Genomic DNA, 227,501 nt, shown 5'->3' with positions numbered 1-227,501 from the left:
GTTGGCGTCCAGGTGCGGGATCGATGCCGCGCAGGTGTTCCAAACGCCGGTCAGGTTGACATCGATGGTGGTCTGCCAGATCTCGTCGGTCACCTCGTGGTGCGGTTGCACGGTGCAGATCGAGGCGTTGGCGACCACGATGTCGAGCCCACCGAGCTGCGCGACACCGTCCTCGATCGCCCGCTCGAGGCCGCGACGGTCCCGGACGTCGACTCGCGCCGGATATACGCGACGACCGGTGGCCTCGATCATGCGCGCGGTCTCGGCCAACGCGTCATCAGTACCCATACGGTACGGGACGATGTCGAGCTGACGGCACGAGTCGACCGCTATGACGTCGGCCCCCTCCTTCGCCATCTCGACCGCATGATTGCGGCCCTGGCTCTGGGCGGCACCGGTGACCAGTACGACTTTTCCCTGCATTCTCACGCTTTCACCACCACCAGTTTCGAGGTGTTCGACGCCGCCGGTCGACGGCCTCGCACCGAGTTGTTTCATTTGTCGAAGAATCGCGCAGCCAGGCGTGCCTCGGTGCGGCGATCGAGTAGTTCGACCGTCACGCCGAACCGGTCCCGGTGATACGCGGTGCCGAACGGACACTTGTCGCCGTGCAGACCGCCCATCCACAGCGGTGATCCACGCCGTTCGAGTTCCGCGGAGGCGCACGCCAGATCGTCGACCACGAAACCCAGGTGGTGAACCCCCGGAGTCGGCTGCCATACGGATGAACCGGGCACCGTGCGCAGGAGCTCGATATGGGGCGGACCCTCCACCGTGAGCCCCAGCCGTTGGACAGTCGTATGCGCCATACCGTCGATCCGGCACCGATACTCCGACTCGTCGGCCAGTGACACGGTGAGCCCGTAGACCTCGGCGAAGTGCTCGGCTGCCGCCTCGATGTCGTCGACAACGATGCCTACGTGGTGCAGCCGTCCGAAATCGAGGTCCAGACCGTGAGCACTGACCGGGATCATCGGGTTCCAGGTCCTTCCTGTTCCTCGCCACGCCCATTCAGGCGATGATTTGAATGATCGTTCAAACCATCCGAATTTGCAACCTTATGATCCGAATCCGTTGAAATTCAGCCGCCCGGGAACTTAATTGAATGATCGTTCAATCGCACGGGTATCAAGTATGAGCACCAGTGTGTCGCCGGTGAAGAGGCGGACGCGGCGGACCATAAGTGCAGTTCGTCGCGTGGAAAGCACCACGCCGGCCGCCTACAGGGCCAACTTTGGACAGCCGACGCGGTGCTCTCGAACCGTGGCGGGTGAAGGACGGCCTTTCGCTACCCGTTCCGCAATGCCATACCGTCGAGGAACAGGGAGATGCAGTGTTCCGAGAGTTCGTCGAGCGGGTAGGGGTCGTCGGCTTTACGCCAGTAGACACTGAACCACACGGCGTCCCGCAGAAAGCGATGGAAGACCTTGGACGGGATGTCGGTTCGGAGGACGCCGGCACCCTTGCCCGCCTCGATGGCATCGAGCCAGAGTCGCTGGATACTGGCGGTGAGCTCGCGGGCTTCCGAGTAGTCCTGCAGCGTACGCAGATTCGCGAACTCCGTGTGGTACACCTTCGTGGCGCCGGGACGCGCGGCACCCGTGGCGAGTGAGACGTCGACGATCGCCTTCAGGCGGGCCCGGGGATCGAGTTCGTCGAGCCCTGCTGCCCGGTAGTCGGCCAGCAGATCCGTCAGGTAACCGGTGATGAGTTCGTTGGCAATGGCGTTTTTGGATGGAAAATAGTGGTAGAGGGCGCCCGGGTTGAGTCCGACCTTGTCGCCGATCTCGCGCACCGATGTCGCATCGATCCCGCGGGCAGCGAACAGTTCAGCGGCCGCGGACAGGATCTCGGACTTGCGTCCATCGGCCGTCGACTCGACCGCCGTTCGTTCAACTGCCACCGGCACAGTTTAGTGCACCGAATACGGCCACATCTCCCTCCCGGCCGGCCGTGCGCCATGCCGCCGGGATCCGCATCCACGAGCGGGTCCAGCGCGCCGCCGATCCCGACCAGGCGCTACTGTCTTCTACCCCGCCGAAGCCCTCGACGACATCCTCGCCCGCCGCTTCGCTCAGCGGAACCTGTTACGGAGCGCCCCGCGACCGCGGGTTCCCGATGATCGAGACCTGGGTGGACAAGCGAAGACCCGTTCTCTAGATGTAGAGCCGATCGCGTGCCTTCATCGGCAACACACCCTCCACGCGCCCCGGACAACCCAGGAGACTCTCGCGATGTACCCAGGCATTCATGCGGCAACCGCACCCGAACAACCGGCGATCGTCTTCGCACCCACCGGCGAGATGGTAACCTACCGAGAACTCGAGGACCGCTCCAACCGGCTTGCCCAGCAGTGGTACGCGCTCGGTCTGCGCCCCGGTGACCACGTGGCGATTCTCGCCGAGAACCACCCCCGCTACCCTGAGGTCTACTGGGCGGCGGTTCGTTCCGGCCTCTACATCACAGCCGTGAACTGGCACCTCACAGCCGAGGAGGCCGCCTACATCGTCACGGACTCGGCGGCGTCACTACTCGTCACCACGCATGGGTTGGCCGAGCTCGCGACATCGGTGGTCGACGAGCTGGCCGAGAGCCCACACCTGTTCATGATGGACGGTGTCGTCGAAGGCTTCGCGTCCTACGAGGAGTCGATGGCGCAGTTCGACGCGGTGCCGCTCGCGAAGCAACCGCGCGGTGACATGATGCTGTACTCGTCGGGAACGACGGGTCGCCCCAAGGGTATTCGTCGACCTCTCACGGGAATCACCATCGACGACCCGCGCGGGATGAACGTCGGATACTTCGCGAAGTCGCTGCTCGGGATGAGCGAGGAGTCCCGCTACCTGGTCCCCGCACCGATGTACCACTCGGCCGCCCTGCAGTGGGCGGCGGGCGCCCAGGCGCTCGGGGCGACCGTTGTGCTCATGGAACGATTCGACGCCCGCGAATTCCTCGCCGCGATCGAGAAGTACTCGATCACCCACACGCAGGTCGTACCGACGATGATGGTGCGCCTGCTCAAGCTGCCCGATACCGAACGCACCTCCTACGATGTGTCAACGCTTCAGGATTTCCTGCATTCCGCCGCGCCGTGTCCCCCGGCCGTCAAGCGTGCGACGATCGACTGGCTCGGACCGATCGTCAGCGAGTTGTACTCGGGCACCGAGGGAATGGGTATGACGTTCCTGACTGCGACCGAGTGGCTCGAGCACCCGGGTTCGGTCGGCCGCGCCGTGCTCGGCACCCCGGTCGTATGCGACGACGAGGGCCGGCCGGTTCCCGCAGGCCAGATCGGGACCGTGTACTTCGAGCGGGACAGCGCGCCGTTCGAATACCACAACGATGCGGACAAGACCGAGGACTCCCGACACCCGGACAATCCACGGCTGTCAACGGTCGGTGATGTCGGATACGTCGACGCGGACGGCTACCTGTACCTCACCGATCGCAAGTCGTTCATGATCATCTCCGGCGGTGTGAACATCTATCCGGCCGAGATCGAGTCGTGCCTGTCGGCGCACCCGCAGGTCACGGACGTCGCGGTGTTCGGTCTTCCGGATCCCGAGATGGGTGAGTACGTCCACGCCGTCGTCGAACTCGATCCCGGGGTGACGGCCGATGAGGCGACCGCCGACATCCTCCGCGCGCATGTCCGCGAGCACCTCGCGCGCTACAAGGTTCCCAGGACATTCGAGTTCTGCGACAGCCTGCCGCGCCTGGCTACCGGCAAGGTCAAGAAGCACGACCTCCGCGACGCCGCACTGCGCGCGCTGACGTAGAACGGGCGGGATGCGAACAGTGGGTGCCTGCAATCGGCCGCGTCGCGGCAGATCAACGGCGCTTCGGTGCACCACACCACCGGCCGTTCCGCGGGCTCCGAGCTCTGCCGCAACGAGATTCGGGGCAAAAGAAGCAGGCGTTGGCGGTCGCAGCGCCGCCGCGCGCAACGATTCGCTGGTGGTGAATGAACACAGGGCAGATGAGACTTCGAGGTTCGTGGCTCTGTGTCGCTATCGCTCCGGTAGGACAGGTAATCCCCCGCCGCGGCGGGGACGCGGCGACATCGAGACGGCACCGACGACCGCGACGACCAACACGCAGCCGACTAGTTGCAGGGACGTCGGGCGCTCATGCAGCAGCACCATCGCGATCAGCACAGCCAGGGCGGGCTGCAGCAGAAGTAGCGACGCCCCGACCGGAGCGGAGAGTGCAGGCAGCGCAGTGCCGATGAGAAGCCACCCCAGCATCTGACCGCCCAGCGCGAGCGCAACGAGCCAGCCGATCGACTCGAGACCAGGAGCGATGTCGATTCCGCCCCACACTGTGGCGACCGCTGTGCCGACCACACCCGCAGCCACCGTCGAGACCAGCACCTGCGTGTAGGGTCTGCTCCCGCTGCGCATGCTTCCGACGATCACGATGTAGCCCGCGTAGGCAATACCGGACACCAGGCCCAGTGCGGTTCCGACGAGGGGGCTGCCGTCTGCCGAGCTGTCTCCGCCGAGGGCACCGCCGGCCATCGCGAGTCCCGCGAACATCACGGGAAGTGCGATCACGAATCGCATCGGTATCCGCTCCCGGAAGAAAACCCACGCCAGCAACGGCACCGCCAGTGCCTGCGCATTGTTCAGGACGGTCCCGATCCCTGCCCCGACCATCGCGACCGACTGAGTCCACGTGGCGAAGTCGATTCCGAGGAGCGCGCCCGCCAGCACGTACAGACCCATGTCGCCATGCTCCGGGGCGCCGCGCCTGCTGATTTCTCGCATGGCCAGAAACGCGAGCGGAACGGCGGCGATCAGGCAGCGGTAGAACACAGTGGTGGCACTGGTCGTATCGGCGAGCTTGGTGAACGCGGCGGTGAGCGACAACACGGCCGCACCACCAACCGCAGTCCATCGGGGATCAAGGCTCTTCTCAGGTGCCGACTGAGCAGAGAGGAGGCCTGCGCCGGACCCGATATGCCCGGGGGGCGCTGGACGTCGTCCGGGTTCGGCCGCCCTCGGCAGGGGGATGAATGTCACCTGGCCATAGTGGAATCGCGAATACGTGAGCACAAGTAAAGTGTTTTGTTGGATTCTCATCAGCATCTGTCATGTATTCATGATGGACTCGGAAGATGATGAACGTGGAACGGCTACGCACGCTCTGCATGGTCGCCGAATTGGGCTCATTGGCAGCGGCCGCAGCCGCCTTGCACATCACCCCTTCCGGCGTCTCACAGCAGCTGAGTCGCCTGGAGAAGGAGCTCGGCATCACAGTGCTCGAACGTCAGGGACGTGGTGTGCGACTTACCGACGCAGGCACGCTGCTCGCGCACCGTGGACACGACATCCTCTCGCGGCTGGAGCGGGCCGAGTCCGAGGTTGCCTCCCTGCACGGCGATGTGGTCGGCGCGCTGCGGCTCGGAGCGTTCGTCTCCGCCAGTCGCACCGTCCTACCACGGGCGGTAGCCACGCTGCGCGACCGGTATACGCAACTCGACATCACGCTCACCGAGGGTGAAGCGGAAGTCATGATTCCCCGGGTCCTGCGCCGGCAAGTGGACCTGGCCGTCGTGGACAATTGGTCGACGCTGCCGATGGAGTTCCCACGGGATGTGAAGACCGACTTCCTCCACCAGGACGTCGCGGACCTCGCACTGCCCGCGGACCATCCGCTGGCGGAGCGGGCGGTAGTGCGGCTCGACGAGTTGAGCGGTATCACGTGGGCGGCGTGGAACGAGGGCACCGAATTCCACGACTGGCTCGCGCAGTCGTTGCGCGCGCACGGTGTGGAGCCCCGCATCGACTTCCGGGTCGCAGATTTCGCCACCCACCTCGAATTCGTCAGGCGCGGACTTGCTGCCGCTCTTATCCCGCGGCTCGCGGGCCTGGCTACGCCGGACGATGTCCGGATCGTCACCACGGAGCCGGTGTTGTCCCGCGAGGTGCTGGCCCTGTCCCGGAGCGACAACGACAGACCCACGGTCAGAGCCGGGCTGGCCGCACTTGGTGACGCGTTCGCCGAAATCGCGCCCGGTTCGACGACTTCACCGGGAGCATGACGCCTCCGCGCAGCCTGCCCCTGCAGTGGACAGGCCTGTTCGTGTCGGGCGGAGGACGTCGCAAGATGTCCGGACGTGTGGCACGCCACGAAGTGACCGGACGGCACGGAGGACGTCGACGAACGCCGCACTCACCTGCCGCGGTCCTCGTCGCTCCGCCGGTGCTATTCGACGGTCGCCGGCCAGACCGGGGCGGTGCTCCACGGGCATGTCGACTCGAGTTGGGAGGCGACCCGGAACAGCAGGTCCTCCCGGCCGTGCGCGGCGACGAGTTGCGCGCCGAGCGGCAGCCCGGTCGAATCCTCGCCCAGCGGAAGGGAGATCGCAGGCTGGCCGCCTGTGTTGAACGGGCTGGTCAGGGCACTGTAGATGCCGCCGTACTTCCGTATCGCGTCGATGTCCATGGCGTCGAGCAATCTCAGCGCGGGCGTGGGGCTACCGAGGGTCGGAGTGAGCAACACGTCGTACTCGACGAAGAACTGCCCGATCTCCCGCGCGGCCCGGTCGAGTTCCGAGTAGGCGAAGGACAGGTCGGTGACGGACTGCGACTTACAGCGCTCGTACTGCGCCCGCGGCAGCGTCTCGAGGTCGTGGTCGCTCAGGCCACGGCCGAGTTCGGCGAGGCGGTGCTCGATCTGCACCGACATCGGAGCGGCCATCAGATACTGCATTACAGCCAGTAGGGCATCCTGCGGGAACCGGAGATCCGCGGCTTCGACGCGGTGACCCAGCTTCTCGAGCATCGCGCCCGCGCCGGACGCCACCGCAGCGCAATCGGCGTGCACCGCTTCACCGTTCGGCATAGTCGTGACAATGCCGATCCGGAGGGCGCCGGGATCGGCGCCGATCTCGTCGACGTAGAGGCGCACCGGCGGCGCGATGCCGATGGACGCTCCCGCCGCGGGGCCGGAGGTCAGGTCGAGCAGGAGCGCGGAGTCCCGCACGCTCCGGGTGATCGCGTGTTCGACCCCCAACGGGGCGGCCAGCGGCGTGCGGGCGGGCATCCGCCCGCGGGACGGTTTGAGACCGACGAGCCCGTTGGCGGACGCCGGGATCCGGATCGAGCCGCCGCCGTCGCCGGCATGCGCGGCCGGCGTGATGCCGACCGCGACCGCGGCCGCCGAGCCGCCCGACGAACCACCCACCCCGTGGGTGAGGCGGCGCGGGTTGCGGGTCGGCCCGAACAGTACCGGTTCGGTGCTGGCGTTTTGACCGAACTCGGGGGTGTTGGTTTTGCCGATGACGACGAGCCCGGCGCGCCGATATCGAGACACCAGTTCGCTGTCGCGCTGCGCGACTCGGCCGGCGAACAGTCGCGAACCGTTGGTGGTCGGCATGCCCGCAACGTCGGCGTGCAGATCCTTGATAAGGAAAGGTATTCCGCGTAGCGGGCCGTCGGGCAGCCCGGCATCGACCTCGGCCAGCGCCTCCCCGGCGCGCGTGGCGACGACGGCGTTGACGGCCGGGTTGCGTTCCTCCAGGCGTGCCAGGGAAAACTCGACGACCTCCCGGGCCGACACGTCACCGCGACTGATCGCGGCAGCCAGCCCGGTCATATCGTTGTCGTCGAAAAGGGAATCCATGCAGGTCTCCTCGGAGATGGGTGTCGAGGCCGGGGGTCAGACGTGGTGGCAGGCGACGAAGTGGTTCGCATCCACCTCCCGCAGCTGCGGCTCCTCGGCCGCGCAGCGATCGGTGGCGAGTGGGCATCGCGTCCGGAATCGGCAGCCCGACGGCGGATTCAACGGCGACGGCAGGTCGCCCTCGATCTGCTCGGTATCCCTCGGGTCACCACGCTGCCGTTCGGTGTCGGGGATCGACGCCAGCAATAGGCGCGAATACGGGTGCCGCGCCGCGTTCTCCAGGTTCGACGAGGGCGAGACCTCGCAGACTTTGCCCAGGTACATCACCATCACTCGGTCGCTGACGTTTTTCACGACCGCCATATTGTGCGCGATGAAGATCATCGTCAGCTCGAACTCGGTTTTCGTCTGTTCGAGCAGGTTGAGAATCTGCGCCTGCACCGATACGTCGAGGCTGGACACCGGTTCGTCGCAGATGAGCACCTTGGGCTCGAGCATCATCGCGCGGGCGATGCACACGCGCTGGCACTGACCGCCCGACAGCTCACCGGGCAGCCGGTCCCACACCACGTCCGGGTCCAGCCCGACCGCCCGCAGCAGTTGCCGGCCGAGGTCGTCGAGCCGTTCCTTGTTGTGCTTCCCCCACATCCGGGCACCCTCGGTCACCAGATGCTTGACCTTGCGGCGCGGGTTCAGCGACGAGATCGGGTCCTGCATGATCATCTGCATCTTCGCCCGAATCGATCGCAGCGCAGACGGACTCAGGGCCGTCAGCTCGACGCCTTCGATCTGCACTTTGCCCGACTTCGGGGCAGGCAACTGCAGGACAGCGCGCCCGACGGTGGACTTGCCGCAGCCGGACTCGCCGACGATGCCGAGAGTCTCGCCCGCAAGCAGGTCGAAGCTGATGCCGGACACCGCGTGCACCGTCTGACCGCGACCCGCCGGGAACTCCACGGTCAAGTTCTCGACGGACAGCACAGGCATGTCCCCGCCGCGCAGATGCGCAATTCCACTACCGGCCATCAGATGCTCTCTCCACTTCCAGCTCACGCTCGTGGGCGCCCCCCGTGCGCAGCACTCCGAGATCGGCGACACCGCCATCGTCGAACGGAAAATGACAGGCCACCTCGTGCGGGTCGCGGGCATCGCCTGCGTCGGGGGCAGCGGTGAGGGACGGCGCCATCTCCTGACACTCGGACTGTGCGTACTGGCAGCGCGACGCGAACGAGCACCCCTCCGGCGGTTTCGTCATGTCCGGCAGCCCCCCCTCGATGGATTCGAGGGGCGCGTGCGGTTCCTGTTCGAGCCGTGGCACCGCCGCCAGCAGTGCCCGCGTGTACGGGTGCTTCGGGTTGGTGAACAGCTGCCGGGTCGGCGCTGTCTCGACGATCCGCCCGGCATACATCACGGCCACCCGATCCGTCTGTCCCGCAACGACGCCCAGATCGTGACTGACGAGGATCCCCGCCATGCCCATCTCGGTGCGCAGGGAGTCGAGCAGCTCCAGTATCTGTTTCTGGACGGTGACGTCCAGCGCGGTCGTCGGCTCGTCCGCGATGGTCAGCTTGGGATCGCACGCCAATGCCATCGCGATGACCACACGCTGGCGCATGCCGCCGGACAATTCGTGCGGATACTGGTCGATCCGCCGCGCCGGTTCGGGTATGCGGACCTTGCGCAGCAGTTCGATCGCGCGTTCACGCGCCTGGGCCTTGTCCAGGCCGAGGTGGGCGCGCAAGGATTCCGTGATGTGCGTCCCGATCCGCTTGAACGGGTTGAGCGCCGACATCGGATCCTGGAACACCATCGCGATATCGTTGCCCCACAGCTGCTGCTGCTGTTTCCGGGTCAACGCCTGCATATCGTGACCCATGAAGCGCACCTGGCCGGTGACGGTGGTGCTGCCGCCATGCGATACCAAACCCATGATGGTCTGCCCCAGAACGGATTTGCCGGATCCTGATTCGCCGACCAGGCCGAGGGTCTCGCCGGCGTCGAGTTGGAGGGAGACCCCGTCGACGGCGCGGAGCTGACCCCGCTTCGTGCGGAACCTCGTGGACACCCCGTCCACGGTCAGGAGTGGTTCGTCGCTGGTCACAGTTTCACCTCGCGGGTTCCGCCGGTGCGCTTCTGCGCCTTCTCACCGACCATGTTGAACGAGAAGACCGTCAGGAACAGGAACACACCGGGCACCAGCACGATGTACGGGTGCTTCTCGAAAACCGTGCCTTGTCCCTCCGAGATCATGTTCCCCCACGTCGGGGTCGGCGGCGCGATGCCGAGCCCGAGAAAGCTCAGCGACGCCTCCGCGACGATCATCACCGAAATCATCACCATGCCGAGCGACGCGAGCGGCAGCGCGACGTTGGGCGCGATCTCCCGCACCATCACCCGCCACCTGGTGGCGCCCATAGCCCGTGCCGCCAGGACGAACTCGCGTTGCGAAAGCACCAGCGTGTTGGCTCGAGCGATACGCAGCATGCTCGGAATCGCGAGGATCGCCAGTGCGAAGGAGATGTTCCGCAAGTTCGGCTCGAGTACCGAGGCGAGCGCGATCAACAGGATCAGCGCCGGAATCGCGAGCAGCGAGTTCGTCAGGATGCCTACGATCCGGTCGATTCTGCCCCCGAAGTAGCCGGCGATGATACCGATCGCACCGCCCACGATCATGCCGATCAGCACGGCCGCCACCGCGACGATGAGCGAAGACCTCGCACCATAGATCGATCGCGCGAGCATGTCGAGACCGAAGTTGTTGGTACCCAATGGATGTTCCGAGAGCAGGTTCGGCGCGGCATAGCTGTCCGCCCCGAGTGTCTTGGTGGTGTCCTCGTGCTCGGCCAGCGGCAGCAGCGGGGCCAGCAGGGCCGCGGCGATCAACACCGTCAGCCACGCGCAGGACAGGATGAATGTCAGGTCGAAGTCGGAGCCGATACGAGCCAGCCCCAGCCGCCGCACACCCATGTAGAGCGCGACCAGGCCGATGAGGAAGAAGACGATTCGTGCCCCCATGACCAGCAAGGGCGCCAGGCCGACGCCGACGCCCACCAGGCCGACGACGGTGAGGATCGCGCCGATCCGGTACAGGTTACGGCGTTCGGCAAGAGCCGACGCGTTCGCCTGTTTCTCCGCGCTCGCATCGTCGAGGACGCGGCCGGTGACAGTCGGCATCTCGACGTCGGCCGTCGCCCCGGAAGTGGTCAGCTCAGACATGGGCTCGCCGGCTCCTTGGGTCGAGGTATCCGTAGGAGAGATCGATGACGCTGTTGGCCACGACGTAGATGACGGCGATGACCAGGACCGCGCCCTGCACCATCGGCATATCGCCCTGCTGAGCCGAGCGGACGATCAGTGAACCCATACCGGGCAACGAGAAGAGAGTCTCGACGATGACGGTGCTGCCGATCATCGACCCGATCGCGATGCCGAGCATCGTGATCAGGGAGAACGATGACGGGCGCAGCGCATCGCTGAACAGCAGTCTGGTGTTCGACATACCCTTCGCCTTGGCGACGAGGATGAAGTTCTCCTTCAGCGTCGTCACCAGGTCGCTCCGCAGGATCCGGGTGAACATCGCCATCTCGAGCAAGCTGATGGCGATCGCCGGCAGGATCGCATGATAGAGGTTCTGCCCCAGCCCCTCGGAGACCCGCACCCACTGCGAGCGCGGGAACCACCCGAGATAGTTGACCATCACCATGATCAGCAGCAGACCGGACAGGAAGCTGGGAACCGACAGCACACCGAAGGTGCCGGCGCTGATCGCGCGATCGATCCAACCGCCCTGGTGGCGCGCCGAATACATGGCCAGCGGCACCGCAACGGCCAGCGCGATCACCAGGCCCATGACCGCCAGCTGCACGCTCACCGGCAGGGCTGCACCGATGCTGTCGATCACCGGTCCCTGCGGCGGCACCATCGACTGGCCGAGGTCACCGTGTAGGGCACCCGACAGCCAGTCCCAGTACCGCGTCAAGAAGGGATCGTCGAGCCCCATCTCCGCACGGGCCTGCGCGTATTCCTCCGGTGTGCGCCCTTCGCCCAACATCGCGACAGACGGATCGCCCGGAATGAACGATACGAGGGCGAACGTGCCGAGACTGACGATGAAGAGCACGACGATCAGCTCGACTACCTTGTCGATCACTGTTCTGGTCATCGTCGCACCGTCTCCTTCCTGAGATCCGGTCGGGCATCGCTGCCCGAGGCCGACTGAACGGGGTGCTACGACGAGTGATTCGGGGCTATCCACGCATCGCCGAACAGCATGATGCCGTCGGCACTCGGAGTGACACCACTCACACTCTCACTCCATGGGACGAAGTACTTCCCGGAGCCGACCACCACCATCGGGGCGGTCTCGTTCACCAGCGACTGGATGTCTTCGACGACGCCGAGCCGGGCCTCATCCGTCGGTGCGGTCTGCAACCGGAGCAGCAGATCGTCCATGTCCGGGTTCGCGTAGCCGAGAACATTCGACGTGGAGGCGCTGCTGAGGTTGCCGTACATGCGGATGAACGGCGACTCGTCCAGAACGTTGAACCCGGCGTATCCGATGTCGTAGTCGTGCTGGACGTACATTCGCTTCACGAGGTCGTTGATGCTGTTGGCGTAGACGATATCGACGGTGAATCCGACGGCCTCGAGCATCGACTGGAATGCCAGGGCGGATTGCTGCGCCCCGGGATCGTTCAGCCCGGCGTAGGTGAGTCTGCCGTCGTACCCGTCCGCTTCGGCCTCTGCGAGATAGCGTTTGGCGGCCTCGGGGTCGTAGCCCGAACCCGCCACGTCGCCGTGCCACCGCGACCAATCGGCGAACATATCGCTGCCGGGCCTACCGTAGCCGCCCTCGACCCGCTCATCGAAGACGTTCGGATCGAACGCCGTGACGATCGCCTTCCGCACCCGCTCGTCGGACGCGGCCCTGCCCACGCGCTGGTTGATGTTGCCGACACCGCCCATGCTGACGGTATAGACGTATCCGCGGTTCCCGGCGGCGAGCGCATTGTGGACGACCTCGGCGTTGCGGAGGTATGCGGCCTGGACGTCGCCGCTGTGCAGGGCATCCAGCTTCGGCTGCTCCCCGACGATAGCGGGGAACCGCAACCTGTCCAGATACGGCTTGCCGCCCCAGTAACCCGGGTTCGCGGCGAGCACGAGCTCGTCCTGCGACGCGAAGCTCTCCACAGTGAAGGGTCCGGCGCCGATCGGCGTGAACGTGCCGGACGCCATCGACGACGGCGCCACGACCATGCCCGGACCGGTGGTCAACAGGATCGGGAACTCGTTCCACGGCCGCTGCAGCGTGAACACCACCGTCGACGGGTCCGGTGAGACGACGTCGGCGACCGACATGTTCCACACCTGACTGTGGGTGCCCTTCTTCGCCAGGTAGTGGTCGATACTCCATTGCACCGCCGCCGCGCTGACGGGGGTGCCGTCGCTGAACTCGGCGCCGTCGCGCAGCTTCAGGGTCCAGACGGTGTTGTCCCCGTTCGGTGTCAGCGACTGCGCCAGCTGCGGCCGGTACTCCTTCGTCACCGGGTCGTAGCGAATCAACAAGTCGTAGATGGCGGCCATCTCGCTGCCACCGGTCGCGCCGCCGTCCTGGCGGTCCGCCGGATCGAGACTGCTCACCGCGTTGTACGTCGCGAAGGACAGAGTGCCGCCGGGGGTCGGCTCGCCGCCCGCGGACTGCTCACCTACCAGCCCGGTGGTGACCTCCGACGCATCGGTCGCGGTGGTGGGTCCGCCGGCACACCCGGCCAAGAGAAGCGCCGCAGCGGTGAACGCCGTGAGCAGTCGTGCGGTACGGGCGAGTTGAGTAGTTGTCATCGCATTCCCTCGTTGTCGTCGGGTGAGGTCGGCAAGGGGTCGTCGCCTGCGGAGAACACCACCCGGCCGCCGACAACGGTCGCCAGGACGGTGATGTCCTTGATCCTGGACGGCTGCACCGTCAGCGGATCCGCGTCGAGGACGACGAAGTCGGCCAACAAGCCGGGGGCGATCACGCCCACCTCGCCGGCCTCGTCGCCGAGTCGTGCGGCCGACGAGGTGTACCCGGAGAGCGCCGCTTCCGCGCCGATACGCTCGCCGGGCCCGAGGACATCACCACTTCGGGTGATGCGGTTGACCGCGGTGTGGATGGTGAACAGCGGATCGACCGGGGTCACCGGGCTGTCGCAATGCAGCGCGTACGGCACCCCGGCTTCGACGATCGAGGCGAGGGGGCTGATCCGGCTGCCTCGCTCGGGACCGAGGAACCGGTCCCGGTGACGGTCACCCCAGTAGTAGACGTGGTTGACGAACACCGAGGCGCTGACACCGAGATCACGCATCCTGGCGACCTGGTCGTCTCGCAGGGTCTGCACATGTTCCAGGCGGTGTCGCAGATTTCCCGGCAGGACAGCGCCACTCGAGGCGGCGACCGCCTTCTCGATCGCGTCCAGGGCAAGATCGATCGCACGGTCACCGTTGGTGTGGATCGCGACCTGCCGGCCGGCGGCGTGGCAGCGGGCCACCATCTCGTCCAGATCTGCTGACGGAATGGCCATCTCGCCGCAGTGGCAGTCACCGAGATCGTGATAGGGCTCGGTGAGCGCACCGGTGTGCAGCTGGATAGACCCGTCCGAGATCAGCTTGACCCCGCCGATCGTCAGGTGGCTGCCCGCGCGCCTGCCCGCCTCGGGTGCGACCGTGAATCCGTCGACAGCGCCGAACCCCTCGTACAGGCGACCGCGGAGGATCAAATCGCCCGAGGCGAGCAGGCGCCGGTACGAGTCGACCATAGCGGGCGCGACGAACATGTCGTGGAAGCTCGTCACGCCGACCGCGGCCATCCGCTGTAGCGCCGACCGCAACGCATCGTCGAGCGCTGGTCCCGAGGGAATCGACTCCTCCGGCGGCACCACGAGACGCATCGCGGGAATCTCACGGAACTCGCCGGTCGGGTCACCCGAGAAATCCCGGACGATGACACCGCCCTCGGGGGCCTCGGTCTCGCGCCCGATTCCCCTGCTCCGAAGGACGAAAGAGTTGACGTAGACGCCGTGACCGGAGAGGTGCCGGACGACCACCGCCCGGTCGTTCGAGACACGGTCCAGGTCCGCCACCGTCAGTCCCCGATCGTCCGCTACCAGGGTGTCGTCGAACCCGGTGGCCACCAGAGGTTGTGCCGGCCCCGTCACGGTGGCGCGGTCGGACAGTGCCGCAACCAGCGAGTCTATGTCCGGGCAGGCATCGACGCCGGCGTCGACCGACGTGGCGTTCATCCCCGACATATGGGGGTGCACGTGGGTTTCGATGAACCCGGGGACCACGGTGCGACCCCGAAGGTCCACCTCCACCGATCCCGGTGCTGCCTGCTCCCGCACCACGGCGTCCGAGCCGACCGCGACGAATCGCCCGGCCGAGACCGCGAAGGCGGTGGCGTCGCGCACACCCGACATCGTGCGTACGCGACCTCCCACGTAGATGCGGTCACCGCGGGCGTCGCGCAAGGTCGCGCCGAACTCCGATTCATCCTCGGACACTTGACTTTCCTGTCTGAGTTGCGAATCAACCATCAGAACAGGTTGACCGACAATCTAATTGACGCTGATCGATCGTGTAGCCCTAGCCGGCAGCGGCATGGCCACCGATCGTGGTGACGATGCGGTAGCGATCCACCGGAAGGGTGTGCACACCGACGGCCTCGAGGCCGCCCTCGGAGTGGAAGTGCCGATGGGTGACAACAAGTGCGGCGGAACTCTTTTCCGCTTGCAATTCGTGCGCAACCTCGGCGGAGAGCACAGTCGCACCGACTTCTTGCTCGATGCGCTGCCGGATGAGATTGGCAATGTCGAAGTCCCCGGCCAGCATCATGCGCCGATGCGGAAGGTCTGCTCGCAGATACAGTTCACTCCAGCAAATCGGCACGGACTCGGCGCAGCGAACCACCCGGGGACCCTCGATGCGGAACCATCGGGACCCAGCGGAGACGCCGATCCGATCGGACAATTTCGTTTCTGCCACAATCTCGCTCGTACTCGGTTTGGGCATTTTGGTACGTCGAACGAAGGCGAGCAGGCCCACTCGACTCGTGACGAACACCTCGTGCCCGTCCATCCGGGGTGGCGAAGCAACGGTGGTTCCCGCTCCGCGGCGCCTGGTGATCAGACCCGCGTCCTCGAGGTGCCGCAGCGCCTGGCGCACCGTGCCCCGCGCGAGCGAGTGGGTCTCACACAACTCGAGTTCGGTCGGCAGTCTGTCTCCGACTCCGAACTCGCCGGATTGGATTCGCTCGATCAGCTCTTGTGCGAGCAGCACGTGCTGCGGATCGGTCACCCGCCGGATTCCGGCCGGGCCTGCACGAACATCGCGAATTCAGTGACTGCACGGTGCATCGAAAACTCTTCCACTCGACCTCGAGTGCGTCCGTCGCACGGAATCCCGAGCCGGGATCACCATAACTACCGGGGCACTTTGTCTATACAAAATACTTCCCACCAAGTTAGGCCCCCGCCTCGGTTTCCACAGGGTTTTCGGCGAATTCATACCAATCTGCCGGGCTACCTGCACCCCTCCCCCGCACGCGGTCGGCTACCACACGAACAGGCTGGGAGAGTGTGGATTCCATCCACCGGGCAATTCCTTGTGCACCCCGTATCCAGCCGCTACAGTGCATCCGCACCGGACCCGTCCCGCACAGCAGTCGGGGCCTTGGTGGTGCCTCGTGGCCTGTTATATCGCCCCGCCGCATCTCGAATTCGCCGCCGCTCGAGCGGACGCGTCAACCCGGCCGAACCGGCCAGGTACGTGTTGTCCGGCAGCTTGGAGGAACAGACATGAACAAGCACCCGAGAAGACCCGGCCGAACGCTGGTTATCGCGCTCGCCGCTGCACTTGCGCTCGCCGGTTGCGCAAGCGCCGAGAGTTCCCGGGACAGCGGCAGCACCGCGGCACCGGCGGCCTCCGGCATTCTGGGCGACCAGGACGGCGGGACCCCCGTACCGGGCGGGACGGTGAGCTTCGCAACCTACGCACCGGTCGTCAGCCTGGACCCGACCCGGACCCAGCCGGCGGCGGCGACCGGTGGCACGGAGATGTCCGCGGTGTACGACGTCCTCATGCGCTACGACTTCGAGTCGGAGAGCTTCGAACCCCAGCTCGCGCAGTCACTGAAGGAGAGCCCTGACCAACTGAGCTGGACGCTGCGGCTGCGTGACGGGGTGACGTTCAGTGACGGCACACCGCTCGACGCCGACGCGGTCGTCGCCAGCATCGAGCGCTACAACCAGCGCCGCGGCGCCAACTCACAGCTGTACCAGCACATGGTGCAGAGCACGGTGGCGCAGGGCCCGTCCACGGTGGTAATCACCCTGAAGCGGCCGTGGCGGACCTTCCCCGTGATGCTTTCCTACGGGCACGGCATGATCGTCGCTCCCAGCTCCCAACAGGGCGACCGATTCACCCCGATCGGCGCCGGCCCGTTCACCGTCGTGAAGCTCGCCCCGCAGCAGGAGCTGGAGCTGAAGGCCCGCCCCGACTACTGGAACGGCGCCCCGCACCTGGACGGCCTGAAGTTCGTCGCGATCGCCGGTGAGCAGCCCAAGATCGACGCGCTCGCGAACGGCGGCATCGATATGGCGTACCTGCGCAATGCGGAGACGGTGAACGCCGCGAAGGAGGCCTTCCCCGGCTTCATCGACACCACGAGCCTGTCGATGGTCGGCCAGCTCAACAGCGCGCCCGGCCGCCCTGGGGCGGACCCGCGGGTGCGGCAGGCGATCGCCCTGGCGATCGATACCGACGTCATCAACCAGCGGGTGCGCGGCGGCGAGGGCATCACCGGTACCGACATGTTCCAGTCCTGGTCCATATGGCACGGTGACGTCGCCGGCACCGGCCCCGACACCACCAGGGCCAAGGCGCTGCTCGACGAGGCGAAGGCCGATGGGTACAACGGCAAGCTCACCTACGTCGGCGTGAACGACCCGGACGCGCAGAACCTGGCGCTCGCGGTCCAGGCGCAGCTGAACGCCATCGGTTTCGACGTGGCGCTCGAGTACACCAGCAGCATCACCGACATGGTCCAGCGGCTGTACGTCGATCGCGACTTCGATATGAGCTACGGCGCCTACAGCATCTCCGACGTCGCACCGGAGCTGCGCCTGTTCAGTTCCCTGCACAGCACCTCGACGAACAATATCCTCGGCTACAAGTCCCCGGAGATGGACGGGTTGCTCGACAAGGTACTCACCGCACCGGACGACACCGCGAAGCGGAAGGCCATCACGGATATGCAGTCCCTGGTGAACACCGACCAGCCCTTCCTCGCATGGGGCGCCGGCGAGGCGTACACGGCGTGGTCGCCGAATCTCTTCGGCATCAACCCGACGGTCGACGGAATTCTGCTGTTCGACAAGGCATTCAAGAAGAGGTGACCAATCGGCGGGCATACCCGTCCGGTGTGGCAGGCCATTCCCGCGGAGAGGCAGCCGACGGGGTGGGCCCGTTCGAACGATCGCACGTGTGTCCACCCCGTAGTCGGCTCAGGAAAGGAGGCGGTTCGGGGGTGGGCAGCGGAGACAGTTGTTATAACGACAGTATGTATACTTCCGTTCATGGCCCCGCTTACCGGCCCGCCGCTGTACACCCAGATCGAGAACGCACTCGCAACGCGCCTCGGCGTCGACTTGTATCCCGGTGATCGCCTGCCCACCGAAGACGAGCTGATCGAGCAGTTCGGCGTCAGCCGGATCACGGTGCGCCGGGCGATCCAGAACCTCGTGTCCCGTCAGTTGGTGGTCACGAAGCAGGGACGCGGAACCTATGTCGCAACGCCGAAGATCAGCCAGCCACTCACGGCGTTGACCGGTTTCGTCGAGGATATGACGCGTCAGGGGCTCCGAACCCGCGCGCGGGTCCTCGTCGTCGAGGAGCGGCCGGCGTCACCCGAAGTGCGGACGGCGTTGGACCTTGCACTGGGTGCGACGGTCACCCGCATAGACCGGGTTCGCTTGGCGGCAGGCGTCCCGATCTCCTTCGACCGCACCTACCTCCCCTCGGACCTCGGGCGGCTGGTCGCGCAGGACGACCTCGAAAACGAGCCGATCTTCGCGCTGCTGGAGAATCGACACGGCACACCGCTGGTCGAGGCGGCGTACGCGCTTCAGGCGAGCACCGCGGACAAGGAAGTCGCCCAGGTGCTCGACATCCCCGAGGGCAGTGCAGTGTTCAGGATCGAGCGCACCTCGTACACCACCGGAAACCGGCCGGTGGACTACGAAGTACTGCACTATCGCGGTGACGCGATCACGTTCACCACACGCCTGCCGCGCGCCGCTGCCGCCTCCGAGGGCGAGCAGTGACGCCCGGCCAGTTCACGATCCTTCTTGTGGGAGCCCTGGCCGCGGGCGGGTTGGGCAGCGCCCTGGGCATGGCGGGGGGCATCTTCGTCGTGCCGATGCTGACCTTGTACGCCCATGTACCGTTCCCGGCCGCGGTCGCAGTCGGACTCGTCTCGGTAATCGCCTGCTCCTGCGCCGGCGCGCCACGCTTCCTGGAAGCAGGATTGACCAACCTACGGCTCGCGGTCGTGCTGGAATCGGCCACGGCCCTCGGCGCCGTGGCCGGTATCCTCATGATCGGGATGGTCCCGGAAAGTGTCCTGTACGGGATCTTTGCCGTCGTCTTACTGCTGTCGGCCGTGCAGATGTTCACCGGCCGACGAGCCAGATCGCCGGCAGGCGTATCGAGCGGTCAGCTGTCATTGGATGCCGCCTACACCGACCATGACGGATCGGTCGTGGACTACGGGGTATCACGCCTGCCGCTCGGGATGACGTTCATGTTCGGTGCCGGCACACTCTCGGCCCTACTGGGCATCGGGAGCGGAGTGCTGAAAATCCCGGCAATGGATGCGGCCATGCGGCTCCCGATCAAGGTGTCGTCCGCGACGGCCAACCTCATGATCGGCGTCACCGCCTGCGGCGCCGCGGCTGCCTATCTCGTCTCCGGCACGCTCGACCTCACCCTCGCGGCGCCGGTCGTGCTGGGCTCGATCGCCGGGTCGATTCTGGGTGCGCGCATCCTGGTGCGTGTTGCCGGCCCGGGGCTGCGCCTCGTGTTCACGGTGGTACTGCTGGTCGCAGCTGTGCCCATGGCGCTCAACGCCTTCGGAGCGAGCTGGGCGGTGTCGTCATGAGCGTCACCGCAGCTCCGGATCGCGATGCAGCTCTTGCCGAGCGGCTCGCCACCCTCATGCGCGTGGGAACCGCCTCGACCACAGGGCTACTCGTCGTCGGTGTCGTCCTCCGCGCCGCCGGCGCACATCAGCCGTCCACGATCGCCCTCGTCGCAGGATGCGGCCTCCTCGTGCTGCTACCACTTGTCCGTCTGGTCGTCATGCTCGGGGAGTTTGCCCGGCAGGCGGACAGACGGTTCGTCGCATTGACGGCCGCCGTGATCGGCCTGGTGATCATCGGTGGGGCGATAGGCCTGTACCTGTAGCCCGGCGACAGCAGTCCGAAGCACCGGGGTTCATGCCGGCGCAGTCTCCGCTGTTCCGCTGACTCGCCGGCGTCAATCGATAACAGCCGTGGAGAATACCGGCGGGTCCCCGAGAAACGGCCGGTGTGACGGCGGGTGCTGTCCCCGAGTGTCCTCGACGCCGAGTTCCTGCGCGATTTCGGCGCCGATCAGGACCTGGCCGGTGCGGTTCATCAACTCCGGGTCGCGTGCGAGGGCGTCGATGACGCGGCAGGTGAATTCCGGCGATTCGGCGGTCGCGGCGAGCCCGTCGTAGGCGCCGGGGTTCGCGGCGAATGCGGCGAGTGTGCGTTCGGTCGCGAGCAAACCCATCCAGATCGAGACAACCGCCACGTTCCACGGACGGAAGTCGACGGCCATATCGTGCGCCATCTTGTCCACCGCTGCCTTCCCCGCGCCGTAGGCGGGTCCGTGCATGTAGCAGGTGCCGCCGAACGAGGAAGTGTTCACGACCAGTCCCCCGCCGTTGGCCACCAGCAACGGTGCACCGTAGTAGCTGGTGACGTAGCTCGAGCGCATCCCGACGCCCAGCAGGTCGAGCAGCGACAGCGGCTTCTCCCAGAACGGCCCCTTCGCGGTCAGGCCATCGGGCACTGCGAGGGCGTTGTTGACCAGGATGTCGAGGCGGCCGTGCTCCTCGCGCACACCGGCGAAGAAGCCCTCGACCTGGGCATCGTCTCGGTGATCGAGCACTACGGGCACGCCTCGGCCACCGCGCCGGGTGATTTCTTCGGCGGTCGCGAACACGGTGCCCGGAAGCGAGGCATCCCCTTCCTTCTGTGTCCGCCCGGTGACGTACACCGTCGCCCCGGTTTCGCCCAGGGCCAGAGCGATTCCTTTACCCGCCCCACGACTGGCACCGGTAACCACCACGATTCGTTCCGAACCCACCCTCGGCTCCTTCCATTTCCCGACACGTCGTCCCACTACTGAACCGGATCGTCCCGAAGCCCCCCATCAGTTCTCCCGGTAGCCGGGAAAGTCAATGGCTCGACGGCAAGGCACCGCGGTGATCCCGGACCGTCGATCCCGCCGCGCCCCGGCCCGAATGGGGCGCCTGATCGCCCGGTTCCCGCTGACCGGGCAAGCAATCGCGCGCACGGGTCCAGTGATTCTAGTGTGACCGCCACCACTCCGTTACCCGTTGCCGAGCACAGGAGAACTGGATGAGCACCCGCGTATCCGTCACCCCCATCGACGCCGCCGATATCGCGCACTACGACCACGAAACCGATGTTCTGGTAGTCGGTTACGGCTGCGCCGGCGCCTCGGCCGCACTGGAAGCCGAGGCGGCGGGAGCACAGGTGATCCTGCTGGAACGGCAGAGCGGTGGCGGCGGATCCTCCGCGCTGTCGGGCGGCGAAATGTATCTCGGCGGCGGCACCCCGATCCAGCGGGCGTGCGGATTCGACGATACCGCCGAGGAAATGGCGAAGTTCCTGCTCGCCGCGCTCGGGCCCGACGCCGATCAGCAGAAGGTGGGGCTCTACAGCCGCGAAAGCCTCGCGCACTATCAGTGGCTGGTCGGCCACGGGGTGCCGTTCAAGCCGTCACTGTGGGATTCACCGACCTGGGTGCCGCCCACCGATGACGGGCTGATGTGGATGGGCGAGAACGCCTACCCGTTCGCCGAGATCGCCGAACCGGCGCCGCGTGGGCATCGGGTCACTTCCGACGGTTTCGGCGGCAAAGTGCTCATGGCGGTGCTGACCGAGGCCGTCGCCGCCACCGATATCCAGGTCCATACCGACACTGCTGCCCTCCGGCTGATCGTCGAAGGTAAGCGGGTGGTCGGCGTCGTGGCGCGGCATTTCGGCGAGACAGTAACCTACCGGGCACATCGCGGCATCGTCCTGACCACCGGCGGTTTCGCCGACAACGCCGAAATGCTCGCCCAGCACGCGCCGCAACTCGTCGGGCTGGGCGTCAACAGTGACGGTGGCGACGACGGACGCGGCATCGTTATCGCGCAGGCGGCCGGCGCGGCGGTCAGGCATATGTCCGCGGGCCAGGTCGGAATCTCGCTGGTGCCGGGGATGATGGTGCGCGGCATGATCGTGAACGAGGTCGGGCAGCGGTTCATCAACGAGGACGTCTATCCCGGCCTGGTCGGTCAGGCGGCGCTGTTCAAACACAATCTGCGGGTGTGGGTGATTCTCGACGAGCAGGCCTACGAGGAGGTGCCCGTCGACGAACGCTGGGGCGTACAACCGCATTTCGTCGCCGAGACCCTCGAGGAGCTCGAGCGCGAGATCGGGATGCCGGGCGGTGCGCTGCAGAACACTGTCGGCGAATACAACCGCCATGCGGAGCGCGGCGAGGACCCCTACTTCCACAAATCGGCACGCTGGCTGCGGCCGCTGCGTTCGCCGTTCGCCGCGATCGATGTGCGCCGCGGGATGGCTCCGCCGGAATACGGCGACGGCGGGACCGCAGGCGGCGGCGCCGAGGTGTTCACCATCGGCGGCCTGCACACCGGCGTGGACGGACATGTCCTCGATCTCGACAGCGAGCCCATCGCGGGGCTTTTCGCAGCCGGTCGCGCCACGTCGGGACTGCATTCGTGGGGATACATCAGCGGCACCTCGCTCGGCGACGGTACTTTCTTCGGTCGCCGCGCCGGCGCCGCCGCCGCGACCGGTCAGCGGCACGGCAGGCCGTCGAGTGACCGTTGATTACCCCTGCTTGCGTGCCTGCGCGACCAGTCCGCCCCCGATGATCAGGCGCTGGATCTCGCTGGTGCCCTCGTAGAGGCGGAGCAGTCGCACATCCCGGTAGATACGTTCGACAGCGACTCCGCGCAGGTAACCGCTGCCGCCGTGAATCTGGACCGCCAGGTCGGCGACCCGGCCGGCCATTTCGGTGCAGAAGAGTTTGGCCACCGACGGCGCGATGCGGCGATCGGTGTTGTCCACCCATGCCCGCGCGGCCTCGCGGACCAGGGCGCGACCGGCCATCACACCGGACTGCTGGTCGGCGATCATCGCCTGGACCAGCTGGAACTCGCCGATGGGTTGACCACCCTGGGTCGCCACCGCTGCGTAGGCGACGGATTCATCGAGTGCCCGCTGGGCCTGCCCGACGGCGAGTGCCGCTATCTGCACCCGCCCGCGAGCGAGGGAGGTCATCGCCGCCCGATAGCCGACGTCCTCGTTACCGCCCACGAGCGAGGAGGCCGGTACACCTACGTTGTCGAAGTGGACGTCGGCGGTCCAGGCGCCCTCCTGCCCCATCTTGCGATCCTTCGGACCGACAGTGACGCCCTCGGTGGTGGCCGGCACCAGGAAGACGGCGATGCCTGTGCCGTGCTCGTCGGCAGGGCGGGTGCGGGCGAAGACCAGGAACAGGTCGGCGAGCGGGGCATTGGTGATGAACCGCTTCTCGCCCTGGATCACCCAGCCGTCGTCGACCCGGGTGGCCTTGGTGCGTAGGCCGGCGGGGTTGGATCCGGCGCCGGGTTCGGTGAGCGCGAACGAGGCGACGACCTCGCCCGAGGCGATCCGCTCGAGCCAGCGCTGCTTCTGTTCGTCCGTACCGAACCACACCAGCACCTGGCCGGCGATGCCGTTGTTGGTGCCGAACATCGAGCGCAGTGCCAGGCTCGTGTATCCGAGCTCCATCGCCAGCTCGACATCCTGTACGAGGTTCAGGCCCAGACCTCCCCATTGCTGCGGGATGGCGTACCCGAACAGCCCCATTTCCCTGGCGGCAGTTCGAATATCGTCCGGGATGGTGTCGTTCTCGGAAATCTCTTCTTCCCGTGGAACCACCCTGGTGCGAACGAAATCCGAGACCTGCGCGAGGACGGTGGCGAAAACATCGTCGCCGACGTCCGGTTCGGTGGTGTGCATATTGTTACTTTCGTCGCGCGATTATGATCGGTCCAATACTTGATTGGCATTTCTGTAATACCGGAATACTAAAAAGGCTCGATTCTGCCGTCCGAGCCGTCCTGAATCTCGTTCTTTCCCTAGACAACTCACCTGCTCGCGGCCACGAGTAGTGCGGAGCCCCGCGGGTAGCCACCCAGGTTGGTGCGAGTCGGCTCATGTCTTCGGGCCACCGGCAACATAGAGGACTTGTCCGGACACGAAACCGGCGGCCTCACCGGTGAAGAACGAGACGGCGTGCGCTATGTCCCCGGGAGTGCCGGTGCGCGCGACCGGGATCTCGGCCGCCCGCGCCTTTGTGAACTCCTCGAACGGTACGCCGATCCGCTCGGCGGTCGCGGCGGTCATATCGGTCTCGATGAAGCCGGGAGCGACGGCGTTGGCGGTGACCCCGAACTTGCCCAGTTCCAGTGCGAGCGTTTTGGTGAAGCCCTGCAGGCCGGCTTTTGCGGCGGCGTAGTTTGCCTGCCCCCGCTTACCCAACGCGGAGGTACTGGACACGTTGACGATCCGGCCCCAGCCGGTATCGATCATGAAGGCCTGGGTCGCGCGGGTCATGAGGAACGATCCGCGCAGGTGCACGTCCATGACCGTGTCCCAGTCCTCGGTCGTCATCTTGAACAGCAGATTGTCGCGAATGATTCCGGCGTTGTTGACCAGTACGGTGGGTGCGCCGAGCTGCTCGGCCACACGCTGCACAGCGACCTGTACCCCGGCCTCATCGCAGACATCGGCACCGACGGCGAGAGCCCGGCCGCCGCCGGCCTCGATATTCTCGACGACCGGCCGGCAGCGGGACTCGTCGAGATCGAGGACAGCGACCGCGAATCCGTCGGCGGCGAGCCGCTCGGCAACGGCGGCGCCGATCCCACGGGCCGCGCCGGTGACGATCGCACAGCGGGAGGTGGTCATGACATATCTCCTGTTCGCACCGGTGGAAGCCCGGCAATCACCGGACGGCGAGCGGGTTGATGGGTGAACCCACACCGCGGGTGAATTTCAGCGGTGCCCCGGTGTAGAAGAACTCGTAGGTCCCGTCAGCGGCACAGGCGGACGACAGTTGCTCGAGGTCGAGCATTTCGGCGAGGGTCATCCCCATATCCCGGATCAGCACCATATGCAGTTCGAGGAGAGCGCCGGGGTTTTCACCGGGCATCACCTCGACTCCCCAGTTGTCCGAGCCCACGACCGCGACGTCGCGCTCGCGCAGCCATGAGGCGCAGGCGAGCCCGAGTCCCGGCTCGCCGGCCATGAATTCGGCCGGGTTCTGGTCGGCGAGAAATTTGGCTCGCCAGCCGGTTCGGATCAGCACGATATCGCCCGGGCCCACTGCGACGTTCTGGGCGGTCGCAACAGCATCGAGTTCTTCCGGCCCGATTACTGTGCCGGCGTCGAGCCAGTCCACCCCGCGGGCCCGTGCGACGTCGAGTAATACTCCTCGTCCGGCGATGCCCTTGGCTTGAGTGTGAATCCCGCATTTATCGGCGCCCTTGATGGTCACTCCGGAACTGGGGTGGCCGTTGTAGAGCTGCTCGTCGTAGTACACATGAGCGAGTGAGTCGTATTGTGAGCCGGCCTGCAGCGGCATGAATATGTAGTCGTCGGCATACTTGAAACCACCGGGAAATACCTGCTCTTGGCCGTTCTCCGACATCAGCCGGATGGGGTTGATGCGGTAGCCGCCCGGCTGCGGGCCGTCACCGTCGAGCGGTATGCCCAGATCGAAGACCTCGCCGGTGCGGACGAGGCCGGCAGCGGCGACGATACGTTCTGGAGTGATCAGGTTGGTGGTGCCGCGCTCATCGGCGGCGCCCCATCGCCCCCAGTTCCGCACCTTGCGGCCGATCTCGCGCATATCGGGAACCATTGCAGTCATCAGGGACTCCTTACACCTACTGAAATCAGGATTTACTGCCGAGTCGGAGGGCTTGTTTCGCGATCAGATTCCGCATGACTTCGGAGGTTCCGCCGCCGATTGTTTCCAGGATCGCCTGCCGCCACATGAATTCGACGTCGCTACCGCGAACCAATGCCTCCGCGGCGCCGAATTCCATGGCGGCGCGGGCGATATCCTGGCACAGCAGCGTCCCGGCGAGCTTGTGGTAGGCCGCGGCAACCGCGGACGGTTCCCCACTGGTGATCTCGCCGAGAAGCGCGAGAGATAGCGCCTCGACCTCTCGGACCTTGACCGCGAGTAACGAAAGCCGCTGCCGGACCATCGGATCCGCGTCCAGACCGGTCTCGGTCACCCAGTCGATGAGGTCTTCGAGGTCTCGTCGCACCCGTTTGGGCGGGAACTGTACATGCCGTTCGACCGCGAGTGCCGATCCGACCACCTGCCAGCCCTCGTTTTCCGCACCGACCCGGTTCTCGACGGGCACTTCGACACCGTCGAACCGGACTTCGTTCAGCCGCCCGCCCTCGAGGGTAGGGATCGGGGAGATCGCGATACCCGGGGAGGTCAGCGGCACGATGAACACGCTGAGCCCGCGTGAGCGGGAGCCGGGTTCCCCGGTGCGCGCGAGCAGCCAGATGTTGTCGGCCCAGTGCGCGTTGGAGGTCCAGCACTTTGCCCCGTCGATGCGATAGACCTCGCCGTGCCGGGTAGCCCGCGTGCGCACTGCGGCGAGGTCGGATCCCGCGTCGGGCTCGGAGTAGCCGAGGCAGAAGTTCAGGGTGCCGGCTCGTAGTGCGGGCAGATAGCGGTCCTGCTGTTCGGCCGAGCCGTGGGACATCAGCGCCTTGGCCACCAGGCCCGGCCCCATCGGTGGCCGCGCGGCCCGCGCGTAGGCCATCTCGTCCCACAGGATGAACTCGTAGGTCGGCGGTAGCCCCGCGCCGCCGAACTGCGTCGGCCACGACAGCGATAACCAGCCCCGCGCTCCGAGCTCTCGGTAGAGCACTTTCACCGACTGCCAGGCGTCGGCGGTGCGGTGGAAATACCCCTGTGTCCCCCGGAACCGGTCGAGCAGGTGGAGTACCTCGCGGCGGAACTCCTCTTCCGCCGGCGAGAAGCCGAAATCCATCTCAGGCCTCCGGGCGCTGGGCCGTCGTCCAGCGTGGTTCGCGACGTTCACTGAACGCACGCGGACCTTCTTTGGAGTCGGGGTGTGCCCAATGCAGCCGCAGCAACGCCCATCCGTACTCGCACGCCTGCGTGTACCCCATCTCGAGGGAGTTCCAGATCGCCTGTTGGGACAGCGACACGGCAGCGGGTGAGTTCTTCACGATGCTGCTCGCTATTTCCTCGGCCGTTTCCATCACCTTGTCCGGAGCGACCAATTCGTCGACCAGCCCCAGCTGATAGGCGCGGTCGGCGGGCAATCGGTAGTCCCGGCCCATCAGGGTCATCCGGAGCGCGGTTCCCAGTGGTAGGCGTTTGGCCAGGCCGATGTTCTCCATCGCACCGACCAGACCGACATTGACGTGGGTGTCCATGAACGCGGCCGTATCGGCCGCGACCACGATATCGGCGTCGACGACGAAATGCAGGCCTGCACCGGCGACCAACCCGTTGGCCGCGCAGATCACCGGTTTCCATACCCGGTTCTGGCGCGGGGACCAATAGACCTCGTCGGTGAGGGGCCCGGTTCCGGTGCTCATACCGCCGCGCGAAGCGACCACGTCGACGTCGGCGCCGGTGCTGAAGTGCCGTTCACCGGCCCCGGTGACGATGGCCGCACGGATCCACGGATCGTCGCGGACCTCGCCCCAGATCTCCTTCATCATCGGCATCATCGTTCCCGTCAGGGAATTCCCCTTGTGTGGGCGGTTGAGAGTGATGTAAGCGATGTGTTCACGCTTTTCGAACAGCACCTCCGGTCCGGTGGCCGGTGCGTGCTCGTCCTGCTGGGTCATTGCTCTGCCCTCTCTGCGGAAAATGCGGCCAGGACCTGCTGTCCGAGTTCCGACTGCACGCCGGTCGACAGCGTCATCTGCCGGATACGTTGTGTGATGTGGCCGATCGGGCCTTCGACCGAGTAGCCGATGGCGCCGAGCGTTTGATGAGCGGCGAACGCGGCGTTCATCGCGGCCTGCGATGCGGACAGCCGCGCCGCCGCGGCCAGACCCGCGCCGCCGGCGGTGTGTGATTCGCCGGCGGCGCGGGCGGCGAGGATGGACAGTTTCTCCGCGGCCTCCAGCTCGAGGCTCGCGTCGACCAGCGGGTGCGCGACGGCCTGGAAAGAACCGATGGTCCGGCCGAATTGTTCGCGGGTGCTGGCGTGTTCGACAGCAGTGTCGAGTACCCGGCGCCCGGCGCCGACCGCATATCCGGCCAGTGCGAGATGGAACAGCTCGGCGGCCGCCGGGACGCGTTCGAGTGGCTGCTCCCGCTCGACCGAGATCCGAGCCCAGGGTTCGTTGCCCAGTGTCTGCACCGGTTCGACGGCTCCGACGCGTCGCACCAGCCATGCCTTGTCACCGGTCCACTCGATCGATACCTCCGCGATTGCTGCCCAGGGCATGAGCGGCGGAGTGCCGAGCGACACCAGTTCGGTCCCCGTGACGACCCCGGCCGCGCGGTCCTCGGGCAGGGCGTGGGCGGCGAAGAAGGTGGCGGCCACGGGCCCCGGTGCCGCCGCCCGTCCGAGCTCGAGACCGGCGGCGACGATATCGCCGGGTCCGCCTGCCTCCGCGGGCATCGCCATGGCGAAGATCCCCAGTTCGGCCAGGCCCGTCCAGAATTTCAGAGGGAACCGGGCGCCGGTGGCGCGTTGTACGTCCTCGGTGCATTTGGCGTGGCAGTACGCGCGCACCGCCTCGGCAAGCGCATGCTCGTCTCGGGTGAACGCGGCCGGCCGATTCACGACACGCCCTCGCCCCAGCGCGCGGCGACCACCGCGCGCCGATGGCGGCGTAGACCGCCGAGTTCGGTGCGCAGTGCCTGTAGCCGGAGCGTGTAGAGGTGCAGATCGTGCTCCCGGGTGAGTCCGATTGCCCCCAGGATCTGGTGCGTTTCCCGCGTCACTGTGGGCAGGGCGGCCATCGTATGCGCTGCCGCGGTGGCCGAGGCCTCTCCGGGCGCACCGTGGAAGGCCGCCTCATAGGTGAGCCACCGGGCTCCCTCGATGAGAATTGTCAGCTCTGCCATGCGGTGCTGCAGCGCCTGGAAGGATCCGATCGCCCGCCCGAAGGTCCGCCGGTCTTCGGCGTACCGGACGGCGATTTCCAGCGCTTTCTGCATCATTCCGACCGCCTCGGCGGACACCCCGAGACGCCACCAATTGATCATGGTCGCGGCCGTTCCCGGGGCCAGGTCTTCGCCGGCGCCGGACGCGACCCGTCCCAGCGAGTACCCGTACGCCGACGGCAGGGCAGCCGCGGCGGACGGCGCCGGGCGCGTCAGCGTGCACCGATCCGCGCCGGCGGTCAGCACCGTGGCCGCTTCGGCGGCAAATCGGAGGGGCCGGGTATCGCCGTCGAGCACCAGGGCTACCGGGCCTTCGAGTGCGTCGATCCCCAGCGCGGGCAGCACCAGCAGGTGCGCGGTGGCCGCGACAGTGCCGAGGTGCGCGCCGATCCGCTCCACGGCGAGGGTGGCGCCGAGCGGCCCGATACTTTCCTCGGTGAACGAATCGAAGAATCCGCTGCGCCGTAACTCCCGTTCGAGGACGTGGTCATACTCTTGCCCAGCGGCCGCCGTCCGGCACCGTTCCACTCCGGCGAATCGAGCGAGAAGGGTGTCGAGCGCGTCCACCACGGGCCGCTGTGTATCGGAGAGTTCGAAATCCATATCTAGTCCTTCGGCATTCTCAGGATGAGCCGCGATATCAGGTTGAGTTGCACCTCATAACTGCCGGCCGCGATGCCGGCACCGAGGGAGTTGCGGAACTGTGCATCGCCGAGGGACCGTTCGACCAGGGCCTCGCTGCCCATGACGTCCAACGCCAGATCGCCGACCGCGCGCTCGGCCTGCACCATCGCCGCGCGCGCCTGATACGCCAGCGGCGACGGTTCCTTCTGCTTGGCGCGCTCGTCGATTACCCGGTACACGAGCACCCGCGCGGCCTCGCAGAGAGTGCGCGCCTCGCCGAACTGCTCCTGGACGCCGGGATCGGCCAATGATCCCTGGTTACGGGCCCAGTCGGCGAGCCCGTCGAGCACCAGAGCGGCGCGCGCGTAGCGCGGCGCGCCGACTCGCTCGTACGCGAGGGTGCGCCGGACGATATCCCACCCGTTGTTCTCTTCGCCCAGCAAGGCGCTGCGCGGAAGGCGTACATCGGTGAGGAAGACTTCGTTGAAGGAATGCTCGCCCACGAGGCCGTCGATGCGCCGGACTTCGACACCGGGTGTGTCCATCGGCAGCAGGAAGACGGAGATGCCGTCCCGGCCGGACGCCGGTGCCCCGGTGCGGGCCAGCAGGAAACAGTAGTCGGCGGCGTTCGCGTACGATGTCCAGATTTTCTGGCCGTTGAGGACATAGTCGTCACCGTCGCGCACCGCGCGCGTCTTCAACGACGCCAGGTCGGTCCCGGCCTCCGGCTCGGAAAAGCCCTGGCACCAGAACACTTCACCGCGCGCGATGGGCGGCAACAGTGCCCGCTTCTGTTCCTCCGAGCCGTACTTGATGATCGCCGGGCCGACCCAGTTGACGTTCATGTACTGCGGACCGCGCGGCTCCCCGCGTTTCCACATCTCCTCGCCGAGCACGAAGTGCTGCCACGCGCTCTGCCCGTGGCCCCCGTACTCCTGCGGCCAATGCGGGGTCAGCCAGCCCTTCGCCGCGAGCTTGCCCACGAATGTCTTCGAGAACTCGGTGTACACGGCGCTGCCCAGCCCGGTCCCGTCGGACCGGAGCCACTCCCCGGTCAGTTCGGTATCGAGGTAGTCGACGAGCTCACTCCGGAAGGCCGCGTCCTCCGTCCTCAATGCGAATTCCATCAACGGCTCCGATCGTGTCGGGTTGAACTATCCGGTCCGCAGACCGGGAGGGTGTGGGTGCAATCCACCTGAGTTGCTCCTAACTTGATGACAACCATTCGATGCCGCGAAGCGGCGGCACACAGTGAAGGACACTTAATTCGCCTGATATCCGGCCGACTTGCGGAATCCAGGCACCCCTCTCGATAAAACAGTATACTTAATAGTTAGACTTGGCAAGGTGTTGGCCGGGTGCTGTGAATCGTTCGGATCGAGCTCGGATGATCACACTCCTCACCCGCACCGCCGGGCGAAGTTCACCGCCCGGAGCCTCGGAGGTCAGGCAACCGGCGGCGGGGCCCACCTTCCACGCCTCCGCCATATTGAGTGCATTCATTACCTCGACATCCGGCGCGGCAGCGTCGTCGACACAGACCGAGATGCCGGGCAAACAGGCGCTCCAGGCTCACGGTTGCACAGATACGAACCACAACCCTTTTCGAGGACGCCCTTGATGAGTACACTCAATACCGGTTCAAGCGATCCGGCGCGAACGATGCCGGACACGGCGCCCGAGTGATGCGGGGCGCGGCGAAGGGAGTTGGCGCATGCGCGCAGCACTGACGTTGCCATCATGGCTGGCGACATTCGGGACGCAGCCACATGGCGCGCACCGGCGCGCGCTGCGCGACGATTTCGGTGAGATCTCCTACGCCGACCTCGTCGCGATCACGAACGGCGTCGGCGCCGGGTTGCTGGACGCAGGTGTGCGGCCCGGGGATCGCGTGGTGACCGCCATGGAACCTTCGATTCCGCACACCATGGTGATCCTGGGAGCCATGGCCGCGGGCATAGTCGCCGCACCGCTCAATACTCGACTGACCGCCGTGGAAGCACGCACCTACCTCGCCGCACTCGACCCGGGCCTCGTCGTCGCCGATCCCACCTATATCGACCTGGCCCGCCGGACCGGCTACCGCACTGTCGAGCTGCCCTCGGCAACCGCGACGGTCTCGGCCGCCGAACGGCTGGCGCCACTGTATGTGCCCGCCCGGAAACCGTCCGGGGTGTCCGAGGTTCCGGAAACTGCCCCGGCGATCATCTTCCCGACCGGCGGCACGACCGGAACCCCCAAGGGCGCATTTCACACCCATCGCAGCCTGTGGCTGTGGCTGAACACCTGCGCCCACGGCAATCCGCGCACACCTTCCGATATCGAGTTGTGCTTCTCGCCGTTCTTCCACATCACCCTCGGCACCAACCTGTTGACACCCCTGCTCATGGGCGGCGAGGTGTGGATCCAACGCCGTTTCGATGCCGGTGCCGCGCTCTCCGCAATCGACAACGGCGCCAGCCGGCTCATGGGTGCGCCGACAATGTTCACCGCCCTGCGCGAACACGGCTTCTTCGCGGCGACCCGGCGGGAAACAGTGACGGCAATCCGCTACGGCTCGGCGCCCTCGACCGGCGACTTCGTCCGAGATCTGCTCCGGGACTTTCCGAATGCCCGTATCCGGGCAGGTTTCGGTGCGACCGAGTTCGGGTCCGTGATCGGATTCGATCACGAAGACCTCGAGGCCGGCCGGTACGTCGGCGTGGGGCGCCCGCTGCCCGGTGTCGTCGTCCGGCTCGTGGGCGACGACGGCCGGGAGGTGGATGCCGGTGAGGTCGGCGAGCTCGTCGTATCGTGCCCCTGGCAGACCCACGGGTATTTCGGCCTCCCCGCCGAGACAGCCGAGACATTCCGGCCCGACGGGGTCCATATCGGCGATCTCGCCTCCCGCACCGAGGACGGTTGGCTGCACATCGCCGGACGGAAGAAGGAGATGATCATCAGCGGCGGCGAGAACGTCTTCCCGCGCGAGGTCGAAGAAGTCGTACTGAACCATCCCGGGGTCGCCGACGCGATCGTGTACGGCATGCCGGACGAATACTGGGGCGAGCGCGTCGAAGTGGGGATCGTTGCGGCCCCGGGGGCCACGATCCTTGCCGAAGAACTCCGGCAGTATTGCCGCGGTAGCCTCGCGGGGTTCAAGATTCCGAAGAACGTACGACTGCTCGACTCGATCCCCTTGACCGCGAACAACAAACCCGATCGCAAGGCCGTGCGCGCGGCGGCACTCGGGTCCGCCGACCCGGTTTCCCGGTAACAGAACCGAGAAATAATGGTGTTTCGGCAACAACCCCGGAGAGCGAACAGTATCGACGACTTTCGAGCGCTCATAGGCGTCGAGCTCGGTCCCACCGAATGGCATGAAATCACCCAGGACCGAATACAGGCGTTCGCGGATATGACGGGCGATTATCAGTGGATACACGTCGACGAGAAACGTGCGTCCCGCAGCCACTATGGCTCTACCCTCGCTCACGGACTTTACGTCCTGTCGCTCGGTCCGGGATTCATGGCATCGCTGCTCGAATTCGACGGATTCTCCCGCAGCCTCAACTACGGATACAACCGGGTGCGGTTCCCCGCCCCGGTACCCGTGGGCTCATCGATCCGCATGCGAGCGACGGTGACCGGTGTCGTCGAGATCGCCGGCGGTGCCGACGTCGTCATCACCCGCACCTACGAACGACTCGGCTCCAGCAAGCCCGTGTGTGTGGCCGAGAACGTCGGACGCTACTACGAGTAGCATCGCCCCGGGTACGAATTATCCGGTGGCACATTACGGGACAATTGCGTGTGGTCCATTCGAATTGTTGTTCTCGCATATATTTTTCGCGGTCCCCCGTGCCTGGCGGTTCAAGGATTCAACTTGCCCACCCCTCCGGAATCGATTGCCCCGATTCCTTTTCCTGTCGATCCCGCCCAGCGGGAAAAGGCTGTCGCCGCCCCGTCTGCGTAATTAGTCTGAATTCCGCCACTCGTGACAATCGTCACAGGCGCAGACCGCCGGGCAAATCGTCGACTCCGTGAACCGACCTTTCCGTAGCGGCATACCTTCATCAGATCGGACATCCACTCATGAGTATTGATGCCTCCCCGCCGTTAGGCGACACACCCGACGAGGAGGGCGGCTGGACCCCGCGTCTGGTGTGCTCGCTGGTCACCATCGTGTTGCTCCTCGAAATGCTCGCGGTCAGCTACATGATGATTTCGATCGCGTTGCCCGAAATCCTCGTTCATTACGAAACCACCCAGGGCGCATGGTTGCTCACTGCCTTTCTCCTCGTCGGCGCCGTATCCTGCCCACTGGTCGGCAGGCTCGCCGACCGGCACGGCAAACGCACTGTCCTGCTCGCCTGCACCGTCGCGGCTGCACTCGGTTCGCTGCTCTCGGCTCTCGCCGCGAACTATCCGATGCTCATCGCCGGCCGGGCACTCACCGGTCTGCTCACACCGTGTCTGTTTCTGAGCTACAGCTTGATCCGCGATGTATACCCGAAACGCACAGTGCCGTTGGCCGTCAGCATCGCCACGAGCGGTATGGGAGTGATCACGGTTCTCGCTCCTTTCCTCGCCGGCTGGCTGATCGATGATTTCGGGTTCCGCAGTATCTTCTGGTTCGCCGTGATCGGGTTGACGGTGCTCGCCGTCCTGATCGTCCTCACCACCGACGAATCCGGCGTCCGCACCGACGGGCGGCTCGATCCGATCGGTGCGTCGCTCCTCAGCGCCGGCCTGGCAGGCATTCTGGTGGCGATCAGCTTCGGACCACAGTGGGGTTGGACCACACCCGCGACACTCGGCTGCCTCATCGGTGGCGGGATCCTGCTGGGCTGCTGGTATGTGTCTGCGCGGATGGTGCGCGAACCCCTCATCGACCTCCGTGTTCTGGGCCGGCGGTCCGTCGCGCTCACCACCGTCGGCGCGGGAGCCTGCTACGGTGCCGGCGTCGTGTTCTCGCTGGTACTGCCGCTGATGTGCATGACTCCGGAACATCTCGGACTCGGTTACGGATTCGGCGTCACAGCCCAGGGATTCGCGATTTTCCAGGCGCCGTTCGGCTTCGCGACGCTGGTGGGCGGGATCATCGTCGGTGTCCTGGCCCGGCGCGTGCCGCTGCGCCTGCTCATGGCGACCGGCCTGGTGATGGAGGTCATTGCCGCGCTGTTGTCGGCCGGCGTGCATGATCAGCGGGCGTTGCTCATCGCATTCATCGGCCTGTTCGGTCTCGGCCAGGGATTCATCTACGCATCGATCCCGAACCTGGTGATTGCGGCGGTCGTGCCGCAGCTGCAGGCCAGTGCCGCGAGTATCGTCGCCGTCGCCCAAAGCCTCGTATCGGCGATAGTGCCGATTATCGCGTTCGCGCTCCTGAACTCGCATATCGCGTTGGTCACCGGCGGGAAGACATTCTACGGCGATCACGGGATCACGATCGTATTCGTGCTGTCCGCGGCGGTTGCCCTGATCGGAGCCATCGCCGCCTGGGCGCTGCCGCGGACCATTCATCAACTGGAACTGACGGATTCCGGCGGTTCGAGCGCGCCGGTTCGAGCGGCCGCCGCGGTCAGGCCGTAACGGAACCCGATGGCCGGGGGCCGGGCGCGATACCCGGCCCCCGATCCTGGTATCTGCGCCAAATACCGTGCGCAGCACTGCGAAGAGGACCAGCGAGCAGGTAGTCGGCCTGCACCTCGGGTATCGGCCCGCACACGGAAACCGCCGCAATCACCGAGCCGGTGGCGCCGACCGGTGTCCCGACGCAACCGAACCCACGGATTGTCTCTCCGTGGTCGATGGCTACACCCCGGTCGCGCACTCGGGCGAGCTCGGTCTGCACCCGCCGGACATCCAAAGGGACGGCGCGAGTACGGCGCGAGCGCTCGACCGCAAGGATCCGGTCCAGCTCGTCCGGCGGCAGGTCCGCGAGCATCGCCTTGCCTACGCTCGTGCGCACAGCCGGCTGCCGCCAGCCGATCCGCGAGGGAAGGTGGGCGGCGAGCCCCCGGCCGAGCTTGTCGAGATAGACGACATCACTGCCGTCGAGCACGGCCAGGTGCACAACGAGCCCGGTCACCCGGTGCAATTCGTGCAGTGAAGGCAGCGCCGCTCGATGCACCCGGCTCTGATGTAGCGCCAGGGAGCCCAATTCGAGTAGCCGTGTCCCCAGCTCGTAGTAACCGTCTTCCCGGTGCAACCACCGGAGCTGGACGAGCCGGTCGAGCATCCGATGGGCCGAGGAGCGCGGCAGGCCGGTTCTGCGCACCAACTGCTTCAGAGTCAGGCGATCCGATCCCTCGAAGGCGTCGAGCAGCAACGCGGCGCGGTCCACGCCGAAGCGGTGGCCGCGGTCAGTGACCATCGCGCAACTCGGCCTTTCTGATCTTGCCTGTCGCGGTCTTCGGCAGGGGGCCGAAGCCGACCGATTTGGGCACCTTGAAATGGGCGATCCGGGACCGCAGCCAGGCGACCAGCTCCCCCTCGGTGACCCGGTGGCCGTCGCGCAGCGCGATGAACGCGACGGGGACCTCCCCCCACCGCGGATCACTGCGTGCCACCACCGCCGCTTCCAGTACGGCGGGATGTTCGAGCAGCGAGTTCTCGACCTCGATCGAGGAGATGTTCTCGCCTCCGCTGATGATGATGTCCTTCATTCTGTCGCGGATCTCGATGTAGCCGTCGGGATGACGCACTGCGACGTCGCCGGTGTGCAACCAGCCGCCGTCCAATACCGCCTGTGTGGCGACGGGATCATCGAGGTAGTGCGACATGACGGTGTTGGACCGGACCAGGAGCTCACCGACTGCGCGACCATCGGCCGCGACATCGTGCCCGTTCTCGGACACCACTCGAACCGCCTCCACGCTCAGCGTGCGAACCCCCTGCCGGGAAAGTTTGCGCGCGAGCTCGTCGGCGTCGAGCGAGGACCACGACGGCCGTGGCTCACATACGAGCGAGGGGCCGTAGGTCTCGGTCGAACCGTAGAGGTGCAGGATGCGCACCCCCAGCCCCGACATCGCCTCGATCGCGGCCGGGGACGGAGGCGCGCCACCGACGGCGAAGGTCACGTCGTGGTCGAATCGTCTGTGGCGTGTCCGGCTCTCCTCGACCAGTCCGCTCAGCACCACGGGTGCGCCACACAGATGCGTCACGCCGTGGACGCCGATGAGATCGAGCACGCGAGCGGAATCGACTCTGCGAAGAGCGATATGCTGAGCCCCCGCCGCGGTCACCGCCCAGGTGAAACACCAGCCGTTGCAGTGAAACATCGGCAGCGTCCACAAGTACTTCGAATCGGCCCGCAGCCCGGTGGCCACGACCTGACTCAGAGCGTTGAGATAGCATCCGCGGTGGGTGTACACCGCGCCCTTCGGTCCCGCGGTGGTTCCGGAAGTGAAGTTGACGGCCAACGGTGCCCGCTCGTCCTGCGGCAGGCGCAGCGAGACACCTCGCACCGACCGCAACCACTGCTCGTAGCCGTCGCTGTCCTCGGCGTCGGTCACGGTCACGATCGCCCGGACCTCCGGCAGCCGATCCGCCACTTGTTCGATCCGGTCGACCGCGGACGCGTCCACGATGACCACCTTGGCCCCGGACCGTCGCAGTAGATCCTCGTACTCGGCCGGTGCGAGCCGGGTGTTGAGTGCGACGAGCTCGCACCCGGCCCCGGGCACCCCGTAATGCGCCTCCAGCAGCGGAGCGTCGTTGGGAGCGAGGATCGCGACCCGGTCTCCGGACCCCAGCCCCAGTCCGCGCAGGTTGGCCGCCAGACGTTGTGCCCGGTCGAGTAGATGCGACCACGAGATCTGTTCTCCGGCATCGGTTGTCAGGGCAAGGTCATCACCCTTTATCTCCGCCGTACGGTGCAGAAAGCTGAGCGGGCTCAGCGGTACGTCGTTCGCCGACAAGGCCCGCACTGTTTCCATCGGCTGCATGAACGCCTTCCTTCTCCGGGTCGAATCCGATGTGCCCAGGCGGCGACTTCCGGTATCCGGTCGCAGCCGCGCACATGGGCGGGGTATCACGCCGGATGCGTCGCCGACGGTCGCGACGCACCCACTGAGGGCTCGCCGGGGTGGGTTTCGCCTGCACGCACTCGCGTGGTTCGCCGTGCATGCTCAGACGATGGCGATCGGACGGATCGGCGAACCGGTACCACCGCGAATCGACAGCGGCAGCGCAACGAACAGGAAGCTCGTCACGGACTCGGCGGCCAGCTCCTCACAGTCGACCCACTCCATGATGTGAATCCCACGCTCCTGCAACAGGAACAGGTGTACCGGCAATGGGTTTCCCGGCACCGAGGACGGGCGCACCTCGAACGACTGGGTGTCCGCGCCGACGTAACGGACACCGCGCTCGGCCAGCCAGCGGGCGCCGTCCACATCGACGCCGCTGCCGCCGCTTTCCCGCCGGATCCGTTCGGCGTCGGGCCAGAACCGCATCTGGCCGGTTCGAACCAATACCGCGTCACCGGGACCGATCTCGACGCCGGCGCGGCGGGCGGCGCTCGCGAGATGTCCGGCATCGACACCGAACCCCGGCGGCAACGCGTCGAGCCCGAGCAGCCCCGGTATGTCCAGCAGCACTCCCCGGCACACGATCGGCTCGAGCGCCGCAGCGTCGCCGCGCCGGGCACCGTGGTCACCGACCGCGTCGGTCGCGGAAATCCCGCCGTGCCATTCGTCGTTCGGTCCCTTGGTTACGTGGCACAACGCGTCGATATGGGTTCCGGTGTGCAGGCTCCCGGAGATCAGCTCGGAAACGTAACCGAACTCGACCGCGTTGGCCTCCGGATCGTCGAACGGGAAGCGGGCATCGACCCGCTCTCCGCTGGGAGAGTTGTAGGTGACGACCTCGAAGCGCGGGTAGCCCTCGAAGTTCGGCATATGACGCCACCAGCCCGTCGACAGGTCATAGACCTTTCCTGTCCGCGGCAGACTCAGCGCGTGGATCAACGCGTCACCACGAACCGATCCCTTCGGTGCGTTCATCGGTGGGCTCCTTTACTCGGGGTAGAGCGCGACTCAGGTCGTCACGGGTATCGGCCGGATCCCCCAGCGGTCTCCGGGCCGCTCGGGAAACCAGGTGTGCATCAGGCGCCCCGCAACGCCGGGCACCACGGCGGTGATCAAGACGCTCGCGAGCCCTCCTCGGCGCAATTGAGTCCACTGTCCTCGAAAAAGTCGTCCAGGCATGCGACGCGACGGACACTATCCGTGATGGTCAGGGCGACCGACTCAGGGCAAAGTATAGTGCCCTCAATGCGGCTTTGTCGAGACGCTACCGCGCACAATTCGTAGCCGGTCCTCGCATACAGTATCCTGAAATAGGTTTCTACAGAAACTGTGGACGGAGCTATCGGGTGCACTTGACCGGTAGCATCGACACATGGCCGGTGGACAGGAGAACAGCGCGATGAGCGCAGGTCGGGGCAGACAGCGGTTGGCCGAGACGGTCGCCGAGCGTATCGAGAAGGACATCATCGCCGGCGGCTGGCGAACCGGAACGATCCTCGGTTCCGAGTCGGAGCTCATCGACCGGTACGGCGTCAGTCGCGCTGTCTTCCGGGAGGCGGTCCGGCTCGTCGAGCACCATCAAATGGCCGCTATGCGACGCGGGCCCGGCGGTGGACTGGTGGTGACCGAACCGGATCCCGGCGTCGTTCGCCACGCGGCGCGGGTCTATCTACGCCACGCCGAAGTCACGCGCGAGCAGTTGTTCCAGGCACGAATGGCTCTCGAACTGGCCGGGGTCGTCGCAGCGACCGAGCGGTTGACCGAATCCGGAATCGCCCGCCTCAACGACGCATTACACACCGAGCAGGAACTTGTGGTGCATGGAGTGACGACCGGTCACTTGCGGAATCTGCACAGCGAGATCGCCGAGCTGACCGATAATCCCGCTATCAGCCTCTTCGTCGAGGTCCTCGCCCAGCTCGACGAAGAAATGGTGCAGCAGAGCTGGAGCAGCCGAGTACCCGAGCCGGATTGGGCGCAGCGAGTAGCCGCATCGCACCAGGCGCACGAGGCGATCGTCGCGGCCATCACCGCCGGCGACGCTGCCCTGGCCCAGCACCGGATGCGGCGTCATCTCCAGGCCATCGCCGCATTGCGCGAGGAGGCAGGCCCTTCCGATGGCGCCGAGCGCGCGACGCCCGATGCAGCGCCGGAGCACGCACAGGCCTCTTCCTCGCTCAAGCGGTGAAACCTCCCCGACGCGCGGCCTCACGACCCGCGATCCGGCCGAAGGCCAGGGCGTCGGCGATATGGAATCCGCCATCCTTGGCCCAGCTGTAGGTCGAGCTCACCTCGCCGGCAGCGTAAAGGCCTGCGATCACCGTTCCGTCCACGTCCACGACTTGCGCTCGCCCGTCACGGCGCGGGCCGCCGTTGCTCCAACCGAGCAAGGGCGCAACGTCCAGCACATAGAACGGCGGCTCCGCTACCGGCGCGAGTGTTGCGGGCGAACGGCCGAAACTGTCGTCCCGGCCGATTTCGCAGGCATTGTTGTACCGCGCGACCGTACGTTCCAGCGTCACCGGATCCACATCGGCGAGCTCGGCCAGCTCCGCGATGGTATCCGCGCGCCGGATCAGCCCGCGGGCGATCTCCTCGCTGTTGTCGGCGCTCCAGGAAAACTTCTCCATCAGCAGCTTCCACCCCACCGGCAGGATCTCCCGGTCCGGACTCAACGGACCGGCGGTGCGCATTCGCTCGTCGAAGATCAGGTGGAACGAGCCCAGCGGGAAGAGTTCGAGAGTGCCGTTGCGGTAGATGTGGCCGTGCCGGTTCTCGGCGGTTTCATCGACGAATCGCCGGCCGTCCGGGCCGATGAACAGGTAGTTGTGGGCGGCCCAGAGCGCGAGGTACATACCCGGCCCATCGTCGATACGTACCCCGGTGATCGTCATCATGTTGTCCATATGCCACAGGTCGGCGCCGATACGCTGCGCCATGCGGTGACCGTCACCCGTTGAATGCGGCGACCCCCAGATCGGCGCATCGGTCAGCCTGAGGTAGTCGCGGACCATTCGGGTATTCGCGGCGAACCCTCCGGTCGCCAGCACGACGCCGCCGCGGGCACGGATCCGTCGCCCGCCGGCCGTTTCCACGCCGGTCACCGCTCCGGCCTCGGTGACCAGTTCCGCGGCCGGTGTCGAGAAACGCACCTCGATACCGGCGGCGGTGAGAGCGCCCAGCAAGAAGTCGTAGAGCCGGAAATCACCCATCTGCGCGCCGACGGTGTCCATACCCGCGTAGCAATCACTGCCGTCCAGGGTGCCGTACTCGGGTTCGGTGTGGTACTGCGAACTCGCGCCTACCTCCGCTCCCAGTGCGCGCAGCCAGTCGGAGTTCAGCGCCGTTTCGCGGGACCACGCCGCTACTACATCATCGGCCACCGGGTAGGGACCGCACAGCGAACGCAGGAACTGCGCGGCGCGCTGCGGATCACGGTTGATGAACCACCCCGCCCCGGACACCCGGGTATTGCCGCCGGCTGTCGCCGCGTCCGCCTTCTCGAGCACCACGACCCGCGCCCCCGCCGCGTGCGCGCTCAATGCCGCCGCAGCCCCGGCCGCTCCCACCCCGGCGATCACGACATCGTATTCTTCATCGAAGCGCACGGCACCCATGGTGAATTCCTTTCCTCAGCCCGTGATCGGCACGGAACCCACACCATGGTGCCGGGCGGCCCAGCACATCGCGCTCGCATAATCCCTCTCAGTGGGAGCCGGCCGATCCCGCTCAGTGGGAGCCGACGCCCTCGCCGCCGACGGTATTGCCGCCGGCCGGGATCGGTTCCCGAAACGACGCCCAGCGATTCGCCGGCAGCGGTGTATACGCACCGAGTTTCGATGCCTGATTCACCAAAGATATTGGGCTGAACCAACTCCCGGTAGTATGCGCCAGCATGCCCACACTACGAATGCCAGCCCGGCCCTCGCCCGACCGAACGGGACACGACGCGGTACCGCGCGGGGGAATCACGTTTTGAGCAATACAGATTCGAGTTCGCAGGCAGGGTCCGCGATCGGGCACGGGGCCCCGATAGCCACGGGCCCGCACTTCCGGCTGGACACCCCGGCGTTCGCGGCCGATCCGCACCGCGCCTACGAAAGTATGCGCCGGCACGGCCCGTTGGTGCCGATCGAGCTTTCTCCGGGCGTGCCGGCGACCCTCGTGATCGGTTACCAGGTGGCCATGCAGATCCTGAACGACGAGCAGCATTTCCCCGCCGACCCACGCCGATGGGAGAAGAACGCTCCCGCGGACTCGCCGATGTTGCCGATGCTGGGCTATCGCCAGAACGCGCTGCGCACCGCAGGTGTGGAACACGAGCGGTACCGGCGCACCATCATCGCGGCATTGGACACCGTCGACCTGCACAAAGTTCACGACACGGTGGCCCGGGCCGCCGAGGTACTGATCAACAACTTCTGCGAGCGCGGTACCGCGGACCTGCACACGGATTACGCGTATCCGCTGACCTTCCGGGTCCTGAGCGAACTGATGGGCTTTCCCGAAGACGCCGCGGCCGCGGCGTACGAGGGGATGGCGGCGATGATGGAGGGAGTGGGCGCCGAAGAGGGACAGCAACGTTTCGTCGAGGCGCTGATCGGCGTTGTCCAGCAGAAGCAGGCCGACCCGGGCGACGATCTGACCTCGGAGCTGTTGAAGCATCCGGACGGCCTCGATGCCATGGAGATGGTGAACCAGGCCGCGCTCCTGTTCTCGATGGGTACGGAGCCGACCTGCAATCTCATTCTCAATGCGTTGCTGCTGTTGATGACCGACGACCAATACGGGGGTGAGCTCCTCAGCGGCGCCATGTCCACCCGGGACGCCATCGATGAGGTGCTGTTCGAGGATCCGCCGCTGGCGAACTGGTGCGTGAGCTACCCCCGGCAGCCGCAACTCGTCGGCGATACGTGGCTACCGGCCGATCAACCGGTGGTCATCAGCTTGGCCGCGTGCAACAACGATCCCACCGTCGTAGGCGGTGACCGTAAGGGAAACCGGTCCCACCTCGCATGGGGAGGCGGCCCGCACGGCTGCCCGGCCCAGACCCTCGCCCAGACGATCGCCGCGCAGGGCATCGACCTGCTGCTCGATGCCTTGCCGGAGATCCAACCGCAAGGGTCCGCGCAGCAACTACCCTGGCGGCAGGGGCAGTTCCACCGCGCACTGGCCGCCCTACCGGTGCAGTTTCCGGCGTGCCCGCCGATGCGTCTCGTCTGACAGCGATCACCTCGCCCGAGTCCACGCCACCGGTTCCGAATCCGGCCACCGCACAACGGGCTTGTGCGTTCCGCGAAGAGTACGGCTACCCCTGGGTGGCGGCGTCGTTCGGCGACCGCCACCCAGGGAGTTCCTCGGTCACTCTGTCAGAGTGAAACCGTCGTAGTCGTCGGCGGCGACCTGTTCGCATTTTTCGCGATACGCTCCGACGCCGCCGATGTAGGCGTACATCACCCTCGGCTTACCGGGCACATTCGACCCCACGTACCAGGAGTCCACCTTCGGATAGAGCGTCATATTGCCGGCTTCGTCGACGTGCCGCGTCCATTCCTGCTCCGCGGCGGTCTCGGCCTCCATGGTCGTCAACCCCTTGGACCGCATCGCGTCGATCGCGTCGGCGATCCAGTCGACGTGCTGCTCGATGGACACCATCATGTTCGACAGCACCGACGGGCTACCCGGGCCAGTGATCGTGAAGAGGTTCGGAAAGCCCGCCATGGTGAGCCCGAGGTAGGTGACCGGCCCGTCGGCCCACTTCTCCCGCAGCGACGCACCACCCCGGCCGCGAATATCGATCGCGTCCAGCGCGCCGGTCATCGCGTCGTACCCGGTGGCGTAGATGATGTCGTCGAACTCGAAACTCTCCTGCGTCGTCCGGAGTCCGGACTCGGTGATCTCGGTGAGCGGAGTCGCACGTACGTCCACGAGCCGGACGTTGGGACGGTTGAAGGTTTCGTAGTAGTTCGTGCCGAGAACCGGACGTTTGACGCCGAACAGGCCGGTGGGCTGCAGTAGCTCGGTGGCAGCCGGGTCCGTCACGATCTCGGCGATGCGGTCACGGATGAACTGCGCGGCGGTCGCGTTGGAGGCTTCGTCGGCGAGCGTATCGGTGAATCCGGTCAGCATGCTCACCAGCTCGCTGTCCTTGTCCTCCCATACCGCGCGATAGAAGGAGTTTCGCTCCTCTTCGCTCACCTCGAGCGCCCCCTTGGTGGCCTCGGGCCGCGCGATGCCGAACGACGATTCCCGGTTGGCCTTGCGCACCTCGCGATAGCGCGACTTGATATCGCGCTGGAAGTCGGGATCGAGGGCGTGATTACCCGCGGGCAGAACATAGTTCGCGGTCCGCTGGAATACGGTGAGCTTCTCGGCCGCTTCGGCGACGAGCGGAATAACCTGCACTCCGGAGGAGCCGGTGCCGATCACCGCGACCCGCCGGCCGGTGAAATCCACGTCCTGCCGAGGCCAGTTGCCGGTGTGGAAGCTGCGGCCCCGGAACGTCTCGATTCCCGGTATCTCCACCATCTTCGGCACCGACAGGCAGCCTGTCGCCATGATCGCGAACCGCGCCGAGACGACCTCGCCGCGTTCGGTCGTGATCCGCCACCGCGCGGCGGACTCGTTGTAGACGGCGCCGGTGACCCGGGTCCGCAACTGCACGTCCTTCCGCAGATCGAAACGATCCGCGACGTGGTTGATATAGCGAAGCAACTCCGGCTGCGGCGGCAATTTCTCCGTCCACTCCCACTCCTGCTCGAGCTCCGGGTCGAAGGAGTAGTTGTAATACATGCTTTTCACATCGACGCGTGCGCCCGGATAGCGGTTCCAGTACCACGTGCCGCCGAGCCCGTCGCCCGCTTCGTACACCTGCACCGAAAGTCCGAGTCCGCGCAACTTGTGCAGCATATGGAGGCCGGCGAAGCCGGCGCCGACGACGACTGCGTCGATCTCACGCACCTCCTGCCCGGTCGAGAATGCGGAACGCTGCGAGGTCGTGGTCATCGTGGGACCTGCCTTTCGATGAGTCGCTGTGCAAGAACACAGCGGTTCGATTCAACTACGTGGCGAGCCGGCAGTTGCGTGGTCGAGGGAAGAGCTGGGCGTGACGTACGTGATCGACAATGCCGTCGCAGAAGTTCTTGCCCCCTCCCCCATGCGCAGCAGCTCGGTTGATGTCACGAGCTCATCGGTGCGCGGACGACACTCGCCGAGCCCGAGTTCTCCAGACCGATACCCGCCGGTCGGCGGGACAGCCTTGCGCGCGTGCGGGTTTCGCAAACACCCCGCGCCACCTTCTGCCGGACACCATAAGCGCGATCATATCGATTGCACGAGTGGGCGGGAGGGTATCGGTCGATGCCCGCACCACGATTACCGCTGCACAACAGTCGAATCCGGAGCCCGGTCCACACCTCCGGCCGGATCCGACTCCACCGGATGAACACTCTCGACCTGCGCATTCCCGAGCGACCGAGATCAGATCTCACCGATTCGAATCATTGGCGCACCGGGCGCCCGGCCGTAGATTGACGCAACCACAGACTCGATTCGTCGCAGTCTCGAGTTCATGGAGGAGAGCAATGCCAGCGCGTGCACGCCGAACGCCGGGCCGGAATGGGAGTAGTTCGTCGTGACGATGTTCCGCACGAGGCGCGAGCGGCTCACCAGCTCGGGCGGTAGGCGATTCGCCGTCGGCGCGATATCGACGACCCTCTTCGTCGGCCTCTGGTACTCGGCGACCGAGGTCACCCAGCTCGTTCCGCCGCTGTTCTTGCCACCGCCGGACGCGGTGTTCGACCGCCTCGCACAGTTCTTGACCTCGCCGTACCAGGGCAACACCTTCGGTGGGCATCTGCTGGCCAGCGTCGCGATCGTACTGACCGGCTGGCTGGTGGGTGCGGTCATCGGTGTTCCGGTCGGGGTGGCGATGGGCGCCTTCCCGACATTCGAGCTGGTCGTGCGGCCGGTTTTCAACCTCATCAGGCCGATCCCGCCGATCGCCTGGATCCCGCTCGCGATCCTCTGGTTCGGGCTCGGCGACGGCGCACGGGTGTACGTGGTGACACTTGCCGCGGTGGTGCCGTGGATCCTCAATTCCTACGAAGCCGTCTCGGGAACCGATCGGGTCCTGATCTATGCGAGCCGCAGCCTCGGCGCGGGTACATGGCGCACGCTGTGGACGGTGGTGCTACCGACGTCGATGCCCACTGTGGTCACCGGTGCGCGGCTGGCGCTCGGCAACGCCTGGATGACCGTGGTCGCGGCCGAGTTGCTCGGCGCGACCGCGGGACTCGGCTACGTCGCGCTCAACGCAAGATCCACGTTGGACGTCGACATCATGATGGCGGCGATGTTGCTGATCGGCCTGGTCGGGGTTGCGCTGTCCGAGGGTATCCGGATCGCCGAGAAGCGGATGGGTCGTTGGAGCGTGACCACATGAGCGTGCCGACCAGCGCACCTCGAACCGCCCCCGCCGCTCAGGGCGGCGTGAAGAAGGCGGTGCTCGCCAGTAGTGGCGTTGTCACTGTGCTGGCCCTCTGGTGGCTGGCGGTGGCGGTGTTCGGGCTCGACGCGAACCGCACCCTCGCGTCCCCACTGGAGGTAGCCCAGCGGCTGGCGGACCTCCTGGTGACCCCGCTGGCCGGGCACACCCTGATCGGCCATGCCGCAGTGTCGATCGCGCGGTGGGGTGTCGGCTTCGCCGTGGCCGCCGTGCTGGGCGTCGTGGTCGGCTACGTGTTCGCCTGGTACCCGCTGGTTCGGGCGGTGCTGCTGCCCGTGTTCGAGGTGCTACGTTATATCGCTCCGTTCGCCTGGATCCCCCTCGCGATCCTGTGGTTGCAGCCGGGTCTCGCGGCGCAGGCGTTCGTGGTATTCGTGGCGGTGTTTCCCGCGTGTGTCCTGAACGCCGAGGCTTCGGTGCGTCGTATCGACCCCGGGCTGGTACGCGCTGCGGCCGTACTCGGCGGGGGCACGTACCGAACGCTGACCAGTATCGCGATCCCTACCGGCGCGCCGCTCACTATCGCCGGGCTACAGATCGGTGTCGGCAACGGCTGGATGGCGCTGATGGGCGCCGAGCTGATCGTGGGTCACTCAGGGCTCGGCTTCGTGATCCTCTCCGGCCAGCAGAGCAGCGATCCGGCCTTGATCATCGCCGGAATGGTGGCCATCGGCGTGCTCGGCGCCGCGATGGGCCAGGTGCTGCAGGTCGCCACACGACCGTTCACTCGCTGGACGAAAGGACTTGGTGCGAAACAATGACCATCACCGGGAACACGAATCCGGCCGGCCACGCGTCGGCATCCGCCACCCGTTCCGCGAAGCTTGCCTTCCGGGGTGTGGGGATGCGGTTCCGTGCCAGGGGACACGAGCTCACCGCGCTCAGCCCGATCGACCTCGAGGTGGCCGAGGGCGAGTTCCTCAGCCTGGTGGGCCCGTCCGGTTGCGGGAAATCGACACTGCTGATGCTTGCGGCCGGGTTACAGGAGCCGACCGAGGGCGAAATCCTGCTCAATGGGCAGCCGCTGAGCGGCCCCGGCCCGGATCGCTCGGTGGTGTTCCAGCAGTTCGCGCTGTTTCCGGCGAAGACCGTCAAGGGGAACGTCGAGTTCGGGCTGCGGATGGCGAGACTGCCGCGGCAAGAAATCGGCGAACGTGTGAACGAAGCGCTCGACATGGTCGGGCTGGCCGGTTTCGCCGGTTCCTACCCGCACGAATTGTCCGGTGGGATGCAGCAGCGGGTCGCGCTGGCCAGGGCGCTGGTGGTGCGACCTGATGTGCTGCTGATGGATGAACCGCTCGGTGCGCTCGACGCCCAGACCAAGGTGCTGATCCAGGAGGAATTGTCCACTTTGGTCCGTGAACTCGAGCTCACCGTCCTGATGGTCACGCACAGCGTCGAGGAAGCCGTCTACCTCAGTGATCGGTGCGTGGTGCTCACCGCTCGCCCGGGGGCGATCAAGGAGGAGTTCTCCCTCGAGGCCGGACGCGCCTGGCGGTCGACGGGAGTCGACGAGTCGATGGCCGATCCCGCATTCGCCGAATTGCACAGGAAGATATGGCATTCGGTGCGCGCGGAGCTGGGATCTCTCCGATGACGCATCGGTGGCTGCGGTGCGCCGCGCTGATCGGCGCCGTGTTGCTCTTCGCGGCATGTAACAGTGCCACCGGTGGTACCGGCAATACCGGCAACAAGGTCACGGTGGCGACCCAGCCGTCGTCGACGGGTTTCCCGCTCTGGTTGGCAGAGAGACTGGGCTACTACGCCGAAGCCGGTCTCGATGTCGACCTCGCCTATTTCCCCAGCGGCGCACCACTTGTCGAAGCGGGGGCCGGCGGGGCGTGGGACGCGGGATTCATGGGCGCACCACCCGGCCTGACCGCAGCCGACAAGTGGAAGATGGTGCCCGCGGGGGTCAATACCGAAGAGGGTAAGACACTGGCGTTATGGGTCCGCCGCGCGGACCTGAGCGGCAAGACACCCACCGAGGCGTTACGGGGTAGGGACATCCTCGTCAAGACCAACTCGACCGCGCACTACGTGCTGCTCAGCTGCCTGCAGAAGCTCGAGCTCGCGGGCAAGGTCAACCTCGTTCCGATCGAAACCAACGCGGTACCCAGCGCATTCGGCGGTGGCCGGGGCGGGGGCGCGATGACCTGGCCGCCTTTCGATATGGGATTCGAGGGCAACCCGGACTACATCCGCGTCTGCGACGGCGAAATGGCCGGCACCCCGGTGTACGACTTCATCGGCCTCACCCAGGAGTTCGCACAGGAACGACCGGAGCAGGCGGACAGCTTCCTGCGCGCCGCATTCCGGGCGAACGCCTGGATCCCGGAGAACCGGGACCGAGCCGCCGCCCTGCTGACCGAGTACTACGCGACCCAGGGCATCGATATCGAACCGGAGCAGGCCGCCCTGCAAATCGCCAAGGTCGAGTACCTGTCGCTGCCCGGATCCGTCGAGCTCTATCGGGGCAGGCTCGGTGCCGACCTCGAACACCTCGCCGAAACATTCGTCGAACTCGGGGCCTACCAGAGCGAACCGGATATATCCGCGGCGGTCAGCTCCGGGCTCGAAACCGCCGAGCGGGCGGTCGGCACCGACCCGGCTCACAGTGAACCCGACCAAGGAGAATGAATGAGCACCATCGACGTCCGCCCGGTCGCCGGCAATATCGGCGCGGAGATCACGGGTATCGCACTCGGCGCCGATCTCACCGCTGACGAGGTCGCGGCGGTCCGCTCCGCATTGAATACGCACAAGGTGGTTTTCCTGCGCGGCCAGGATCACCTCGACGAGTCGGGGCAAGCCGCCTTCGCGGAGTTGCTCGGCCCGTTGACAACTGCGCACCCCACTGTGCCGGGCCTCGAATCCGAACGCCGGATCTTCGCTGTCGACTCGGAGCGAGGGAATATCGCGAACAGCTGGCATACGGATGTGACCTTCGTGGACAGGCCGCCCGCGTACTCGGTGCTACGCGCCGTCCACCTTCCGCCGTACGGCGGAGACACCACGTGGGCCAATACCGTCACAGCCTACGCATCGCTGACCCCCGAACTCCGGCAACTGGCGGACACGCTGCACGGCCTGCACACCAACAACTACGACTACGCCACCACACACGCAACACTGGGCGACGAGCGCGTCGCGAAGTACCGCGAAACCTTCACCTCGGTGAACTACGAGACGGAGCATCCCGTCGTTCGCGTACACCCGGAGACCGGTGAGCGCGCACTGCTACTCGGACACTTCGTGAAGCGGCTGATCGGGTTGAACGGCACCGACTCCGCCCACCTGTTCGACCTGTTGCAGAGCCATGTGACCAGGTTGGAGAACACGGTCCGCTGGCGTTGGTCGCCGGGCGACGTGGCGATCTGGGACAACCAGGCGACCCAGCACTACGCGATCGCCGACTACGGTAACCAGGCACGCAGGCTGCATCGGGTGACCGTCGCCGGTGAGGTCCCGGTGGGCGTCGACGGCTTCCGCAGCGTGGCGTGGGTGGGCGATTCCGGCCAATACCTGGTCACTAGCTGAACGCGCTCACGGTGGTGATGACGCCGGGCCCGGGCGGCCCGGCGATCCGCCGTAGAAATGCCTCCCGGCGGCCCTCGATACAGCGCGGACTCGATGACTTCGCCGACGACGATCTGGACACCGGAATCGAGGCGGCCGTCCGGTTCGCACTGAGCCCTCTGTTCCAGCCCACCGGCACCAGCGACCGCCCCGGACAGCAGATCACCTTGGCCGCGGCACCCTGTCGAGCGGCTGCCCCGGCCGCTACTCGCCGGCGCCTCGGCCACGAACACCCCGGCGGTAGCAGTGTCGGGGCGGCAGGTGAAACAGTGCGGCACCACTAGAGTGACCAGGCGTGCAGCCATCGACGGCGAGGGAGTTCTCGGCATACGGACTGTCGCACTGGATCGTGCTCATCGTGTTCGCCGCGGGGGCGGTGGCGGTCGTGATGCTCGGGCGGAGGCAGCGCAATACTGCGGCCGAACGCCGTTTCAGCCGGGCGTTCGGTGCGCTGACCTCGGTTCTGTATGTGGCGATCTATCTGGCCCTCATGTTTCCCCCGGCCGTCGAACGCTCGGTTCCGTTGCGGCTGACCGATCTCGCGACGCTCGCCGCCGGCTACGCGTTGTGGTCACATCGACGCTGGGCTTATGCGCTGACCTACTACTGGTGCCTGACGTTGAGTACGCAGGCACTGCTGTCACCGGCGCTGGAGAGTCCCGATTTCCCGGATCACGAATTCCTGGCGTTCTGGGCGATCCACCTGCTCGTCGTCTGGGCCGCGATCTACCTCACCTGGGGTGTGGGGATGCACCCGGACTGGCACAGCTATCGGTTCGCGGTGGCGGCCACCGTGGCATGGGTCGGGGTGACCTTCGTGTTCAATTCCCTCGCCGGCACCAATTACGGTTTCGTCAACCGGAAACCGGCGACCCCGTCGCTGCTCGATGTGCTCGGACCATGGCCCTGGTACCTGGGTACCGTTGCTGTCCTGCTGCTCATCGTCTGGGCGCTGATGACCTGGCCCTGGGTTCGTGGTCGGCGTGCGGCGCGCTAATGCCCCTTCGCCGGCCGGTTGGTCGCTGCGCGGCGTTCGGCTTCCTTGGCCTGGACTCGTTCCTCGTCGGCGCGTACGGCGGCATAGCTTTCGCGTTCGCGGATCAGCCACTCCGGCGGATCCGCGAGGAAAGCGGCGATCTCGTCGGCGGTGAGCGCGTCGGACACTCCCGCACGGGTCAGGCCGCTGTTGGAGATACCGAGCTTGCGGGCCACGATGTCACGCGGGAAGGGGCCGGTGCGGCGCAGATCGGTGAGCCACTGCGGCGGATTCGTCCGGAGCTCGTCCAGCTCGGCCCGCGAGATCGGGCCGCTGCGGAACTCTTCGGGAGCCGCCGGAAGATAGATGCCGAGCTTGTTCGCCGCGGTCAGCGGCTTCATCATCTGCGGTTTCTTGTCCAGGCTCACCGCCACAGCGTATCGGGCCGCCGAGCCGGGCCGGACTCCGCGGTGCCATACGCTTGCGGGTATGAGCCGGTTCTCCTCGATCGATATGCAGCGTCTGCGCTGGTTTGCCGCAGTCGCGGAGGAACTGCACTTCGCACGCGCCGCGAAGGCATTGCATATCTCCCGCCAGAAGCTCAGCCACACCGTTATCGACCTGGAGACCGAGCTCGGTACGAAACTGTTCGTACCCGGCGCGCAGCCGACCCAGCTGACCGACGCGGGACGGGAATTGCTTCGGGAAGCGCGCGACATCATTGCGGCTGCCGGCAACGAGGCAGGCGACGCGGCGGCCGACCCTCCCGCCGCGCTGCGGGTCGGGTTCGTACCCGGCGTCACCGTCACCAAATGGGAACGGATCTGGGGGCGGCGGTTCCCGGACACCCCGCTCGAGCTGGTCGCCGTTGCCCAGGCCGACCAGCAGCCGGCGCTGCGCGAGGGCCGCGTCGATATGTGCTTCGTCCGCCTGCCGATAGACCGCGCGGGGATGAACGCGATCCCGCTCTACCGCGAGTTGCCCGTCGTCGTGGCACCCAAGGACCACGAGATTTCACTGTTCGAGGAGGTCGCCATGGCCGATCTGGTGGACGAGCGCCTGCAGGACACCGCCGATATCGACGCGGTCAAGCCCGCCCTCGAGCTCGTCGCCGCCGGGGTCGGCGTCGCCATCGTGCCCCATTCGATCGCCCGCCTGCACCACCGGCGCGACCTCATCTACCGCACGGTGACCGATACCGGCGATACCGAAATCGCCCTGGCCTGGCTCTCGGACCGGACCACCGATTCGGTCGAGGAGTTCGTCGGGGTGGTGCGCGGCCGCTCGGAACACAGCTCCCGGTCCCCCGCCGGAAAGCGCACCGAACCGGAACAGCGCAAGCCGCAGCCCGCAGGGAAGGGACCGCGCCCGGCGCGGAAAGCGGTCCCCTCCAAGAAGAAGCCGCCCTCCGGGAAGAAGCCCGCCCGGGGGCGCAAACGCTAGCCCAGGCCACGAACCGTTACCGCCCCATCCGAGTGCCCTCACGCCTCCTCGATGCGCTCACGCGCATACTCCGTCACCTTCCGCACTACCGCCGCCCAGCAGCGATCGAGCGTGCCCTCGGTTGTCCCCGCGATATGCGGGGTGACAACCGCACCCGGTGCATTCCACAGCCGATGTCCGGGCGGCAGCGGCTCAGGGTCGGTGACGTCGAGCAATGCGTAGAGTCTGCGAGCCTGCAACTCGGCGACAAGGGCGTCCGTGTCGACCAGCGGCCCGCGGCCGACGTTCACCAGCACGGCACCGTCACGCATCGCAGCGAGAAATGCCGCGTCGACCATGCCTCTGGTCGACGCATTCAGCGGAACCGCGAGGACGACGATGTCGAACTCGGCGAGCCGGGCAAGCGCGCGGGGAATGTCGAGGACCGTGCCGCGCGCCGTCCGCCCGACCGATGTCACCACCGTCTCGAACGGTTCGAGCCGGCGCCGGAGATTCTCACTGATATCGCCGGCGCCGAACACCAGCGCACGTTTGCCGGACAGTGTGCTCGACGACAGCGCCTCCCATCGCCTCTCTCGCTGCAGATCACGATAGGCTTCGAGTTTTCGATAGTGCGTGAGGAGTTGCGCCACAACCCATTCAGCGACGATTCCCCCGTGGGCGCGATCCGCGTTCGACAGCCGCACCCCGTCGGGCACCACCGCTTCCCACTCGTCGGAACCGGAGCTGAACAGCTGTACCATCCGCAGCTTCGGCAGCTGCTCGAAGATCTCACCGGCGCGGGCCGGGTCCAGCCCGTGTGCAACCAGCACCTGCGCGTCGAGTCCTGCCGCAGGTATCCGGCCGCCGACGTCGTAGACAACAGGCCGGATGAGGGCCGAACCGTCGAACTCCCGCATCCCACGCTCGTCCGGTACGAGCACTACGACAGGATTCATACCAGCAGTTCCCGTCATCACCGCGGCCTGTCGACAATGTCGGTGATGTGGCGGGCCGGGGGCTGTTCCGCCAGCGGTGCGTGACTCATGACGAAACTCCTGTCAGCCGCGGGGAAGAACTGGTTCGGGCGCCCGGTGGCGGTAGAGCCGGGCCGCGTTCTCGCTGCACATCATTCGCAGATCCTGTGCGGGAAACCAACCCCGGTACCGCTCGATCACATCCCGGGCGTGCGGCCGGGTTCCGTCGCCGTGCGGGTAGCCGGTCTCGAGCATGATGTCCTCCACCCCGATCAGATCCCCCAGCGCGATCGTCGACAGATGTCATGAACACTCCTTCGCCGAACGGCGTTGCCGAGAGAACAACCGGCAGCTGGTATCGTTATGTGATACTTACTATCACTATTTAATGACGGTAGGAGTGATTCACATCGCAGTCAAGACTCTGGGCACGCTCGCGCGCGGTCTCCGGGTGGTCGAAACCGTCGCAGCCCGTCACCCCATCGGACTCACCGCGCTGTGCCGGGAGCTCGGTGAGGACAAGAGCGCCTTGCAACGCACCCTCGCGACCCTGCACGAGGCGGGCTGGATTCGGCCACTACCGGATTCGCCACCCCGTTGGGAGCTGTCCACCAAGCCGCTGATCGTCGCCGGGCACGCACTCGACACCTCGTCACTGCCCGCTCGCGCCCGGCCGCTGCTGGCATCCTTGCGGGACGAGACAGGCGAGACCGTGCACCTCGCTCTCCTGGACGCGCCGGCGATCGTGGTCGTCGACGTCGCCGAGGGCCGCCACCTGGTCCGTACCGCACCGCGGATCGGCCAGACCCACCCTCCCGAAACGAGCGCCGCCGGTCGCGCCCTTCTCGCCCACCTCACCCCCGAGGAACGCGTAGCACTGTCCGACGCGCGGGACACGCTGCTCACCGACGCCGAGTACGACGAGATCCGCGATCGCGGCTGGTCCCTGTGCGAGGGCGCCGTGCAGGAAGGCTCGACCAGCCTCGCGGCCGCCGTGACGGACTCCACCGGTAAACCCCACGGCGCGATCGTCGTCAGCGGACCCGATCGCCGCCTGACTTCCGAACAGTACGCCGAGGTCGGAGCACTTCTACGGGGAGCGGTCGCCGCGCTGAGAAAAGGGCTCAGCTGAACCGTTCGCAGCCTCCAGGCGTGGCGACGGTCTCGTGACCACCCGCGGCGGGTGGGGTCGCGCACCGAGCGCGACGACCTCCACCACATTCCGGTGCACCGCCGCGCAGCGCGGTCGCCGAATCGCGTGGCACTACTGCCGGGGGTTCCGCGTCCGGATCGCGGAATACAACCCCCGGTTCTGATGGTTGACATGGCGATATTCATCGTCGTCAACGTGAGGAAGCCGCGACAGTGTCCGTGCCACTGAGCATTCTCGATCTGGTCTCCATCCCCCAGGGCTCAACGGCCCGCGACGGTATCGCCGCTTCGATGGACGCCGCTCGGACAGCGGACCGGCTCGGCTACCGCCGGCTCTGGTTCGCCGAACATCACAACACCGCCAACCTCGCCGCCAGCGCCACCTCGCTGCTGATCGGGCAGGCCGCCTCGGTGACCGAACGGATCCGCGTGGGCTCCGGCGGTGTGATGTTCCCCAACCATGCACCGCTGATGGTTGCCGAGCAGTACGGGACCCTCGCGAATATGTACGGCGACCGGATCGATCTGGGCCTGGGCCGCGCCCCGGGCACGGATATGATGACTGCTCGCGCCCTGAGCCGGTCCTCCGCCGAACCGCAGGCTTTCGCGGAGAACATCTTCGATCTGCAGGGCTGGTTCAGCGCGGACGGTACCGCCCGGAGTGCCCCGATCGTTTCGGCTGTCTCCGCGGGCACCGAGGTTCCCATCTGGGTCCTGGGTTCGACCGTCAACGGCGCCTCCATAGCCGGTCAGCTCGGCTTACCCTTCGCGCTCGCCTCGCACTTTGCGCCCGATCAGCTGGACGAGGCCATCCAGGTCTACCGGGACGCATTCACCGATTCCGCGCCCACCGCACAGATCGCCGAGCCGTACCTGATGGCGGGCATCAACGTCATGGTGGCACCGACGGACGCGGAGGCCGAACGAGAGTTCACCACGCTGGAGCAGATGTTCCTCGATATCCGCAGCGGCCGGCGCCGCAAGCTCCAGCCACCCGTCGATCCGGACCAGCTGGTCGCCCAGGGCGGTCATGATCACGCGATGCTACGGATCAAGGCGGTCGGCGCGCCGCAGACAGTTGTGCGGGAACTGGCGGAATTCGTCGAGCGCACCGGCGTCGACGAACTGATCACCGTCACCTACGCCTACGACCCCGCAGTGCGGCAGCGCTCGCTGGAGCTGCTTGCCGGCCACTGGTTCTGACAGCGTATCCGACCCGCTCAGGGGTCCGGGATCGAGCCGCGTGACTAGAGACGTCCGTCGATTCGTAATCCCGGGTGCACCCAGTTCGGGGATCGGCGCTCCTTGAAGGCGCGGAAGCCCTCGATCGATTCGGGTGCGCCCAGGCCGGCCTGCATTCCGATGCGGTCGTAGAGACCGAGGTAGTTGTCCAGACTGGATTTGATCACCGTGCGCGCGCCCGGTGCGGTGCGGCAACACTGGGCGAGCACCTCGCGGGCGGCGGCGGGCAGGTCGTCGTGCGGGACGACGCGGGCGACCATGCCCCAGTCCAGTGCCTCCTGCGCCGACAGGGTGCGGCCGGTGAACATCAGATCGCGGGTCCGGACCGGGCCTATGAGCCGGGCCAGCATATGGCTGTAGTAGGTGTCGGCGATTCCGCGATAGAGCTCGGGGACCCGGAAAGTGGCCCGGTCGCTGACGACGGCCATATCGGCGCACAAGGCGATCTGGAGGCCGCCGCCCTGGCACAGCCCGTTGACAGCGGCCACCACGGGTTTGGCCGACTGGCGCAGCGTGTCGAAGGGCAGGGCGTCCATGCCCAATGCGCGGCCGAATGTCATCCAGTTGTCGTCACCACCGCCGCCCATATCGCCGCCGGGCGCGAAGACATCACCGGTGCCGGTGATCAGCAGCCCCGCCAGGTCGGGATCGGAACCCACGTGGGTGACCGCGTACTTGATGCCGAAATACATCGCGGGAGTCATCGCGTTGCGTGCCTCGGGCCGGTCGAGGGTGCAGACCCCGAACGGGCCTTCGCGGTCGAATCGCAGGAACTTCGTGCCCAGCCAGTCGCCTTCGGGAGGTCTCGGATGCTGTGTTGTGTCAGCGGTTTCGGTCATTGTTCTCCTTCGGCGCCGGACCGCCTTCCCCGCGGCCGGTGAACCAGACGTTCTCCTCCCGCAGCGCCCGGCTGCGCCAACCGTCGGCGGTACGCACCAATTCGTGGTGGTAGTAACCGCCACAGGCACTGACGTCGGCCGACCCCGGGAGTTGCATCGGGTTGTAGAACATGGCGCGTACGGTCGCGGTTTCGGGTCCGCGCGCGAGCACCTCGATATTGGTGATGTAGTGCATGCTCCACGGCAGCGCACCGAAATTCGCGGCGAACCAGTCGGCGACCTCGTCGCGGCCTCCCACCACGGCACCGGCCGACGAATAGTCGATGTGAGCGTCGGCGGTGAACACCGAGCGGTACAGCTCCCAGTCCTTGGTATCGACGGCGCGGGCATAGCGGTAGAGCAGTGCGGCGATCTGGGTTTCGTCGCTCATCCGGGCATTCCGATCTGCTCGGCCTCGAGGTACTCCGCATCACCGGCGAGCACATCGGTGTCTTCTTGTATGTTCACCACTTCCGACTCTCCTGACTCACCGGGAGATAGACCCCTCTTCACCAAGGAGAAGGTCATTCTCCAACCTATGCGATCACACAGGCCGTCTCAGGGGTTTCGCGAATTTCTCCGCGGCTGTTCGATCAGGGTCCGCAGCCATCGCGACCGGCCGGTACCCATAGCGGCTACGGAGACCGTTCCGGGATCGGCTGATGCGCACAGCCCACGACAGAGCAGCGAGGGCGCCCAGCACCGGATATGGAGAGTAGGGTCGAGTGCCCACTTTGTGGTCGATCGTTCCCGAACCCGATACGAGGAGGGCCCGTCATCGTGATCCGCGCAGTATGGAATGGCGTGGTACTCGCCGAAACTCCACGCACGGTACGGGTAGAAGGCAACGACTACTTTCCGCCCGGATCACTGCACCGCCGATACTTCGGCGACAGCCGGACGACGTCGCTGTGCCCCTGGAAAGGGAGGGCACGCTACTACACAGTGACCGTCGACGACGCGGTCAACCCGGACGCCGCCTGGTACTACCCGCATCCGAGCCCGCCGGCGCGGCGGATCAAGGATCATATCGCCTTCCAGCACGGGGTCGAGGTGGTCGGCGAGCCCGAATAGCAGGGCGACGCGGCAGGTAGCGCCGGAGGGCGTGGCCGGCGGCAATATCCGGAAACAGCCCGGGCGACCACGACCTCGACTGTGCCCATCGGGCAGCCGCCCGGTGCCGGCACCGGCACGCGGAGCTCCGCGCCGACCTGGGCACCGCCGCGCACACCCTCCGGGAGGCAAGAAATGCCCGCACTCGGGGGCTTTCGCCGTAAGCATTACCGGCACAACCGTCCTGGAGCCTCATTTCTCACGTTGAGCATCATTTCCGTCCACAAACGAGAATGTCATTCTACGATTGAGTAGATTGTGGTTCTACATGCGGAGGCAGCGATGGACAACGACGCGTTCAGCGGGATCCGCGTGGTGGAGCTCGCGCAGTGGGTCTTCGTCCCGGTGGCCGGCGCACTGCTGGCGGACTGGGGAGCGGACGTCATCCGGGTCGAACGCCCCGACGGCGACCCCTACCGCAACCTCGCCACCCAAGGCATCGGTTCGGACAGCGGCGGGGTGAATCTGTCGGTGGCCCTGGCCAATCGAGGAAAACGCTCGGTCTCGCTGGATCTGCACACCGACCGGGGCCGGGCGCTGCTCGACGAACTGCTCGCGACAGCCGACGTGTTCCTCACGAACTTCCGGCCCTCCGCGCTACGCCGCCTGGGGCTGGACGCCGGACAACTCACGGAAAGGTTCCCGCGTCTCGTCTACGCCCGCGGCCACGGGTATGGCGTGCGCGGCCCCGAGGCGGATAAACCGGGCTACGACTCCTCCGCGTTCTGGGCGCAGGGCGGTCCCGCCTACGTTCTGACCCCGCACGACCGCGAGTATCCGATCAGCCAGCGCGGTGCGATGGGTGACCGCAACGGTGCGATGGCGTTGGGGTTCGGGATGGCTGCCGCGCTGTTGCGACGGAACCGCACCGGCCGCGGGTCGGTGGTGGATGTTTCACTGCTCGCGACCGCGATGTGGATGCTGTCCTCCGATCTACTCGCCGCGCTGGCGGGCAACTCCCCCGTTGTGGTGACCGGGCGCGGAGCTTCGCCCAATCCCCTGGTCGGCGCCTATCGCACCAAGGACGGCCGCCATATCCAGCTCGTCTTCCTCCAAGCCGACCGGTATTGGGTGCAGTTCTGCGATCTCGTGCAGCGTGCCGATCTGCGGGATGATCCGCGCTTCGCCGATATGGCGGCGCGGGCGGCGCATCGCGCGGAATGTGTGGCCGAACTCGATGCGGAATTCGCGCGCCGCACCTTCGACGAGTGGAAGCAGTTGCTGTCCCGGCTGGACGCGCCGTGGGCGCCGGTGCAGTCGATCGGCGAACTCCTCGACGACCCCCAGGTGCTGGCCAACGACTATCTCGGGGATGTCGAAACCGAAGCCGGTCCGGCGTACCGGCTCCCGACCGGGCCGGTGCAATTCGACGAACGGCCACCGGTGCTGCGGCGGGCCCCGGAACACGGTGAACACACCGAGGATCTGCTGCTGGAACTGGGGTATTCGTGGAGCGATATCGCTGAATTACAGGATGCCGGGGTGGTCCCGTGACAACGCCCGCCCGTCCGCTCCCCGTCCCCGATACCCGCTCGGCTCCGTACTGGGCCGCGACGGCGCGGCATGAGCTCGCGATCGCCCGCTGCGCCCGGTGCGACCGCTTCGAGATACCGCCCGGTGCGATCTGCTCGCACTGCGGCACAACCGATCCCGCATTCCGCTTCGAACCTGTCAGCGGGCTGGGCGTCGTCCGGTCCTGGACGGTGGTCCACCGGGCGTCGCTGACCGGTTTCGCCGGCGATGTGCCCTATCTGCTGGTCGATGTCGAACTGGCCGGACAGCCCGGACTCCGGATGATCGGCCGGCTCCTCGACGGCCCGGATACCGTGCTGCGCGAAGGGATTCCGGTGCGGGTGGCGTTCGAGGACGTCGCGCCGGGAACAGCGGTCCCGGCCTTCGCCCTGACCTTCGGGGGATCGTCATGACCACTCGGTTCCACGGGCAGGTCGCGGTCGCCGGATACGCCCACAGCAACATCCGGCGGCACAGCGAGCGTCCGCTGGGCGCCCTCACCGTCGAGGTGGCGCGGGCGGCCGTCGCGGACGCCGGGTTGCGGCCGGAGCAGATCGACGGATTCGTCACCTCGGCGCTGTTCCCGACCGCCGGTGGTCATCGTGTCACCGACGGAGAGAGTACGGTCTCGGCCGATTGGCTGGCGGCCCGGATGGGTGGTTCGCCCCGGTATATCGCCGGCTTCAGCGGTATCGGCCAGATTCCCGGTGCGATAGCGCTGGCGGCGAACGCGATCATCGCCGGTGCCGCCGACTACGTCGTCGTCCACCGCGCCCTGCACAACCCGGCCGGTGGCTACCACGACAATCCGATGACAGCGGCCGCGGGCGCACAGCAGTGGACCGCGCCGCAAGGTTTCGGGGGCCCGCTGCCGATGATCGCCTTCCCCTATCGGGAGTACCTGAACCGGTACCGGGCCGATCCCGCCACGCTGGCCGCCGTCGTGGTCGAGGCGCGGAAGAACGGCGCGCGGATCCCGTGGTCGCACTGGTACGGGAAACCGGTCACCACCGGCGAATACCTGGCGGCGCCGATGGTCAGTGACCCGGTCCGCCGCTTCGACTGCGATCTACCGGTGGACGGGGCCGCCGCCTTCGTCCTCACCTCCGCCGAACGGGCCCGCGACCTCCCCCACCGCCCCGTGTACGTGGCCGGTTATGCGCAGAGCCCGCCACCTCCGCACCGGGTGGCGCTGCACTGGCCGCTCGACGACATCATGGCGGGCGGCGAGATCGTGGCCCGGCGTTTGCGGGAGGCAACCGGTTTACACCCCGCCCAGGTGGACCTCCCGCAGCTCTACGACGGATTCTCGCCGTTCGTCTATTTCTGGCTCGAAGCGCTGGGGTTCTGCGCACGCGGGGAGGCGCACAGTTTCGTCGGCGACGGCGGAATCGACAGTGATCTCCCCGGTCGTCTACCGGCGCTGTCGGGTGGTGGAGCGCTGGGTAACGGCCGGATGCACGGTATACCGCAGATGCTCGAGTGCTATCTGCAATTGGCCGGTCGCGCCGGCGACCGCACACGTGCCGGTGTGACCACCGCCCTCGCCTGTCAATCCGCACCCCATTACGGCGGCGTCGTCGCCTACACCACCGAACCCGGCTGAATCCCCACGCCGCGGCAACAGGAGCCCGAACCATGGAAAATATTCTCGCGGACCACCGCTCGTATATCGCGGGCGATCCGGTGACCGGTGGCGAAGCCTTCGCCGTCGAGAACCCTGCCGACGAATCCCGCGTCGCCGAGATCCCGGCAACTCCCCTGCCCGAGATCGACCGCGCGATACGCGAGGCGCGGCGCGCCTTCGACAGTGGTGTGTGGGCCGATGCGCCGGCCGAGGACCGGGCCGCGGTGCTGCGTGCGCTGCTGTCGTATCTCGAGACGATGCGCGAACCGCTGGTGGCGACCATGGTCGCCGAGGCCGGGCAGCCGCGGATGTTCGCCGAACGCTCCCAGTTCCTTTCGGGGCTGGCCATGGCCCGCGGCATGATCGACCTCTACCTTTCGCTCTCGCACGAGGAGCCCAATCCGGTTCCTGTCGACGACCTGATCCGCGGGCGGGTCGCGCTCAGCCTTCGCAGACATGAGCCGGTGGGTGTCGTCGCGGCGATCACCCCGTACAACGCGGCGTTCATCATGGCGCTGCAGAAGCTCGTTCCCGCGCTCATGGCGGGTAATTCGGTGATTCTGCGGCCGAGCCCGCTCACTCCGATCTCGTCGCTGATCTTCGGTGCCGCCGCCGAGGCCGCCGGACTCCCCCGCGGCGTGCTCAGCGTCGTCGTCGAACCCGGTTCCGCCGGTGCGGAACTGCTCACCACCCATCCCGCGGTCGATATGGTGTCGTTCACCGGGTCGACCGCGGTCGGCCGCAGCATCATGGCGCAGGCGGCGCCCACGCTCAAACGGGTCGCGCTCGAACTCGGCGGTAAATCGGCCCAGATCTACCTCGACGATGCCGTCGGCAAGGTCGCGACCGGCGCCGCCGCCGTGATCGGCGGTACCGCCGGGCAGGCCTGCGTCGCCGCGACCCGCATGCTGGTGCCGCGGGAGCACAAGGACGAGGTGCTCGAGCTGGTCTCGCGGACCTATGCCGGGCTGGTCGTCGGCACCCCGGCCGATCCGTCGACCACGATCGGCCCGCTGATCAGTGCCGCGCAACGCGAACGCTGCGAACGGATCGTCGACCGCGCCGTCGACAAGGGCGCGACCGTGGTGCGGGGCGGCGGCCGGCCCAGCGGTTTCCCGCGCGGATACTACTTCGAGCCGACCGTGCTCGACGTTCCCGACAACGGCAACCCGGCCGCGCAGGAAGAGATTTTCGGCCCGATCCTGTCGGTGCTGGGTTACCGCGATATCGACGACGCCGTGCGGATAGCCAACGACTCCCCGTACGGACTGTCCGGTCAGGTGTACGGGGCCGACCCTGCCGCGGCCACGGCCGTCGCGCGCCGGTTGCGTACCGGCGCAGTCAATGTCAACACCGCGCTGTTCAGCGCCTATGCCCCCAGCGGCGGTTACAAGCAGAGCGGCCTCGGCCGCGAACGCGGCCCGGATGGCATCCGGGCCTTCCAGGAAGTCAAACACCTCGTCATCGGCGACCTCCGCTGAACGCCCACCGACCCGAAGGAGTCATGATGTCCACCGATCTCGCACTCGACTGGTTGATCTCGGTCGACGACCACATCCTCGAACCACCGAACCTGTGGGTGGACCGCGTCCCGCGCGCCGACCGGGACCGCGCACCGCATATGGAATTCGACGACAACGGCGTGGACTGCTGGGTCTACGACGGTAAGCGTTTCCCGAGTTCAGGGCTGAGCGCGGTGGCGGGTAAGGAGAAGGAGGAGTTCAGCCCGAAACCGCTGTCGTACAGCGAGATGCGCCCCGGCTGCTACGATCCGGCCGCGCGGATCGAGGATATGAACCGGGCGGGCATACTCGCCTCACTCTGTTTCCCGACGATCACCCGCTTCTGCGGCCAGCTGTTCATGGAGGCCGGCGACCGGGATTTCGGCCTGGTCTGCCTGAAGGCCTACAACGACTGGGTGATCGAGGACTGGTGCGGCGCGGCACCGGGCCGCTATATCCCGCTGGTCCTCATCCCGCTGTGGGATCCGCAGCTGGCGGTGCAGGAGCTGGAACGTTGCGCCGCGAAAGGCGCGACCACCTTCGCGTTCTCGGAGAACCCCGCACCGCTGGGGCTGCCGACGATCCACGATCCGGGCGGGTATTGGGACCCGGTGATGGCCGCGGCCAACGATCTGGACCTGGTCGTCTCCATGCACGTCGGGTCGTCCTCGACGGTTCCGCAGATCTCGAAGGACGCCCCGTTCCTGGCCAACCTGTCCTGGGGTGCGACGCGAACCTCCGGCGCGATGCTGTCCTGGCTGTTCAGCGGTATGTTCCAGCGCTTCCCCAACCTGAAGATCGCCTTGTCCGAGGGTGAGATCGGGTGGATGCCGTACTTCCTGGAACGCGCCGAGCAGGTCCTGGACAAACAGCGGCACTGGGTGAAGCGGGGAATGAACTGGGGCGATCACGCCGGTAGCGGCGGCGTCGACCTGGACACCCTCGATATCCGCCAGACGTTCCGCGACCATATCTTCGGCTGTTTCATCGAGGACACACACGGCATCGCGAGCATCGCCGAAATCGGCGAGAACAACATCATGTGCGAAACCGATTACCCGCATTCGGATTCCACCTGGCCGAACTGCATCGACGCCGTGAAAAAGCAGATCGACCATCTCCCGGAGGCGACGCAGTACAAGATCCTGCGCGGCAATGCCGAGCGCCTCTACCGGTTCACTCCGGCCGAACCGCCGGTCCGGACAGCGGGCTGAGATGCCGGGCTGGAGGGTCCACGTCGACCGGACACGCTGCCTCGGCTGCGGAGTCTGCGCGGCCTACGCACCGGGCAGTTTCACCCAGGACAACGAGGGGCTGGCGGTTCTGCGTGACCCGCCGGCAGATCCGGTGGAACAGATCCGCACGGCCGTGGACAGCTGCCCGACCGGCGCACTGAGCCTGGCGATCACCGATATCGCCGCCATCGAACGAGAAGGGTGAGCCACGTGCTGCTCGAAGGAAAAACCGCGGTGGTGACCGGCGCCGGATCCGGCGTCGGTGCCACCTCGGCCCAGCGATTCGCCGAGGAAGGCGCCTCGGTGGTGTGCGCCGATATCCAGTTCGATCGGGCGAAGGACACGGTGCGCCGGATCGAGGCCGCGGGCGGGGTGGCCGTCGCGGCCGATACCGATATCACACGGGAGCGCGATGTCGCCGCGATGATCGCCACTGCTGCCGACCGGTTCGGGCACGTCGATATCGTTTTCAACAATGTCGGCATCCCGACACCGCGCCTGGGCGCCGCGCTCGAGGACCACACCTTTCAGGATTTCCAGCGCCTGGTATCGGTGAATATCGGCGGGGTGTTCCTCGGCTGCACCTATGCCGTACTCCAGTTCAAACGGCAGGGCGGGGGCGGGGTCATTCTCAATACGGGGTCGGTCGCGGGCCTGGTCGCGTGGGGCGGCGCGGTCTACGCCGCCACGAAAGGTGCCGTGCACCAGCTCACCAAGGCGGTGGCGATCGAGGGCGCGCCGTTCGGGATCCGCGCCAACGCCCTCTGCCCGGCCGGGATGCCCTATACCGGTTTCATGGCGGCCGGCGGGCTCTCCGACAGTGCGGAAATGACCGCGAAAATGGCCGAACGTACCGCCGCCAACCATCCGCTCGGGCGCCCGATCACGGCGGAGGATTGCGCGGAGGCAGCCGTATTCCTGGTATCCGATCGCGCCGCGAATATCACCGGAGTCCTGTTTCCGGTCGACGGCGGGTACGTGGCGAGGTGAATCGAATGAATCCTGCACCGACCTTGGATCGCGACCGCGTACGCGAATTGTTCGATCTCCGCGGCGCCTACCTGGCCCAGACGGGCGGCGGGTACCGGGACGATCCCTATCCGATATGGCATCGGCTGCGCGCCGAGGGCGAGGTGCATCCGGGCACCGTGCACGAGCTGACCGGCTACCCGGGCCCGGCGGTGTTCAGCGGACTACCGCAGCCCGACCGCCCGCATTTCTCGGCATTCGGTTTCGCCGCCTGCGATACCGCCTACCGCAACCCCGATCTGTTCGCCTCCGCGCCGGAACCGGTGGACCCGAACACGGGCAAACTCGACGCCCTCAACAGCATGATCTCGATGAACGGGGCACAGCACCGGCGTTACCGCGCGCTCGTGCAGCCGTCCTTCGTTCCCGCGAAGGCCGAATGGTGGATCCGCAAGTGGATCGAGCAGACCGTGCACCAGCTGATCGACGGTTTCGCCGCCGACGGCCGGGCCGAACTGAACGTCGATTTCTGCGCCGCCATCCCGGTGTTGACGATCACCGGTAGCTTCGGCGTACCGGTCGAGCAGGCACTGGAGTTCCGGGCGGCGCTCGGCCGGCCGGCCGCCGTGGTGGAGCTGATCCGGCCGATCGTCGCACAGCGCCGGAAGGCGCCGCGCGACGATCTCATCAGTGTGCTGGTCGAGGCGGAACTGACCGGTGAGGACGGCACCACACAGCGGCTCACCGATGCGGAGATCCATTCCTTCGTGGTCCTGCTGCTGGCCGCGGGATCCGGCACCACGTGGAAACAGATGGGGATCACGCTGACGGCGCTGCTGCAGCGGCCGGATGTGCTCGCGGCGGTCGCGGTGGATCGTTCCCTGCTGCGGCCCGCCATCGACGAGGCCCTGCGCTGGACCCCGACCGATCCGATGTTCTCCCGGTACGTCACCCGGGATACCGAGTTGCAGGGGGTGGCGCTCCCCGCCGGTTCGGTCCTGCACCTGTGCATCGGGGCGGCGAACCGGGACCCGGCACGCTGGGACAACCCGGACGAATACGACATCACCCGGCGGCTGCGACCCTCCTTCGCCTTCGGCGGCGGGGCCCACGCCTGCCTGGGCATGCATGTCGCGAAGGCCGAGATGACGACCGGGATCGGCGCCCTGCTCGACCGGCTGCCGAATCTACGGGCCGACCCGGAGGCCGAACCCACCCGCTTCATCGGAATGTACGAGCGCGGGCCGACCGAGATACCCGTGGTTTTCGGCTGAACCGATCGGCCCCGGAGAAGAGGAGAAAGTCGATGAACGAACCCGGTTACCGGCCGCCCGATCTCGGCCTGGTCGGTGCCACGCATGTGGCCCGCTACCAGGAGACCGGCGGCGAGATCGGTTACGAATGGAACGGTACCGAGATCCTGCTGCTCACGACCACCGGCCGGAAAACCGGGCAGCGCCGTACCTCGGCGCTGATCTACGGCCGCGACGGTGCGGATTACCTGGTCGTGGCGTCGGCGGGCGGGGCCGCGAAGCATCCGGCGTGGTACCTGAATCTGCGCGCGAACCCCGGAGCCGAGATCCAGATCAAGGCGGAGCGGGTCCGGGTGACGGCGCGTACCGCCACGGCGGCGGAGCGACCGCGCCTGTGGCGGCTCGCCACGGGATACTGGCCGAACTACGACGTCTATCAGACCCGTACCAGCCGGGTTATCCCGCTCGTTGTGCTCAGCCCGTCATGATAGGACTTCAGGCGTGTCCACACCCAAGAGGCCCGCCCGACCCGACGCCGACGCCCCGATCACCTCGCCGCCCGGCTGGGCCGACCGGGCCGCAGATCAATCGCAATCGGTCCGGCGATCACGGGCTCGCACCATCGAGCAGGCGCAGGCCATCGTCGCGGCCGCGCAGCGGTTGATCGAGGTCAAGGGGTCCGGCTTCACGACCCAGGAATTGTCGAAGGAGGCGGGGATCGCCCTGCAGACCTTCTACCGGCATTTCCCCAGCAAGGACCATCTCCTGCTCGCCGTCCTCGAAGATGTGATCGCCGATCGGATGGTCGAGATGGCGGCGGCCGCGCGCGATCTACCGGATCCGGTGGCGCGCTTACGTTTCTATATCCTCGCGGCGTTGCGCTCACTCCGTACCGAAGAGGGCGGCACCGTACGACAATTCGTCACGTCCGAGCACTGGCGGCTTTATCAGATATTTCCGGAGGAAATGGCACAGGTCAACCGGCCTTTCGCCGAATTGGTCGAGCGAGAGTTGCGGGCGGCGGCCGAATCGGGACTGCTGCGCCCGAACGACCCGGCCGCCGACGCCTGGCTGGCGGTGAACCTGGTGATGTCGGTTTACCACCATTTCGCGTATGCGCCGCGGGAAAATATCGAAGCCGTCACCGAACAATTGTGGTCATTCTGTTCGACCGCCTTCGGGGGTCGTCCACCTGAATAAGTAACGGGGCACAAGCAATGAAGCACGCGCCTGTATTTCCCAAAGGTCGTGATCTGGATACCACGGCCACGATCCTGCATTCGTGGCTGGCGGCACGGGATGAGATCACCGCCGTCGAGATCGACGATCCGGCCTACCCGCAGGGGGCCGGAGTATCCAACGAGACCGTGTTCATCCGAGTGCATTCCGCGCGCGGTACCGAGCAGCTGGTGCTGCGGGTCGCGCCGGCGGCCGAGCATCAGATGTTTCTCGATCCGCGGTTCCGTATCCAGCACCAGATCCTTGTCGCGCTGCGGCAGCACAGTGCAGTACGGGTGCCGGAACCGTTGTGGCTGGAAGAGGATCCCTCGGTGCTCGGCCGGCCGTTCTACCTGATGCGCCGGGTCACCGGTTCGGTGCCGGTGAGTATGCCGGTGTACAACATGTCCGGGTTCCTCGCGGACGCCACTCCCGCCCAGCGGCGGACGCTGTGGGAGGACGCGATGAGCCAGCTGGCCGCCATCCATCGCGTCCCCGCCGATACGGTCGATTTCGTCGACCGGCCGGAATACGGCAGCTCGGGCGACCAGCAGCAGCTCGCCTATTGGAGTGCCCACGCCCACTGGACGCTCGAGGACACCATTCCCGACACCATCCGCACACTGCTGCAGTGGCTCACCGACAATCGACCGGCGAACTCCGCACCGGGACTGTCGTGGGGTGACGCCCGCATCGGAAACATCGTGTTCGGCACGGACTTCCGGGTATCCGCGGTCATGGACTGGGAGCAGGCGTCGATGGCCGGCCCGGTCGCCGATCTCGCGTGGTGGCTGGTGTTCGACGAAGCCCACAGCACGGGTCTGGGCATCCCCCGCCTCGACGGCCTCGGGACCAGGGCCGAAACGATCGACCTGTGGCAGGACCTGACCGGGCTCCGAGCCGGCGACCTGGTCTGGCACGAAGTGTTCGCCTGCCTGAAAGCGGGCCTGCTCAGCCTCCGCACCCGCCGTGTCCTGCGACTGCCGCTGGTCGATACCGGCACCCGCCGATACTCCTTCATGCGGCGCGCCTGCGAGCTGGTGGGGATTCCCGAACCGCAGGAGGGATTGTGAGGACCCCGGCCGATCCCGCACCGTTCGACGAAGCGGTCGTGCTGTCACCCGAATGGCTCGCGGCGGTGCTGGAACCCGGCCATCCCGCCGTGGTGCCGGCTGCGACCGAAGTGGTCGAGCGGATCGAAACGGTGGCCACCAAACTACGTTTCCGTGTGACCTACACGCATCCGGCCGAGGCTCCCCGGGCACTGTGCGCCAAAGGGTATTTCAATCCGCTGTGGCGCCGCGGATCGCGGGCCGAAGCGGATTTCTACCGGGATTTCGCCCACGCTCTTCCCGTGCGCACCCCGCCGTGCGTGTACGCCGCGGTGGACGAGGACACCGGGCACGCCCTGGTCCTCATGCGGGACATGGTGGTGGCGGGCGCCCGTTTTCTCGATCCCCTGGTCGGCTACGGCCCTGGCCAGGCCGCCGGAACCCTCGATCAGCTCGCCGCCCTGCACGCGGCGACTTGGAACGGCAGGCGCCCGGACGCGAACAGGCTCTTCCCGCCGCGCCTGGCCTCGCTGGCCGGGCATATGACCGTCGACAAGCTGCAACCGCTCCTGGACGACGGCCGGGCGGCCGGCATCCCGGAGGATGTGCGGCGCGCGGACCGGCTGCTGGCGGCCATGGCCGCGATGGATACCCTCGGCTCTTCTTCCGCGCGATGCCTGGTCCACGGTGATCTGCACGCCGGCAATATCTACGAAATGCCCGACGGCAGCGCGGGTCTCATCGACTGGCAGGTGGTACAGAGCGGCCACTGGGCCCAGGATGTCGCCTACCACCTGGCGACCGTCCTGGACCCGGACGAACTCGCCCGCACCGAGCGCGACCTGCTCGAGCACTACCTGCACCGGCTGGCCGCCCACGGGATCGAACCGCCGGATCGGGACCGGGCCTGGTGGATGTACCGGGCACATCTGCCGTACGGGTTCTATCTGTGGTCGATGACCCGCGCGGTCGACCGGCCGATCATCGAGCACCTCACCGGACGACTCGCCACGGCGGTCGCCCGGCACGGAAGCCTCGATCTTCTCGAGGTCTGAATGCCGCAGCGAGTTCCGGGGAACCGAAAAGTACTCGGATCCCCGGAACTTCGTCTATTCGGCAGGCATTCAGTGGTGCCGGCACCGGGAGCAGCGTGTGACGACCGAGAGCAAGCCGGGTCGGGCGCCGGCCGCTGCGATGCCGGCGGGACCGGCCTGGCAGCAGCTCGCGGGCCGGGCCGCCGGTGATGGTTCGGGAGACACCGGCGACTGCCGATATCGGCTCAGCGCGCGGCCAGGCTCTGCCGGATCTTGTATTTCTGCACCTTGCCGCTGGGGCTTCGCGGAAAATCGTCGACCGTATGAACCTCCTGCGGCCACTTCTGTTTCGCCAGCCCGGCGTCGGCAAAGCAGGCGCGCAGGTCCTCGAGCGACGGTGGGGTCGTGCCGGGCTGCAGCCGCAGTACCGCCGCGACGTGTTCGCCCAGTCGCGCGTCCGGCGCGGCGACCGCCACCGCTTCGGTCACGCCGGGCACCGTCAGCAATACTTCTTCGACCTCGAGCGCGCTGATGTTCTCCCCGCCGCGGATGATCAGGTCCGTGGTGCGGTCGGTGATGGTGAGATAGCCGTCGGCATCGAGAGTTCCGATATCGCCGGTGTGGTACCAGCCGTCGTCGTCGAACACGGCCGCGGTCAGGGCGTCGTCGAGGTATCCCAGGCACAGATCCGGTCCGCGGCTGAGGATCTCGCCGTCTGCGCTCAACCGGATCTCGACGCCGGGTTGCGCAGCACCGTCGGTGTAGAGCCGCTTGGATTGTGGCGCGCTCCAATGGGAGGACGTCATGGAGGGATGTTCGGTGCTGCCGTAGGACCGGTAGACGGTCAGGCCCAGTCCGGTCAGCCGCTCGGCCACCGGCGCGGCGACGGGGGCGCCGCCCATGCCGAGATACTTCAGCCGCGCCAGATGGTCGCGAGTGCAGTCCGGGTGCTCGATGAGGCTGGTGACGTAGTACGGGACGCCGCCGCCCAGGCTGACGCCGTAGGTGGTCATCAGGTGCAGGATGCGGCCGGGATTCCAGACATCGGTGACGTCTATGGAGACACCCTCCAGAACCGGGACGAGCAGGGCCGAAAGCATTCCGATGAAATGGCCGATGGGGGCGGCATTGATCAACGGTCCCAGCTCGTCGGGAAGCCGCTGCGCCATCAGCCGGGTCTCGCAGCCGAGCGTCCGATGGCTGTGGACGACCCCCTTCGGCACCTGTGTCGTACCCGAGGTGAAGGCGATCACCGCGGGGCCGTCCGGGTCCACCTGTGTCACACCGGAAAAGGGCTCGCCGCCGAGCAATGCGTCGAAGTGATGGCGGGGATCGCCGCCGCCGACGATTCCCACGATCGGCACATCCGCGTAGACCGCGGGGTCGTACACCAGGTTTCCGAAACGTTCGGCGCCGAAGAATGCCTTGGGCCGCACCGTATCCACGATATGGCCGACTTCGCGCGAACCGTAGGTGTGCACGATCGGCACCACGACCGTCCCCAGCAGCGATGCCGCCCAGAACGCGGCCGCGGCCTCCATCCAGTTGGGTAACTGCAGCGCGACGACGTCCCCGGGTTCGATACCGCGGTCCTGCAGTCCTGTCGCCAGGCGGCGCGCTACCAGTTCGACATCCCGGAAGGTTCCCGAGTAGGGCCGGATATCCGAATGGACGCGGACGGTGGTGTCCGGGGCGGCCGCGAGACCGCGGGCCAGCAGATCGCCGAGACTGTCGCGGGTCCACCACCCTTGCTCTTCATACCGTCTGGCCAGCTCTGGGGGAATTGTGCGCATGGTGAACTCCAACCACCCGGCACGCGTACGCCGGTGTCGTACGGCGGCGTTGCCGGAGAACGGGGTCGTCGGAAGCCGGGCGGGCCCGGCCGCGAGTGAGAAATGTGACTCTACCGAATAGTAGAATCACACTCTCGTCCATGGGGCGGATTCCGCGCTATTCGCGGCCCGGGATCGCGGCTGCCCCGTCTTCGTGAACCATCCAGTGCACGAAGCGATGCAGTGGATACATGGCATCATGCGGATTGCCGATCGTGCTCGGACCGGCCTCCCCCAGGTGAACGATGCGCTGCACGCCACCGGCCGCGAGTCGATCACGGAAATCCGGCATCCGGTCGAAGGGATAGAACCCGACGGTCTGCGTTGCCACACCGACATGGCGGATCGCCTCGTCGAGCGAGGGCACCGGGACCACATTGACGGTCTTGCCGATCGGATGGAAATCGACCGGTTCACCGGAGCGGATCACCACACCCGTACCGTCCGTGGCGCCCCATACCCGGAACTCGTCGTCGAGCAGTGCGAGAGTCCGGATCTGCTCTTTCAGCTCCGGATCCAGCGGCCGGTTGTCACCGGATGCGGTAGCGCGCTCGGCGATCCGCCGGTACAGCCGGTCACAGAACCGATCCGCGTTCTCCTCGTCCGCCTCCAGGAACACGAACCGGCTCGCGACGCAGGCGTCCTGGTTCAGCACCATGACATCCTCGGCGGCGAGCCCGGCAGCGCGCTCGAGCGTTTCCTCGGTATCGAAGGCCTGCCGGCCGACCATCGAAATCGACGTTTTCGGGTCGAACGACACCAGCTGCAATCCCGGGCCGAGATATTTGACGACATTGTCGATGGCATCGCCGCCACCCCATGCGACGATCTTGTCGAAATACTGCGGGCGGAAAAGCACACGTTCGACCGCCGCATCCCCGCCCCGCCAGTAGACGGCCGACATCGACCGCACCACCGGATGTTCCGGATCGATATCGGCCATGGCGCGCAGGATGGCCACAGTGGTGAACGGATCGCTGGACGACATCTTGAACAGGTTGACGCCTTTGACCAGCGCCCCCTGGGCGATGGATTTCACCGCCACCCCGGGCGAATTACCGGGAAGCACATGGATCAGCCGGGGCGCGAAGGCCCGGACGAAACTCCTGCGGCCGAGGAAATCCTGTTTGGGGGCCCATCCGTCGAGCGCTTTCGGATCGGGGAAGTTCTGCTCGACGACCGCGTGCAGCACCCGCTTGTCCAGATAGCCGGCCGCACCGGCCACCTGCGCTTCGAGTACGGCACGGGGCAAGGTGTGCGTCGACGACATCCGGTCGATACAGTCGCGCACGAAGGGACTGTGCGGGTCGCGGATCCGCCGTCCGGCCTCGACCAGGAAGTCGACAATATCGTCCAGCGGTACGTCGAGCAGCGGAGGAATCTCGCTGCGCAGCGGTACGGCCCGGTCGAGGTCGATCTCGGGCGTCGTGAAGGATACGCCGAGGTCACGCGATCGATGCAGGGCGGCCGCGCCTTCGACTACCTCGCCGCGAAAGAAGAACGGGGCGGACAGCGCCGCTCCGGCGGTCTGCTGCGATTCGACGGCGGTCATGCGAGTCCCCGTACGTAGGCGTCCGCGGTTCCGGCGCAGCCGATCTTGTCGTCGCCGGCGATATCGGCGTAGCGGACGATGGAATCGGCGATCGAGGCCCCCGCGTTTCCACAGGCGCACGGCCGGAAATCGACGACGATCCGGTCGCCGGTGATGATTCCGCCCCAGCGTCCGTCGAGCGAGAGATCGAAGAAGGCGGCGCGCCCTTCCACTTCGCTCCCGCCGTGTGACATCAGGGTGTCGCCCGCATCGTCGAGTACGAAGGGCACGATCCAGGGTGGGACGTGGTAGCGGTTACCGCCGCGGCACTTCGGCATTCCCGAATTCAGCTCCTGCATGGAGTAGTTCTGGAACTCCCGGCCGGGTGGGATATTGAACGTCTCGTACACGAACTCCCGGTAGTCGGACGGTAATTGCGCCCGTTTGAGGCCACCGCCCACATAGATACAGTTGTCCGGATGGAAATCGGCGGCCGCGAACCCGCGCTTCCGGACCAGCGCGGCGACCTGGTACAGGGTGTTCCACAAGCCCGAGATATAGAGCTTTTCGGTGCGGTGTTCGATCATCGCGTCGGCGCCGGCGATCAGTGCCCGGTCGAGTTCTTCCTGGCGTTGCGCCGATATCCGCTCGTAGGCGGCCAGTTCCTCCGGCCGCGCGGTGCCGTCGGTGATCTTGCGGCGTAACCGCACCTGGCCGGTCATCGCCTCGACCGTGAGCGGCGCTATCGGTAGCCGGAAGCGCTGCTTATCCGGATCACCGTATGCCGCTTGTTGTGCTTCACCGATGATGATGTTCTTGGGCACCATCGCGGTCATCCCGAGCCCCATCATTCGCCGGTCCCGGGCCGGCTGCACACCGGAGCCCCAGGCGAACAGGTTGACGGTATCCCGACGCGACCAGGCCATATCGGCCTCGGATGCGAGCAGCATGGCGGGTTTGCCCGTTGTCCCGCTCGAACAGGACACATAGTGCCCCTCGTCGCGCAGCCGCTCGATCCACAGATCGATGCCGGCGATATCGCCCGTTTCGACCGGGGCGATCGGATGGGAGGAGAGTGTGCCCAGCCATTTGCCGAGCCGGTCCCATCGGTGCTCGGTCAAGAACTTCTCCGGGTAGCTCTTGTAGACCGAATGCGGAAACAACAGCGCGACCGCATCTTCGAACCGTCCGACGTCGGTGATACCTGCCTCGTCCGCACGGTGATTCAGTAATCCGATGCGCTCCCGCCGTTCCTGGAACCGCTCGTTCAGTGCCGCGATCTGGACGTCACGCAATTCGGCGGCGGAATGATCGAACCGGTTCGGATCATCGGCAAGGTCTGTCAGTCGTGCTATGGCCGTAGTCATGGGCCACCCCTTCGAGAATCCCCCCGATATTAATGGCACCTGCCAGGTGTCATTAATGTAACACCCCGGTCGCCACCCGGGGGCCGAATAGGATGAACTGACGTCCGTGGACACGACGAGCAACGAGCGCAATCGGCCCCGGGCAGCCGGGCGCCCGACACAGGAACAAGCCCGTGCGCGACAGCTCGAGCTCCTGGACGCCGCACTGGACCTGTTCCTCGAACACGGCTACGAACAGACCACGGTCGAGATGATCGCCGCCCGGGTCCGGATGGCCAAACGCACCGTCTACGCCCGTTATACCGACAAGGCTGCCCTGTTCCTCGCCGCCACCCGGCGCGCGATCGAAGCGCAGGCCGTGCCGCGAGAAACCTTGGAAAACCTGGACAACGGCGATCTGGCCGAGACGCTGGCAGCGGTCGCGCGACTCCGGATCGATCAGGCCATGACCACCAACGGCCGTCGGCTGCACCGGATCCTCGCCCTGGAAAACCTGCGTTTTCCCGAACTGTTCACCCTCAGCAACACAGTGAACACCGGCCCGGTCGTCACCTTCGTCGCCGAGGTACTCGATCGCGCGGCCGCCGCCGGGCGGATCACCACCACCGATACCGATCTCGCCGCGCGCGCATTCATGAGCATGGTCGTCGGTACACAGGTACGCAGTATCGAGGCCGGCCGCGTCCCGAGCGCCGAACAACTCGACCAGCGGGTGCTTTTCATGGTGCGCCTGCTACTGGACGGCCTGCATCCGCGCTGAACCGCTACCGGCACAGCCGTTCGGACAGCTCCCACAACTCTCGGGCCCGATCGGGGTCGACCGCGTAGTCCGCGACAGCGGGCTCGGCCGCGCAGTTCGCGAAGTACACACCGGCGAGGCCGAGGGGCTCCGGATGTACCGCCGCCCACACCTGAGTCGCCGCACCTTCCTGCGGCGTGAGCACGCCGGAATCGGGGTCGGACCGGCGAGGCGGTCCCGCCCGCTCGACCGGGATCGCGGCAACATCGGCCCGGGTCAGATGCCGGACGAGCCGGGTCGCGACGCGGCCGGGATGCACCGCACAGACCCGGATTCCGTCCGCGCGCAGCCGCCGGTCGAGTTCGACGGCGTGCAGGATATTGGCGGTCTTGGACGCGCCGTAGGCCCGGAACTTGTCGTAGTCCCGTTTCTCCCAGTGCGGATCGGCCAGGTCGACGTCGGCAATCCGGTACCCCTCCGAGGCAAGGTTGACAATTCTGGCGCCCTCGGCCGCACGCAACCGGTCGAGGAGTAAGCGGGTCAACTCGAAGTGGCCGAGATGGTTCGTGCCGAGCTGTAATTCGAAACCGTCGGCGGTGCGGGCGAACGGGGTGAACATCACACCGGCGTTGTTCATGAGCACATCGACGACCGGGGCGAGTTCGGCAATACGTGCGGCGGCAACCCGGACCCCGTCCAGCGACGCCAGATCCAGGACGACGGTGGACAACCGCGCCGAGGGGGTCTCCCGGCGGATATCGGCGGCAGCCTCCTCGGCAGCGCCGGCACGCCGCGCGGTGAGGACGATATGGGCACCGGCGCGGGCGAGGACACGTGCGGACTCCAGGCCGAGACCGGAGGAGGCCCCGGTGATCACACAGGTGCGGCCGGTCAGGTCCGATCCGGAAACGATCTCCTCGGCGGTGGGCCGCGAACCGGGCCCCGCGCGACCGATCGTGGGCGGAATCGTCATCGGCACTCCGATCCAGGTGGGGCAGGGATACATACCGCACCGGCAGAGCGGAACGGCCTCCCGAAATAAATATACTGAGACGGATATTATCACCTCTGCGGGAGGCTAAGCTGCCCGAATGGTGGAGACGAGACGCGGCCGCCCCACACAGGCCGAGGCCAAGAAGCTGAACCAGGCAGTCCGCGAGGCCGCGGTCGCCACATTCCTCGAATCCGGCTACGACGGAGCGACGATGGAGGCCATCGCCCGGAAGGCCGGAATCACGAAACGCTCACTGTACGCGCGCTATCCGGATAAGCGCGCGGCGTTCGCCGATGTCATTCCGTGGGCGCTGTCGAAATACGAATCACCCGAGGATGCTCCCGCCGTCGACGACAAGGACCTCGAAACCGCGCTGGTCGAGATCGGCCGGGTGGCACTCGACCGCGCCCGCGACCCCGAGAATGTCCGGCTGATGCGGATCGCGATGAACGAGTCGGCCCGGTTTCCGGAATTCGCGATCAGCACGGATTCGATGATGTGGTCCGGGCGGCAACGGGCGGTCGTGCGGGTGCTGCGGCGCGGCACCGCCGAGGGTGCGGTCGATGTCGAGGATATCGAGCTGGCCGCCGAACAGTTCCTCGCGATGGTGGAGCTGGTTCCCGGCCGGATGGCCGATTTCGGTCTCTTCCGATCGGCGCAACAAGAGGAACGCCATCTCCGCCACGCCGTCCAGCTGTTTCTCCGCGGTGCGACGCCCCGCTGAGGCGTCGCCCGAAAACGGTCACTCTCCCGCTGCCCGGACCTTATAGTCAAAGTATACGGTTTCGGGTATTTTCGGCGCAGCGTCATCCCCGCCCGGGACCCGGTCGTTCCACACGAGGGAGAACCCATGACTTCGCCCGCCTCGACACTCCCACCGGCCCCGGACAACATGGCACCGGTCGCCGCCCTCGCCTACCTGCACGGCCGGGCACACTGGGGTCTACGTCCGCGGCTGGCCGTGCTGGGGGTCAGCATGGACGATGCGGTGAGCGCCGCGGGCGGCCGGATCTTCGATCTCTCGATGGCCGGCTGGGAGGTCACGGTGATCGCCGGCGACCTCGGCAATCCGCGGCCGGCCCGGATCCTGGGGGCCGACGCACTCGATCTGGGCACCGTACTCGCTCGTCGGCACCGCGGGCTACGACCGCACGCCTTGACGGTTTCGGAGGCGTTGCTGGCGGCCGACGACAGACTGCGCGGCCGAGTTCAGGAGTGCCTCGACCGGGGCACGGTCGAGGTCTCGACCTGGGGGCGGCAGTACACCGCGGAAACCGGCGACCGTACCGAATCCACCACACACCGGCTCAGCCACGCCGCCCGTGTCTTCAAACAACAGGCCCTGCGCGTTGTCCGCGGCGATATCGACACCGTCGCGCCCACCGAAAGTTTCCGCACCCGCACCACATCCAGTGCGCAGGCCCGCTCCTGATGGCCGGTCGGCCGACCTGAAATCGCGAGGTGACCCCATGTCTGCCACCGAATCGTTCATCGACGGCGCTGCCGTGTCCTCCGCCGAGATGTACGACAATATCGACCCCTCGACGTCCCGGTCCCTGGGCCCGGTGGCACGCGGCGGACCGGACGAGGTGGACCGGGCAGTCGGCGCGGCCCGGCGCGCGCTGCGCCACTGGCGCACCACCACACCCGAACACCGATCGGTCGTACTCGGCCGGATCGCCGACGCGATCGATACCCATCATGCGGAACTCGCCCGCTACGAGTGCGAGGACACCGGTAAACCCCTGAGCCAGGCCCGTACGGATGTCACCGTGGCGGCGCGATACTTCCGTTTCTACGCGCACGCCATCGACACCTGTTACGGCCAGACCATCCCACTGAACAGTGAGCTCCACGTCTACACCCGCCGCGAACCACTGGGGGTCACCGGGCATATCGTGGCGTGGAACTATCCGATCCAGCTGATCGCCCGCGCCGCGGCACCCGCGATCGCGGCGGGTAATGCCGTCGTGGCCAAACCCGCCGACGAAACACCCCGCAGCGCCGTAGCACTCGCGCGGCTCGCCGTGGAATGCGGTCTGCCGGCCGGAGTATTCAACGTCGTCACCGGTATCGGCGCCGAGGCCGGTGCCGCTTTGACCGCGCACCCGGGCGTCGATTTCCTCGGCTTCGTGGGGTCCACCCGTATCGGTTCGGAGGTAGCCCGTGCCGCCGCGCAGCGGGTGGTGCCGGCGGTCCTGGAACTCGGTGGCAAATCTCCGCAGATCGTCTTCGCCGACGCCGATCTGGACACCGCGGCGGAATTCGTCGCCAAGGCGATTCTGCAGAACGCCGGGCAGACCTGTTCGGCGGGTTCTCGGCTGCTGGTCGAGGAATCGGTCCACGACGCCCTGGTGGACAAGGTGCTCCAGCAGTTCGCCCGGGTCACCCTGGGGCCCGGTCGCGACGATCCCACGCTGGGGCCACTGATCTCCCGGAAGCAGCAGACGAGGGTCGCCACCATGGTGGCCGGGCTTACTCGGGGAGAAATCCTTTGTGGCGGCGCTGTACCGCTCGATGCCGGCCTGGCCGACGGTGCCTACTTCCCCCCGACGCTCATCGACGGTGTCGATCCGGCGGCCCCCCTCGCGCAGGAAGAGATCTTCGGGCCGGTGCTCACCGTCAATACGTTCGCCGGCGAAGACGAAGCACTCGCCCTGGCCAACGGCACCGAGTACGCCCTGCTGGCGGCGCTGTGGACCCGGGATCTGTCCCGCGCGCACCGGCTGGCGGCCGAGGTCGTGGCCGGCCAGGTCTACGTCAATACCTACGGCGCCGGCGGCGGTGTCGAATTGCCGTTCGGCGGATTCCGGAGATCCGGCTACGGCAGGGAGAAGGGCCTTGCGGCGCTCGACGCGGTCACAGCCACCAAAACCGTGGTGGTGAAACTGTGAGCGCCCCGAATGGTGCGCCCCACGACAGGCAGGAAGTACATCCATGAACGAGGACACCTACGACAAAGGGCGGCGGATTCGTGCCCGGGTGCTCGGCGCGGACTACGTCCGTAAGAACGCCGGCGACGATTTCGCCCAGCCTATGCAGGATCTCGTCACCGAGTACTGCTGGGGAACGGTGTGGGGCCGCGACGGTCTGCCACCGCAGATCCGGTCGATGCTCACTCTCGCGATGCTCTCGGTACTCAACCGGCCGCACGAGTTGCGCACCCACGTCAAGGGGGCACTCAACAACGGTGTGACCCGCGACGAGATCCGTGAGGTACTGCTGCAGGTCGCCGTGTACGCCGGTGTCCCGGCGGGCGTCGACGGCTTCCGGATCGCCCGGGAAGTTTTCGCCGAACTGGACAGCGACGGATGAGCACCACGGATATCGGCCTGATCGGCCTGGGCAATATGGGATTCCAGATGGCCACGCGCCTTCGGGAAACCGGCCATCGGCTCGTGGTGTTCGACGCCCGCCCCGAGCCGATGGACCGGGCGGTCGCGCTCGGCGCCGTGGCCGCGACCTCCCCCGCGGACGTGGCCGACCGCGCCGAAACGGTGCTGACCAGCCTGCCGACACCGGAGGTATCGCTGGCGGTCGCCACCGGCGGCGAGGGCATCATCCATGGTTCCCGGGTACGCCGGGTCGTCGAGCTCTCCACTATCGGCGCGCAGACCGCCCGGCAGCTTTCGGCGCTGCTCGCCGAACGCGGAATCACCTTGCTCGACTGCCCGGTCAGCGGCGGCACCGCCGGGGCCCGCAACGGCACCCTCGCCGTCATGGCTGCCGGACCTGAAGACGAGTTCGGGTCCGCCACACCCGTTCTCGAAGCGCTCGGCCGGCCGTTCCTCGTGGCCACCGAGCCCGGCGCCGGCCAGACGATGAAGCTGGTCAACAATCTGATGGCCGCCGCCACACTGGCCGCGACCGCCGAAGTGATGGTCATGGGCGTGAAGGCCGGCCTGGACCCCACGGTGATGATCGATGTACTCAACGCCGGCTCGGGCGCAACCCACGCCAGCCGCGACAAGTTCCCCCGCTCGGTGCTGCCCCGCACCTTCGACTTCGGCTTCGCCGCGGGGTTGATGACCAAGGACGTCCTGCTCTACCTGCACGAGGCGGCAGAACTCGGCACACCGACCGAACTCGCCGAAGCGGTCGCCCGGCGCTGGGAGGCGACCACGGCCTCCCAAGGATCGGACGCCGATTTCACGACCATTGTGAAACCGCTCGAGTCGGCCGCAGGTGTGATCGTCGACGGACGAGACGACCGCCGCAACCACTGATTCCCGAAACCGCGGGCTCCGCGACTGCTCCGGGCCGGCGGGACACGAATAGTCCTGCCGGAGGATTCGGGCTCAGATTTCGGTCAACGGGAAGTGGCAGGCGGCGTACTGTCCCGGCCGGACCTCGCGGACCTCCGGTTCCTCCTCGGCACATCGGCTCTGGGCGCGCGGGCAGCGGGTCCTGAACCGGCAGCCTTGCGGCGGTGCGAGGGGTGAGGGAATATCGCCGGCCAGCGCCGGACCCGTGAAACCCTCGCCGGGGCCGGCGAGCGGCACCGAATCGAGTAACGCCCTCGTGTACGGGTGCGCCGGGCGGTCGTACACCTCGACCGCATCACCGAATTCACACACCTTGCCGAGGTACATGACCATGACGTTATCGCTGATCGTCCGCACGACACCGAGATCGTGACTGATGAACACCACGGTCAGCTCGTATTCGGCCTTGAGCTCGGATATCAGATTGAGAATCTGCGCCTGCACCGAGACGTCGAGCGCGGACACCGGTTCGTCGCAGATCAGCAGCCGGGGGTCCACCGCCAGGGCCCGCGCTATCGCGACCCGCTGGGCCTGCCCACCGGACAGTTGCCGGGGCAGCGCCCCGGCGAACCGCTCGTCGCCCATCCCGACCTTCGCGAGTACTTCCGCGGAGGTCGCCGCGCGTTCGTCCGCGGGCTTTCCGGCCACGGCCAAGCCCTCGACGACGATATCGCGCACCGGCCGCCGTGGGTTCAGCGAAGCCACCGGATCCTGGAAGATCATCTGCATCTCGGGCCGCAGCGCACGCATCCGGCGACCGTCCGCCTCGTCGATCCGCTCGCCGGCGAAGGTGATCCGGCCCGAGGTCAGGGTGTCCAGCCGGAGCACGGCCCGGCCCGTCGTAGACTTTCCACCCCCGGATTCCCCGACGATTCCGAGGGTTTCGCCGGGCAGGACATCGAAGCTGACCGACGACACCGCCTGCACGGTCCCGCCGTCGGTGTCGTACTCGACCACCAGATCGCGCACACTGAGCAGTGTCGCCTCGCCGCGCAGGTGCGCGGTACCGCTACCCGCCATGGATATCACCACCGGAATCGGAATGGACAGTTACGGAGTCGGGAACAGGATGCGCACACGCCACCAGGTGATCGGCGGAGATCTCGGTCAGCACGGGACCGGGAACCTCGCGGCAGCCCTCGGCGACATGACCGCACCGGGGTGCGAACCGGCAGCCCGGTGGCGGTGCCGACGGATCCGGCAGGCTGCCCTCGATCAGCCGCAGCGGCGTGTATCGCCGGTGTTCGATCGTCGGGGTGGCATCCATCAGGGCCCGGGTATATCGATGCCGGGGCGCGGCGAACACCCGGCGGGTCGCGCCGGATTCGGCAAGCCGCCCCGCGTACATGACCGAGACCCGGTCGGTGCGGCCGGCGACCACCGACAGATCATGACTGATCAGCATCAGCGACATCCCCCGATCGCGCTGCACGCGGCGCAGCAGGTCGAGGATCTGCCGCTGGATCGTCACATCCAGTGCGGTGGTCGGTTCATCGGCGATCAGCAGATCGGGTTCGCAGGCCAGGGCGATCGCGATCATCACTCGCTGCCGCATCCCACCGGACATCTCGTGCGGGTAGTTGCGTAGCCGGCGCTCCGGGTCCGGGACCCCGACCTCCCGGAGAAGTTCTAGGGCGCGAGTTCTGGCTTCGGAACGACCGGTCCCCAGATGTTTGCGCATACCTTCGGTGAGCTGGCGTTCGATGCGCACCACCGGGTTGAGCGACCGTCCGGGGTCCTGGAAGACCATGGCGATCTGCTTTCCCCAGATATCGAGCTTTTCCTTCTTGGAGAGCGCGAGGATGTTGCGGCCGTGGAACAGCACCTCACCGGAACATCCGGCGCGGGGCGGCAACAGTCCCATGATCGCCCGGGCCATCACCGACTTCCCGGATCCCGATTCGCCCACCACGCCCAGCGCCTGCGCCCGGTCCACGTCGAAGGAGACATCGTCCACGGCGCGCACGACACCGCGGTCGGTCCTGATATAGGTGTGCAGATTCCGCACCTGCAGATTCGGTTGAGCACTCATGGTTCTCAGCTCTCCTCGGGCCGTTCCCGCTATTCGACGATCCACAGCTCCTCGGGTCGCACCGACCCGGCGCCGTACATGGTGAGACCCCCGACGTTCTTCGCGGTAGCCGCTCCCGCGACAGTTCGTATGTAGAAGACGGCGGGCATCAGTTCGATCAACCGCTCCTGAACCGTCCGGTAGATCCCGATGCGCTGCTCCACATCCGTCGACGTCCGGCCCGTATCGAGCGCCCGGTTCAGTACCGCATCGTCGATACCGGCGGTGTTCCGGCTCGAGTCGCCGTGGAATGCCGTCCACAGCCGGGGTTCGGGGTCATCGAAGAACGCGCCGCCGGTCATCACGTCGAAATCGTGCGTATAACGCAGTTTGATCAGGTCGATGATGTCGATGACCTTCACTTCGACCTCGATATTGTCGAACGCGCTGAGCTGAGCCTGCACACTTTCCGCCAGCAGCCGGTTCTCCGTCTGCGCGGTCGTGGTGTAAGTGAACTTCACGGGCTTGCCCTCGGCTGCCAGCTCGTCGAACAACCGTTGCGCAGTCTCCGGATCGTGTGTCTGTAAGGGCAGGTCCGGCGCATAGTAGGGAGACGATTCGCGGAACAGAGTCGTCGGGAGTTCCCCGCTTCCGTGGTAGATCGTCAGGTTGAGCGCGTTCACATCGATCGCGGCGGCCACGGCCCGGCGGGCGCGGATATCGTCGAACGGCGCTCGCCGCATATTCATCGACAGATGCTGTCCGCCGTGCAGCGCCGCGACCGCGGTGGGAAAACCTTGATTCTTCAGCTTTTCGATACTTCCCCAGTTCGAGCTGATGATCACGTCCGAACCACCACTGATCAGCGTGTTGTACCCCTGCACGGAATCGCCGGAGGTGCGCAGCTCGATCCGGTCGAGATAGGGCTTCGGCGCGTCCCAGTAGCCCGGGTTCTTCACCAGCTCGATGACATCCTGCCGGGCCCACCGCTCGAGGATGAACGGACCCGCCCCCACAGGGTTGCCGTCGAATGCCGCGCGACCCGCCTCCAACGCCTGCGGCGAGGCGATCCAGTTCATCGAACTTTCTACGATGGTGTAGGCGAAATGCGGTGCCGGGTAGTGCATCGTCACCCGCAGCGTGGTCGGGTTCACGACCTCGGTCGCCGCGATCACCGCCGCATCCTCGCGATAGGTCGAACCGTTCTCCGGGTCGCTGAAGCGGTCCCAGTTGAATTTCACGGCCGCCGCGTCCAGCGCAGTACCGTCGGTGAACCGCAGATCCGGCCGCAACGTCAGGTCGAAGGTGGTACCTCCGTCGTGCGTGGCGAAGCCTGTCGCCATGGTGTATTCGATCTTCCCGCTTTCCGGGTTGTTGACCATCAACGTCCCGAACAGGGCATTGCCGAGCATCGCATTGATCACCCACTGATTTCCCATGGCTACCGGGTCGAGGGTGCGCGGCTCGCTGATCTGGATGATCTGTGCGGTACCGCCGGGCACGGGGTCGCCACCGGGGCCGGTTCCGGTTCCCGCTCCGGTTCCGCCGCAGGCAGCCAGGACGAGAGCCGTGCAGCACACGGCGATCGAACGAAATAGGGATGTTCGCAGCATTTTCGGCCTTTCGGTCAGTCGCGCATCGTGCGATCGAATCGGCCACGCAGGTGATCGCCGGCCTGGTTCAACGCGAAAACGGTGCAGAAGATGACCGCGGCGGGTACGAAAACCAGGTGCGGTGCGCCCGCCAGGCTGTCCTTGCCGTCGGAGATCATTCCGCCCCAGCTCGGTGTCGGGGGCGGGATGCCGAGCCCGAGAAAGCTCAGCGATCCTTCCGCGACGATGAGTGCGGCCATGATGACCGGGAGATATGCCAGCAATGGGGGCAGCACATTGGGCAGGATCTCCTTGCTCAGGATCCGGCCGTGACCGGCACCCATGTTCCGGGCAGCGAGCACGAACTCGCGGGCCGTCCAGGACAGCGTGTTCGCCCGGGCGAGCCTGATGAACGACGGGATGATCACCAGCGACAGACCGGCCATCAGGGTGCGCAGTCCCGGAGTGAAGACCGCGGTCAGCGCCATCAGCAGGATCAGTGGCGGGAACGCCAGCATCGTATCGCTGAGCAACCGGATCCCCGAGTCCGTCCGCTTCTGGAAATAGCCACCCAGCATCCCGATACTCGCCCCGATTGCCGACCCGATGAGGGCCGCGACAGTACCGACCAGCAGCGACACCTGGGCGCCGTAGACGCATCGGGACAGCATCGAGCGCCCCAAGTTGTCGGTGCCCGCCAGGAGATCGAGCGACCCGAGTTGCGGAGGTTGCCGTGGCGGGCCGACCGGGATCGAATACGAAGCCAAGGGAAGCAGGTCGGCGAAAATAGCCGCCGCGATCATCACGCCCAACCAGGTGTAGGACAGGTACACCAGGATCGAGCGAGGTTTCCGCAGCCGGGGAACGTCCGGTTTCCTGGGCGTCTCGGCCCGCTTTTCGGGGGTTGTCTGCACGTCGGCTCGGGTCATACCGTGGCCACCTTCCTGACCCGCGGGTCGATCAGCTCATAGCTGGAATCGACCAGGATGTTGATGACGACGTAGACGATCGCCATGAATGCCACGATGCCTTGCACCATGATGAGATCCCGGGAAACGATCGAGGACGCGAGCAACTGACCCAGACCGGGCAGCGAGAACAGCGTTTCGACGATCACCGTGCCACCGATCAAACGCCCGAGGTTGATACCTGCCAGAGTGATCAACGAGAACGACGACGGACGCAGCGCATGCCGAAACATGACGTACCACTCGTTCATACCTTTGGCCCGGGCCGCCCCGATGAAATCCTCACGCAGAGTGGTGATCAGGTCTGTCCGCAGCAGCCGGTGGAATGCGGCGATCTCCATCAGCGCCATGGCAATGGCCGGCAGCAGGGCGGACTGCAGGTTCAGCCCGACCCCGTCGCCGATACGGTTCCATCCGGCCACCGGGGCCCAGCCGAGTTCGACGGCGAAGAAGTAGATGAGTACCGGGCCCGCGACGAACGCGGGTACGGAGAGGAATACGGAGGACAGCGCGGCAGTCCCACGGTCGACCGGACCGCCGGGCCGCATCGCCGACAACACGGCGAGGAAAACCGAACTGACCAGCGCGATGACGAGTGCCATGGCGGCCAGTTGGAACGTGACCGGCAACCGCTCCGCGATCGCCGTTGTCACTGATTGTCCCGTGAGTGGCGAGGTACCCAGATCCCCTTGGGCGGCGTTCCCGACCCAGTGGAGGTACTGCATCCACACGGGATCGTCGAGGCCGAGCTTGGCGTTGAGCGCCGCAACGGCTTCCGGCGTGGCCGCGTCGCCGAGGATGGCCTGTGCCACGGACCCCGGCGCGAAACTCAGCAGTACCACGACAGCCAGGGTGACCAGGAGAATCACCAGCAAGCCCCGGCCCAATCGCCTCACGATGGAAAACATCATCCACCTTCGCCTTTCCGAAGCGCGCGACCGTTCGGCCGGACACCGCGGGGTGCCTGGCTCGCGTTTCTCGGTCTGATGCGGGCTGACGCGACCTGGCGAGAATTCGATTCTTCTCACAGAGATTTGTGTTCGCGTTCTGGGTAGAATCATATTCTACCCAGGGTCGGGTCGTACGAAAATGACGAAAGTACTTCGAAGCCGCTGGTAACGACGGCTTTTCGACTATGTTTCCGGGCGGTTGGCCGGCGCACGGCACTGGGCGACAGGTACGGGTTGAGCACCGACCGGAACAGCCGATGCTCGGGGTCGTCCATTTCCAGAATGCCGTTGCGCATGGGCATCGGGGTCTCGGCGAACGGAATGGTGATGCCGAGATATCCGCGGCGCTCGTTCATGTAATCGCGATCGTTGGATACGTGCGCGCACCGCGCGAACTCGAACACATGCCGGTGGCCGGCGGGATAGAGCCGGCGGGTCCGGCCCGAGTGTCCTGTGTCCACTGCTGTTTTCCTTTCGAGGGGCGAGAACTGGACCCGTTCACCTGCCTCGTGGTTTCGGTGCGCTGAGTTCGCGTAGCGCCGCCGAGAACAATTCGTCCATCTGCGGGCTCAGACCGGAAAGTGTCGCGGCCTCGGCATATCCGGCGGGCCCGAAGACGCGTTCGAGCGTGTCGGTGGTGGTGGCGGCGCCGATGGTCAGGCAGAGGCTCGCGATCCCCTCGGCGCGGAGTTCGTCGACTGCCTTGCGGGTATCGGCTTCCGCGTAGCGGCTTTCGTAGCCGTGGTCGTATGGCAGGGCGTCGGTGAGAACGAGCAGCAGGCGATACGGTGTGCCCGCTTCGGCATCGAGAATGCGGCCGGCGCCGCGGATACCGGCACCGAGCCTGGTGTAGCCGGAGGGCTCCAGCTGGGCGAGTCGCGCCCGCTCGACGGCCCCGAACCGCCGGCCGAAGGTTTTGATCGCCGGGAGGTGGACGGCGTGGCGGCTGTCGGAGCGGAATGCGTACACGGCGACGCGGTCTCCGAGCTCCTCCAGCGTGGCGGCGAGGGTGGCGGCCGCGCGGCGATGGTGCTCGTGGACGGCGAGTCCTTCGGGATCGGTATCGGTGGCGGAACCTGACGTGTCGAACAGGATGAGAACACCGAGATTACGGGCCGACGTGCGGGTTTCGGCATAGATGTTCTCCGCAGGTGAGTGGCCCGACCGGATATCGACGACCAGATCGAGCAACGCGTCGATATCGAGTTCGTCTCCGTCGGGACGCCGGCGCAGAACCTCGGGGCCCAGGCCGACCCGCGCCAGGCGACGCCGGAGCAGTTCGTCGTGCGGGATGGCGGCGGCGGAGGTATCGGCGCCGGTGGTCAGCGGGAAGTCCAGGACCCGGCACCACTCGGGGCGGTACCGGTTGCCGTGGACGTCCCATTCCGGGTACCACGCTCCGCCTATTCCGTTGACGGCACCGGGTTTTCCGTCGACCACGAAATTGATCGGGGTGGGCAGCGGCCGCGCGTCGCTGCCGGCCGTACGGCCCCGCCGAACGGACCCGGCCCGCATCTGGGCACCGGCATCGCTGTCACCCGAAGCACGCGAGGTGCCGAGCAGTTTCCGCAGCAGATCGGCAAGCTTCTCCGAGTTGACCATGGGGTTTTCGAACAGTTTCAGGATGCGGCTGGTGCCGTTTCCCTCCGGGTCGTTGTCCTCTTCGTTGTCCTCGGGCGCGGGCCGGTCGGGGAGATCGAATGCCAGTCGCAGATCTTTATCGGTCGCCCGGGCGCTCGGTCCGCCGCCCGATTTCAATAATCGTGCGGGTTCGATGACTCCGAACCACTCCGGTGGGCCGGCTATCACCGCCTTACCTCTGGCGAGGGTGAGCGATTCGCCGGCGGTGGCGGTCACCGCTTCCCCGTACGGTGCGAGCGCGGCGGCGAGCGGAACGTGGCGGGCGAGCTCGGTGAGCCCGCGCCTGCCTTCGAGTGCCAGGTAGCGGCGCGCGAGGTGCGGACGTCCCCGCAGCCTCTTGACCACGCGAGGATCCAGGCTTCCCGCCCGGAGCAGAGCGCACTGCGCCACTACTTCACTGCGCTGATGGGCGTGGGAACGGCCCGCGGACACGAAGACGGCGTCGCCGTCGGTATAGGCGGCCTGGCCGGCCGGGGCCGCCGCGATCGCAACGGACCGGCCGGCGAGGAAGGTCGCGAGGAGTCGGAACCGTTCCGGCCCTTGCGCTTCGGTGGCAATCATGACGACGGCAGGACTGCGTCCGCGAGTTCACCGAGGGCTCGGACGATATCCGGATCGTCGGACAGCGCCTGGACGACCGCGGACCGGACGGCGGCGCGCAGATTCAGCCCACCCGACACCAGCGACCCGGCCAGGATCAACATCCTGGTCGAGGACGCTTCGCGCAGCGGTGACCCCTCGAGATTCCGGATAGCGTTACCCAGCGTCACCAGCGCGTTCGCGATCTCCGGAGCGACCCCGGCCTCCCGCGTCACCACCTCCCGCTCGATATCGGGCGGTGGAAAACCGAGTTCGATCGCGACGAATCGCTGGCGGGTCGACTCCTTGATGTTCTTCAGAACACTCTGATACCCGGGGTTGTAGGAGATCACCAGCTGGAAGCCCGGCGCCGCCGGCACCGTGGTGCCGAGCCGGTCGACGGGCAGCTCACGGCGATGATCGGCGAGCGGGTGGATGACCACCGTGGTGTCCTGACGCGCCTCCACGATCTCGTCCAGATAGCAGATACCGCCCTCGCGGACAGCGCGGGTCAAAGGGCCGTCGACCCACACCGTTTCGCCGCCTTTGAGCAGGAACCGGCCCACCAGATCCGCGGAGGTCATATCCTCGTGGCCCGCGACGGTGATCAGCGGGCGGCCGAGTTCGTGCGCCATGGCCTCCACGAAGCGGGTTTTCCCGCATCCGGTGGGGCCTTTCAACAGGACCGGCAATCCCTGGCAGGCAGCCGCGCGGAATACTTCCGCCTCATCCCCGACCGACCGGTAGAACGGTGGCTGCACGCCGGGGCGGCTCACGTCTGTGGCTGTCGCTGTGGTCGGCATATCAATCCTCCGGCTGGAACGGCACGATCTTCGGAACCTCGACTCCGTCCGGGAGGACGAGCTCACCGTCTTTGTTGATGTACCCGGAGTCATTGCGTGGCATAGGCAGATCGGGATGTGGGCAGGGCCTGTCCGTCCCTTCCCCGCAGAGGCCACCGGTGAAGTACGAACGCTCCTGGATATCCTCGGGCCAGGGATCCGCATGCTGGCCGACCCATTGCGCGGGCAGGTTGTAGAACACGAAGAAGATCGCGCTCACGGCGGCGAATATCGCCAGGAAGCGCGTGATCTGCTGCCGGATGACACCACCTCGGACCTGGTCGATCCCCCGCTCCACTATCGTGCGCCCACGATCATCGGTGAAGAAACGCAGGCAGGCCAGGCCTGCTTGCACCGCGCCCCACATCAGGCCCTCGTAGATCGGCCATTGGTAGTAGTGACCCGCGTTGAACGACACCGCTTGGATTGCGCCCGGGAAGGTGTAGAGCCCCAGCGGCAGCAGTATCAAGCCTTCCATGACGAAGTCCAGGACGAAGGTGAACGCGAACGTGACACCGATCAACTGGAGATTGCCGATCCCGGGCCAGCGCGATTTGACCTTCCGCATGAACCAGCACACGCCGATCGTGATGAGCAGTACGCCCCATGCGTAACCCGGGACGTTCATCAGTAGTGGTTCGGCGACCTGGGCGCCCGGCTCCTCCTGCGATACCCAGCCCGGAACGTAGGGCGCCCACGACCCTCTGTTGAACATCCAGGTGTTGTAAGTGCACCACGTGTTCACATAGTTCAGGAACGGGTCCTGGAAGAACATCAGGCCCATGGACGCCAGCAGTATGCCGTCCAGGGTGATCCGGCGCTCGCGCCACCACGGCCTGATGATCCACCAGTAGATGGCGATGGGGAAACCGATCAGGACGCCCGCCGTCCAGATACTGAGGATCGTCTTCATGAGTATCGGCGGATCGTTCGGGCCGGTGGGCACCCGCTCGAAGTAGGGGCCGGTGACCCATCTGGTCCAGACATACACCTGGAGCGCCAAAATCAGCCCGCCGACGGTGGCCCAGATGTAGACACCCTTATTCACCTGCCGTTTCGGGGCGCCCAGGGTTTTCGCGTCACCGAGGGTTTCGGTGATCTCGGGTGTCTTCTCGTTCGACAGTTCGCTCATGCAACTGCCCCTTCTGGATTGCGTTCCGCAGCGCTGACGGGTCGGCTCGCCGACGGCGCGATCCGCGCGATACCACCGGCGCCCAACGGAAGTCGGTCTTCCGCGGCGGTCTGCCTCGTTCCGGCATCCAACCCTCCGCCAAGATACCAATGGGTATCTGGAGTCACAATAGGTATCTGAGATCCATGTTAGGATCGAACGCGTGGTCGAGCGTTGGACGAAAGAACGGCGATTGGAACGCACCCGTGCGCTCCTCCTGGATGCCGCCGAGGAAGTGTTCGCCGAAAAAGGTTTCGCGGCAGCCACCCTCGACGACATCGCCCACGCGGCCGGCTACACGAAAGGCGCCATCTACAAACACTTCTCAGTGAAGGAAGAACTGTTCCTGGCAGTCAGCGACCGATACTGGCGCCGCTACTTCGACAACTTCTCCGAGGTCCTCTCGACCGTCACCGCGGTAGGGCCCCACGAACTCGACCGGGTCGCCGAACGGTGGCGCCGGCTCGGCCGCGACCGCGGCGCCGAACACGCCGCGCTGGGGCACGAGTTCAGCCTCTATCTCCTGCGCAACCCCGAGGCCCGGGCGCGGGTAGCGGCCAAAAGACTGGAAGTGGCCGAAGAGCTCGCCACATTCGTCGCCGAGAACCTCGAACGCGTCGGCGGTAGCCTGACGATCACTCCCCTGGCCTTCGCCCACGTACTCATCGCCACCAGCGATTCCGTGATACTCGGCAGCCAACTCGACGATATCGACCTCTACCGGCCGATCCTCGAAATGTATCTATCCGTCGTCAAACTCCCCTGAGGGCCCCTCCTCGACGGTTCGCATCCTTCATACGAACCCCCATGGCAGCACAGCCTTTCCCGCGGGGCCGGCGTGAAAGAAGGCACCATGAGCGCTCCCGTCCTCGTCACCGGCGCATTCGGCCAGGTCGGCAAACGCGTCACCGAACTCCTGCTGTCCAGGGGACATACGGTGGTGGCCACGGATCTACGCACCGATACCGCCCTGGCCACCGCGGAAAAACTGGCCGCGGCACAACAACCGGGTGCCCTGCGTACACACTTCGCCGATCTGCTCGACCGCGACGCCCTCGAGGTACTCGTCGGCGACCACCGCCCCGGCACGATCATCCATCTGGCCGCGATGTTCTCCCCGCAGTCCTATCGCAATCCCCGCTTGGCCCGGCAGATCAACGTCGGCGGCACCGATAACCTGGTACACGCCGGTCGGCAGCTACCGGCCGCACCAATGCTGCTGTTCGCTTCCAGCGCCGCGGTCTACGGTTCCCGCAATCCGCATCGTCATCCCGAACGCATCACCGCGCAAACACCGGTGGCCCCGATCGACCAGTACGGCGAGGACAAGGTATTGGCCGAGGGCGTCATCGCCCGCAGCGGTCTGCCCCATGCATTCCTGCGGCTGGGCGGTGTGCTGTCCCCCGATGCCACCGCCGGTATCAACGCGGATCATCTCGTACTCATCCGCGCGACCCCCGGCGACAACAGGCTGCACGGCGTCGATGCCCGCGACGTCGCACTGGCCTTCGCCAATGCTGCCGACCGCCGCGCAAGCATCGACGGCAAGGTGCTGCTCATCGCCGGTAACGACAGCTATGTCCACACCCACCGCGATGTCGAGGATTCCATGTTCGAAGCCATGGGCATCGGCCGGCTCGGACCGTCGGCAAGCTTGCCCGGCGACCCCGGCGACGACCGCGGATGGGCATTCACCGGCTGGTTCGACACCACGGAATCACAAGCGCTGCTGGAGTTCCAACAGCACGACTGGCCGGAGACGGTCGCCTGGGTCGCCGAATCCCAACCGCGCTTCCTGCGCGCCGCCCTCCGGACAACCGGCCCCCTCCTGCGGCCGACCATCCGCACAGCCCTGGCCCTGCAGCGGCGCCTCGAACACCGCGGCCCCTACGCCGAACCCTGGTCCCTGATCGCGTCCCGATACGGCCCCCAAGCCCTTGCCCGAGGTAACGGATAAATCCACCGCTGGCCGGGAGCCGTCGAATTGCCGGTCAGGCCACGGTGATGACCGCCGTATACAGCTCGAGGACCGGCCGGTACAGATCGGTGTCGTTCAGTTCGGCGGCCAGCATGATGCTGTCGCTGGTGGCGATCAGTATCTGCGCGAAGACGGATGCCGGCATCGCGAGGGTGGCACCGAGCTTGCCGAGGCTTTCGACGATGAAGGCCGTGAGCTCGTCGTGGACCCGCTGCTGCTGCGGCACCACGCGGGCGCGGGCCTCGGGGTTCCGGAGCAGGTAGAGGGTGAATTCGTAGCCGAGCGCGGCCTGCTGGGTGCCGCCGTTCTCGGCGAGGCGTCGCCAGCGTCCCGCGATCTCGGCGAGTTCTGCCTCGCCGATTTCGGTGACCGCGGCCAGCAGCTCGGTGAAGGTGTCGAAGAAACGCCGCCGATACCGTTGGTGCACGGCCAGGAACAAGTCTTCCTTCGCCTTGAAGTGCACGTAGATCGCGCCACGCGTGTAGCCGGCGGCAGCCGCTATGTCATCGAGGCTCGCCGCACCGAAACCCTTGTCGGCGAAAACCTCCTGCGCCGCGTCCACGAGCAGGGTACGGGTGTGCTCGGTGCGTCGTTCCCGAGTCCAGCGCTCCACCATCGCACCATCCTGCCAAAGCGAAAAGTCGCATACGGCTGACAATTTCACATACGAACACGTATGTTGATTACGAGTCCGTATCCCAGATGCGGACCGGCACCTACGGTGTCGGACCGGCCGCGTCGCCGAAGGTGCCCACCGAGCCACTGGCGTGAACCGATGCTCTTGGGGGTGTATCTCCCGGAGAGGAGCGACGGCCATGACCGTCCCCGCAACCAGCGAAGTCTTCTTCGATCCTTACGACACGGGTCTCATCGCCGACCCGTACCCGATGTTCGCCCGGCTCCGCGAAGAGAAACCGCTGTACTACAACGAACAACACGACTTCTACGCGCTGAGCCGGTATTCCGATGTCAACAGCTGCCTCGCCGACACCACCACCTACAGCTCCGGCCGCGGCAACGTCCTGGAACTGATCAAGGCGGGTATCGAGATCCCGCCGGGCCTGCTGGTGATGGAGGACCCGCCCCGCCACGATATCCATCGCCGGCTCGTGGCCCGGATGTTCACACCCCGCACGATCAGCCGGCTGGAACCGATGGTGCGCGAATTCTGCGCCCGCAGCCTCGATCCCCTCGTCGGCGGCGCCGGATTCGATTTCATCGCCGACCTCGGCGCCCCCATGCCCATGCGGGTGATCTGCATGCTCCTGGGTATCCCCGAAGAAATCCAGGAGGCGGTCCGGGACCACTCCAATTCCCAGGTGTCCACCGAAGACGGCCGCCCCATGACGGCAGCCGCGGACGGATTGGACGACGGCCGGATCTTCGCCGAATACATCGACTGGCGCGAAAAGCATCCCTCCGACGACATCGTGACCGAATTGCTCAATGTCGAATTCGAGGACGAAACGGGTACCTTACGGCGGCTCACCCGCGACGAACTGCTGATGTATGTGAACGTGGTGGCCGGCGCCGGCAACGAGACCACGACACGGCTGATCGGCTGGGCGGGCAAGGTCCTCGCCGAACACCCCGATCAACGCCGCGAACTCGCCGAGGATCCTGGACTGATCCCCCGGGCCATCGAGGAACTACTCCGTCTCGAACCACCGGCGCCCCATGCCGCACGCTACGTCACCCGCGATATCGAACACTACGGCCACCGCGTACCCGCGGGCAGCGTCATGATGCTTCTCATCGGAGCAGCCAACCACGACCACCGCCGATTCCCGCCCGACGCCGACCTTTTCGAAATCCACCGCCCGCCGCAACCCCATCTCGGATTCGGGATCGGCGCACATTTCTGCCTCGGCGCCGCCCTGGCCCGCCTCGAAGGACGTATCGCCCTCGAAGAGGTGCTACGACGCTTCCCGGAATGGGACGTCGACCTCACCGCGGCCCGGATGTCGACGACCTCGACTGTCCGCGGGTGGGACACCATGCCCGCGGTCCTACTCTGACCGGTCCCCGGACACACAGCGGACGCACGGTCGTCCGCAACGATCGAAGGGGAAATATCGCTGTGCACGATCTCGAAGACCGGGGGTACATCGTCACCGGCGCAGCACGCGTATCGGCCCGGGGCGCCACCATTGCCGGCCTGCTGTCCGATGACACCAGCCATGTCACCGGACAGATCCTCGCCGTCGGCGGCGGCATGGTGATCCGCTGACTCAGTCGATGGTGCAGCCCTGGATCGGTGTGCCGGCCAAACGGTCCAGCAGGTAAGTGATCGCGTTGTCGGGCCCGAACCCGTCGATCATCTCGGGGCCGAAATGATTGGGGATGGTGGTTCCGGGCAGCAGCGGTGGCAGCTCGTTCGTCCGGAATTCGACCGTCGCCCCCTTGGCGCACCAGTCGTCGGCGAGCTGCCGGGCCTGGTTGTACGGGACGGTGTCGTCGTTACGTCCGCTGGTGATCAGCACCGGTGTGGCCGGCGTCAGGGTGCCCACCCGGAGGTCGGCCAAGGCCGGGGCGGCTTCCGGGATCGCCTGCAGGTGGGCACTGAGCGGTTGCCCATCGCGCGTGAGAGAACTGGTCTTCAGGAACGGGTAGCGGGTGATGATGTCGCCGATACAGGCGTCGCTCAGCGCTGCCAGGGTGTCGCGGCCGTACTGGCTGGTCACCCGGTCGACCGCTTTTTCCAGGTCGGGATAGCGCGCCAGCATCCCGTTGACGGCGAATCCGATCGCCCCGCCGATGAGGGCCCCGTCGATCCGCTCCAGGATCGCGGCCAGATCCGCCACCGGGCCACCCGCCCAGGTGCCCTTCAGATTCAACTCGGGCGCGTAATCGGGCTGCATCTCCGCCGCCGCCGCGACGGCCCCGCCGCCCTGGGAGTAACCCCAGAACACCAGAGGCGTATCGGGACCGGTGCCGGCCAGATTGTTGGCCGCCCGCGCTCCGTCGAGGACGGCATGCGCCTCCTCGATCCGGTTCGCATAGGTATGGATACCCGGGGTGCCCAGCCCGATGTAGTCGGTTACCAATACGCGCGCGCCGAGGCGACTCCACACCGCCGACGACGGCAGCTCCTGATTCGCCGACAAGGACGGCGAGGGATCGGTGGTGATCGTGATCCCCGTCGAGAAGGCCTTCGACATCGCGCACCGGTCGCCCTGACCCGACGTACCGGGTCCGATCACGACAGTCGGCCGCGGACCGGCTCCCAGCCACGGACCCGCCGCATCGATATAGGTCCCGGTGACCGCGACCGGCGAGCCGTCCTGCAACCGAGTGGTGTACATGATGTGTTCCGCCTTGCCCGGCCACCCCTGCTCGGAGGGCAGCGTGGCCAGCAGCGACATCGGCTGCGTCCGGATCACCGTGCCGGGCTCGGCCGGGATCTGCGCGGGCGGACTGTAGAAGTCGCCGGGCGCGGCCGCGGCCTCGGGTTGCCGGGTCGCCACCACTGCCACCGCGGCGGCGCAGGCGACGGCCACCACGGCCGCAGTGACCCGAACGCCCCGTGGCAGCACTCTCCGCCGGGTACTCCGCCCATGCCGGTCCATAGATGCCTCTCCATAACTCTTCCCCAGGCCCCCTGCCGGAGTGGCCCGGGCCGCACGGCCGCGCCCCGATGAAGCACGTCACAGCTGCGACTTACCGGACAGTAACATAGTTACCCAGGCTGTCCATACGGCCATTCGGGCACCGAGTCCGCACCGGCCCCTGCGGACACCGGCTCGACGCCCAGGGCATCGAGGCAACGCAACCGATCCTGACGCGCTGATCGGACGCTTCGCCGACCACACCCCCGAGATCATCCGGAATCCTGTCATCCGCAACCGCGGAGTCGATCGCCTCACCCGCGACAACGGCGCCGATGCAGCCGCCGTATCCGGTGGGGAAAACCGGCAATCCGGCCCCGACTCGGCGGTAATCACCTCGCTCGCAGCACCTTTCCGGACCACTAACCGACCCGGCGGTGCCGAGCAACGGTGACTACGCAGCGCTCGGCGACGATCGACCGGTATGCCGAATCCATGGCCGGCAGACGCCGGGGTGCTCCCGGCGACGCCGTTGCGGGCCGGGTAGCGAGCCGGCTTCTATACGATCAGCTCGCGGCGCGCAGATAGGCCTCCTGCACAGCCGAGGGGATCCGGCCGCGGTCCGGCACATCGTGACCGTTGTTCCGCGCCCACTCACGCACCGTTTTCGCGTCCTTCGACCGTCCGGCCACGAGCCCTTTGAGCCGGCCGCGGCCGCCCACTCTACGGGCGAACGGCACCCACTTCGCCATGCTCGCCCGGAACTCCCGCGCATTCGCCTCGGTCAAGTCGATCTCGTACAGCACTCCGTCGATACCGAACGATACGGTCTCCGCCGCCGCGGACTCGCCGTCCAGATCATCGACCACAGTGACAACAACTTTGCGCGCCACGCTCCATACCTCCACTCACCGGATCGCCCAAACTTCCCGCGGCACAGTAGCAGTCACCGGTATCGGGAATCATGAGCAACGCCGGGCGAGCCGCCGATCCGAAAACCACGCCACCACAACAGTGTCGGGCCCCGAAGTGTTTCGACACAGCAGGCCGATCAGAGGCTGCTACTCGCCTTCGCCAAGAACCCGGCCAGCAGGTCGTAGTCGATATCCTGCCCCTCGGCGATATCGGCAGTCTTGCGCTCACCGGTACCCATCGACCTGAGCACTCCCTTGACCGCCGCGATCTCCGCAGCGTTGAACACCATGAACGACACCTTGCTCTTGGCCGCATGGATCAAGGCCGCATGCTGCCCGTTCTTCAGGAAATGCGGTTTGCCGTACTGGATCTGCTCTTCGACGCCGGGGATCGTCTCGTGGACCATGGCGCGCAACCGGCGGCACACGTCGATCTGCCACGGCGGCAATCTGTCGATGTATTGGGTTACTTCGTCGTTCATGGAGTGCTCCTGGAAATTCGATGGCGCCGACGGTCGGCGCCGAGGGGCCGGCGTGGTGCTGTAGGAGGCGAAGTCGATCAGCGGCCGGTATCGCCGCCGGCCGCCCTGGGCCCGGGCGCTCCTGCGCCGGGCACAGGGACGAGTATTCACCGAATCCGGTTTTCGGCGGGTCGAATTCGATGTTCTCGCGACCCCTGCACCGGAGCGGGCGAGCCTACCCGCATAGCTCTGGGCCGCCCTGCTGCTCATGAGATCGGCGCGCCGGCCGAGCCCTGTCCGGCGTCCCCATAGCACTCCACTACCGACGTCGAAAAGGGAAACCGCACCGGTGTCGGCCCGAAAACCAGCCGGCCCGCGGTATCGGCCGCGGTGGCGATCATATCGGCGATCTGCGTCGCCTCCTCGTGCGGACAGTGCACGATCACCTCGTCGTGCTGGAAGAAGACCAGTTCGGCGCGGAGCCCGGCACGGATGATCGCGTGGCGCAGACCCGCCAGGACCAGCAGAGCCCACTCGGCAGCGCTCCCCTGCACCACGAAGTTCCGGGTGAAACGACCCCGGGCACGGGCGGCCGAGCTTGTGCCGTATTCGCTGCCGGGCGGCAGCTCCTGCCGGTCCGGGGTCTCGACCGATACCGGCGGGCACGTCCGCCCCAGCCTGGTCCGCACCAGCCGGTCCTCTTCGCCCGCCCGCGCCGCTTCGTCGACATAGGCCACGGCCGCCGGATAACGGCGCCGCAGGCCGGCCAGATGGGTCAGGGCGTCGCCGGAAGTCTGGCCGTAGATGGCGCCCAGTAGCGCGAGTTTGGCCTGCGCACGGTCACCGCCGAAGCCGCGTGCCGCCAGATCCGCGTACAGATCGTCGACCCGGCCGGCCGCCTGCATGAGCCCCGGGTCGCGCGAGACGGCGGCGAGTATCCGCGGCTCCAACTGGTCGGCGTCGGCGACCACCAGGCGCCAGCCCGGATCGGCGCGGATCGCCCGGCGGATCACTTTCGGGATCTGCAGGGCACCACCGCCATTGGTGGTCCAGCGACCGGAAACCGTGCCGCCGGGAAGATATTCGGGACGGAAGCGTCCGTCGTGTACCCACTGTTCCAGCCAGGACCAGCCGTGGGCGGTGTAGAGGCGGTACAGGGTTTTATAGGCCAGCAGCGGCTCCACCGCCGGATGTTCCACGCGTTGCAGCTCCCATTTGCGGGTGGAAGACAACTCGATTCCGGCACGGGCGAAGGCCCTGATGATGTCAGTGGGAAGATCCGGCCGGACCCTGGCGCCGAACGCCCGCGATACTTCGTCGGCCAGTTCCGCCATCCGGCGGGGCTGCGATCCGCCCGGATAGCGTTCCCCCAGCAGCGTGTCCAGTAACTCGCGGTGGAGATCGGCGCGCCACGGGATACCGGACCGCGACATCTCCGCCGCGACCAGCATGCCCGCGGATTCCGCGGCCAGCAGCAGCCGCATCCGGTCCGGATGCTCGGTGGCCGCCGTGCGGGCGAGCTGGCCTGCGTAGACCTCGAGCAGGGCGGTGAATTCGTCCGTTCCAGCGGGTAGCGGCACCGGGCCCGACTCGAACAGCGACGGCTGGAGCTCGGCAGCCCGCGCCGGGGCATCCCGTGGCACCGGCAGGTTGTGCAGGCGCGCCCAAGCGGCCGCCAAGGACCGGGCCTGCCCGGCCTGACCTTCCTCGTATCCGATCAGCAAGGCCTCCGCGGCTTCCACGTCGTAACAGCGCTCGACCCGCACATCCGCCACCAGGAGCGATCGGTAGATACCCGCAGTGGAACGCCACACCCATCTCTCGACCTCGGGGCGCTTCCGCACCGCCTCGGCGAGCGACGGCTCGCGGACCACCGCTCCCGCGGGCCGGCCGTCCGGACCGAGCGGGCACAGCACCGCACCACCGTCACCCGTCTCCGCCACCGCCCACCGCACGTCCCGAGTCTGGCATCGGCGTCCGACAACCTCGGGTTCGGTTCAGCGCGATTCGGATCAATAGTTGAATGCGCATATCCATGTATCGACACAGAACCTGCCTTGCCCGCCACCTGCAACAGGCACAGCAGGTCCAGCACCAACCCTGGATCGCCGCAGAGCCAGGCCCAGCAGGCTCAACCAGGCGCAGCAGGCGCAGAGCGAAGTCGGCCGATCATCCAACCGATCGCACGACCATGCCGGCAACCGCGCAGTCGGCGCAGTCGGCGCACTCGGCGCGGTCGTTCGGTAGCCGACCGCTCGGCCCGTTCCGGGGCGCCTTCGGTTTCGGCGGCCGGCTGTACGGCCGGGTTCCGGTCGGCGGTGGCGGCGGAGTCGGCGAGGGCAGCATGGAAGCGGCGACTGAACCCCGATTGCCGTAGGAAATGAACGTCGTGAACCCTTGGGCTACCCGATCGCGATGCTTGAAGCGACTCCCCTACCACCGGCGAGGGCCGGAACAGCCTCACCGACCACAAGTCAGGCGGCCATGACGTCCGCTACCGGTCGGCGTGGAGTTTCGGCGAGTGGGGCCAAGCTACCGGCCGCCCAGCCGACGCGGACCATTGCCTGTGGGTACGCGCAGTCGTGCAGGAGTCCGGTGCGGATCTCCTGACGGGAATCGAGCATGCCGAGCGGTTCGGTCTGCAGACTCGTCGCCAGGCCGAGCCCGGTCGCGGTCAGCAGGAGGGCACTGATCGCTTCGCCCGCGCGCAATTGGGCGCGGCGATCGTCATACGGGGTGCCCACGACCAGCCATTGCGCGCCGTCGGGCTGGTCGGCGGGGTCGAGCAGGGCAGGCTCGGCGAAGCCGCGGACCGGGATCTCGCCGGTGTGCCGGGGGGCGGGGGCGTTGCGGACCGGAACGCCGTCGGCGGCACGGCCCGGACCACTCCAGCGGGCGATCTCCGCCTGGTAGGCGGGGTCGGCACTGTGCAGTTCGGCGGCGTGGCGCATGGGGTCGGCCAGACGTGGAAGGAGGGGATCCGGGACCTGCCGGACCGCGGCGCCGTAGGCGGAAGCCTGGGCGGCGAGTGCGCGGATATGCCCGGCGGGGATGGGGCGGGGCAGATAGCGGCGGCGGTCGGTGCGCCGCAGAAGGATAGCGGCGGCCTGTTCGATCTGGGCGGTCGAGGGGCGCTGCCGGGTGGTGTGCACGGTGGCGAGGTGATCGGGGTCGGTGGGATCCGGGCAGTACTCCACACCGGTCGACCAGCTGAGCGCGGCCAGAGCTGTCCGCAGATGGTGTAGCGCGGCGCCGCAGCTGATGATCAGGGCCCGCTGGTAGGGGTCGGTAGCGGTGAGGTGGCGATCGGGGTCGGCGAAGAGCTGGATCCCGGTGGGGGTCGGACGCCACCGCCACGGCTGGGTGTTGTGGACGGACGGAGCTCGGACGGCGAGACCGAGGGCGATATCGAGGGCCTCACTATCCGGGATCGCGGCGAACATGTGTGATGCGTCCTTCCGATCACAGAACTTTTCCGGATGTGGTCCGGCGGCCGGCCACACCGGCACCCGGACGACGACGTGATCACCGCGGCACGCCGGCCGGTTGGTCGCGGCCGCGACGGCGATTGCGCTGGTCCCGAGGGTAGACATTCGCGCCGGAGCCGGCATGGAGGTATCGGGCAGGTTTTCGCGACTCGCTTCGATCCGGGCCTATCGCAGTGCCGGATTCCGTAGCGCACCATGAGGTTCCGGACCCGGCCGCACACCATGCCGCGCAGCGGGCCGCGGGTGTGATGTTGGACATGACCGCCGCGGTGCCGGTTCGCGGGGTATAGCGCGCGCGACACGCGTGAGGCCCCGCTGTTTCCCGTACCGAATGCCGGGTAGATCGCCAGTACGCTGGGCAACCTCCCCTGGTTTCCGGCTGTGACAGATGCGATACACCGAGGAAAGGGATGCATACCATGCTGATACGTCGGCTTGCCCGGCCGCTGCTGGCGAGTACGTTCGTCGCGAACGGCGTCGAAACCCTGATGCATCCGCAATCACGGGTACAGGAAGCGTCGAACCTGGTGGTGAAGGGGCAGGAATCCCTGCCGTCGAATATCGCATCGTCGCTTCCCTCCGACCCGGACACGATGGTCAAGGTGACGGCGGCGGTCCAGATTGCGGGCGGCACGCTGCTGGCGCTGGGGAAGGCACCGCGGCCCGCGGCGCTGGCCCTGGCGGCGACCGTGGTTCCGGCGACGGTCACCGAACAGAATTTCTGGGCCGAAACCGACCCCGCCCGCAAGGCCGCCAAGCGGACCGCGTTCCTGAAGGATATGGGCCTGCTGGGTGGGCTGATGATCGCCGCGGCGGATACCGCGGGCAAACCGTCGCTGGGCTGGCGGGGCCGGCGGGCCGCCCGTAAGGCCGCGTCCACGGTCGGCGGGGCGCTGCCGGTCGGCGCGTCCGCGCGTAACGGGTCCGGTGAGGCGGTGCGCCACCAGTTGCAACAGGCCGCGGAGCGCGGCCAGGAGGTCGCGGGTACCGCGGCGAGCCGAGGCCAGGAGCTGGCGGGCACCGTCGCCGGCAAGGGGGCCGAGCTGGCCGAGCTGACCCGCGAGCGCGGCCCGGATTGGGCCGAAGCGGCCAAGCACCGCGGGTCCGAGTGGGCGGATATCGCCAAGCACCGGGGCAGTGAACTGGCCGAGGTCGCGAAACATCGCGGCGGTGAACTGGCCGATACAGTGCAGACTCGCGGGCCCGGGTGGACCGAGGCCGCCAAGAGCCGCGCCGCCGAGATCGGCGATATCGCTAAGCACCGGAGCAGCGAATTGGCCGATACAGCGCAGGCGCGGGGCCCGGTATGGGCCGAGTCGGCGAAGCAGCGGGCGTCGAGGCTGGCCGATGCCGCCAAGCACCGGGGCGAGGAAGTCGCCGAGACCGCGAAGCATCGGGGCAACGAACTCGCCGGCACCGCCCAGACCAAGGGGCCGGAGTTGACCGAGGCCGCCAGGAAGCGGGCGGCCGGTCTCGCCGACTACTCGAAGAATCGGGGCGGTGAACTGGGTGCGGCGGCCAAGGAGCAGCGCGCTCAGTTGAAGAAGCAGCGGGCGCAGCTGGAGAAGGCCTACCGGAAGGGCCGGGCGGACGCGGCGAAACACCGCTGAAGTCGATAGTCCGAATGCCCGGGCATGCTCACCATGCCCGGGCATTCGGTTTATCGGGGCCGAATTGCGCGCGGCGGCTGCTCCAACCGCACAAGCCGTGCCACACCTGCCGCCGAGGACACGCGGTTACTCGGGCCGGACCAAGCAGAAAGTATGTCCTACCGGGTCTGTGTACACCCGGAAGTTGTCCGTCGTCTGGATGAGGGTCGCGCCGAGGGCGAGCACCGCGGATTCGGCGACCTCCATATCGCCCGCCCGGATATCCAGGTGGATCTGCTGAGATCCTGCCGGGTCGGGGAACTGCGGCGGCCGGTACTGCGGGGAGAGCTGGAAGGCCAGGCGGCGGCCCTGCGGGTCGGTCATAGCCACCCAGGTGTCGTCGCTTTCCGGCCGGACGATCTCCCCGCCGAGCACGCCCAGATAGAACTCGGCCAGTTTCCACGGGTCCGGGCAGTCCAGAACGACTGTGCGCAAACCCTCGACACCTTCGGCGGCCATCGGTGGCCCTCCTTCCACAACCGGACAACGATCACGGCATACCCGGGCGGACGCGGTGAAAAACGTCGCCGCTCCCCCGGTCCGCCGAGGTCGTCACCGGTCAGGGAGTTGTCGCGACCACCTCGTAGACGTCGCCCACGGCCGCGGTCAGCAGCCGTTCGGCCATCTCCTGCTTGAGTACCGTCAGCCGGGCCTCGTCTTCGGATGTCCGGCCGGTTTTCGCGCCGAGTGCGATGAACTCGTCGGTGACGAACCCCGCATCACGCAGCTGCACCCGCACGGTCCTGCCGCGGTAGCCGAATTCCCAGACATAGCGGGCGAGGGTGGTCCCGCGGGAGGTCGCGGCGAGTTCGGAGTCGACGGTGAAACGGTCGCCCGTGACGGCCCGCAGCGTCATCTCGACGGCGTCCCGGCCGCCCGGTCCGGGGAAGGCGGTGCGGACGGTGATCTCACGGCGTTCGACCTCGCCGAGGACGGCGACGGCCTGCTGCATGGCGCAGTAGGCGTGGGCGACGCCGCCGGGGAATCCCGGGCCGTGGTACTTCATGAGGTCGGCATACGAGATGTTCAGCGGTACACCGTTTTCGTGGACGGTCAGCATATGTCCCTCTTTCACTGGTCGCCCAGTACAGCGTCGAATAGACCGAGGGTGGCGCCGGGCACCACCCCGAGGGCAGGTTAGCCTTGCCTACTCCATCGGTGTCAAGCGGGTCCGTTTCACTTGTGCGCGAGCGCGTTCGGCCACCACACCTTCGGGCCGGCAACGGTGAACAGCGCCGGAATGACCACGGTGCGCACCAGGAACGTGTCCAGCACGATGCCGATACCGACGATGATCCCGAGCTGGGTGAGCGTGATCAGCGGCAGCACTCCGAGCACACAGAACACCGCCGCGAGCACGATACCCGCACTGGTGATCACCGCACCCGTCGCCGAAACCGCGCGCACCATACCGCCGACGGTGCCGTGATCCGGGGTTTCCTCGCGGGCCCGGGTCACCAGGAAGATGGTGTAGTCGACGCCCAGCGCCACCAGGAAGAGGAAGGCGAACAGCGGTGTCGTGGTGTCCAATGCCGGGAATCCGAACAGGTGGGTGCCCACCAGACTGCCCAGCCCGAGGGCCGCGAGAGCGCTCAGCACGGTGACCGCGATCAGCAGCACGGCGGCGGGGACGGCACGAAGCAACACCAGCAGCACCGCGAAGACCACCACCAGGATGAGTGGGATGACCAGGAACTGATCACCGCGGGCGGCATCGCGGGTATCGAGGGCCTGAGCGTCGCTGCCGCCCACCAGCGCTTCCGCCGCGGGCACATCGGCCAGCGCCGCGCGCATCTGCTCGATCGTGTCGAAGGCCTGCGCGGATTCCGGCGCGGCCTCGAGTGTGACCATCCACCGGTCGGTACCCGCATGGCTCCCGGCGGGGTTCACCGCCGAGATCGCGGGAACAGTCGACAAGGCCCCGCGAACCTCGTCGGCGGTGCCCGCGCGGGCCAGCACGATCGTCGGATCGGACGATCCGGACGGGAAATGCGCGGCCAAGGTATCGAAACCGTCGACCGATTCCGCCTCGACCCGGAATTGCTCGGTCTGCAACAACCCGATGGACACACCGAAAAGACCGGCGCAGCAGCCGAGCAGGACGACTATCGCGGCCGACGAGACGGCCACCGGCCGGGCCACCACCCAGGTCGCGATCCGATGCCAGACGCCCCGGTCGGTGATGTCGTCTTCGCGCAACCGGGGAACGAACGGCCAGAATACGTTCCGGCCGCACAGTGCGAGCGCGGGCGGCAGCGCCACCAGGACGAACACCACGGCGACCAGCAGTCCGGCCGCGGCCATCAACCCCAGTGACCGGGTGTTCGGCAGGGTCGCCAGCAGCAGGGTGCACAGTGCGAGGACCACGGTGATATTGCTGGCCAGGATCGCCGGGCCGGCGCGGCGCACCGCTTCGTACAGTGCCTGCCGGTGGTCGCGGTAGCGGTGCAGTTCGTCGCGATAACGGGAGATCAGCAGCAACGCATAGTTCGTACCGGCGCCGAAGACGAGAACACTGGTGATGCCCGAAGTGGAGCCGTCGAAACTCAGGCCGGTGAGCCGGGCCAGCGCGGTGCCGACCCCGATGGCGGTCCGGTCGGCGACACCGATCACCAGCAGCGGGAGCAGCCACAGCACCGGGGACCGGTAGGTGATGATCAGCAGCAGCGCGACCACCAGTGCGGTGACCGCCAGCAAGGTGATGTCCGCGCCGGCGAACGAATCGGCGATATCGGCGCCGAAGGCTGGACCGCCGGTGATCTGCATGATCAGTCCGGGCGGGGTCTGCTGCGCCGCCACTGCACGGAGCCGGTCGATCTCCGCGGTGAGGGTTTCGCCGCTGAGTTCGGCCGAGACGCTCGCCCGCCCCAGGGCGGCGGCACCGTCGGGCGAGGGGACGAGCCCGGGGCCGCCCTCCCCCGTACCGGCGACCTTGCCGACAGCCGATTCGGCCGCCGCGAGGTCGGCTTCGGATAGTCGGCCGCCGTCGGCCCGGCTGATCACGATGATGACCGGGGCGTCCGCACCACCGGGGAATTCGGCCACCGCGGCCTTCACCCGCGCGGATTCCGACGATTCCGGTAGCGAGGTCGGCGCGCGGCCGGCGTCGTCGTTGCTACCGGCGCCGAGAATCGCCGCGCAGGCCGCCAGGACGACGGCGACGAGTAGCCACCACGAACGGCGGCCGGTGACCAGTGCGGCATAGCGCTCCCACGCATTCACCCGGCCAACTATTTCAGAAACTTAAATAATACGCAAAACGCCGACTACACTCGGTGCGCCGATCAGAACAGGGAGGACCACCGAGCGTGACACCAGCAGGCGAACCGGCCGATGCCGCGGCGCGCAACTCCGCCGAAACCGATATCGCCACCGATATCCGCGCGCTCACCGCGATCTCCGAGCAGATCGCCCACCTCTTCGCCCATTCGCATGCGCTGCGCAGCACCGATTTCCGCGCCCTCATGCATATCGCCACCGCCGACGCCGAAGGCCGCCCGCTCACCGCGGGGCAACTCCGCGAACTCATGGGGCTGTCCGCCGCCGCCATCACGTACTTGGTGGAACGGATGATCGCCTCCGGTCATATCGAGCGCGAGATCGATTCCCGCGACCGCCGGCGCGTCCTGCTGCACTACGCCGAGCACGGGATGGCGGTGGCCGGGGAATTCTTCGGCCCGCTCGGCGTGCGCACCCGCACCGCCATGACCGCCTTGCCGACCGACGATCTGCGCGCCGCCCATCGCGTACTCCAGGCGGTGGTCGCCGCCATGCGCGAACACCACACCGCGCTGACCGACGAGCGGCCGTCCGGCGGCTGAACCCGGACGGTCCCGAACTCCCTGCGTATACCGCGGTAGACGGGTACGGCTGATTGCGACGGCGGCGGCCGGGTATACGCCACCGACAGGAGGTGTGTCATGCCGAAGGAATGGACCGGTAAACAGGAACGGCAATACGAGCACATCAAGGATTCCGAGCAGGATCGCGGCACGGGAACGAAACGGGCGAAGGAGATCGCCGCACGCACGGTCAACAAGAACCGGGCGCAATCCGGCCAGTCGAAAACCGCTAGCCGCTCGTCCACCCGGGATATCTCGCCGCAGCGCCGCGGTGGGAAACGGTCGCACAGCAGCGGACCTAAGGGCCAGACCCGCGATCAGTTGTACAACGAGGCACGGCGCCGCGGGATACAAGGCCGCTCGAAGATGAGCAAGGACGAACTCGCCGACGCGCTGGGCCGGTCGTAACGGCGATGGGTACCACCGCGAAACCGGTCGGTGCGGCCGAGTTCGTCCCCGCCGACGCCGATCTGGACACCGTCCGGGCGGCGGCCGCGGGCTGCCGCGGATGCGATCTGTACCGCAACGCCACCCAGACCGTGTTCGGCGAAGGTCCCGCGGACGCGTCGGTGGTGATGGTGGGTGAACAGCCCGGCGATCAGGAGGATACGCAGGGCCAGCCGTTCGTCGGCCCGGCCGGCCGGCTCCTGGACCGGGCACTCGGCGAGGCGGGTTTCGACCGGGAAACGGTGTACCTGACCAACGCGGTCAAACATTTCAAATTCGCCGAACGCGGTAAACGCCGCATCCACAAGCAGCCCAGCCGTACCGAGGTGGTGGCGTGCTCGGCCTGGCTGGCGACCGAACTCGAGCTGGTGGCACCGGAGCTGGTGGTATGCCTGGGCGCGGTCGCCGCCAAGGCGGTGCTCGGACCGTCCGCCACCGTCGGCGAACTCCGCGGGCAGATGGTGCAGCGGCCGGATTACCGGATCACCGCCACCGTGCACCCGTCGTCGGTACTGCGCGCACCCGACCGCAAGACCGCCTATGCGGATTTCCTCGACGATCTGGCGTATATCCGCGAAACCGGGCGGCAGTGATCGCTCAGCGGCCGGTTCCCAGATCCAGTCGCCGGGTGACCCGGTCCACCAGATCGGGTGGCATCCCCGGTTCGCGGCGCGCGGCCAAGGCCTCGCGCCGGCCTGCTTCGGCGAGTTCGTTTCTGATCCGCTTGACGGTGGCGGCCATTCGCGCCTCGCGTTCGGCCAGGGCCCGTGCCTCCTCGCCTGCGGCTTCGGGGTCGGCCCGGGCCATCCGTTTGCGAACGCCTTCCCGTAGCCGTTCGTAGAGTTCGACGGGGACGTCCTCGGATTCGGCGAGCTCCTCGAGGCGGGCCAATTCGGCGTCGACGACGCGTTTCCACAGTTGGCGTTCCAGCCGGCGTTCGGCGCGGGTATCGGCGTGGACACCGGTGAGCCGCACGATCAGCGGCAGCGTCGGCCCCTGCACGAGCAGGGTGAACAGCACCACCACGAACGCGATGAACAGGATCTGGGTGCGGCCGGGGAAATCGGCGCCCGCTTCGGTGGACAAGGGAATGGCCAGTGCCAGCGCGACGGTCGCCACACCGCGCATACCGGTCCACCAGGTGACCACGGTTTCCCGCCAGGTGTAGGGCTCGTCGGCGTCTTCGTCGTGCCACCAGGCACCCCGCAGCCACCAGGTCACCGTCAGCCAGATGAGCCGCAGGACTACGACCACGGCCACCACCGCGGCGGCGACGGCAACCAATTGCGGCCACTCGTCGCCGGTGGCGGCGAGGACCGCGCTCAGTTCGAGGCCGATGAGCCCGAAGGCGAAGCCGCTGATCAGCAGCTCGGTGATATCCCAGAACGATTCACCCGCCATGCGATAGGCGGTATCGCCGAATTCGGTCGCCGCGTCGGTCAGGTACAGGGCGCACACCAGGACCGCCAGGACGCCGGATCCACCCCACGATTCGGCGAGCCCGTAGGCCGCGAACGGCAGCAGCAGGGTCAACGCCACCTGCCAGCTCGCCTCCGCGAGGTATCGCGTGAGTTTGCTGCCCAGCATGCCGAGCAGTAGCCCGACGGCCACCGCCACCACGGCGGAGACGACGAATTCGAGGCCGGCATGCGCTGCCGAGAAACGGCCGGTGACCACCGCCTCGATCGCCACCGAATAGATCACGATCGCGGTGACATCGTTGAACAGTCCTTCGCCGCCGAGCACGACCACCAGCCGCCGCGGTAACCCGAGCCGCCCGGCCAGCGCGGTCGCGGCCACGGGATCCGGCGGCGCGACCATCGCCCCCAGCACAATGGCCGCGGCCAGCGGCAGGCCGGGGTACCAGGCATGGAACACCGCGGCGACCGCCGCGACGGTGGCGATCACCAAACCCACCGCACGCAACACGATCGGTTCCCAGTTCTCCGCGAACTGCCGCCAGGAAGTGCGGCGGGCGGCGGCGTAGAGCAGGGGTGGCAGCACCAGCGGCAAGATCAGTTCCGGTGGGATCCGGATCTCGGGGACGAACGGCAGCAGCGCCAGCACGCAGCCGAACAGCGTCATCAGCACCGCGGAGGCCACGCCGATCCGGCGGCCCAGGGCCTCGGCGAGGACCGCGGCGAACAGCAGCGTGAACGTCAGCACCAACTGGTCCATAACGGTCCAGTCTGCGAGATGCGGGGCCTCCCGGCGGGGCGCAATGCCGGGGCGCGGCGAAATCGGCATCCGGGCGCGGATTTCCGGCCGGCGGCCGTTCGGGCAGCACACTCGTCATCGTCGTCGGTACCAGGTCATACGATGCTGCGGTGACCGAATACGACCACCTCGACACCTCCGTCCTGCCCGACCGTCAGCGCCGCATCCTCGCGGCCATCCAGGAGTGGGTGATCCGGCACGGTTATCCGCCGAGTACCCGCCAGCTCGGCGACGCGGTGGGGCTGCGGTCGGGATCCTCGGTGTCCAGGCATCTGAAAAGCCTGGAGGAGAAGGGTTTCCTGCGGCGCGGTGACGGTATGGCGCGGCCCATGGATGTGCGGTTGTTCCTGAACACCGGGCAGGGCGGCGGATCGGCGGATCGGGAGGGTGCCGTATCGGTGCCCGTAGTCGGCGATATCGCCGCGGGCACCCCGATCACCGCCGAGGAGCATATCGACGATGTGCTGTCGCTGCCGCGGGAACTGGTCGGGCGGGGCACCGTATTCGGGTTGCGGGTGCGCGGGGACTCCATGGTGGAGGCCGCCATCTGCGACGGCGATATGGTCGTGGTGCGGCAGCAACCCGAGGCGCAGTCCGGTGAGATCGTCGCCGCGATGCTGGACGGGGAGGCCACGGTGAAGGTGTACCGCCGCCGCGGCGGGCATAGCTATCTCGAACCCCGCAATCCCGCCTATCCGGTCCTCGACGGTGACCACGCCGTGGTGCTGGGCAAGGTGGTTTCGGTGATGCGGCGGATGTGACGGCGCCGGAGGCGGCGACCGGCGCTCCCCGCGGATGGGGCATGATCGAATTCATGGCCGCCGACCCGGGACCTCGGGTCCCCGACAGTATCGACGAATTCCGCACGCTCGCCCACGCCCGGCTGAACACGTTCGACCGCATCGCCGTTCCGGACGATCTGGCGGCCCGCCGCGCCGCGGTGGCACTGTGCGTGGTGGACAACGGCGCCGGCCCGGCGGTAATCGTCATCAAACGCGCCTACCGGGGTCGCAATGCCGGGCAGTGGGGTCTGCCGGGTGGCCGGGTGGAGCGTGGGGAAACCCTCGAACGGGCTGCCGCCCGCGAACTGCACGAAGAACTCGGTCTCGTCGCCGATCCCGCCGATGTGCTCGGGATCCTCGACGATTTCCCGGCCGCCTCCGGTTTCGCCATCACGCCGATCGTCACGACACTGAGCGATATCGCGGATCTGGATCCCAGCGCCGACGAAGTGCACTCCGTACATTTCGTGGACCTGCACAGTCTGGCCGCCGAAGGAACACCGCGCTGGGTACGCCGCGGTGATACCGATACCCCGGCAACCCCGGAGACCGGCCTGTTGCAGATGCGATTGGCCCCCGATATGACCATCCACGCGCCGACGGGCGCGATGCTCTGGCAGTTCCGGGAGGTCGTCCTGCTCGGGCGGCGGTCCGCGGCGGCCCGGGTCGCGCATTTCCTGCAGCCCGACTGGACCCATCACTGAGCTGGAACCGGATCACTCGCGGCGACGGTCCCTGTCCGGGGCGGTCCCCGAACGCTCCCCCTCCGCGACGATATCCGGACGCTCCTCGGCCAGCCGCTCGCCCAGGGATTCCCCCTCGCGCTGTTCGCGGGGCGTGGTCGCGTAGCGGTCGGCCGCGGACCAGTCGTCGGGTGGGTCCATCCCCTCTTCCAGCGGGTCGGCGGCCAGTTCGTCCTCGTCCAGTTGTTCCTCGGTCGGCGGGACGCTCGCCCATTCGGAGACCTCGGCGGATTCCTGACCGGTGTCATCGGTTCCGTTCATGGTCGCCGGATTGCCCGGTGTGCTCGGTCGAAACAGGTTGTCACCGAATCACCGGCTCAGCCGGGGATCGTTCCGGTGGCCCGCCCGGTCTCGCGGTCCTCGGCGCCGCGACCGCGCCGGCTACCGGTGTAGGCGGCCTCGCGCAGACGCTGCACCACCTGCGGTACGGGTTGCACGTCCTCGGGATGGTTGAGCATCGGATCGAAGAAATCCGTCCGGTGTTCCTCCGGGTCCGCCAGCCGTAAGGCCAGCTCACCGACCGTCCGCGGACGTGAGCGCAAACCCGCCGCGGTGATCTCGAAATCGAACGGGTGCTCCTGCAGATGCTGTTCGAGTTCGCCGAGCGCGGCACTGCCGGGCTGCGGCCCGACCGGATCGGCGAAGATCCAGCGCAGGCTCGAATCGGGGAAACGATACGGCAGCAGGGATCCGTAGCGGGCGTGCGACCATCCGCGCGCGGGGGTCACCACGAACCGGCCGGCCATACCGCGCCCGGTGGTGGCGAGTGCGAAATCCCAGGGGTGTTCGTCGCGTGCGAGGACGCGGAAGCCGATGCCGAGAATATCCGGCACGGTGCCGGGAGTACCGGTGCCCTTGGACAGGCGGGCGATCACCGCGCGGTCACCGCTGCCGAACAGCTCCTCGAATTCGGGTTCGGCCCGGAACCGCCCGGCCAGGCGGATACCGCGAGGGTGGAAGAAGCGGGCGTGCCGCAACCGCGCGCCGGTATCGAACGCGGTCCGCACCACAGGTGTGATCGGATCAAACATCGGCCACCTCCTGGGCCGCGCCCGGACGGCGCCAGCTCTCGTCGCCGACCAGCTGACTGGTTTGCGGGCCCATGAGCAGCATCCCGCCATCGACGACGTAGGAGGCGCCGGTGACATAGCCGGCGGCCGGGGTGGCGAGGAACGCGACCACCGAGGCCACCTCGTCGGCGTGACCGGGACGGCCCAGCGGTAGACCCGGCCGGGGATGCTCGCGCGGGTCGGCATCGTCCTGGCCGGTCATCGGCGTCGAGATCTCGCCCGGCGCCACGGAGTTCACGGTGATGTCGTGCTCGGCCAGCTCCAGCGCCAGCACCTTGGTGAGTGCACCCAGACCTGCTTTGGCGGCGCAATACGGTGCCGCCCCGACCTTCGGCGCATGCTCGTGCACGCTGGTGATATTGACGACCCGGCCGCCGCGACCGGCGTCGATCATATGCCGGGCCGCCCGCTGGGTGCACAGGAACGCCCCGTCGAGATCGACGGAGAGCACATGGCGCCAGGTGTCGAAATCCATATCCATCGCCTTCTGCGAGGATCCGGTGCCCGCGCAGTTCACCAGGACATCCAGCCCGCCCAGTTCGCCGGCGAGTTCGTCGATCGCGGCCGTGCTCGTCGGCAGATCGTCCAGGTCGAGCTGCCGGACGGCGGCCTGGGCGCCCCGGTCACGGGCCAGCTCGGCCGTATGCGCGGCCCCGGACTCGTCCGTGTGATACGTGATGCCCACGTCGACGCCGCCACCGGCCAATGCCACCGCGACGGCCCGGCCGATACCCGAATCGGAGCCGGTCACCACCGCACGCAAGGGCGCGCCGATACGTTCTTTCGGTAAGGGAGCGATAGTAGCCATGGCGGGCGGCTACCCGGTCCGGGCGCGGTGACACAGCTATTCGCCGACCGGATCGTGGCCGCCGACGCCGGAGCCGAATTCGCGGTACCGGGCCGGGCCGCCGGCGTCCGGTGCCAGCGGCGGGGTCGGTCCGCCGGTGCCGCGCCGGAACGCGTCGAGGAAAAGCCGCAGGGTATCGGTGGCGGCGGTGCGCGGTGTCCAGCCGAGTTCCGTGCGCGCCCGGGTCGTATCCAGGACAGGTAGATGCAGGAGGGCGTCGAACAGGCCGGGGGTTGCCGGTGCCAGGTGCAGATGCCAGGCACCGGCCAGGGCGGTGCGGACCAGGCGCGGCGGCACCGAGAGGGCACGAACCCCCAGGGTGCGTTCGATCTCGACGCGGTCGAGGACCGGTTCGGCGGCCAGATTGAACGCACCCCGCACATCGGCCACCACCGCGGCCGCGTAGGCGGTGGCCACGTCGGCGCTGTGCAGGGTCTGGAAACGCAACCCGCGCGGGTACGGCAGTGCCGGAAGCAGTTCGGGGCGCACCAGCCGGTTGGGCACCAGCGGTCCGGCGAACAGGCGGCGCTGTTCGCTCGCGGACGCGCGCTGGAAGATGAACGCCGGTCGCATCCGGACCACCCGGCATTCGCTGTGCTGCTGTTCGAACAGGTCGAGGACCCGCTCGACATAGGCCTTCTCGACCATGTAGGAGGCCCCGGGCCAACCTTCGGTGGGCCAGGCCTCGTCGACCGGTGTATCGCCGGCACCCGGCGAGTACGCGCCGATCGACGACGCGTAGACGAGGGCCGGCACCCCGGCGGTCGCCACGGCGTCGAGTACACGTTCGGTACCACCCACATTGGTACGCCAGGTGTCCAGTGGCCGCCGGGTCGGCTGGAACGCCCACGCCAGATGGATCACCGCGTCCGCACCGCGGAAGATCGCCGCGAGATCGGTCGACCGGACATCCGCGGCCACCCATTCCACCCCCGGCCGTTCCGCGGCGGGTCTGCGCCGGGCCAGGCCGGCGATCGAGGTCACCTCAGGTGTGGTGGACAGGGCGTCGAGCACCGCGGTCCCCACATTGCCGGTCGCCCCCGTGACCACTACGCGCATCGGTTCTCCTCGCTGTATCGGGTCGAGCTACCGGCTTACCCCGATCCGGACGCACAACACCCGCTGATCACGGCGAACTCGTGCGGCACCCCCCGTCGAGGCGGTCCAGCCTGTGCAGTGGGGACCGACGGGGCAGAGCGGCGCGCTCGGCTCAGCCGCCTGCAGTGCGGACAGGGGTTTCGCTGCCGGCCTGCGCGGGCGCTCCCCCAGCTGTCCGATGCACCGAATCGTCCAGCGGCGCCGAGGCCGTGTTGGTCGGCGCGGGGGCCGGGCCGGTTCCGCGGTCGAGACGACGCAAGGTGGCCGCGGCGGTCTTGAACAGCGGTTGTTTGGACACCGGGTCCCAGTCGGTGATCGTGAGTTCGTTGGCCGCGCGGTCGTGCCCCCGGCCGTCGGCGTCCCAGTACCCGTAGTGGAACGGTACGAACAGCACACCGGGGCGGACCCCGCTCACCCGGGCGCGCCCGTGGAGTACACCGCGTGCCGTGCCGACCTCTACCTGATCGCCTTCGGCGATACCGTCACGTTCAGCGTCGGCACCGGAGATCTCCACCCACACCTCGGGTGCAGCGGCCTGTAATTGCGGGACCCGGCCGGTTTTGGTCCGGGTGTGGAAGTGGTACAGCGTGCGGCCGGTGATCAGCGCAAAGGGGCGCCGGTCATCGGGCTGCTCGGCGGGTGGCAGGTAGCCGGCGGATCTGATGATCGCCTTGCCGTCCGGATTCAGCGCCCGGTATTCGGCGGGTTTCAGCGGGGTGCCGGTGATCAGGTCTTTGCCGTAGGACTCGCAGTAATCGGGGTCGCTCCAGAATGTGCCATCGGTATACAACCGTTCGGTCCCGTCGGGTGCGGTCGCGGTGCACGGCCATTGGATCCCCGAATCGCCGCGTAGTTTTTCGTAGGTGAGGCCCGTGTAGTCGCAGGGGCGGCCCGCCGAGCACTGTTTCCATGCGTCGAACGCGGATTCGGCGTCGCGCCAGGCGGGCAGGGGTGCGCCGTCGCGGTCGCGGAAATCCATTCGCCGGGCGTAATCCAGCAGGATGTCCAGGTCGGCGCGGGCCTCGCCGGGCGGGTCGACCGCGCGTTCGGACAGGTGCACGGTGCGGTCGACGTTGGTGAACGTGCCGGTCTTCTCACCCCAGCCCGCGGCCGGTAGCACGATATCGGCCAGTTCGGCGGTTTCGGTGCGGAACATATCCTGCACCACGAGAAACAACCCCGCACTGGACAGGATGTCGCGGATGCGGGCGAGTTCGGGCAGCGAAACCGCCGGATTCGTCGCGCTCACCCACAACATTCGCAGACTGCCCTCTTCGGCGAGGTCCATCATCTTCATCACATGTGTCGGGGGGCGGTCGTGCGGAAGCTGCCCGGGGTCCAGATTCCAGATCCGGGCCAGGTCGGCGATATGGGTGTCGTTGGCCCAGTTGCGGAATCCGGCGATATCGCCGTCGGCGCCGCATTCGCGGGTGTTCTGGGCGGTCGGCTGGCCGTTCATCTGCAGTACCCCGCAGCCGGGCCGGCCGAGCATGCCGCGCAGTAGATGGATGTTGTTGACCTGCACCGCGGCGGCCGTCGCCTGATGGGACTGGTAGAAGCCCTGCAGCACGGTGGACAGCAGGCGGCGCGCGGAGCCGAGCAGGCGGGCGGCGGCGCGAATATCGGCGGCCGGGATATCGCAGATCCGTTCCGCCACTTCGGGTGGGTACTCCGCCACCTGCTCGCGGAGCCGGTCGAAGCCGACGGTATGTGCGTCGATGTAGGCCCTGTCGATCCAGTTGTTGACGACGATCTCGTGCAGCAGCGCGTTCATGAGGGCGAGGTTGGTGCCGGGCAGCGGCGCCAGATGCACCGTGGCGTATTCGGCGACCCGCGTGCGCCGCGGATCCACGCACAGCAGTGCAGGGGGATCGTCGCCCGCGAGCCGGTCGAGTATGCGCGACCAGAGCACCGTCTGGGTTTCAGCGACATTGTGACCGAACAGGGCGATCGTATCGGCGTGGTCGATATCGGTGTAGGAACCGGGCTGGCCGTCACAGCCGAAGGATTCCTTCAACGCGGCCGCGGCCGTCGCCGTGCACAGGCGGGTGTTGCCGTCCAGATGGTTGGTGCCGAGGGCGCCGTGCGCGATCACTCCGAGCGTGTAGTACTCCTCGAGGAACAACTGCCCGGAGGTGTAGAAACCGATCGCGGCGGGGCCGTGCTCGGCGAGCAGAGCCGAACTGTGCCGCACCACGCGCTGCATCGCGGTATCCCAATCGGTTTCGACCAGTTCGCCGCCGACCCGGATCAACGGCCGAGTGAGCCGGTCGGCCGCGGAGTTGGCCTGCCAGCCGAACAGATCCTTGGGGCCGAGCCGGCCGCGGTTCACCCGGTCGGTGCCCCGGCCCCGGACCCCGACGATGCGATCGTCACGGACCGCGATATCCAGCGCGTCGCCGTTGGAGTGCAGCACCGACGCCGACGGCACCCAGCGCACGGTCGCCGGGTCCACGCCGTCGGCCAGATAACTGTCCACCCGGACCGGCCAGGTGTCTCCCGGGGCGTACGGGGTCCGGTCGCCCCAGGGATCGGCGATACGGTCGCGTTTCTCCATACCCCGCGCGTACCCAGCGCGGGCGAATTCAACAGTGCCGGGTCAGGCGCCGGGCCGGGCGCCGGCAGCGCCGCCGGAATGCCCTGGTAGTACACAGACCGCGTCGAGTCCGAGCACATGATTGAGCCGGCCGAACGCGAGCCACGAACCCAGGCACATACTCAGTTCCACGATTTCGGCCTGGCTGTAGTGCGCGGTCATCCGGGACCAGAAATCCTCGTCCAGATTGTGGTGGTCGAGGGCGTAGCGTTCGGCGTATTCGGCGGCCAGCCGGGTCCGGTCGTCGAGTTCGGCGCCGGCGCGCCAGTCGGTCACGGCGTCGGCGAATCCTTCCTCCACTTTCTGCCCGTCGCGTTCGGTACGCCAGTCCAGGCAGAAGATGCAGCCGTTGATCTGGGCGATCCGTAACCGCGCCGCCTCGAATTCGCGCAGTCCGAGCGTAGTGTGCTCGTAGACCGCCAGCGAGAACTTCGAGGCGGCGGTACCGATACCCGGCACCATCTCGCCCCACACATAGCCGATGGGGTCCTTACCTTCGGGAATATCAACTCGCATGGCTGTTCCTTCCGAGCTTGCCGGCCGCCGGCCGCAGCGGTATGTCGAGTGCGTCGTAGAGCCCGGGCGCGGCGTCGACGAGCCAGTCGATGGCGCCGACGAGGCGTCCGACGGCGGTGGCGTTACCACCGGCCGCGTAGTTGCCGCCCTCGTCGGTGGCTTCGACGGTGACCTCGATACGCGGTCGCCCTTCGATGATCACCCGGTGCGCGCCCGACCCGTTGGGCGGGGCGGGCCATTCGGCAGCGCAGGACGGATGGATCCGGGTGATGTGCTCGACAATTATGCGCGGCTCCCCCGCCACGATGCCCTGCACCTCGAATCGCATCGCGCCTTGCGTCCCGGCCGCGAAACTACCCATCGTCGCGGTCTCGACCGTGGACTCGAGCGGCAGTCGCTGTACGTCTTCCCGGATCTCGTCCAGGTCGACCCCGAGCGCGCGGGCCATGAGCCGCACCTGCCCGCCCCACACCATGGTCGGCACACCGGGCGCCACCATGGGTGGCAGCTGGTCCATCGGCTGCCCCATACCCACCAGGTAGCGGACGGAATCGGGCTGGTCGTAGGTCGAATAGTCGAAGATCTCCTGGCAGCGCACCACATCGACGACGCTGCCGAGACCGCTGATCAGCACCGGCAGGACATCGTTGCCCCAGCCGGGGTCTATGCCGGAGACGAACAGCGATCCGCCGCCGGATTCGATGGCGGCCAGTACCGGTTCGCGGATTTCCGGCGGTGCGCCGCGCTGGTCGTAGAGGGCGTACAGAGCCGGTGTCACCACTACGGCACCGGCGCCTACCGCGCGGACGATATCGGCGAGCGCCTCAGCCGGCCGGATATCGCCGGACGCGGCATAGACCACGGCATCGGGGCTGTCCGCCAGCACGGCTTCGATATCGGTGGTGGCGGCGACGCCGAGCTGCCGGTCCAGCGCAGCGAGTTCACCGGCGTCACGCCCGTGCTTGGCCGGATCGTGGACGACCACGGCCGTCAGTACGAGCTCCGGATGGGCGTCGACCGCGCGTATTGCGGCGCGACCCACATTGCCGGTCCCCCAGACGACCGTCGAGATCATCGGCGAATCGTAGCAAGCGCTTGGTTGCGGAGGGGCCGTTTCGGCAGCGCCGGTTACTGCTCGATGATCCGCAGTTCTCCGCCGATCCGCAGGAAGGCCGTCGGGGTGAGCCCGAACATGGCCCGGAACGTATCGCTGAAATGCGACGGGGAGGCGAACCCGGCATCGGTCGCCGCCCGGGTCAGGTCGTGGCCGACCGCGTAGGCGCGGGCGATATGCACCATCCGTGCCCACTGGACGTAGCGGCGGAAGCTGGTCCCGGTCTGCCCGGCGAAGGTGCGCAGGAAGTATGAGGTGGAAAGCCCTGCGGCGCGGGCTGTTTCCCCGGCCCGGTGCGGACGCGCCGGATCGGCGCGGATCCGGCTCGCAGCGGCGGCGATCCGGGCGTCGCGGAGGGTGGGCAGCGGGATACTGGCCAGGTCGAGCAGGCGCTCGATATCCGGCTCCGGTTCCCGGCACAGCGCCACGAGATCGGCTTCGCGGCGGTGCGCGTACGGATAATCCCCGGCCAGGCGGGTCATTCCGCCGAGGCAGCGCGCCAGGGCGGTGCTGGTCGGGTCGAAGAAACAGAACAGCATGCGGCCCCGGGTCTCCACCACGTGATGCGTGGTCCGGGCGCGGAACAGGAAGCTGCGGGCGGTGATATCAGGCCGCCCGTCCACGCGGACCCGAAACGGCGCGTCGATCCCGATACCGAGCGATGGGATGGCGGTCGAATGCGCGTCCAGCCCCAGCCCCGGCCCGAGATAGACGGCGTGACCGAGCCGCACCCACAGCCGGGCAGTGGCCGGCGTAGCGCACGTTTCCGGAAGTGCCACCTGGGTCATATGCGCGACGATACCGGCGCGGGATCGAATAGCGGCACCCTTCCGGTGCCGGTCCGGATCGAGGAGCGGCAGAGTTCAGCTGCCAGTGACGAGTCGGCCCCCCTGGCCGCCGGGATTCTTTCGGCACAGTCTGCCCCGGGAACGAGAAAGGCATGCAGCGATGACCATGAACCGGATCGAACGGACAGCAGCACCGGAACTGAAGGAGACGACGGTCGACGGTGCCCGGCTGTGCTACGCCGAGGCCGGTACCGGCGACCCACTTGTCCTGCTGCACGGCTGGCCGGAATCGCATCGGGCCTGGCAGCATCAGATCGGCCCGCTGTCGGCGCACCGGCGAGTACTGGCCCCCGACTGGCCGGGCTGGGGCGACTCCGCCCGCGATACCGCCCTGTCCTGCGATTACGACAGCGAAGTCGACCGGATCGCGCGGATGTTCGATGCTCTGGGAGTGGACCGGGTCGATCTGGCCTGTCACGATTACGGCGGCTTCCTCGGACTCGGTTTCGTCCAGCGCCATCCCGATCGGGTCCGGCGGCTGGCGATCCTGAATTCGCGAGCGCACCGCACTTTCACGCCACAGTATCGACTGTTGTTCGGCGCGTTCACCGTCGGCTCCCGGCACCGCCCGACCCGGCGCCTGCTGGCCACACCGCCCGTGTACCTGGTCCACCGGATCGGATTGGCGCGTTATCTGCGCAACGGCAGCTTCGACCGGGAACAGCTGGCGCGCTACCTCGAGGTGCTGCGCACCCCCGACGGCCGCCGCTGGTACACGCATTTCTGGGCCGGTTACGAGGTCCGGGTGCGCCCCGAACTGGGTGCCCGGCTGACCGAGATCTCCTGCCCCACCACCGTCATCTGGGGTACCCGCGACCCCGCCATCCCGATCCGCACCGCCGAGGAGCTCGCCCACCGGATACCCGACGCCGAGCTGATACGGGTGGATGCCGATCACTTCCTCATGGAAGAGCAGCCGGACGAGGTCACCGCGGCCCTGCTGCGCTGGCTGAACCGTCCCGCGCTGACGTGACCGACACCGTCACGGAGGCGACCGACGGTTGCATGGGCCCGCTCCGGAATGCACTACCGGTTCCGGGGTAGTCGCTCCCTGTGACGACGACCCGGTCCCGTAGCCGGCTCCCCCCGGCCGGCCACGGCAGGCGGTAACACCGATGCCGTGGCATATCGGGACCTCCGGCTGGCAGTACCGGGATTGGCGCGGGGTGTTCTACCCCCAGACCTGCCCGCAGCGACTGTGGCTCGAGCATTACTCGGCCAACTTCGCGACCGTCGAGAACAACAACGCCTTCTATCGCCTGCCCAGCCGGGAAACCTTCACCGCCTGGCACGATCGCACCCCTGCCGATTTCGTCTGCGCGGTGAAGGCGAGCCGTTTCCTGACCCATATGAAACGGCTGCGCGACCCCGCCGAACCTGTGGCGCGGCTGCTCACTCACGCTGAGGGACTCGGCGCGAAGCTGGGCCCGGTGCTGCTGCAGTTACCCGGCACGCTGCACGGCGACCCCGGCTTGCTGGAGGCGTGCCTGCGTTGCTTCCCGGCCGGAGTCCGGGTCGCGGTCGAACCACGGCACGAATCATGGTGGACCCCCGAAGTACGCGCCGTCCTCGAACGCAACGAGGCCGCCCTGTGCTGGGCCGACGCCGGGTCACGGCCGGTGACACCGCTGTGGCGTACCACCGAGTGGGGCTACCTTCGGCTGCACCACGGCCGCGCCGACCCACCGCCGCACTACGGCCGCCGGGCCCTGCACACCTGGACCGACCGACTGACCGAGGCCTGGCCGGGCGAGCACGATATCTACGTCTACTTCAACAACGACCCAGGCGGCGCCGCGATCCACGACGCGATCGCCTTCGCCCACCTCGCCACCGCCGCCGGCGCCACCCTCACCCGCACACCCGACCGGATTCCCGCGGCCGACTGACCCGATCCGCGTGCCGGGTACGCCCACCGCGCCACCGTTACCCGCACACCCAACAGGACGGCCGTAGCCGACCGACCTGATCCGCGGGCCGGGTTCGATTGCAGCGTCTGGGTGACATCGCGCCGGATGGACAGCCGGCCCCCGTCCCGGGCCCGAGCGTGGCCGTGCTGACACCTGGCCCGGATCGACCCCGCCGCCGACCGTCTGCCGTACCTGCCATACCGCGCCGACCCCGGCCCACCGGCGACTGGGTAGCGCGGGATCCGGCGCGCGTTTCGCCCACCAACGCTCGGGTACCGCGCACGTGCCCGGTATCTGCGCGCAACCGTTGTCCGTGCGCACCCGCCACTACAGCTTCCGGAGGAACCATGCAGATCGGATACAAGCTGGCCGCCGAAGGCTTCGGGCCCAGCGAACTGGTCCGCCAGGCCGTACGCGCCGAAGCAGCCGGTTTCGATTTCGTCGAGATGAGCGACCACTATCACCCCTGGTTGGACAATCAGGGACATTCGCCGTTCGCCTGGTCGGTCCTGGGCACCATCGCCGCCGAAACCGAGCGGATCGGGCTGGCCACCGGTGTCACCTGTCCGACCGTGCGTTATCACCCGGCGATCATCGCGCAGGCCGCCGCCACCGTGGCCCTGCTCTCCGACGGCCGGTTCACTCTCGGCGTGGGCGCCGGGGAACGGCTCAACGAACATGTCGTCGGGGAGGGGTTCCCTGTCGATGTGGCCGGCCGGCACGCGCTGCTACGGGAGGCCCTCGAGATCATCCGGTTGCTGTGGCAGGGCGGATACCGATCCTACGAGGGCCGGCACCTGCAACTTTCCGACGCCCGCGTCTTCGATCTGCCCGACGAGCCGCCGGTGATCGCAGTCGCCGCCGGCGGTACCCAGGCCGCCGGAATCGCCGCCGAACTGGGCGACGGCCTGTTCGCCACCGAACCGAAATCGGAACTCGTCTCCGGCTATCGCGAGGCGGGCGGCGACGGACCGCGCTACGCCGAGGTCCCGATGGCCTGGGCATCCGACGAACAGACCGCGGCCCGCGCCGCCCACGAGACCTCACGCTGGGCGATGACGGGCTGGAAGGTGATGAGCGAACTGCCCAACCCGGTGAATTTCGCCGCCGCCTCCGCCACCGTGCGGGAACAGGACATCCTGGAGAAGTTCGCCTGTGGCCCGGACCCGCAGCGCTACCTCGACGTGGCGCAGCCGTTCGTGGACGCCGGATTCGACCATCTGGTCATGCAGAACGCCGGCCCCGACCCCGACGGGTTTCTGGATTTCTTCCGCACCGAACTCGACGAACCGCTGCGCAAACTGACCGCCCAGCCGGGCTGATATCCCTGTTCGAACAATATTTCCAAGGCGGCCGCAGATCGATTCCGGACGCCACGATTCGATCCGGCCGCGCCGGGTACGCGCCCTCACGTGGCTGATATGACGATCCGAGAAGTAGCGCAGCGACCTGGCCCGTTCGCCTCGCTGTACATCGACGCCCAGCACGACACGGAGGACGCCGAGCAGCAGCGCACCCTGCGCTGGCGGGCCCTCGCCGAACGCCTCGAGGCCGCAGGCGCCACGGAGGGAATGATCCAGTCCCTCGCGGCGGCGGTCACCGGCAGCGCACCCGAACCGGGACGTGCCGGCCGCGTCCTGATCGCCGACTCCGAACGAGTGCTGATCGACCGGCGTCTGCCCCGGCCGGTCCAGCCGGAGATCGTCCGGGTCTCGCCGCTGCCCTATCTGCTGCCGCTCATCGAATGCGAAACCGAGGAGGTGCCGCACGCGGTGGCGGTGGTGGACAAGGTGGGGTCGGAACTGTACGGGGTCGACGACGGGGGCAATGTGGTCGGCGAAACCGTGGAGGGCGAGGGGCATCCGGTGCACAAGGTCCGCCACGGCGGCGGCTGGTCGCATCTGTCGATGCAGCGGCGCGTGGAGGAAACCGTCCGGCGCAATGCCGACGATATCGCCGCGGAGCTGAAGCGCCTGACCGAACGCATCCGGGCACGGATCGTGGTGCTGGCCGGTGATGTCACCGCCCGCGCCGAGGTCCGCCGGGCACTCGGCTCGGTGCCGGCCCGCGTCGTGGAGGTCGAATCCGGTGGCCGGGCGGCCGGCACCGATACCGGCGGATTCGATGACGACGTCCGCGAACTCATCACCGCCGAGGCGCGTGAGGTACGGGACGAAACGGTCGCGCGATTCGACCAGGCCCGCGGCCGCGACGACGGACCCGCCGTCGCCGGACTCTCCGCGACGGTTTCGGCGCTCTTGGCGGCCAATACCGAGAATCTGCTGATCAACGCCGCCGCCCTCGGTGACCGCACAGTACAGCTGGATCCCGAACCCGTCCGCGACCCGGCCGCGCTCGGCGCCCTGTCCGAAACGGCCGCGCAGACCTGCCGGGCCGACGAAGCACTACCGGTGGGTGTCCTGGTACGCGGCGGAACAATCACCCCGGTCGACGCGGACACCGCCCCCAGCGAGGGCGTCGGCGCCCTGCTGCGGCATACCTGAACCCCGCCGCCCGAGGCAGGAGGACACGATGGAACGAGGAAGTAGTAAGCACGGTCCGGCCCGCGACGACGAACTCGCCCACGAAATGGAGGGCACGCTGCGCGGTAACCGATCCAGCCGGGCCGAGGAATGGCACGATCCCGAACCGCCCGCGGACGACGACGACCTGGTCAACGAGCGCGTCGACCGCACCGAGCGCCCCGGTGACGCGGGGACATGACAGACCCGTTCGGCGCCGGGACCGAAGGCGTTCGGACTTCGGCGCGCGCCCGGCAACCACCGATGCCCCGATGAGCGAACCGTACCGCGGCGCGGGCCACCCAGGTATCGCATGAGGCCGGGCGTTCAGGCCGGCGAGTACACCGGCGGGCGCCCGGTACCAGCGCTAGCGCGGTACGGATAGCACGGGCACCAGCCGGGCGAGCCCGTCGGCCCCGTATCCCGCATCCAGTGCGCGGCGGAACAGATCGTTCGTCGCGTCGAGCACACCGGTGTCGATGCCGTGGCGCGCGATCACCTCGCGGAGCGTCGCCGATGCGGCGTACGCGGACGCGATGGACGTGTCATCGGCCGGGTAGTGCCCGGCGGCGACCTGCTCGGCGGTTTTCGCCATCAACTGCGGCACCAACCCGACCAGGGCAGGCACGAACGGCACCAGTTCGCTACCCTTCACCCCCTCGGCCTCGGCGAGCGAGATACTGAGGGCCACACCGATATACGAAAACCAGAACACCGAAACCAGTGCGGCGTCGAACGCCGCGGCCCGGCCGTAGTCCGCGCCCAGGTATCTCCCCTGACCGGCAAGCACGCGCAATACCGGCTCCGCGCTGCGGAAGCCGCTGCCGGACCCGGAATACAGCAGGAGCGCCTCCGGTGTCCCGATGTCCTGCGGTACCGCCAAGACGGCGCCGTCCACGTACTCCGCGCCATGGCGCGTGACCCATTCGGCGCGGGCTCTCGACTGCTCCGGAGTCGACGATGTGAGGTTCACCAGCACGCGCTCACGCAGTGCCGGACCGGCTTCGGCCAGCGCCTCCCCCACCGCGTCGTCATCGAGCAGCGATACGACGATCAGCGGAGCGGACGCGACCGCTTCGGCAGCCGACGAGGTACCGCGTGCGCCGAGGTCGAGCACGGGCCGGGACTTTGCCGGGGTCCGATTCCATACCGCCGTCGGATGGCCTGCCGCCAGAAGAGTTTTCGCGATTGCCGAACCCATGGATCCCAGCCCGAGTATTGCGACAGGCGTGGGTGATACCTCGAACATTCCACACTCCCTGATTGTTGGAATTATTTCCAACAATCATTGTTGTACGATCATCCAACTGTCAAGCGAGTGGAGGAGGGTGGCATATGCCCGCCGAGCTACCGCACCCCGAAACGGGCGAATTGGACCTGGCCACCGTCATGCACGCCCTGTCCGATCCGGTCCGGCTCGAGCTGGTCGCCTGCCTGGCCTGCGACGAAGGGGAGAATTGCGGCGATCTCGGCCGCAATATCGAACTGCACAAGTCCACGTTGTCGCACCACTACCGAGTGCTGCGACAAGCCGGGATCACCCGCACCACGATCACCGGCCGCACCAGACTCGTCCGGCTGCGCTACGAGGATTTGCACACCCGGTTCCCCGGCCTGCTGGACGTGGTGTTCCGCAGCCTCGCCCAACTGGTCGAAGACGACGAGAAGTGGGAAGGTTCGCCCGAGGACCGCGCGAAACTGCTCACCGCCCTGAAGCGGCCCGTCGACTCACGTCTACAGCCGTAACCGCCACACAACAGCCGGCCCCGTGGTTGCCGAACCGAGCCTCAGCTGATCCGCAGCTGCGGCTGCCACTTGTCGAGCCATACGGCCGGATCGAGTAACCGTTCAGGGCCCAACCTGTCGGGTAGCTCGATCGGGGTCGAGCGCGCGCCGGATCCGGCGCGACCCCGACGGACTCGAACAACAACCCGAGTACGCCGAATCCGGGATCCTCGCGGCCGTCCGTGACCGGGGCCCAGCTATCGATCCACTCCCGACTGAAGCAATTCTTGCTTATATCGTGAGTCTCTGCTCATAATATGAGCGCGCTGTGGCCTGAGTCACGGCAAACTTTGCCTCGCGTCCGGCGCGGGACCAGCACTCACCCGAGTGCGACTCGATGGGAACAAGCACATGTCAGACCTTGCAACGATGCTCAACACCGCGGCCGCGATCCTCGCTGTCGTCGTGCTGATCACCCGGTTCAGAATCAATCCCGTGGTATCGCTGGTGATCGGCGCGGCCTACCTGGGCCTCACCTCCGGGCTGGGCGTCACGAAAACCGTCGAAACCATCAGTACCGGCTTCGGCGACATCATGGCCGAGGTCGGCCTGCTGGTCGCCTTCGGTGTACTGATGGGCGCCATGCTGCAGGAAACCGGTGCGATCCAACGCCTGGTCGGGGCGCTGGTCCGGCTGCTGGGCGCCGACCGGATGCCGTACGCGATGTCGTTGACACTCGCGACCTTCCTGCAGTCGATCTACCTCGACGTGCTCATGGTGATCTCGGCCCCGCTGGCGCGCAGTACCGCCGCGAAGATCGGGAAGAAGGGCACCGCCAAGATGGCGACGGCCCTGGCCATCGGCGGGGAATGCGGCATCGTGCTGACGGTGCCGGGGGTCGGGGCGCTGGCGCTGGCCGGCCTGCTCGGTGTACCCCTGGGCAAAATGCTGGTCTTCGGGCTCGTTCTGGTGATCCCCACGGTGGCGATCGCGGTGGCGGTGATGTGTTTCCTGTTCGACCGCGGCTGGTGGAACGAGGAACGTGACGAGCAACAGCAACCGGTCGACCCGCACCCGGGCGACGACGAGGCCGAGTCCGCGGCGGGCGGTGTGGCCACCAAAACCACGGCCGGGACTCGCACCGAGACTCCCCTGCCACTGCTGTTCGCGCCACTGTGCACCGCGCTCGTCCTGATCGCCGTCGGCGCGATCCTCGATGTCGCCGAGATGCACAACCCGGTGATCGAATTCCTGTCGACCCCGGTGATCGCCCTGCTGATCGGCCTGGTCGGGACCAGTCTCGTCGGACGCCGCGCCGTCGGGATCGAACGCGTCCAGCGGTCCATCGCCACCGGCTTCAGCGAAAGCGGCCAGATCCTCATCCTCACCGGTGTCGGCGGTTCGCTGGCGGCCACCATCTCCGCCATCGGGCTCGGCGATATCCTCGGCGAATACTTCACCGCGAGCACGGCCGCGCCGCTGCTGATGGTGTGGGTGATCGCCGCCGTCCTGCATATCGCGGTCGGCTCGGTGACGATCTCGGCGATCACCGCCGCCGGTATCCTCGCCCCGGTCGCGCCCGCCCTCGGAATCGATCCGGTGCTCATCGCGCTGGCCGCCGGTGCCGGTTCGCTGTTCGCCGTGCACGTCACCAGCAACACCTTCTGGCTGCTGCAGTCCCTGATGGGCCAGACCACCCGCGGCACCCTGAAATCCTGCTCGGTCGGTGTCTCGATCGCCTCGGTGGTGGCGATCCTGCTCATCATGCCGCTGAGCCTGGTTCTCTGACCCGCAACGATAGGAAGATATGAGCAACGAGGCTGTTCGCCCGCTGGCCGGTATCCGCGTCCTCGAACTGGGCAACTACATCGCCGCACCGACCGCCGGCCGGATGCTCGCCGATTTCGGCGCCGAGGTGATCAAGGTCGAACGGCCGGTCACCGGCGACGAACTGCGCCGGTGGCGGCTGTACGACGGTGATACCTCCATGCTGTACCGCACGATCAACCGGAACAAGAAATCCATCGTGCTGGACCTGAAGACCGAAGCGGGCCGAGCGCTCGTTCTGGACCTGGCCCGCGAATGCGATGTGCTGCTGGAGAACTTCCGGCCCGGGACGCTGGAGAAATGGGGGCTCGGCCCCGAGGAGCTGCAGCAGGTGAGCCCAGATCTGGTGCTCACCCGGATCTCCGCGTACGGCCAGACCGGCCCGCAGTCCGCGCGCCCCGGATTCGCCGCCGTGGCCGAAGCGGTCGGCGGGCTGCGCGAGCTGGTCGGCGATCCCGACCGGCCGCCGGTACGCACCGGGGTCTCCATCGGTGATTCCATCGCCGGTATCTATGCCGCCTTCGGCACGGTGATGGCGCTGTTCCAGCGGGCCCGCAGTACTTCTCCGATACCGCTGCCGGAACGCATCATCGACGTGGCGCTCAACGAATCGATCCTGTCGGTGATGGAATCGCTGGTTCCCGACTACCTCGCCTACGGGATCGAGCGGCAGCGGGTGGGCGGCCGGATGGAAGGTATCGCCCCGTCGAACGCCTACCCCTGCAGCGACGGCTACAGCATCATCATCGCCGGGAACGGCGACGGAATCTTCCAGCGCTATATGGAGATCATCGAACGCCCCGACCTCGCCGCCGACCCGGATCTGCGCGATAACGCCGGCCGCTGGCGCCGACGCGAAGAACTCGATGCGGCGATCTCCGACTGGACCGTACGGCACACCCGCGAAGAAGCCCTGAAAACCCTGGACGAGGCCGGGGTCCCGTCGGGGCCGATCTACACCGCCGCCGATATCTGCGCCGACGAGCAGTACGCCGCCCGGAACATGATCCAGCAGTTCCCGGTCGACATCGGCGCCGCCGAACCCACCACCGTCGGCTTCCCGGGCATCGTCCCGGTGATCGGGGGCGCCTCCCTGCCGATCCGTACAATCGGACCCGACCTGGGCGAACACACGCGCGAGGTACTCGCATCGGTGCTGCGCCTCACCGACGACGAAATCGATGCCGTCACAGGCACGGCCGAAACAGGGGTTGCGGTATGACCTTCACCTACACACCGGCCGCGCGATTGCGCGATGTCACGCTGCGCGACGGTTTGCAGCTCACCGGAAAGATGCTGCCGACCGAGCGCAAGGTGGAGATCGCCCGCGAACTGCTCGCCTTGGGTGTCCCGGAACTCGAAATCGGTTCCATGGCACGCCCCGACCTCGTACCGCCGCTGGCCAATACGCTCGAGGTCATCGCCGAGCTGACGCCGGAGGAACTCGAGAAATGCTGGGTGTGGGTGGCCACGCCCCGGCATATCGAGAAGGCCGCCGCCGCGGGAGCGCGGAACTTCCAATACTGTTTTTCCGCGTCGGATTCGCACAACCAGGCCAATATCGGGCGCAGCACCGAGGACAGTGTGGCCGCCATGCCACGGGCCGTGGAGCTCGCCCGGGAGTGCGGCGGCGTCATCCAGCTCTGTATCGCGACCTCGTTCACCTGCCCGATCGAGGGCATGGTCGATCCGGAGCGCGTGCTCGGTATCGCCGCCGACCCGCGCACCGACGGCGCCGCCGATATCGTCATCTGCGATACCCTCGGCCAGGCCGTACCGGCGCAGGTCTCCCAGCTCATCCGGGCAGTCGGCAGCACCACCCCGGACCGCCGGATCGTCTTCCACGGCCACGACACCTGGGGGCTGGGCGTGGCCAATACGCTGGCGGCCATCGATGCGGGCGCCGGTATGGTCGACGGCTGCCTGGGTGGTCTGGGCGGCTGCCCGTTCGCGCCCGGCGCCAGCGGTAACACCGCCAGCGAGGACATCCTGTTCGCCACCCGCCCGGACTGGCTCACCCCGGATACCCTCGCGCGGATGGTGGATATCAGTGAACGGATGCTCGCCGAACTCGGCGAACCCAACCGTTCCAAAACCGACCAGGGTGCACGCTCGGAAGCCCGCGCCTTCGAATGGGTGATCGCGTGACGGCCACCGATTTCCTCGTCACGACCCCGCTGCCCGGTCCTGGTATGGGCCTGCTCGAAGCGGCGGGAACGGTGACGGTTGCCGAGAACGGGCTGACCCGCACCGAATTGGCGGATGCGTGCGCCTCGGGCAACTACCGGGTGGTGGTGGCCCAGTTGCGCGACGAGTTCGACGCCCCCCTGCTGGACCGCGCGAAAATCGCCGGGATCAGCAATTTCGCGGTGGGCTACAACAATATCGACATCGCGGCGGCCACAGCGAATTCCATCGTCGTCGGCAATACCCCGGGTGTGCTCACCGATGCCACCGCGGATATCGCCCTCCTGCTGATGCTGGCGGTCGCCCGGCGGTGCGTCGAGGCCGATGCGTTCGTCCGTGCCGGGAAATTCCACGGCTGGGAACCGGAATTGCTCCTGGGCCACGATGTCAGCGGGAAAACGCTGGGACTGGCCGGTTTCGGCCGGATCGCCCGGGCCACCGCCCGGCGGGCCCTGGCATTCGGGATGACGGTCGCGTTCTGCCCGCGGCCCCCCGGTGATCGCCCGGTGAGCGAAGAGGAACTGGGTGAATTCGCCGGCAAGGTCCGCCACGTGTCCTGGCCGGAACTCGTCGAGACCAGCGACTACCTTTCGGTGCACGTACCGCTGAACGACCAGACCCGCCACCTCGTCGACGCCGGCGTTCTGAACGCGATGAAACCCTCGGCGATCCTGATCAATACCGCCCGCGGGCCGATCGTCGACGAGCAGGCGCTGGTGGCGGCCCTGCAGGACGGGGCCATTGCGGGCGCCGGACTCGATGTCTACGAGGACGAGCCGCGACTCGCACCCGGGCTGGCCGAACTGCCGAATACCGTGCTGCTCCCCCATGTCGGCAGTGCGACCGTCCCGGTGCGCTCCGAAATGGCCCGGCGTTGCGCGGAGAACGCGATCGCGATGGCGCGCGGGGAACTGCCGCCTCATCCGGTCAACCCGGAGGCGCTCGCCCGCTGAGAACGACCGCCTCCGCCGCCCGGCCGCCGCCACGCTGCATGTGGCCCCAGCCGACCGCACAGCACCGGGACCGGTTCGGGCGCAAACATATCCCGATGGGGCCTCACGCGGGGATCCGGCCCCCGAGGGTGCGCGTGATCTGCTCGGCGTAGCCGACGAGCAGATCCACCCATTCCTCGCACCGTTCGCGCGGCATCCGGATCGTCGGGCCGCTGATCGTCAACGCCGCCACCACTTTCCCGGCCGCGTCGAACACCGGCGCCGACAGCCCGGACGCGGAATCCTCGCGTTCGCCGGCGCTGATCGCGTAGCCGTCGGCCTTGGCCTGCGCGATGAGTGTGCGCAGGCCCGCCGGGCTGGTCACCGTGCCTTCGGTGAGCGGTTCCAGAGGTGCGGACAGCACCTGCTCGGCGAGGTCCGGATTCCAGGCCAGCAGAATCCGGCCCGCCGATCCGGCGTAGAGCGGGATGATCTTTCCCACGTACATGTCCCGGCGCAGGGCGTGCCGGGTCTCGGCGATCGCGACGCATACCCGGAAACCGTGTTCGGCCCGGAACACACACGCCGTCTCCCCGGTCTCGTCGCGGATCTCGCGCAGGACCGGGTCGACGATCGACAGCAGATCCAGCCCTTTCACCGCTGTCGCCGCCCAATAGCTCATCCGCAGCCCGATCCGGATCTGGTCGCCCGCGCGATCCAGCAGCCCCTGCGCGACCATATTCGTCACCAGCCGCTGCACCGTGGAGGTGGGGAAACCGGTGGCCTGCTGGATCTCTCCCAAGGTCAGCGACGGCCGTGCCAGCGAGAAGGCGTCGAGTATCTCGGTGATCTTCACCAGCACCAGCAGCGGCTGATGGTTCGCGGCCGCCCCGCCGTCATCCCTGGACATACGCCGAATCTACGCCGCGGTCGCCCCCGCCCCGATCCCGGCGTTCTACAGCGCGTTCCCGGCGTCGACGATATGGGTGGTGCCGGTGATGTATTTCGCGGCATCGGATACCAGGAACAGCACCGTGTTCGTGATGTCCTCCGGTTCGAGGGCGGTCACCGGCAACCGGTTCATCTTCCCCGCCATCGCTTCGAAATCGGCGCGGCCCGGGTTCTCCAGATCCGGCCGGAACAGCCGATAGGTGGATTCGTTGTAGACCATATCGGTGCCCACCGTGCCCGGGTGGACCGTATTGACCCGGATGCTGTGCGGGGCCAGCTCCTTGGCCAGCACCTTCATCAGGCTCACCAGACCAGCTTTCGCGGCGGCGTAGTGCGCGATGTTCTCCTGGGCCACCATCGCCGCCACCGAACTCGTGATGACGACCGAACCGCCGTGCCCGGATTCGACGATATGCGGCACCGACGACTTCAGTGATTTCCAGACACCGGTCAGGTTGATATCGATCATCTCCTGCCAGGTGTCCTCGCTCATGCCCAGCGTCGGCGCGGGACTGGAGATGCCGGCATTGGCGACCACGATATCGAGGCGGCCGAGTGCCTTCACCCCTTCGTCGACGGCGGCCGTCAGGGCGGCGAGATTACGGACGTCGGCGTCCCGGGCGAGGATCCGCCGCCCTTCGGCCTCCACCAGGCGAGCCGTTTCGGCCAGATCCTCGGCGGTCGCCAGGGAGTAGGGCACACTCTTCGCCTCCGCCGTGGTGTCGACGGCGATGATGTCGGCACCTTCCCGGGCGAAGCGCACCGCGTGGCTTCTCCCCTGACCGCGACCGGCCCCGGTGATGAACGCGACCTTGCCGTCCAGTGTCCCCATGACCATCTCCGTCACTGTCGATCCGGCTCTCGCCGCAAGAATATGACGCCCAGTGCCGAAAATGTGCCCGAACGGGGACGATCAGGCCTCGACCAACTCCGCCTCGGCCTTCTCGTCGATATCGTCCTCATCCGGTGCGCTGGACCTGTTCGGCAGCAGGACCGCCATGACGATCACGACCAGCGATAGCGCCGCCGAGACCGCGAACGCCCACTGCATCCCGCCCAGCTGTGCCGACACCGCATCGGCGCCACCGTCCTCCAGCGTGCCCGCCCGGGTCGCCATCACTGTCACGACCAGGGCGGTGCCCAGCGCGGCGGCGACCTGCTGGAGGGTGCCCAGCATCGAGCTGCCGTGCGAATAGAGATCCTCCGGCAGCGCGCCCAGCGCGAGGGTGAACACCGGGGTGAAGGCCGCGGCCAGCCCGATCATGAGCAGAATGTGCAGTCCGAGCAACTGCCAGTACGGCGTGCTGATCGAGATCTGGGTGAAGCCCGCGAGCGCGGCGGTGATCGCGATCGATCCCGGAATCACCAGGACGCGGCCGCCGAAACGGTCGAACATCCGGCCGATCACCGGCCCCAGCAAGCCCATGGCCAGCCCGCCCGGCATCACCAGCAGGCCGGTGAGCAGCGGCGACAGCTCGCGCAGATTCTGCAGATACAGCGGCAGCAGCATCATCGAACCGAGCATCGCCAGGAACGCCACCGCCATGAGAACCAGTCCCTTGGCATAGGTCGCCGCCCGCAGCACTCGCAGATCCAGCAGCGGCGTCCCCGTGCGCTGCAACCACAACTGACGGCCCACGAACAAACCGATGAGCACGATCCCGGCCACAGTGATCAGCGCCGGGGTCGTGACACTGCCCGCTTCGAACTGGCTCAGGCCATAGACCAGGCTGCCGAAACCGAGTGCCGCGAAGACCACGCTGAACCAGTCGATCGAGCCGGCCTCCGGTTCACCGACGTTCTCCAGACTGCGCAGACCGAACCAGGTGACCACCCCCGCGATCGGCAGCACCAGCACGAACAACCACCGCCACGACGCGACCTGCAGCACCAGACCCGAGATGACCGGACCCATCGCCGGCGCGACCGAAATCGCCAGCGTCACGTTGCCCATGACCCGGCCGCGGTCGCGTTCGTGCACCACCGTCATCAGCGTGGTCATCAGCAACGGCATCATCACCGCCGTACCGCCCGCCTGCACGATCCGCCCGACCAGCAGCACCGCGAACGACGGCGCGACCGCGGACAACGCCGTACCGGCGAGGAAGATCCCCATGGCCATGGCGTAGGCCCGCCGGGTTGTGACCCGCTGCAGGAACCAGCCGGTCACCGGGATGACGGCGGCCATGGTGAGCATGAAGGCGGTGGAGACCCACTGCGCCGCGCGTTCGGTGACCTCGAGGTCGTTCATCAGCCGCGGAATCGCGTTGATCATGATGGTCTCGTTCAGGATCACCACGAAGGTCGCGATCACCAGCAGCTGGATCACCGCGGGCGTACCCCCGCCGGCCCGGCGAACAGACTTCAGTGCGGGCATCGGCTACCTCCGGGGTCGTGAACGAACTCTGCGTGGCATCGGGCGGTCGTCGTCGACCGGGCCCGGGCCACATATGAAAGCAGACGGGTACGACCCATCCGGCTCATCGGTGACGCGCCAGTCTTTCCTACGGCTACGCATGAGATCAATCGATTTTCGGGCCGCACTATTCCCGGCCGCCGCCATCAACCGGCCGTACGCCGCCGAGAACCGGCACTTCCGTGGCCGCCCCACGCAGACCGACTGCTTCCGCTGTGATCGACGTCATGCCGGAAGAGACACTTTCCGTACTGCCACACCAAGGCCGGCACTATTGTAGGATTGTCGACAATTCAGCCCAGGGTATGACCGGGCCGCCGAGAGGGAGGAGCCGTCGCCGTGCTCACCGAAGAGACACTCGCCGACGCCGAACGCGCTGCCGTCGAGTCCATACCCGACGGCCTCTTCATCGGGGGCCGGTGGCGTCCGGCCGCGGCCACCATGGCGGTGACCGATCCGGCCACCGGGCGGCAGCTGCGTACGGTCGCCGATGCCACGCCCGAGGAGGGGATGGCCGCGCTCGACGCCGCGGCGGCAGCCCAGGCGCAGTGGGCACGGACCCCTGCTCGCGAGCGCAGCGATATTCTGATGCGCGCCCATCGCCTGCTCCTCGACGACGCCGATCGCCTGGCCCTGATCGCCACCCTCGAAATGGGCAAACCGCTCGCGGAGGCCCGCGGCGAAATCACTTATGCTGCCGAGTTCTTCCGGTGGTTCGCCGAGGAGGCCGTCCGGCTCGACGGCGGATATATGCCCGCACCCGGCGGCGGCTCGCGGTTCCTGGTCACCAAACAGCCCGTGGGCCCGAGTTTGCTCATCACGCCCTGGAATTTCCCGATGGCCATGGGGGCGCGCAAGATCGGCCCGGCGCTCGCGGCCGGGTGCACCTGCGTCGTGAAACCCGCCGAGCAGACACCGCTGTGCACGCTGGCGCTCGCCGAAATCCTGCACCGGGCGGGCGCACCCGCGGGGGTGGTGAATGTCGTGACGAGCTCGGACCCGGGCCCGCTGATGACACCCCTGATCCTCGACCCCCGGTCCCGCAAACTGTCCTTCACCGGGTCGACGGCGGTGGGTAAAACCCTGCTGGAGCAGTGCGCACGCACCGTCATGCGCACCTCCATGGAATTGGGCGGAAACGCCCCCTTCCTCGTATTCGACGACGCCGATCTGGACGCGGCCGTCGACGGCGCGCTGGCCGCGAAAATGCGGAATATCGGGCAGGCGTGCACGGCGGCGAACCGATTCTTCGTCCACCGGCACGTGGCGGGCGATTTCGCCGAACGGCTCACCGCTCGAATGGCTCAACTGCCGCTGGGACCCGGCACAGAACCCGGAGTCGTCGTCGGGCCCCTGATCGATACCGACGCCGTGGCGAAGGTGACCGAACTGGTGGCCGACGCCCGCGCCCGGGGCGCACGGGTCCTGCTGGGCGGTGAGGCCCTCGACGGCCCCGGCAACTTCTATCCGGCAACGGTGCTCACCGACGTGCCCGACGACGCACTGATCTGCCATACCGAAGTCTTCGGCCCGGTTGCCTGTCTGAGCACCTTCGATACCGAAGACGAGGCGCTCGACCGAGCCAACGACACCCCGTACGGCCTGGTCGGCTACGTCTACACCGAGAACCTGCGGCGCGGACTCCGGGTGAGCGAGGCCCTCGACACCGGGATGGTCGGCCTGAACCAGGGCGTGGTGTCCAATCCGGCGGCCCCGTTCGGTGGAGTGAAAGAATCGGGTCTCGGCCGTGAAGGCGGCCTGGTCGGTATCGACGAATTCCTCGAAATCAAATACATCGGAGTGCCCCTGTGAGTTCCTATCGGATCGCGACCATTCCCGGCGACGGCATCGGCGTCGACGTCACCGCCGAGGCGGTCAAGGTCATCGACCGGGTACTGCCCGGTATCGAATGGACCGAATTCGACTGGTCCTGCGAGAACTATCTGCGCACCGGCGCGATGATGCCGGCGGACGGCCCGGAGCAGCTCTCGGGATTCGACGCGATCCTGCTGGGTGCGGTGGGTTTTCCCGGCGTCCCGGACCATATCTCGCTGTGGGGCTTGCTGATCCCGTTGCGGCGTGCTTTCGCCCAGTACGTCAACCTGCGTCCCGTCCGGTTGCTGCCCGGCACCGAATCGGCCCTGCGCGACCGCACCGCCCAAGATCTGGACCTGCTGATCGTGCGGGAGAACTCCGAAGGCGAATACTCCGAGATCGGCGGTAAGCACAACCCGGGCCGCCCCGACGAATTCGTCCTGCAGGAATCGGTATTCACCCGCGTCGGCTGTGAGCGGATCATCCGCTACGCCTTCGAGCGGGCGAGCGAGCGCACGGGCCGGTTGTGCTCGGCGACGAAATCGAACGGCCTGATCCATTCCATGCCGTACTGGGACGAGATCTTCGACCGGGTCGCCGCCGACTACCCGGCGGTGCAGACCCGGCAGATGCATGTGGACGCGCTCGCCGCCGAAATCGTGCTGCATCCCGACCGGCTGGACGTGATCGTCGGCTCGAACCTGTTCGGTGACATCCTCTCGGATCTCGCCGCCGCCGTCACCGGCGGACTGGGCCTGGCGCCCTCCGGCAATATCAACCCGGCCGGTGACGCTCCCTCCATGTTCGAGGCGGTACACGGCAGCGCCCCGGATATCGCCGGGCAGGGTATCGCCAATCCGGTCGCGCAGATCCTCGCGGCCGCCATGCTGCTCGACCACCTCGGTGAGCACACCGCGGCCGCGGCCGTGGACCGGGCCGTCACCGATGTCCTCGGAAACGGCGGCCCGCGCACCCCCGATCTGGGCGGCACCGCCACCACCACCGAGGTCGGCACCGCCATCGCCGACCGGGCGTCGGCGCTGCTTCCGGCCGGCTGAGGCAGCGGACCGAGTGATCGCATCGGCCGCCGGGTAGTGCGGCTTCCGCGCCGTGGTGTGCCTCATGGTGTTTCTCCATGCGGCACATCCTGCTCACACTGTTGCGCACCGTTCGCCCGGAGCCTGTCACGGCCCGCCCATCTCGGCACGATGGATGCGGTGACCGGGCGCGCCGAAAACCACGTCGTCTCCCGGCTCGCACCACCGGCGCCCACCGGAAGCGTTCCGCTTCGCGGTGAATCGGGCCGCCGCGCGCGGTAAGGCGGGTTCTCCGACTGTGGCCCGGGTGTCGGCGCCGATAGGGTTACCCCCATGAACGTCTCCAGGATCCGAGCCGCCGGTTCGCCGGAACGCGGCCACGAGTGGGGCCGTCTCCCGGAATCGGCCGGCCACACGCGGCCCCGGACCGGCCGGTTCGGGGCCGCCGGCGCGGTCTATCGGCGCTGCGCAGGGACGCCGTCGTGACCGTGCTGATCGCCCCGGACAGTTTCAAAGGCACCTACACCGCGACGCAGGTCGCCGAGGCCATCGGCCGCGGCGTCGAGGAGAGCGGAGGCCGCGCGCTGCGGCTGCCGGTCGCCGACGGCGGCGAGGGCACCCTGGACGTACTCGTCGAGCCGCTCGGTCTGGACCGGGTGACCGTCGAGGCACGCAACCCCTGGGGCGTGCCGTGTACCGCTACGATCGGCCTGTCCGACCACGGGGTCGCGGTGGTCGAGCTCGCCGCGGCCAGTGGGGTCACCACCTCGCACGACGGGCCGCGTGATCCGGTCACCGCCGATACCTACGGCACCGGCATGCTCGTCGCGGCGGCCGCGCGCCGGGGTGCCCGGCGGATCGTGGTCGCAGCGGGCGGTTCGGCTACGACCGACGGCGGTACCGGCGCCATCGCAGCGATCGAAGACGGCGGTGGTCTGCGCGGCGCATCGATCACCGTGCTCACCGATGTCACCACCCGGTACGTCGACGCCGCCCGTGTCTTCGGCCCGCAGAAAGGCGCCGACCCGGCGACTGTGGAACTACTGACCCGCCGCCTCGTCGATACCGCGCGCCGGCTCCCGCGCGACCCGTCCGGTGTCGATGCCACGGGCGCGGCGGGCGGCTTCTCCGGTGGGATGTGGGCGCAGTACGGCGCGGAGTTGCGGTCGGGTGCCGAGTACGTCCTGGATGCCGGCGGATTCGATACGCTGGCCGCCGGCGCCGACTCGATCGTCGTCGGGGAAGGCCGGCTCGACGGTCAGACTCGCGCAGGGAAGATCATCTCGGCAATCCTTGCCCGGGCCGGCGATACCCGGGTGTACGCCGTGGTCGGTTCGGTGGGCGAGGATCTCGGCGACTACCGGTCACGGTTCGCCGAGGTGATCGTCGCCTCCGACACCACCGCGATGCGGGCGGCGGGCCGGCGTATCGGGGCCCGAAACTCCTGAAGTCGCGGCCGGCACCTATCGGCCGATTCCCTCCCGCGCTTCACCTCGAAACGGACTCGCCGGCACCGGTAGCGCTCAGCCGGTATATCACCGACGCCGACCGGCGGCATCTCCGCGGGCCACCTGGGGCCGGAGATCCAGCGCCGGTGGCGGCTCAGTCGGCCGGATCGTGTTCGGGCGGGAAACCTCCGGTGGCGATCGGACCCCAGCGTTCGATGGTGATGCGGATCAGCGATTTGTTCTGCCGGGCCATGGCCGAGCGGTACTCGTCCCAATCCGGGTGCTCACCGGCGATTCCCCGGTAGTAGTCGACCAGGCCGTCCAGCGCCGCCGGCATATCGATCACCTCGCCGCGCCCGTCGATCTGCACATAGGCCTCGTTGAAATCGTCGGACAGCACGCAGATCGACACCCGCGGGTCGCGCCGGATATTGCGGGTCTTGGCGCGACCGGGATAGGTGGAGACGACGATTCGGCCCTGTGGGTCGAGGCCGCAGGTCACCGGGGATATCTGCGGTGACCCGCCGGACCGGGTGGTGACCAGGACGCCGCGGTGGCGGGATTGCAGGAATTCCAGCAGGGCGGCACGGTCGACCGTGGTGGCGCTGGCGATGCGGGGCATGAAGGCCTTTCTCTGCGTTCGCTGCGTGAACTTTCTCCGCAGCATAGCCAGGGTCGGCGAGGCCGAGCCGTGCTCGGCGGCGCACCGGATTCAGCATCGCGCGAACGGGTAGCCGCCGGGTATCCGGGCCGGAACGAGAGCACGAAGTCCGCGCCGGAACGCCTGACAACAAGGACCAGGAAGGAGTACGCGATGCCGAAGACGACTGCTCGCGGCAGCGTCCGGAAATCGGAACTGCCGAGCACATTGCAGCGTTCGGACGAGAAAGCGCAGCGCACCTTCGCCAAGGCCCACGATTCGGCACTGCAGACCTACGGCAGCGAACAACGCGCGCATCGGGTCGCTTACGAGGCGCTCAAGCACAGCTTCGAGAAGGTCGGCGACCACTGGGAGCCGAAGAAGAAGCGGGGCCCGTCCGATGAACGCGCGGCCGGCGGTGGCCCGAACCCGAAGGGCACCAGCGCCGGAGGTGTGGACGCCAACGCCTCCAAACAGCATCTGCTCGACGTCGCGGGCCGGCTCGATATCACCGGCCGGTGGAAGATGACCAAGGACGAACTCGTCACCGCCATCGAGAAATCCAACCGCCGCGAAACGGCCCGGCGCAGGAAGTGAGCGCCGCAGCCGGCGGTTCGCGCAATCCCGCCGTACCCGCAGTTTCGCGGTCGGTGCGGCGGGTAGGGCGGCGGTGACGGTAGGGACACCGTCGGCAGCAGGCGCCCGCCACCGGGCGCGGACAAGCGAACAGGAGGCCGTAATGAGCATCCAGCAGGAAACCGGCCAGTTCACCGGCACCAAGGACAAGGACTACAACCTCATCTGGTTCACCGAGGCATGTCTGAGCAACGCATTGCGGATGGAGGTGTACAGCCGGGACGCCGAGCGGGCCGGTGACGCCGAAATCGCCGAATTCTTCAAACGTGCCCAGCACGAGAGCCAGAAGGGCGCCGAGCAGGCCAAAGCACTGCTCGCCCAGCGCCTGAGCTGATCTCGCCCCGGCACGCTCACCGGCCACCGGCCTTCAACCGGTGGCCGGTGGTTCCGGTGCCCGTGGACGACGACGGGCCGACGATGCTGCGCGGAGCAGGCTTCGACCGGAATGCCGGCCGGACAGCCGCGTTCCGGTAACGGCGCCCGCAGCGCGGCGCCGAAGAAGCAAACCACGCGCAGGACGCCTGGAAGGAAGATCATGCGCGATACCGACCCGCGGCCGTCGCCGGAGCCCGCACCACCCGACCCCGGCCCCTGGCCCACTCCCCCGCCACCGCCACCGGATCCCGGACGGCCGCCACCCGAACCGGAGCCGGACACACCGTCCCCGATACCGGATCCCGGACGACCACCACCCGAACCGTGGCCCACACCACCGCCGCCTCCGCCCGATCCCGGGCGCCCGCCCGACCCGGCGCATCCGCCGGTCCCGGATCCCACGCACCCACCCCCACCCCCTCCGCCTGATCCGGGCCGCCCGCCCCGCATGACCGTGGTGACGGCCGCGGCGTACGAGTCGATGCCGAGTCCGGGGTAGCGGCGGGCGAGGGACCCGCAAGCAACCGCCGGAACCTCCTGCCACCCCCGCGGTGTAGGTGGCGAGAGGCCCGCGCGCAGCAGCCTCCTGAGCCTCCTGCCACCACCCCGGCGGTCTCGGTGCGAGCGAGGGCCTGCGCGCAGCAGCCTCCCGAGCGTCCTGCTATCACTCTGCTCGTGCAGGGGGCGCTGCAAGGCGAGACCGGTGATTCAACCCGCGATGAGCGGGTATCCGGCCGCAGTCCCTGGTCGGAAGGTCGACAGGAAGGACATGACCATGGTCTCCGGACCCGACGAACCACAGCGACCCAGTAGCGCGCCGGCGCACCCCAGCGGTGGCCTGCAGCGCGGCAGCACCCCACAACAGCCTCCCGGCAGCAGCCTGCAGCCCGGCAGCACTCCCCAACCGCACCCCGGCAGTGGCCCGCAGCGCGGCAGCACCCCACAACCGCACCCCGGCAGCAGCGGTCCGCACAACATTCCGTACGAACACCGTTTCCCCGACGATTCGCGGACCACCCGCTCGCATGCCGGGGAGTCCATCGAGGTCGCCCGGAACTGGCCGGGCATCATCGTGACCGCGATCGGCATCGTGCTGGTCGCGCTCACCCTCACCGCGGCCGGCTACGGATTCGAGGGCTGGGCCGTTATCGCGGGTATCTGCGGCGGAGTTTGCCTGGTGGCCGGTATTGCGATGGTGGCCGTCGCGCACAGCCGGGTGAAAACAGGTGAAGGAGCGACTCTGCGGGAGCAGCGTGGGCACTGAGGACGGAACTCGGGAGACGAGCACGGAGGACAGCGCCCGGAAGCGTCTCGACCAGTCCCGGGCGCCGATGCTGGACGCTCTCGCCGACTACCAGCGGCTGGGCCGCTACGGGTTCACTCCCCCGGGGCACCGGCAGGGCCGTGGTGCGGACGAACGCGTACTTGCTGTGATCGGCCGGGACGCATTCGCCGCGGATGTGCTGGCGGCGCCGGGCCTCGACGATCGGTTGTCGCAGGGTGGCTATCTCGCGCACGCGGAAGAACTCATGGCCGACGCGGTCGGCGCGGAACGCACGTACTTCTCCACCTGCGGTAGTTCGCTGTCGGTCAAGGCCGCGATGATGGCTGTCGCCGGCGGATGCGACGGGGGTCTGCTCGTGGCCCGCGACTGCCATAAATCCATCGTCGCCGGCCTGATCTTCTCCGGGGTCCTGCCCCGCTGGATCACACCGCGCTGGGATACCGAACGCCATTTCACCCATCCGCCCTCGCCCGAGCAGGTTCGCCGGGCCTGGGACAAGTACCCCGACGCCGCGGGGGCGCTGATCGTGAGCCCCAGCCCGTACGGCACCTGCGCGGATATCGAAGGGATCGCCCGGGTGTGCCATGAACGCGGGAAACCGCTGATCGTGGACGAGGCGTGGGGTGCGCATCTGCCGTTCCATCCCGATCTGCCGACCTGGGCGATGGATGCGGGCGCGGATGTCTGTGTGGTGAGCGTGCACAAGATGGGCGCCGGGTTCGAGCAGGGGTCGGTGTTCCATCTGCAGGGTGAGCTCGTGGATCCGGTGCGGCTGCGGCATTGCGCGGATCTGCTGATGACCACCAGCCCGAATGTGCTGGTCTACACCGCGCTCGACGGCTGGCGCCGGCAGATGGTGCAGCGGGGCCGCGATATCTTCGACAAGGCATTGCGCACGGCCCGGCAGGCCCGCACCGAACTCGGCCGGATCCCCGGGATCGACGTCATGGAGGACGATCTGCTGGGAATCGAGGCCTCACACGACCTCGACCGCCTGCAGGTGCTGATGGATATCTCCGAAACCGGGGTCAGCGGGTACGAAGCCGACGCCTGGCTACGCAATCATCGCCGGATCGATATGGGGCTCAGCGATCATCGGCGGCTGCTGGCCAGCTTGTCCTTCGCCGACAACGCGGAGACGATCGATACCTTGGTGACCGCGATGAACGAGTGGCGGGCGCAAGCAAGCCCGAGCGATACACCGCAGAAGATTCACGTCCCCGAACCGGACGAATTGCTGCTGGAGACCGCGATGCTGCCCCGTGATGCGTTCTTCGGCCCCACCGAGATGGTGCCGATAGGCAAGGCGGCGGGCCGGATCGTGGCCGAACAGCTCACCCCGTATCCGCCGGGCATCCCCGCGGTGATCCCCGGCGAACGGCTCGAGGAAGGCGTGCTGGAGTATCTGCGCACCGGTCACGATCACGGGATGAATCTGCCCGACGCCTCGGACCCCGAGTTGGCGCAGATCCGGGTCGTGGCCGGCTGATCCGGCGCGCCCCCGCCGCCCCTGGGCCTGCGGCCGCAGCGCACGCCGCCACACCTTGGGAGGGCTGGACGGCCCCGTTCGCCCGGTTGAACACGTCCGGTACCGAACGGAGAGCCGGCCCGCGCTTGATTCAGCTGTGTGTTGCCGGGTACGCGCCCCCCATGGAGATACTCGTGATCATCGGGATCGCGATCCTCGTCGCCGCAGTCGTCGGCTACCGGCGATTGACCGGGCGACGCCCGGACGAGCCCGAATCCCCCGAGAACGACGGCCGATGAGTCCCTCGCCGCGCCTGGGCATCGGTCCTGGCGCGGCATTACCGCGGCGCACTCGGGCCGTTTCGCCGCCGAGCCTGCTCGCGGCCGGCGGGCTCGACGTTGCGCTACTTCCCAACAGTCGGCGGGCCCGGCGACAGCCGGCCGACGGGGACGGATGAGATAGAGCCGGTTCGTTCCTCTCGTATCAGCCCGCACAGTGCACCCGCTGACAGGTGGCCGGGCCGACCCCGCGACGAGCGATTCCTCGCCCGGGTTTCGATCTTGTGGCGAATGGGCATCCCTCACTGCGGACCCGGTGTGCGCGGCGCGCAGAAGCCGGTTCCACGTATGCTTTCGCCGGCGACGCGCCGCGCCGGTACCCGGTCCGGTCGTGGCGAGGCCGCGACAGCCTGGTCGCACCGGACAGGTGGAGGTCTGATCCTGGACACGTTGTGGACCTTCGTGGTGGAGCGTCGCCATCAGCTTTTCGTGGATTCGTATCTGCACGTCTCGGCCGTACTGCAATCACTGTTGATCGCGACGGCGATCGCGGTGCTGATCGGTGTGCTGGTCTACCGCAGCCCGATCGGCTCCGCGGCCGCCACCGCCGCGGCCGGCACCATTCTCACCGTGCCGTCGTTCGCGCTGCTCGGCCTGCTCATCCCGATCTTCGGGCTGGGTGTCGTGCCGACGGTGATCGCCCTCGTGCTGTACGCACTGCTGCCGATTCTGCGTAACACCCTGGTGGGTCTGTCGGCGGTGGACCCGGCGGTCGTCGATGCGGCGCGCGGGGTCGGGATGAACCGGTTGCGGGTGCTCACCGCGGTGGAACTTCCGCTGGCCTGGCCGTCGATTCTCACCGGGATGCGGGTCAGCACCCAGCTCATCATGGGCATTCTCGCCCTCGCCGCCTACGCCAAGGGGCCGGGTCTGGGCAATCTGATCTTTTCGGGTCTGGCCCGGCTCGGCAGCCCGAACGCGGTGCCGCAGGCGCTGACGGGCACGGTGCTCATCGTCGTACTCGCCCTACTGCTCGACGGGATCTTCCTGCTCGTCGGCCGTTTCACCGTTCCGAGGGGGATCCGTGACTGATACTGCTACCGCCACCGGCACATCGGCGGTTTCCGGTGTCGAGATCGTGCTCGACGCTGTCACCAAACACTATCCGGGCCAGCCGCATCCGGCCGTCGACGCGGTGTCGATGACCATTCCGGCGGGTGAGATCGTGGTTCTGGTGGGGCCTTCGGGCTGCGGGAAGACCACCACCATGCGGATGATCAACCGGCTGATCGAACCCACCTCCGGCACGGTGACGATCGACGGCCGCGATGCCGCGACGATGGATCCGGACCGGTTACGCCGCGGGATCGGGTATTCGATCCAGCAGGCGGGCCTGTTCCCCCATATGACGGTCGCCCGCAATATCGCCACCGTTCCGGGCCTCATCGGCTGGGACCGCCGGCGGATCGCCGCGCGCACCGACGAAATGCTGGAGCTGGTGGGCCTGGACCCGGGCACGTACCGGCGGCGTTATCCGCGGCAGTTGTCGGGAGGCCAGCAGCAGCGGGTCGGGGTGGCGCGGGCGCTGGCCGCCGATCCGCCGGTACTGCTGATGGACGAGCCCTTCGGTGCGGTCGACCCGATCACCCGCGGGCTGCTGCAGGACGAACTGCTGCGGTTGCAGGCGGAACTGGGCAAAACGATCGTGTTCGTCACCCACGATTTCAACGAGGCGGTCAAACTCGGGGACCGGATCGCGGTCCTCGGCGAACACTCCCGCATCCTGCAGTACGACACCCCGGCCGCGATCCTGGCCGATCCGGCCGACGATACGGTGGCCGGCTTCGTCGGCGCCGACGCCTCCCTGAAACAGCTGACGCTGACCCGTATCCGGGATGTCGAACTCGGCGACTGCCCCACCGTCACCGAGGACGATTCGATCGGCACCGCCCGCGCGGCGGTGGCGGACAAGGACTGGGCGCTGGTCCTCGACGACCGCCGGCGCCCGCTGCGCTGGGTTTCGGCCGAACAGCTCGCGCACGCCCCGGCGGTCCGCGACGCCGGGACCCCGCTCGGAGAAACCCTGTCCATGGCATCGACGCTGCAGGACGGTCTGGAGGCACTGCTCACCGACCGCAACGCCACCGGTGTGGTCACCGGGCCGCGCGGCGAATACGCCGGCCTGATCACCATCGATACACTCGTCGCCCACCTGTCGGCACTGCGCGCCGAGCACGGTGGTGCGCCGGCGGCGACGGAAGCACCGGCATGACGGCACAACTCGCACCCGATACCGGAAATCCCCCGGCGCTGCGACGGGGCGAGGGCGCGCGGCTGCTCGTCCAGCCGGTCCTCGTCGTACTGCTCACGGCCGGTGTGCTGGTCTGGGCGTTACGGCGCGACCTCACCGTCACCCAGCAGGCCAGCCTGAGCGTGGGCAATATCGCCGCCGTCACCTGGCAGCATGTGCTCATCAGCGCCACGGTGGTGCTGATCGTGATCACCGTCGCGGTACCGCTGGGCACCCTGCTCACCCGGCCCGGTTACCGAAGGCTCGCACCGTTCTTCGTCGGTATCGCCAATATCGGCGCGGCCGCGCCCGCCATCGGGTTGATCGTGCTGTTCTACCTCGCCACCAGGACCACGGGGTTCTGGATCGGTGTCGCACCGATCGCGTTCTATTCGCTGCTGCCGGTGCTGCGCAACACCATCCTCGGTTATCAGCAGGTGGATCCGCTGCTCATCGATGCGGGGCGCGGACAGGGGATGTCGGCGGCGACGGTACTGCGGCGCATCGAATTCCCGCTGGCCGTCCCGTATATCCTGGCCGGTCTGCGCACGTCGCTGGTCCTGGCGGTGGGCACCGCGACCCTCTCGTTCCTGGTGAGCGCCGGCGGCCTCGGAATTCTCATCGATACCGGATACAAACTGCGCGATAACGTCACCCTGGTCGTCGGGGCGGTGCTGGCGGTCGCGCTGGCGCTGCTGGTGGATTGGCTGGGCGCCGTCGCCGAACGCATGCTCGGGCCGAGGGGGCTGCGATGAGCGCGCGCCGGGTTTCGATGCAGACCTTGCGCGGGACCGGCCGGCTCCGCATGCTGTGTGTCCTGTTGCTCGCCGGGGTCGTACTGCTCGCGGGTTGCGGCCTGCAATCCGGTAGTGCGGTACCGCTGCGGGTGGGTCCCGGCAGTATCCGGCCGGTGCCCGCGCTCGAGGGTGTCCCCGTCACGGTGGGGTCCAAGGATTTCACCGAACAGCAGATACTCGGCTACATCATCGAATTCGCGCTGGTCGCGGCCGGTGCCGAGGTGCGCGATCTGACGAATATCCAGGGTTCCAACAGTTTGCGTGATGCCCAGCTCAGTGGGCAGATCGATATCGCCTACGACTACACCGGCACAGGCTGGGTCAACTATCTGGGCAACGAGACACCGGTCCCGGACGAACAGGGCCAGTTCGAGGCGGTCCGCGACGCCGACCGCGCGGCCCACGGGATGACCTGGGCGGCGATGGCGCCGATGAACAACACCTACGCACTGGCCACCGCCCGGCGCACCGCCGAAAGCACCGGCGTGTGGTCGCTGTCGGAGTACGCCGAACTCGTCGCCACCGACCCGGCCGCGGCCGCCACCTGCGTCGGCACCGAATTCAATGTGCGCCAGGACGGCTACCCGGGGATGGCCCGCGCCTACGGTATCGACGAGAGCCAGGTGACCAAACGGATCGTCCAGGACGCCGTAGTCTTCCAGGCGACCGCCGATGCCCGCCAGTGCACGTTCGGTTCGGTCGCGGCCACCGACGGCCGGATCCCAGCGCTGGACCTGGTCCTGCTGGCCGATGATCGCGCATTCTTCCCGAAGTACAATGCTGCGCTGGTGATGCGATCGGAATTCGCCGACGCGCACCCGGAGGTCACCTCGATCATGACACCCATATCGCGGTTGCTGACCAACGAGTCGATCACCGAACTGAACCGGCTGGTCGATGTGGAGGGACGCGAACCGGCGGAGGTCGCGCGGGACTGGATGGTCGCGAACGGGTTCGTCACGGCGAAATGACCGGCCGGTTTCGCCGCAGCGGCGTGACAGGCTCGTTCGGTTCGGCCGAACAACCGACCGGTTCGGCGCGGCGGTACGACAGCTAGGAGGCGGTGCAGTGGTTGCCCCGGACGGCCCGAAGATACCGTCTCCCGCACCGGCCAGATCGGTGCTCTTCGGATTACCGCCGGCCGGCCGCCGGCTCCCCGGCGCCGTCCGGGCCGCGGTGGCCTTCGGGGCACCGGCCCTGGTCGCGGTAGCGCTGGGGCACGAACAGCAGGGTCTGATGGCGGCGATGGGTGCCCTGGCGGTGATCTTCGGCGAAGGCCAGGTCTACCGGCGCCGGCTGCGCGTGATCGGCGCGGCCGCGCTGTCGCTGATGCTGGCGGCGTTCGCCGGCGGGCTCACCGGGGAGTTCATCCAGACCCGGCTCGCCGCCGGCGGGTCGCACTGGTGGCAGCTGGCCCTGGTGGTGTTGATGTCGGTGGTCGCGGTGGCGGGCACCTTCGTCAATTCGTCGCTACGCCTCGGCCCGCCGGGCGGGTTCTTCTTCGTTCTCGCCGCCGGTGTCGGCGCACTCATCACCGGACACGGGGTGCCGCCCGGCGAGGTTGCGCTGTGGACTGCCATCGGGGGTCTCAGTGCGCTGATCGTCGGGATGTCGGCCGTGCTCACCCGCGCCGATCCGCCCGAACAGCGGGCGGTGACGGATGCGGTGGCGGCGGTAGACGATTACGCCGCGCTCGATCCCGCCGCCGCAGATACCACAGGCGCCCGCTATGCCACCGCGATGAAAGTGCAGACGGCGTGGGCACTGCTCGACGACGCCCGGCGCACCGGGCCGGGGGCCAACGGCGCGGTCGACGAGCTCCGCCGGGCCCAGCGTGCGTTCGCCACGGCATTGCACCGCAATCACACCGGTGACAACGCTTCCGATCTGCTGTTCGACACCGGCCGGCCCGCCCCGACACCGCGTCCGACGCTGCGGTACCGGCTGCTGCGGTCGGTATCCCCGGACAGCCATGCCGCCGTTTCCGCGAACCGGATCGCGCTCGCCGCGCTGCTGGCCGGCGGGCTGACCGTCGCGCTCGATCTGGGACGCCCCGATTGGGCGGTGGTCACCGTCACGGTGCTGTTGCACCAAGGGCCGGACAGGGTTCGCGGCACCTACCGCGGTGTACACCGTATCGGTGGCACCGCACTGGGATTGGTGCTGTTCGCGGGCCTCTACGCCCTCCAACCGGGCGCCTGGTTGCTGGTGCTGATCCTGATGTCGCTGCAGTTCGCGATCGAAATGCTCGTCGCCCGCAACTACGGGCTGGCCGTCGTGTTCATCACTCCGCTGGCGCTGCTGATGGGTGGCGGCGGACAGTACGGGGATATGTTCCCGGTGGTCCGTGACCGGCTGCTCGAGAGCGCGATCGGTGTGCTGATCGGCCTGGCGGTGCTGTGGTCGATCGACCGCCGCGCGCACCGGCGGGTGCTGTTGCGCAACGATCAACGGGTACTCGAAGTACTCGATCGGCTGCTGCGGCTCATGGCTCTGCCCCCGCCGCAGCGCACCGCTTTACCCGAGGTGCGGCGGGAACTCGAATTCGAGCTGATGGGTTCGACACTCGGCGCCATCGACGCCGCCCACAACGAGCCCGAGTGGACTCGCACGCATTGGACCCGGCACCAGCGCATCCGCCGGCTCGGCCACCAGGTTCTCGCCGCGGATCTGCCCCAGGACACCGCGATCGATCCGAATCGGCTGGACAGGTGGTCCAGCCGTCTTTCGGAGTTGGCGTAGCAGACTCGACGACGCGACTCACGGGTGCGGCAGATCCCGCGAGTTCTCGATCGACTCCGGTCGATCCGCGGCCGAAGCATCGGATATCTCAGGGAACGATCGGTTCCCTGAGCAGCGCATCCAGCTCGACACGGTTACCGTCGACGGTCAGTCCCGCCTCCTCCGGAGTGACCCGGCCCCACAGCAGGAGCGCCAATCCCTCGGCGGTCCCCGAGATCCGCAGCGGTATCTCGTCGATATCGCGGCCTGCACCGCCGAGTACCCAGCCGGGGGCGGGTTCGAGATCCGTGGCCGACAAGGCGAAGGGGGACGGCAGCGGTTCCATCCGCCCGGTACCTACCTGGCGGGGGTAGAAGACCGTGACGACCTCGTCCACGGCGTCCGCCCAGACCGGCGGCACGGCCCGCATCAGGCCGAGCGCGGCCTTACCCGCGATCGCGGCGCGCAGATCGTGCCCGTGTACGAGGGTTTCGTGGACCTGCCGACGATGCCAGAACGATACCGGCCCTTCGCCCATCGGGTCCGGATACGCCAGGATCCGCGCGGTCGCCGCCGGATCCAGTTCGGCGAGGGTTTCGCGCAGTTCCGTGGCGCAGGTGGCGTAGTGGTCGGCGAGGTCGAACGGGCCGTCCCCCAGACGCGCCGCTTTCCGGGCGCGCGCATTCGCAGCCGCCCAGTGGTGCACGAACGCGAGATGTTCCACGAGCTCGCGAACCGTCCATTCGCCGCACGCCGGGACAGTGGCCGCCGGATCGGCATCGGGAATCGAAGCCAGGAACTCGCCCTGGAAATCGGCCAGCAGCAGCGGGAAATCGAGACCGGAATGCGCGCTCATGGCGCCAAGCTACCCCAGGCCTCCGACACTGAGAATCCGCTCGGGCCCGCGGTGGTCGCCCGCGCGGATTCTCCGGCGCCGACCTTACCTGAGCGAACCTCGCCCACTCCTATCGCAACAGCACGGGGTTCGGCAGCGCGAACCTCGCCGAGGCAGATCCCACCGGAGCGAACCTCACTAATTAGTATGAACGCGCGAGGCGGAGAGCCGATACCGGACGCTGGACCGGGTGATCTGATGCCGATGGCAGATGACAATCTATCGTCGGAGCATGGGTTTTCCGGCGGTGAGCTATTTGCCTGCGGAGCTGCCGGCGTGTCTTCGCCGGTTTGTCGCGTCGGTGGTGGCGTACGACGTGCGGATCGGCGAAAGCGGATCTTACGTCGGGCTGCCGTCGACCACATTGACATTGCAGTTGGCCAGCGGAGCGCCGCTGCGGGTGGGATGGGTATCGCAGCCGGAGGAGTCCCGCGCGTTGTGGGGCATTCTCGCTGGACTCCATACCCGGCCCGCCCGCGTCGTGCACGACGGTCGTATGGCGGGCGTGGAGATCGCCTTGACCATCGACGGAGCCAGAACGTTATTCGGTGTTCGTGCCTCTGAACTGGCGGACAGCATTGTCGATCCGGGCGAGGTTAGTCCGGCCTTCGAACTGCTCGTCGAACGGGTGGCGCTCGCGGCCACGCCACGTCAGCGACTCGACCTCGCAGTGCGCGGATTGCTTGCGGCTCTCGAGCCCGAGGCGGCGAGCCCGGGCCGGCCCGAGGTCGGATATGCGCTGGCTCGACTCACCCGGGGAGCCAGAGTCGATGAGATCGCGACCGAGACCGGACTCAGCAGGCGACATCTGGCCGGCCTGGTCAAGGCCGAGTGTGGGCTGACACCCAAGCGCTACCGGGGGGTGGCGCGCTTCGAACGCGCCTACCGGACGATGCTCGAACGGGCCGCCCACGGTGGCCGCCCGGCCTTGGCGGCGATCGCGGCACAGGCAGGCTACGCAGATCAGGCGCACATGACCAACGAATGGAGGCAGATGGCCGGGACCACGCCGTCTGCGTGGCTGCGCACCGAGTTCCCATTGATACAAGACACCCAGGGCGCCTGAGCGAACACTGGCATCCATCGACCCACGAGTGAAGGGAACCCGGGATGTCCGACACCGCAACGAGGCTCTGGCCCACCTTGTCTTTCGAGAACGCCGACACGATGACCGATTGGCTTCAGGCGATCGGCTTCACACCGCTGCGGGTGTTCCGAACCGACGGCGACACCGGCTCGATCATTCACGCCGAACTTCTCTGGCCCGAGGGAGGCGGCGTCATGTACGGCACCCACGACCCCGACAACACGCTCGACGGACGACCGGGGCAGTCCGCGATCTACCTCGTCACCGACGACGTCCCCGGCACGCTCACCAGTGCCGTCGACGCCGGCGCCACCGTCGTCCGCGACGTGGTGGAGGAGGACTTCGGCGGACAAGCCGCCACCGTCCGCGACCCCGAAGGCAACACCTGGACCTTCGGTCGATACCAGCCGATGTAGTCGCCGTCCTTCGGCCCCTCCGCGCCATGTCCCACGGCACCGAGGTCGGCGAAATCGATCAACCTACGTGGACCCGAGGACGAGCAGCGGCACGCCCCCTGGGCAGGTATTGGGCAGTAGTCGCTGAACACGGGCCACCGTGAGGTGCGGCGATCCTGTCGCAGGACAGTGGTTCACCGACCGTCTCCATCGAAATGCCAGGTGGGAGCAGCTGTTGCGCTCGGTGATAGCAAAAAATTGCTGGGCGCAATGGTGTGTGGGAAGACTTACAGCTATGTGCGCGGGTGCTTCGACCAGCACTACCTTCGCTCCGGTAGCAGCTCGAGTCGGAGGGATTTATATGAGGATTCTGGTTACCGGAGCGACCGGAAACATCGGTCGTGGCCTCGTTCACCAGCTGGTCGAAGCCGGGCAGGAGGTGCGGGCCATGACCCGCAGGCCGCAAGCCGCGCGCCTTCCCGCCGCAGTCGATGTGCGGTACGGAGACTTCGAACGACCCGATACCTGGTCCGGCGTGCTGGACGGCGTCGAGCGCGTCTACCTGTTCCCGCACATCTATGACGTCACCACGCCCGGCGGCCACTTCGTCGATCAGGCGGTCCGGGCGGGTGCGCGCCGGTTCGTGGTGCATTCCGCGGCCGCGGCCGGTTTCACAGGCGAGGAGCCTGCCGATCAGAGTCTGACGTATCTGAAAGAACACCTGGCCTTCGAACGGCAGGCCCATCGAGAAGTCGAGCAGTGGGTAGAGGCCACCGGCGCCGAATGGACTCATCTGCGGCCCGGATTGCTGGCAGTCAATGCGCTGGACTGGGCGGAGTCGATCCGGACCGAGCGCGTCGTCCGGGAGCCGTATCCCACATCGGGGTACCCGTGGGTGCACGAGGCCGATATCGCCGAGGTTGCGGTCGCGGCGCTGCTGACCGACGAGCACGTCGGCAACGCCTACACACTCACCGGACCGGCCAAGGTCACTCACGCCGAACAGGTCCAAGCCATCGCCGCCGCGATCGACGACGCCATCCGATTCGAGGAGCTGACTCCCCAACAGGCCCGCACACATTGGGTAGGCAACGGCTACCCGGCCGACTATGTCGATTGGATGCTGGAATCACGGGTCGACTCGATCGACGACAGCGGGTCCGTTCCACCAACCAACACCTTCCAGCAGATCACCGGGCGAGCACCGCGCAGCTTCGCGCAATGGGCCCGTGATCACCGGGCCGACTTCCGGTAACCGTTGGTTCCCTTACCGGAGTAGGAGACATGACAATTCTCGTCACAGGCGCCACCGGAAACATCGGCCGCAAGGTCGTCGAACACCTCGTAGATCTGGGGGCCGATGATATTCGTGCGCTGTCCAACCACCCGGAACGCACCGCGTTCCCACCCGAGGTCGAGGTGGTCGAAGGCTACCTGCGGCGGCCGTCTTCGCTGCCCGCCGCATTCGAGGGCATCGACAGGATGTATCTCGCACCGGCTCACGAAACCATCACCGAGGTAATCGATTCGGCGCGCCGGGCAGGAATCGAGCATATCGTCGACTTGTCCGGCGACGAGACCTCCACATGGCAGCCCATCGCGCAGGCAGTCGAAAAGTCGGGTATCGGCTGGACACACCTGTACGCCTACGAATTCATGGAGAACGCCACCGACTGGGCTGACCAGATTCGCACGACAAACGAAGTGTGCGAACCGTATCCAGACTCCGCGGACGCACCCATCGCCATGGACGATATCGCTCGCGTCGCCGCGACCGTCCTGCTCGGAACCGGGCATCTCGGCGCAACCTACAAGCTCACCGGACCCGAAACCTTCACCAGGGCCCAGCGTCTCCAGTACCTGGCCGAAGCGATCGGCCGCGATCTGTCGTTCGTGACGGTGTCACCGGACGAGTTGATCGCGCGTCTCGAACCGGTAATGGGCGAATACTTCGTGCGATGGTTCGTGGACGGGCTGGCCACCAGAGTCGAACAACCACAGGTTGCTACGAGTACCGTCGCCGACCTCACCGGCCACGCCACCACGTTCGCGTCCTGGGCCGCCGTGAACGTCGGCCTGTTCCGCTGAATCGACCAGTCGCAGGCCGAGCGGAACCCGAGAGCCGGGCGTTCGACCGCCACCTCGTATCCGCTCGGCCACCGGAGGCGGCCACGGCAACCGTCGCAAGGACCGACGCCAAGCCCGGTTCGATCTACCACGCACTCAAACAGATGGCGAAGGAAGGACTTCTCATCGAACACGAGATCGCTCCGAGTGCTGTCGGCGGCCCGCCCCGCGTCGAGTACGAGATCAATGACCAGGGAACCGAGGAGTACTACACGCTGCTACGCGAGGCCCTGAGCTCGCACGAACAGAAGTTCGAAGCACTCACCGCCGGCCTCAGCTTCATCGTCGACCTATCCCGAGCCGAGGCCATCACCCTCCTCGAGCAACGTATCGCGGGGCTCGAGCAATGGCGGTCCGGCGTCACCGAGTACTACAGGCCCGAAGACGGGCCCCGGCAACTCGGTCACATCGGCGAGATCATGAAACTGTGGGTGCACTCGGCCGACGCAGGTGCGCAATGGGGCCAGTAGGCGGCCCGAATCGGCGACCGCGATCCGCCGCCGGTGCGGGTCGCGTAGTTCGCGGGGGCCACGATCCCCAGGCGCAGCACACCCAGCCCCGCACCCGCGTAGACCCGGCGCAGCTCGATCGGCTGCCCCGGCCGGGGCGGCCTGCACACTCGGTGCGACCAACCACGAACTGGTCAGCAGGACACCGAGCACTACCACCCGCACATGGCCGTCGCCGGGCCTGGGAGCCGACGACGCCGCTGGCGAGTTCGAGAAGATATACACCCGAGTCGGCGAACGCTGGCCGGCCGGTGAAGTCGAGCTCGTCCGAGCCCGGATTCAACCGATCGGCAGCCGCGAATCCAGCAGGAACGGCAGCAGGAAATCGCTCAGCAGGGCGCGCTCCTCAGCCTCGTCGGCGGGCGGCAGAGTCAGCAGCGACACCATGATCCGGACAGCCCACCGGCCCAGCCTCTGTGCCGCGGCGGGCGGCAGATCGGGCCGGAACCGGGTGACGAAGGCGGTGACGAGGGCGTCGATCACCGTCGACGAATCCGACAGCCGCGCCACGATTCCCGCGTTGGCCGGTTCGAACCAGACCGCCAGATGGGGAGTCTTGCGGGTTTCGGCCAGGGTGGCGGTAATGCCGTCCAGGAGACGTTCGGCCCGGTCGGGGCCCTCCAATTGCTGATCACGCCAGACTCGTTCGATCAGCTGGGTCGCCTCACGCCCGGCGAAAGCGACATACAACGACTGCCGGCTATCGAAATACCGATAGAGCGTGGCGCGCGAACAGCCTGCGGTCTCGGCGATCTCGGCCATACCGACGGTTCCGGCGCCTTTGCCGATCACCAGGCTCCGGACGGCTTCCAGAATTCGCTCCGCCGCCAGTTCGGTGCGCCCACCGGCGAGCCAGTCACCACTCATACGCCGTCCCGCAACCGAACACCACGAAACACCCGGCCGCCGTCGAACACGCACGACCCCGGCCTGCTCATGCTTCGCCCACCAGGCGAGAACGGCCCGCGCCGGAGCTGGGCGGGCGCCGACCGTGTGGTGACGCTGCGCCGCACCGAACCCGGCTCGCTCAGTCGCCGCCCACCGGGCACGACCGACAGCACTACAGGACGCCGCTTCGCAACTGTCTCGGGGCCCGGCTCGCTCATGCCGCGCACCGGAAAGGAACGCTGGTGGGGCGCCGGACATATGGCCCGGGGGCATAGGTGACGGCATCGATATCCACCTGATACTCCGGGAAGCGGTCGAGCAGTTCCTCCAACGCCACCCGCGCCTGCATCCGGGCGGCCGCCGCACCGAGGCAGTGGTGCGGGCCGTGGCCGAAGGTCATGATCCGTTGCGGATTGCGGTCGATATCCAGTTCCGCCGCGTCGGCACCGAAGGCCTGTTCGTCGCGGTTCGCCGAGCCGTACACCAGTAGTACCTTACGACCCGCCGGGATCGTCCGGCCGTTCAGCTCCACATCCCGCGTCGTGGTTCGGGCCAGCCCCTGGACCGGGGAGGTGAGCCGGGCGAATTCCTCGATCGCCGGCCGGATCTGTTCGGGGTCGGCGGCGAGCGCGGCCCGTTGCTCGGGGTGCTGCTGCAGCAGCTGGACGGCACCGCCCAGGAGTCCGGTGGTGGTGTCGTTTCCGCCGGAAACCATGGTCCAGGTGTAGGCCAGGATCTGCACCAGCCCGTCCACATCGGCATCGTCGGCCGCCATCCCCGCCTGCACCAGCAGCGAGACGGTATCGTCGCCCGGGTCGGTACGCCGCCGTTTGATCAGTTCGGCGAAATAGCCCAGCATCTGCATAGACGCCGCCTGCGCGTCCACGGTGCGCTGAGTACTCGCCGCGACGACGGCATCGGTCCACCCGTCGAACAGCGGCCGATCCTCTTCCGGAACACCCAGGTAATAGGCGACCACCATGGTGGGCAGGGGTTTGAACAGGTCGGTCACGATATCGCCGCCGCCCTGCTCGGCCAGCCGGTCCAGCCGCTGCCGGACGAACCCGCGGACCACGGGTTCCACCTCCGCCACCTGCCGCGGTGTGAAGCCCGCGGCCACCAGTTTGCGGAATTCGGTGTGTTCGGGTGGGTCCTGCATCACCATCGGCGGGTTGGCGGTGAGGTTGATCTTCTCCAGTTCGCCGTACTCCACGGTCAGCCCCTGGCCGGAGGAGAAGGTGGCGACATCGCGCGCTGCCGCGTACACGTGCTCGTGCCGGGTCAGCACCCAGTAGTCGTCGTCCGGCTGCTTCGGTGGAACCACCCGGTGCACCGGATCGTGCTCCCGCAACGCGGCGTACATCGCCCACGGCGACCGCCATGTCTCACCCGAGCGCAACTCGAAATATGCCTCGTCCTGATACGTCTTACCCGTCATGTCGTAACGATAAGACAAAATTAGCATTTTGTCTGACGAATCGGCGAGGGCGCCCACTCGGGAACGCACCACGCCTCTCGGCGGACTGAAGCCCTCCCACCGGCCGGACAGGAGGGGCATAGTTGGGATCGCCCCGAACCAAACCCTGGCCCCGGCGGGCGGCCCACCCATAACCTCGGCGGGCCGCAGCGGCGCAGCCCGGCCGAGGCAGCCGGAAAGTACGCTTGACCGTTCCCGACCCAGACAGAAGGACATCGCGATGACCGATTCCACCCCGCCGCCGAATCCTGCCGACGGCTGGAGCTTCGAGACCAAGCAGATCCACGTGGGCCAGGTTCCCGACGGCACCACCAATGCCCGCGCCCTGCCGATCTACCAGACCACGTCCTACACCTTCCGCGATACCGAGCATGCGGCTGCTCTCTTCGGCCTGGCCGAACCCGGCAATATCTACACCCGGATCATGAATCCCACCCAGGACGCGGTGGAGCAGCGGATCGCGGCGCTCGAAGGCGGCGTCGCCGCACTCGTGCTGTCGTCGGGACAGGCCGCCGAAACCCTGGCGATCCTCAACCTGGCCGGTGCCGGTGACCACATCGTCTCCAGCCCACGGCTCTACGGCGGCACCTACAACCTCTTCCACTACACCCTGCCCAAACTGGGTATCGAGGTGTCGTTCGTCGACGATCCCGACGATCTCGGCCAGTGGCGTGCCGCGATCCGCCCGAATACGAAGGCCCTCTACGGGGAGACGGTGTCCAACCCGCAGAACCACATCTTCGATATCCCGGGTATCGCCGAGGTGGCGCACACCGCCGGTATCCCGCTCATCGTCGACAACACCGTCGCGACCCCGTACCTGATCCAGCCGCTGGCGCACGGCGCCGATATCGTCGTCCACTCGGCGACGAAATATCTGGGCGGCCACGGCGCCGCCATCGCGGGTGCGATCGTCGACGGCGGCACCTTCGACTGGACCGTGCGCTCCGGCGACGAACCCCGCTTCCCCGGATTCACCGAACCGGATCCCAGCTACCACGGCGCCGTATTCGCCGATCTGGGTGCACCGGCGTTCGCGCTCAAAGCCCGGGTCCAGCTGCTGCGCGACCTCGGCCCCGCGGTTGCCCCGTTCAATGCCTTCCTGATCAGCCAGGGCCTGGAAACACTGAGCCTGCGGATGGAACGGCACGTACAGAACGCTCAGGCCGTCGCCGAATTCCTCACCGAACGACCGGAGGTCACCTCGGTGTCGTATGCCGGTCTGCCGTCGTCGCCCTGGTACGAGCGCGGTAAGCAGCTCGCGCCGAAGGGCACCGGCGCGGTGATCTCCTTCGAACTGGCCGCCGGCGTGGACGCGGGGAAGAAATTCGTCGACGCGCTCACCTTGCACAGCCATGTCGCCAATATCGGTGACGTCCGCTCGCTGGTGATCCATCCGGCCTCTACCACACATTCCCAGCTGACACCCGAGGAGCAGATCAGCTCCGGGGTCACGCCCGGCCTGGTGCGACTCGCGGTGGGTATCGAGGGAATCGACGATATCCTCGCCGATCTGCGCGCGGGGTTCGCAGCCGCGGCCGGCTGATCCCGGCCACCCGACTACCGAGAACCCGAGAGCCGGACCTCGCCCACGAGCGGGTCCGGCTCTTTGTTGTGTGAGCCGCTCACATCGGGACGCACGGCGTACCCGACGAATACACATGCAGTACGCAGCGCACGGCCAGGATGATGGCGTCGGCCAGTTCGGCGGGGGTATAGGCGAACGGGTGCATGAACGGTCCTCCGAGTGCAGGGCCGGGATCGTCCCGGCCGGGCGGACATTCTTTGCGTGAAGCCTCCCTTCAGAGTGCGCCCTCGACCCGGTTCGCGCGCCGATTCGCCGGATACAGCTCCACATCGACTTCGCGCGTCACCGCCCGGCAACCCGCACGCCCGCGTACGACCGGACCGTTACCCCACCCCCGGCCGAACCGGGTAGAGACCGGCCGGAGTACCGCGCACTCGTATCCGGATACCTGCCACGCGCCGCGTCCCGAGGCAGGCGGCACCCGCATCCCGAGCAGGCCCCGCACCGGCGTCCGGGGCAGGCCGTTCCTTGTGGCCTGTACCGCAGCCGCTCGGACGCTGCGCAAGGAAGCCGTCAAGGCGCGAACGGGGGGCGTAAAGGACTCGTCAACGGGCGGGGCGCCGGGGGTCGCGGCTCGTAGTTTCGACCCGGTTGGGCAGCCGCAGCCGTTCGGGTTGCGTCGCGCTGCCCTCGGTTTTCGGAATGGAGGCGGACGTGTCGATCCTGGCCTATCTCCTGGTCACGGTCGCGGTATTCGGTGTGCTCGGGTTCGTACAGCGGATGGTGGAGCGACTGTGAACATCGTCAATGCCGTGGGCCTGGCCCTGGCCGTCGTGGTCATCGGATTGATGGTGGCCGCCCTGCTGTTTCCCGAGAGGTTCTGAGTGAGTACAACCATCGCGGGTGTGCTGTTCCTCGGCACACTGGTGGCGGCGCTGGCCGCGGTACATGTGCCGCTGGGGGACTACATGTACCGCGTCTACACCCGCACCACGCATTCCCGCTTCGAACGCAGGGTTTACCGGCTGATCGGCGCCGATCCGGACCGCGAGCAGACGTGGGGCGGTTACGCCCGTAGCGTCCTCGCCTTTTCCGCGGTGAGCGTGGTCTTCCTGTTCGTCCTGCTGGCCGTGCAGCACAAACTGCCGTTGTTCCCGGACGAGACGGCCACCCCGATGACCGCCGCCCTGGCCTGGAACACCGCCGCCAGTTTCGTCACCAACACCAACTGGCAGAACTACTCGGGTGAGTCCACGCTGGGCCCGCTGGCCCAGGCCGCCGGGCTGACCGTGCAGAACTTCGTCTCCGCCGCCGTCGGGATGGCCGTCGCCATGGCCGTCGTCCGCGGCCTGGCACGCTCGCGCGGCGGCACCCTCGGGAACTTCTGGGTAGACCTGGTGCGCGGTACGCTGCGCATTCTGCTGCCCATCTCCACGGTCGCCGCCATAGTGCTGATCGCGGGCGGGGTGATCCAGAACTTCCATCTCAACGACCAGGTGGTCACCACGCTCGGTGGCGTCCAGCAGAACCTGCCCGGCGGTCTCATCGCGAGCCAGGAGGCCATCAAGGATCTCGGGACCAACGGCGGCGGGCCGTTCAACGCGAACTCCGCGCATCCGTTCGAGAACCCCACCGCATGGACCAACTGGGTGGAGATCTTCCTGCTGACCGTGATCGCCTTCTCGCTGCCGCGCACCTTCGGCCGTATGGTCGACAGCCGCAAACAGGGTTACGCGATCGCCGCCGTCATGACGGTGCTCGCACTGGTCAGCGTCGGCCTGGTCAGCGTTTTCCAGCTCCAGCACCACGGCACCGTGCCGGCCGCGGTCGGGGCGTCCATGGAAGGCGTCGAGCAGCGGTTCGGCGTGGCGAATTCGGCGACCTTCGCCGCCGCCACCACACTCACCTCCACGGGTGCGGTGGATTCGATGCACGATTCCTACACAAGCCTCGGCGGCATGATGCTCATGTTCAACATGCAGCTCGGTGAGGTGGCGCCCGGCGGTGTCGGCTCGGGCCTGTACGGCATGCTGGTACTGGCGCTGATCACGGTGTTCGTCGCCGGATTGATGGTCGGGCGCACCCCCGAGTATCTCGGGAAGAAGATCACTCCCCGCGAGATCAAACTGGCCGCCTCCTATTTCCTGGTGACACCGGTGATCGTGCTGACCGGGACCGCGCTGGCCATGGCGATGCCGGGGCAGCGGGCCTCGATCCAGGATTCCGGGCCACACGGCCTGTCGGAGGTGCTGTACGCGTTCACCTCGGCCGGTAACAACAACGGCTCCGCCTTCGCCGGGCTCTCCGGTAATACCGAATGGTTCAACACCGCCCTCGGCCTGGCCATGCTCTTGGGCCGGTTCCTGCCGATGATCCTGGTGCTGGCCCTGGCCGGTTCACTGGCGAAACAGGGCACCACCCCCGCGTCGGCCGGAACGCTACCGACCCATCGGCCGCAATTCGTCGGCCTGGTCGTCGGAGTCACCGTCATCCTGGTCGCTCTCACCTTCCTGCCCGCGCTGGCGCTCGGGCCGCTCGCCGAAGGGTTGCACTGATGTCCGCTCCCACCCTCGAATCCGATCCCGTACCCGCGGCGCCGCAGCCGGCGAAGAGCCGGGTCCGCGGTAGTCTGCTCGATCCGCAGATGCTGTTGACCTCGCTACCGCAGGCGGTGCGCAAACTGGATCCGCGCACCCTGTGGCGTAATCCGGTGATGTTCATCGTCGAGATCGGCGCGGTCTGGGCGACGGTGCTCGCGATCGTCGATCCGAGTTTCTTCGCCTGGGCGATCGTCGTCTGGCTATGGCTCACCGTGGTGTTCGCCAATCTCGCCGAGGCGGTGGCCGAAGGCCGCGGTAAGGCCCAGGCCGATACCCTGCGCCGGGCCAAGGCCGATACCGTCGCCCGCCGGCTGGCCGACTGGTCCCCCGGCGCCGCTGTCACCGAGGAACCCGTTGCGGCGCCGCAATTGCGCCGCGGCGACCATGTCGTCGTCGAGGCCGGTCAGGTGATTCCCGGTGACGGCGATGTGGTGGAAGGTATCGCCTCGGTGGACGAATCCGCCATCACCGGCGAATCCGCCCCGGTGATCCGGGAATCCGGCGGCGACCGGTCCGCGGTCACCGGCGGCACCACGGTGCTGTCGGACCGGATCGTCGTGCGTATCACCCAGGAACCGGGCCAGAGCTTCATCGACAAGATGATCGCGCTGGTGGAAGGTGCGGCGCGGCAGAAGACGCCGAACGAGATCGCGCTCAATATCCTGCTGGCCGCGCTCACGCTGATCTTCGTGGTCGCGGTGGTCACGCTGCAGCCGCTGGCGATCTTCGCCAAGGACAACAACCCCGGGGTGCCGGACAGTCTCGCCCTGGGCAGCTACGGGGTCACCGGGATCGTACTGGTCTCCCTGCTGGTGTGCCTGATCCCGACGACCATCGGCGCCTTGCTGTCGGCCATCGGTATCGCGGGGATGGACCGGCTGGTGCAGCGCAATGTCCTGGCCATGTCCGGGCGGGCCGTCGAGGCCGCGGGCGATGTGAACACGCTGCTGCTGGACAAAACCGGCACGATCACCCTGGGTAACCGGCAGGCCACCCAGTTCGTACCGCTGTCCGGGGTCGGCGAACAGGAGCTGACCGATGCGGCGCAGCTGTCCAGCCTCGCCGACGAAACCCCCGAGGGACGCTCCATCGTGGTGTACGCGAAGGATGCCTACGGGCTGCGCGAACGCACCCCCGGGGAACTCGCGCACGCCGAATGGGTGCCGTTCACCGCCGCCACCCGGATGTCCGGGGTGGATATCGACGGTGTGCAGTTGCGCAAGGGCGCCGCGAATTCGGTGGCCCAATGGATTCGCAGCAGCGGCGGTTCGGTGCCGGCTGAACTCGATACCGTCGTCGACGGAATCTCGGAGGGCGGCGGAACACCGCTCGTCGTCGGCGAGATTCGCGACGGTCGGGCCCGGGTTCTCGGGGTGATCCGCCTCGAGGATGTGGTGAAACAGGGCATGCGCGACCGGTTCGCGGAAATGCGCCGGATGGGCATCCGCACGGTCATGATCACCGGTGACAACCCGCGTACCGCCAAAGCGATCGCCGACGAAGCCGGCGTGGACGATTTCCTGGCCGAGGCCACGCCGGAGGACAAACTGGCGTTGATCCGGCGGGAACAGGAAGGCGGGCGGCTGGTCGCGATGACCGGCGACGGCACCAACGACGCGCCCGCTCTCGCCCAAGCCGATGTCGGAGTCGCGATGAATACCGGTACCTCGGCCGCCAAAGAGGCCGGGAATATGGTCGATCTCGATTCGGATCCGACCAAACTGATCGAAATCGTGGAAATCGGCAAACAGCTGCTCATCACCCGCGGCGCGCTCACCACGTTCTCGATCGCCAACGATATCGCCAAGTACTTCGCGATCATCCCGGCGTTGTTCGTCGGGTTGTTCCCGGGGCTGGATCTGCTGAACATCATGCGGCTGGCCAGTCCGCAGTCGGCGATCCTGTCGGCGGTGATCTTCAACGCGCTGGTGATCGTGGCCCTGATCCCGCTGGCCCTGCGCGGTGTGCAGTACACGCCCGGGAGCGCGGCGAAACTGCTCGGCCGCAACCTGTCGATCTACGGGCTGGGCGGGATTGTCGCGCCGTTCCTCGGAATCAAACTGATCGACCTCATCGTCCAATACCTGCCCGGGATGTCCTGATATGCCTGTCTCCGATCTGATCCGCCAGCATTCCGCCGCGCTGCGGGCGCTGCTGATACTGACCTTGATCACTGGTTTCGCCTACCCCGGGATCGTCTGGGTGGCGGGCCAGCTACCAGGGCTGCACGATAAATCGCACGGTTCGATCGTCGAGGCCGGCGGTCAGGCCGTGGGCAGTTCCCTGCTCGGCCAATCGTTCACCGACGCGAACGGCGACCCGATCGCCTGGTACTTCCAGAGCCGTCCCTCGGCGGCCGGCGACGGTTACGACAGCCTGGCCTCGGGCGGCAGCAATCTGGGCCCGGAGAACATCGTCGACACGCCCGCCGACGCGGCCCTGCTCGCCGCGGGATCCGACCCGGAATCGGCCGGATTCACCCCGAGCCTGCTCACCCAGGTCTGCACCCGCAGCCAAGAGATCGGCCTGCGCGAAGGTGTCGACGGCGGCCGGCCGTTCTGCACACCGGACGGAGTGGGGGCGGTGCTCTCGGTCATGGGGACCTTCACCGCGGACGGCGCGGTGATCCCGGAACGTGTGGTCAGCGTCAACGAACCCTGCCGGCCCGGGGCCACGCGGGTGTTCCGCGCCGAATACCACGGTGTTCCGGTGGAATGCGCACAGTACGGCGAGGACTATTCGACCGGCCGGATCGTGCCGATCGCCGGGAACGCACCCGGCGAGCCGGCGGTTCCCGCGGATGCGGTGACCAGCAGCGGCAGCGGCCTGGATCCGCATATTTCGCCCGCCTACGCCGAAATCCAGGTGAACCGGGTGGCGGCCGCGCGCGGTATCGAACCGGCTGCGGTCCGCGATATCGTCGCGGCGCACACCAGCGGCCGGGTACTCGGTTTCGCCGGGGAGCCCCGGGTCCACGTCCTCGGACTCAACCTCGATCTGGACAGCCGCTACCCCGTGTCCGGCACCGCGAACGGACAGTGATCCGTGCACGGTGACATGATTCGGACGTGACCGCTACACCACACCGCACCCCGGGTGAGCTGCGCATCTATCTCGGTGCGGCCCCCGGGGTCGGTAAAACGTTCGCGATGCTGGGTGAGGCGCATCGGCGCCTGGCGCGCGGCCAGGATGTGGTGGCCGCCGTGGTCGAGACGCACGGCCGCGCGCAGACCGCGGAACTGCTCGAGGGTATCGAGCAGGTGCCCCGGGTCGCGATCTCTTACCGCGGCACGGTGCAGTACGAACTGGATGTGGACGCCGTGCTGGCCCGCCGGCCCGACCTGGTACTGGTGGACGAACTGGCGCACACCAACACCCCCGGCAGCCGCAACCGTAAGCGGTACGAGGATGTTCAGGAACTGCTGGCCGCCGGGATCACCGTGGTGTCCACCGTGAACATCCAGCATCTCGAGGGTCTCAACGATGTGGTCGAGCAGATCACCGGCGTGACCCAGCACGAAACCGTCCCCGACGCGGTGGTGCGCGCCGCCGACCAGATCGAACTGGTCGATATCACTCCGGAAGCACTGCAACGGCGGATCACGCTGGGCAATGTGTACGCGCCGGAGAAGGCCGATGCCGCGCTGGCGCACTACTTCCGGCGCGGCAACCTGACCGCGCTGCGCGAACTCGCCCTGCTGTGGCTGGCCGACCAGGTGGATGCGGCGCTGGCGAAATACCGCGCCGACCACCGGATCACTGCCACCTGGGAAGCCCGGGAACGGGTGGTCGTCGCCGTGACCGGGGGACGCGAATCGGAAACGCTGGTGCGGCGGGCGGGCCGGATCGCCGCGAAATCCAGTGCCGAACTGCTCGTCGTCCATGTCGTCCGCGGTGACGGCCTGACCGGTGTGGCGGCACCGCAGATGGCCGCGGTCCGGAAACTCGCCGCGCACCTCGGCGCGGAACTGCATACAGTCGTCGGCGACGAAGTACCTACCGCACTGCTGGATTTCGCCCGGACGGTCAACGCCACCCAGTTGGTGCTCGGCACGTCCCGCCGGTCACGCTGGGCACGGATGTTCGACGAGGGCATCGGCGCGGAAGTGGTACAGCATTCCGGCAAGATCGACGTACATATGGTCACCCACGAGGCCGCGGGCCGCCGGCACCGGCGGCGACGACCGCGCCCCAAGGCGCGCCGCACCGCGGCCTGGGTCGCCGCATTCGCCGTCCCTTCGGCGATCTCGGCTATCCTGGCCGTCTGGCTCGACCGCTACCTCGATCTGGTGAGCGAAAGCGCGCTGTATTTCGTGGCGGTGCTGGCGGTCGCCTTGTTCGGCGGAGTGCTACCGGCGGTCGCGTCGGCGTTGATCGCCGGTCTACTGCTCAACATCCTGTTCACCGATCCCCGCTACAGCGTCACCATCCAGGAGCCGAACAGTTTCCTACCGGCGGTCCTGCTGCTGGTGGTCGCGGTCGCGGTGGCGGTGCTCGTCGATACCGCCGCGCGACGGGCCGAACAGGCCGGGCAGGCATCCCGGGAAGCCGAACTGCTCACCCTGTTCGCGGGGGCGGTGCTGCGCGGCGCCGACCCGACCGCTCTGCTGGAAAGGTTGTGCCAGACCTACGGTCAGCGGGCGGTGAGTCTGCGTCACCGCGACCGCGGTGCGCTCGCCGCGGTCGGTACGGATCCGCCCGAACGCGCCGACGCGGCCGATACCGCGATCGAGGTCGCCGACGGCGACTATGCGCTGCTGCTGTCCGGCCCGACCCTGCGCGCTCGCGACCGGCGGGTTCTGGAGGCGGTGGCGGGTCAGGCCGTCGGCCTGATCCAGCGGCGCCAGCTCACCGAGGAAGCGCACAAAGCCGCGGCGATCGCCGAGGCCGACCGGTTGCGCCGCGATCTGCTCTCGGCGGTCAGCCACGATCTGCGCACCCCGCTGGCGGCGGTCAAGGCGGCGATCTCGAGCCTGCGTTCCGACGATGTCGAGTTCTCGCCCACGGACCGGGCCGAATTGCTCGCCACGGTGGAGGAATCCGCCGATCAGCTCACGGCGCTGGTCGGTAACCTGCTGGATTCCTCGCGGCTCGCCGCGGGGGTGGTGCGGCCGCGATTGCGGCCCACCTATCTGGACGAGGTGGTGCACCGGTCGCTGGTCAGCGTCGGGGTGAGCCCGCGCGGCGCGCGCCGTGGCGCCCTCGACCGGGTGCGGGTCAGTATCGGGACGACGGTGGTACAGGCCGACCCCGATCTGCTCGAACGTATTCTGGCCAATCTCGTCGACAATGCGCTGCGCTACGGCGGCGAATCGGAGGTGACGATCGATGCCGCGGCGGTGGACGGCCGGATCCTGGTCCGGGTGGTCGACCACGGGCCGGGTCTGCCCGGCGCCGATCCCGAACGGGTTTTCGACCCGTTCCAGCAGCTCGGCGACCGGGACAACACCAGCGGTCTGGGTCTGGGGCTCTCGGTGGTACGCGGATTCGCCGACGCCATGGGCGGTTCGGTGAGCGCCGCGCCCACGCCCGGTGGGGGGCTCACCGTCACCGTCGATCTCGCGGTCGCGGACGGCCGCACCGATACGTCGCCCACGGAGGTTTCGCCATGAAGACCGGAGCACAGCCGGAGCACGGTGCGCAGCAACAGCCCACCGTCCTGGTGGTCGACGACGAACCGCAGATCCTGCGGGCGATGCGCATCAATCTCTCGGTACGGGGCTACGACGTGGTCACCGCGGCCACGGGCGCGGGCGCGCTGCGGGCGGCGACCGAACGCAAACCCGATGTGGTGGTGCTCGATCTCGGCCTTCCCGATATCGACGGGATCGAGGTGCTCGCCGGTCTGCGCGGCTGGACCAAGGTGCCGATCATCGTGCTGTCCGCCCGCACCGATTCGGCGGACAAGGTCGACGCGCTCGACGCCGGCGCCGACGACTACGTGACCAAACCGTTCGGGATGGACGAATTCCTCGCCCGGTTACGCGCGGCGCTGCGCCGGGCCGCGGATGCGGCCGAACCCGACGAACCGGTGGTGGTCACCGATTCGTTCACCGTGGACCTGGCGGCGAAGAAGGTGATCAAGTCGGGCGCCGAAGTCCATCTGACCCCCACGGAATGGGGTGTGCTGGAAATGCTGGTCCGCAATCGCGGGAAGCTCGTCGGCCGGCAGGAACTGCTACGCGAGGTGTGGGGTCCGGCCTACCAGTCCGAAACCCACTACCTACGCGTCTATCTGGCCCAGTTGCGCCGGAAACTGGAGGATGATCCGTCCCATCCCAAACATCTGGTCACCGAGCCCGGGATGGGCCACCGCTTCCGGGAGTGACCGGTCAGGGGGTGACGATCGGGAAGCGCGGGTCGGGTGTGTCCAGCAGGCCCAGGAAGGTCTGCAGGATGCTTTCGTCGCCTTTCATCGTGATCCCGTCGAATCCCTTACCTGCCAAGGCTTGCAGCAGTTCCGGTTTGGTCATGGTGAGGGTGAGATCGGCGGGCCCGGTGGCCGGCGCGTCCGGGGTCGGGGTCCGGTGGGTGAGCGCGCCGTTGGACAGCGTCAGCCGATGTACCAGCTTCTGGTCCGTCACTTCCCAATCCATGCTGAAATCGGCCGATGCGGCGCGCAGGCCGTTGATCCGGACGGCGAGCGAATCCACGATCATGTCCAGGGTCAGCGCGGTCATCATTTCCGGGCTGGCCGAATCGAGGGCGGCCGGACTCGGACCCGTACGCAGTTCCTGCGCGCCGACGAGGAAGAAGTTGCGCCATGTACCGTTCTCGGCGCCGTGGCCGAGCCGCTCGTAGACCTGGGCCAGCGCCTCCTTGGCGCCGTCGTGACCCGGTTCGGCGAATACCGCATGGCACAGCAGTGTGGCCGCAAAGCGCAGATCGCCGTCGTCGGCGTATTGCCGGCCCTTGGCGACGATAGCCTCGATTCCGCCGTAGTCGGCCACATAGCGCTGCGCCTGCTCGACCGGCGGATGCTCCCACAGGTGCGCGGGATTACCGTCGTACCAGCCCATGTACCGCTGGTAGATCGCCTTCACGTTGTGGCTGGTGGAACCGTAGTAGCCGCGGTTGGCCCACAGTTTGTCCAGCGCGGGCGGGAATTCGAACTGTTCGGCGATCTCCGGGCCGGTGTAGCCCTGGTTGGTCAACCGCAATGTCTGGTCGTGCAGGTAGGAGTACATATCCCGTTGACCGGCGATCCAGGCGGTCCAGTTCTCCCGCCCCCATGTCGGCCAATGATGGGAGGCGAACGCGACATCGGCCTTATCGCCGAACCGGGCGATGGCCTCGTCGAGATAACGGGCCCATACGCGTGAGTCACGCACCACCGCACCGCGCAGGGTCAGCACATTGTGCATATTGTGGGTGGCGTTCTCCGCCATACAGAGTGCGCGGCGATCGGGGAACAGGAAGTTCATCTCCGCGGGCGCCTCGGTGCCGGGGGTGAGCTGGAAAACCATCCGCACCCCGTCGATCTCCTCTTCCTGGCCGGTGTGGGTGATATCCACCGTCGGCGGGATGAGGGTGATGGTACCGGTGGAGGTGGTCATCCCGAGGCCGGCCCCGATCTGGCCGTCGGGTGCCTTGTTCAGCACCGCGCCGTACATGAAGATCGCGCGCCGGTTCATCGCATTACCGGCGTAGACGTTCTCGCTCACCGCGTGCTCGAGGAAACCTTCGGGCGCCAGAATCGGTATCGCCGGGTGACCTTCGGGTACCACTCCCCTGGCTCCGCCGAAATGATCAGCGTGCGAATGGGTGTAGATCATGCCTTTCACCGGGCGGTCGCCGCGATGTGCGCGGTACAGGGCCAGTCCGGCGGCCGCCGTCTCCGCGGACAGCAGGGGGTCGATCACGATGATGCCCTCGCGACCCTCGACGAAGGTCATATTCGAAAGGTCCAGATTGCGTACCTGGTAGATCCCCTCGGTGACTTCGAAAAGCCCCTGTTTGTTGCACAGCTTGCCCTGCCGCCACAGGCTCGGGTTCGCAGTGGACGGGCATTCACCGTCGAGGAACCCGTAGGCGCCGATATCCCAGACCACGCGCCCGTCGGCCGCCTGCACCACCGGCGGGTCGAGCTCGGCGATGAATCCGCGGCCGACATTCTCGAAATCGGTGGTGTCGTCGAAATCCACCTGCATGGTCATCGTTACCTCACTCTGCGATGTCTCGGCTGATGAAGCGGTCACGGCGCGGAGGTTCGAGCACCCGCTAGTCCGGTGGTCGACCGGACGGAGGGGGCGCACCGGCGTCGCCCACGCTAGCGGGATCTTCCCCGCGCAGGTATCACCTGCGGTGGGTGAATTCGCCGTCCGGCCTGTCCCGGCCGCGGGAGTGTTGGGAACTCATCCGGCGTGGGTGAAGCGCGGTCCGCCGCCGGCGCAGCAGACTCGAGATATACCGTCAGCCCACTGTTCGGAGGATCCGATGACACCCCAGGACGCACCGAAGCCGGCACTGCTGTCTCGTATCACGGTGAATCAGTGGGTGGCCGCCGTCCTGGTCGTGCTGGCCGTGGTGTTCATCGCCCAGAACCGCAGCCGGGTGGACATCAATTTCCTGCTGGTCACCGTTCGTTCGCCGATGTGGCTGATTCTGCTGATCATGTTCCTCGTCGGCGCCCTCGCGGGTCTGCTGATCAAGCGCCGGTCCCGCCGCTGAGCGCAACGGGCACCGTTCCCGGGGACTGTACCGGTGCGCAGCCTCACCGGCTTCGCATCGTGGGTGCAGTACCCGGGACGCCACCTTGTACCGGTAGATAGAGCGTCACGCTGGTGGTGCCGCCGGTGATGTTCGGCGGCGACCGGCTCACCCGGCTGCCTCAGTGTGCCGGCCCGGTCTCGTCCGAATGCGGCGCTTCGGCTGTCGCGGCGGTGACACTGGCGTAGACCGGAATGCGGTGCGGGCCGGTTTGCGCGGCCGCAAGTTCGTCACCGAACTGTCCGATCGAACGGGCGATCCGGAATTCGATACCGCGATGGGCGAGGCTGTCCCGGAGATCGACCAGCATCGCGGCGGCGGTGACATCGATACCGGGGGAGGTTTCGGCGTCGAGCACCACCAGCCGGGTGTGCGCGGTGCACAGCTGCTCGATCCGGCTCCGCACATGGTCGGCGTTGACGAAGTACAGCCCCGCTTCCACGCGTACCACCAGCTGGTCGGGACGTTGCGCGAGACCGGGATGGCGATGCACGTCCAGCCACAAACCGTCACGGGGTCCGAGGACCGCGATATGCGGCCGGGAGCCGCGATAGACGAGCAGGACGATGGCGACCCCGACCCCGATCAGCAGGCCCGGCAGGGTGTCGAACAGCAGCACACCGAACAGCGCGGCGAGCGCGGCCACGAAATCGGCGCGGGCGACCCGGCCGTAGATATGGCCCAGCCAGTCGGTCCACACACGGTAGAGCCGCCGCAATGCGGCGATATCGACCAGTTCGATCACCGCCGCGATCACCACCGCCGCCAGTGTGGCCTCCGGCAGCTGTTCGAACAGCCCCGTGAGCAATAGCAGCGTCACGACGGTCAGGACCGCCACCACCAAGCCGCTGACCTGGGTCTTCGCACCGGCCGATCCATTGACCGCGGTTTTGGACAAACTGCCGTTGACCACCATCCCGGCAGTGAAACCCGACCCCAGGTTCGCGGCGCCCAACCCGAACAATTCGCGGTTGGGGTCGATTTCGTAGCCGGCTTTCGCGGCATATGTCTTGGCCGCGCCCAGTCCTTCGGCGAATCCGATCAGCAGGACACCGACCGCCGGTCCCAGCAGATCGAGATAGTCGCCGAAGCCCACACCCCCGGGCAGGCCGGGCACGGGCAGGCCCGGGTCGATCTCCCCGACGATCGCCACCCCCTTGTCGTCCAGGTCGAACAGCGCCACCGCCAGGATTCCGGCCAGCACCGCGAGCAATGCGCCCGGAATCAGCGGGAGCCACCGTTTTACGGCGAGTACCAGCAGCAGGCTCAGGCCGCCGATCAACAGCGTGCGCCAGTGGGTATCCCCGAGACCGGTCAGCACGCCCCACAGCTGTTCGAAGAAATCCCCCTCGTGCTTCTCGATACCGAGCAGTTTGGGTACCTGGCCGATGATGATCACCAGCGCCAGCCCGACGATGAAACCTTTCAGCACCGGTTCGGAGATGAACGAGGCGATGAACCCGAGCCGCAGCAGCCCGGCCAGCAGGCCGGCCACACCCGTCGCGATCGCGAGCGCGGTGGTGAGCGCGATATAGCGCCCCTCGTCGGCACCGGCCAGCGGGGCGATCAGCGCGGCCGACAGCGCCGCAGTCGCCGACATCGGGCCCACCACGAGATGCCGGGAACTACCGGCCAGCGCGTACAGGATCAGCGACGGGACCGCCGCGTACAGGCCGACCACCGGCGGAACGCCCGCGATCGTGGCGTAGGCCAGCGCTTCCGGCACCAGCACCGCCCAGACGGTCAGGCCGGCGACGATATCCGGACGCAACCAGCTGCGCCGGTACCCGTGCAGGGAAGGGAACAGCTGTGCGGCGATTTCCCGCATCCGGTGAGGATCGCTGCTTCCGGACGGACGAGTGTGTTCATCGCTCACAACTCACCGTGCCCTTCGCCGAGGAAGTCGGACCGTTGCCCGCACGCACCGGGCGGCCGGGCCGGTGGGCGTGTCAGGTCCGGGGATGCCAGGTGGCGATCGCCCAGATCACCACGACGTTCAAGGCAATGACCAGTGTCGACCACCACGGGTAGTAGGGCAGCCAGAGGAAGTTCGCCAGTATCGAGAGTGCGGCGACGGCGATCGCCAGCACGCGGCCCCAGGTGGTACCCGTCATCAAGCCGAGCGCCGCCACGATCAGGATGGCGCCCAGCACGATATGGATCCAGCCCCAGGTGGTGATATCGAACTCGTAGGTGTAGTCGATACCGACAACGAACAATTCGTCCCGGGCGACCGCGGCGATCCCCTCGAGTACCGAGAGCACGCCGACGGTCAGCAGCAGTATCGACGCGCCGATGGAGGCACCCGCGGCGAAACCCTGCCGCAGCGGGCCGCCCTCGCGGGTCCCGGTGGTGTATTGCGGTGCGGTGGTCATCTCCACTCCTTCCGAGCGCAGTGATTACGTCGACTGTCGCCGTTCGGGGAACGGTCCCGCCTCACCCCGCCGGGGTGAACCCCGCCGCTCCTCCCGGTGCGGGCGGCGGTTCGCCCGCGACCTGTTTCTCGCGCTCCGGGGCACGCTCGCCGATGAGCACGTCCATCCACCTGGTCGATGGGTCGATATCGAGCAGCACAGCCTTCGCCAGGAGCGTGAGCGGTATGGCCAGCAGCGCACCCAATGCACCGAGGACCCATGCCCAGAACACCAGCGACAGAAAAGTGATCGTGACGCTGAGCCCGACCGCGTCACCGACGAATTTGGGCTGGATCACCGACTGCACCACGACGTTGAACACGCAGTAGACGACGATTACCCAGACCATCCGGGTCCATCCGCTGTCCAGCAGGGCCAGTAGCGCGGGCGGCACCAGCCCGATAACGAAACCGATATTCGGGATGTAGTTGGTGATGAACGACAGCAGCGCCCAGAGCAGCGGAAACGGCACCGCGAGCAACCACAGCGCCACACCGTCGAGGACCGCGACGATCAGGCCGAATATCGTGGATACGATCAGGTATTTGCGGGTGCCCGAGGTGAAGGAGCCCAAGGCCCGGGCGATATCGGGGCGCATGCTCCGCAGCACATTCATCCGGCGTCCGATGGACATGCCGTCGAACACCATGAACAGCAGCAGGGTGACCACGAAGACCAGGTTCGAGAACGCGCCCGCCAGGCCGCGCAGCAGATCCTCCAGCAGCACGACCAGTTTGCCCAGGTCGAAGCTGCTCAACGCGTGATCGATCCGTTCCTTGTCGATATCCAAGCGCGCCAGCAGGTCCTGCACCTGCACGAGCAGATCGGCAAACCGCTCGGAGTAATCCGGGAGCGCGGTGGCCAGCTGAGCCGCCGATACCGCCAGCGCCGCGACCAGCCCGAGCAGGATGAGATACACCACCACCAGCGCCGCGAGCATCCCCAGCCAGGCGGGCCGCCCGCTGCGCTGCATCCGCTGCTGGATGGGTTGCACGGCGATCGCCAGCATCAAGGCCAGGAAAACCGGGCCCAGGACACCGGAGAAGGCGCGGGCGCCGGTCACGGCGACCACCGTGGCCGCCGCAACCAGCAGAACGATCAACCCGCGCGGAATAGCCCACTGCCCGGGGGCCGGCGCCGCGGGTTGCGGTGCCGGCGGGGGCGCAGCGGTCACGACATGGCCTTGGCCTTGAGCCGCTCGAACTCTCCTTCGGTGATCGTGCCCTCGGTGAGCAGCCGTTTCGCCTCGGCGATCTGCGCGGCCGGGTTGGTGCCGGCGGTGCGCTGGATGTATTCCTTCTCGGCGGCCTGCACCTGGTGGGCCTCGGTGATCGACCGCTGTGTCATCCCCTTACCGCGGACGATCAGGTAGACGAGCGAGGTCAGTAGCGGCAGCACGATCAGCAGGACCACCCAGATCGCCTTCACCCAGCCGGAGGTCTCCCGGTCCCGGAAGAGGTCGCCGATGATGTAGAACAGCAGCAGCAGGTACGCGATGAACGCGAAGCTCACCACAACCAGCCAGAGTGCTTCCCAAAACGACACGGTCCACCTCGCTTACGTCGGATCCAGTGATCCCCACAGCGGGGATCCGCCCCACGGTATGGCGGTCCGGCCGGTGCACGACTCACCCGCTACGGATGAATATTCCCGGATACGCCCTGGTAACAGGTTGGTTCAGGGGCCGCTGAGGGTGCCCTCTACTCAGGTAGGCTGCGGCCGAGTGCGTGCTAGTGCTGTTTCGGAATTTTTCTTCGGGAGGCACCGTGACCACTTCGCCGACATTGGATCCGACGGGCCGCCCGTTATCGCGAGCCCGGCCACGGTCCCATATCCCGGTGTTCCCCTTCGACCCGGTATCGCGGCCGCGACTGCATACCGGCCTGGATACCGTGCTGGATCGCCGCAACGGCGGTGTCCTGCTGGTCTGCGGCGCGGTGGGGGTGGGGAAAACGGTCGCCGTGGCGGACTGGGTGGCAACGCATCTGCCGCGTTCGCATCCCGAGGCCCGGATCGCCTGGCTCACCGTTCGCGATCAGACCGCGTTGTGGCCGGAACTGCGCACCCGGCTGTGCGTGCCTGCCGCCGGATCCGGGCAGCCGGCCGCGGGGGTGGGTGAGGCCGAAGCGATCCTCGCCGCGCTGGGCGACAGCGCGGACCCGACCGTCGTGGTGATCGACGATGCCCATCTGATCACCGACCCGCTCGCCCTGGCGGGTCTGGAGTACTTCCTGCAGCACGCGCCGCCCGCGGTGACCACCGTTCTGTGCGCCCGCTTCGATCCGCCGATCCGCTGGCATCTGCTGCAACTGCATTCCCGGCTCACCCGGTGGGGCGCGCACGATCTGGCGCTCTCCCCCGCCGAGGCGTCCCGGCTGTGCGCGGGGCACGAATGTGCACTCGACGACCAGAGCCTGCACACCTTGATGGGTCTCACCGAGGGGTGGGCGGCGCTGGTGCGGATCGCGGCGATCTATCTCACCGCGAGCCCGAGCGAGAATGCCGATGCGCTCACCGCGCTGGCCCGTCCGCCGCATGCGTTCGCCGATCTGCTGGTGGGTGAGCTGATCGATACCCTCTCCCCCGCGCTGCGGCAGTTCCTCACCTGCACCAGCGTCCCCGAGGAGTTCACCGAACAACTCGCCGACGATCTCGTCGGCGGTGGTGCGGCGCATCTGCTCTACGAACTGGACCGGATCAATTTCCCGATGACCTCGCTGTCCCGCAGCGGGAAGGTCTGGTATTCGTACCACCCGATGCTGCGGGCCTATTTCCTGGCCGAGGCCAATCGCCTGGGCCCGAATCTGTGTGCCGATCTGCATCTGCGGGCCGCCCGCCGGCTCACCGCGACCGGTGAACTGCAGGCCGCGCTGGCGCATCTGCTCGCGGTCCCCGATCACCGAGAGCTGGGCTCATTCCTGGCCGAGCACGCGCTGGCCCTGGTTTTCGCCGATCACGGCGAAAGCCTGTTCGATGCGCTCGCGGCCGCGGCGCCGGATGTGCTGACCGATCCCTTCCTGCGGCTGCTGCAGGCCACCGACGCATTGCTGCACGGTGGCAGCGGCACGGCGCAGGCCTACCGCGACAGCGCCCGGCTCCTCGCCGACGACGACCCGCATTCACTGGCCGGCCCGTATCGGCTGGAAGCCCTGACCGCGGCCGTGGACGCCGAACTCGCGGTGGCGACCGGCGCCGATTCCGATCCGATCGTCTACCCGGAGCGGATGCCGCCCGCCGACCGCCCCGACCTGGACGGTTATCTCGCCGTCACCACCGGCACCGCGCTCGCGCTGCGCGGCGAACTCGCCCGGGGTGAGGAACGGTTGCGGGTCGCGTTGAGCCGCACCCGGTCCCGCTGCCACCCGCGGCTGCGTTTGATCGCGGTGACCCGGCTCGCCGTCACCGCCGGCCTGGCCGGATCGATCACGACGATGCGGCAGCGCGCCGAACGGGCCTGCGCCATCGCCCGCGATCACGACCTGCTGGATCTGCCGGAAACCGTGCACGCCACCGCGCTCGAGGCCTACGGCGCCTATCTGCAGGGCTCGGAGCCGCACCCCGAACAGATCCGGGTGCTGTGCGCCGAGCACATCCGCCGCGACGGCACACCCGGGCCGGTGGCGGGCCGGGTGCCGCATGTGGTCGGCAATCTGCTCGACTGCCAGTGCGGTGACGACCCGGGCGCCACCGACCGGCTGCGCCGCAGTATCGGCCGCCTGCTCGATGCCGACCCCGCGCCCGTGCTCGGTGGTGGTCTGGTGAGTGCCGCGGTGTGGGCGCTGCTGGGCGCGGGCGATACCGCGGCCGCGCGGCAGCTCACCGAACGGGCACGGGCGGTGCTCGGCCTCATCCCCGACACCGTCCTGTCCACGGCGGCGCTGACGTCCGTCGCGGGTAACCATCAGACGGTCCTCGGGCAGGTGGAGCCCGTACTCGCGGCGACCTCCGGCGCCCATCCCGTCGCCCGGCTCACCGGCTGGCTGCTGCACGCCCGCGCCCACCGCGAACTGGGCAACGATTCCAAAACCCGGGAGGCCGTGGACAACGCCCTGCGGATCGGCGCCACCCATCGCGTGGCCCGGCCGTTCTTCGATGTGCCCGGCACCATCGACCTGCTCGACTACTACGCCGGATGTTTCGGGCACTGCAGCGCCTTCGCCGACAGCATCCGGGCCGGCCACCGGCCCCGGCGCCGGATCCAGCATCCACCGCTCACGGCGACCGAGCTGCGGATTCTGCAACAGCTGCCGTCGGGGCGTACGACCCAGCACATCGCCGACGATCTCAGTGTCTCCATCAATACGGTCAAAACACATCTGCGCGGTATCTACGCCAAACTCGGTACCCGCTCCCGGATGGAAGCGCTGCAGGAAGCGCGGCGCAGCGGATTGCTCTGATCCGGCCGGGGCCGTTTCACCCGCTCCGGACGATGTGCGGCGGTGACGCCGTGGGACACACTTCATTCCGACGCGGCGACACCTGCCGTCGCGACCGGTCCGGACGAGGCAGGAGACGGCGATGCGATACCAGTTCACCATCGACGGCGAACTCTCCGAACGTGCGCTTGCCGCTTTTCCCGAACTCACCGGCGATCACACCCAGGGCACCACCGTGCTATCGGGTCCGGTCACCGATCCGACGGGCATCCGCGGAATCCTGGCCCGTATCGACAACCTGGGTCTCACCGTGATCGAGATGCGCCGGTTGCCCGATTGAGTGCGCTGACCTGCTCGCGTGCGCACGCTGCGGGCGGCTCCGGTGCCCCGATCACGATGACGGCGGACGCAACAGTCGCACCGGTGGCGCGGTAGCCGGCCGGCAACACGGCCGAGCCGAACGGAACCTGCCGGCGAGCGCGACCGGGTCACGCCGGTCGCGGTCCGGTGTGCGGAAGCAGTTCCGGTTGCCCGGTTCGAGTCCGCCACAACCGTCCAGGACGACGTGGGCACGAACGGCGACACGGAGGCCGCGGTGTCCACCCGGACCTCGCCGGGCTCGCCGCGGCCGGCGACCCAGTAGTCGGCGATGTCGGACCAAGGGATGAGTGACACTCCCACGCGGTGCGAGCCGGGGAACGCGACGGTCAGCATCGTTCCGGCCGCACAGAGCTCGCCTCGGCGGAACGCCTTCCCGTGGAAGACATCAATAGGTACGTGCCTGATCAGACCAGCGTGGGTCGAGCCGGTTCGCCGAGCTGCGCGGGAACGAGATGCGTCCGGGGTCGCCGTCCGAGGTGTAGCGACGGGCCGGTTCGGCGGCGAGCAGGTCGAGCCAATAGGCGGAATCGAACGGGACCGCGCCCAGTCCGGAGCGGATCCGCGGCACCGCAGCAGGGTCCACCGGGCCGAATGGTGACGGCGCGGGGTTCGCGCCGACCAGCATGGCCGCAGCGAATCGGTAGGGCGTCCCGTCCGAGTTTCCGGCGAGCGCGAGAGCAGGATCGGCCGGGGCGCTGCCCAGCGGCAGGGCCATCGTGGTTACTGCGGTTCCCGGCGCCGCGGCGGTGATCGCCCGGACATTCTGCGCCAGTTCGCGCTGTACACCGGCAGCATCCAGGCCGGCGAGATCGGGATGGCTCGCGGTATGCGCGCCGATCTCGTAACCGTGCTCGGCCAGCCAGGGCAACGCGCGGGGATCGGCTTCGAACGGATCGTTGTTGACATAGAAGGTCGCGCGGGCCGGGAAATCGGGATGGTCGGCGGCGAAACTTTCCAGCACCCCGACCGCGCAGTCCGCGGTGGGCACGCCTTCGGCGGTGAACCGGAGCTGGCTGCCGGTGGAATCGTCGAAGGTGAGCACCACCGGATGTGTTCCGGCCGGAATATCGATATCCCCGGCGATGTACTGTGCGGCGGTGATCGGGCGGTAGCCTTCGCGATACAGCCGGTCCAATTCCGCCCGGAACTCACCCGGGCTCTGATCGTATTCACCGGCCGGCTCTGCGGTCACCTGGTGATACATGAGAATCGGTACCTCGCCAAGCTCGTCGGCACCGACGGCGGCCGGGTCCGGGAGCGCCGGCGGCGGGGGTGGCGCGGAGGTACTCGGCGGCGTATCCGCCGAGGCGGGTTCATTCGCCCCGCAGGCCGTGGCCGCCGCGCAGATCAGTGCCGCCGCAACCACCCGAACATATCTCCCCGGGTACCGCACCATCGCCCGGATATTACGTGCCGGCAACGATTTACGGTCCATCTCCGCGAAACAGATCGGCGCTGCGGCGGACTCGCCATAGTGGGCGGGAAGCTGTTCGCGGAAGTTGGTGTGTTGTGCTCGTGCGGGACCGGGCGGTCGACCGGAAACGGTTGGCGGTCCTCGTATTCGGTGTTGTTGTGCTCGTACTGCTGGTGTTCGCCGGGATCGGAGCCGGCCGTTCACCGGCCCCGGATCTTCCGTTGACCGGTCTCCCATCGGGACCTGTCGGCGCCGCGGCACTGAAGGATCTGACGCTTCGTGTGGATGCCGCCGGACACGATCCGCATGCCGTCGAACTCATGGTGGACGGTTCCGCCGTCACCGGCCGGGTAGACGGCGATACCGTCGTCTACGAGCCCGAAGCACTGTCCGACGGCGAGCACACGTTCACCGCCGAGATACCGCCCGGCGGGATCACCGGCTGGTTGCGCGACGGCCCCGGCGCCGAAGCGACCTTCACCGTGGATACCGCCGCCCCGGAATTGGAAGTGACGCAACCGGATACGGTCGCCTCCTACCGCGACCCGGTCACCGTGCGCGGGCGGGCGCCCGATGCGGAACAGGTTTCGATCGGTACGCATTCGGTGACCCCCGGCCCCGACGGCAGTTTCGTGAGCGAACTGCCGTACAGCCCCGCCGGCTCGGAGGTGGTGGCGGTGGACGCGGCAGGTAACACCACCACACAGGCGCTCACCACCGGTATCGATCTGCCACAGATGCGGGCCGTGCATGTCACCGCGCACGCCTGGTCGTACGGCCCGATGCGCGAAGCGGTCCTGGACCTGGCCCGCCAGAAACGTATCGATACCGTGCAACTCGATATCAAGGACGAAGACGGTGTCGTCGGTTATGCCTCGAAGGTTCCGCTGGCCCGCCCGACCGGCGCCGCCACACCCATCTACGAAGCGAAGGCGGCGCTGCGCCAACTCCACGATATGGGGGTGCAGGTGGTCGGCCGGATCGTTGCGTTCCGCGATCCCACGCTCGCCGAATGGGCCTGGCAGCACGGCCGCCCGGACTGGGTGGTGCAGAACCCGGCCGGGCAGCCGTATTCCAGTCACTACGGCGCGATCGCGTTCACCAATTTCGCCCACCCCGAGGTCCGCGGCTACAACATCGCGCTTGCGGTCGAAGCCGCCGAACTGGGTTTCGACGGGGTCATGTACGACTACGTCCGCCGCCCCGACGGCAGGCTGTCGAGTATGCGCTTCCCCGGTCTGAAGGGTCCCGCCACCGAAGCCGTCGCCGGGTTCCTGGCGCAGAGCCGCGATCCGGTGCACGCCGCCGGCGCCCACCAGAGCGCCGCGGTCTACGGGATCGCCGCCACCCGGCCCGACCAGATCGCGCAGGATATCCGGCTCATCGCACCGCAGGTGGATTTCGTCGCACCGATGATCTATCCCTCCCACTGGGGACCCGGCGAATACGGTGTGGCGAACCCGAACGGGCAGCCGTTCGATATCGTCGCCGCCTCCCTACGTGATTTCCAGACCGTGACCAAAGGCACGGGCGCGACGGTGATCCCCTGGCTGCAAGATTTCAGCCTGGGCGTGAACTACGGAGATGCCCAGGTCAGAGCCCAAATTGATGCGACCCATAAAGCCGGTATAGACAGTTTCTTCCTGTGGAGTCCCAGCGTGGAATATCACGGCGGCGCACTCGACCCGAAGTGATCGCGTAACGCCGCGCACCCCCGCCGCGACGTCTCCGGTGACGTAACGGCCCGTCGGGGGGCCAGTCCGTCCATTTATCAGTTCTGGAATGGAGCATGGGACATGGCTTTCCGAAGTAGCTGGATTCTGCAATCATCCCGCGGGTTCACCCGACGATCCCGCGGCTGGTTCACCCAGCACCGCATCGCCGCGGCGATCGCCGCGCCCGCCGCCCTGGGCGTGGTGGCCGCGGTGGGCGCCACCTATTCGATGACCGCACCCTCCCAGCAGGTGGATACCCAGCTGAAGGCGTCGGTGACCGAATGCCACGATATGGTCACCATCTCGGTTGCCGGCCGCGGTGACACCCCGCGCGAGGGCACCACCAAACTGCTGGTCGACGCGCACGGCAACCCGCTGCCCGCGGCGCTGTCGGGCGACCACAGCAGCGAATGGGTGGACCCGGTGGTCAACGCCCCCGCCGACGATGTGGACGCCGGCTCCTACGCCGCGGTCTATATCGCCTACCCGGCGGATATGGCCACCTACGAGGACGCGGTCACCTCCGGCGTCGCCAACACCCAGCAGGTGATGCGTGAGATCTCGCAGGCCTGCCCGGACACTCGGTTCGCCATCGTCGGCTACAGCGAAGGCGCCGATGTGGTGCGGCGGGTCGCCATGGAGATCGGGCATCAGGAACAGCAGGACGGCGGTTACGCGATCGTCGACCCGGACAAGGTCACCGGCGTGGTCATCCTCGCCGATTCCGGCCGCGCCCCGGGCGACGGCCCGTTCCCGGGCGCCGAGAACCCGCACGGCAACCCGGACGGGTTCGACCAGGCCTATCAGAACGGGAAGAACCCGGTCCCGGGCCAGGGCGCACTCCCGGATACGGGCGGCGACTTCGGTTCGCTGAACGGGAAGATCGCCTCGTTCTGCTCCGACGGCGACCTCACCTGCGCCGCGCCGGAGAACATCGCGCTGCTGCAACTGGTAGTCAATGTGGCGCGGCAGATGAACGTCGACGCACTCGAACGCGACGGGCTGACCCCGGCCACCGGGCAGGATGTCGCGGTCGTCCTCAGCCGGGTCGCGCTGCTCGCGCTCGCCGATATCCAGTCGCAGCCGAACTGGATGGCCAGTGACGAAACCTTCCTCGAGGTTTTACTGCGGGTGTCCGAACCGGGCTACGAACCCGGCGCCGCTCCCCCGGCCGGTGAACAGCCCGCCGATTCCATCTCGACCGGCGAGATGGCTCCGCTGGCCTACCTCCCGCAGAAGATCCTCAACGAGATCATCGGGCTGATCGTGACGAATCAGAACACCATCCCCGTGATCCTGTCCGACCCGTACAACCTGACGCTGGGCCCCGACGCCACCGGCCACCACTTCGACTACTGGCGCGACGCCGACCCGGCCAACGGCAAACCCCTGACCTCCGCCGAATACGCCGCGGCCTGGCTCACCCATCTGGCAAAGCAGGCCCAGGCGGGCGAACCGGTGAATACGAAATCCACCCCCACCCCCGAAGATCTGGACGACGCCTACCGGGCGGCCGCGCAGACAACCACCGAAAAGGCGGCCGAGCCGACCGGCACCACCACAGCAGCCCCGACCGCCACCGGTACCGCCCCGGCTACGACCACGCCGGCGGCGCCGACCACCACGACGCCGCCGCCCGGCGAGACGACGACGGTGCCCCCCTCGTCGATAACGGAACCCCCGAGTTCGACAACCGCGCCCCCGAATTCGTCAACCGTGCCCGCGAACTCCGCACCCGCAACGGAGGTCGCCGCTCCGCCGACCACCACGCCCACCACGACGACGCCCCGGGCCAGCGAACCCACCACGGAAACACCCGCTACGCAGTCCGGTGAGTCGGTCGCGCAGACCACGCGCTGACACCGCGCGGCGACGCGCCAGGACTGAACAGGAGGCCGGGGCCGGCACACCGGTGCGCCGGATCAGCGCGCCGAACCCGACACGGCGTCCTGCTCGTAGCACGTGGCCCGTCCCTGATCGACAAGTATGTTCGTATGACCGTTACCGAACAAGATCTGCCCCACCTCCGCCGCTGCATCGACCTGGCCCGCGAGGCACTGGCCGCCGGCGACGAACCCTTCGGCTCTGTCCTGGTCGCCGCCGACGGCACTGTGCTGTTCGAGGACCGCAACCGGGTGAAAGACGGCGACGCCACCCAGCATCCGGAATTCGCGATCTCCCGGTGGGCCGCCGGGCACCTGTCCCCGGAAGAACGCGCCGCCGCCACCGTCTACACCTCCGGAGAGCACTGCCCGATGTGCTCGGCAAGTCACGGCTGGGTCGGATTGGGACGCATCGTCTACATCACCTCCAGCGCACAGTTCAGGGCCTGGTTGCGCGAATGGGGTGTTCCCGCGGCGCCGGTCGCCTCGCTTCCGATCGGCGAGATCGTCCCGGGCGCGGTCACCGACGGGCCGGTCGACGAGCTTGCCCAGGAAGTGAAAGACCTCTACCACGCCTGCTTCGCACCGCGGCGCTGAGCCCCGCCGAGCCCCAGATCGACTTGGAACTCGGCCGGGCAGGACCGCACTGCGCGATCATCGCGTACGCTCCCTCCGATCGCGCCCTTGTCCGATACACCAACCGGACTTGCTTGTAGCATGAGCAAATGGTCACGCCGAGTGCCCGCGACGTGGAGCGCCCCGACCTTCCCGAGTACATGACCTGGGAGGAACTCGAAGGATTGCCCGACGAGGTAGCCGCACAGATCGAACTGTGGGACGGGCGGGTGGTCTGGTTGCGGCGGGGGCCGGGGGAACATCAGACGGCGATGCGACGCCTGACCAACGAAATCGAACGGTGTGCTCGTGGTGATATGTCGTCGCATTCCGAGCGATGCTGGCGAGTGAACCTGGAGACCGATGTATTTTTCGGGCACTCCGGAAAATCCGACTTCGTCACTCCGGATTTCCTGGTGCACCGTTGTCTCCCGCCGGGTTCGGATGTTCGAGCCACCGATACCGTGCTGGTCGGCGAGGTGCTCTCGCCGTCGAATACCCCGGGCGATATCGAAACGAAGAAGGTGCGTTATGCGAGCGGCGGCATTCCTTCCTACTGGGAGGTCGAACTGCGGCAGGATCTGACCGGTATCGCCGCCCTGCGTGTGTATATCCTCGAAATCGGCCACGCCGAGCTTCCACCGGGAGTCCGTCCGCTCCGGTCGGCGAATTACCTGATGGCGGGCGAGTGGATCCCGGACGCCGGTGCCGGCGTGTCCTTCCCGTACCCGTTCCCGATCGAGGTTCCCTGGTCTTCGCTGGCTTTCTGACCGGCACCGCGCGATCTCAGCGGGCCGCGTCCCGCGGGGCGGTGAGCCGGTCGGTTGCCCATCGGGCCCATTCGGCTTCCATGCGGTAGTGGCGCAGGCCGTGTTCCAAAGCGATGCGGCCGAACTCGTTCTTCTCGCCGCCCCAGTCGAGCTGTTCCAGGAGCGTGGTCAGATGATCGAGTTCTGCCTCGGCCTTGCGTTGGATATCGGTGAAGAATTCGATCGCTTCCGGTGTCTCCACCTCGGACAGCAGGAATACCCGGAGCAGGCGCCCGCTTCTGGTCGGGGTGGTATCGGGGGTGGCGAGCCAGTCGCGCAGCGCTTGGCGGCCGGGTTCGGTGATCGCGTACATCTTGCGTCGCCGCGGACCTTCGGCGGCGATCTCGATCAACCCCTCGCGCTCCAGCCGGCCGAGCTCACCGTAGAGCTGGCTCTGGGTCGCGGCCCATACGTTGGCCATGGAGATCTCGAAGCGTTTGAGGAGGTCGTACCCGCTGCCGGGCTCTTGTGCCAGGAGACCGAGCGCGGCGAATCGGAGACTCATACGGCGATGATATCCCACTCTTGTCATGTCACTACTGACATGACACAGTAGTAGGTATAGGGCTCTCGATCCCGGCCCCGGTGCGGTACACGGCGCACCTCGTCCGAAAGGTACGACCCGATGCAGCTTCCGCACGACACCGATTCCTCCAGGAGCCATCTGGAAGGGAACTTCGCCCCGGTCGACCACGAGGTCACGGTGGAGACCCTTCCCGTGACCGGCCGGATCCCGGCCGAACTCACCGGCCGCTACCTGCGCAACGGCCCCAACCCGCGAAACGGTTCGCCGCATTGGTTTCTCGGCGAGGGCATGTTGCACGGGGTCCGGCTGCGGGACGGCAAGGCGGAGTGGTACCGCAACCGCTGGGTTCGCACCGGGAAATTCGAGGGCGACGCCACTCCCCTCTACGACCCCGCCACCGGAAACCGAAACCTCCACGTGGCGAGCGCGAATACGCATATCGTCGGCCACGCCGGGCATCTGCTGGCGCTCGTCGAATCGTCGCTGCCCTGGGAGGTGACCGGGGAACTCGACACGCTCGGTGTCTACGATTTCGGCGGCGCGCTGACCAATTCGATGACCGCGCATCCCAAAACCTGCCCCCACACCGGAGAACTCCATTTCTTCGGCTACGGCAGCCTCACCGCCCCGCATGTGCGCTACCACCGCGCCGATGCCGGCGGCACTCTCGTCGTGGATCAGCCGATCGACGTCCCCGGCCTCACCATGATGCATGATTTCGCGATCACCGAACGCTACGTCCTGTTCCTCGACCTGCCGGTGGTGTTCAGTCTCGAACTGGCCCGGCAGGGCACGATGCCGTACCGCTGGGACCCCGGTTACGGGGCCCGTATCGGCGTCCTGCGCCGCGACGCTCCGGCCGCCCCGGTCCGCTGGTTCGAGATCGCACCCTGCTACGTCTTCCACGTGGCGAACGCCTTCGACACCGGCGACGTGATCACACTCCACGCGGTGCGATACGAATCGATGTGGGTCGGTACCAGTTCGGCCTTCGACGACCAGGGCACCCTGCACGAGTGGACGATCGATCTCACCCGCGACCGGGTCGCCGAACGTGCCCTGGACGACCGCGCCGTCGAGTTCCCCCGGATCGACGACGCATCGACCGGCCTGCCGCACTCCACCGTGTATGCCGTCGGGCCGCATCACCTCACCGGTTACGATATGCCCACTGTGCAGCACCGGACACACGAATTCGGTGCCGACGAGCCCGGCGAGGCCGTATTCGTCCCCTCGTCCACCGGTGCCGGATATCTGCTGTTGTTCGTGTTCCGCGCCCGAACCGCCACCAGCGATCTCGTGATTCTCGACGCCGGTGATCTGACCGCCGCCCCGCTCGCGGAGGTCCATCTCGGCGTCCGCGTCCCCACCGGATTCCACGGCAACTGGTTCCCCGATACCGAGCACTGACGCTCCGGAAGCCCTCCCGCGAAAAGGGTTTCGACTACTGCACCTGAATCCACCGAATGCTTCGGTTCACTCCGTCATCTGTCCGCTAATCGTCATGACCTGCGCTTTGACCACGACCCGGCCCGGTTCTAGCTCGACCTCGAACCGGGCAGGCGCCGCACCGCACCGCGCGATCATCTCGTGCGCTTCCTTGCGAATCGCGTCCTTGTCCGAAACGAAAGCTGACGATCCCCAACGTCCTGGCGGTACCCCGCCGTTGCGGCGGACACGATCGTGATGCGCCCGGCCGGGCTGGGCGTTCTCGGTGCGCGGGAGCTTCCGGTCACCTGGTGGGAGGTACCCGGGATTTCGCCCCTACCGTTTGTTGAGCTGGCCGGCGTCGACGGGGACGACCGTGCCGGTGACGTAGCGGGCGTCGTCGGAGACCAGCCAGGCGATGGCGTTGGAGACGTCGAGCGGTTCGACCAGGTCGACGGGCATGGCATTCGACAGGGCGTTCGCCAGTTGCGGGGCACGTTCCATGATGGCAGCGAGGTTGCCGTCGCCGGCCATCGGCGTGCGGACCGCGGTGGGTGCAATACTGTTGACGCGGATGTGGTGCGGCGCAAGAAAGTTGGCCCAGGAGCGCATCAGACCGATGACGCCGTGTTTCGCGGCGGTATAGCCGAGGAATCCCGCGGTGGGGATACCGACGCCCATCAATCCGCCGGTGGAGCTGGTCAGCACGATGGCTCCGCCGCGGCCGTGTTCGATCATCGAGGGGATTGCGACCCGGCCGGTGTTCCAGACACCTTTGAGGTTGACGCCGACGACCTCGTCCCATTCCTGTTCTTCCGGGGCCACCGCGCCGCCGGCACCGATCCCGGCATTGGCCAGGACGATATCGACCGGCCCGAGTTCGGCGGTGCCCTCGTCGAACACTGTCCGGAGGGCGTTCACATCACGGACGTCGGCCTGCCGGGCGACGATGCGCCGACCCAGCTTCTCGACCTCGGCAACGGTCTGGTCGAGTTCCTCGACGGTGCCCATCGGGTACTGCACCGAGCCCAGCTGTTCGCAGATGTCGAGCGCGATGATGTCGGCGCCTTCCGCCGCCAGCCGCAGCGCATGGCTACGGCCTTGTCCGCGAGCGGCACCGGTGATGAAGGCGACTTTGCCCTCGAGTTTTCCCATGATCGTGTCTCCTTGCTAGCGCGCGACCTCACGCATCCGAATCGCGTCGCAGTCCTGGGTTTCGAGCAACTCCGCAACCATGTCCCGGATGCGCTGTACACCGTGCCCGACGCCTGTGGTCATGAGCGCGACGTGATGTTCGGGCGATCCGACCAACTCCTTCCCCGAACACTCATGGAACTGACGCTCTCTCAAAAGGGTAATAAAATTACCACTACACGGCTACATCATTTCCCCAATTTGCCCGGCATACTGGCCTTCCGTGCCGGCGAGAAGCCCGGCTACCACGTATGCAGGGCCCGCCACCGCGGGAACACCCGCGCGGCCCCGAACTCAGAGGGTGACAGCCGCGGCGATCACAACACCCGGTGCAACCAAGCAAGATGGCGACCGGCTATTTCGGCGGTTTCGCGGAGTTCGAATCCGGTGGCACCGGCGAGGGCGCCGGCGTGATCTATCGCGGCCTCGGCCCAGGGAAACCACTCGCCGACCTCGGTCGGCGTCTCCAGCCGGATCTCACGAACCAGTATCCCCGTTCCGGGACAGCTGAATTCGACTACCGCCTGACCACCGGGCCGCAGCAGCCGGGCGACCCGGCGCAGCAGCCGGTGGGGGTCGCCGCCGATTCCGATATTGCCGTCGGCGAGCAGCGCGTAGTGCCAGCGGCCGTCACCTGGAAGGGGTCCGAAGACGTCGCGGGGTACGGCGGGCGCGCCGCGGTGGCGGGTTACCGCGATTGCTGTGGGGGAGATATCCACGCCCAGCGCCATCACCCCGCGGCGGCAGAGGGTGGCGACGAGCCGACCGGGGCCGCAGCCCAGGTCGACCGTGGGCCCGTCACAGCAACTGACCAGGGCCGAATCGACGCGATTATCGGCCGCGGTGGCGCGGTCGCCGCCGAGCCAGCGGCGAGTGGGCAACGGAACGCGGTCGCCGCCGGCAGTGCGTACCCAGCAGTCTCCTCCGGTGAGAGCCGGATCGAATCGCCCGATCATCGTGTCACCCGCCGACCGCCGAGCACGGTATCGACGCTGCCGATCATCGCACGACCCGGCCGCCGGCCAGTGCGCGGACCTCCACGGCGAACCGGCCGTGACAGTCGGCGGCGACTCGCAGAGCGTCGACGTAGTGATCGACATCGTCGAGTAGCGGCAGCGCTTTCACGCGGTAACCGATGGCCTGCAACGTCTTCCGAGTCACCGCGCCGGTCCGGTCGGTGGACATCGGTACGTCGACGAGCAGCCGGGCGGCCCGAGGGTCGGAAAGCCCCAGCGCCCACCAGCCGCCGTCACCGGCCGGGCCGAGCAATGCCTCGGCTCCCTCGGCGAGCGAGCAAGCGGCATCGCTGAGCAAGCCCGGACCTACCTGCGGGGTGTCCATTCCGATCTGCAGGACCGGCAGCCCGGCGCGGGCGGCGTCGGCGTGCGCGTTCGCCAGACGCACCCCGAATCCGGTTCCCCGCTGGGGCATGACCTCGAAATCGGCTAGCGAGCCGCGGATTTCCTCGGCGCAGTCGGCTACTGCGAGTTCACCGGTGAACGCCACCATCCGGTGGGCGGCCGGGCAGGCACGCACCGCGTCGAGGGTGTCCAGCAACGCGGCCGCCGCCAGCCGTGCCGCCTGTACCGGGGTCAACGGGGGGCACAATCTGGTTTTGGCGAACCCGGGGACCGGCGCCTTGGCGACGACCAGAACTGTCACGGGAATCGGTACACCGGATACTTCCCTCGGTCTCGCCGGGGCGTGTCCTTCCCGCCCGGCCGCGTGATCCGCCCCCGCCACTCGCCCGTCTTCGGAGGTCCTATCGACCGGCATCCGGCGGGCCGGGTACGCCACGCCGGACCCAGCCCCGAACTCTTCCCCGGCCCCGCGCCCCTCGCTGACCCCGGGCTCCAGCCTTGTCCCGGGCTCATCCCCCGACCCGGCCCCGGGCCCCTCCTCAGTCCCGGGCTCCTTCTTTGTCCCGGCATCAACCCCCGCCCCGGCCTCGAACCCGGCTCGGGCTCGGAGTTCCGCCCCGCCTGGTCCCGGGGTGCTCATCGCAGCACCCCCAGGAAGTCGCGGGTCGCGCGTAGCGAGCCCAGGGCCGACCCGGAGATCTTCGATTCACCGCCGGTGCGGGGGCGGTAGCTGATATCCATTTCGCGGATCACCCAACCGGCCGTGGCCGCTCGGACCAGCAGCTCGAGGGGATATCCGGATCGGTCGTGCAGATGTCCCAACGCTTCCAGCCGGCCCCGCCGCGCGACCCGCATCGCGCCGATATCGTGCACGGGCAGCCCGTAGCGCCGACGGAGCCGCCGGGCGACGACACCGTTGCCGAGCCGGGTGTGCCACGGCCAGGCTCCTCGGGTGACGGCCCGGCGCCGGCCGACCGCGAGATCGGCGCCCGCGCGGACCGCCGCCACCAGCCCGGGTAGCTCGCCGGGGTCCATCGACCCGTCCCCGTCGAGAACCGCCACGAATTCCGTACCGGCGACGGCGATACCGGCTTGTACGGCGGCACCGTATCCGGGCCGCGTTTCGGTGACGACCCGCGCACCGTGCTCGGTCGCGACGGCCGCGGTGGTGTCGGTCGAGCCGTTGTCGACCACGATCGCGTGGTAGCCGGCCGGGACCGCGGCAAGCACGCCCGGCAACGCTTCGGCTTCGTTGCGGCACGGGATCACGACGGTGACGCCGGCCGGTGCGCTGTCCTTTGTCGCCATGGCTGCCACGCTAGGCCGGAATCGGCTCGAAACCTGTGACAAAACGATGACGTCGTATCGGTCCACCAGGTCGATCCGGTGTGACCGGCGGTGGCCGGGCCTAGGGTGGCCTCTGTGCCGGATCCGATCGAAACCACCGCGCCCTGCCGCCGGGTGCGCGGGGAGCTGCTCGGCGCGGGAGCCGCCGCGCTGCTGGTCCTGATGGCCTTCGTCGTTCCGCAAATAGCGAGCGAATCGTGGCGGGAACGGCTGTTCGCCGGGGCCGCGCCGATCTTCGGCTGGTGGTCGCCGCATATCGGCTGGGGAACGCTGCCGGCCATCGCGCTGGCCGCGATCGTGGTGTTGCGCGGCCCCGCACTGGCCCGGCGGTTGCGCTGGGGCCCGCTGCTCGGCGCCGGGTATGCGACCGCGCTCACCTGGGCGTTCGCGCTGGCCTTGGTGGACGGCTGGGAACGCGGGGTCACCGCGCGGCTCGCCGACGGCCACGAATACCTCGCCGAGGTGCCCGGGGTCACCGATATCCCGCTGATGCTCGACACCTTCGCCGGCCGGATCCTGGACGGGCAGCCCGATTCCTGGACCACCCATGTTTCGGGTCATCCACCGGGGGCGCTGTTGTTCTTCGTCCTGCTCGACCGTTTCGGAGTGGGCGGACCGACCTGGGCGGGGATCGTCTGCGTGCTCATCGGCTGCAGCGCACCGATCGCGGTGGCGGTGGCGTTACGCGCCTTGGGCAGCGAAGACCGGGCCCGTGCCGTGCTGCCGTTCCTCGCCCTGGCTCCCGCGGCGATCTGGATCGCGGTCTCCGCCGACGCGTTGTTCGCCGGGGTGACGGCGTGGGCAGTCGCACTGCTCGCCGTCGCCGCCCGAGCCGGGCGATGGGTACCGGTACTCGCCGCCATCGGGGCGGGAATCCTCTTCGGTTTCGGGATCTATCTGAACTACGGGCTGGTGCTGATGGGTTTCGTGGCGGTGGCGGTGCTGGTGGCGGCCCGCACCGCACGCCCGCTGCTGCCCGCGGTATTCGGCGCGTTGCTCGTGGTGGCCGCGTTCACCGCAGCGGGATTCTGGTGGTTCGACGGCTATCACCTGGTGGTCGAGCGGTATTACCAGGGCATCGCGACGGATCGTCCGTACGGGTACTGGTGGTGGGGCAATCTTGCGGCGACCGTTTGTGCGGTGGGCCTGGCGACCGCGGCGGGGCTCCCCCGGGCTCTCACCCGGTTGCGCACACTCGAACCTGCGGCACTGCTGGTCACCGGGGCGGTGTGCGCGATCGCCGCCGCCGATATCAGTGGCCTCAGCAAGGCCGAAACCGAGCGGATCTGGTTACCGTTCGATATATGGCTGCTCGTCGCTACGGCCTACCTTCCGTACGCGCGGGCCCGTCCCTGGCTGGCGGTGCAGGTCGCGGGGGCGCTGCTGCTGGTCCATCTACTGTTCACGAATTGGTGAGGGCGATCCGATGTGCATACTCGTGGCCGATGACGACCCGGTGGTGCGGGAGGTGGTGCGCCGGTATCTGGAACGCGACGGCCGCACCGTCGTGGAAACCGGTGACGGCCGCGCCGCGCACGCTGTGCTCGCCCGCACCGGCATACCTGACGACGTGGAACTCGCGGTCCTGGATGTGATGATGCCGGAGCCCAACGGGATCGACCTGTGCCGTGCGGTGCGCGCCGGGCGGCGTCCGGATATGCCGATCATCCTGCTCACCGCGCTCGGTGACGAGGACGATCGGGTACTCGGCCTGGAAGCCGGCGCCGACGACTATGTCACCAAACCGTTCAGCCCTCGCGAACTCGCGCTGCGTGTCGCCTCGGTCCTACGCCGCAGCTCCCGGCCGGTACCGGCCCTCGATCAGCAGATCCTGCACGACGGCCCCATCACGGTGAACCTGTCCGCCCAACTGGTGTTCATCGACGATATCGCGCTCACCCTCACCCCACGAGAATTCGACCTGCTGGTGTTCCTGCTGCGCAATCCGGGCCGGGTGTACAGCCGGGAGAGCCTGCTGGAACAGGTGTGGGGGTGGGATTTCGGGGATCTGTCGACGGTCACCGTCCATATCAAGCGGTTACGCGCCAAGCTGGGTTCCCGGCACCGGATCGATACCGTCTGGGGTCGCGGTTATGCCTGGGGCCGCTCGGAGATCACCGGGGAGCCGTCGGATGCCTGAGAATCTGCTCCAGATCATCGGATTCACACTGGCGTGTTCCCTGCCGGTGGTGCTCGTCGGTGCGCTGGCGCTGCGCGCGCTGCGTGACCGCTCGCTCACCGCGAGTATGGCGGTGCTGGTGCTCATCCCGACCTTGGCGACCCTGGCCGGGATCACCGGGGTGAGCGGTTTGATGTTCACCGCCGAGTTCCGGCGCACCTCCCTGGTGCTGCTGCTCGTCGCGGCCGTCACGGTTCCCGCGGCTGTCCTGCTGGGTCGCGAGCAGGCCCGTAAAACGGTGTGGGAAAAGCAGGTACGTGAACAGGAACGGGCCGCGGAACAGTCCCGCCGCGAGCTGGTGGCGTGGGTGAGCCATGATCTGCGCACCCCGCTGGCCGGTATCCGGGCCATGACCGAGGCGCTCATCGACGGCGTCGTCGCCGATCCCGCCGATATCGCCCGCTACGCCGGGCAGATCGACCGGGAGACCCGGCGGCTGTCCCGGATGGTCGACGACCTGTTCGAAATGTCGAAGATCTCCGCAGGCGCCCTGCATCTCGACCTCGAACCCCTCGACCTGCGCGAACTCATCGACGAGATCTATGCCGCCCACCGTGCGACGGCCGACCGGGCGGGTATCGGCTTCACCGCCGAACAACCCCCGGCACCATTACCCGTCGCGGCCGACGACCACGCTTTGGGCCGGGTGCTGGCCAACCTGGTGTCCAATGCCATCGCGCATACACCGCCCGGCGGGAGGGTCGTGATCACCGCCGGGCGCGATAACGGCCAGATCTGGACCCGGGTCGACGATTCGGGTCCGGGTATCACCGAAGCCGATCTGCCACGAATCTTCGAGGTCGCCTATCGCGGCACCGCGACCCGCTCCCCCGTGGCGGACGACGGTGTGCCGGCAGGAAGCGGTATGGGCCTGGCGATCGCGGCGGGCCTGGTGCAGGCACACAGCGGCGCGATCACCGCCGCCAATCGGGAAGTCGGCTGCCGCTTCGAGATCCGTTTACCCGCCGGCACCGGATAGCGACGTACGCAGCGTAGCCACCCAGCCCGCCGACCGGTCTGCGAAACCGTCGACTACCCCGTACTGAAGGCAGCGATGGACCATTGGCGTGGCCGGGAGGAGGGCGCTACGGACGGACAATACAACGAAATCCGATATGTGAGGCCGAGGTTTCGATACTTTCGCCTTGCCGTGCAGCGGGTCGATAGCGAAGACAGTAGTTGGGTGCGCACAGGTGCGATCCGCCCTTGATGACCCGCCGCGGATACGGCATCGACTCCTCTCGCCCGGCGGCACGTGGATCGGCCGGGCTACAACACGCGTGCGCGGGGGCGGTGTCGCGATCGTCCACTCCGTGGCTGCCGGTGAAGAGGCCGGTGGTCCATTCCCACACGTTACCGGCCATATCCACCAGTCCGTATCCGTTGGCACGGAAGGAACCCACGGGCGAAGTTCCGGTGAAACCGTCCTCGACCGTATTCTCCCAGGGAAAGTCTCCTTGCCAGGTGTTCGCCTGGTGCCGGCCACGCGGAGTGAATTCATCACCCCAGACGAACCGCGCGCGATCGAGGCCTCCTCGTGCCGCGAATTCCCATTCCGCCTCTGTGGGAAGGTCTTTGCCCGCCCACCGCGCATAAGCGAGCGCATCGAAATACGAGATATGGGTGACCGGATGGCGCTCGCGACCGGCCAGATCGCTGTCCGGGCCTTCCGGGTGGCGCCAGTCGGCCCCGGGCTTCCACATCCACCACCTGCGGTAGTCGTCGAGTGGTACCGGCCCGGGCGGTGAAGTGAATACGAGGGAGCCGGGCACGAGCAGCGCCGGATCGGCATCGGGGTAATCTTCTGCCCGGGGTGCGGTTTCCGCAGTGGTGAGATAACCGGTGCTCTTGATGAATCTGCGGAATTCGACGATCGTCACGGGATGGGTGTCCATGAAGAAACCGTCGACACGGGCCCGATGGACCGGCCGCTCCTCGGGATAGAATTCCTCGGATCCCATCCAGAAAGTGCCGCCGGGTATCCACTGCATATTTTTCCGCGGGGAGCTCGGTTTTGTCGCAGAAGTCATCGGTCAGCGCGGCACGTCGCCGGTGATGGCGACTCGTTCCATGACCCGCCGATGGGGGAAGTAATCGCTCGCCGCATAATGCTGGGTCGCCCGGTTGTCCCAGAAGGCAATGGAATTGGGTGCCCAGCGGAACCGGCATTGGAAATCCGGAACCTTCACCTGATCGAACAGCTGACGCAGCAACTGCTGCCCTTCCACTGGATCGAGATCCGGGATATGCGTGGTGAACAAACTGTTCACGAACAACGTCTTGCGTCCCGTCTCCGGATGAATCCGAACAATCGGGTGATGGACCGGTGGATATGTCTCTTTCATCTGCTCGAGCCGGTCGGGAGTCATTCCGCGGCCGAACGACGGGACGAAATCGTGCACGGCGGTCAGCGTGTCGATCCGGCTTTTGATCTCATCGGAGAGGCAGTCGTAGGCATTGCCCATATCGGCCCACAAGGTGTCGCCGCCGGCCGGTGGGACCTCGAGTGCCCGCAGGACCGAGCCCAGCGGCGGGCGCTGCTGCCAGGTGACATCGACGTGCCAGATGTTCTCGGTTCCGGGATCGTCCTGGCTACGTTCGAAATGCACCACTTCCGGCACGTCGCCTTGGGCGAGGAACGGGTGCACTTCCAGTGTGCCCCAGTGCTCGGCGAAGTCTCGATGCTGCGCCGGGGTGATGTCCTGGTCGCGGAAGAAAAGTACTTTCCATTCCAGCAGCGCGCGGCGCAGTTCGTCGATCTGTTCCGCCTGGGGATCGCGCAGATCGACCCCGCTGACGGTGGCGCCGATATATGGAGTCATCGGGTCGAGGCGCAGAGTTGTGTACGGCTCCGACTCGTTGCCGCCGGCCGTGCGACGGAGCAGTCTGGGGCCGAATTCGATTGTGTGGTCACCGATTACCACGGTGCGGGACGATATCGTGCTGGTCATGGTGCTCCTGTCCGGTCCGCGAGCAGCGCGCCCACAGCCATATCGATCAGGTGTCCGACGGTGTCGTCGAAGCTCGAGAGCTGGGGAAGTCCTTCGGCTCGGCGCTGTTCGACAAGGGCGAGCGCCGAGATGGTCATGTTGAACATCAGGTCGATCCGGGTGAGGGCCACCCGCCGTGGCAGGTGCGCCAGTGCGCCGATGAGCCGTTGGACGATTTCGCGGCCGGCGTCCTGGACCTCACTGAGTTCGGGCAAGGTGAAATCCACGGACGGAGAGACGCGGGCAAGAAAGCGCGCGTAGTAACTTCCGTCCGGAGTCTCCGCGAGAAACTCGGTGAGGGGTCGGATCTCGGCCTCGACGAGGGCTCGGACGTCACCTTCCCGACCGGCCTGTACGACATTGTCGAGATATGCACGCCGGACCTCGTTGATGGTGCGCATCCGAAATCGGAAGATCGCCATCAGAAGCCCTTCCCGGCTTCCGAAGTGGTATTGCACGGCCGAGTTGTTGCGATGCCCCGCGGCGGCCGCGATATCTCGCATCGACACCCCCTCGAGCCCGTGCGCGGCATAGAGCTGTTCGGCTGCCTCGAGGAGGGCTTGACGTGAATCGACTGCCGACGACATGGGGCCACGATAGGCGACCGCAACCACTCTCGTCAAGACACTGTCTTAAATCTCTGGAAGCCCTGGCGGGCAATTACTTTCGAATCAACTCCACCCCTGCGAATACCTCCGAAAGATAGGTCCCGCTGAGCGGGACCCGATAGGCGGAATCCGCAAATCCGTGATTACCGTCATACTTCGACATTCTCGGAGCCGACTCCGGCATCCGGACCTCTCCCTGCGCGCGCCGACCTCCCGCCGCGAGTCACCGGCCTTCCTCGGTCCTCTGCCCATCCGAACAAAGGACACCCCCTGGTGCACGAAATACCCCCACCGACCGCCGGTGCATCGAAACCGCGACTGTTCGCCGTCCTCGCCGTCATCATCCTGTTCTCGGAAATAGCCACCTTCGAAATTCTGATGGTGTATCCGGCGGTGCCGCATATCGCCGAGGAGTTCGAGACCCTCGACGTGGCATGGGTGATCTCCATCGTCACCCTCGCGGGCGCGACCCTTATGCCGCTGATCGGAAAGCTCGCGGACAAGGCCGGCAAGAAGCGCGTCATCATGGCGCTGACCGTCGTGTTCGTTCTGGGCTGCCTCATCAGTGCTATGGCACCGACTTTCGTTCTCATGCTCGCCGGCCGTGCGGCACAGGGTGCACTGGTGGGCATCGTGGCGCTGTCCTACAGCCTCGTGCGCGACATCATGCCGCGCGATTTCGTGCCGATCGCGCTGGGTGTGGTCGCGACAGGGATCGGGATGTCGGCTGTCGCCGGGCCGTTCATCGCAGGCTGGCTGATCGACGGCTTCGGATTCCGGTCGGTGTTCTGGTTCCTGGCGATCTACGTCGCCGCATTGATCCCGCTGTACGCCGCGGTGGTACCGGAAAGCCCGGTGCGCGCCGACCGGCCGGTCGACTACCTCGGCACCGCCCTGCTCGGCCCCGGCGTCGCCGTCCTGCTGATCGGCGTGAGCAAGGGATCGGCGTGGGGCTGGTCGTCCACAACGACCCTGGGGCTACTGGTTTCGGGTGTGCTCATGCTGGTGTTGTTCGTTGCGCGCCAGCGCACCGCGACCCACCCGCTCATCGACTTCACCATCCTGTTCGGTCGCCGATTCGGGCCTACTGTCCTGGCGGTCGCCTGCGTCGGGTACATGATGAACGCGCACGCCCTGATGATGCCCACGCTGCTGCAGACTCCGGCAGGGATCCCCGGCATCTCGTACGGGGCAGGCCTGACGGCCACGATGTATGCGCTGTGGACCTGTGCACTCGGGCTGTGCGCGATGGTCGCCGGCCCTCTCGGCGGCTACTGTGCCCGGAAGTTCGGCCCGCGCCAGGTACTGCTCGCCTCCGGTGCGCTGTTCGTGCTCGTCATGTTCCTCGGCGCCGGAATGCCGACCTCACTGACGCAGGTCGTGCTGATCAGTGCGCTCGCCGGCGTCGCAGTCGGCTTCCTGCACTCGTCCAACGCGAACCTGGTGCAGGAAGCCCTCCCCTCCGAACAAAGCGGTGTGGGTTCCACGATCGCCGGTGTCGGAATGCAGTTGACGTCTGCGGTTTCCGTCACCGTCACGGGTGCCGTCATGGCCGGCCACCTCGGCGACCCCGGTTCCGGAGGCCGGTCCGTGACGTATGCGGATTCGGCCTTCGGCTACGGATTCGGATCCGCCGCGCTCGTCGGCGCCGTCGGTATAGCGATCGCCCTGTCCATGAAGCACGGCCGCTCGCCGGCGACCGGCGGACTGCGGACATCGGCGGAAACCGCGGCGGTTCACCACGGCGAGCGTGTCTGACCACCGTCACCGAACCACCCACCACCCCGGCATCAGAACGAAAGGGAATTCACCTATGGACCGCCATTCGCTGCCGATCGTCACCCATACCCCGCAACCGGCGTCTGCTGTCGACTACCGCAGCCAGAGCCGCCCCTTCCACCGCAGCGCCCCGGTCCGCCCCCCACAGGGGGCCCCGAACATCCTGGTCATCATGATCGACGACGTCGGGTTCGGTGCCGCATCCGCCTTCGGCGGCCCCTGCCGGACCCCGACGGCGGAGCGGCTCGCGGAAGAGGGGCTCGGGTACACGAGATTTCATACGACCGCATTGTGTTCCCCGACCCGCGCCGCAATGCTCACCGGCCGCAATCACCACTCCGTAGGGATGGGGGTGATATCCGAAATGGCCAGTGCCGCACCCGGGTACAATGGCACCCGGCCCGCGTCGGCGGCGACGGTGGCCCGGATTCTGCAGGGCAACGGGTATGCGACGGGCGCGTTCGGCAAAATGCACCAGACACCGGCCTGGGAGATCACGCCGGTGGGGCCCTTCGACCGATGGCCGTGCCGGGAAGGCTTCGACAAGTTCTACGGATTCCTCGGCGCCGAATCCGACCAGTTCAATCCCGTCCTCTACGAGGATTTCACCGTCGTCGAACCACCTCGCAGCGCCGAGGACGGATACCACCTCTCCGAGGATCTGGTGGATCGCGCGGTCGCATGGATCGAGGGCGTGCACGCGGTGGACGCCGGCAAACCCTGGTTCTGCTATCTACCGTTCGGCGCCTGTCACGCCCCGCTGCAGGTGCCCGACGAGTACCTCGACAAATACCGGGGCGAATTCGATCACGGCTGGGATCGGCAACGTGAGATCACGCTGGAGCGGCAGAAGCGCCTGGGTGTCGTACCGGAGGATACGGTGCCGGCACCGTGGGCGCCGGGACTTCCCCACTGGGATTCGCTGGACGAGAAGCAGCGGAAGGCTTCCGCGCGACTGATGGAACTGTACGCGGCCTTCCTCGAACACACCGACGACCAGGTCGGCAGGCTCGTCGACCGGATCGAGGAACTGGGCGCGCTCGACAACACTCTGGTGCTGTACATGCTCGGTGACAACGGTGCGTCGGCCGAAGGTGGTTTGGAAGGGTCGTTCAACTACCTTGCGGGGCTCAACGGGTACGAGAGCACGACCGAGGACATCCTCGACCGTTTCGACGAACTGGGCACTCCGACGAGCTATGCGCACTATCCGGCGGCGTGGGCACTGGCACTCGACACGCCCTACCAGTGGGCCAAGCAGGTCGCGTCACACTACGGCGGCACCCGCAACGGGCTGATCGTGCGGTGGCCCGCCGGTATCGCCGAACGCGGCGAGCTACGCCATCAGTGGCACCACTGCGTCGATCTCACGCCCACCATTCTCGAGGCAGCCGGAGTACCCGCGCCGCATACCGTGGACGGTGTCGCCCAGATGCCCATGGAAGGTGTGGCGATGAACTACACCTTCAACGATGCCGCGGCCGAGGACAGGCACACCACCCAATACTTCGAGATCTTCGGCAACCGCGGCATCTATCACGAGGGCTGGACGGCGGTCACCGCTCACCGCGCACCATGGCTCATGGCGACCGTTGGCGTAGAACTCCCCGATCTCGACGAAGACCGGTGGGAGCTGTACGACACGCGGACCGACTGGTCCCAGGCCCGCGATCTCGCGGCCGAGCACCCGGAGATCCTGGCCCGGTTGAAGCAGCTGTTCCTCGTCGAGGCCGCCAAATATCAGGTGCTCCCGCTCGACGACCGCACCGCCGGGCGGCACACCCGGGGGAACCGCCCCCCGCACCCGTTCGAGGGCCGGACGAGCATCACTCTGTATCCGCATATGCAAGGGCTGGTGGAGAAAGCAGCACCGTCGTTCTTCAACCGATCGTTCAGGCTCACCGCACAGATCGACAGCGACGGTTCGCCGTGCGAAGGCATGCTGGCCGGGATCGGGGGGCGATTCGGCGGCTTCGCACTGTATGTGCTCGACGCGAAACCGGTGTTCTGCTACAACTTCTGCGGCCGCGAACACACCTTTGTGCGTGCGCCACAACGCCTTACGGCAGGGCGAAGCGAGGTAGCACTGCACTTCGATTACGACGGCGGCGGAATCGGGAAGGGCGCCACGGTGACACTGTTCATCGATGGCGTGAAAGCCGCCGAGGAACATATCGAACGCACCGCACGGGCGATCTTCTCCATGAACGAGCAACTCGATATCGGCGTGGACAGAGGAAGCCCGGTGGCGGAGGAGATCGCGCGTAGCGGAAAGTTCTCCTTCACCGGCAAGCTGCACGAGGTCCGGATCAACCTGTCGCGGGGCGGCGGTGTCCCCGAGTCCGAGCGCCGGAAGGTGGAGTTGGCAACACACTGAACCGCATCGTGCGCGCTACCGAAGCCAGGTGAGCAGTCCGCTGCGACCGCTCACCTGGCCCCGGGAAATCCACGGACGCCGTCAACTATGCACAACGTCGAGGAAACTCAGATGTCTCCGATGTCCGGGCACGAATCCGACCCCGTCACGCCCGACCCACAGGTCACCCGGCCCGCAACTACTCGGCGGTGGCGGCCGAGCGCACTGCGGGCCGGCACCGATCCCGACCCCCGCTTCAGTCTCGCCAACGAGCGCACCTTCCTCGCCTGGATCCGGACCGCACTCGGTGCCGTCGCAGCGGCACTTGCCTTGGAAGCACTTGCCGGCCGGTCCGATTCGGTACCTACCCACCGAATGACGATCGTGGCGTTGCTCGTCTTCGCCGTCCTGCTGACCGCCGTCGCGCTGGCCCGCTGGTTTCGAATCGAAATCGCGATGCGCACCGGCCGGCCGCTACCGTTGCCCGGCATCGTACTTCTCATGGCGGTATTCGCCGTCGTCTGCGCAGCGACCGTCGCGGCGCAGACTTTCATATGAAAAGGCACCGATCGACACCGGGCGAGGACACCGCGGTCGATGTCCACAACGATGCCGGGTTGCAACCGGAGCGGACCACGCTCGCCTGGGTCCGCACGGCCGCTCTCGCAGTAGCCGTGTGCCTCCTGTTCATCCGGACAGTTCCGGGCCCCGGCGCTCTCGTCGTCGGTGTAGCCGGCGCCGCCGCGTTTCCCGCTCTGGCCATACTGGCCACTGCTCGAGGCAACCACCGGCTGCGCGTACGCGAGTTCGTCGACGGCCGCGCACCGATACACCTCGTTCCTGCACTCGCCGTGAGCATCGGGGTCGTCCTGCTCGCCTGCGCGGCGGCATCACTGCTGGTGACACAGCCTTCGAGTTAGCGACGGCCTTGGGAAGGGCGGTAGTCGGCCGGCAGGACTCGGTGAGGTTCGGGGGTGCCGGCCGGGATCTCCAATACCCCGGCGATCGACAACAACGCTTTCGTGAACAACCTCATCGACATGGGCGTTGCTGCGCTCACCGCACCGAGCAGCCTGGTCGTACCACGCAACCCGCCGCAGAGCACAGTGAGAGAAGGTCTGCGGTGGCTGCACTGTAGCCGGCCGGGCGACCTCGGTACGCCGGGCCGGCACAAGGATCACTGTGTCAGGCGCCGATCGAAATCGGTCGCACGCTGTTGCTGCTGCACCCGCCGTTCTTCCGGATCGACGAATACGGTCCCGTCCGGCAGCGCCGTCGACAGGTCCGCGACCTGCAGCACCGCGGAACTCCGCAGCGCGGCGTCCACCGGCGGCTTGCCCGGCACCGACTGCCAGCGCACCGCGATCAAACCGGCATCGTTGCCACTCGGATCGAGCCAGTTGCGGACACCGGGGTCCTGGGGCGACACCACGAACGTGTAGGTGCCGTCCGGATTGGGCACCGCCTGTGTCGTGTTGAGGCTGCCGGTCTTGTCGCGGTACGGGTAGGCGACGCCCCACGGATCGGAGATCTGCACGCCGAGCGACTCCGCGCCGACCGGATCGACGGTGAAGACGAGCGCTTCACCGGCCGCCAGGGCGAAGCGGCCGCCGGTGGACAGTCCCCGGCCGCCCGGCCGCTCACGTGCCGGGCGGATCTGGTTCTCGGGAGTCTTGTAGTAGTACTCGTTGAAGTACTTCATCCAGAACGGCGCGATCTGCCCGAGTATCTCTGCGGTTCGAGCGGCCTGCTGATCGACAGTCCGCTCGGGCGCCACAGGTGGACCGTCCACACGGACGATCTCGAGCCGGGACGGTGTCTCGCTCGCCCAATCGTTCAACAAGTCGCGCACGATCAGCAACGAGGTGTCGCCGGCCGGTATCTGCATATGGTTGGGGCGACCGTTCGCGGGGGCGGAATCCATGGTGAGGACAAAGGTTCCGTCCGGTTCCGTTTCGATCGCGTCGCCGGTGAGAGACCCCACCTGCGTTCCGCCCTCGGCGGTCAGCGCGGCGGTGCCGGGAATCGAATCCCGCATTTCGAAATGTACTTCGGCCGGGGCTTGCCCGGGAAAGCGGCCGCGGATCTCGTACCGCGCGTCACCGGCCACGGTGACCTGCCGATAGACATTGTCGGGGTTCTCGATTCCGTACCCCGAATTCGGCATATCCAGCCCCGCGAACCGGTGCGGCAATGTCACCGCCCACATCAGCACAGGGCGGTCCGGATCCTCCGTCACCGCATACTGCGCGGCGGCCGCGCCGATGGAGGCGGCAGCTGCTGCCGCGGTGGCTCTACCCGACGGTGTCGCGCCTTGCGGGTCACTGTCATAGAGTTCCCGAACCTGCTGAATTTGCTGCTGCACAACATCGGTCGCCAAGATCTGGCGCACCCGCGCTTCCAGGGCCCGCTGCCCCGCGGTGGCGAGAGCACCGCCGTCCTCGGCCGGCCGCTCCAGGCTGTTCGTCGTCGTGCGCCCCGCCTCTCCGGTGCCGTTCTGCGCCGCAGTACATGCGGTGCCGACCACGGCGAGGGCCGCGACGGAGACCAGTGCTGTCGCGGTTCTCATGAGTCGTCGCTGACCTGGCGCGATAATCGTCTCGGGATACCCGTTCCTGAGGTGTTTCTGCATGGTCGTTCACTTTCTGCCGCCGGCATTCGTGCTGGGACGCATGCCGGGGACGGAAACGCTGGGCTCGCGGGTAGGTCGGTCGGGGTCGAGGGAGACCGTGAACATTGCGAGCCGAAAGACAATTCGGCGGCGGATTCCGCCGTCGATCGAACTAGGAGAGCCGGATCCGGTTGTTCGTTGATTTGACCGTAGACAAGCGTCTACTGTCAAGAGATGGGCACATCGGAATCGTCGCCGCAAGCCTGGGGCCGCGACGAGGTTCGCCGGGCAGTCCTGCGCGCGGCGCGCTCCGGGTTCGCCGCGAAGGGCACCTCGGTCACCATCCGCGAGATCGCCTCTGCCGCAGGAGTGAATCTCGGACTGGTCCACAAGCATCTCGGCAACAAGGAAGACATCCTGCGGGCCGTCCTCGAACGCGATACCGAAATTTCCACGCGGACGATCGAGACCGGAGCTTCGGTGCCGGACGCCGTCCGGCGCCTGTTCGGCATCGGGCTCGCCGATCGCGAGTACGTGCGCATCGCGGCATGGCTGTTGCTCGAAGGACGGACCGATCTCCTGCTCGGCAACCAAGCGGAGGGCATGAAGGCGATCCGCGGCGCCGATCCCGACTCCCGCAAGGCCGACGTCCGCCTCATGACGGTGCTCGCCGCAATCTCCGGATGGTCGCTGTTCAGCGAGGGCATCCTGGCGTTCACGGAGGCCGAGGACGCCTCCCGGGAAGAGTTGGAAGCGCAGATGGCGGAACTCTTGGCGACCATTATCGAGCTCCCCCGGTTCGCGTGACCAGTTGCTGAGCCGGATGACCTTTACGTCGATACGCCGAGAGCAGGGGTAGGGCGAAGCGGTGCGGTCGCGAATTCGGTCAGGCCGGTGTCAGGGGTGACCCGGGCAGTGAACCCCAGCAGCTGCCGGGCCCGGGTGGGGGCGGCGACGATATGCCGGACGTCGCCGGGCCGGACGTCACCGGTGACCACGGGCTCGGGACCGCCGTGCGCGGCGGCGAGGGTCCGGGCGACCTGTCCGATGGTGATCGGCCGGCCCGAGCAGATGTTCAACGGTACGAATCCGGAAAGGCCGGTTTCGATGGCGGCCAGGTTGGCGGCGGCGATATCGGATACGTGGACGAAATCCCGTGTCTGGCCGCCGTCTTCGAAAACTCGCGGAGGCCGGCCGGCGGCGAGGGCGGACCGGAATATTGCCGCGACCCCCGAATACGGGGTGTCCCTGGGCATTCCGGGTCCGTACACATTGTGATATCGCAGTGCGGTCACCGATGAACCGGTGAGAGCCGCCCAGGCCGATGCATAATTCTCCTGCGCGACCTTGCTCGCGGCGTACAGACTGCGCGGCCGCAGGGGCGTGTCCTCCGGCACCGGCGCCCATTCCAGGTCCGCACCGCCGGAGCGGTGCTCGAATCGACCGGCCGCGAGGTCCGCATTGTCGCGCGCACCCACGGCCACGAGACCGCCGGGCCCGCGGTACAGCCCCTCCCCATACACCACCATCGACGACGCCAGCACCAGGCGTTTGCAGCCCGCCCGGTCCATCGCCGCGAGGAGGACCGCGGTGCCGTAGTCGTTGTGCCCCGCATAGGCCGGCGCGTCCTGTGCGTCGACCCCGGCGCCCACCACCGCCGCCTGATGGCAGACGACGTCGGCGCCTCGCAGCACGCGGTCCAACTCCCCCGGTTCGCGGATATCGAGCCGCCCCACGCCCTCGGGCGGCCGGGCGTCCGGGCCGTGCGCGGCGGGCAGCATCGAATCGGCGGCCACCACCTCGTGCCCGGCCTGCCGCAGCGCGGCATGGATATGGGACCCGATGAACCCGGCCGCGCCGGTCAGCAGTACTCGCACGCTGCCGATCCTGCCTGCTTGCCCGCGTGCCCCGGGAGAGCCACGGCGGGGTGTCACTGTTTCGTCAGATATCCGCTGGGAACACCGGCGGACTTGACCTCAATAACAGTTCAGGTTCCAGACTGGTCCGGGAACAGCGAACCGAGGAGGCTCACCGTGCAAGCAGTGCAGGTCAAGGAATTCGGCGCACCGGACGTGCTGGAACTACAGGACGTCCCGGTACCGGAGCCGGGTCCCGGTCAGGTCCTGGTGGATGTCGCCGCGGCCGATGTGATGTTCCTCGATACCCGGCTGCGGTCGGGCTGGGGTACCGATTTCTTCCCGGTCCGGCCGCCGTACATTCCGGGCGGCGCTATCGGCGGGACCGTACGCGTGGTCGGTCCCGGTGTCGATACCGCCTGGCTCGGCCGCCGGGTCGCGACCCGTACGGCGACCAGCGGGACCGGGGGCGGCCTACCCGTCGGCGGATACGCCGAACAGGCACTCGCGGCGGCCGGAACGCTCACCGGGATTCCGGACGGGGTGAGCCTCGACCAGGCCACCGCACTGGTCCACGACGGCCATACCGCGCTCGCCGTCTTCGATCGCGCCGCGGTGCGGCCGGGTGATCCGGTGCTGATCACCGCGGCGGCGGGCGGACTGGGCACCCTGCTGATCCAACTGGCCCGGCAGGCCGGTGCGCAGGTGATCGCGGCGGCCCGCGGCGCGACGAAACTTGCGCTCACCGAACGCCTCGGCGCACATACCGCCGTCGATTACTCGGAACCGGGCTGGACCGACCGCGTTCTTGCCGCGACGGGCGGGCGGGACCCCCATGTGGTGCTCGATGGTGCGGGCGGACACCTGGGCGATGCCGCACTCGCGATCACCGCCGGCGGCGGGCGGTTCCTCGGCTACGGGGCGGCGGCCGGCGAATTCGCCGGATCGGCCTCGGCGGACGCCCGGCAACGCGGTGTCGAGGTGGTGGGCCTGCGCGACCTGAACAACACCGGTGACGGTGATCGTGCCGCACACGCCGCGCGCAACCTCGATGCGGTCGCGACCGGCGCGATCGAGGTGGTGATCGGCCAGGCCTATCCGCTGGCGGAGGCGGCCCGGTCGCACGCCGCCATCGAAGCGCGCACCGCCCTCGGCCGCACCCTGCTGCGCATCGGCTGACCGCCCGGCTACACCGAGGTCGCGGCGACGGCCTCGGTGTAGCGGCGGCGCAGCTCCGCGACCTCGTCCTGGTCGGGCAGGTCGATCGGCCGGCCGTCGAGCGAATCCACGAGTTCGTCGAGGCATACGTGGTAGCCGGTGGCGGTGCCGGAGAGTCCGTGCGGTCCGGGCGTACCGAACCAGACCGTGCACACCAGCCGCGTCCCCGGATCCTCGGCCAGCAACTCGAACCGCAGATGTTCGTCGTCCCAGAGGAATTCGAAGAGACGCGGCGGGTCCCAGGTGAGGATGCGGCCCGGCAGTTCCGGGTCCTCGAGGCCGAGCTCCCTCTCGGTCAGTTCCGCCGAGGCCTGTTCGACCGCCTCGGGCCAGAACCGGAACCGGATCTCGGCTCCGGCGCGGCGCTCGCCGAGGATATCGGCGGGGAACCAGTGCCGGAGATGGCCGGATTCGGTGATCGCCCGCCATACTTTGGCCGGCGGATGCGCCAGGATGCGTTCGTAGCGGGTGCCCACACGGTCGCCGTCGCGCAGCACCTCGCCGAGCCGCTGTGTCACTCCGGTCATCATCACTCCTCCGGGTCGTCGGGCAGGGTGTCGAGATAGGTTTCGAGATCGTCGAGCCGGTCGGCCCAGATCTCGCGGAACGGGGCCAGCCAGGCATCCATCTCCCGCAGCCGGCCCGGGTCGAGCGTGTAGTGCCGGCGCGGGCCGTCCACCCGGACCCGTACCAGCGCCGCCGCGTCGAGCATCTTCAGATGTTTGGACACATTGGGTTGCGCGGTGCCCAGCGCACCGACCAGGTCGCCGACGGTGCGTTCACCGTCGCGCAGTAGGTCGAGGATGTGCCGCCGCGTGGGGTCGGCGAGAACCTCGAATACATCGCGTGTCACACCGCAACCATTCCTCATTGGGAATATGCCTGTCAAGGAATGTCTTGGTGTGAGCCTGACACCAGGTCCGGGAGCCGTCAGCCTCGGCGGAAGGTCAGGGGGCAGAGCCTCCGGCTATCCCGTCGACGGTCCGACCTGCCCACGCCATGAATTCGTCCACCTCGCCGACGGGAAGCTCCAGCGCCGACTCACGAGGCCGTTCGAAACTCTGCAGCGCCGCCGCGACCAGCGGACGAAACCTCTTCTCGGCAGCGGCGATCGACCGTCCAGCCGCCCTTTTGGAAACCCATCCACCGACCTTGCAGAAATACACCGACCGGCAACCGTTCAGCACCCTGTTGTCCGCGAGATGCCCGGCGCCCGACGCATGCTCGCGCACCGACGCCGAAACGGCAGCCAGCAGGTCCGGACGTGCAGGAGCCCCCAGCACCTCCCGTATCGGGTGACCGGAAAGTGTCCTCCCGCTCTGATGCCCGATCGCTCGATCGATCACATACCAGAACCCCGGTGCGCCGGCAGATTCGAAGTCCGCGACGGCCGGCAGCAAGGGTCCGGTATTCAGATTGAGCAGATATCCCGCCCCCGGCGCACCCGAGGCGGCGAACCCGGCGTCGTACACGACCAGTTCCAGCCCGGCAGCCGGACAGCACAATCCTGGGTGGGCCAGCGCATCGGCCAGCTCGTGCGCCAGACGCGCGGGCGCGGCCGGATCGACGACCACCGTGATATCGATATCGCTGCGTCCATGCCGGTAGTCACCCAAGGCAAGCGATCCCACCGCGCCGACACTCACCAGCCGGTCCCGGTAGCTGGTTTGCACACGCTCGACCAGCTCGGACAGGTAGCGCACCACTTCGGCGGGCATGCGCTCGACGCCGGTATCCCTCACCGCTCGCCACGCAGACACCTGCCGCCCGCCGGACCGTCGGCACCGAACCCGATCCTCATCCCCTCAGGCTAGACCGGACCCCTGGTGGAGCCGGACAGCGCGGCCCAGCGAACCGCGCAGGCGCAGGCCACGACCAACTCGAGCTATATCCGGTTGACACCGTGACTTCAATGGACAGGTGACGAACCTGATGGATGCTGTATGGGAGCGGGATCCGGCTGCCCTCGAAGCGCTGCTGAAGGACGGCGCGTCGCCGGAGGAAACGAACGAGGAGGGAACCACACCCCTCTACCAGGCCGCGGTGAACGGTTGCGCCGACCTGGTCCGCCTGCTGCTCGCGCACGGTGCCGACCCGAACCGGCCCAGTGCGCCGGTCGAGGAGGGCCTGCCCTTGTGCGCCGCCGCCTGCTGGAACCACGTCGGCGTCGTTTCCGCGCTCCTGGCCGCCGGAGCCGACCCCGATCTGCCCGAACCACCGCATCCGCAGCAGCAGGGTCCCGGGACGCCGCCCTTGTTGTGGGCGGCAGGCAACGGACACCTCGACACGGTGGACCTGTTGCTCGCGGCGGGCGCCGACCCGAATATCGAGGGCACACCACTGACCCGCGCGACCCGCCGCGGATGCTACGGAATAGTGCGGTCACTGCTGGCCCACGGCGCCGAGCCCGCCCGCACCGACCACGAGGGAAACACTGCCGCGACGATCGCTACCCGTCTCGCGGGTGCCGACCTGGTCGCCGTGCTCGCCGAGCAGGCGAGCTGGGGCGAGGGTGAGTACACGGTCGAGCGCAGTCCGGCCGGAGACGGCACCGAACGGATCACCCTCCGCTACCGGGACACCGGCGGGGAGGCATCGATCCAGAACGGGCACGGCGCGATCGCCGCACTGCTCGTGGATACGACCGGTTCCGGCCCAGGCCTCGCCTGAGTGCCGATTGCCTCTCCTGCCCGGTCTCCGAGGCCGGTCGGGGATCGGCGGATCCGGTCGCCGGATTCGAAATCGCCGGGATACAGCGGCCCAGGGCCGGGTCTCATGGGCGGGCGGTTATCAGCACGACGCAACCTTTGCCGTGGGTGGTCGAGTAGTCGGGATCCGCGCGGACCGACCGGACTCGCAGCGCTGCGCGATCCCCGGCCAGTTGACCGAAAGTCTCGATCCGGAGGCCTGACGCAGCCTTAAAGTGAGGGGGACCACAGTAGGCACCGGGCATGGGCGTGAGCGCGTGGGGCCCGGAGGCGGCGGTGGAGCGTCACGGCGCAGGAGCCACCTCGTGCTCGCGGGACAGGAGTAGATATGAGCGGGGCACACCGGGTATCGGTGCTGGTGATCGGCGCGGGATTCGGCGGTATCGGGGTGGCGATCGAATTGCGGCGCCACGGGTTCAGCGATATCACCATCCTGGAGAAAGCCCAGGACCTCGGTGGAGTCTGGCGGGAGAACACCTATCCCGGGGCCGCCTGCGATGTACCGTCACCGCTGTACTCCTACTCGTTCGAGCCGAAACCGGATTGGCCGCAGCGTTACTCCGGGCAGGCCGCCATCCACGAGTACCTGCGCGGGGTCGCGCGCCGGCACGATCTGCTCGACCGCATCGAGTTCGGCGTCGAGGTCACCGAGGCCGCGTTCGGCGAGAAGACCGGCCGCTGGACCGTGCACACCGCCGACGGCGCCACCCGGACCGCCGATGTGCTGATCTCCGCGGTCGGGCAGCTCTCCCGCCCGCAACTGCCGGATATTCCCGGCGTGGACAGTTTCACCGGGCAGGCGTTCCATTCGGCGCTGTGGGATCACCGTGTCGACCTCACCGGGAAACGCGTAGCCTGCATCGGCACCGGCGCGAGCGCGATCCAGTACGTACCGCGGCTCCAGCCGCAGGTCGCACACCTCACCCTGTTCCAGCGCACCGCCGCCTGGGTGCTGCCCAAATTCGATACCGACTATTCGCCGGTGCAGCACACATTGTTCGCGCGTATTCCCGGAATGTTGCTGCTGGAACGTCTCGGCTGGTGGCTTACGGCCGAGGTCTCGTCGCTGGGGCTGGTCGAGTTGCCGGTTATCAGCCGGATCGTGGCGCGGGTGGCGCAGCGGAATCTGAACAAGAATGTCGATGATCCCGAATTACGCGCGAAACTCACCCCGGACTATCCGATCGCGTGTAAACGCACACTGTTCTCCAGCGATTACTATCCGGCGCTCACCCAGCCGAATGTCGAGGTGACCACCGCCGCCGTCACCGAGATCACCCCGCACGGCGTGCGCACCGGCGACGGCACGCTGCACGACGCCGATGTGATCATCTACGGTACCGGTTTCAAGGGAACCGAATTCCTGTGGCCGATGCGGATCAGCGGGCGGGCCGGCCGGGAACTGGCCGAGGCGTGGTCGGACGGGGCGCACGCCTATTACGGGATGACGGTGCCCGATTTCCCGAATTTCTTCATGGTGTACGGACCCAATACAAACCTCGGGGTCGGGTCGATCATCTACATGATCGAAACGCAGTCCCGCTATATCCGTCAGGCTGTGCAATTACTCGCCGATAAACCCGGCCATGTGCTCGAGGTCCGCGCCGCGACCGAGCGCGCGTTCAACGACGCTCTGCAGAAACGCCTCGATCGCACCCCGTGGAACTTCTGCTCCAGTTGGTATCGCAACGCGGCGGGAAGAATCACCAACAACTGGCCCGGAACGGTCACCAGCTACCGGCGCCGCCTGCGCAGACTGGAACCCCAGGACTACCTCCTCACACCCGCCGCGTAATTCCTTGGGGCGCGGCGTCGTCACCGCCACGCGATCCTTTTCACATGTGCGTCTCGTCTCTGGGCACTGCCGGACCGGCCTGCCAGGCTGGCTCGAGGGTCACGAGGAGGTGCCGGTGGCAGGAACACGAAACGACTGGGGATCGGTATTCGACAATGCCGCACGCGATGCGGGATTCGTCCTCGACGATTCGCAGCGCACCGCCGCCGCCGCGCTGCGCCGCCTCGGCGACGAATTATCCGGGCGCCGGCGCCTTTTCGGGTCGCCGCCGCGCGGTGTCTATGTCTGGGGACCGGTGGGTCGCGGAAAGAGCTGGCTGGTCGACACGTTCTACGAAGCCGTGCCCGGGCAGCACACACGCCGCATCCATTTTCACGAATTCTTCCGCGAGTTCCATTCCCGCTACGCCGCCCACCGCCATGAACCACGGGCCGGGGAACGCGCGGTCCGGGATCTGCTCGACGAGGCCCGGCTCGTCTGTTTCGACGAATTCCATGTGCACGATCCCGGTGACGCGACCATCCTCGCCAAGGTCGTGAGCGCCCTGTTCGCCCGCCGCATCACATTGGTCGCCACCTCCAACTATCCGCCGTCCGGCCTGCTGCCGAACCCGCTGTTCCACCATTTGATCGAACCGGTCGCGGCAATGCTCGAGGACGCCCTGGACGTCGTCGAAGTGGCGGGCCCGCGCGATTACCGGCGCGCCGGGCCGGCACCGGCCACCGGATTCAGTCTCGGCCGCTACCTGTGGCCCGTCGACAGCGACCGGCTCGCGGCGGCCGGGCTGCGTGTCCCGGCACCGTCCGAACGCCGGCGGGTCGCGTTCGGTACCCGTACCGTCACCGCCCTGGCCGTCCGCGGGACGGAGATCTGGTTCGATTTCACGGACCTGTGCGACCGTCCATTTTCCACCATCGACTACCTTCAGCTCACCGATCGATACAGTCACTGGACCCTGTCCGGGCTTCCCGTGCTCACCACGGCCGACCGCGATGCCGTACAACGTTTCGCCAACCTCGTCGACGTCCTGTGCGACCGCCGGATACCGCTGAACCTCATCGCCCACGCGCCCCTGGGCGAATGCCTCTCCGGCGATCGGCTGCCCCCGGATATCCACCGCACCGCCAGCCGGCTGGCCTTGTTATCGGGAGCCGCCGATACCGCCGCGGCGGCCGATCAGTAGTCGGGCCGCCTACCCGGAACCATGGGATCACGCGGATCCACCCACCGCGCCCGCGGTCGGCGGTAAGGTCGGCTTCCGCGGCGGGCGCGCCTGTTCCAGGACCTACCCAGCGAAGGGTTTACCCGTGGCGGCTCCCGGGGTAACCGGCCCGGAACCCCGTTTTTTGAGAGGAATATTCTCTTGCGAAAGATCTTGCGACCGTTTGCTCTAGGCGCTCTTGCCGCGACCGCCCTGCTCCCGGTCGCGGCACCCGCGGGCGCCCAGGCGGCCGCCGATTTCCAGGACGCTCGCGTCGACGTCGCACCCGGATGCGCCGGCACGGTTCGCAGCCAGGTATCCGTTACTCCGCTACCGACCGATGTCGCAGGTGTCGGGGTGTCGGTACTGTTCCGGGCGGACCGCCCCGACCCGGCGTGCACGCTGTCGGCGACGGTGTCGTGGCGTAATACGGCAACCGGTGCCACCGGGTCCGAGGAAGTCACCGTCTCCTCGGTCCCCGCCCCCGGCGGCTGGTTCCCGACCGACCACGGTTTCCAGCGCGCACTGGCCGATACCGGTCCGGGCCCGGTGGTCGTCACGATGAGTACGAATCCCGGCGAGGTCAGCGTCACGGTCTGATCGGTCGTGAGCCGGGCGGGCACCTACCGCCCGGCTTCCGTCATGAACTACGGCGACCGCCCCGCGGCACCTCGCGGAAGGGCACATTCTGGTCCGATCGCGCCTCCCTGGGCATGCCCAGCACACGTTCGCTGATCACATTGCGGGCCATTTCGGTGGTGCCGCCGCCGATACAACTCACCTGCCGCATCAGGAACACATCGCCGGCGTCACCGAACTCCGCGTCCCACACCGCGTCGCCCGCAACCTCGAATTCTATGGTCGCCCGGCGTGATTCGGCGATCCCGCGGAACAGGCGCCCGATGGCCGCCGACTGGTCGGGGATACGACCGGACGCCATCCCGGTACCGAGCCGCCGCTGCAGCGCGCTGCCGACGACGTCGAGCATCCGGTCCTCACCGATGAGGTCGCGCACGCCCGGTTCGTCGACGGTCCCGGCCCGGCAGGCGATCTCCACCGGCGAGCGGTCGGAGATGGCGGGTTTCGCGGGCACCGTGACGTAGGGCGATTCCGCCAGCAGCCGTTCGTGCGACATCCAGCGGGTCCCGACGGTCCAGCCGCCGTCGACCTCTCCGATCCGGTCCGAATCCGGTACCCGCACATCGGTGAGGAACTCCTGGCAGAATTCCCGGGCCCCGTTGAGCATCTCGATCTGATGCACCTCGATCCCGGGCTGATGGATGGGCAGGATGAACACCGTGAGCCCGCGGTGTTTCGGCACATCCCAGTTGGTGCGGGCCAGGCACAGCGCCCAATCGGAATACCACGCCCCGGTGGTCCAGATCTTGGCGCCGTTGATCACCCAGTCGTCACCGTCGCGCACGGCGGTCGTCACCGCGCCCGCCACATCTGAGCCGCCGGACGGTTCGGAGAGGAACTGCATCCAGATCTCCGCACCGCGCAGCATCGCCGGAATATGCGTTCGCTTCTGCTCCTCGGTCCCGAAGTCCAGCAGCACCGCCGCGCACGGCGACAGTGTGGGCACCTGGCATCGCGACGGATATTCGAACCCGGCCATTTCCTCGGTGAACGCCCGCTGATGCGCGGCGGTGAGCCCGCGACCCCCGTATTCGGCCGGGATGGCGATACCGGCGAACCCGGCGTCGTAGAGCTTGCGCTGCAATCGGCGGTCGTTGTCGACGGCCGCCAGCTCCTGCTCCCGCGTCACATTCCGCAGTCCGGCGACGGCTTCGGGCCGGAACGGGCCGAGGTTGGCGCGTATCCATTCCCTGGCGCGCAGCCGGAAGCTTTCGACGTCCTCACGCACGCTCTGCTCGTCCGGCTCGAGCGCCGGTGCTACGTGGACATTCTCCGCAACTTTCTCCGGGTCCGGTGCGCGCCGTCCATCCTGTTCGATCAACCGGTCGGCAAGACTGCGGCGGTGTTCGGCCGGTGTGCCGTTCAGCGTGCGGTTCACGGTGGCGCGGCGCAGGAACACATGCAGGTCGTGCTCGAACGTCAACCCGATCCCGCCGTGCAGCTGCACGCAGTCCTGCAACAGCTCCGGCCCGTAATGGCCGATGAACGCCTGCGCGACCGCCACCAGCTCACCCGAATCCGCCCGGCGTTCATCGACCGCCGCGGCGGCACTGTCGGCGATCGCGTGCGCCGCCTCGAGCCACGATTTCAAATCGGCTATCCGGTGTTTGAGCGCCTGATACGACGCCAGCGGCCGCCCGAACGAATACCGGTCCGTCATCCAGTCCAGCGCCATCTCGAAACCGGTCTGCATCGCACCGGCGGTTTCCGCGCACTGCACGGCAACCGCGACCTCCGACTGCCACGCCACCTGCTGTGCCGCCATCCCGAGCTCACCCACCAGCGCACTCCGCGGAACCCGGACATTCTCGAAGGTAACCACCGAGAACCGGCGCGTGAGGTCGGGCGAGCGCAACGGGGTGACGGTAACTCCCGCACTCCCCGCCGGAACCAGAACCTGGCCGACCGCACCGTCACACCGCCCGGTGACCAGCAGGTGACTCGCCACCCCGGCGGACTCGACAGGTCGTTTGCGGCCGTTGAGCACCAGCTCGGTCCCGTCGACACGTATGTCGAGCCCGGCCCCGCGCCGCCATGCGGGTTCGGCATGACACCAGGACGCCAGGGCTTCCCCCGACAGCAGTTCCGCCAGAACCTCCGGATGCGAACCACTCTCGGCCAGTGCGGCAGCAACCATATTCGCCGACACCAACGGCCCCGGCGCGGCATACCGCCCGAACTCGTAGGCGACCAGCGTCAGATCGACCACGGGCCGGCCGCTGATCGAACCACCACCGGCCTCCTCCCCCACCAGCAGCGACGTCCACCCGAGTTCGGCCCCACCCCGCCAATAGTCGGCCGCGAACCCGTCCTCGTCGTGCCGCAGCCCGCGCAGCCGATCCCGCGGCGCCCGCGCAGCCAGGTATTTCCCGGTGGTCGAGCGGAAGAACTCCTGCTCATCGGAGATATCGAACAGCATGGGTCGGCTCGCTTCTCTATGGGTCCGGAAGCCGGATCACACCGACGCGTCGACGCCGGAAACATCACTTCCTCATTTGATAATGCCACTCTCTCGTTAGTCAATCTAGACTTCTCGACGGCCGCGCGGCCACGCATCATGTGCACATGACGACACAGCAAGTGAGTGTGTCGCCGCACGCCCTCAGGTCAGCCCGGGAAACGCCGGAGTCATCGTTTGATCGCGAGTTCGAGACCACCGCGGAACGGCAGGGTTTGGGTGAGCAGGCCGTTGCTCGGATCATCGATGAATTCGAAGGCGTCGCGGTAGCTTTCGGGACGGTTTTCGGTGTTGTCGATCAGAATCATCCCGCCAGGGCGGAGTTTCGGCGTGATCAGCTCGAGTGCCGGTCGCGCCATGACCGGCCAGATATCGATCAACGCCAGGTCGACCGGCGCCGCCAAGTTCGCGAGCGTTTCCCGGAGATCTCCTGGACGCAGGTCGATATGGGCATCGAGTCCCGCTCTGCGGAAATTGTCCGTGGCAGCCGCGATTTTGCCGGGTTCGTTCTCGGTGCCGATCACCACGCCGGTACCACCGTCGGCTTCGGAGACCAGCCGTACGGCCTGGGCGAGGTAGAGCGTGGAAACCCCATAGGATGTCCCGACCTCCACAACCCGGCGCGCCCGCAGCGCCAGGCACAGCTGGTGGCACAGCAGCGCCTTGTCGTGTTCCAGGGCTACGAGCTTATCGGCGAGGAACTCGTTGGCCGCGGTATCGAGTGCACTCAGATCGGCGGCGTCGCCACGATCGGCGCGATCGGCGAAATAGCCGGTGATTCCGGTGATCTGGTCCGAGCTTCGCTGTTGCAGCTCGGCGACGAACCGGTCTAGTTCAGGGTTCTGCAGGGGGCTGGAGTTCATCGTGGGCCTTTCGGTCGCGCGGTGCGGGCACCACCACAGGCGGCGGCACCTCAGTGTCCGAGCCGCACTCCTTGATGTCAATGGGTTGTGAACGTCAAGAAGCGTGGGTAGTGTTCTGCCGATGTCCGAACCGCTGCCCCCGGGCCGTCGGCGCCGCAGCCCGCGCACCCGCGCCGGACGCGCCACGCTCACCGCCGATTCCATCGCCGCCACCATGCTCGAGCTGGCGGGCCGGCGCGGATTTCAAGCAGTGACGATGCAGGATCTCGCCGGTCACCTCGGCGTCACCGTCCGCGCGCTGTACCGGCACGTGCAGGACCGGGCGGAAGTCGTCGACCGTGCTGTACAGCTGTGGCTGTCACAATGGCCCGAGCCCGGACTCGACCCCGAGAACTGGCAGGAGAGCCTGCGCGAGTTCTGTCGATTGCATCGCCGCATCGCCCGCCGCCACCCCCGGGCGCTACTGGTTTCGCTGGACGAACAGGTCGGCGATACCCGGGTACCGGCGCAGCGCCTCACCGCCCCCGAAGCGTTCCTGCAGTTCCTGACCGAGATCGGGCTCGGCCTCGATGATGCACTGCTCGTCCACGCGGATGTGATGATCCGGATCTACGGATTCGTGTTACTGGTCGACTACCGGGCGGACGCCGGCGCCCCGGCAGACCAGCAGTATCCGGCCCCACAGGCTTGGCTCGAACACCACAGCGACCTCGAACTCCCCCTGCTGCACCGCGCATCGGCGCAGACCGGTTTCGGTGCCGACCGCCTCTTCGACCATATGGTCACCGAGGTGACCCATACGATCGAACGCCTCATCAGCTCTGCCGAATGAGAGGCCGCATCTTCCGGACAGCGGCATGCTGATCCGATACGAGGACAGTACTGTGCGGGCGACGGTGTCATCCTGCTCGGCGAGCCGTCGAATCGCGGTCCCGCCACGAGCTCCCTGTCGCCTGGTAGCGGCGGCTACCTGATCGCGCGGTTAGGGCGGACACTGCTCGCCGCACCGCGACGCCGGCTCCGGCACCTCCCACGACGCCGTTCCTGGACATTGGCTCAAATACGCCAGGGACTGGTCCAGGAAAAGCTTCTCCCACAATCGTTCTCGAAGCGATAAGCCCGCTGCGGCTATGGTGGCGACATCACCAGCGAAGGGAGGGGTGGGCTCGATGCTCGTCATCGCCGACAAGCTCAGATCCGGGGCGGAGAAGCGGGTCGTCTCCTGGCTGCGGAAATGGCAGGACGATTACCGGGTTCCCGGTGTGGCGATCGCGAACTGTTTCGTTTCCGGGCAGGAAGTCGATCTGGTGATCATCACCCCGCACACCACCGTCGTCTGTGAGATCAAAGGGCTGAACCCGGGGGTTACCAGCGGTGTCCTGCACTGCACCACCAACAGCCGGTGGAAAGTGTCGGGGTTCGAGGGCGACCCGGTCGGCGTGCGCCAGAACGACACCACGCCCTACGACCAGGTCCGGGACGGCGTTTTCAAGGTGAAGAACGCCGCCGCGCGGGCCGGTGGGCCCGCGTTCGTCACCGGCCTGGTGGTCGTGGTCCCGCCGCGCGGCTCGAAGCTGCGACTCGACAAGAGGTCGGCACCGCAGGGTTGCGATGTGCTGCTGTGCACTACGCAGAACCCGCTGCGCGCCTGGTTCCATCGCGCCCATCACCGCGCCGCCGTCGTGTGGACCGCGGAACAGGCCTACGCCTTGATCGAGGCCCTGGAACACGGCGACAGCACCAGCGTCGCCGGCCTGGCCGCGGAAGGGTTTCCGATGGAAGCGCCACCGCAGCCGTCCGCGCCGCTCAGCCCCGCCGGGCCCCCGTCCGAAACGGCACCGCCGACCGCCACACCACCGAGCGAAACACCGCCGCACCCCGTAATTCCCACCCGGCCACCGATTTCCCGACCCCCGCTCCCGCCGCCGGCACCCCAGCCGGAGGTTCCGCCTCCGCCCGCTGCGCAACCCACGCCACCACCCCAGCGCGATGATCCGGTTCCGGAGCCCACCCCAACACCACCGGCTTCAGCAGCACCCCCGCCCCCGGCCCCCGAAGCCGTCGACGACCGCCGTCATCGCCGTGCCCAAACCGCCGCGGCCTTCGCGGCGATCGGCGTCCTGGCCGCCGGGATCTGGCTGGTGGCCCAGCTCGGCAACGGCCGCACCGAACCACGGGAGACCCCTGGTAACCACCAGAACAGCGCGGTCACCGAACAGACGAGCACACCACCCCCGCCGCCGATCACGCCGGAAACGAAACCACCCGAACCTCCGACCGCCTGTTTCCCCTTCCAGCCGAACTGCTGACACCACCCGGCTCGACGAGTAGCGGCAGGTCGCTCACTTGCCCTCTTTCCGGCGCACGATTTCGGTGATCCAGATCGGCGCGAACGGCGATGTGCAGTTCGGCGGTGTCGGGTAGTCCTTCAGGACCTCCAGGCGCTCGCCGATCTCGAGGGCGCGGGCGCGGTATTCGGCGTGGTCGATCCCGATCTGGGCCAGGCAGTTGTTCATCGCCCACTGCAGGCGGTCCGGCGCTGCCTGCATCTCCGCCTCGATGATGTCCAGCAGTCCGGGGAGGTCGAGGCCCTCGGGTTTCTTCGCCACCCGCTCGGTGGTCAATGCCCAGCCGGCGCTCGCCACCACCGGGTCCGGGTCGGCGAACCAGGCCACCCGCAGTTCCTCGGCGTGCGGGTTCTTCTTCACCACATAGTTGACCAGCCAGTCCTGGACCTTGGGGGTGGCGGCCTGGCGCAACATGGTGTCCAGTTCGGTGCGGTCGAACGACTTCGGGCGGCAGATCAGCAGCGCCAGTAATCGCGCGGCGCCGTCCCCGGTGCTCCAGAGTTCCCGGGCGAGGTCGTGCCGGGTTTTCAGCTGTTTCGCGAGGGCGCGCAGTTTGGTGAGGTTGACCCCGTGGTCGTCGCCGTGTTTCTCGTTCACCGCGCGGACCCTCGGATCTTCGAGCGCGGCCAATTCGGCCATCACCTCGGCCACGGTTGCCGCGTTGGTCGTCGCCTGGGCCACCTCGGTCTCCTTCCTGCACGTCCGCACCTGAGCGTACGACGGCGTGCGGTACCTGAGGTCGGATGGCGGACGGTCTTGCGATAGCTTCGCGCCGGCGACCTGCCCTCCCCGAGGAAAGTGGAGGGGACCTACCGTTCCCCGGCATCACCCGAACAACTCGCCGAAGCGTAGGGACCGCTGGAGGTCTGTTCGGTCATCACCCGGCCGTCGACCAGGATGCGGCAGGTGATATCGCCGCCGGCGGGACCGTTGGCGGCGGTCATGGACACTATCCGGTCCCAGTCGCGGACGGGGACGACCTTGCTCCAGGGCAGCGAGACCCCCGTTTCCTGCGCCATACCTTGATCCTGGCCCAGGTAGGTGACCGCGGCCTCGGAACCGGTGCCCCGCACCTCGTAGGTCACGCTGATCTCGTTCCCGGCGCGCTCGTCGCCCTCGTTCCGGAAGAGTGTGAATCCGGCGGCGACCAGAAGGACGAGTATCAGCACGAACCCCCCGGCGATCCACGGCCATCTCGCCTTCTGCTGAGGCGAACGGTATTCCGGCGAAGACATACCGGCGGGCGGGTTCTGCCCCTGCTGGTATCCCTGCGGCTCACCGGAATCCTGCGGCTGATCGCCGGAAGGGTAGGACAATGTGCCTCCTCTGCTCGGGGCGCTACCGGGCGCCATTAGGAGGTAGATCACATTTTCATTCCGTGATGTTACACCGCTATTTATCCAGTTCATAGCCACAACGGCCTCGGACCGGACCGGCCGGCGGTTCAACGCGGACGAAAACCGCCGAGCGATCGGGCCCATCGGTTGCGTCCGGGCCGTGGACCTGCGCGCGTCCGGGTGGGAAGCTCATAGACAACCGCGTGCCGATTCCCGAGGACGGTGAGTCATGGTGGACAGAGCGAACGGGGCGCCACGGCCGGTGGATATCCGGAATGTGGTGCTGGTCGGGGGCAGTGGAGCCGGAAAGACGACCCTGGTCGACGCGTTGGCGCTGGCCTCCGGGGCGGTGAACCGGGTGGGGCGGGTCGAAGACGGCACCTCGCTGTCGGATTACGACGAGATCGAGCAGCGCCGGCACCGGTCGGTGCAGCTTTCGGTGGTACCGGTGCAGTGGGGCGGGGTGAAGGTGAACCTCATCGATACGCCGGGGTACGCGGATTTCGTAGGTGAGCTCCGTGCCGGTCTGCGGGCGGCCGACGCCGCCCTTTTCGTGGTGTCGGCCGCCGACGGGGTCGAGGGGGTCGGCGGGGTGTCGCGGGCGCTGTGGGAGGAATGCGCGAGTGTCGGAATGCCGCGGGCCATCGTGCTGACCCACCTCGATACGGCGCGCGCCGATTTCGACGAGATGACGCAGACCTGCCAGGCGCTGCTCGGCGGAAGTTCGGCCGAGAACGTCCTGCCGTTGCATCTCCCGGTGTACGGGCCGGCCGCCGCGGACGGGCACCGCCCGGCCACCGGGCTGGTGGAACTGCTGGAACAGCGGGTGGCCGATTATTCGACCGGTGAACGGCGGTGGGTCCCGGATTCGCCGGACGATACGGCGATCGTCGAACACGCCCGAGAGCGGCTCATCGAGGGCATCATCGCCGAAAGCGAGGACGAAACCCTCATGGACCGCTACCTCGCCGGGGAAGCCGTCGAACTCAGCACCCTGGTCACCGATCTCGAACGCGCGGTGGCGCGCGGTAGTTTCCACCCGGTGTTGTTCGCCGCCCCGGCGGCGGGCGAGGGCCGGCAGGGGCTGGGGACCGTCGAACTTCTCGACCTGGTGACCGCCGGTTTTCCCACCCCGAACGAGCATCCGGTGTCGGCCGTTCATTTGGCGAACGGGTCGAAACCGGTGGCGTTGCGCTGCGACCCGTCCGCGGACCTGGCGGCCGAGGTCATCCGCACCTCCTCCGACCCGTACGTCGGCCGGATATCCCTGGTCCGGGTGTTCTCCGGAACCTTGCATGCCGACGATACGGTGCATATCTGCGGGCACGGCCCGGTCACCGACCACGACGCCGAGGAACGTATCGGGGGTGTGACCGCGCCCTTCGGGCGGGAACAGCGGCCGCTCGACGAAGCCATCGCCGGGGATATCGCCTACGTGACCAAACTCGGGCACGCCGAAACCGGCGATACCCTCTCCGGTACCGGCTCACCACTGCTGATCGAACCGTGGCGGATGCCGGATCCGCTCCTGCCGACGGCCGTCCGCGCGCACAGTAAAGCCGACGAGGACAAGCTTTCGCAGAGCCTGGCGCGGCTGGTCGCGGAGGATCCGGCGCTACGGGTGGAGAACAACGAACGCACCGGGCAGCTGGTGCTGTGGTCGCTCGGCGAAGCGCAGCGTGACGTCGCACTGGAGCGGTTGCACAGCCGATTCGGGGTTTCGGTGGATATCGAGGAGTACCGGGTCGCGCTGCGGGAGACGTTTGCGGGCAAGGCCACCGGACGCGGGCGCCATGTCAAACAATCCGGCGGGCACGGGCAGTACGCGGTCTGCGATATCGAAGTGGAGCCGGCGCCGGAGGGGTCGGGGATCGAGTTCGTGGACAAGGTGATCGGCGGGGCCGTACCGCGGCAGTTCATCGGTTCGGTGGAAAAGGGTGTGCGGGCGCAGGCCGCACGGAGTGTGACCGCCGGATATCCGCTGGTCGATGTGCGCGTCACCTTGGTGGACGGTAAAGCACATTCGGTCGATTCCTCCGATGCGGCGTTCCAGACCGCCGGGGCGCTGGCGTTGCGCGACGCGGCCGCTCAGGGCCGGATCGACCTGCTCGAACCCATAGCGCAGGTGGATGTCCGTGTTCCCGACGAGCATCTCGGTGCGGCGCTGAGCGATCTGTCCGTCCGCCGCGCCCGCATCCTGGGCACCGAACCCATCGAGGCGGGGCGGACGCTGATCCGCGCGGAAGTACCCGAGTCGGAACTCGCCCGCTACGCGGTGGATCTGCGCTCGCTCACCCACGGCATCGCGCATTTCACCCGGGAATACCTGCGGCACGACCGCTTACCCACCCAACTTGCGGACAAGGCCCGCGCCGGAGCGCCGGTGGGATCCGGCTGAAGGGAAATGGTGACGAAACGCGAGCCGCCCCCGGCTCGAACCGGTGGCAGTGGGCCGTCGAGGCCGGTGATGCTCATGGAGCGCCGAGTGACGGTGCCGGCCGCGGCTGCACCGTCCCGCGTTCTGGGCGCGGCCTATCGACTCACCGGGTCAGGAACCGAGGCGCCGGATTTTGTCTTCGAGTACTGCGCGTTCCCGTTCGTTACCGCAGCGGGCCACCGCTTGTTCCAGTTCCGTGCGCGCTTGCGCCGGGCGGCCGAGGCGGATGAGCAGTTCACCGCGCACGCTCGGCAGCAGATGCGAGCCGGGCAGCGCGTCGGCGGCCACGAGTTCGTCGACGATCTCCAGGGCTGCGGCCGGGCCGTGGGCCATGGAGACCGCCACCGCCCGGTTCACCTCGACCACCGGCGAGGGCGCCAGCCGGCCCAGCGCCTCGTAGAGCACAACGATCCGCGCCCACTCGGTTTCCGGGACCGACGGCGCCACCGCATGGCATTCCGCGATCGCGGCCTGTAAACCGTAGATCCCGAGCCCACGCCCGGCTTTCCCGGCGCGGGCCAGAGCGGTCCGGCCGCGGCGGATGGCGCTGCGGTCCCAGCGGCGCCGGTCCTGGTGTTCCAGCAGCACCGGCGCACCGTCGGGGCCGGTGCGGGCGGGGAAACGTGCGGCGGTGAGTTCCAGGAGAGCGAGCAGGCTCTGGGCTTCCGGTTCGTCCGGGACCAGCCGGGTCAGTACGCGGGCCAGGCGTTGCGCTTCGGCGGCGAGGTCGACGCGGATCAGGTCGGTGCCCGAACTCGCCGACGAGCCCTCGGTGAAGATCACGTACACCACCCGCAGGACCGAGACCAGCCGCGCGGGCCGCTCCGTGGCGGGTGGTACCTCGAACGGCACGCGGGCCGCGGCGAGGGTTTTCTTCGCCCGGGTGATCCGCGCCTGCACAGTGGCCGTCGGCACCAGGAAGGCGCGCGCGATCTCGTCGCTGGTGAGACCACCGACAACGCGCAGGGTCAACGCCACCCGCGCCTCCGGTGACAGCACCGGATGACAGGAGATGAACATCAGCGCCAGCACATCGTCGTCGATCCGGTCCGGGTCCCACAGCTCCTCCCCCGGCCGCGCCGCCGTATCACCGCCCGCGGCTATACCGCCCTCGCCGAGATCGCGGGCGAGGGCGGTATAGCGGTCGTCGAGCGCGGCGCGCCGGCGGAAACCGTCGATGGCGCGCCGTTTGCCGACGGTGAGCAGCCAGCCGGCCGGGTTTCGCGGCACCCCTTCCCGCGGCCAGGTCACCAGGGCTTCGGCGAGCGCCTCCTGGGCGAGATCTTCGGCGAGAGTGAAATCCCCGGTGTAGCGGGCGAGGGCGCCGACGATCCGCGCGGATTCGATCCGCCAGACCGCCGCGACCGCCTCCCTGCCCTCGTGGCCGGCCACCGTCGGCACGGTCAGAGCTGACCGGTGGCTTCACGCCAGGCCCGCTCCTTCTGGATCCAGATATTGTCCTGCGGGAATTCGTCGATGGTGCTGACCCGGCGGACCTCGGTTTTGAAGCCTGCCCCGGTCATCGGCATCCGCTTGGCCCATTCCACGGCCTCTTCCTTGGAGGCGACGTTGAGAATGTAGAAGCCGTTGAAAAGCTCCTTCGTCTCGCCGTAGGGTCCGTCGGTGACCACCGGGTCCGCGGAGGAATAGTCGACGACCACCCCGTCGGCAGCATCGTCGAGACCTTCCGCGGCGAGCAGCACTCCGGCCCGGATGAGCTCGTCGTTGAACCGGCCGACGGTTTCCAGCATCTTGTCGAAGTCGATTTCGCCCATCTGCGCGAAGGCTTCGTCGGTCGCGCGCATGATCAGCATGTATTTCATGGTCGGTCTCCCTTGCGTCGTAGGGCCCCGTTCGAACCCTTTCACCCATAGGTCGAACGGGGAGCCGGCGGATCGACAACCCGCCGGATTCTTTTTCCGAAGTATCGCGACTCGGCACCGAAACCGCGCGGTTCTGTTCGAACTACCTGGCCAGTGGCATAATCCACCCTCAGAACAAGGGAATCGAAGTGTGGCGTATGAGGGCGTCATCGGCGATCAGTTCTCAGGGTCCGATGTTGGCCCCTCCCGTCCCGAAGGGAGCACTATGACCACCCAGCCCGCAGCGCAGGCCCCCCGGACGGGGGCACATGCCGCGCCCGAAGAAGGACAACCGGTGAAACAGGCGGTGGCCGGTGGTGCTTCCATCGCCGCCGCCGCGCTGTTGCTCACCGCGGGGTTCATCACCCTTTTCCAGGGCATCTCCGCGGTCGCCGAGGACGAGGTGTTCGTCTCCGGTCCCCAGTACGTCTACGAGCTCGATCTCTCCAGTTGGGGCTGGGTGCATATCGTTTTCGGCATCCTGCTGATCCTCACCTCGCTCGCGCTGATGACCGGCGCCACGTGGGCGCGGGTCACGGCCATCGGCCTGGCCGCGCTGTCGATCGTGGTGAACTTCCTGTGGCTGCCCTACTACCCGCTGTGGTCGATTCTCATCATCGCCCTGGATATCGTGATCATCTGGGCGATCGCCACCTGGGACACCCGGCGTATCTGAACAACCGGCGACCGGCACGGAACAGTAAGAGCGCTTCGCCGTGTCGGCGCCGAGGGTGCGGGCGCCACGATGCGACCATGATCGAATGACGGTATGGGCGGCGTCCGTGGAATCGGAACCGTCGGCGATCGTCTCGCTGTTCTGGATCGCGGCCGCAGCCGTGGCGGCACCGCTGCTGTCGCGGCTGCTGCGGGGACTGCTCCCCGATGTGGTGCTGTTGCTGGGCCTGGGCGTCGTTCTGGGGCCGCATGTCCTGGCATTCGCGGGCACCGATGGCGGTGTCGACCTGCTCAGCGAGCTCGGGCTGGGCATGCTGTTCCTGCTGGCCGGCTACGAACTGGACCCGAAACTCCTCGGCGGCAAACCCGGCCGAACGGCCTGGCTGACCTGGCTGGCCGGGCTGGTGCTGGCCCTGCTGCTGGTGTGGCTGGCGGCGACCGATGCCGGTTTCACGGCGCTCATCGCGGTAGCCATCGCGCTCAGCTCCACCGCGCTCGGCACCCTGCTGCCGATCGTGAAACAGGACGGTGTGCTGGAGCAGCCGCTCGGCCGCGCCGTTCTGGCCCATGGGGCGGTGGGCGAACTGGGGCCGGTGCTGGCCATGTCCATCCTGCTCACCGGGCACAATCTGCTGGCCTCGGTGGTGGTGCTGGTCCTGTTCGGGGCCGCCGCCGCGGTGGTGGCGTGGGTGCCGCAACGCATCCTGGATCGTCATCCCGGCGCCGAACGAGTGATGGCTGCCCTCGCCACCGGAACCACCCAGCTCCCGGTACGCCTGGTGTTCCTGCTGCTGCTGGTCCTCATGACCGTGGCGGAGGTGTTCGAACTCGATGTGGTGCTCGGCGCGTTCGCGGCGGGCCTCATTCTGCGCCGGCTCATGGCCGAAACGCATCCGGAGATCCAGGATTCCCTGGAGACCATCGGCTACGGGGTTCTCATCCCGATCTTCTTCGTCGCCTCGGGAATGGGTATCGACCCCGCGGCCGTGGCCGCCGAACCCCTGATGTGGGTGCTGTTCGTGGTGGCGATCGGGGTGGCGCGGGGTTCGACGGTGTGGCTGAGCGAAGAATTCGTCCCGCACGGCGCGAATCTCGAACACCCGCACGAACGGGTACAGCTGGCGTTGTACGCGGCAACAGGCCTGCCGATCATCGTCGCGGTCACTCAGGTCGCGGTGCGGGGCGAACTCATGACCGCGTCCATGGCTTCCACCCTGGTCGCCGCCGGTGCCACCACGGTGCTGTTGTTCCCCCTGCTGGCCACCTGGGTCGGCGGCCGGGCAGTTCCCGAACGCGATGCCCGCGGCTAGCGGAGGTCGCCCACGAAACACTCTGGTGCACTCAGAACGCGACCCGGCCACCCCATTGCGGGGTGGCCGGGTTTCATATTGCCGCCGGATCCTGTCGACATACAGACCGAGACATTTCCTACCGTCCTGCTGGTGGGTGACCCGCCTGCCTGCGGGCGGCGCCGCTCTCACGTGATGCCTTGTCCGTGGAGGCTGCGGGTAGCAGTCGCTGGAGAACATCGGTGATGGTGATGAGTCCGATGAGTTCACCGGTACCGGCGGCGGTGACGGTGGCGAGGTGACTGCGGGTTTCCCGCATGGTGCGCAGCGCCTCGTACACCGGAACAGCGGCGGTCAGGTTCAGCACCGGCCGCATCAGCTGCCGAGCGGTGGTGGCACCGGCCTGCAGACTGTCGCGGACGTGCAGGACCCCTTCGATCCGGGTGCGGTCGCGGACCAGCAACCGCAGGTGCCCGGTCTCGCGTGAGGTGGCCTGGATCGTCTCGGGCGCGGCGTCGGGTGCTACCGCACTGGGGGCGGTGTTGGGGCGCACGATATCGGCGACGGTGAGCTGTTCGAGTTCGAGAGCGCTGGTGAGGTTGCCGTGGTATCGCTCGTCGAGGGTGCCGGCGGTGGCGGAGTGTTCGACGAGGTGGCGCAGCGCCGCCGGGTCCTGCCCGGTTTCGACTTCGTCGACGGGGCTGACCCCGACTTTGCGCAGGCACCAGTTGGCCGCGTGGTTGAGCGCGGTCAGCAGGGGGCGGGTGAGCCACATGAAGGCGCGCATGGGGAGGGCCAGGATCGTGGCCGATTTCTCCGGGTGCGCGATGGCCCAGGATTTGGGTGCCATCTCACCGACGACGAGGTGCAGGAACGTCACGATGATCAGCGCGAGTACGAACCCGACGATATCGGCGGCCCACAAGGGCGCGCCGAAGTCCTCGAACAACGGTGTGAGCCAGTGGTGCACAGCGGGTTTGGTGGTCGCCCCCAGCGCCAGGGTGCATACCGTGATACCGAGCTGGGACCCGGCCAGCAGCACCGACAGCTCCGAGGAGCTGCGCAACGCGGCGCGGGCCGCGCGACTGTCGGGTGCGGCGTCTTCGAGGCGGTGACGGCGAGCGGCGATGAGCGCGAACTCGACGGCGACGAAAAATGCGCTCGCGGCGATCAATCCGACGGTGACCGCCACAACGACCCAGGGGTTACTCATCGCCGGTCTCCTCCGATTCGGTGCGCACGGTGAGGAACACCGAGGAAGGAACGTGGTTCTCGACACCACGCACCTGCGCGGTCACACTGCGGCGCGCTGACGGCTGGTCGTCGAGGAAATCGGCGCCGTCCCGGGGCAGCGGAATATCGATCCGGTCACCGACGTCGGGCAATCCGTTGAAGACGGCGATGACCAGACCGGCGATCGTTTCGTAATCACCGGCGGGCAGGCTCAGCTCGAGCAGGCGTTCGATTTCGTCGAGGTGCACATCACCGGCCACCCGCCAGCCGTCGCCCTCGGCGACGATATCGCCGGCGGTGCTCGGATCGTGTTCGTCGGCGATCTCACCGACGAGTTCTTCGGCGATATCCTCGACGGTGACGATACCGGCGAAACCACCGTATTCGTCGACGACGAGCGCCATTTCCTCGCGCTGCGTACTCAGCCGGGTCACGACCTCCGGCAGCGGCAAGGTTTCGGGCACCAGGACCGCGGGCCGCAGCCGGTCAGCCGCGGTGCCGTCGGCTGCGCCGGCGAGCAGATCGTGCAAGTGGATCACCCCGCGCAGATCATCGGTCGAGGTGCCGACCACCGGGTAGCGGGTATGCCCGGTGCGCATCCGGGCCAGCACATCGGCGACGGTATCGTCGATATGCACGGTATCGACCCGGGCGCGCGGGATCATGGCGTGCTCGGCGGTGCTGGTCGGGAAGTCCAGGATGCGGTCGAGCAGAGTCGACAGCTCGGGTGGGAGTTCCCCGGCGTCACGGGAGGCGGCGACGATATGTTCGAGATCGCGCGGGGTGGCCGAATGCTCCACATCGTGCACCGGTTCGATACGCAGCGCCTTCAGCAGCAGGTTCGACGACTGGTCGAACAAACGGATCAGCCACCCGAATACCTTCAGGTACACCGTGGTCGATGCGGCCAGCCAGCGGGCCACCGGTTCGGGCCGGGCGATCGCCAGGTTCTTGGGAACCAGCTCACCGAACAGCATCTGAACCAGGGTCGAGAAGGCGATGGCCAGTACCGCGCCGACGCCTACGCCGACCGCGGTGGGTATACCGATGCCACCGAGTAGTTCGCCGAGGCCGCGGCCGATGAGAGGTTCGGCGACATAGCCGACCAGCAACCCGGTGACGGTGATGCCCAGTTGGGCACCGGAGAGCATGAACGATGTGCGCCGCGTGACGCGTAGCGCGCGGCCGGCGGCCTTGTCACCGTCGGTGGCGCGGGCTTTGAGCCGGGAGCGATCCACGGCCATATACGCGAATTCCTGGGCGACGAAGTACCCGGTCAGCGCGGTGATCAACAGGACCACGGCGATACCGAGCACGATAGTGAGCACGGTCACCACGACCTCACCTCACGAGGGGTTCCGGGAGGCTGCTCGTCACTGGGCGAGCCGGGTTGTCGGTATTTGCGCTTGGCGCGTCTCATCTGCTCTCTTTGTTCGAGGAACAACGTCGGGAAAGGTGTACTGCCGGGGAACGTTATTTGCGTCCTGCCGCCCAGCGCATCCCCCACTGGTAGGCACGGTCGAGGTCGGCCTGACTGCCGGAGATGTATTCGACTTCGCGCGCAACGGTCAGCCCGCTACCGCTATCGGTCAGCATGGCGACCGCGCAGATCTGCGCGCCGTCGACGGCAGAGTCCAGGGGGACCTCGATCTGCGGACCGGAGGTCGGGAACATCGTGACCACACCGTCGACCGCAGCCCAGTTCGCCGCGCCCCGATAGATCATCGCGAACACCAGGACCCGGCGGAAGGCGGCCGGATCGGCGAGGTTGATGTGCAGGTTCTCGCCACCGGCTACGGTGCCGGTACGGTCGTCGCGATCCAGGGCGATGAACGGCGGCTTGTGTAGTTCGCCGTAGCTGTTGCCCAACGCCTGGATAACTCCTTTGGAACCGTCGGCGAGCTCGTAGAGACAGCCCAGATCCAGGTCGATACCGCCGCCTCCCAGGAGTTTGGCGAAGAAACCGGTTTTGACCGGTTGCGGGTTGCTCCAGTTCAGGTTGACCCGCATCACACCTTGACGTTCACCGGCTTTGGTGAGGTTGACGCTGCGTTCGGTCTTGGTCAGGGTCAATTTGTGCAGACTGACCGCCGGGTCGGCGCCGGGCGCCGACCGATCGGCCGGCGCCGGTTTTTTGTTGTAGTCGATGCCCATCAGGTGTGTGTTTCTCCTATCGGTTGGAACGTCAGATATTCACGCCGTAGTCGCGGGCGATCCCCGCCAGGCCCGACGCGTAGCCCTGCCCGATCGCGCGGAATTTCCACTCCGCGCCGTGGCGGTAGAGCTCACCGAACACCATCGCGGTCTCGGTCGAGGCGTCCTCGGTCAGGTCGTAGCGCGCCAGCTCCGACCCGGTACCGCGGTCGACGACCCGGATGAACGCGTTGCGGACCTGCCCGAACGACTGCTGGCGCGCGTCGGCGTCGTGGATCGACACGGGGAAGAAGATATTGGTGATCGTGGCGGGTGTGGCCGCCAGATCGACGTTGATCACCTCGTCGTCACCCTCGCCTTCACCGGTGAGGTTGTCGCCGGTGTGCTCGATGCTGCCCTCGGGCGAGCGCAGGTTGTTGTAGAAGACGAAATGCTGGTCCGAGACGACCTTGTGTTCCGCACCGGTGGCGATGGCGCTGGCGTCCAGGTCGAACTCCGCGCCGGTGGTGGAGCGGACGTCCCAGCCCAGGCCGACCGCGACCGCGGTCAGGTTCGGCGCTTGCTTGGACAGCGAGACATTGCCGCCTTTGGCGAGACTGACACTCATTTCTGCTACTCCTGATCTCGTACGGTCAAGGAATGCCCTGCGATGTACTGGAATCCGCCCGCGGCCCCCGTGCGCCGAGACAACAATTCGCCGGCCGGCCGGGCCGCCACGCCGAGTCGACCGTCATGTGGCGCCCGCACTCGCGAACCGAGGGCCGCGTGCTGCGGAGAACGTCGACGTGTGCAGGTGACACACCCGGCCGACCATCGCGTACCGGTGCGGTCGTGGAGTCCCACTCGTGGACATAGAACCCACACTAGCACGCGGCACTGTATGGTAGGAGAGAAGGGAGGTGACCGATGTCGTCCCTACTGAGAATCGGCGAATTCGCCACACGCGCCGAGGTCAGCCCGCGAACGGTCGATTACTACACGAGTCTGGGCCTGCTGACCCCCGCCGAACGCACCGCCGGCGGCTATCGGCTCTACGACGACGCCGATATCGCCCGCGTCCACCTGATCCGGCAACTCGAAGCCCAAGGGCTCTCACTCGACGAGATCACCAAAGCTCTCACCTCCGGGACCGGCGATATCAGCGATGCCCTGGCCCGTCTCGACGACGACCTGAAACTCCTGCACACGGTCGCCGAAACCGCCCCCTCCGAAGTTCACGGCCTACTGACCTTGATCAGCGCCCGCGTCCACTCCCTGATCACCGTGGCGCTGCAGATACCACCCGATCTCCCGATCCTGTGAGCCGGAGCGGCGCACCCGGAAAGGTGCCGCCGCACCGCTCGCGTCGAAGGCTTCGGCCACAACTTCAGAGCAGCCGAACCGAAGCGCGAAACCGCAGGACACGCCTCGGCCGGGGCCCCCGTGGCTCGCCGGCCGAGCCATGGGCGAAAACCACCGTATACAAGGGGGCACCCGGCACATCGCTGCTGTGTCAGCGACCGAATAGCTCCTCGCCGATATAGCTGCCCGAGCCGATTCCTGGTGGGATCGCGAATACCGCGGACCCGACGGGGGTGGTCCATTCGTTGAGCGCATCGAATTCGTCGAGGCGTCGCTGAATGGGCACGAACTGGGTGGTGATATTTCGCTGGAACGAGACGAACAGCAGACCCGAGTTCGATACCTGCCCCGGAACCGGCGGATCGTCGTAGTTGTAGACGCGCCGGAAGATCCGTTCACCTGCATGAGTGTGGTGGGCGCGGGCGATATGCGCACCCGGTGGGATGACCGGTATGCCGTTGCGGTCGGTCGCCGTGAAAACGGGTTCATCGGTTTCGTGTTCACCGGTCAGCGGAGCCCCGGTGCTCAGTGTGCGGCCTACACTGAGCTCGCGACCGGGCCGGTCGAGCTCGTCCCAGGTATCGAGTTCGATCCGGATCCTGCGGATCACCATCGAGGTTCCGTCCCGCATCCACGGCCGGTCGGCGCCGTCGTCCCACACCAGCGAATCGAAATCCGGGGTACCGGGTTCCGGATTGGTCGTGCCGTCCACCTGCCCCATCAGGTTGCGCATCGTCGTGGGGGGGGGGGGGGGGGTGGTTGGGGGGGGGGGGGGGGGGGGGGGGGGGGTGTTGTGTTGTTATCGGGTGGTGGGGGGGGGCTCTCTCCCCCCCCCCCCCTCCCCCTCCCCCCCCCCCCCCCCACCCCCGCGAAGATCCCGCGCGGCCGCAGGCCGCGGTGTCACAGCCCCGCCGGA

Annotated in this window: 212 protein-coding genes and 3 pseudogenes (1 of these 215 only partly in view); 113 read left to right on the top strand and 102 right to left on the bottom strand. The window is 67.4% G+C overall.

Going from position 1 to position 227,501, the window contains the following annotated elements; all coding sequences use genetic code 11:
* The 3 genes from ACFWPH_RS21190 to ACFWPH_RS21180 form a co-directional block, all read right to left on the bottom strand.
* On the bottom strand, positions 1–498 hold the 5' portion of the coding sequence (locus ACFWPH_RS21190) for a mycofactocin-coupled SDR family oxidoreductase (RefSeq protein WP_378753482.1). It extends 372 nt beyond the left edge of the window; 498 of the gene's 870 nt are visible here — the first part of the coding sequence; the start codon lies at positions 496–498; the stop codon falls past the left edge of the window.
* Positions 495–974: a VOC family protein gene (locus ACFWPH_RS21185; RefSeq protein ID WP_378753480.1), complete on the bottom strand. Its 480-nt coding sequence runs from the start codon at positions 972–974 to the stop codon at positions 495–497. The genes ACFWPH_RS21190 and ACFWPH_RS21185 overlap by 4 nt, the downstream gene beginning before the upstream one ends.
* 314 nt (positions 975–1,288) lie before the next feature.
* Entirely contained in the window at positions 1,289–1,903 is a 615-nt protein-coding gene (locus ACFWPH_RS21180; RefSeq protein ID WP_378753478.1) for a TetR/AcrR family transcriptional regulator, read from the bottom strand.
* Positions 1,904–2,234: 331 nt separating this feature from the next.
* Between ACFWPH_RS21180 and ACFWPH_RS21175 the strand changes: the two genes are divergently transcribed.
* Complete coding sequence (locus ACFWPH_RS21175; RefSeq protein ID WP_378753476.1) at positions 2,235–3,779, top strand: acyl-CoA synthetase; 1,545 nt, start codon at positions 2,235–2,237, stop codon at positions 3,777–3,779.
* 231 nt (positions 3,780–4,010) lie between these two features.
* Here the strand turns inward: ACFWPH_RS21175 and ACFWPH_RS21170 are convergent, their stop codons facing one another.
* Positions 4,011–4,961, bottom strand: coding sequence for a DMT family transporter (locus ACFWPH_RS21170; protein ID WP_378753560.1), 951 nt, complete (start codon positions 4,959–4,961; stop codon positions 4,011–4,013).
* A gap of 158 nt (positions 4,962–5,119) precedes the next feature.
* Between ACFWPH_RS21170 and ACFWPH_RS21165 the strand changes: the two genes are divergently transcribed.
* Positions 5,120–6,046 carry a LysR substrate-binding domain-containing protein gene (locus ACFWPH_RS21165; RefSeq protein ID WP_378753474.1) on the top strand — a complete coding sequence of 309 codons (927 nt, stop codon included), beginning with the start codon at positions 5,120–5,122 and terminating at the stop codon, positions 6,044–6,046.
* Positions 6,047–6,210: 164 nt separating this feature from the next.
* Here ACFWPH_RS21165 and ACFWPH_RS21160 read toward each other — a convergent pair whose 3' ends face one another.
* The 9 genes and pseudogenes from ACFWPH_RS21160 to ACFWPH_RS21120 form a co-directional block, all read right to left on the bottom strand.
* Positions 6,211–7,629 (bottom strand): amidase, encoded by a 1,419-nt coding sequence (locus ACFWPH_RS21160; RefSeq protein ID WP_378753472.1) that lies wholly within the window; start codon positions 7,627–7,629, stop codon positions 6,211–6,213.
* Between the two features lie 36 nt (positions 7,630–7,665).
* Entirely contained in the window at positions 7,666–8,655 is a 990-nt protein-coding gene (locus ACFWPH_RS21155; RefSeq protein ID WP_378753558.1) for an ABC transporter ATP-binding protein, read from the bottom strand.
* Positions 8,645–9,730, bottom strand: a complete 1,086-nt coding sequence (locus ACFWPH_RS21150) for an ABC transporter ATP-binding protein (protein WP_378753470.1) — start codon at positions 9,728–9,730, stop codon at positions 8,645–8,647. The genes ACFWPH_RS21155 and ACFWPH_RS21150 overlap by 11 nt, the downstream gene beginning before the upstream one ends.
* A complete protein-coding gene (locus ACFWPH_RS21145) occupies positions 9,727–10,845 on the bottom strand; it encodes an ABC transporter permease (protein ID WP_378753468.1) in 1,119 nt (372 codons plus the stop codon). The genes ACFWPH_RS21150 and ACFWPH_RS21145 overlap by 4 nt, the downstream gene beginning before the upstream one ends.
* On the bottom strand, positions 10,838–11,791 hold the full coding sequence (locus ACFWPH_RS21140) for an ABC transporter permease (RefSeq protein ID WP_378753466.1): 954 nt from the start codon (positions 11,789–11,791) through the stop codon (positions 10,838–10,840). Before ACFWPH_RS21140 ends, ACFWPH_RS21145 begins: the two co-directional genes overlap by 8 nt.
* Before the next feature lie 65 nt (positions 11,792–11,856).
* Complete coding sequence (locus tag ACFWPH_RS21135) at positions 11,857–13,467, bottom strand: ABC transporter substrate-binding protein (protein WP_378753464.1); 1,611 nt, start codon at positions 13,465–13,467, stop codon at positions 11,857–11,859.
* Complete coding sequence (locus ACFWPH_RS21130) at positions 13,464–15,164, bottom strand: amidohydrolase (RefSeq protein WP_378753462.1); 1,701 nt, start codon at positions 15,162–15,164, stop codon at positions 13,464–13,466. The genes ACFWPH_RS21135 and ACFWPH_RS21130 overlap by 4 nt, the downstream gene beginning before the upstream one ends.
* Before the next feature lie 82 nt (positions 15,165–15,246).
* Positions 15,247–15,738: a UTRA domain-containing protein gene (locus ACFWPH_RS21125; RefSeq protein WP_378753556.1), complete on the bottom strand. Its 492-nt coding sequence runs from the start codon at positions 15,736–15,738 to the stop codon at positions 15,247–15,249.
* A 27-nt stretch (positions 15,739–15,765) separates the two neighbouring features.
* A pseudogene (locus ACFWPH_RS21120) lies at positions 15,766–15,939 on the bottom strand (GntR family transcriptional regulator); the annotation flags it as partial.
* A 518-nt stretch (positions 15,940–16,457) separates the two neighbouring features.
* On the opposite strand from ACFWPH_RS21120, the gene ACFWPH_RS21115 reads away from it, so the two are divergent.
* The 4 genes from ACFWPH_RS21115 (at position 16,458) to ACFWPH_RS21100 (ending at position 20,124) form a co-directional block, all read left to right on the top strand.
* Positions 16,458–18,056, top strand: a complete 1,599-nt coding sequence (locus ACFWPH_RS21115; protein ID WP_378753460.1) for an ABC transporter substrate-binding protein — start codon at positions 16,458–16,460, stop codon at positions 18,054–18,056.
* 180 nt (positions 18,057–18,236) lie between these two features.
* Positions 18,237–18,983, top strand: a complete 747-nt coding sequence (locus ACFWPH_RS21110; protein ID WP_378753458.1) for a GntR family transcriptional regulator — start codon at positions 18,237–18,239, stop codon at positions 18,981–18,983.
* Positions 18,984–19,009: 26 nt separating this feature from the next.
* Positions 19,010–19,819 (top strand): sulfite exporter TauE/SafE family protein, encoded by an 810-nt coding sequence (locus ACFWPH_RS21105; RefSeq protein WP_378753456.1) that lies wholly within the window; start codon positions 19,010–19,012, stop codon positions 19,817–19,819.
* Complete coding sequence (locus ACFWPH_RS21100) at positions 19,816–20,124, top strand: hypothetical protein (protein ID WP_378753454.1); 309 nt, start codon at positions 19,816–19,818, stop codon at positions 20,122–20,124. Before ACFWPH_RS21105 ends, ACFWPH_RS21100 begins: the two co-directional genes overlap by 4 nt.
* Positions 20,125–20,196: 72 nt before the next feature.
* On the opposite strand, the gene ACFWPH_RS21095 is transcribed toward ACFWPH_RS21100, so the two are convergent.
* Positions 20,197–21,054 (bottom strand): SDR family NAD(P)-dependent oxidoreductase, encoded by an 858-nt coding sequence (locus tag ACFWPH_RS21095; RefSeq protein WP_378753452.1) that lies wholly within the window; start codon positions 21,052–21,054, stop codon positions 20,197–20,199.
* Between the two features lie 275 nt (positions 21,055–21,329).
* On the opposite strand from ACFWPH_RS21095, the gene ACFWPH_RS21090 reads away from it, so the two are divergent.
* Complete coding sequence (locus ACFWPH_RS21090) at positions 21,330–22,838, top strand: FAD-dependent oxidoreductase (RefSeq protein ID WP_378753450.1); 1,509 nt, start codon at positions 21,330–21,332, stop codon at positions 22,836–22,838.
* On the opposite strand, the gene ACFWPH_RS21085 is transcribed toward ACFWPH_RS21090, so the two are convergent.
* From ACFWPH_RS21085 to ACFWPH_RS21050, 8 genes are all read right to left on the bottom strand, one after another.
* Positions 22,839–24,014 (bottom strand): acyl-CoA dehydrogenase family protein, encoded by a 1,176-nt coding sequence (locus ACFWPH_RS21085; protein ID WP_378753448.1) that lies wholly within the window; start codon positions 24,012–24,014, stop codon positions 22,839–22,841.
* A gap of 195 nt (positions 24,015–24,209) precedes the next feature.
* Positions 24,210–24,965 carry a 3-oxoacyl-ACP reductase FabG gene (fabG, locus tag ACFWPH_RS21080; RefSeq protein ID WP_378753446.1) on the bottom strand — a complete coding sequence of 252 codons (756 nt, stop codon included), beginning with the start codon at positions 24,963–24,965 and terminating at the stop codon, positions 24,210–24,212.
* A gap of 37 nt (positions 24,966–25,002) precedes the next feature.
* Complete coding sequence (locus tag ACFWPH_RS21075; protein ID WP_378753444.1) at positions 25,003–25,929, bottom strand: cyclase family protein; 927 nt, start codon at positions 25,927–25,929, stop codon at positions 25,003–25,005.
* 25 nt (positions 25,930–25,954) lie between these two features.
* A complete protein-coding gene (locus ACFWPH_RS21070; RefSeq protein ID WP_378753442.1) occupies positions 25,955–27,079 on the bottom strand; it encodes an acyl-CoA dehydrogenase family protein in 1,125 nt (374 codons plus the stop codon).
* 1 nt (position 27,080) lies between these two features.
* A complete protein-coding gene (locus ACFWPH_RS21065; RefSeq protein ID WP_378753440.1) occupies positions 27,081–27,911 on the bottom strand; it encodes an enoyl-CoA hydratase/isomerase family protein in 831 nt (276 codons plus the stop codon).
* The gene (locus ACFWPH_RS21060; RefSeq protein ID WP_378753438.1) at positions 27,908–28,861 is read right to left on the bottom strand and encodes an acyl-CoA dehydrogenase family protein; all 954 of its coding nucleotides are present in this window, start codon (positions 28,859–28,861) and stop codon (positions 27,908–27,910) included. The genes ACFWPH_RS21065 and ACFWPH_RS21060 overlap by 4 nt, the downstream gene beginning before the upstream one ends.
* Entirely contained in the window at positions 28,858–29,787 is a 930-nt protein-coding gene (locus ACFWPH_RS21055; protein ID WP_378753436.1) for an acyl-CoA dehydrogenase family protein, read from the bottom strand. Before ACFWPH_RS21055 ends, ACFWPH_RS21060 begins: the two co-directional genes overlap by 4 nt.
* Positions 29,788–29,789: 2 nt before the next feature.
* Complete coding sequence (locus tag ACFWPH_RS21050; RefSeq protein WP_378753434.1) at positions 29,790–30,818, bottom strand: acyl-CoA dehydrogenase family protein; 1,029 nt, start codon at positions 30,816–30,818, stop codon at positions 29,790–29,792.
* A 704-nt stretch (positions 30,819–31,522) separates the two neighbouring features.
* On the opposite strand from ACFWPH_RS21050, the gene ACFWPH_RS21045 reads away from it, so the two are divergent.
* The 3 genes from ACFWPH_RS21045 (at position 31,523) to ACFWPH_RS21035 (ending at position 35,382) form a co-directional block, all read left to right on the top strand.
* Complete coding sequence (locus tag ACFWPH_RS21045) at positions 31,523–33,064, top strand: class I adenylate-forming enzyme family protein (protein WP_378753432.1); 1,542 nt, start codon at positions 31,523–31,525, stop codon at positions 33,062–33,064.
* A 15-nt stretch (positions 33,065–33,079) separates the two neighbouring features.
* On the top strand, positions 33,080–33,550 hold the full coding sequence (locus ACFWPH_RS21040; RefSeq protein ID WP_378753430.1) for a MaoC family dehydratase: 471 nt from the start codon (positions 33,080–33,082) through the stop codon (positions 33,548–33,550).
* Between the two features lie 332 nt (positions 33,551–33,882).
* Positions 33,883–35,382: an MFS transporter gene (locus ACFWPH_RS21035; RefSeq protein WP_378753428.1), complete on the top strand. Its 1,500-nt coding sequence runs from the start codon at positions 33,883–33,885 to the stop codon at positions 35,380–35,382.
* Here ACFWPH_RS21035 and ACFWPH_RS21030 read toward each other — a convergent pair.
* The 3 genes from ACFWPH_RS21030 to ACFWPH_RS21020 form a co-directional block, all read right to left on the bottom strand.
* Positions 35,372–36,166, bottom strand: a complete 795-nt coding sequence (locus ACFWPH_RS21030) for an IclR family transcriptional regulator (protein WP_378753427.1) — start codon at positions 36,164–36,166, stop codon at positions 35,372–35,374. The genes ACFWPH_RS21035 and ACFWPH_RS21030 overlap by 11 nt on opposite strands.
* Entirely contained in the window at positions 36,156–37,739 is a 1,584-nt protein-coding gene (locus ACFWPH_RS21025; protein ID WP_378753425.1) for an AMP-binding protein, read from the bottom strand. The genes ACFWPH_RS21030 and ACFWPH_RS21025 overlap by 11 nt, the downstream gene beginning before the upstream one ends.
* Positions 37,740–37,922: 183 nt before the next feature.
* Positions 37,923–38,798, bottom strand: a complete 876-nt coding sequence (locus tag ACFWPH_RS21020) for a cyclase family protein (RefSeq protein ID WP_378753423.1) — start codon at positions 38,796–38,798, stop codon at positions 37,923–37,925.
* Positions 38,799–39,195: 397 nt separating this feature from the next.
* On the opposite strand from ACFWPH_RS21020, the gene ACFWPH_RS21015 reads away from it, so the two are divergent.
* Positions 39,196–40,011, top strand: coding sequence for a FadR/GntR family transcriptional regulator (locus ACFWPH_RS21015; protein WP_378753421.1), 816 nt, complete (start codon positions 39,196–39,198; stop codon positions 40,009–40,011).
* On the opposite strand, the gene ACFWPH_RS21010 is transcribed toward ACFWPH_RS21015, so the two are convergent.
* Positions 40,001–41,440 (bottom strand): FAD-dependent oxidoreductase, encoded by a 1,440-nt coding sequence (locus tag ACFWPH_RS21010; protein WP_378753419.1) that lies wholly within the window; start codon positions 41,438–41,440, stop codon positions 40,001–40,003. The two genes, ACFWPH_RS21015 and ACFWPH_RS21010, sit on opposite strands and share 11 nt — an antisense overlap.
* A 358-nt stretch (positions 41,441–41,798) precedes the next feature.
* On the opposite strand from ACFWPH_RS21010, the gene ACFWPH_RS21005 reads away from it, so the two are divergent.
* Entirely contained in the window at positions 41,799–43,046 is a 1,248-nt protein-coding gene (locus ACFWPH_RS21005) for a cytochrome P450 (protein ID WP_378753417.1), read from the top strand.
* Positions 43,047–43,184: 138 nt separating this feature from the next.
* Here ACFWPH_RS21005 and ACFWPH_RS21000 read toward each other — a convergent pair whose 3' ends face one another.
* Entirely contained in the window at positions 43,185–44,783 is a 1,599-nt protein-coding gene (locus ACFWPH_RS21000) for a flavin-containing monooxygenase (RefSeq protein WP_378753554.1), read from the bottom strand.
* A 679-nt stretch (positions 44,784–45,462) separates the two neighbouring features.
* On the opposite strand from ACFWPH_RS21000, the gene ACFWPH_RS20995 reads away from it, so the two are divergent.
* The 7 genes from ACFWPH_RS20995 to ACFWPH_RS20965 are packed head-to-tail and all read left to right on the top strand — an operon-like array spanning position 45,463 to position 50,905.
* Positions 45,463–46,266 (top strand): ABC transporter permease, encoded by an 804-nt coding sequence (locus ACFWPH_RS20995; RefSeq protein WP_378753552.1) that lies wholly within the window; start codon positions 45,463–45,465, stop codon positions 46,264–46,266.
* Complete coding sequence (locus ACFWPH_RS20990) at positions 46,263–47,090, top strand: ABC transporter permease (protein ID WP_378753415.1); 828 nt, start codon at positions 46,263–46,265, stop codon at positions 47,088–47,090. The genes ACFWPH_RS20995 and ACFWPH_RS20990 overlap by 4 nt, the downstream gene beginning before the upstream one ends.
* Positions 47,087–47,926: an ABC transporter ATP-binding protein gene (locus ACFWPH_RS20985; protein WP_378753413.1), complete on the top strand. Its 840-nt coding sequence runs from the start codon at positions 47,087–47,089 to the stop codon at positions 47,924–47,926. The genes ACFWPH_RS20990 and ACFWPH_RS20985 overlap by 4 nt, the downstream gene beginning before the upstream one ends.
* Positions 47,923–48,969, top strand: a complete 1,047-nt coding sequence (locus tag ACFWPH_RS20980) for an ABC transporter substrate-binding protein (protein WP_378753411.1) — start codon at positions 47,923–47,925, stop codon at positions 48,967–48,969. Before ACFWPH_RS20985 ends, ACFWPH_RS20980 begins: the two co-directional genes overlap by 4 nt.
* Complete coding sequence (locus tag ACFWPH_RS20975) at positions 48,970–49,869, top strand: TauD/TfdA dioxygenase family protein (RefSeq protein ID WP_378753409.1); 900 nt, start codon at positions 48,970–48,972, stop codon at positions 49,867–49,869.
* Positions 49,870–49,886: 17 nt separating this feature from the next.
* Positions 49,887–50,192 (top strand): hypothetical protein, encoded by a 306-nt coding sequence (locus ACFWPH_RS20970; protein ID WP_378753407.1) that lies wholly within the window; start codon positions 49,887–49,889, stop codon positions 50,190–50,192.
* 11 nt (positions 50,193–50,203) lie between these two features.
* On the top strand, positions 50,204–50,905 hold the full coding sequence (locus tag ACFWPH_RS20965; RefSeq protein ID WP_378753405.1) for a TIGR02206 family membrane protein: 702 nt from the start codon (positions 50,204–50,206) through the stop codon (positions 50,903–50,905).
* Here ACFWPH_RS20965 and ACFWPH_RS20960 read toward each other — a convergent pair.
* Positions 50,902–51,312, bottom strand: coding sequence for a DUF5997 family protein (locus tag ACFWPH_RS20960; RefSeq protein ID WP_378753403.1), 411 nt, complete (start codon positions 51,310–51,312; stop codon positions 50,902–50,904). The two genes, ACFWPH_RS20965 and ACFWPH_RS20960, sit on opposite strands and share 4 nt — an antisense overlap.
* A gap of 61 nt (positions 51,313–51,373) precedes the next feature.
* On the opposite strand from ACFWPH_RS20960, the gene ACFWPH_RS20955 reads away from it, so the two are divergent.
* Positions 51,374–52,327, top strand: a complete 954-nt coding sequence (locus ACFWPH_RS20955; RefSeq protein WP_378753401.1) for a LysR family transcriptional regulator — start codon at positions 51,374–51,376, stop codon at positions 52,325–52,327.
* Between the two features lie 38 nt (positions 52,328–52,365).
* Here ACFWPH_RS20955 and ACFWPH_RS20950 read toward each other — a convergent pair whose 3' ends face one another.
* Complete coding sequence (locus ACFWPH_RS20950; RefSeq protein WP_378753399.1) at positions 52,366–53,265, bottom strand: NAD(P)-dependent oxidoreductase; 900 nt, start codon at positions 53,263–53,265, stop codon at positions 52,366–52,368.
* 102 nt (positions 53,266–53,367) lie between these two features.
* Positions 53,368–53,538 (bottom strand): hypothetical protein, encoded by a 171-nt coding sequence (locus tag ACFWPH_RS20945; RefSeq protein WP_378753398.1) that lies wholly within the window; start codon positions 53,536–53,538, stop codon positions 53,368–53,370.
* A gap of 133 nt (positions 53,539–53,671) precedes the next feature.
* On the opposite strand from ACFWPH_RS20945, the gene ACFWPH_RS20940 reads away from it, so the two are divergent.
* Positions 53,672–54,415: an IclR family transcriptional regulator gene (locus ACFWPH_RS20940; protein WP_378753396.1), complete on the top strand. Its 744-nt coding sequence runs from the start codon at positions 53,672–53,674 to the stop codon at positions 54,413–54,415.
* A gap of 233 nt (positions 54,416–54,648) precedes the next feature.
* Positions 54,649–55,638: an LLM class flavin-dependent oxidoreductase gene (locus ACFWPH_RS20935; RefSeq protein ID WP_378753394.1), complete on the top strand. Its 990-nt coding sequence runs from the start codon at positions 54,649–54,651 to the stop codon at positions 55,636–55,638.
* Between the two features lie 44 nt (positions 55,639–55,682).
* Here ACFWPH_RS20935 and ACFWPH_RS20930 read toward each other — a convergent pair whose 3' ends face one another.
* From ACFWPH_RS20930 to ACFWPH_RS20920, 3 genes are read right to left on the bottom strand one after another with little or no spacing between them, the layout of a single operon-like run.
* Positions 55,683–56,516, bottom strand: a complete 834-nt coding sequence (locus ACFWPH_RS20930; RefSeq protein ID WP_378753392.1) for an enoyl-CoA hydratase/isomerase family protein — start codon at positions 56,514–56,516, stop codon at positions 55,683–55,685.
* Entirely contained in the window at positions 56,500–56,946 is a 447-nt protein-coding gene (locus ACFWPH_RS20925; RefSeq protein ID WP_378753390.1) for a nuclear transport factor 2 family protein, read from the bottom strand. Before ACFWPH_RS20925 ends, ACFWPH_RS20930 begins: the two co-directional genes overlap by 17 nt.
* Complete coding sequence (locus ACFWPH_RS20920; protein WP_378753388.1) at positions 56,943–57,083, bottom strand: hypothetical protein; 141 nt, start codon at positions 57,081–57,083, stop codon at positions 56,943–56,945. The genes ACFWPH_RS20925 and ACFWPH_RS20920 overlap by 4 nt, the downstream gene beginning before the upstream one ends.
* 252 nt (positions 57,084–57,335) lie before the next feature.
* On the opposite strand from ACFWPH_RS20920, the gene ACFWPH_RS20915 reads away from it, so the two are divergent.
* The 13 genes from ACFWPH_RS20915 to ACFWPH_RS20855 all read left to right on the top strand — a co-directional run bounded on the left by ACFWPH_RS20915 (position 57,336) and on the right by ACFWPH_RS20855 (position 69,091).
* Complete coding sequence (locus ACFWPH_RS20915) at positions 57,336–57,629, top strand: DUF427 domain-containing protein (RefSeq protein WP_378753386.1); 294 nt, start codon at positions 57,336–57,338, stop codon at positions 57,627–57,629.
* Positions 57,630–57,950: 321 nt separating this feature from the next.
* Positions 57,951–59,162, top strand: coding sequence for a CaiB/BaiF CoA transferase family protein (locus ACFWPH_RS20910; protein WP_378753384.1), 1,212 nt, complete (start codon positions 57,951–57,953; stop codon positions 59,160–59,162).
* Entirely contained in the window at positions 59,159–59,593 is a 435-nt protein-coding gene (locus tag ACFWPH_RS20905) for a Zn-ribbon domain-containing OB-fold protein (RefSeq protein WP_378753382.1), read from the top strand. Before ACFWPH_RS20910 ends, ACFWPH_RS20905 begins: the two co-directional genes overlap by 4 nt.
* Positions 59,590–60,786, top strand: a complete 1,197-nt coding sequence (locus ACFWPH_RS20900) for a thiolase family protein (RefSeq protein ID WP_378753380.1) — start codon at positions 59,590–59,592, stop codon at positions 60,784–60,786. Before ACFWPH_RS20905 ends, ACFWPH_RS20900 begins: the two co-directional genes overlap by 4 nt.
* Before the next feature lie 32 nt (positions 60,787–60,818).
* Complete coding sequence (locus ACFWPH_RS20895; protein ID WP_378753378.1) at positions 60,819–62,288, top strand: aldehyde dehydrogenase family protein; 1,470 nt, start codon at positions 60,819–60,821, stop codon at positions 62,286–62,288.
* 26 nt (positions 62,289–62,314) lie between these two features.
* Positions 62,315–63,523, top strand: a complete 1,209-nt coding sequence (locus ACFWPH_RS20890; protein ID WP_378753376.1) for an amidohydrolase family protein — start codon at positions 62,315–62,317, stop codon at positions 63,521–63,523.
* 1 nt (position 63,524) lies between these two features.
* Complete coding sequence (locus tag ACFWPH_RS20885) at positions 63,525–63,749, top strand: ferredoxin (RefSeq protein WP_378753374.1); 225 nt, start codon at positions 63,525–63,527, stop codon at positions 63,747–63,749.
* A 5-nt stretch (positions 63,750–63,754) separates the two neighbouring features.
* Complete coding sequence (locus ACFWPH_RS20880; protein WP_378753372.1) at positions 63,755–64,534, top strand: SDR family NAD(P)-dependent oxidoreductase; 780 nt, start codon at positions 63,755–63,757, stop codon at positions 64,532–64,534.
* 5 nt (positions 64,535–64,539) lie between these two features.
* Positions 64,540–65,787 (top strand): cytochrome P450, encoded by a 1,248-nt coding sequence (locus tag ACFWPH_RS20875; protein ID WP_378753370.1) that lies wholly within the window; start codon positions 64,540–64,542, stop codon positions 65,785–65,787.
* Between the two features lie 32 nt (positions 65,788–65,819).
* Entirely contained in the window at positions 65,820–66,254 is a 435-nt protein-coding gene (locus tag ACFWPH_RS20870) for a nitroreductase family deazaflavin-dependent oxidoreductase (protein ID WP_378753368.1), read from the top strand.
* Between the two features lie 13 nt (positions 66,255–66,267).
* Positions 66,268–66,966, top strand: a complete 699-nt coding sequence (locus ACFWPH_RS20865) for a TetR/AcrR family transcriptional regulator (protein ID WP_378753366.1) — start codon at positions 66,268–66,270, stop codon at positions 66,964–66,966.
* Between the two features lie 17 nt (positions 66,967–66,983).
* Positions 66,984–68,057, top strand: a complete 1,074-nt coding sequence (locus ACFWPH_RS20860; protein WP_378753364.1) for a phosphotransferase family protein — start codon at positions 66,984–66,986, stop codon at positions 68,055–68,057.
* Entirely contained in the window at positions 68,054–69,091 is a 1,038-nt protein-coding gene (locus ACFWPH_RS20855; RefSeq protein ID WP_378753363.1) for a phosphotransferase family protein, read from the top strand. The genes ACFWPH_RS20860 and ACFWPH_RS20855 overlap by 4 nt, the downstream gene beginning before the upstream one ends.
* Before the next feature lie 224 nt (positions 69,092–69,315).
* On the opposite strand, the gene ACFWPH_RS20850 is transcribed toward ACFWPH_RS20855, so the two are convergent.
* The 3 genes from ACFWPH_RS20850 to ACFWPH_RS20840 all read right to left on the bottom strand — a co-directional run bounded on the left by ACFWPH_RS20850 (position 69,316) and on the right by ACFWPH_RS20840 (position 73,800).
* Positions 69,316–70,863: an AMP-binding protein gene (locus tag ACFWPH_RS20850; RefSeq protein ID WP_378753361.1), complete on the bottom strand. Its 1,548-nt coding sequence runs from the start codon at positions 70,861–70,863 to the stop codon at positions 69,316–69,318.
* Between the two features lie 157 nt (positions 70,864–71,020).
* Complete coding sequence (locus tag ACFWPH_RS20845) at positions 71,021–72,454, bottom strand: acyl-CoA reductase (RefSeq protein ID WP_378753359.1); 1,434 nt, start codon at positions 72,452–72,454, stop codon at positions 71,021–71,023.
* Positions 72,451–73,800 carry a hypothetical protein gene (locus ACFWPH_RS20840; protein ID WP_378753357.1) on the bottom strand — a complete coding sequence of 450 codons (1,350 nt, stop codon included), beginning with the start codon at positions 73,798–73,800 and terminating at the stop codon, positions 72,451–72,453. The genes ACFWPH_RS20845 and ACFWPH_RS20840 overlap by 4 nt, the downstream gene beginning before the upstream one ends.
* Before the next feature lie 106 nt (positions 73,801–73,906).
* Between ACFWPH_RS20840 and ACFWPH_RS20835 the strand changes: the two genes are divergently transcribed.
* Positions 73,907–74,560, top strand: a complete 654-nt coding sequence (locus ACFWPH_RS20835; RefSeq protein ID WP_378753355.1) for a TetR/AcrR family transcriptional regulator — start codon at positions 73,907–73,909, stop codon at positions 74,558–74,560.
* Positions 74,561–74,564: 4 nt separating this feature from the next.
* Here the strand turns inward: ACFWPH_RS20835 and ACFWPH_RS20830 are convergent, their stop codons facing one another.
* Positions 74,565–75,512 carry an SDR family NAD(P)-dependent oxidoreductase gene (locus ACFWPH_RS20830; protein ID WP_378753353.1) on the bottom strand — a complete coding sequence of 316 codons (948 nt, stop codon included), beginning with the start codon at positions 75,510–75,512 and terminating at the stop codon, positions 74,565–74,567.
* A gap of 118 nt (positions 75,513–75,630) precedes the next feature.
* Here ACFWPH_RS20830 and ACFWPH_RS20825 point away from each other — a divergent pair, with 118 nt between their 5' ends.
* The 5 genes from ACFWPH_RS20825 to ACFWPH_RS20805 all read left to right on the top strand — a co-directional run bounded on the left by ACFWPH_RS20825 (position 75,631) and on the right by ACFWPH_RS20805 (position 79,759).
* Positions 75,631–76,257: a TetR/AcrR family transcriptional regulator gene (locus ACFWPH_RS20825; protein ID WP_378753351.1), complete on the top strand. Its 627-nt coding sequence runs from the start codon at positions 75,631–75,633 to the stop codon at positions 76,255–76,257.
* Positions 76,258–76,383: 126 nt separating this feature from the next.
* Positions 76,384–76,965 carry a hypothetical protein gene (locus tag ACFWPH_RS20820; protein ID WP_378753349.1) on the top strand — a complete coding sequence of 194 codons (582 nt, stop codon included), beginning with the start codon at positions 76,384–76,386 and terminating at the stop codon, positions 76,963–76,965.
* 37 nt (positions 76,966–77,002) lie between these two features.
* Positions 77,003–78,427 (top strand): aldehyde dehydrogenase family protein, encoded by a 1,425-nt coding sequence (locus ACFWPH_RS20815; protein ID WP_378753347.1) that lies wholly within the window; start codon positions 77,003–77,005, stop codon positions 78,425–78,427.
* Positions 78,428–78,470: 43 nt separating this feature from the next.
* The gene (locus tag ACFWPH_RS20810) at positions 78,471–78,848 is read left to right on the top strand and encodes a carboxymuconolactone decarboxylase family protein (protein WP_378753345.1); all 378 of its coding nucleotides are present in this window, start codon (positions 78,471–78,473) and stop codon (positions 78,846–78,848) included.
* Entirely contained in the window at positions 78,845–79,759 is a 915-nt protein-coding gene (locus ACFWPH_RS20805; RefSeq protein WP_378753343.1) for an NAD(P)-dependent oxidoreductase, read from the top strand. Before ACFWPH_RS20810 ends, ACFWPH_RS20805 begins: the two co-directional genes overlap by 4 nt.
* Before the next feature lie 72 nt (positions 79,760–79,831).
* On the opposite strand, the gene ACFWPH_RS20800 is transcribed toward ACFWPH_RS20805, so the two are convergent.
* From ACFWPH_RS20800 to ACFWPH_RS20760, 9 genes and pseudogenes are all read right to left on the bottom strand, one after another.
* On the bottom strand, positions 79,832–80,818 hold the full coding sequence (locus ACFWPH_RS20800) for an ABC transporter ATP-binding protein (RefSeq protein ID WP_378753341.1): 987 nt from the start codon (positions 80,816–80,818) through the stop codon (positions 79,832–79,834).
* Positions 80,808–81,830, bottom strand: coding sequence for an ABC transporter ATP-binding protein (locus ACFWPH_RS20795; RefSeq protein ID WP_378753339.1), 1,023 nt, complete (start codon positions 81,828–81,830; stop codon positions 80,808–80,810). The genes ACFWPH_RS20800 and ACFWPH_RS20795 overlap by 11 nt, the downstream gene beginning before the upstream one ends.
* A 29-nt stretch (positions 81,831–81,859) precedes the next feature.
* A complete protein-coding gene (locus ACFWPH_RS20790; protein ID WP_378753337.1) occupies positions 81,860–83,311 on the bottom strand; it encodes an ABC transporter substrate-binding protein in 1,452 nt (483 codons plus the stop codon).
* A 125-nt stretch (positions 83,312–83,436) separates the two neighbouring features.
* Entirely contained in the window at positions 83,437–84,330 is an 894-nt protein-coding gene (locus ACFWPH_RS20785; RefSeq protein WP_378753335.1) for an ABC transporter permease, read from the bottom strand.
* Entirely contained in the window at positions 84,327–85,277 is a 951-nt protein-coding gene (locus ACFWPH_RS20780; RefSeq protein WP_378753333.1) for an ABC transporter permease, read from the bottom strand. Before ACFWPH_RS20780 ends, ACFWPH_RS20785 begins: the two co-directional genes overlap by 4 nt.
* Before the next feature lie 245 nt (positions 85,278–85,522).
* Positions 85,523–85,780, bottom strand: a pseudogene (locus ACFWPH_RS20775) (hypothetical protein); the annotation flags it as partial.
* 37 nt (positions 85,781–85,817) lie between these two features.
* Complete coding sequence (locus ACFWPH_RS20770) at positions 85,818–87,521, bottom strand: nitric oxide reductase activation protein NorD (RefSeq protein ID WP_378753331.1); 1,704 nt, start codon at positions 87,519–87,521, stop codon at positions 85,818–85,820.
* Positions 87,518–88,342 carry a CbbQ/NirQ/NorQ/GpvN family protein gene (locus ACFWPH_RS20765; protein ID WP_378753329.1) on the bottom strand — a complete coding sequence of 275 codons (825 nt, stop codon included), beginning with the start codon at positions 88,340–88,342 and terminating at the stop codon, positions 87,518–87,520. Before ACFWPH_RS20765 ends, ACFWPH_RS20770 begins: the two co-directional genes overlap by 4 nt.
* Before the next feature lies 1 nt (position 88,343).
* Positions 88,344–89,513 carry a spirocyclase AveC family protein gene (locus ACFWPH_RS20760; RefSeq protein ID WP_378753327.1) on the bottom strand — a complete coding sequence of 390 codons (1,170 nt, stop codon included), beginning with the start codon at positions 89,511–89,513 and terminating at the stop codon, positions 88,344–88,346.
* 202 nt (positions 89,514–89,715) lie between these two features.
* Between ACFWPH_RS20760 and ACFWPH_RS20755 the strand changes: the two genes are divergently transcribed.
* Together ACFWPH_RS20755 and ACFWPH_RS20750 are read left to right on the top strand one after the other, a co-directional pair.
* Positions 89,716–90,318 carry a TetR/AcrR family transcriptional regulator gene (locus tag ACFWPH_RS20755; protein ID WP_378753325.1) on the top strand — a complete coding sequence of 201 codons (603 nt, stop codon included), beginning with the start codon at positions 89,716–89,718 and terminating at the stop codon, positions 90,316–90,318.
* An 87-nt stretch (positions 90,319–90,405) separates the two neighbouring features.
* Positions 90,406–91,509, top strand: coding sequence for an NAD-dependent epimerase/dehydratase family protein (locus ACFWPH_RS20750; protein WP_378753323.1), 1,104 nt, complete (start codon positions 90,406–90,408; stop codon positions 91,507–91,509).
* 34 nt (positions 91,510–91,543) lie between these two features.
* On the opposite strand, the gene ACFWPH_RS20745 is transcribed toward ACFWPH_RS20750, so the two are convergent.
* Positions 91,544–92,146, bottom strand: coding sequence for a TetR/AcrR family transcriptional regulator (locus tag ACFWPH_RS20745; RefSeq protein ID WP_378753321.1), 603 nt, complete (start codon positions 92,144–92,146; stop codon positions 91,544–91,546).
* Positions 92,147–92,345: 199 nt separating this feature from the next.
* On the opposite strand from ACFWPH_RS20745, the gene ACFWPH_RS20740 reads away from it, so the two are divergent.
* Positions 92,346–93,548 (top strand): cytochrome P450, encoded by a 1,203-nt coding sequence (locus ACFWPH_RS20740; protein ID WP_378753319.1) that lies wholly within the window; start codon positions 92,346–92,348, stop codon positions 93,546–93,548.
* A gap of 62 nt (positions 93,549–93,610) precedes the next feature.
* Positions 93,611–93,760, top strand: coding sequence for a hypothetical protein (locus tag ACFWPH_RS20735; protein WP_378753318.1), 150 nt, complete (start codon positions 93,611–93,613; stop codon positions 93,758–93,760).
* Position 93,761: 1 nt separating this feature from the next.
* Here the strand turns inward: ACFWPH_RS20735 and ACFWPH_RS20730 are convergent, their stop codons facing one another.
* The 5 genes from ACFWPH_RS20730 to ACFWPH_RS20710 all read right to left on the bottom strand — a co-directional run bounded on the left by ACFWPH_RS20730 (position 93,762) and on the right by ACFWPH_RS20710 (position 99,896).
* The gene (locus ACFWPH_RS20730; protein ID WP_378753316.1) at positions 93,762–95,099 is read right to left on the bottom strand and encodes a lipase family protein; all 1,338 of its coding nucleotides are present in this window, start codon (positions 95,097–95,099) and stop codon (positions 93,762–93,764) included.
* Positions 95,100–95,644: 545 nt separating this feature from the next.
* Positions 95,645–95,971: an Lsr2 family protein gene (locus ACFWPH_RS20725; protein ID WP_378753314.1), complete on the bottom strand. Its 327-nt coding sequence runs from the start codon at positions 95,969–95,971 to the stop codon at positions 95,645–95,647.
* 158 nt (positions 95,972–96,129) lie between these two features.
* Entirely contained in the window at positions 96,130–96,474 is a 345-nt protein-coding gene (locus tag ACFWPH_RS20720; protein ID WP_378753312.1) for a DUF1801 domain-containing protein, read from the bottom strand.
* Positions 96,475–96,719: 245 nt separating this feature from the next.
* On the bottom strand, positions 96,720–98,408 hold the full coding sequence (locus ACFWPH_RS20715) for a bifunctional 3'-5' exonuclease/DNA polymerase (protein WP_378753310.1): 1,689 nt from the start codon (positions 98,406–98,408) through the stop codon (positions 96,720–96,722).
* Positions 98,409–98,927: 519 nt separating this feature from the next.
* Entirely contained in the window at positions 98,928–99,896 is a 969-nt protein-coding gene (locus tag ACFWPH_RS20710) for an Acg family FMN-binding oxidoreductase (RefSeq protein ID WP_378753308.1), read from the bottom strand.
* 464 nt (positions 99,897–100,360) lie between these two features.
* On the opposite strand from ACFWPH_RS20710, the gene ACFWPH_RS20705 reads away from it, so the two are divergent.
* Entirely contained in the window at positions 100,361–101,551 is a 1,191-nt protein-coding gene (locus ACFWPH_RS20705) for a DoxX family membrane protein (RefSeq protein WP_378753306.1), read from the top strand.
* A gap of 126 nt (positions 101,552–101,677) precedes the next feature.
* On the opposite strand, the gene ACFWPH_RS20700 is transcribed toward ACFWPH_RS20705, so the two are convergent.
* The 3 genes from ACFWPH_RS20700 to ACFWPH_RS20690 form a co-directional block, all read right to left on the bottom strand.
* Complete coding sequence (locus ACFWPH_RS20700; protein WP_378753304.1) at positions 101,678–102,049, bottom strand: VOC family protein; 372 nt, start codon at positions 102,047–102,049, stop codon at positions 101,678–101,680.
* Positions 102,050–102,149: 100 nt separating this feature from the next.
* A complete protein-coding gene (locus ACFWPH_RS20695) occupies positions 102,150–102,650 on the bottom strand; it encodes a hypothetical protein (RefSeq protein WP_378753302.1) in 501 nt (166 codons plus the stop codon).
* A gap of 116 nt (positions 102,651–102,766) precedes the next feature.
* Complete coding sequence (locus ACFWPH_RS20690) at positions 102,767–104,812, bottom strand: MMPL family transporter (RefSeq protein ID WP_378753300.1); 2,046 nt, start codon at positions 104,810–104,812, stop codon at positions 102,767–102,769.
* A gap of 86 nt (positions 104,813–104,898) precedes the next feature.
* Between ACFWPH_RS20690 and ACFWPH_RS20685 the strand changes: the two genes are divergently transcribed.
* The 3 genes from ACFWPH_RS20685 to ACFWPH_RS20675 all read left to right on the top strand — a co-directional run bounded on the left by ACFWPH_RS20685 (position 104,899) and on the right by ACFWPH_RS20675 (position 106,472).
* Positions 104,899–105,411, top strand: a complete 513-nt coding sequence (locus ACFWPH_RS20685; protein WP_378753298.1) for a MarR family winged helix-turn-helix transcriptional regulator — start codon at positions 104,899–104,901, stop codon at positions 105,409–105,411.
* 99 nt (positions 105,412–105,510) lie between these two features.
* Entirely contained in the window at positions 105,511–105,840 is a 330-nt protein-coding gene (locus ACFWPH_RS20680) for a plasmid stabilization protein (protein WP_378753296.1), read from the top strand.
* Between the two features lie 5 nt (positions 105,841–105,845).
* On the top strand, positions 105,846–106,472 hold the full coding sequence (locus ACFWPH_RS20675; RefSeq protein ID WP_378753294.1) for a UdgX family uracil-DNA binding protein: 627 nt from the start codon (positions 105,846–105,848) through the stop codon (positions 106,470–106,472).
* A 4-nt stretch (positions 106,473–106,476) separates the two neighbouring features.
* On the opposite strand, the gene ACFWPH_RS20670 is transcribed toward ACFWPH_RS20675, so the two are convergent.
* Positions 106,477–108,057: a Na+/H+ antiporter gene (locus ACFWPH_RS20670; RefSeq protein ID WP_378753292.1), complete on the bottom strand. Its 1,581-nt coding sequence runs from the start codon at positions 108,055–108,057 to the stop codon at positions 106,477–106,479.
* A 149-nt stretch (positions 108,058–108,206) separates the two neighbouring features.
* Here ACFWPH_RS20670 and lexA point away from each other — a divergent pair, with 149 nt between their 5' ends.
* Entirely contained in the window at positions 108,207–108,857 is a 651-nt protein-coding gene (lexA, locus tag ACFWPH_RS20665; protein ID WP_378753290.1) for a transcriptional repressor LexA, read from the top strand.
* 41 nt (positions 108,858–108,898) lie between these two features.
* Positions 108,899–109,582, top strand: a complete 684-nt coding sequence (locus ACFWPH_RS20660) for an NUDIX hydrolase (RefSeq protein WP_378753288.1) — start codon at positions 108,899–108,901, stop codon at positions 109,580–109,582.
* 12 nt (positions 109,583–109,594) lie between these two features.
* On the opposite strand, the gene ACFWPH_RS20655 is transcribed toward ACFWPH_RS20660, so the two are convergent.
* The 8 genes from ACFWPH_RS20655 to ACFWPH_RS20620 all read right to left on the bottom strand — a co-directional run bounded on the left by ACFWPH_RS20655 (position 109,595) and on the right by ACFWPH_RS20620 (position 117,650).
* The gene (locus ACFWPH_RS20655; RefSeq protein ID WP_378753286.1) at positions 109,595–109,882 is read right to left on the bottom strand and encodes a hypothetical protein; all 288 of its coding nucleotides are present in this window, start codon (positions 109,880–109,882) and stop codon (positions 109,595–109,597) included.
* Between the two features lie 56 nt (positions 109,883–109,938).
* Positions 109,939–110,652 carry a phosphodiesterase gene (locus ACFWPH_RS20650; protein WP_280416645.1) on the bottom strand — a complete coding sequence of 238 codons (714 nt, stop codon included), beginning with the start codon at positions 110,650–110,652 and terminating at the stop codon, positions 109,939–109,941.
* A complete protein-coding gene (locus ACFWPH_RS20645) occupies positions 110,645–111,499 on the bottom strand; it encodes an SDR family oxidoreductase (protein ID WP_378753284.1) in 855 nt (284 codons plus the stop codon). The genes ACFWPH_RS20650 and ACFWPH_RS20645 overlap by 8 nt, the downstream gene beginning before the upstream one ends.
* Before the next feature lie 36 nt (positions 111,500–111,535).
* Entirely contained in the window at positions 111,536–112,597 is a 1,062-nt protein-coding gene (locus tag ACFWPH_RS20640; protein ID WP_378753282.1) for an NAD-dependent epimerase/dehydratase family protein, read from the bottom strand.
* A gap of 151 nt (positions 112,598–112,748) precedes the next feature.
* Entirely contained in the window at positions 112,749–115,193 is a 2,445-nt protein-coding gene (locus ACFWPH_RS20635) for a molybdopterin oxidoreductase family protein (RefSeq protein ID WP_378753280.1), read from the bottom strand.
* 42 nt (positions 115,194–115,235) lie between these two features.
* Positions 115,236–115,748 carry a carboxymuconolactone decarboxylase family protein gene (locus ACFWPH_RS20630; protein ID WP_378753278.1) on the bottom strand — a complete coding sequence of 171 codons (513 nt, stop codon included), beginning with the start codon at positions 115,746–115,748 and terminating at the stop codon, positions 115,236–115,238.
* Positions 115,738–116,823, bottom strand: a complete 1,086-nt coding sequence (locus ACFWPH_RS20625) for a dihydrodipicolinate reductase (protein ID WP_378753276.1) — start codon at positions 116,821–116,823, stop codon at positions 115,738–115,740. The genes ACFWPH_RS20630 and ACFWPH_RS20625 overlap by 11 nt, the downstream gene beginning before the upstream one ends.
* A 53-nt stretch (positions 116,824–116,876) precedes the next feature.
* A complete protein-coding gene (locus tag ACFWPH_RS20620; protein ID WP_378753274.1) occupies positions 116,877–117,650 on the bottom strand; it encodes a helix-turn-helix domain-containing protein in 774 nt (257 codons plus the stop codon).
* Between the two features lie 160 nt (positions 117,651–117,810).
* Between ACFWPH_RS20620 and ACFWPH_RS20615 the strand changes: the two genes are divergently transcribed.
* The 5 genes from ACFWPH_RS20615 to ACFWPH_RS20595 all read left to right on the top strand — a co-directional run bounded on the left by ACFWPH_RS20615 (position 117,811) and on the right by ACFWPH_RS20595 (position 122,344).
* Positions 117,811–118,683 carry an alpha/beta fold hydrolase gene (locus ACFWPH_RS20615; RefSeq protein ID WP_378753272.1) on the top strand — a complete coding sequence of 291 codons (873 nt, stop codon included), beginning with the start codon at positions 117,811–117,813 and terminating at the stop codon, positions 118,681–118,683.
* Between the two features lie 142 nt (positions 118,684–118,825).
* Positions 118,826–119,599 carry a DUF72 domain-containing protein gene (locus ACFWPH_RS20610; RefSeq protein WP_378753270.1) on the top strand — a complete coding sequence of 258 codons (774 nt, stop codon included), beginning with the start codon at positions 118,826–118,828 and terminating at the stop codon, positions 119,597–119,599.
* A 368-nt stretch (positions 119,600–119,967) separates the two neighbouring features.
* On the top strand, positions 119,968–120,942 hold the full coding sequence (locus ACFWPH_RS20605) for a TIGR03557 family F420-dependent LLM class oxidoreductase (RefSeq protein WP_378753268.1): 975 nt from the start codon (positions 119,968–119,970) through the stop codon (positions 120,940–120,942).
* A gap of 99 nt (positions 120,943–121,041) precedes the next feature.
* Positions 121,042–122,124, top strand: a complete 1,083-nt coding sequence (locus ACFWPH_RS20600; RefSeq protein ID WP_378753266.1) for a Vms1/Ankzf1 family peptidyl-tRNA hydrolase — start codon at positions 121,042–121,044, stop codon at positions 122,122–122,124.
* 28 nt (positions 122,125–122,152) lie between these two features.
* A complete protein-coding gene (locus ACFWPH_RS20595; protein WP_378753264.1) occupies positions 122,153–122,344 on the top strand; it encodes a hypothetical protein in 192 nt (63 codons plus the stop codon).
* 165 nt (positions 122,345–122,509) lie between these two features.
* Here the strand turns inward: ACFWPH_RS20595 and ACFWPH_RS20590 are convergent, their stop codons facing one another.
* Positions 122,510–123,391 carry an NAD(P)-dependent oxidoreductase gene (locus ACFWPH_RS20590; RefSeq protein WP_378753262.1) on the bottom strand — a complete coding sequence of 294 codons (882 nt, stop codon included), beginning with the start codon at positions 123,389–123,391 and terminating at the stop codon, positions 122,510–122,512.
* Between the two features lie 86 nt (positions 123,392–123,477).
* Here ACFWPH_RS20590 and ACFWPH_RS20585 point away from each other — a divergent pair, with 86 nt between their 5' ends.
* The 5 genes from ACFWPH_RS20585 to ACFWPH_RS20565 all read left to right on the top strand — a co-directional run bounded on the left by ACFWPH_RS20585 (position 123,478) and on the right by ACFWPH_RS20565 (position 128,834).
* Positions 123,478–123,888 (top strand): ArsR/SmtB family transcription factor, encoded by a 411-nt coding sequence (locus ACFWPH_RS20585; RefSeq protein WP_378753260.1) that lies wholly within the window; start codon positions 123,478–123,480, stop codon positions 123,886–123,888.
* A gap of 390 nt (positions 123,889–124,278) precedes the next feature.
* A complete protein-coding gene (locus ACFWPH_RS20580; RefSeq protein WP_378753258.1) occupies positions 124,279–125,655 on the top strand; it encodes a GntP family permease in 1,377 nt (458 codons plus the stop codon).
* Between the two features lie 19 nt (positions 125,656–125,674).
* Positions 125,675–126,916: a CaiB/BaiF CoA transferase family protein gene (locus tag ACFWPH_RS20575; protein ID WP_378753256.1), complete on the top strand. Its 1,242-nt coding sequence runs from the start codon at positions 125,675–125,677 to the stop codon at positions 126,914–126,916.
* On the top strand, positions 126,913–127,842 hold the full coding sequence (locus tag ACFWPH_RS20570; protein ID WP_378753254.1) for a hydroxymethylglutaryl-CoA lyase: 930 nt from the start codon (positions 126,913–126,915) through the stop codon (positions 127,840–127,842). The genes ACFWPH_RS20575 and ACFWPH_RS20570 overlap by 4 nt, the downstream gene beginning before the upstream one ends.
* On the top strand, positions 127,839–128,834 hold the full coding sequence (locus tag ACFWPH_RS20565) for a 2-hydroxyacid dehydrogenase (protein WP_378753252.1): 996 nt from the start codon (positions 127,839–127,841) through the stop codon (positions 128,832–128,834). The genes ACFWPH_RS20570 and ACFWPH_RS20565 overlap by 4 nt, the downstream gene beginning before the upstream one ends.
* Before the next feature lie 103 nt (positions 128,835–128,937).
* Here the strand turns inward: ACFWPH_RS20565 and ACFWPH_RS20560 are convergent, their stop codons facing one another.
* The 3 genes from ACFWPH_RS20560 to ACFWPH_RS20550 all read right to left on the bottom strand — a co-directional run bounded on the left by ACFWPH_RS20560 (position 128,938) and on the right by ACFWPH_RS20550 (position 132,141).
* Entirely contained in the window at positions 128,938–129,723 is a 786-nt protein-coding gene (locus ACFWPH_RS20560) for an IclR family transcriptional regulator (RefSeq protein WP_378753250.1), read from the bottom strand.
* A gap of 45 nt (positions 129,724–129,768) precedes the next feature.
* Positions 129,769–130,596, bottom strand: coding sequence for a mycofactocin-coupled SDR family oxidoreductase (locus tag ACFWPH_RS20555; protein WP_378753248.1), 828 nt, complete (start codon positions 130,594–130,596; stop codon positions 129,769–129,771).
* A gap of 81 nt (positions 130,597–130,677) precedes the next feature.
* Positions 130,678–132,141 (bottom strand): MDR family MFS transporter, encoded by a 1,464-nt coding sequence (locus tag ACFWPH_RS20550; RefSeq protein ID WP_378753246.1) that lies wholly within the window; start codon positions 132,139–132,141, stop codon positions 130,678–130,680.
* A 429-nt stretch (positions 132,142–132,570) separates the two neighbouring features.
* Between ACFWPH_RS20550 and ACFWPH_RS20545 the strand changes: the two genes are divergently transcribed.
* From ACFWPH_RS20545 to ACFWPH_RS20535, 3 genes are all read left to right on the top strand, one after another.
* Positions 132,571–133,992, top strand: a complete 1,422-nt coding sequence (locus tag ACFWPH_RS20545) for an NAD-dependent succinate-semialdehyde dehydrogenase (protein ID WP_378753550.1) — start codon at positions 132,571–132,573, stop codon at positions 133,990–133,992.
* On the top strand, positions 133,989–135,053 hold the full coding sequence (locus tag ACFWPH_RS20540) for a tartrate dehydrogenase (protein ID WP_378753244.1): 1,065 nt from the start codon (positions 133,989–133,991) through the stop codon (positions 135,051–135,053). Before ACFWPH_RS20545 ends, ACFWPH_RS20540 begins: the two co-directional genes overlap by 4 nt.
* Before the next feature lie 461 nt (positions 135,054–135,514).
* On the top strand, positions 135,515–136,480 hold the full coding sequence (locus ACFWPH_RS20535) for a glycerate kinase (RefSeq protein ID WP_378753242.1): 966 nt from the start codon (positions 135,515–135,517) through the stop codon (positions 136,478–136,480).
* 154 nt (positions 136,481–136,634) lie between these two features.
* On the opposite strand, the gene ACFWPH_RS20530 is transcribed toward ACFWPH_RS20535, so the two are convergent.
* Entirely contained in the window at positions 136,635–137,102 is a 468-nt protein-coding gene (locus tag ACFWPH_RS20530) for a PPOX class F420-dependent oxidoreductase (protein ID WP_378753240.1), read from the bottom strand.
* Positions 137,103–137,294: 192 nt separating this feature from the next.
* On the opposite strand from ACFWPH_RS20530, the gene ACFWPH_RS20525 reads away from it, so the two are divergent.
* The 9 genes from ACFWPH_RS20525 to ACFWPH_RS20485 all read left to right on the top strand — a co-directional run bounded on the left by ACFWPH_RS20525 (position 137,295) and on the right by ACFWPH_RS20485 (position 146,991).
* Positions 137,295–137,717: a ChaB family protein gene (locus ACFWPH_RS20525; protein ID WP_378753238.1), complete on the top strand. Its 423-nt coding sequence runs from the start codon at positions 137,295–137,297 to the stop codon at positions 137,715–137,717.
* Positions 137,718–137,859: 142 nt separating this feature from the next.
* A complete protein-coding gene (locus tag ACFWPH_RS20520; RefSeq protein ID WP_033245578.1) occupies positions 137,860–138,090 on the top strand; it encodes a hypothetical protein in 231 nt (76 codons plus the stop codon).
* A gap of 810 nt (positions 138,091–138,900) precedes the next feature.
* Positions 138,901–139,395, top strand: coding sequence for a hypothetical protein (locus tag ACFWPH_RS20515; protein WP_378753236.1), 495 nt, complete (start codon positions 138,901–138,903; stop codon positions 139,393–139,395).
* 67 nt (positions 139,396–139,462) lie between these two features.
* Positions 139,463–140,905 carry an aminotransferase class I/II-fold pyridoxal phosphate-dependent enzyme gene (locus tag ACFWPH_RS20510; RefSeq protein ID WP_378753548.1) on the top strand — a complete coding sequence of 481 codons (1,443 nt, stop codon included), beginning with the start codon at positions 139,463–139,465 and terminating at the stop codon, positions 140,903–140,905.
* Between the two features lie 698 nt (positions 140,906–141,603).
* The gene (locus tag ACFWPH_RS20505) at positions 141,604–142,254 is read left to right on the top strand and encodes an ABC transporter permease (RefSeq protein WP_280462455.1); all 651 of its coding nucleotides are present in this window, start codon (positions 141,604–141,606) and stop codon (positions 142,252–142,254) included.
* Positions 142,247–143,434, top strand: coding sequence for an ABC transporter ATP-binding protein (locus ACFWPH_RS20500; protein ID WP_378753234.1), 1,188 nt, complete (start codon positions 142,247–142,249; stop codon positions 143,432–143,434). The genes ACFWPH_RS20505 and ACFWPH_RS20500 overlap by 8 nt, the downstream gene beginning before the upstream one ends.
* Positions 143,431–144,207: an ABC transporter permease gene (locus ACFWPH_RS20495; protein ID WP_378753232.1), complete on the top strand. Its 777-nt coding sequence runs from the start codon at positions 143,431–143,433 to the stop codon at positions 144,205–144,207. The genes ACFWPH_RS20500 and ACFWPH_RS20495 overlap by 4 nt, the downstream gene beginning before the upstream one ends.
* Positions 144,208–144,257: 50 nt before the next feature.
* On the top strand, positions 144,258–145,220 hold the full coding sequence (locus ACFWPH_RS20490; protein ID WP_378753545.1) for a glycine betaine ABC transporter substrate-binding protein: 963 nt from the start codon (positions 144,258–144,260) through the stop codon (positions 145,218–145,220).
* 97 nt (positions 145,221–145,317) lie between these two features.
* Entirely contained in the window at positions 145,318–146,991 is a 1,674-nt protein-coding gene (locus tag ACFWPH_RS20485; protein ID WP_378753230.1) for an FUSC family protein, read from the top strand.
* Positions 146,992–147,079: 88 nt separating this feature from the next.
* On the opposite strand, the gene ACFWPH_RS20480 is transcribed toward ACFWPH_RS20485, so the two are convergent.
* Complete coding sequence (locus ACFWPH_RS20480; RefSeq protein ID WP_378753228.1) at positions 147,080–147,826, bottom strand: maleylpyruvate isomerase family mycothiol-dependent enzyme; 747 nt, start codon at positions 147,824–147,826, stop codon at positions 147,080–147,082.
* Between the two features lie 271 nt (positions 147,827–148,097).
* On the opposite strand from ACFWPH_RS20480, the gene ACFWPH_RS20475 reads away from it, so the two are divergent.
* The 5 genes from ACFWPH_RS20475 (at position 148,098) to ACFWPH_RS20455 (ending at position 151,944) form a co-directional block, all read left to right on the top strand.
* Positions 148,098–148,931, top strand: coding sequence for a helix-turn-helix domain-containing protein (locus tag ACFWPH_RS20475; RefSeq protein ID WP_378753226.1), 834 nt, complete (start codon positions 148,098–148,100; stop codon positions 148,929–148,931).
* Between the two features lie 44 nt (positions 148,932–148,975).
* A complete protein-coding gene (locus ACFWPH_RS20470; RefSeq protein WP_378753224.1) occupies positions 148,976–149,368 on the top strand; it encodes a VOC family protein in 393 nt (130 codons plus the stop codon).
* Positions 149,369–149,708: 340 nt separating this feature from the next.
* Positions 149,709–150,602 carry an NAD(P)H-binding protein gene (locus ACFWPH_RS20465; RefSeq protein WP_378753222.1) on the top strand — a complete coding sequence of 298 codons (894 nt, stop codon included), beginning with the start codon at positions 149,709–149,711 and terminating at the stop codon, positions 150,600–150,602.
* A gap of 29 nt (positions 150,603–150,631) precedes the next feature.
* On the top strand, positions 150,632–151,435 hold the full coding sequence (locus ACFWPH_RS20460) for an NAD(P)H-binding protein (protein ID WP_378753220.1): 804 nt from the start codon (positions 150,632–150,634) through the stop codon (positions 151,433–151,435).
* On the top strand, positions 151,402–151,944 hold the full coding sequence (locus tag ACFWPH_RS20455) for a PadR family transcriptional regulator (protein WP_378753543.1): 543 nt from the start codon (positions 151,402–151,404) through the stop codon (positions 151,942–151,944). The genes ACFWPH_RS20460 and ACFWPH_RS20455 overlap by 34 nt, the downstream gene beginning before the upstream one ends.
* A 318-nt stretch (positions 151,945–152,262) precedes the next feature.
* Here ACFWPH_RS20455 and ACFWPH_RS20450 read toward each other — a convergent pair whose 3' ends face one another.
* A complete protein-coding gene (locus ACFWPH_RS20450) occupies positions 152,263–152,850 on the bottom strand; it encodes a TetR family transcriptional regulator (RefSeq protein ID WP_378753218.1) in 588 nt (195 codons plus the stop codon).
* A gap of 235 nt (positions 152,851–153,085) precedes the next feature.
* On the bottom strand, positions 153,086–154,309 hold the full coding sequence (locus tag ACFWPH_RS20445; RefSeq protein WP_378753216.1) for a cytochrome P450: 1,224 nt from the start codon (positions 154,307–154,309) through the stop codon (positions 153,086–153,088).
* Between the two features lie 259 nt (positions 154,310–154,568).
* Between ACFWPH_RS20445 and ACFWPH_RS20440 the strand changes: the two genes are divergently transcribed.
* From ACFWPH_RS20440 to ACFWPH_RS20405, 8 genes are all read left to right on the top strand, one after another.
* Positions 154,569–155,894, top strand: coding sequence for a bifunctional o-acetylhomoserine/o-acetylserine sulfhydrylase (locus ACFWPH_RS20440; RefSeq protein ID WP_378753214.1), 1,326 nt, complete (start codon positions 154,569–154,571; stop codon positions 155,892–155,894).
* A gap of 633 nt (positions 155,895–156,527) precedes the next feature.
* Positions 156,528–156,674 carry a hypothetical protein gene (locus tag ACFWPH_RS20435; RefSeq protein ID WP_378753212.1) on the top strand — a complete coding sequence of 49 codons (147 nt, stop codon included), beginning with the start codon at positions 156,528–156,530 and terminating at the stop codon, positions 156,672–156,674.
* Entirely contained in the window at positions 156,671–156,760 is a 90-nt protein-coding gene (locus ACFWPH_RS20430; protein ID WP_068040000.1) for an ATPase, read from the top strand. Before ACFWPH_RS20435 ends, ACFWPH_RS20430 begins: the two co-directional genes overlap by 4 nt.
* On the top strand, positions 156,761–158,431 hold the full coding sequence (kdpA, locus tag ACFWPH_RS20425; protein ID WP_378753210.1) for a potassium-transporting ATPase subunit KdpA: 1,671 nt from the start codon (positions 156,761–156,763) through the stop codon (positions 158,429–158,431).
* The gene (gene kdpB / locus ACFWPH_RS20420; RefSeq protein WP_378753208.1) at positions 158,431–160,578 is read left to right on the top strand and encodes a potassium-transporting ATPase subunit KdpB; all 2,148 of its coding nucleotides are present in this window, start codon (positions 158,431–158,433) and stop codon (positions 160,576–160,578) included. Before kdpA ends, kdpB begins: the two co-directional genes overlap by 1 nt.
* 1 nt (position 160,579) lies before the next feature.
* Positions 160,580–161,518 (top strand): potassium-transporting ATPase subunit C, encoded by a 939-nt coding sequence (locus ACFWPH_RS20415; RefSeq protein ID WP_378753206.1) that lies wholly within the window; start codon positions 160,580–160,582, stop codon positions 161,516–161,518.
* A 26-nt stretch (positions 161,519–161,544) separates the two neighbouring features.
* Complete coding sequence (locus tag ACFWPH_RS20410) at positions 161,545–164,088, top strand: ATP-binding protein (RefSeq protein WP_378753204.1); 2,544 nt, start codon at positions 161,545–161,547, stop codon at positions 164,086–164,088.
* Positions 164,085–164,804: a response regulator gene (locus ACFWPH_RS20405; RefSeq protein WP_280418038.1), complete on the top strand. Its 720-nt coding sequence runs from the start codon at positions 164,085–164,087 to the stop codon at positions 164,802–164,804. The genes ACFWPH_RS20410 and ACFWPH_RS20405 overlap by 4 nt, the downstream gene beginning before the upstream one ends.
* 4 nt (positions 164,805–164,808) lie before the next feature.
* Here ACFWPH_RS20405 and ACFWPH_RS20400 read toward each other — a convergent pair whose 3' ends face one another.
* The gene (locus ACFWPH_RS20400) at positions 164,809–166,626 is read right to left on the bottom strand and encodes an alkyl/aryl-sulfatase (RefSeq protein WP_378753541.1); all 1,818 of its coding nucleotides are present in this window, start codon (positions 166,624–166,626) and stop codon (positions 164,809–164,811) included.
* 286 nt (positions 166,627–166,912) lie between these two features.
* Here ACFWPH_RS20400 and ACFWPH_RS20395 point away from each other — a divergent pair, with 286 nt between their 5' ends.
* The gene (locus ACFWPH_RS20395) at positions 166,913–167,146 is read left to right on the top strand and encodes a lipopolysaccharide assembly protein LapA domain-containing protein (protein WP_378753202.1); all 234 of its coding nucleotides are present in this window, start codon (positions 166,913–166,915) and stop codon (positions 167,144–167,146) included.
* Between the two features lie 160 nt (positions 167,147–167,306).
* On the opposite strand, the gene ACFWPH_RS20390 is transcribed toward ACFWPH_RS20395, so the two are convergent.
* The 4 genes from ACFWPH_RS20390 to ACFWPH_RS20375 all read right to left on the bottom strand — a co-directional run bounded on the left by ACFWPH_RS20390 (position 167,307) and on the right by ACFWPH_RS20375 (position 171,144).
* On the bottom strand, positions 167,307–169,013 hold the full coding sequence (locus ACFWPH_RS20390) for a SulP family inorganic anion transporter (protein WP_378753200.1): 1,707 nt from the start codon (positions 169,011–169,013) through the stop codon (positions 167,307–167,309).
* A gap of 121 nt (positions 169,014–169,134) precedes the next feature.
* Positions 169,135–169,560: a hypothetical protein gene (locus ACFWPH_RS20385; protein WP_378753198.1), complete on the bottom strand. Its 426-nt coding sequence runs from the start codon at positions 169,558–169,560 to the stop codon at positions 169,135–169,137.
* Between the two features lie 61 nt (positions 169,561–169,621).
* Positions 169,622–170,773 (bottom strand): AI-2E family transporter, encoded by a 1,152-nt coding sequence (locus ACFWPH_RS20380; RefSeq protein ID WP_378753196.1) that lies wholly within the window; start codon positions 170,771–170,773, stop codon positions 169,622–169,624.
* Positions 170,770–171,144 carry a PLDc N-terminal domain-containing protein gene (locus ACFWPH_RS20375; RefSeq protein ID WP_033245599.1) on the bottom strand — a complete coding sequence of 125 codons (375 nt, stop codon included), beginning with the start codon at positions 171,142–171,144 and terminating at the stop codon, positions 170,770–170,772. Before ACFWPH_RS20375 ends, ACFWPH_RS20380 begins: the two co-directional genes overlap by 4 nt.
* A gap of 221 nt (positions 171,145–171,365) precedes the next feature.
* On the opposite strand from ACFWPH_RS20375, the gene ACFWPH_RS20370 reads away from it, so the two are divergent.
* Positions 171,366–173,996: a LuxR C-terminal-related transcriptional regulator gene (locus ACFWPH_RS20370; RefSeq protein ID WP_378753193.1), complete on the top strand. Its 2,631-nt coding sequence runs from the start codon at positions 171,366–171,368 to the stop codon at positions 173,994–173,996.
* Positions 173,997–174,117: 121 nt separating this feature from the next.
* Positions 174,118–174,315, top strand: coding sequence for a hypothetical protein (locus ACFWPH_RS20365; protein WP_033245601.1), 198 nt, complete (start codon positions 174,118–174,120; stop codon positions 174,313–174,315).
* 426 nt (positions 174,316–174,741) lie between these two features.
* Here the strand turns inward: ACFWPH_RS20365 and ACFWPH_RS20360 are convergent, their stop codons facing one another.
* Positions 174,742–175,722: a polysaccharide deacetylase family protein gene (locus ACFWPH_RS20360; RefSeq protein WP_378753191.1), complete on the bottom strand. Its 981-nt coding sequence runs from the start codon at positions 175,720–175,722 to the stop codon at positions 174,742–174,744.
* Positions 175,723–175,865: 143 nt separating this feature from the next.
* Here ACFWPH_RS20360 and ACFWPH_RS20355 point away from each other — a divergent pair, with 143 nt between their 5' ends.
* The 4 genes from ACFWPH_RS20355 to ACFWPH_RS20340 all read left to right on the top strand — a co-directional run bounded on the left by ACFWPH_RS20355 (position 175,866) and on the right by ACFWPH_RS20340 (position 180,753).
* On the top strand, positions 175,866–177,464 hold the full coding sequence (locus tag ACFWPH_RS20355; RefSeq protein WP_378753189.1) for a putative glycoside hydrolase: 1,599 nt from the start codon (positions 175,866–175,868) through the stop codon (positions 177,462–177,464).
* Between the two features lie 102 nt (positions 177,465–177,566).
* Positions 177,567–179,345, top strand: a complete 1,779-nt coding sequence (locus ACFWPH_RS20350) for a cutinase family protein (protein WP_378753187.1) — start codon at positions 177,567–177,569, stop codon at positions 179,343–179,345.
* Positions 179,346–179,479: 134 nt separating this feature from the next.
* Complete coding sequence (locus tag ACFWPH_RS20345; RefSeq protein ID WP_378753185.1) at positions 179,480–179,965, top strand: nucleoside deaminase; 486 nt, start codon at positions 179,480–179,482, stop codon at positions 179,963–179,965.
* A 128-nt stretch (positions 179,966–180,093) separates the two neighbouring features.
* Entirely contained in the window at positions 180,094–180,753 is a 660-nt protein-coding gene (locus ACFWPH_RS20340; protein ID WP_378753183.1) for a Uma2 family endonuclease, read from the top strand.
* 16 nt (positions 180,754–180,769) lie between these two features.
* Here ACFWPH_RS20340 and ACFWPH_RS20335 read toward each other — a convergent pair whose 3' ends face one another.
* On the bottom strand, positions 180,770–181,297 hold the full coding sequence (locus ACFWPH_RS20335; RefSeq protein ID WP_378753181.1) for a PadR family transcriptional regulator: 528 nt from the start codon (positions 181,295–181,297) through the stop codon (positions 180,770–180,772).
* 120 nt (positions 181,298–181,417) lie between these two features.
* Between ACFWPH_RS20335 and ACFWPH_RS20330 the strand changes: the two genes are divergently transcribed.
* Positions 181,418–182,728 carry a carotenoid oxygenase family protein gene (locus tag ACFWPH_RS20330; RefSeq protein ID WP_378753180.1) on the top strand — a complete coding sequence of 437 codons (1,311 nt, stop codon included), beginning with the start codon at positions 181,418–181,420 and terminating at the stop codon, positions 182,726–182,728.
* 354 nt (positions 182,729–183,082) lie between these two features.
* Here ACFWPH_RS20330 and ACFWPH_RS20325 read toward each other — a convergent pair whose 3' ends face one another.
* From ACFWPH_RS20325 to ACFWPH_RS20310, 4 genes are all read right to left on the bottom strand, one after another.
* Complete coding sequence (locus ACFWPH_RS20325; RefSeq protein WP_378753178.1) at positions 183,083–183,901, bottom strand: mycofactocin-coupled SDR family oxidoreductase; 819 nt, start codon at positions 183,899–183,901, stop codon at positions 183,083–183,085.
* Positions 183,902–184,257: 356 nt separating this feature from the next.
* Positions 184,258–184,896, bottom strand: coding sequence for a methyltransferase domain-containing protein (locus ACFWPH_RS20320; protein WP_378753176.1), 639 nt, complete (start codon positions 184,894–184,896; stop codon positions 184,258–184,260).
* A gap of 43 nt (positions 184,897–184,939) precedes the next feature.
* Positions 184,940–185,608 carry a DUF2064 domain-containing protein gene (locus ACFWPH_RS20315; RefSeq protein ID WP_378753539.1) on the bottom strand — a complete coding sequence of 223 codons (669 nt, stop codon included), beginning with the start codon at positions 185,606–185,608 and terminating at the stop codon, positions 184,940–184,942.
* Positions 185,609–185,937: 329 nt separating this feature from the next.
* Positions 185,938–186,609 carry a glycosyltransferase family 2 protein gene (locus ACFWPH_RS20310; RefSeq protein ID WP_378753174.1) on the bottom strand — a complete coding sequence of 224 codons (672 nt, stop codon included), beginning with the start codon at positions 186,607–186,609 and terminating at the stop codon, positions 185,938–185,940.
* A 201-nt stretch (positions 186,610–186,810) separates the two neighbouring features.
* On the opposite strand from ACFWPH_RS20310, the gene ACFWPH_RS20305 reads away from it, so the two are divergent.
* From ACFWPH_RS20305 to ACFWPH_RS20295, 3 genes are read left to right on the top strand one after another with little or no spacing between them, the layout of a single operon-like run.
* The gene (locus ACFWPH_RS20305) at positions 186,811–188,064 is read left to right on the top strand and encodes a hypothetical protein (protein WP_378753537.1); all 1,254 of its coding nucleotides are present in this window, start codon (positions 186,811–186,813) and stop codon (positions 188,062–188,064) included.
* Positions 188,065–188,074: 10 nt separating this feature from the next.
* A complete protein-coding gene (locus tag ACFWPH_RS20300; protein ID WP_378753172.1) occupies positions 188,075–188,788 on the top strand; it encodes a response regulator transcription factor in 714 nt (237 codons plus the stop codon).
* On the top strand, positions 188,781–189,806 hold the full coding sequence (locus ACFWPH_RS20295; RefSeq protein WP_378753170.1) for a sensor histidine kinase: 1,026 nt from the start codon (positions 188,781–188,783) through the stop codon (positions 189,804–189,806). Before ACFWPH_RS20300 ends, ACFWPH_RS20295 begins: the two co-directional genes overlap by 8 nt.
* Before the next feature lie 106 nt (positions 189,807–189,912).
* Here ACFWPH_RS20295 and ACFWPH_RS20290 read toward each other — a convergent pair whose 3' ends face one another.
* The 3 genes from ACFWPH_RS20290 to ACFWPH_RS20280 are packed head-to-tail and all read right to left on the bottom strand — an operon-like array spanning position 189,913 to position 192,404.
* Positions 189,913–190,818: a formylglycine-generating enzyme family protein gene (locus ACFWPH_RS20290; protein ID WP_378753168.1), complete on the bottom strand. Its 906-nt coding sequence runs from the start codon at positions 190,816–190,818 to the stop codon at positions 189,913–189,915.
* A gap of 42 nt (positions 190,819–190,860) precedes the next feature.
* Positions 190,861–191,778 (bottom strand): TauD/TfdA dioxygenase family protein, encoded by a 918-nt coding sequence (locus ACFWPH_RS20285; RefSeq protein WP_378753166.1) that lies wholly within the window; start codon positions 191,776–191,778, stop codon positions 190,861–190,863.
* Positions 191,775–192,404: a TetR/AcrR family transcriptional regulator gene (locus ACFWPH_RS20280; RefSeq protein ID WP_378753164.1), complete on the bottom strand. Its 630-nt coding sequence runs from the start codon at positions 192,402–192,404 to the stop codon at positions 191,775–191,777. The genes ACFWPH_RS20285 and ACFWPH_RS20280 overlap by 4 nt, the downstream gene beginning before the upstream one ends.
* Before the next feature lie 294 nt (positions 192,405–192,698).
* Here ACFWPH_RS20280 and ACFWPH_RS20275 point away from each other — a divergent pair, with 294 nt between their 5' ends.
* From ACFWPH_RS20275 to ACFWPH_RS20260, 4 genes are all read left to right on the top strand, one after another.
* A complete protein-coding gene (locus ACFWPH_RS20275; protein WP_378753162.1) occupies positions 192,699–194,183 on the top strand; it encodes an MFS transporter in 1,485 nt (494 codons plus the stop codon).
* A gap of 55 nt (positions 194,184–194,238) precedes the next feature.
* A complete protein-coding gene (locus tag ACFWPH_RS20270) occupies positions 194,239–196,581 on the top strand; it encodes an arylsulfatase (RefSeq protein WP_378753160.1) in 2,343 nt (780 codons plus the stop codon).
* A 120-nt stretch (positions 196,582–196,701) separates the two neighbouring features.
* Complete coding sequence (locus ACFWPH_RS20265) at positions 196,702–197,118, top strand: YidH family protein (protein ID WP_378753535.1); 417 nt, start codon at positions 196,702–196,704, stop codon at positions 197,116–197,118.
* Positions 197,115–197,480, top strand: coding sequence for a DUF202 domain-containing protein (locus tag ACFWPH_RS20260; RefSeq protein WP_378753158.1), 366 nt, complete (start codon positions 197,115–197,117; stop codon positions 197,478–197,480). The genes ACFWPH_RS20265 and ACFWPH_RS20260 overlap by 4 nt, the downstream gene beginning before the upstream one ends.
* A gap of 257 nt (positions 197,481–197,737) precedes the next feature.
* On the opposite strand, the gene ACFWPH_RS20255 is transcribed toward ACFWPH_RS20260, so the two are convergent.
* On the bottom strand, positions 197,738–199,129 hold the full coding sequence (locus ACFWPH_RS20255) for a hypothetical protein (RefSeq protein ID WP_378753156.1): 1,392 nt from the start codon (positions 199,127–199,129) through the stop codon (positions 197,738–197,740).
* Between the two features lie 276 nt (positions 199,130–199,405).
* On the opposite strand from ACFWPH_RS20255, the gene ACFWPH_RS20250 reads away from it, so the two are divergent.
* Positions 199,406–199,978, top strand: a complete 573-nt coding sequence (locus ACFWPH_RS20250) for a TetR/AcrR family transcriptional regulator (protein ID WP_378753154.1) — start codon at positions 199,406–199,408, stop codon at positions 199,976–199,978.
* A 23-nt stretch (positions 199,979–200,001) separates the two neighbouring features.
* On the opposite strand, the gene ACFWPH_RS20245 is transcribed toward ACFWPH_RS20250, so the two are convergent.
* Complete coding sequence (locus tag ACFWPH_RS20245; protein ID WP_378753152.1) at positions 200,002–201,048, bottom strand: NAD-dependent epimerase/dehydratase family protein; 1,047 nt, start codon at positions 201,046–201,048, stop codon at positions 200,002–200,004.
* Between the two features lie 156 nt (positions 201,049–201,204).
* On the opposite strand from ACFWPH_RS20245, the gene ACFWPH_RS20240 reads away from it, so the two are divergent.
* Positions 201,205–202,206: a zinc-binding dehydrogenase gene (locus ACFWPH_RS20240; protein WP_378753150.1), complete on the top strand. Its 1,002-nt coding sequence runs from the start codon at positions 201,205–201,207 to the stop codon at positions 202,204–202,206.
* A gap of 8 nt (positions 202,207–202,214) precedes the next feature.
* On the opposite strand, the gene ACFWPH_RS20235 is transcribed toward ACFWPH_RS20240, so the two are convergent.
* From ACFWPH_RS20235 to ACFWPH_RS20225, 3 genes are all read right to left on the bottom strand, one after another.
* Entirely contained in the window at positions 202,215–202,772 is a 558-nt protein-coding gene (locus ACFWPH_RS20235) for an SRPBCC domain-containing protein (RefSeq protein WP_378753148.1), read from the bottom strand.
* 2 nt (positions 202,773–202,774) lie between these two features.
* Positions 202,775–203,098, bottom strand: coding sequence for an ArsR/SmtB family transcription factor (locus ACFWPH_RS20230; RefSeq protein WP_378753146.1), 324 nt, complete (start codon positions 203,096–203,098; stop codon positions 202,775–202,777).
* 94 nt (positions 203,099–203,192) lie between these two features.
* Complete coding sequence (locus ACFWPH_RS20225; protein WP_378753144.1) at positions 203,193–203,987, bottom strand: aminoglycoside adenylyltransferase domain-containing protein; 795 nt, start codon at positions 203,985–203,987, stop codon at positions 203,193–203,195.
* Positions 203,988–204,165: 178 nt separating this feature from the next.
* On the opposite strand from ACFWPH_RS20225, the gene ACFWPH_RS20220 reads away from it, so the two are divergent.
* The 4 genes from ACFWPH_RS20220 (at position 204,166) to ACFWPH_RS20205 (ending at position 208,549) form a co-directional block, all read left to right on the top strand.
* Positions 204,166–204,915 carry an ankyrin repeat domain-containing protein gene (locus ACFWPH_RS20220; RefSeq protein ID WP_378753142.1) on the top strand — a complete coding sequence of 250 codons (750 nt, stop codon included), beginning with the start codon at positions 204,166–204,168 and terminating at the stop codon, positions 204,913–204,915.
* A gap of 366 nt (positions 204,916–205,281) precedes the next feature.
* The gene (locus ACFWPH_RS20215) at positions 205,282–206,748 is read left to right on the top strand and encodes a flavin-containing monooxygenase (RefSeq protein WP_378753140.1); all 1,467 of its coding nucleotides are present in this window, start codon (positions 205,282–205,284) and stop codon (positions 206,746–206,748) included.
* A 115-nt stretch (positions 206,749–206,863) separates the two neighbouring features.
* Positions 206,864–207,931: a cell division protein ZapE gene (gene zapE / locus ACFWPH_RS20210; RefSeq protein ID WP_378753138.1), complete on the top strand. Its 1,068-nt coding sequence runs from the start codon at positions 206,864–206,866 to the stop codon at positions 207,929–207,931.
* Positions 207,932–208,111: 180 nt separating this feature from the next.
* The gene (locus ACFWPH_RS20205) at positions 208,112–208,549 is read left to right on the top strand and encodes a hypothetical protein (RefSeq protein ID WP_378753136.1); all 438 of its coding nucleotides are present in this window, start codon (positions 208,112–208,114) and stop codon (positions 208,547–208,549) included.
* 40 nt (positions 208,550–208,589) lie between these two features.
* Here the strand turns inward: ACFWPH_RS20205 and ACFWPH_RS20200 are convergent, their stop codons facing one another.
* Together ACFWPH_RS20200 and ACFWPH_RS20195 are read right to left on the bottom strand one after the other, a co-directional pair.
* Positions 208,590–211,007, bottom strand: coding sequence for an acyl-CoA dehydrogenase (locus tag ACFWPH_RS20200; RefSeq protein WP_378753134.1), 2,418 nt, complete (start codon positions 211,005–211,007; stop codon positions 208,590–208,592).
* Between the two features lie 209 nt (positions 211,008–211,216).
* Positions 211,217–211,909: an O-methyltransferase gene (locus tag ACFWPH_RS20195; protein ID WP_378753132.1), complete on the bottom strand. Its 693-nt coding sequence runs from the start codon at positions 211,907–211,909 to the stop codon at positions 211,217–211,219.
* Positions 211,910–212,030: 121 nt separating this feature from the next.
* Here ACFWPH_RS20195 and ACFWPH_RS20190 point away from each other — a divergent pair, with 121 nt between their 5' ends.
* Both ACFWPH_RS20190 and ACFWPH_RS20185 read left to right on the top strand, forming a co-directional pair.
* Entirely contained in the window at positions 212,031–212,741 is a 711-nt protein-coding gene (locus ACFWPH_RS20190) for a TetR/AcrR family transcriptional regulator (RefSeq protein WP_378753130.1), read from the top strand.
* Positions 212,742–213,078: 337 nt separating this feature from the next.
* Positions 213,079–214,218 carry a nuclease-related domain-containing protein gene (locus tag ACFWPH_RS20185; protein ID WP_378753128.1) on the top strand — a complete coding sequence of 380 codons (1,140 nt, stop codon included), beginning with the start codon at positions 213,079–213,081 and terminating at the stop codon, positions 214,216–214,218.
* A gap of 33 nt (positions 214,219–214,251) precedes the next feature.
* On the opposite strand, the gene ACFWPH_RS20180 is transcribed toward ACFWPH_RS20185, so the two are convergent.
* Positions 214,252–214,896: a DNA alkylation repair protein gene (locus ACFWPH_RS20180; RefSeq protein ID WP_378753533.1), complete on the bottom strand. Its 645-nt coding sequence runs from the start codon at positions 214,894–214,896 to the stop codon at positions 214,252–214,254.
* Positions 214,897–215,066: 170 nt separating this feature from the next.
* On the bottom strand, positions 215,067–215,573 hold the full coding sequence (locus ACFWPH_RS20175; RefSeq protein WP_378753126.1) for an MmpS family transport accessory protein: 507 nt from the start codon (positions 215,571–215,573) through the stop codon (positions 215,067–215,069).
* Positions 215,574–215,823: 250 nt separating this feature from the next.
* Between ACFWPH_RS20175 and ACFWPH_RS20170 the strand changes: the two genes are divergently transcribed.
* Positions 215,824–217,992 carry an elongation factor G-like protein EF-G2 gene (locus tag ACFWPH_RS20170; protein ID WP_378753124.1) on the top strand — a complete coding sequence of 723 codons (2,169 nt, stop codon included), beginning with the start codon at positions 215,824–215,826 and terminating at the stop codon, positions 217,990–217,992.
* A gap of 150 nt (positions 217,993–218,142) precedes the next feature.
* On the opposite strand, the gene ACFWPH_RS20165 is transcribed toward ACFWPH_RS20170, so the two are convergent.
* Both ACFWPH_RS20165 and ACFWPH_RS20160 read right to left on the bottom strand, forming a co-directional pair.
* A complete protein-coding gene (locus tag ACFWPH_RS20165) occupies positions 218,143–219,423 on the bottom strand; it encodes an RNA polymerase sigma factor (RefSeq protein ID WP_378753122.1) in 1,281 nt (426 codons plus the stop codon).
* An 11-nt stretch (positions 219,424–219,434) separates the two neighbouring features.
* The gene (locus tag ACFWPH_RS20160) at positions 219,435–219,854 is read right to left on the bottom strand and encodes a YciI family protein (protein ID WP_378753120.1); all 420 of its coding nucleotides are present in this window, start codon (positions 219,852–219,854) and stop codon (positions 219,435–219,437) included.
* A 265-nt stretch (positions 219,855–220,119) separates the two neighbouring features.
* Between ACFWPH_RS20160 and ACFWPH_RS20155 the strand changes: the two genes are divergently transcribed.
* Entirely contained in the window at positions 220,120–220,569 is a 450-nt protein-coding gene (locus ACFWPH_RS20155; protein ID WP_280415838.1) for a hypothetical protein, read from the top strand.
* An 85-nt stretch (positions 220,570–220,654) separates the two neighbouring features.
* On the top strand, positions 220,655–221,878 hold the full coding sequence (locus ACFWPH_RS20150) for a cation:proton antiporter (RefSeq protein ID WP_378753118.1): 1,224 nt from the start codon (positions 220,655–220,657) through the stop codon (positions 221,876–221,878).
* A gap of 118 nt (positions 221,879–221,996) precedes the next feature.
* Here the strand turns inward: ACFWPH_RS20150 and ACFWPH_RS20145 are convergent, their stop codons facing one another.
* From ACFWPH_RS20145 to ACFWPH_RS20130, 4 genes are all read right to left on the bottom strand, one after another.
* The gene (locus ACFWPH_RS20145) at positions 221,997–223,070 is read right to left on the bottom strand and encodes a hemolysin family protein (protein ID WP_378753116.1); all 1,074 of its coding nucleotides are present in this window, start codon (positions 223,068–223,070) and stop codon (positions 221,997–221,999) included.
* On the bottom strand, positions 223,063–224,427 hold the full coding sequence (locus ACFWPH_RS20140; protein ID WP_378753114.1) for a hemolysin family protein: 1,365 nt from the start codon (positions 224,425–224,427) through the stop codon (positions 223,063–223,065). Before ACFWPH_RS20140 ends, ACFWPH_RS20145 begins: the two co-directional genes overlap by 8 nt.
* 136 nt (positions 224,428–224,563) lie before the next feature.
* Complete coding sequence (locus ACFWPH_RS20135) at positions 224,564–225,244, bottom strand: tellurium resistance protein (protein WP_378753112.1); 681 nt, start codon at positions 225,242–225,244, stop codon at positions 224,564–224,566.
* A 31-nt stretch (positions 225,245–225,275) separates the two neighbouring features.
* Positions 225,276–225,851: a TerD family protein gene (locus tag ACFWPH_RS20130; protein WP_378753110.1), complete on the bottom strand. Its 576-nt coding sequence runs from the start codon at positions 225,849–225,851 to the stop codon at positions 225,276–225,278.
* Positions 225,852–226,150: 299 nt separating this feature from the next.
* On the opposite strand from ACFWPH_RS20130, the gene ACFWPH_RS20125 reads away from it, so the two are divergent.
* Positions 226,151–226,546 (top strand): MerR family transcriptional regulator, encoded by a 396-nt coding sequence (locus ACFWPH_RS20125; RefSeq protein WP_378753108.1) that lies wholly within the window; start codon positions 226,151–226,153, stop codon positions 226,544–226,546.
* A gap of 190 nt (positions 226,547–226,736) precedes the next feature.
* Here the strand turns inward: ACFWPH_RS20125 and ACFWPH_RS20120 are convergent.
* Positions 226,737–227,333, bottom strand: a pseudogene (locus ACFWPH_RS20120) (Dyp-type peroxidase); the annotation flags it as partial.
* Positions 227,334–227,501: the final 168 nt, after the last annotated feature.

Origin of the sequence: Nocardia sp. NPDC058499 (genome assembly GCF_042719915.1) — a bacterium.
In the GTDB taxonomy this organism is placed as follows: Bacteria; Actinomycetota; Actinomycetes; order Mycobacteriales; family Mycobacteriaceae; genus Nocardia.
This window is presented reverse-complemented; position numbering and strand designations above follow the sequence as displayed.

What these genes read in the sequence shown, in the direction of transcription:
- ACFWPH_RS21185 (WP_378753480.1), bottom strand. Translation starts at nt 974, where the DNA reads ATGATCCCGGTCAGTGCTCACGGTCTGGACCTCGATTTCGGACGGCTG.
- ACFWPH_RS21175 (WP_378753476.1), top strand. Translation starts at nt 2,235, where the DNA reads ATGTACCCAGGCATTCATGCGGCAACCGCACCCGAACAACCGGCGATC.
- ACFWPH_RS21165 (WP_378753474.1), top strand. Translation starts at nt 5,120, where the DNA reads ATGATGAACGTGGAACGGCTACGCACGCTCTGCATGGTCGCCGAATTG.
- ACFWPH_RS21160 (WP_378753472.1), bottom strand. Translation starts at nt 7,629, where the DNA reads ATGGATTCCCTTTTCGACGACAACGATATGACCGGGCTGGCTGCCGCG.
- ACFWPH_RS21155 (WP_378753558.1), bottom strand. Translation starts at nt 8,655, where the DNA reads ATGGCCGGTAGTGGAATTGCGCATCTGCGCGGCGGGGACATGCCTGTG.
- ACFWPH_RS21145 (WP_378753468.1), bottom strand. Translation starts at nt 10,845, where the DNA reads ATGTCTGAGCTGACCACTTCCGGGGCGACGGCCGACGTCGAGATGCCG.
- ACFWPH_RS21140 (WP_378753466.1), bottom strand. Translation starts at nt 11,791, where the DNA reads ATGACCAGAACAGTGATCGACAAGGTAGTCGAGCTGATCGTCGTGCTC.
- ACFWPH_RS21135 (WP_378753464.1), bottom strand. Translation starts at nt 13,467, where the DNA reads ATGACAACTACTCAACTCGCCCGTACCGCACGACTGCTCACGGCGTTC.
- ACFWPH_RS21125 (WP_378753556.1), bottom strand. Translation starts at nt 15,738, where the DNA reads ATGGACGGGCACGAGGTGTTCGTCACGAGTCGAGTGGGCCTGCTCGCC.
- ACFWPH_RS21115 (WP_378753460.1), top strand. Translation starts at nt 16,458, where the DNA reads ATGAACAAGCACCCGAGAAGACCCGGCCGAACGCTGGTTATCGCGCTC.
- ACFWPH_RS21110 (WP_378753458.1), top strand. Translation starts at nt 18,237, where the DNA reads ATGGCCCCGCTTACCGGCCCGCCGCTGTACACCCAGATCGAGAACGCA.
- ACFWPH_RS21100 (WP_378753454.1), top strand. Translation starts at nt 19,816, where the DNA reads ATGAGCGTCACCGCAGCTCCGGATCGCGATGCAGCTCTTGCCGAGCGG.
- ACFWPH_RS21090 (WP_378753450.1), top strand. Translation starts at nt 21,330, where the DNA reads ATGAGCACCCGCGTATCCGTCACCCCCATCGACGCCGCCGATATCGCG.
- ACFWPH_RS21085 (WP_378753448.1), bottom strand. Translation starts at nt 24,014, where the DNA reads ATGCACACCACCGAACCGGACGTCGGCGACGATGTTTTCGCCACCGTC.
- fabG (WP_378753446.1), bottom strand. Translation starts at nt 24,965, where the DNA reads ATGACCACCTCCCGCTGTGCGATCGTCACCGGCGCGGCCCGTGGGATC.
- ACFWPH_RS21075 (WP_378753444.1), bottom strand. Translation starts at nt 25,929, where the DNA reads ATGACTGCAATGGTTCCCGATATGCGCGAGATCGGCCGCAAGGTGCGG.
- ACFWPH_RS21070 (WP_378753442.1), bottom strand. Translation starts at nt 27,079, where the DNA reads ATGGATTTCGGCTTCTCGCCGGCGGAAGAGGAGTTCCGCCGCGAGGTA.
- ACFWPH_RS21065 (WP_378753440.1), bottom strand. Translation starts at nt 27,911, where the DNA reads ATGACCCAGCAGGACGAGCACGCACCGGCCACCGGACCGGAGGTGCTG.
- ACFWPH_RS21055 (WP_378753436.1), bottom strand. Translation starts at nt 29,787, where the DNA reads ATGGATTTCGAACTCTCCGATACACAGCGGCCCGTGGTGGACGCGCTC.
- ACFWPH_RS21045 (WP_378753432.1), top strand. Translation starts at nt 31,523, where the DNA reads ATGCGCGCAGCACTGACGTTGCCATCATGGCTGGCGACATTCGGGACG.
- ACFWPH_RS21040 (WP_378753430.1), top strand. Translation starts at nt 33,080, where the DNA reads ATGGTGTTTCGGCAACAACCCCGGAGAGCGAACAGTATCGACGACTTT.
- ACFWPH_RS21035 (WP_378753428.1), top strand. Translation starts at nt 33,883, where the DNA reads ATGAGTATTGATGCCTCCCCGCCGTTAGGCGACACACCCGACGAGGAG.
- ACFWPH_RS21030 (WP_378753427.1), bottom strand. Translation starts at nt 36,166, where the DNA reads ATGGTCACTGACCGCGGCCACCGCTTCGGCGTGGACCGCGCCGCGTTG.
- ACFWPH_RS21025 (WP_378753425.1), bottom strand. Translation starts at nt 37,739, where the DNA reads ATGCAGCCGATGGAAACAGTGCGGGCCTTGTCGGCGAACGACGTACCG.
- ACFWPH_RS21020 (WP_378753423.1), bottom strand. Translation starts at nt 38,798, where the DNA reads ATGAACGCACCGAAGGGATCGGTTCGTGGTGACGCGTTGATCCACGCG.
- ACFWPH_RS21015 (WP_378753421.1), top strand. Translation starts at nt 39,196, where the DNA reads ATGGCCGGTGGACAGGAGAACAGCGCGATGAGCGCAGGTCGGGGCAGA.
- ACFWPH_RS21010 (WP_378753419.1), bottom strand. Translation starts at nt 41,440, where the DNA reads ATGGGTGCCGTGCGCTTCGATGAAGAATACGATGTCGTGATCGCCGGG.
- ACFWPH_RS20995 (WP_378753552.1), top strand. Translation starts at nt 45,463, where the DNA reads ATGTTCCGCACGAGGCGCGAGCGGCTCACCAGCTCGGGCGGTAGGCGA.
- ACFWPH_RS20990 (WP_378753415.1), top strand. Translation starts at nt 46,263, where the DNA reads ATGAGCGTGCCGACCAGCGCACCTCGAACCGCCCCCGCCGCTCAGGGC.
- ACFWPH_RS20985 (WP_378753413.1), top strand. Translation starts at nt 47,087, where the DNA reads ATGACCATCACCGGGAACACGAATCCGGCCGGCCACGCGTCGGCATCC.
- ACFWPH_RS20980 (WP_378753411.1), top strand. Translation starts at nt 47,923, where the DNA reads ATGACGCATCGGTGGCTGCGGTGCGCCGCGCTGATCGGCGCCGTGTTG.
- ACFWPH_RS20975 (WP_378753409.1), top strand. Translation starts at nt 48,970, where the DNA reads ATGAGCACCATCGACGTCCGCCCGGTCGCCGGCAATATCGGCGCGGAG.
- ACFWPH_RS20970 (WP_378753407.1), top strand. Translation starts at nt 49,887, where the DNA reads ATGACGCCGGGCCCGGGCGGCCCGGCGATCCGCCGTAGAAATGCCTCC.
- ACFWPH_RS20955 (WP_378753401.1), top strand. Translation starts at nt 51,374, where the DNA reads ATGAGCCGGTTCTCCTCGATCGATATGCAGCGTCTGCGCTGGTTTGCC.
- ACFWPH_RS20950 (WP_378753399.1), bottom strand. Translation starts at nt 53,265, where the DNA reads ATGAATCCTGTCGTAGTGCTCGTACCGGACGAGCGTGGGATGCGGGAG.
- ACFWPH_RS20945 (WP_378753398.1), bottom strand. Translation starts at nt 53,538, where the DNA reads ATGCTCGAGACCGGCTACCCGCACGGCGACGGAACCCGGCCGCACGCC.
- ACFWPH_RS20940 (WP_378753396.1), top strand. Translation starts at nt 53,672, where the DNA reads ATGACGGTAGGAGTGATTCACATCGCAGTCAAGACTCTGGGCACGCTC.
- ACFWPH_RS20930 (WP_378753392.1), bottom strand. Translation starts at nt 56,516, where the DNA reads ATGACCGAAACCGCTGACACAACACAGCATCCGAGACCTCCCGAAGGC.
- ACFWPH_RS20925 (WP_378753390.1), bottom strand. Translation starts at nt 56,946, where the DNA reads ATGAGCGACGAAACCCAGATCGCCGCACTGCTCTACCGCTATGCCCGC.
- ACFWPH_RS20920 (WP_378753388.1), bottom strand. Translation starts at nt 57,083, where the DNA reads ATGACCTTCTCCTTGGTGAAGAGGGGTCTATCTCCCGGTGAGTCAGGA.
- ACFWPH_RS20910 (WP_378753384.1), top strand. Translation starts at nt 57,951, where the DNA reads ATGGACAACGACGCGTTCAGCGGGATCCGCGTGGTGGAGCTCGCGCAG.
- ACFWPH_RS20900 (WP_378753380.1), top strand. Translation starts at nt 59,590, where the DNA reads ATGACCACTCGGTTCCACGGGCAGGTCGCGGTCGCCGGATACGCCCAC.
- ACFWPH_RS20895 (WP_378753378.1), top strand. Translation starts at nt 60,819, where the DNA reads ATGGAAAATATTCTCGCGGACCACCGCTCGTATATCGCGGGCGATCCG.
- ACFWPH_RS20890 (WP_378753376.1), top strand. Translation starts at nt 62,315, where the DNA reads ATGTCCACCGATCTCGCACTCGACTGGTTGATCTCGGTCGACGACCAC.
- ACFWPH_RS20885 (WP_378753374.1), top strand. Translation starts at nt 63,525, where the DNA reads ATGCCGGGCTGGAGGGTCCACGTCGACCGGACACGCTGCCTCGGCTGC.
- ACFWPH_RS20875 (WP_378753370.1), top strand. Translation starts at nt 64,540, where the DNA reads ATGAATCCTGCACCGACCTTGGATCGCGACCGCGTACGCGAATTGTTC.
- ACFWPH_RS20870 (WP_378753368.1), top strand. Translation starts at nt 65,820, where the DNA reads ATGAACGAACCCGGTTACCGGCCGCCCGATCTCGGCCTGGTCGGTGCC.
- ACFWPH_RS20860 (WP_378753364.1), top strand. Translation starts at nt 66,984, where the DNA reads ATGAAGCACGCGCCTGTATTTCCCAAAGGTCGTGATCTGGATACCACG.
- ACFWPH_RS20850 (WP_378753361.1), bottom strand. Translation starts at nt 70,863, where the DNA reads ATGCGCACAATTCCCCCAGAGCTGGCCAGACGGTATGAAGAGCAAGGG.
- ACFWPH_RS20845 (WP_378753359.1), bottom strand. Translation starts at nt 72,454, where the DNA reads ATGACCGCCGTCGAATCGCAGCAGACCGCCGGAGCGGCGCTGTCCGCC.
- ACFWPH_RS20840 (WP_378753357.1), bottom strand. Translation starts at nt 73,800, where the DNA reads ATGACTACGGCCATAGCACGACTGACAGACCTTGCCGATGATCCGAAC.
- ACFWPH_RS20830 (WP_378753353.1), bottom strand. Translation starts at nt 75,512, where the DNA reads ATGACGATTCCGCCCACGATCGGTCGCGCGGGGCCCGGTTCGCGGCCC.
- ACFWPH_RS20825 (WP_378753351.1), top strand. Translation starts at nt 75,631, where the DNA reads ATGGTGGAGACGAGACGCGGCCGCCCCACACAGGCCGAGGCCAAGAAG.
- ACFWPH_RS20820 (WP_378753349.1), top strand. Translation starts at nt 76,384, where the DNA reads ATGACTTCGCCCGCCTCGACACTCCCACCGGCCCCGGACAACATGGCA.
- ACFWPH_RS20815 (WP_378753347.1), top strand. Translation starts at nt 77,003, where the DNA reads ATGTCTGCCACCGAATCGTTCATCGACGGCGCTGCCGTGTCCTCCGCC.
- ACFWPH_RS20810 (WP_378753345.1), top strand. Translation starts at nt 78,471, where the DNA reads ATGAACGAGGACACCTACGACAAAGGGCGGCGGATTCGTGCCCGGGTG.
- ACFWPH_RS20805 (WP_378753343.1), top strand. Translation starts at nt 78,845, where the DNA reads ATGAGCACCACGGATATCGGCCTGATCGGCCTGGGCAATATGGGATTC.
- ACFWPH_RS20800 (WP_378753341.1), bottom strand. Translation starts at nt 80,818, where the DNA reads ATGGCGGGTAGCGGTACCGCGCACCTGCGCGGCGAGGCGACACTGCTC.
- ACFWPH_RS20795 (WP_378753339.1), bottom strand. Translation starts at nt 81,830, where the DNA reads ATGAGTGCTCAACCGAATCTGCAGGTGCGGAATCTGCACACCTATATC.
- ACFWPH_RS20785 (WP_378753335.1), bottom strand. Translation starts at nt 84,330, where the DNA reads ATGACCCGAGCCGACGTGCAGACAACCCCCGAAAAGCGGGCCGAGACG.
- ACFWPH_RS20780 (WP_378753333.1), bottom strand. Translation starts at nt 85,277, where the DNA reads ATGTTTTCCATCGTGAGGCGATTGGGCCGGGGCTTGCTGGTGATTCTC.
- ACFWPH_RS20770 (WP_378753331.1), bottom strand. Translation starts at nt 87,521, where the DNA reads ATGATTGCCACCGAAGCGCAAGGGCCGGAACGGTTCCGACTCCTCGCG.
- ACFWPH_RS20765 (WP_378753329.1), bottom strand. Translation starts at nt 88,342, where the DNA reads ATGCCGACCACAGCGACAGCCACAGACGTGAGCCGCCCCGGCGTGCAG.
- ACFWPH_RS20760 (WP_378753327.1), bottom strand. Translation starts at nt 89,513, where the DNA reads ATGAGCGAACTGTCGAACGAGAAGACACCCGAGATCACCGAAACCCTC.
- ACFWPH_RS20750 (WP_378753323.1), top strand. Translation starts at nt 90,406, where the DNA reads ATGAGCGCTCCCGTCCTCGTCACCGGCGCATTCGGCCAGGTCGGCAAA.
- ACFWPH_RS20745 (WP_378753321.1), bottom strand. Translation starts at nt 92,146, where the DNA reads ATGGTGGAGCGCTGGACTCGGGAACGACGCACCGAGCACACCCGTACC.
- ACFWPH_RS20740 (WP_378753319.1), top strand. Translation starts at nt 92,346, where the DNA reads ATGACCGTCCCCGCAACCAGCGAAGTCTTCTTCGATCCTTACGACACG.
- ACFWPH_RS20730 (WP_378753316.1), bottom strand. Translation starts at nt 95,099, where the DNA reads ATGGACCGGCATGGGCGGAGTACCCGGCGGAGAGTGCTGCCACGGGGC.
- ACFWPH_RS20720 (WP_378753312.1), bottom strand. Translation starts at nt 96,474, where the DNA reads ATGAACGACGAAGTAACCCAATACATCGACAGATTGCCGCCGTGGCAG.
- ACFWPH_RS20710 (WP_378753308.1), bottom strand. Translation starts at nt 99,896, where the DNA reads ATGTTCGCCGCGATCCCGGATAGTGAGGCCCTCGATATCGCCCTCGGT.
- ACFWPH_RS20705 (WP_378753306.1), top strand. Translation starts at nt 100,361, where the DNA reads ATGCTGATACGTCGGCTTGCCCGGCCGCTGCTGGCGAGTACGTTCGTC.
- ACFWPH_RS20700 (WP_378753304.1), bottom strand. Translation starts at nt 102,049, where the DNA reads ATGGCCGCCGAAGGTGTCGAGGGTTTGCGCACAGTCGTTCTGGACTGC.
- ACFWPH_RS20695 (WP_378753302.1), bottom strand. Translation starts at nt 102,650, where the DNA reads ATGCTGACCGTCCACGAAAACGGTGTACCGCTGAACATCTCGTATGCC.
- ACFWPH_RS20680 (WP_378753296.1), top strand. Translation starts at nt 105,511, where the DNA reads ATGCCGAAGGAATGGACCGGTAAACAGGAACGGCAATACGAGCACATC.
- ACFWPH_RS20675 (WP_378753294.1), top strand. Translation starts at nt 105,846, where the DNA reads ATGGGTACCACCGCGAAACCGGTCGGTGCGGCCGAGTTCGTCCCCGCC.
- ACFWPH_RS20670 (WP_378753292.1), bottom strand. Translation starts at nt 108,057, where the DNA reads ATGGACCAGTTGGTGCTGACGTTCACGCTGCTGTTCGCCGCGGTCCTC.
- ACFWPH_RS20660 (WP_378753288.1), top strand. Translation starts at nt 108,899, where the DNA reads ATGATCGAATTCATGGCCGCCGACCCGGGACCTCGGGTCCCCGACAGT.
- ACFWPH_RS20655 (WP_378753286.1), bottom strand. Translation starts at nt 109,882, where the DNA reads ATGAACGGAACCGATGACACCGGTCAGGAATCCGCCGAGGTCTCCGAA.
- ACFWPH_RS20650 (WP_280416645.1), bottom strand. Translation starts at nt 110,652, where the DNA reads ATGTTTGATCCGATCACACCTGTGGTGCGGACCGCGTTCGATACCGGC.
- ACFWPH_RS20645 (WP_378753284.1), bottom strand. Translation starts at nt 111,499, where the DNA reads ATGGCTACTATCGCTCCCTTACCGAAAGAACGTATCGGCGCGCCCTTG.
- ACFWPH_RS20640 (WP_378753282.1), bottom strand. Translation starts at nt 112,597, where the DNA reads ATGCGCGTAGTGGTCACGGGGGCGACCGGCAATGTGGGGACCGCGGTG.
- ACFWPH_RS20635 (WP_378753280.1), bottom strand. Translation starts at nt 115,193, where the DNA reads ATGGAGAAACGCGACCGTATCGCCGATCCCTGGGGCGACCGGACCCCG.
- ACFWPH_RS20630 (WP_378753278.1), bottom strand. Translation starts at nt 115,748, where the DNA reads ATGCGAGTTGATATTCCCGAAGGTAAGGACCCCATCGGCTATGTGTGG.
- ACFWPH_RS20625 (WP_378753276.1), bottom strand. Translation starts at nt 116,823, where the DNA reads ATGATCTCGACGGTCGTCTGGGGGACCGGCAATGTGGGTCGCGCCGCA.
- ACFWPH_RS20620 (WP_378753274.1), bottom strand. Translation starts at nt 117,650, where the DNA reads ATGACCCAGGTGGCACTTCCGGAAACGTGCGCTACGCCGGCCACTGCC.
- ACFWPH_RS20615 (WP_378753272.1), top strand. Translation starts at nt 117,811, where the DNA reads ATGACCATGAACCGGATCGAACGGACAGCAGCACCGGAACTGAAGGAG.
- ACFWPH_RS20610 (WP_378753270.1), top strand. Translation starts at nt 118,826, where the DNA reads ATGCCGTGGCATATCGGGACCTCCGGCTGGCAGTACCGGGATTGGCGC.
- ACFWPH_RS20605 (WP_378753268.1), top strand. Translation starts at nt 119,968, where the DNA reads ATGCAGATCGGATACAAGCTGGCCGCCGAAGGCTTCGGGCCCAGCGAA.
- ACFWPH_RS20600 (WP_378753266.1), top strand. Translation starts at nt 121,042, where the DNA reads ATGACGATCCGAGAAGTAGCGCAGCGACCTGGCCCGTTCGCCTCGCTG.
- ACFWPH_RS20595 (WP_378753264.1), top strand. Translation starts at nt 122,153, where the DNA reads ATGGAACGAGGAAGTAGTAAGCACGGTCCGGCCCGCGACGACGAACTC.
- ACFWPH_RS20590 (WP_378753262.1), bottom strand. Translation starts at nt 123,391, where the DNA reads ATGTTCGAGGTATCACCCACGCCTGTCGCAATACTCGGGCTGGGATCC.
- ACFWPH_RS20585 (WP_378753260.1), top strand. Translation starts at nt 123,478, where the DNA reads ATGCCCGCCGAGCTACCGCACCCCGAAACGGGCGAATTGGACCTGGCC.
- ACFWPH_RS20580 (WP_378753258.1), top strand. Translation starts at nt 124,279, where the DNA reads ATGTCAGACCTTGCAACGATGCTCAACACCGCGGCCGCGATCCTCGCT.
- ACFWPH_RS20575 (WP_378753256.1), top strand. Translation starts at nt 125,675, where the DNA reads ATGAGCAACGAGGCTGTTCGCCCGCTGGCCGGTATCCGCGTCCTCGAA.
- ACFWPH_RS20570 (WP_378753254.1), top strand. Translation starts at nt 126,913, where the DNA reads ATGACCTTCACCTACACACCGGCCGCGCGATTGCGCGATGTCACGCTG.
- ACFWPH_RS20560 (WP_378753250.1), bottom strand. Translation starts at nt 129,723, where the DNA reads ATGTCCAGGGATGACGGCGGGGCGGCCGCGAACCATCAGCCGCTGCTG.
- ACFWPH_RS20555 (WP_378753248.1), bottom strand. Translation starts at nt 130,596, where the DNA reads ATGGGGACACTGGACGGCAAGGTCGCGTTCATCACCGGGGCCGGTCGC.
- ACFWPH_RS20550 (WP_378753246.1), bottom strand. Translation starts at nt 132,141, where the DNA reads ATGCCCGCACTGAAGTCTGTTCGCCGGGCCGGCGGGGGTACGCCCGCG.
- ACFWPH_RS20530 (WP_378753240.1), bottom strand. Translation starts at nt 137,102, where the DNA reads ATGCCCCGCATCGCCAGCGCCACCACGGTCGACCGTGCCGCCCTGCTG.
- ACFWPH_RS20525 (WP_378753238.1), top strand. Translation starts at nt 137,295, where the DNA reads ATGCCGAAGACGACTGCTCGCGGCAGCGTCCGGAAATCGGAACTGCCG.
- ACFWPH_RS20520 (WP_033245578.1), top strand. Translation starts at nt 137,860, where the DNA reads ATGAGCATCCAGCAGGAAACCGGCCAGTTCACCGGCACCAAGGACAAG.
- ACFWPH_RS20515 (WP_378753236.1), top strand. Translation starts at nt 138,901, where the DNA reads ATGACCATGGTCTCCGGACCCGACGAACCACAGCGACCCAGTAGCGCG.
- ACFWPH_RS20510 (WP_378753548.1), top strand. Translation starts at nt 139,463, where the DNA reads ATGCTGGACGCTCTCGCCGACTACCAGCGGCTGGGCCGCTACGGGTTC.
- ACFWPH_RS20495 (WP_378753232.1), top strand. Translation starts at nt 143,431, where the DNA reads ATGACGGCACAACTCGCACCCGATACCGGAAATCCCCCGGCGCTGCGA.
- ACFWPH_RS20490 (WP_378753545.1), top strand. Translation starts at nt 144,258, where the DNA reads ATGCTGTGTGTCCTGTTGCTCGCCGGGGTCGTACTGCTCGCGGGTTGC.
- ACFWPH_RS20480 (WP_378753228.1), bottom strand. Translation starts at nt 147,826, where the DNA reads ATGAGCGCGCATTCCGGTCTCGATTTCCCGCTGCTGCTGGCCGATTTC.
- ACFWPH_RS20475 (WP_378753226.1), top strand. Translation starts at nt 148,098, where the DNA reads ATGGGTTTTCCGGCGGTGAGCTATTTGCCTGCGGAGCTGCCGGCGTGT.
- ACFWPH_RS20470 (WP_378753224.1), top strand. Translation starts at nt 148,976, where the DNA reads ATGTCCGACACCGCAACGAGGCTCTGGCCCACCTTGTCTTTCGAGAAC.
- ACFWPH_RS20465 (WP_378753222.1), top strand. Translation starts at nt 149,709, where the DNA reads ATGAGGATTCTGGTTACCGGAGCGACCGGAAACATCGGTCGTGGCCTC.
- ACFWPH_RS20460 (WP_378753220.1), top strand. Translation starts at nt 150,632, where the DNA reads ATGACAATTCTCGTCACAGGCGCCACCGGAAACATCGGCCGCAAGGTC.
- ACFWPH_RS20450 (WP_378753218.1), bottom strand. Translation starts at nt 152,850, where the DNA reads ATGAGTGGTGACTGGCTCGCCGGTGGGCGCACCGAACTGGCGGCGGAG.
- ACFWPH_RS20445 (WP_378753216.1), bottom strand. Translation starts at nt 154,309, where the DNA reads ATGACGGGTAAGACGTATCAGGACGAGGCATATTTCGAGTTGCGCTCG.
- ACFWPH_RS20440 (WP_378753214.1), top strand. Translation starts at nt 154,569, where the DNA reads ATGACCGATTCCACCCCGCCGCCGAATCCTGCCGACGGCTGGAGCTTC.
- kdpB (WP_378753208.1), top strand. Translation starts at nt 158,431, where the DNA reads ATGTCCGCTCCCACCCTCGAATCCGATCCCGTACCCGCGGCGCCGCAG.
- ACFWPH_RS20415 (WP_378753206.1), top strand. Translation starts at nt 160,580, where the DNA reads ATGCCTGTCTCCGATCTGATCCGCCAGCATTCCGCCGCGCTGCGGGCG.
- ACFWPH_RS20405 (WP_280418038.1), top strand. Translation starts at nt 164,085, where the DNA reads ATGAAGACCGGAGCACAGCCGGAGCACGGTGCGCAGCAACAGCCCACC.
- ACFWPH_RS20400 (WP_378753541.1), bottom strand. Translation starts at nt 166,626, where the DNA reads ATGCAGGTGGATTTCGACGACACCACCGATTTCGAGAATGTCGGCCGC.
- ACFWPH_RS20395 (WP_378753202.1), top strand. Translation starts at nt 166,913, where the DNA reads ATGACACCCCAGGACGCACCGAAGCCGGCACTGCTGTCTCGTATCACG.
- ACFWPH_RS20390 (WP_378753200.1), bottom strand. Translation starts at nt 169,013, where the DNA reads ATGCGGGAAATCGCCGCACAGCTGTTCCCTTCCCTGCACGGGTACCGG.
- ACFWPH_RS20385 (WP_378753198.1), bottom strand. Translation starts at nt 169,560, where the DNA reads ATGACCACCGCACCGCAATACACCACCGGGACCCGCGAGGGCGGCCCG.
- ACFWPH_RS20365 (WP_033245601.1), top strand. Translation starts at nt 174,118, where the DNA reads ATGCGATACCAGTTCACCATCGACGGCGAACTCTCCGAACGTGCGCTT.
- ACFWPH_RS20350 (WP_378753187.1), top strand. Translation starts at nt 177,567, where the DNA reads ATGGCTTTCCGAAGTAGCTGGATTCTGCAATCATCCCGCGGGTTCACC.
- ACFWPH_RS20345 (WP_378753185.1), top strand. Translation starts at nt 179,480, where the DNA reads ATGACCGTTACCGAACAAGATCTGCCCCACCTCCGCCGCTGCATCGAC.
- ACFWPH_RS20340 (WP_378753183.1), top strand. Translation starts at nt 180,094, where the DNA reads ATGGTCACGCCGAGTGCCCGCGACGTGGAGCGCCCCGACCTTCCCGAG.
- ACFWPH_RS20335 (WP_378753181.1), bottom strand. Translation starts at nt 181,297, where the DNA reads ATGAGTCTCCGATTCGCCGCGCTCGGTCTCCTGGCACAAGAGCCCGGC.
- ACFWPH_RS20330 (WP_378753180.1), top strand. Translation starts at nt 181,418, where the DNA reads ATGCAGCTTCCGCACGACACCGATTCCTCCAGGAGCCATCTGGAAGGG.
- ACFWPH_RS20325 (WP_378753178.1), bottom strand. Translation starts at nt 183,901, where the DNA reads ATGGGAAAACTCGAGGGCAAAGTCGCCTTCATCACCGGTGCCGCTCGC.
- ACFWPH_RS20320 (WP_378753176.1), bottom strand. Translation starts at nt 184,896, where the DNA reads ATGATCGGGCGATTCGATCCGGCTCTCACCGGAGGAGACTGCTGGGTA.
- ACFWPH_RS20310 (WP_378753174.1), bottom strand. Translation starts at nt 186,609, where the DNA reads ATGGCGACAAAGGACAGCGCACCGGCCGGCGTCACCGTCGTGATCCCG.
- ACFWPH_RS20305 (WP_378753537.1), top strand. Translation starts at nt 186,811, where the DNA reads ATGGCCTTCGTCGTTCCGCAAATAGCGAGCGAATCGTGGCGGGAACGG.
- ACFWPH_RS20300 (WP_378753172.1), top strand. Translation starts at nt 188,075, where the DNA reads ATGTGCATACTCGTGGCCGATGACGACCCGGTGGTGCGGGAGGTGGTG.
- ACFWPH_RS20295 (WP_378753170.1), top strand. Translation starts at nt 188,781, where the DNA reads ATGCCTGAGAATCTGCTCCAGATCATCGGATTCACACTGGCGTGTTCC.
- ACFWPH_RS20290 (WP_378753168.1), bottom strand. Translation starts at nt 190,818, where the DNA reads ATGCAGTGGATACCCGGCGGCACTTTCTGGATGGGATCCGAGGAATTC.
- ACFWPH_RS20285 (WP_378753166.1), bottom strand. Translation starts at nt 191,778, where the DNA reads ATGACCAGCACGATATCGTCCCGCACCGTGGTAATCGGTGACCACACA.
- ACFWPH_RS20280 (WP_378753164.1), bottom strand. Translation starts at nt 192,404, where the DNA reads ATGTCGTCGGCAGTCGATTCACGTCAAGCCCTCCTCGAGGCAGCCGAA.
- ACFWPH_RS20270 (WP_378753160.1), top strand. Translation starts at nt 194,239, where the DNA reads ATGGACCGCCATTCGCTGCCGATCGTCACCCATACCCCGCAACCGGCG.
- ACFWPH_RS20265 (WP_378753535.1), top strand. Translation starts at nt 196,702, where the DNA reads ATGTCCGGGCACGAATCCGACCCCGTCACGCCCGACCCACAGGTCACC.
- ACFWPH_RS20260 (WP_378753158.1), top strand. Translation starts at nt 197,115, where the DNA reads ATGAAAAGGCACCGATCGACACCGGGCGAGGACACCGCGGTCGATGTC.
- ACFWPH_RS20255 (WP_378753156.1), bottom strand. Translation starts at nt 199,129, where the DNA reads ATGAGAACCGCGACAGCACTGGTCTCCGTCGCGGCCCTCGCCGTGGTC.
- ACFWPH_RS20250 (WP_378753154.1), top strand. Translation starts at nt 199,406, where the DNA reads ATGGGCACATCGGAATCGTCGCCGCAAGCCTGGGGCCGCGACGAGGTT.
- ACFWPH_RS20235 (WP_378753148.1), bottom strand. Translation starts at nt 202,772, where the DNA reads ATGACCGGAGTGACACAGCGGCTCGGCGAGGTGCTGCGCGACGGCGAC.
- ACFWPH_RS20215 (WP_378753140.1), top strand. Translation starts at nt 205,282, where the DNA reads ATGAGCGGGGCACACCGGGTATCGGTGCTGGTGATCGGCGCGGGATTC.
- ACFWPH_RS20200 (WP_378753134.1), bottom strand. Translation starts at nt 211,007, where the DNA reads ATGCTGTTCGATATCTCCGATGAGCAGGAGTTCTTCCGCTCGACCACC.
- ACFWPH_RS20195 (WP_378753132.1), bottom strand. Translation starts at nt 211,909, where the DNA reads ATGAACTCCAGCCCCCTGCAGAACCCTGAACTAGACCGGTTCGTCGCC.
- ACFWPH_RS20190 (WP_378753130.1), top strand. Translation starts at nt 212,031, where the DNA reads ATGTCCGAACCGCTGCCCCCGGGCCGTCGGCGCCGCAGCCCGCGCACC.
- ACFWPH_RS20185 (WP_378753128.1), top strand. Translation starts at nt 213,079, where the DNA reads ATGCTCGTCATCGCCGACAAGCTCAGATCCGGGGCGGAGAAGCGGGTC.
- ACFWPH_RS20180 (WP_378753533.1), bottom strand. Translation starts at nt 214,896, where the DNA reads ATGGCCGAATTGGCCGCGCTCGAAGATCCGAGGGTCCGCGCGGTGAAC.
- ACFWPH_RS20170 (WP_378753124.1), top strand. Translation starts at nt 215,824, where the DNA reads ATGGTGGACAGAGCGAACGGGGCGCCACGGCCGGTGGATATCCGGAAT.
- ACFWPH_RS20160 (WP_378753120.1), bottom strand. Translation starts at nt 219,854, where the DNA reads ATGAAATACATGCTGATCATGCGCGCGACCGACGAAGCCTTCGCGCAG.
- ACFWPH_RS20155 (WP_280415838.1), top strand. Translation starts at nt 220,120, where the DNA reads ATGACCACCCAGCCCGCAGCGCAGGCCCCCCGGACGGGGGCACATGCC.
- ACFWPH_RS20150 (WP_378753118.1), top strand. Translation starts at nt 220,655, where the DNA reads ATGACGGTATGGGCGGCGTCCGTGGAATCGGAACCGTCGGCGATCGTC.
- ACFWPH_RS20145 (WP_378753116.1), bottom strand. Translation starts at nt 223,070, where the DNA reads ATGAGTAACCCCTGGGTCGTTGTGGCGGTCACCGTCGGATTGATCGCC.
- ACFWPH_RS20135 (WP_378753112.1), bottom strand. Translation starts at nt 225,244, where the DNA reads ATGGGCATCGACTACAACAAAAAACCGGCGCCGGCCGATCGGTCGGCG.
- ACFWPH_RS20130 (WP_378753110.1), bottom strand. Translation starts at nt 225,851, where the DNA reads ATGAGTGTCAGTCTCGCCAAAGGCGGCAATGTCTCGCTGTCCAAGCAA.
- ACFWPH_RS20125 (WP_378753108.1), top strand. Translation starts at nt 226,151, where the DNA reads ATGTCGTCCCTACTGAGAATCGGCGAATTCGCCACACGCGCCGAGGTC.